Source organism: Rhizobium sp. BK098 (assembly GCF_014193155.1).
Taxonomy (GTDB): Bacteria; Pseudomonadota; Alphaproteobacteria; order Rhizobiales; family Rhizobiaceae; genus Rhizobium.
Window position 1 is genome coordinate 511206 of record NZ_JACHYY010000001.1, and the last position, 227648, is coordinate 738853.

The 227648-nt window shown below is 59.4% G+C and carries 217 protein-coding genes, 1 tRNA gene, 2 other RNA genes, 1 pseudogene and 1 riboswitch (2 of these 222 cut by a window edge); of the genes and pseudogenes, 130 read left to right on the plus strand and 91 right to left on the minus strand.

The features are described from left to right. Together FHT73_RS02495 and FHT73_RS02500 are read right to left on the minus strand one after the other, a co-directional pair. Positions 1 to 282: the beginning of a DMT family transporter gene (locus FHT73_RS02495; RefSeq protein WP_183709646.1), read on the minus strand. The gene continues 678 nt to the left of window position 1, outside the view; 282 of the gene's 960 nt are visible here — the first part of the coding sequence; its start codon is at positions 280 to 282; its stop codon lies beyond the left edge, outside the window. A 19-nt stretch (positions 283 to 301) separates the two neighbouring features. Next, positions 302 to 1234: an alpha/beta hydrolase gene (locus FHT73_RS02500; protein ID WP_183709648.1), complete on the minus strand. Its 933-nt coding sequence runs from the start codon at positions 1232 to 1234 to the stop codon at positions 302 to 304. A gap of 165 nt (positions 1235 to 1399) precedes the next feature. On the opposite strand from FHT73_RS02500, the gene FHT73_RS02505 reads away from it, so the two are divergent. From FHT73_RS02505 to metF, 4 genes are all read left to right on the plus strand, one after another. Continuing rightward, positions 1400 to 2146: a ribonuclease gene (locus FHT73_RS02505; RefSeq protein WP_112605173.1), complete on the plus strand. Its 747-nt coding sequence runs from the start codon at positions 1400 to 1402 to the stop codon at positions 2144 to 2146. A 125-nt stretch (positions 2147 to 2271) separates the two neighbouring features. Further along, positions 2272 to 3921, plus strand: coding sequence for an energy-dependent translational throttle protein EttA (gene ettA / locus FHT73_RS02510; RefSeq protein ID WP_112334452.1), 1650 nt, complete (start codon positions 2272 to 2274; stop codon positions 3919 to 3921). A gap of 191 nt (positions 3922 to 4112) precedes the next feature. Continuing rightward, a complete protein-coding gene (locus FHT73_RS02515; RefSeq protein WP_183709650.1) occupies positions 4113 to 5138 on the plus strand; it encodes a metalloregulator ArsR/SmtB family transcription factor in 1026 nt (341 codons plus the stop codon). A 1-nt stretch (position 5139) separates the two neighbouring features. Further along, positions 5140 to 6042 carry a methylenetetrahydrofolate reductase [NAD(P)H] gene (gene metF / locus FHT73_RS02520; protein WP_183709652.1) on the plus strand — a complete coding sequence of 301 codons (903 nt, stop codon included), beginning with the start codon at positions 5140 to 5142 and terminating at the stop codon, positions 6040 to 6042. Positions 6043 to 6457: 415 nt separating this feature from the next. Here metF and FHT73_RS02525 read toward each other — a convergent pair whose 3' ends face one another. The 5 genes from FHT73_RS02525 to FHT73_RS02545 all read right to left on the minus strand — a co-directional run bounded on the left by FHT73_RS02525 (position 6458) and on the right by FHT73_RS02545 (position 11788). Further along, entirely contained in the window at positions 6458 to 7384 is a 927-nt protein-coding gene (locus FHT73_RS02525) for a DMT family transporter (protein WP_183709654.1), read from the minus strand. A 155-nt stretch (positions 7385 to 7539) separates the two neighbouring features. Next, positions 7540 to 8784: a lytic murein transglycosylase gene (locus tag FHT73_RS02530; RefSeq protein ID WP_112605185.1), complete on the minus strand. Its 1245-nt coding sequence runs from the start codon at positions 8782 to 8784 to the stop codon at positions 7540 to 7542. A 79-nt stretch (positions 8785 to 8863) separates the two neighbouring features. Then, a complete protein-coding gene (locus FHT73_RS02535) occupies positions 8864 to 9655 on the minus strand; it encodes a GH25 family lysozyme (protein ID WP_112605188.1) in 792 nt (263 codons plus the stop codon). Positions 9656 to 9869: 214 nt separating this feature from the next. After that, positions 9870 to 10490: a class I SAM-dependent methyltransferase gene (locus FHT73_RS02540; protein WP_183710140.1), complete on the minus strand. Its 621-nt coding sequence runs from the start codon at positions 10488 to 10490 to the stop codon at positions 9870 to 9872. Between the two features lie 50 nt (positions 10491 to 10540). Beyond that, entirely contained in the window at positions 10541 to 11788 is a 1248-nt protein-coding gene (locus FHT73_RS02545; RefSeq protein WP_112605194.1) for a DUF3419 family protein, read from the minus strand. Positions 11789 to 11980: 192 nt separating this feature from the next. Here FHT73_RS02545 and FHT73_RS02550 point away from each other — a divergent pair, with 192 nt between their 5' ends. Continuing rightward, the gene (locus tag FHT73_RS02550; RefSeq protein WP_112605197.1) at positions 11981 to 13369 is read left to right on the plus strand and encodes a serine hydrolase; all 1389 of its coding nucleotides are present in this window, start codon (positions 11981 to 11983) and stop codon (positions 13367 to 13369) included. A 29-nt stretch (positions 13370 to 13398) separates the two neighbouring features. On the opposite strand, the gene FHT73_RS02555 is transcribed toward FHT73_RS02550, so the two are convergent. The 3 genes from FHT73_RS02555 to FHT73_RS02565 form a co-directional block, all read right to left on the minus strand. Beyond that, entirely contained in the window at positions 13399 to 14553 is a 1155-nt protein-coding gene (locus FHT73_RS02555; protein WP_112419952.1) for a lytic transglycosylase domain-containing protein, read from the minus strand. A 134-nt stretch (positions 14554 to 14687) separates the two neighbouring features. After that, entirely contained in the window at positions 14688 to 15323 is a 636-nt protein-coding gene (locus FHT73_RS02560; protein WP_112334468.1) for a LysE family translocator, read from the minus strand. Between the two features lie 118 nt (positions 15324 to 15441). After that, positions 15442 to 16653 carry a pyrophosphate--fructose-6-phosphate 1-phosphotransferase gene (locus tag FHT73_RS02565; RefSeq protein WP_112334470.1) on the minus strand — a complete coding sequence of 404 codons (1212 nt, stop codon included), beginning with the start codon at positions 16651 to 16653 and terminating at the stop codon, positions 15442 to 15444. A 273-nt stretch (positions 16654 to 16926) separates the two neighbouring features. Here FHT73_RS02565 and FHT73_RS02570 point away from each other — a divergent pair, with 273 nt between their 5' ends. The 17 genes from FHT73_RS02570 to murB all read left to right on the plus strand — a co-directional run bounded on the left by FHT73_RS02570 (position 16927) and on the right by murB (position 35527). Beyond that, positions 16927 to 17637, plus strand: coding sequence for a DnaJ family molecular chaperone (locus tag FHT73_RS02570; protein ID WP_112605207.1), 711 nt, complete (start codon positions 16927 to 16929; stop codon positions 17635 to 17637). Then, complete coding sequence (locus tag FHT73_RS02575; protein WP_112605210.1) at positions 17634 to 18395, plus strand: N-acetylmuramoyl-L-alanine amidase; 762 nt, start codon at positions 17634 to 17636, stop codon at positions 18393 to 18395. Before FHT73_RS02570 ends, FHT73_RS02575 begins: the two co-directional genes overlap by 4 nt. Before the next feature lie 267 nt (positions 18396 to 18662). Continuing rightward, complete coding sequence (locus FHT73_RS02580) at positions 18663 to 19220, plus strand: transglycosylase SLT domain-containing protein (RefSeq protein ID WP_112419954.1); 558 nt, start codon at positions 18663 to 18665, stop codon at positions 19218 to 19220. A gap of 77 nt (positions 19221 to 19297) precedes the next feature. Next, positions 19298 to 20491, plus strand: coding sequence for an FAD-binding oxidoreductase (locus FHT73_RS02585; protein ID WP_112605213.1), 1194 nt, complete (start codon positions 19298 to 19300; stop codon positions 20489 to 20491). Positions 20492 to 20558: 67 nt separating this feature from the next. After that, an RNA gene (gene rnpB, locus FHT73_RS02590) (RNase P RNA component class A) lies at positions 20559 to 20958 on the plus strand. A 429-nt stretch (positions 20959 to 21387) separates the two neighbouring features. Then, a complete protein-coding gene (gene mraZ, locus FHT73_RS02595; protein WP_112334477.1) occupies positions 21388 to 21828 on the plus strand; it encodes a division/cell wall cluster transcriptional repressor MraZ in 441 nt (146 codons plus the stop codon). Between the two features lie 14 nt (positions 21829 to 21842). Next, on the plus strand, positions 21843 to 22868 hold the full coding sequence (gene rsmH, locus FHT73_RS02600; RefSeq protein WP_183709656.1) for a 16S rRNA (cytosine(1402)-N(4))-methyltransferase RsmH: 1026 nt from the start codon (positions 21843 to 21845) through the stop codon (positions 22866 to 22868). 1 nt (position 22869) lies between these two features. Then, the gene (locus FHT73_RS02605; RefSeq protein WP_112605219.1) at positions 22870 to 23391 is read left to right on the plus strand and encodes a hypothetical protein; all 522 of its coding nucleotides are present in this window, start codon (positions 22870 to 22872) and stop codon (positions 23389 to 23391) included. Next, positions 23391 to 25145, plus strand: coding sequence for a penicillin-binding protein 2 (locus tag FHT73_RS02610; RefSeq protein WP_112605222.1), 1755 nt, complete (start codon positions 23391 to 23393; stop codon positions 25143 to 25145). Before FHT73_RS02605 ends, FHT73_RS02610 begins: the two co-directional genes overlap by 1 nt. Positions 25146 to 25211: 66 nt before the next feature. Then, positions 25212 to 26675 carry a UDP-N-acetylmuramoyl-L-alanyl-D-glutamate--2,6-diaminopimelate ligase gene (locus FHT73_RS02615; RefSeq protein ID WP_183709658.1) on the plus strand — a complete coding sequence of 488 codons (1464 nt, stop codon included), beginning with the start codon at positions 25212 to 25214 and terminating at the stop codon, positions 26673 to 26675. Further along, positions 26672 to 28132: a UDP-N-acetylmuramoylalanyl-D-glutamyl-2,6-diaminopimelate--D-alanyl-D-alanine ligase gene (locus FHT73_RS02620; protein ID WP_183709660.1), complete on the plus strand. Its 1461-nt coding sequence runs from the start codon at positions 26672 to 26674 to the stop codon at positions 28130 to 28132. The genes FHT73_RS02615 and FHT73_RS02620 overlap by 4 nt, the downstream gene beginning before the upstream one ends. A gap of 11 nt (positions 28133 to 28143) precedes the next feature. Further along, the gene (gene mraY / locus FHT73_RS02625) at positions 28144 to 29265 is read left to right on the plus strand and encodes a phospho-N-acetylmuramoyl-pentapeptide-transferase (protein WP_112334486.1); all 1122 of its coding nucleotides are present in this window, start codon (positions 28144 to 28146) and stop codon (positions 29263 to 29265) included. A gap of 7 nt (positions 29266 to 29272) precedes the next feature. Continuing rightward, positions 29273 to 30685, plus strand: coding sequence for a UDP-N-acetylmuramoyl-L-alanine--D-glutamate ligase (gene murD / locus FHT73_RS02630; protein ID WP_183709662.1), 1413 nt, complete (start codon positions 29273 to 29275; stop codon positions 30683 to 30685). Between the two features lies 1 nt (position 30686). Continuing rightward, positions 30687 to 31841 (plus strand): putative lipid II flippase FtsW, encoded by a 1155-nt coding sequence (gene ftsW, locus FHT73_RS02635; protein WP_015340353.1) that lies wholly within the window; start codon positions 30687 to 30689, stop codon positions 31839 to 31841. Between the two features lie 181 nt (positions 31842 to 32022). After that, on the plus strand, positions 32023 to 33144 hold the full coding sequence (murG, locus tag FHT73_RS02640; protein ID WP_112398975.1) for an undecaprenyldiphospho-muramoylpentapeptide beta-N-acetylglucosaminyltransferase: 1122 nt from the start codon (positions 32023 to 32025) through the stop codon (positions 33142 to 33144). Next, a complete protein-coding gene (murC, locus tag FHT73_RS02645; protein WP_112334491.1) occupies positions 33141 to 34556 on the plus strand; it encodes a UDP-N-acetylmuramate--L-alanine ligase in 1416 nt (471 codons plus the stop codon). The genes murG and murC overlap by 4 nt, the downstream gene beginning before the upstream one ends. Then, entirely contained in the window at positions 34553 to 35527 is a 975-nt protein-coding gene (gene murB, locus FHT73_RS02650) for a UDP-N-acetylmuramate dehydrogenase (protein WP_112605236.1), read from the plus strand. The genes murC and murB overlap by 4 nt, the downstream gene beginning before the upstream one ends. A 92-nt stretch (positions 35528 to 35619) precedes the next feature. Here the strand turns inward: murB and FHT73_RS02655 are convergent, their stop codons facing one another. Beyond that, the gene (locus FHT73_RS02655) at positions 35620 to 36951 is read right to left on the minus strand and encodes an MFS transporter (protein ID WP_112605239.1); all 1332 of its coding nucleotides are present in this window, start codon (positions 36949 to 36951) and stop codon (positions 35620 to 35622) included. A 255-nt stretch (positions 36952 to 37206) separates the two neighbouring features. Here FHT73_RS02655 and aqpZ point away from each other — a divergent pair, with 255 nt between their 5' ends. The 9 genes from aqpZ (at position 37207) to FHT73_RS02700 (ending at position 48102) form a co-directional block, all read left to right on the plus strand. Continuing rightward, a complete protein-coding gene (gene aqpZ, locus FHT73_RS02660) occupies positions 37207 to 37893 on the plus strand; it encodes an aquaporin Z (RefSeq protein ID WP_015340348.1) in 687 nt (228 codons plus the stop codon). Positions 37894 to 38192: 299 nt separating this feature from the next. Further along, complete coding sequence (locus FHT73_RS02665; protein WP_112411687.1) at positions 38193 to 39119, plus strand: D-alanine--D-alanine ligase; 927 nt, start codon at positions 38193 to 38195, stop codon at positions 39117 to 39119. An 11-nt stretch (positions 39120 to 39130) separates the two neighbouring features. Beyond that, entirely contained in the window at positions 39131 to 40039 is a 909-nt protein-coding gene (locus FHT73_RS02670; RefSeq protein ID WP_183709664.1) for a cell division protein FtsQ/DivIB, read from the plus strand. Next, positions 40036 to 41367 (plus strand): cell division protein FtsA, encoded by a 1332-nt coding sequence (gene ftsA / locus FHT73_RS02675; protein ID WP_069612528.1) that lies wholly within the window; start codon positions 40036 to 40038, stop codon positions 41365 to 41367. Before FHT73_RS02670 ends, ftsA begins: the two co-directional genes overlap by 4 nt. Before the next feature lie 103 nt (positions 41368 to 41470). Then, positions 41471 to 43207 (plus strand): cell division protein FtsZ, encoded by a 1737-nt coding sequence (ftsZ, locus tag FHT73_RS02680; protein WP_183709666.1) that lies wholly within the window; start codon positions 41471 to 41473, stop codon positions 43205 to 43207. A 331-nt stretch (positions 43208 to 43538) separates the two neighbouring features. Beyond that, a complete protein-coding gene (lpxC, locus tag FHT73_RS02685; RefSeq protein WP_112334501.1) occupies positions 43539 to 44495 on the plus strand; it encodes a UDP-3-O-acyl-N-acetylglucosamine deacetylase in 957 nt (318 codons plus the stop codon). A 288-nt stretch (positions 44496 to 44783) separates the two neighbouring features. Beyond that, a complete protein-coding gene (locus FHT73_RS02690; RefSeq protein WP_183709668.1) occupies positions 44784 to 45653 on the plus strand; it encodes an outer membrane protein assembly factor BamD in 870 nt (289 codons plus the stop codon). A gap of 12 nt (positions 45654 to 45665) precedes the next feature. After that, a complete protein-coding gene (gene recN / locus FHT73_RS02695) occupies positions 45666 to 47339 on the plus strand; it encodes a DNA repair protein RecN (protein WP_183709669.1) in 1674 nt (557 codons plus the stop codon). Positions 47340 to 47469: 130 nt separating this feature from the next. Then, positions 47470 to 48102 (plus strand): DapH/DapD/GlmU-related protein, encoded by a 633-nt coding sequence (locus FHT73_RS02700; RefSeq protein ID WP_183709671.1) that lies wholly within the window; start codon positions 47470 to 47472, stop codon positions 48100 to 48102. A 21-nt stretch (positions 48103 to 48123) separates the two neighbouring features. On the opposite strand, the gene FHT73_RS02705 is transcribed toward FHT73_RS02700, so the two are convergent. Next, positions 48124 to 48864 (minus strand): CDP-diacylglycerol diphosphatase, encoded by a 741-nt coding sequence (locus tag FHT73_RS02705; protein ID WP_183709673.1) that lies wholly within the window; start codon positions 48862 to 48864, stop codon positions 48124 to 48126. Between the two features lie 345 nt (positions 48865 to 49209). Between FHT73_RS02705 and ligA the strand changes: the two genes are divergently transcribed. Continuing rightward, positions 49210 to 51360, plus strand: a complete 2151-nt coding sequence (gene ligA, locus FHT73_RS02710; RefSeq protein WP_183709675.1) for an NAD-dependent DNA ligase LigA — start codon at positions 49210 to 49212, stop codon at positions 51358 to 51360. A gap of 42 nt (positions 51361 to 51402) precedes the next feature. Here the strand turns inward: ligA and FHT73_RS02715 are convergent, their stop codons facing one another. Then, positions 51403 to 51939: a GNAT family N-acetyltransferase gene (locus FHT73_RS02715; protein WP_112605254.1), complete on the minus strand. Its 537-nt coding sequence runs from the start codon at positions 51937 to 51939 to the stop codon at positions 51403 to 51405. Positions 51940 to 52268: 329 nt separating this feature from the next. Between FHT73_RS02715 and FHT73_RS02720 the strand changes: the two genes are divergently transcribed. The 3 genes from FHT73_RS02720 to FHT73_RS02730 all read left to right on the plus strand — a co-directional run bounded on the left by FHT73_RS02720 (position 52269) and on the right by FHT73_RS02730 (position 53755). Further along, positions 52269 to 52592, plus strand: coding sequence for a metalloregulator ArsR/SmtB family transcription factor (locus FHT73_RS02720; RefSeq protein ID WP_112334510.1), 324 nt, complete (start codon positions 52269 to 52271; stop codon positions 52590 to 52592). 36 nt (positions 52593 to 52628) lie between these two features. After that, positions 52629 to 53072: an SRPBCC family protein gene (locus FHT73_RS02725; RefSeq protein ID WP_112605257.1), complete on the plus strand. Its 444-nt coding sequence runs from the start codon at positions 52629 to 52631 to the stop codon at positions 53070 to 53072. A gap of 188 nt (positions 53073 to 53260) precedes the next feature. Then, positions 53261 to 53755: a CreA family protein gene (locus tag FHT73_RS02730; RefSeq protein ID WP_112605260.1), complete on the plus strand. Its 495-nt coding sequence runs from the start codon at positions 53261 to 53263 to the stop codon at positions 53753 to 53755. 266 nt (positions 53756 to 54021) lie between these two features. Here the strand turns inward: FHT73_RS02730 and FHT73_RS02735 are convergent, their stop codons facing one another. Next, the gene (locus FHT73_RS02735) at positions 54022 to 54486 is read right to left on the minus strand and encodes a chemotaxis protein CheW (RefSeq protein WP_015340333.1); all 465 of its coding nucleotides are present in this window, start codon (positions 54484 to 54486) and stop codon (positions 54022 to 54024) included. A 450-nt stretch (positions 54487 to 54936) separates the two neighbouring features. Here FHT73_RS02735 and FHT73_RS02740 point away from each other — a divergent pair, with 450 nt between their 5' ends. Genes FHT73_RS02740 through FHT73_RS02750 form a run of 3 tightly spaced genes read left to right on the plus strand, consistent with a single transcriptional unit; the run spans position 54937 to position 57594 of the window. Beyond that, positions 54937 to 55539 carry an SCO family protein gene (locus FHT73_RS02740; RefSeq protein WP_183709677.1) on the plus strand — a complete coding sequence of 201 codons (603 nt, stop codon included), beginning with the start codon at positions 54937 to 54939 and terminating at the stop codon, positions 55537 to 55539. Positions 55540 to 55546: 7 nt separating this feature from the next. Next, entirely contained in the window at positions 55547 to 56695 is a 1149-nt protein-coding gene (locus FHT73_RS02745; protein WP_183709679.1) for an NAD(P)/FAD-dependent oxidoreductase, read from the plus strand. A gap of 20 nt (positions 56696 to 56715) precedes the next feature. Beyond that, positions 56716 to 57594, plus strand: coding sequence for a 50S ribosomal protein L11 methyltransferase (locus tag FHT73_RS02750; protein WP_183709681.1), 879 nt, complete (start codon positions 56716 to 56718; stop codon positions 57592 to 57594). A gap of 201 nt (positions 57595 to 57795) precedes the next feature. Here FHT73_RS02750 and FHT73_RS02755 read toward each other — a convergent pair whose 3' ends face one another. Continuing rightward, on the minus strand, positions 57796 to 57936 hold the full coding sequence (locus tag FHT73_RS02755; RefSeq protein ID WP_162711788.1) for a hypothetical protein: 141 nt from the start codon (positions 57934 to 57936) through the stop codon (positions 57796 to 57798). A 344-nt stretch (positions 57937 to 58280) separates the two neighbouring features. Between FHT73_RS02755 and FHT73_RS02760 the strand changes: the two genes are divergently transcribed. Then, complete coding sequence (locus FHT73_RS02760) at positions 58281 to 60116, plus strand: aminopeptidase P family protein (RefSeq protein ID WP_183709683.1); 1836 nt, start codon at positions 58281 to 58283, stop codon at positions 60114 to 60116. A gap of 43 nt (positions 60117 to 60159) precedes the next feature. Here FHT73_RS02760 and FHT73_RS02765 read toward each other — a convergent pair whose 3' ends face one another. Then, positions 60160 to 60471, minus strand: coding sequence for an AzlD family protein (locus tag FHT73_RS02765; protein ID WP_183709685.1), 312 nt, complete (start codon positions 60469 to 60471; stop codon positions 60160 to 60162). Positions 60472 to 60473: 2 nt separating this feature from the next. Beyond that, positions 60474 to 61196 (minus strand): AzlC family ABC transporter permease, encoded by a 723-nt coding sequence (locus FHT73_RS02770; protein ID WP_183709687.1) that lies wholly within the window; start codon positions 61194 to 61196, stop codon positions 60474 to 60476. Positions 61197 to 61430: 234 nt separating this feature from the next. Here FHT73_RS02770 and FHT73_RS02775 point away from each other — a divergent pair, with 234 nt between their 5' ends. Further along, on the plus strand, positions 61431 to 61682 hold the full coding sequence (locus FHT73_RS02775; protein ID WP_112334812.1) for a DUF2164 domain-containing protein: 252 nt from the start codon (positions 61431 to 61433) through the stop codon (positions 61680 to 61682). 7 nt (positions 61683 to 61689) lie between these two features. Here the strand turns inward: FHT73_RS02775 and panB are convergent, their stop codons facing one another. The 3 genes from panB to FHT73_RS02790 all read right to left on the minus strand — a co-directional run bounded on the left by panB (position 61690) and on the right by FHT73_RS02790 (position 64341). Next, entirely contained in the window at positions 61690 to 62511 is an 822-nt protein-coding gene (gene panB / locus FHT73_RS02780; RefSeq protein ID WP_112605279.1) for a 3-methyl-2-oxobutanoate hydroxymethyltransferase, read from the minus strand. Between the two features lies 1 nt (position 62512). Continuing rightward, entirely contained in the window at positions 62513 to 63385 is an 873-nt protein-coding gene (panC, locus tag FHT73_RS02785) for a pantoate--beta-alanine ligase (protein WP_112605282.1), read from the minus strand. Between the two features lie 251 nt (positions 63386 to 63636). Continuing rightward, the gene (locus FHT73_RS02790; protein WP_112605652.1) at positions 63637 to 64341 is read right to left on the minus strand and encodes an SDR family oxidoreductase; all 705 of its coding nucleotides are present in this window, start codon (positions 64339 to 64341) and stop codon (positions 63637 to 63639) included. Positions 64342 to 64465: 124 nt separating this feature from the next. Here FHT73_RS02790 and gcvA point away from each other — a divergent pair, with 124 nt between their 5' ends. Continuing rightward, on the plus strand, positions 64466 to 65356 hold the full coding sequence (gcvA, locus tag FHT73_RS02795) for a transcriptional regulator GcvA (protein ID WP_112334520.1): 891 nt from the start codon (positions 64466 to 64468) through the stop codon (positions 65354 to 65356). 168 nt (positions 65357 to 65524) lie between these two features. Continuing rightward, entirely contained in the window at positions 65525 to 66910 is a 1386-nt protein-coding gene (locus FHT73_RS02800) for a hypothetical protein (protein WP_348648116.1), read from the plus strand. Between the two features lie 4 nt (positions 66911 to 66914). On the opposite strand, the gene FHT73_RS02805 is transcribed toward FHT73_RS02800, so the two are convergent. From FHT73_RS02805 to FHT73_RS02820, 4 genes are all read right to left on the minus strand, one after another. After that, positions 66915 to 68000 carry a glycosyltransferase family 1 protein gene (locus FHT73_RS02805; protein ID WP_183709691.1) on the minus strand — a complete coding sequence of 362 codons (1086 nt, stop codon included), beginning with the start codon at positions 67998 to 68000 and terminating at the stop codon, positions 66915 to 66917. A gap of 80 nt (positions 68001 to 68080) precedes the next feature. Then, the gene (gene pncA / locus FHT73_RS02810; protein ID WP_183709693.1) at positions 68081 to 68704 is read right to left on the minus strand and encodes a bifunctional nicotinamidase/pyrazinamidase; all 624 of its coding nucleotides are present in this window, start codon (positions 68702 to 68704) and stop codon (positions 68081 to 68083) included. 111 nt (positions 68705 to 68815) lie between these two features. Further along, the gene (locus tag FHT73_RS02815) at positions 68816 to 70099 is read right to left on the minus strand and encodes a sugar MFS transporter (RefSeq protein ID WP_112334815.1); all 1284 of its coding nucleotides are present in this window, start codon (positions 70097 to 70099) and stop codon (positions 68816 to 68818) included. 282 nt (positions 70100 to 70381) lie between these two features. After that, positions 70382 to 70996 (minus strand): TetR/AcrR family transcriptional regulator, encoded by a 615-nt coding sequence (locus tag FHT73_RS02820; RefSeq protein ID WP_183709695.1) that lies wholly within the window; start codon positions 70994 to 70996, stop codon positions 70382 to 70384. A 147-nt stretch (positions 70997 to 71143) separates the two neighbouring features. Here FHT73_RS02820 and FHT73_RS02825 point away from each other — a divergent pair, with 147 nt between their 5' ends. Beyond that, the gene (locus FHT73_RS02825) at positions 71144 to 71881 is read left to right on the plus strand and encodes an SDR family oxidoreductase (protein ID WP_183709697.1); all 738 of its coding nucleotides are present in this window, start codon (positions 71144 to 71146) and stop codon (positions 71879 to 71881) included. Positions 71882 to 72011: 130 nt separating this feature from the next. Here FHT73_RS02825 and gstA read toward each other — a convergent pair whose 3' ends face one another. Continuing rightward, complete coding sequence (gene gstA / locus FHT73_RS02830; protein WP_210290211.1) at positions 72012 to 72659, minus strand: glutathione transferase GstA; 648 nt, start codon at positions 72657 to 72659, stop codon at positions 72012 to 72014. Positions 72660 to 72794: 135 nt separating this feature from the next. On the opposite strand from gstA, the gene FHT73_RS02835 reads away from it, so the two are divergent. After that, positions 72795 to 73157, plus strand: coding sequence for a helix-turn-helix domain-containing protein (locus FHT73_RS02835; RefSeq protein ID WP_183709699.1), 363 nt, complete (start codon positions 72795 to 72797; stop codon positions 73155 to 73157). Here FHT73_RS02835 and FHT73_RS02840 read toward each other — a convergent pair. Beyond that, positions 73137 to 73421 (minus strand): annotated as a pseudogene (locus FHT73_RS02840) (GIY-YIG nuclease family protein). The gene FHT73_RS02835 and the pseudogene FHT73_RS02840 overlap by 21 nt on opposite strands. Positions 73422 to 73812: 391 nt before the next feature. After that, complete coding sequence (locus tag FHT73_RS02845; RefSeq protein WP_183709701.1) at positions 73813 to 76278, minus strand: UvrD-helicase domain-containing protein; 2466 nt, start codon at positions 76276 to 76278, stop codon at positions 73813 to 73815. A gap of 561 nt (positions 76279 to 76839) precedes the next feature. Between FHT73_RS02845 and FHT73_RS02850 the strand changes: the two genes are divergently transcribed. Continuing rightward, positions 76840 to 77814 (plus strand): flagellin, encoded by a 975-nt coding sequence (locus FHT73_RS02850; protein ID WP_183710143.1) that lies wholly within the window; start codon positions 76840 to 76842, stop codon positions 77812 to 77814. Between the two features lie 315 nt (positions 77815 to 78129). Next, a complete protein-coding gene (locus tag FHT73_RS02855; RefSeq protein WP_112411710.1) occupies positions 78130 to 78798 on the plus strand; it encodes an OmpA family protein in 669 nt (222 codons plus the stop codon). A 58-nt stretch (positions 78799 to 78856) separates the two neighbouring features. Here the strand turns inward: FHT73_RS02855 and FHT73_RS02860 are convergent, their stop codons facing one another. After that, positions 78857 to 79264 (minus strand): DUF2000 family protein, encoded by a 408-nt coding sequence (locus tag FHT73_RS02860; protein WP_112334527.1) that lies wholly within the window; start codon positions 79262 to 79264, stop codon positions 78857 to 78859. A gap of 35 nt (positions 79265 to 79299) precedes the next feature. Here FHT73_RS02860 and FHT73_RS02865 point away from each other — a divergent pair, with 35 nt between their 5' ends. Next, positions 79300 to 80166: an AraC family transcriptional regulator gene (locus FHT73_RS02865; RefSeq protein WP_112605301.1), complete on the plus strand. Its 867-nt coding sequence runs from the start codon at positions 79300 to 79302 to the stop codon at positions 80164 to 80166. A gap of 16 nt (positions 80167 to 80182) precedes the next feature. Here FHT73_RS02865 and FHT73_RS02870 read toward each other — a convergent pair whose 3' ends face one another. The 4 genes from FHT73_RS02870 to FHT73_RS02885 form a co-directional block, all read right to left on the minus strand. Continuing rightward, the gene (locus tag FHT73_RS02870) at positions 80183 to 80908 is read right to left on the minus strand and encodes an amino acid ABC transporter ATP-binding protein (RefSeq protein ID WP_112605304.1); all 726 of its coding nucleotides are present in this window, start codon (positions 80906 to 80908) and stop codon (positions 80183 to 80185) included. Then, positions 80886 to 81545 (minus strand): amino acid ABC transporter permease, encoded by a 660-nt coding sequence (locus FHT73_RS02875; protein ID WP_112605307.1) that lies wholly within the window; start codon positions 81543 to 81545, stop codon positions 80886 to 80888. The genes FHT73_RS02870 and FHT73_RS02875 overlap by 23 nt, the downstream gene beginning before the upstream one ends. Then, a complete protein-coding gene (locus FHT73_RS02880) occupies positions 81542 to 82213 on the minus strand; it encodes an amino acid ABC transporter permease (RefSeq protein WP_183709703.1) in 672 nt (223 codons plus the stop codon). Before FHT73_RS02880 ends, FHT73_RS02875 begins: the two co-directional genes overlap by 4 nt. A 63-nt stretch (positions 82214 to 82276) precedes the next feature. Then, on the minus strand, positions 82277 to 83056 hold the full coding sequence (locus FHT73_RS02885) for a transporter substrate-binding domain-containing protein (RefSeq protein ID WP_183710145.1): 780 nt from the start codon (positions 83054 to 83056) through the stop codon (positions 82277 to 82279). Between the two features lie 345 nt (positions 83057 to 83401). Between FHT73_RS02885 and FHT73_RS02890 the strand changes: the two genes are divergently transcribed. After that, a complete protein-coding gene (locus tag FHT73_RS02890; RefSeq protein ID WP_183709705.1) occupies positions 83402 to 84814 on the plus strand; it encodes an FAD-linked oxidase C-terminal domain-containing protein in 1413 nt (470 codons plus the stop codon). A gap of 245 nt (positions 84815 to 85059) precedes the next feature. After that, the gene (locus FHT73_RS02895) at positions 85060 to 88767 is read left to right on the plus strand and encodes an AsmA family protein (RefSeq protein ID WP_183709707.1); all 3708 of its coding nucleotides are present in this window, start codon (positions 85060 to 85062) and stop codon (positions 88765 to 88767) included. Positions 88768 to 88844: 77 nt separating this feature from the next. Here FHT73_RS02895 and FHT73_RS02900 read toward each other — a convergent pair whose 3' ends face one another. The 4 genes from FHT73_RS02900 to ssrA form a co-directional block, all read right to left on the minus strand. After that, positions 88845 to 89057: a ribbon-helix-helix domain-containing protein gene (locus tag FHT73_RS02900; RefSeq protein ID WP_041677915.1), complete on the minus strand. Its 213-nt coding sequence runs from the start codon at positions 89055 to 89057 to the stop codon at positions 88845 to 88847. Between the two features lie 104 nt (positions 89058 to 89161). Then, positions 89162 to 89356: a DUF4169 family protein gene (locus FHT73_RS02905; RefSeq protein ID WP_015340298.1), complete on the minus strand. Its 195-nt coding sequence runs from the start codon at positions 89354 to 89356 to the stop codon at positions 89162 to 89164. A gap of 55 nt (positions 89357 to 89411) precedes the next feature. After that, positions 89412 to 89924, minus strand: a complete 513-nt coding sequence (locus FHT73_RS02910) for an SspB family protein (protein ID WP_041677914.1) — start codon at positions 89922 to 89924, stop codon at positions 89412 to 89414. 118 nt (positions 89925 to 90042) lie between these two features. Next, positions 90043 to 90413: a transfer-messenger RNA gene (gene ssrA / locus FHT73_RS02915) on the minus strand. A 182-nt stretch (positions 90414 to 90595) separates the two neighbouring features. On the opposite strand from ssrA, the gene FHT73_RS02920 reads away from it, so the two are divergent. Then, on the plus strand, positions 90596 to 91516 hold the full coding sequence (locus FHT73_RS02920; protein ID WP_183709709.1) for a thymidylate synthase: 921 nt from the start codon (positions 90596 to 90598) through the stop codon (positions 91514 to 91516). Here the strand turns inward: FHT73_RS02920 and FHT73_RS02925 are convergent. Next, on the minus strand, positions 91513 to 92040 hold the full coding sequence (locus tag FHT73_RS02925) for a GNAT family N-acetyltransferase (protein WP_183709711.1): 528 nt from the start codon (positions 92038 to 92040) through the stop codon (positions 91513 to 91515). The genes FHT73_RS02920 and FHT73_RS02925 overlap by 4 nt on opposite strands. 200 nt (positions 92041 to 92240) lie before the next feature. On the opposite strand from FHT73_RS02925, the gene FHT73_RS02930 reads away from it, so the two are divergent. The 6 genes from FHT73_RS02930 (at position 92241) to FHT73_RS02955 (ending at position 98495) form a co-directional block, all read left to right on the plus strand. Beyond that, complete coding sequence (locus FHT73_RS02930) at positions 92241 to 92807, plus strand: XRE family transcriptional regulator (RefSeq protein WP_183709712.1); 567 nt, start codon at positions 92241 to 92243, stop codon at positions 92805 to 92807. Between the two features lie 102 nt (positions 92808 to 92909). Then, entirely contained in the window at positions 92910 to 93746 is an 837-nt protein-coding gene (locus FHT73_RS02935) for an NAD(P)-dependent oxidoreductase (protein WP_183709715.1), read from the plus strand. A 105-nt stretch (positions 93747 to 93851) separates the two neighbouring features. Beyond that, positions 93852 to 94370 carry a dihydrofolate reductase gene (locus FHT73_RS02940; RefSeq protein WP_132716954.1) on the plus strand — a complete coding sequence of 173 codons (519 nt, stop codon included), beginning with the start codon at positions 93852 to 93854 and terminating at the stop codon, positions 94368 to 94370. 163 nt (positions 94371 to 94533) lie between these two features. Beyond that, positions 94534 to 95658, plus strand: coding sequence for an FtsH protease activity modulator HflK (gene hflK, locus FHT73_RS02945; RefSeq protein WP_183709717.1), 1125 nt, complete (start codon positions 94534 to 94536; stop codon positions 95656 to 95658). Beyond that, positions 95658 to 96596, plus strand: a complete 939-nt coding sequence (locus FHT73_RS02950) for a protease modulator HflC (RefSeq protein WP_112334540.1) — start codon at positions 95658 to 95660, stop codon at positions 96594 to 96596. Before hflK ends, FHT73_RS02950 begins: the two co-directional genes overlap by 1 nt. Before the next feature lie 192 nt (positions 96597 to 96788). Continuing rightward, positions 96789 to 98495, plus strand: coding sequence for a Do family serine endopeptidase (locus tag FHT73_RS02955; protein ID WP_183709719.1), 1707 nt, complete (start codon positions 96789 to 96791; stop codon positions 98493 to 98495). A gap of 3 nt (positions 98496 to 98498) precedes the next feature. On the opposite strand, the gene FHT73_RS02960 is transcribed toward FHT73_RS02955, so the two are convergent. Both FHT73_RS02960 and serB read right to left on the minus strand, forming a co-directional pair. Next, a complete protein-coding gene (locus FHT73_RS02960) occupies positions 98499 to 99080 on the minus strand; it encodes a GNAT family N-acetyltransferase (RefSeq protein WP_183709721.1) in 582 nt (193 codons plus the stop codon). Between the two features lie 33 nt (positions 99081 to 99113). Continuing rightward, positions 99114 to 100004, minus strand: a complete 891-nt coding sequence (serB, locus tag FHT73_RS02965) for a phosphoserine phosphatase SerB (protein ID WP_183709723.1) — start codon at positions 100002 to 100004, stop codon at positions 99114 to 99116. Here serB and miaA point away from each other — a divergent pair. After that, positions 100003 to 100899 carry a tRNA (adenosine(37)-N6)-dimethylallyltransferase MiaA gene (gene miaA, locus FHT73_RS02970; protein WP_183709725.1) on the plus strand — a complete coding sequence of 299 codons (897 nt, stop codon included), beginning with the start codon at positions 100003 to 100005 and terminating at the stop codon, positions 100897 to 100899. The two genes, serB and miaA, sit on opposite strands and share 2 nt — an antisense overlap. Before the next feature lie 7 nt (positions 100900 to 100906). Here miaA and FHT73_RS02975 read toward each other — a convergent pair whose 3' ends face one another. Then, on the minus strand, positions 100907 to 102931 hold the full coding sequence (locus FHT73_RS02975; protein ID WP_112605346.1) for an ATP-binding protein: 2025 nt from the start codon (positions 102929 to 102931) through the stop codon (positions 100907 to 100909). A 327-nt stretch (positions 102932 to 103258) separates the two neighbouring features. On the opposite strand from FHT73_RS02975, the gene FHT73_RS02980 reads away from it, so the two are divergent. From FHT73_RS02980 to FHT73_RS02990, 3 genes are all read left to right on the plus strand, one after another. Continuing rightward, positions 103259 to 105052 carry an acetolactate synthase 3 large subunit gene (locus tag FHT73_RS02980; protein ID WP_132716947.1) on the plus strand — a complete coding sequence of 598 codons (1794 nt, stop codon included), beginning with the start codon at positions 103259 to 103261 and terminating at the stop codon, positions 105050 to 105052. A gap of 83 nt (positions 105053 to 105135) precedes the next feature. Continuing rightward, positions 105136 to 105708, plus strand: a complete 573-nt coding sequence (gene ilvN / locus FHT73_RS02985) for an acetolactate synthase small subunit (RefSeq protein ID WP_112334546.1) — start codon at positions 105136 to 105138, stop codon at positions 105706 to 105708. Positions 105709 to 105913: 205 nt separating this feature from the next. Beyond that, positions 105914 to 106921 carry a capsular biosynthesis protein gene (locus FHT73_RS02990; protein WP_183709726.1) on the plus strand — a complete coding sequence of 336 codons (1008 nt, stop codon included), beginning with the start codon at positions 105914 to 105916 and terminating at the stop codon, positions 106919 to 106921. A 2-nt stretch (positions 106922 to 106923) separates the two neighbouring features. On the opposite strand, the gene FHT73_RS02995 is transcribed toward FHT73_RS02990, so the two are convergent. After that, positions 106924 to 107772 carry an aldo/keto reductase gene (locus FHT73_RS02995; RefSeq protein ID WP_348648119.1) on the minus strand — a complete coding sequence of 283 codons (849 nt, stop codon included), beginning with the start codon at positions 107770 to 107772 and terminating at the stop codon, positions 106924 to 106926. Positions 107773 to 107975: 203 nt separating this feature from the next. Between FHT73_RS02995 and FHT73_RS03000 the strand changes: the two genes are divergently transcribed. Genes FHT73_RS03000 through FHT73_RS03015 form a run of 4 tightly spaced genes read left to right on the plus strand, consistent with a single transcriptional unit; the run spans position 107976 to position 110246 of the window. Continuing rightward, positions 107976 to 108569: a LysE family translocator gene (locus FHT73_RS03000; protein ID WP_112605352.1), complete on the plus strand. Its 594-nt coding sequence runs from the start codon at positions 107976 to 107978 to the stop codon at positions 108567 to 108569. A gap of 24 nt (positions 108570 to 108593) precedes the next feature. Continuing rightward, positions 108594 to 109232 carry a nitrile hydratase subunit alpha gene (nthA, locus tag FHT73_RS03005; RefSeq protein WP_183709728.1) on the plus strand — a complete coding sequence of 213 codons (639 nt, stop codon included), beginning with the start codon at positions 108594 to 108596 and terminating at the stop codon, positions 109230 to 109232. After that, positions 109229 to 109888: a nitrile hydratase subunit beta gene (gene nthB, locus FHT73_RS03010; RefSeq protein WP_183709730.1), complete on the plus strand. Its 660-nt coding sequence runs from the start codon at positions 109229 to 109231 to the stop codon at positions 109886 to 109888. Before nthA ends, nthB begins: the two co-directional genes overlap by 4 nt. Beyond that, positions 109875 to 110246, plus strand: a complete 372-nt coding sequence (locus tag FHT73_RS03015; protein ID WP_183709732.1) for a nitrile hydratase accessory protein — start codon at positions 109875 to 109877, stop codon at positions 110244 to 110246. The genes nthB and FHT73_RS03015 overlap by 14 nt, the downstream gene beginning before the upstream one ends. Positions 110247 to 110470: 224 nt before the next feature. On the opposite strand, the gene FHT73_RS03020 is transcribed toward FHT73_RS03015, so the two are convergent. Genes FHT73_RS03020 through FHT73_RS03030 form a run of 3 tightly spaced genes read right to left on the minus strand, consistent with a single transcriptional unit; the run spans position 110471 to position 112186 of the window. Then, positions 110471 to 111274, minus strand: a complete 804-nt coding sequence (locus FHT73_RS03020) for an anti-sigma factor (protein WP_112605364.1) — start codon at positions 111272 to 111274, stop codon at positions 110471 to 110473. Continuing rightward, on the minus strand, positions 111271 to 111825 hold the full coding sequence (locus tag FHT73_RS03025; protein ID WP_112605367.1) for an RNA polymerase sigma factor: 555 nt from the start codon (positions 111823 to 111825) through the stop codon (positions 111271 to 111273). Before FHT73_RS03025 ends, FHT73_RS03020 begins: the two co-directional genes overlap by 4 nt. Next, positions 111809 to 112186 carry a hypothetical protein gene (locus tag FHT73_RS03030; RefSeq protein WP_112605370.1) on the minus strand — a complete coding sequence of 126 codons (378 nt, stop codon included), beginning with the start codon at positions 112184 to 112186 and terminating at the stop codon, positions 111809 to 111811. The genes FHT73_RS03025 and FHT73_RS03030 overlap by 17 nt, the downstream gene beginning before the upstream one ends. 151 nt (positions 112187 to 112337) lie before the next feature. On the opposite strand from FHT73_RS03030, the gene FHT73_RS03035 reads away from it, so the two are divergent. Next, positions 112338 to 113465: an ATP-dependent RecD-like DNA helicase gene (locus FHT73_RS03035; protein ID WP_183709734.1), complete on the plus strand. Its 1128-nt coding sequence runs from the start codon at positions 112338 to 112340 to the stop codon at positions 113463 to 113465. Positions 113466 to 113652: 187 nt separating this feature from the next. Then, the gene (locus FHT73_RS03040; protein ID WP_112605376.1) at positions 113653 to 114405 is read left to right on the plus strand and encodes a pyridoxine 5'-phosphate synthase; all 753 of its coding nucleotides are present in this window, start codon (positions 113653 to 113655) and stop codon (positions 114403 to 114405) included. A gap of 249 nt (positions 114406 to 114654) precedes the next feature. On the opposite strand, the gene FHT73_RS03045 is transcribed toward FHT73_RS03040, so the two are convergent. Beyond that, on the minus strand, positions 114655 to 115542 hold the full coding sequence (locus FHT73_RS03045; protein ID WP_112605379.1) for an SDR family oxidoreductase: 888 nt from the start codon (positions 115540 to 115542) through the stop codon (positions 114655 to 114657). 138 nt (positions 115543 to 115680) lie between these two features. Between FHT73_RS03045 and FHT73_RS03050 the strand changes: the two genes are divergently transcribed. Further along, the gene (locus FHT73_RS03050) at positions 115681 to 116100 is read left to right on the plus strand and encodes a helix-turn-helix domain-containing protein (protein ID WP_112334569.1); all 420 of its coding nucleotides are present in this window, start codon (positions 115681 to 115683) and stop codon (positions 116098 to 116100) included. A 9-nt stretch (positions 116101 to 116109) separates the two neighbouring features. Further along, positions 116110 to 117357 carry an NAD(P)/FAD-dependent oxidoreductase gene (locus FHT73_RS03055; RefSeq protein ID WP_183709736.1) on the plus strand — a complete coding sequence of 416 codons (1248 nt, stop codon included), beginning with the start codon at positions 116110 to 116112 and terminating at the stop codon, positions 117355 to 117357. On the opposite strand, the gene FHT73_RS03060 is transcribed toward FHT73_RS03055, so the two are convergent. From FHT73_RS03060 to FHT73_RS03080, 5 genes are all read right to left on the minus strand, one after another. Continuing rightward, the gene (locus FHT73_RS03060; RefSeq protein ID WP_183709737.1) at positions 117358 to 118572 is read right to left on the minus strand and encodes an MFS transporter; all 1215 of its coding nucleotides are present in this window, start codon (positions 118570 to 118572) and stop codon (positions 117358 to 117360) included. It abuts the gene before it with no gap. 52 nt (positions 118573 to 118624) lie between these two features. Then, positions 118625 to 119242: a TetR/AcrR family transcriptional regulator gene (locus FHT73_RS03065; RefSeq protein WP_183709739.1), complete on the minus strand. Its 618-nt coding sequence runs from the start codon at positions 119240 to 119242 to the stop codon at positions 118625 to 118627. Between the two features lie 90 nt (positions 119243 to 119332). Continuing rightward, positions 119333 to 119839 carry a GNAT family protein gene (locus FHT73_RS03070; protein ID WP_183709741.1) on the minus strand — a complete coding sequence of 169 codons (507 nt, stop codon included), beginning with the start codon at positions 119837 to 119839 and terminating at the stop codon, positions 119333 to 119335. Between the two features lie 86 nt (positions 119840 to 119925). Then, complete coding sequence (locus FHT73_RS03075; protein ID WP_112605393.1) at positions 119926 to 120855, minus strand: bifunctional helix-turn-helix transcriptional regulator/GNAT family N-acetyltransferase; 930 nt, start codon at positions 120853 to 120855, stop codon at positions 119926 to 119928. A 70-nt stretch (positions 120856 to 120925) separates the two neighbouring features. After that, on the minus strand, positions 120926 to 121645 hold the full coding sequence (locus FHT73_RS03080) for an aspartate/glutamate racemase family protein (protein ID WP_112605396.1): 720 nt from the start codon (positions 121643 to 121645) through the stop codon (positions 120926 to 120928). Between the two features lie 162 nt (positions 121646 to 121807). On the opposite strand from FHT73_RS03080, the gene FHT73_RS03085 reads away from it, so the two are divergent. Both FHT73_RS03085 and FHT73_RS03090 read left to right on the plus strand, forming a co-directional pair. Further along, positions 121808 to 122272, plus strand: coding sequence for an Lrp/AsnC family transcriptional regulator (locus FHT73_RS03085; protein WP_015340263.1), 465 nt, complete (start codon positions 121808 to 121810; stop codon positions 122270 to 122272). Between the two features lie 109 nt (positions 122273 to 122381). Then, positions 122382 to 123644: an NAD(P)/FAD-dependent oxidoreductase gene (locus FHT73_RS03090; protein WP_183709743.1), complete on the plus strand. Its 1263-nt coding sequence runs from the start codon at positions 122382 to 122384 to the stop codon at positions 123642 to 123644. Between the two features lie 55 nt (positions 123645 to 123699). On the opposite strand, the gene FHT73_RS03095 is transcribed toward FHT73_RS03090, so the two are convergent. Next, positions 123700 to 124743: an NAD(P)-dependent alcohol dehydrogenase gene (locus tag FHT73_RS03095; protein ID WP_183709745.1), complete on the minus strand. Its 1044-nt coding sequence runs from the start codon at positions 124741 to 124743 to the stop codon at positions 123700 to 123702. A 201-nt stretch (positions 124744 to 124944) separates the two neighbouring features. On the opposite strand from FHT73_RS03095, the gene FHT73_RS03100 reads away from it, so the two are divergent. Further along, positions 124945 to 125853 carry an AraC family transcriptional regulator gene (locus FHT73_RS03100; protein ID WP_183709747.1) on the plus strand — a complete coding sequence of 303 codons (909 nt, stop codon included), beginning with the start codon at positions 124945 to 124947 and terminating at the stop codon, positions 125851 to 125853. Between the two features lie 18 nt (positions 125854 to 125871). Here the strand turns inward: FHT73_RS03100 and FHT73_RS03105 are convergent, their stop codons facing one another. Continuing rightward, positions 125872 to 126306, minus strand: coding sequence for a hypothetical protein (locus FHT73_RS03105; RefSeq protein ID WP_183709749.1), 435 nt, complete (start codon positions 126304 to 126306; stop codon positions 125872 to 125874). Positions 126307 to 126540: 234 nt separating this feature from the next. On the opposite strand from FHT73_RS03105, the gene FHT73_RS03110 reads away from it, so the two are divergent. Together FHT73_RS03110 and ilvC are read left to right on the plus strand one after the other, a co-directional pair. Further along, positions 126541 to 127191, plus strand: a complete 651-nt coding sequence (locus tag FHT73_RS03110) for a TetR/AcrR family transcriptional regulator C-terminal domain-containing protein (protein WP_112334581.1) — start codon at positions 126541 to 126543, stop codon at positions 127189 to 127191. A 44-nt stretch (positions 127192 to 127235) separates the two neighbouring features. Then, the gene (gene ilvC / locus FHT73_RS03115; RefSeq protein WP_183709751.1) at positions 127236 to 128255 is read left to right on the plus strand and encodes a ketol-acid reductoisomerase; all 1020 of its coding nucleotides are present in this window, start codon (positions 127236 to 127238) and stop codon (positions 128253 to 128255) included. A gap of 50 nt (positions 128256 to 128305) precedes the next feature. On the opposite strand, the gene FHT73_RS03120 is transcribed toward ilvC, so the two are convergent. Next, positions 128306 to 128893, minus strand: coding sequence for a class I SAM-dependent methyltransferase (locus FHT73_RS03120; RefSeq protein WP_183709753.1), 588 nt, complete (start codon positions 128891 to 128893; stop codon positions 128306 to 128308). Between the two features lie 158 nt (positions 128894 to 129051). Between FHT73_RS03120 and FHT73_RS03125 the strand changes: the two genes are divergently transcribed. Then, positions 129052 to 130281, plus strand: coding sequence for a PLP-dependent aminotransferase family protein (locus FHT73_RS03125; RefSeq protein WP_183709755.1), 1230 nt, complete (start codon positions 129052 to 129054; stop codon positions 130279 to 130281). Positions 130282 to 130423: 142 nt separating this feature from the next. On the opposite strand, the gene FHT73_RS03130 is transcribed toward FHT73_RS03125, so the two are convergent. After that, positions 130424 to 131482, minus strand: coding sequence for an aldo/keto reductase (locus FHT73_RS03130; RefSeq protein WP_183709757.1), 1059 nt, complete (start codon positions 131480 to 131482; stop codon positions 130424 to 130426). A gap of 172 nt (positions 131483 to 131654) precedes the next feature. Here FHT73_RS03130 and FHT73_RS03135 point away from each other — a divergent pair, with 172 nt between their 5' ends. The 8 genes from FHT73_RS03135 to FHT73_RS03170 all read left to right on the plus strand — a co-directional run bounded on the left by FHT73_RS03135 (position 131655) and on the right by FHT73_RS03170 (position 139525). Further along, positions 131655 to 132635 carry an ABC transporter substrate-binding protein gene (locus FHT73_RS03135; protein WP_112605415.1) on the plus strand — a complete coding sequence of 327 codons (981 nt, stop codon included), beginning with the start codon at positions 131655 to 131657 and terminating at the stop codon, positions 132633 to 132635. 17 nt (positions 132636 to 132652) lie between these two features. After that, a complete protein-coding gene (locus FHT73_RS03140; protein WP_183709759.1) occupies positions 132653 to 134347 on the plus strand; it encodes an iron ABC transporter permease in 1695 nt (564 codons plus the stop codon). Continuing rightward, the gene (locus tag FHT73_RS03145; RefSeq protein ID WP_183709761.1) at positions 134335 to 135366 is read left to right on the plus strand and encodes an ABC transporter ATP-binding protein; all 1032 of its coding nucleotides are present in this window, start codon (positions 134335 to 134337) and stop codon (positions 135364 to 135366) included. The genes FHT73_RS03140 and FHT73_RS03145 overlap by 13 nt, the downstream gene beginning before the upstream one ends. A gap of 76 nt (positions 135367 to 135442) precedes the next feature. Further along, on the plus strand, positions 135443 to 136438 hold the full coding sequence (locus tag FHT73_RS03150) for an isopenicillin N synthase family oxygenase (protein WP_183709762.1): 996 nt from the start codon (positions 135443 to 135445) through the stop codon (positions 136436 to 136438). 48 nt (positions 136439 to 136486) lie between these two features. Further along, on the plus strand, positions 136487 to 137602 hold the full coding sequence (locus tag FHT73_RS03155; protein WP_183709764.1) for an endonuclease/exonuclease/phosphatase family protein: 1116 nt from the start codon (positions 136487 to 136489) through the stop codon (positions 137600 to 137602). Further along, positions 137599 to 138339, plus strand: coding sequence for an NUDIX hydrolase (locus FHT73_RS03160; protein WP_183709766.1), 741 nt, complete (start codon positions 137599 to 137601; stop codon positions 138337 to 138339). The genes FHT73_RS03155 and FHT73_RS03160 overlap by 4 nt, the downstream gene beginning before the upstream one ends. 68 nt (positions 138340 to 138407) lie before the next feature. Then, positions 138408 to 139325, plus strand: coding sequence for a PhzF family phenazine biosynthesis protein (locus FHT73_RS03165; RefSeq protein ID WP_183710147.1), 918 nt, complete (start codon positions 138408 to 138410; stop codon positions 139323 to 139325). A gap of 124 nt (positions 139326 to 139449) precedes the next feature. Next, a tRNA-Lys gene (locus FHT73_RS03170) sits at positions 139450 to 139525 on the plus strand. Positions 139526 to 139800: 275 nt separating this feature from the next. Here the strand turns inward: FHT73_RS03170 and FHT73_RS03175 are convergent. Next, positions 139801 to 140097 carry a hypothetical protein gene (locus FHT73_RS03175; RefSeq protein WP_112413699.1) on the minus strand — a complete coding sequence of 99 codons (297 nt, stop codon included), beginning with the start codon at positions 140095 to 140097 and terminating at the stop codon, positions 139801 to 139803. Between the two features lie 1106 nt (positions 140098 to 141203). Between FHT73_RS03175 and FHT73_RS03180 the strand changes: the two genes are divergently transcribed. Continuing rightward, positions 141204 to 142667, plus strand: coding sequence for an FAD/NAD(P)-binding protein (locus FHT73_RS03180; RefSeq protein ID WP_183709768.1), 1464 nt, complete (start codon positions 141204 to 141206; stop codon positions 142665 to 142667). Between the two features lie 208 nt (positions 142668 to 142875). Continuing rightward, a complete protein-coding gene (locus FHT73_RS03185) occupies positions 142876 to 143343 on the plus strand; it encodes an Rrf2 family transcriptional regulator (RefSeq protein ID WP_015340239.1) in 468 nt (155 codons plus the stop codon). Between the two features lie 20 nt (positions 143344 to 143363). Here the strand turns inward: FHT73_RS03185 and FHT73_RS03190 are convergent, their stop codons facing one another. After that, positions 143364 to 144578 carry an SfnB family sulfur acquisition oxidoreductase gene (locus FHT73_RS03190; RefSeq protein WP_183709770.1) on the minus strand — a complete coding sequence of 405 codons (1215 nt, stop codon included), beginning with the start codon at positions 144576 to 144578 and terminating at the stop codon, positions 143364 to 143366. 642 nt (positions 144579 to 145220) lie between these two features. On the opposite strand from FHT73_RS03190, the gene FHT73_RS03195 reads away from it, so the two are divergent. From FHT73_RS03195 to FHT73_RS03210, 4 genes are all read left to right on the plus strand, one after another. Then, the gene (locus FHT73_RS03195) at positions 145221 to 146636 is read left to right on the plus strand and encodes an FAD/NAD(P)-binding protein (protein WP_183709772.1); all 1416 of its coding nucleotides are present in this window, start codon (positions 145221 to 145223) and stop codon (positions 146634 to 146636) included. A 417-nt stretch (positions 146637 to 147053) separates the two neighbouring features. Continuing rightward, a complete protein-coding gene (locus FHT73_RS03200; protein ID WP_183709774.1) occupies positions 147054 to 149651 on the plus strand; it encodes a mechanosensitive ion channel family protein in 2598 nt (865 codons plus the stop codon). 221 nt (positions 149652 to 149872) lie between these two features. Continuing rightward, a complete protein-coding gene (locus tag FHT73_RS03205) occupies positions 149873 to 150712 on the plus strand; it encodes a response regulator (RefSeq protein ID WP_183709776.1) in 840 nt (279 codons plus the stop codon). A 175-nt stretch (positions 150713 to 150887) separates the two neighbouring features. After that, a complete protein-coding gene (locus tag FHT73_RS03210; protein ID WP_183709778.1) occupies positions 150888 to 152219 on the plus strand; it encodes a diguanylate cyclase in 1332 nt (443 codons plus the stop codon). A 40-nt stretch (positions 152220 to 152259) separates the two neighbouring features. Here FHT73_RS03210 and FHT73_RS03215 read toward each other — a convergent pair whose 3' ends face one another. The 3 genes from FHT73_RS03215 to FHT73_RS03220 all read right to left on the minus strand — a co-directional run bounded on the left by FHT73_RS03215 (position 152260) and on the right by FHT73_RS03220 (position 154098). Then, positions 152260 to 153279: a GlxA family transcriptional regulator gene (locus FHT73_RS03215; protein WP_348627044.1), complete on the minus strand. Its 1020-nt coding sequence runs from the start codon at positions 153277 to 153279 to the stop codon at positions 152260 to 152262. A gap of 303 nt (positions 153280 to 153582) precedes the next feature. Beyond that, positions 153583 to 153786, minus strand: coding sequence for a DUF1127 domain-containing protein (locus FHT73_RS29400; RefSeq protein ID WP_112605449.1), 204 nt, complete (start codon positions 153784 to 153786; stop codon positions 153583 to 153585). A gap of 66 nt (positions 153787 to 153852) precedes the next feature. Continuing rightward, complete coding sequence (locus FHT73_RS03220) at positions 153853 to 154098, minus strand: hypothetical protein (RefSeq protein WP_015340230.1); 246 nt, start codon at positions 154096 to 154098, stop codon at positions 153853 to 153855. 119 nt (positions 154099 to 154217) lie between these two features. Here FHT73_RS03220 and FHT73_RS03225 point away from each other — a divergent pair, with 119 nt between their 5' ends. Continuing rightward, entirely contained in the window at positions 154218 to 155117 is a 900-nt protein-coding gene (locus FHT73_RS03225) for a LysR family transcriptional regulator (RefSeq protein ID WP_015340229.1), read from the plus strand. A gap of 18 nt (positions 155118 to 155135) precedes the next feature. Here FHT73_RS03225 and FHT73_RS03230 read toward each other — a convergent pair whose 3' ends face one another. The 7 genes from FHT73_RS03230 to FHT73_RS03260 form a co-directional block, all read right to left on the minus strand. After that, positions 155136 to 157136 (minus strand): ASKHA domain-containing protein, encoded by a 2001-nt coding sequence (locus FHT73_RS03230; RefSeq protein WP_183710149.1) that lies wholly within the window; start codon positions 157134 to 157136, stop codon positions 155136 to 155138. Positions 157137 to 157190: 54 nt separating this feature from the next. Continuing rightward, on the minus strand, positions 157191 to 157520 hold the full coding sequence (locus FHT73_RS03235; protein ID WP_112334602.1) for a hypothetical protein: 330 nt from the start codon (positions 157518 to 157520) through the stop codon (positions 157191 to 157193). A 1-nt stretch (position 157521) separates the two neighbouring features. After that, the gene (locus FHT73_RS03240) at positions 157522 to 158487 is read right to left on the minus strand and encodes a methyltetrahydrofolate cobalamin methyltransferase (RefSeq protein ID WP_112605452.1); all 966 of its coding nucleotides are present in this window, start codon (positions 158485 to 158487) and stop codon (positions 157522 to 157524) included. Positions 158488 to 158589: 102 nt separating this feature from the next. Beyond that, positions 158590 to 159696 (minus strand): methylenetetrahydrofolate reductase, encoded by a 1107-nt coding sequence (locus tag FHT73_RS03245; RefSeq protein ID WP_183709780.1) that lies wholly within the window; start codon positions 159694 to 159696, stop codon positions 158590 to 158592. A gap of 3 nt (positions 159697 to 159699) precedes the next feature. Further along, on the minus strand, positions 159700 to 160278 hold the full coding sequence (locus FHT73_RS03250) for a methylenetetrahydrofolate reductase C-terminal domain-containing protein (protein ID WP_183709782.1): 579 nt from the start codon (positions 160276 to 160278) through the stop codon (positions 159700 to 159702). Then, a complete protein-coding gene (locus FHT73_RS03255; protein WP_095435163.1) occupies positions 160271 to 160573 on the minus strand; it encodes a virulence factor in 303 nt (100 codons plus the stop codon). Before FHT73_RS03255 ends, FHT73_RS03250 begins: the two co-directional genes overlap by 8 nt. Positions 160574 to 160809: 236 nt before the next feature. After that, positions 160810 to 161448 (minus strand): DUF1638 domain-containing protein, encoded by a 639-nt coding sequence (locus FHT73_RS03260; RefSeq protein WP_183709784.1) that lies wholly within the window; start codon positions 161446 to 161448, stop codon positions 160810 to 160812. 19 nt (positions 161449 to 161467) lie between these two features. On the opposite strand from FHT73_RS03260, the gene FHT73_RS29405 reads away from it, so the two are divergent. Then, the gene (locus FHT73_RS29405) at positions 161468 to 161626 is read left to right on the plus strand and encodes an entericidin A/B family lipoprotein (protein WP_112334606.1); all 159 of its coding nucleotides are present in this window, start codon (positions 161468 to 161470) and stop codon (positions 161624 to 161626) included. A gap of 66 nt (positions 161627 to 161692) precedes the next feature. On the opposite strand, the gene FHT73_RS03265 is transcribed toward FHT73_RS29405, so the two are convergent. Beyond that, the gene (locus FHT73_RS03265; protein ID WP_112334822.1) at positions 161693 to 162394 is read right to left on the minus strand and encodes a B12-binding domain-containing protein; all 702 of its coding nucleotides are present in this window, start codon (positions 162392 to 162394) and stop codon (positions 161693 to 161695) included. 259 nt (positions 162395 to 162653) lie between these two features. Between FHT73_RS03265 and FHT73_RS03270 the strand changes: the two genes are divergently transcribed. The 6 genes from FHT73_RS03270 to glf all read left to right on the plus strand — a co-directional run bounded on the left by FHT73_RS03270 (position 162654) and on the right by glf (position 169175). Then, entirely contained in the window at positions 162654 to 164234 is a 1581-nt protein-coding gene (locus FHT73_RS03270) for a trimethylamine methyltransferase family protein (RefSeq protein ID WP_183709786.1), read from the plus strand. A 101-nt stretch (positions 164235 to 164335) separates the two neighbouring features. After that, positions 164336 to 165028: a 4Fe-4S dicluster domain-containing protein gene (locus FHT73_RS03275; RefSeq protein WP_183709788.1), complete on the plus strand. Its 693-nt coding sequence runs from the start codon at positions 164336 to 164338 to the stop codon at positions 165026 to 165028. 73 nt (positions 165029 to 165101) lie between these two features. Next, a complete protein-coding gene (locus FHT73_RS03280) occupies positions 165102 to 165842 on the plus strand; it encodes a phosphodiester glycosidase family protein (protein ID WP_183709790.1) in 741 nt (246 codons plus the stop codon). A gap of 132 nt (positions 165843 to 165974) precedes the next feature. Further along, the gene (locus FHT73_RS03285; protein ID WP_183709792.1) at positions 165975 to 166907 is read left to right on the plus strand and encodes a hypothetical protein; all 933 of its coding nucleotides are present in this window, start codon (positions 165975 to 165977) and stop codon (positions 166905 to 166907) included. A 255-nt stretch (positions 166908 to 167162) separates the two neighbouring features. Next, positions 167163 to 167963 (plus strand): hypothetical protein, encoded by an 801-nt coding sequence (locus FHT73_RS03290; RefSeq protein WP_112605464.1) that lies wholly within the window; start codon positions 167163 to 167165, stop codon positions 167961 to 167963. A gap of 36 nt (positions 167964 to 167999) precedes the next feature. Then, the gene (glf, locus tag FHT73_RS03295) at positions 168000 to 169175 is read left to right on the plus strand and encodes a UDP-galactopyranose mutase (protein WP_183709794.1); all 1176 of its coding nucleotides are present in this window, start codon (positions 168000 to 168002) and stop codon (positions 169173 to 169175) included. 120 nt (positions 169176 to 169295) lie between these two features. Here the strand turns inward: glf and bmt are convergent, their stop codons facing one another. The 5 genes from bmt to FHT73_RS03320 form a co-directional block, all read right to left on the minus strand. After that, a complete protein-coding gene (bmt, locus tag FHT73_RS03300) occupies positions 169296 to 170309 on the minus strand; it encodes a betaine--homocysteine S-methyltransferase (RefSeq protein ID WP_183709796.1) in 1014 nt (337 codons plus the stop codon). A 166-nt stretch (positions 170310 to 170475) separates the two neighbouring features. Further along, positions 170476 to 171528: a glycine betaine/L-proline ABC transporter ATP-binding protein gene (locus FHT73_RS03305; RefSeq protein WP_112605470.1), complete on the minus strand. Its 1053-nt coding sequence runs from the start codon at positions 171526 to 171528 to the stop codon at positions 170476 to 170478. Then, the gene (locus tag FHT73_RS03310) at positions 171521 to 172432 is read right to left on the minus strand and encodes a proline/glycine betaine ABC transporter permease (RefSeq protein ID WP_112334613.1); all 912 of its coding nucleotides are present in this window, start codon (positions 172430 to 172432) and stop codon (positions 171521 to 171523) included. The genes FHT73_RS03305 and FHT73_RS03310 overlap by 8 nt, the downstream gene beginning before the upstream one ends. A 247-nt stretch (positions 172433 to 172679) precedes the next feature. Continuing rightward, the gene (locus FHT73_RS03315; protein WP_112334614.1) at positions 172680 to 173678 is read right to left on the minus strand and encodes an ABC transporter substrate-binding protein; all 999 of its coding nucleotides are present in this window, start codon (positions 173676 to 173678) and stop codon (positions 172680 to 172682) included. A gap of 812 nt (positions 173679 to 174490) precedes the next feature. Then, complete coding sequence (locus FHT73_RS03320) at positions 174491 to 174634, minus strand: hypothetical protein (protein ID WP_015340209.1); 144 nt, start codon at positions 174632 to 174634, stop codon at positions 174491 to 174493. A gap of 235 nt (positions 174635 to 174869) precedes the next feature. Here FHT73_RS03320 and FHT73_RS03325 point away from each other — a divergent pair, with 235 nt between their 5' ends. Then, complete coding sequence (locus FHT73_RS03325; RefSeq protein WP_183709798.1) at positions 174870 to 176324, plus strand: cobyric acid synthase; 1455 nt, start codon at positions 174870 to 174872, stop codon at positions 176322 to 176324. Here FHT73_RS03325 and FHT73_RS03330 read toward each other — a convergent pair. Continuing rightward, a complete protein-coding gene (locus FHT73_RS03330; protein WP_183709800.1) occupies positions 176321 to 178117 on the minus strand; it encodes a chloride channel protein in 1797 nt (598 codons plus the stop codon). The two genes, FHT73_RS03325 and FHT73_RS03330, sit on opposite strands and share 4 nt — an antisense overlap. Before the next feature lie 180 nt (positions 178118 to 178297). Continuing rightward, positions 178298 to 178697, plus strand: a riboswitch (cobalamin riboswitch). 143 nt (positions 178698 to 178840) lie between these two features. On the opposite strand from FHT73_RS03330, the gene cobU reads away from it, so the two are divergent. The 5 genes from cobU to cobO are packed head-to-tail and all read left to right on the plus strand — an operon-like array spanning position 178841 to position 185662. Then, positions 178841 to 179365 (plus strand): bifunctional adenosylcobinamide kinase/adenosylcobinamide-phosphate guanylyltransferase, encoded by a 525-nt coding sequence (cobU, locus tag FHT73_RS03335; protein ID WP_183709802.1) that lies wholly within the window; start codon positions 178841 to 178843, stop codon positions 179363 to 179365. Positions 179366 to 179370: 5 nt separating this feature from the next. Continuing rightward, positions 179371 to 180420: a cobalamin biosynthesis protein CobW gene (gene cobW, locus FHT73_RS03340; protein ID WP_183709804.1), complete on the plus strand. Its 1050-nt coding sequence runs from the start codon at positions 179371 to 179373 to the stop codon at positions 180418 to 180420. Positions 180421 to 180429: 9 nt separating this feature from the next. Next, positions 180430 to 184425 (plus strand): cobaltochelatase subunit CobN, encoded by a 3996-nt coding sequence (gene cobN / locus FHT73_RS03345; RefSeq protein ID WP_183709806.1) that lies wholly within the window; start codon positions 180430 to 180432, stop codon positions 184423 to 184425. Further along, positions 184422 to 185021, plus strand: coding sequence for a dimethylsulfonioproprionate lyase family protein (locus tag FHT73_RS03350; protein WP_112605484.1), 600 nt, complete (start codon positions 184422 to 184424; stop codon positions 185019 to 185021). The genes cobN and FHT73_RS03350 overlap by 4 nt, the downstream gene beginning before the upstream one ends. Continuing rightward, the gene (gene cobO / locus FHT73_RS03355) at positions 185018 to 185662 is read left to right on the plus strand and encodes a cob(I)yrinic acid a,c-diamide adenosyltransferase (protein ID WP_112334620.1); all 645 of its coding nucleotides are present in this window, start codon (positions 185018 to 185020) and stop codon (positions 185660 to 185662) included. The genes FHT73_RS03350 and cobO overlap by 4 nt, the downstream gene beginning before the upstream one ends. A gap of 15 nt (positions 185663 to 185677) precedes the next feature. Here cobO and FHT73_RS03360 read toward each other — a convergent pair whose 3' ends face one another. The 3 genes from FHT73_RS03360 to FHT73_RS03370 form a co-directional block, all read right to left on the minus strand. Then, entirely contained in the window at positions 185678 to 186481 is an 804-nt protein-coding gene (locus tag FHT73_RS03360) for a helix-turn-helix transcriptional regulator (protein WP_183709808.1), read from the minus strand. After that, entirely contained in the window at positions 186478 to 186843 is a 366-nt protein-coding gene (locus tag FHT73_RS03365; protein WP_112605490.1) for a nuclear transport factor 2 family protein, read from the minus strand. Before FHT73_RS03365 ends, FHT73_RS03360 begins: the two co-directional genes overlap by 4 nt. 99 nt (positions 186844 to 186942) lie before the next feature. Further along, positions 186943 to 187728, minus strand: coding sequence for a TSUP family transporter (locus tag FHT73_RS03370; protein ID WP_112605493.1), 786 nt, complete (start codon positions 187726 to 187728; stop codon positions 186943 to 186945). A gap of 147 nt (positions 187729 to 187875) precedes the next feature. Here FHT73_RS03370 and FHT73_RS03375 point away from each other — a divergent pair, with 147 nt between their 5' ends. From FHT73_RS03375 to FHT73_RS03440, 14 genes are all read left to right on the plus strand, one after another. Next, positions 187876 to 188280: a cobalamin biosynthesis protein gene (locus FHT73_RS03375; protein WP_112605496.1), complete on the plus strand. Its 405-nt coding sequence runs from the start codon at positions 187876 to 187878 to the stop codon at positions 188278 to 188280. A gap of 161 nt (positions 188281 to 188441) precedes the next feature. Beyond that, entirely contained in the window at positions 188442 to 189401 is a 960-nt protein-coding gene (locus FHT73_RS03380) for a nucleoside hydrolase (RefSeq protein ID WP_183709810.1), read from the plus strand. A 285-nt stretch (positions 189402 to 189686) separates the two neighbouring features. After that, positions 189687 to 190535 (plus strand): uroporphyrinogen-III C-methyltransferase, encoded by an 849-nt coding sequence (gene cobA, locus FHT73_RS03385; RefSeq protein ID WP_183709812.1) that lies wholly within the window; start codon positions 189687 to 189689, stop codon positions 190533 to 190535. Next, positions 190532 to 191839, plus strand: a complete 1308-nt coding sequence (locus FHT73_RS03390) for a cobyrinate a,c-diamide synthase (protein ID WP_183709813.1) — start codon at positions 190532 to 190534, stop codon at positions 191837 to 191839. The genes cobA and FHT73_RS03390 overlap by 4 nt, the downstream gene beginning before the upstream one ends. After that, the gene (gene cobD / locus FHT73_RS03395) at positions 191836 to 192825 is read left to right on the plus strand and encodes a threonine-phosphate decarboxylase CobD (protein ID WP_183709815.1); all 990 of its coding nucleotides are present in this window, start codon (positions 191836 to 191838) and stop codon (positions 192823 to 192825) included. Before FHT73_RS03390 ends, cobD begins: the two co-directional genes overlap by 4 nt. A 5-nt stretch (positions 192826 to 192830) precedes the next feature. Then, positions 192831 to 193811 carry an adenosylcobinamide-phosphate synthase CbiB gene (cbiB, locus tag FHT73_RS03400; protein WP_015340193.1) on the plus strand — a complete coding sequence of 327 codons (981 nt, stop codon included), beginning with the start codon at positions 192831 to 192833 and terminating at the stop codon, positions 193809 to 193811. 118 nt (positions 193812 to 193929) lie between these two features. Further along, positions 193930 to 194358, plus strand: a complete 429-nt coding sequence (locus tag FHT73_RS03405; RefSeq protein WP_112334627.1) for a L,D-transpeptidase — start codon at positions 193930 to 193932, stop codon at positions 194356 to 194358. Between the two features lie 222 nt (positions 194359 to 194580). Beyond that, the gene (locus FHT73_RS03410; RefSeq protein WP_041677496.1) at positions 194581 to 194859 is read left to right on the plus strand and encodes an acyl carrier protein; all 279 of its coding nucleotides are present in this window, start codon (positions 194581 to 194583) and stop codon (positions 194857 to 194859) included. Between the two features lie 123 nt (positions 194860 to 194982). After that, entirely contained in the window at positions 194983 to 195456 is a 474-nt protein-coding gene (locus FHT73_RS03415; protein WP_183709817.1) for a 3-hydroxyacyl-ACP dehydratase FabZ family protein, read from the plus strand. A 43-nt stretch (positions 195457 to 195499) separates the two neighbouring features. Then, a complete protein-coding gene (locus tag FHT73_RS03420; protein ID WP_183709819.1) occupies positions 195500 to 196705 on the plus strand; it encodes a beta-ketoacyl-ACP synthase in 1206 nt (401 codons plus the stop codon). 10 nt (positions 196706 to 196715) lie between these two features. Next, a complete protein-coding gene (locus FHT73_RS03425) occupies positions 196716 to 197996 on the plus strand; it encodes a beta-ketoacyl-ACP synthase (RefSeq protein WP_183709821.1) in 1281 nt (426 codons plus the stop codon). A 54-nt stretch (positions 197997 to 198050) separates the two neighbouring features. Next, positions 198051 to 199079, plus strand: a complete 1029-nt coding sequence (locus tag FHT73_RS03430; RefSeq protein WP_112334630.1) for a zinc-binding dehydrogenase — start codon at positions 198051 to 198053, stop codon at positions 199077 to 199079. A gap of 5 nt (positions 199080 to 199084) precedes the next feature. After that, positions 199085 to 200017, plus strand: a complete 933-nt coding sequence (locus FHT73_RS03435; protein ID WP_183709823.1) for a lipid A biosynthesis lauroyl acyltransferase — start codon at positions 199085 to 199087, stop codon at positions 200015 to 200017. Positions 200018 to 200277: 260 nt separating this feature from the next. Then, entirely contained in the window at positions 200278 to 201000 is a 723-nt protein-coding gene (locus tag FHT73_RS03440) for a PAS domain-containing protein (protein ID WP_112411847.1), read from the plus strand. A gap of 9 nt (positions 201001 to 201009) precedes the next feature. On the opposite strand, the gene FHT73_RS03445 is transcribed toward FHT73_RS03440, so the two are convergent. The 3 genes from FHT73_RS03445 to znuA all read right to left on the minus strand — a co-directional run bounded on the left by FHT73_RS03445 (position 201010) and on the right by znuA (position 203451). Continuing rightward, positions 201010 to 201192, minus strand: a complete 183-nt coding sequence (locus tag FHT73_RS03445) for a hypothetical protein (RefSeq protein ID WP_183709825.1) — start codon at positions 201190 to 201192, stop codon at positions 201010 to 201012. Next, entirely contained in the window at positions 201189 to 202394 is a 1206-nt protein-coding gene (locus FHT73_RS03450) for a GTP-binding protein (protein ID WP_183709827.1), read from the minus strand. Before FHT73_RS03450 ends, FHT73_RS03445 begins: the two co-directional genes overlap by 4 nt. An 82-nt stretch (positions 202395 to 202476) precedes the next feature. Next, complete coding sequence (znuA, locus tag FHT73_RS03455; protein WP_183709829.1) at positions 202477 to 203451, minus strand: zinc ABC transporter substrate-binding protein ZnuA; 975 nt, start codon at positions 203449 to 203451, stop codon at positions 202477 to 202479. Between the two features lie 99 nt (positions 203452 to 203550). Between znuA and FHT73_RS03460 the strand changes: the two genes are divergently transcribed. The 3 genes from FHT73_RS03460 to FHT73_RS03470 are packed head-to-tail and all read left to right on the plus strand — an operon-like array spanning position 203551 to position 205650. Further along, positions 203551 to 204435, plus strand: a complete 885-nt coding sequence (locus FHT73_RS03460) for a metal ABC transporter ATP-binding protein (RefSeq protein WP_183709831.1) — start codon at positions 203551 to 203553, stop codon at positions 204433 to 204435. After that, positions 204428 to 205255, plus strand: a complete 828-nt coding sequence (gene znuB, locus FHT73_RS03465) for a zinc ABC transporter permease subunit ZnuB (protein WP_112605534.1) — start codon at positions 204428 to 204430, stop codon at positions 205253 to 205255. The genes FHT73_RS03460 and znuB overlap by 8 nt, the downstream gene beginning before the upstream one ends. Then, positions 205252 to 205650 carry a Fur family transcriptional regulator gene (locus FHT73_RS03470; protein WP_112334637.1) on the plus strand — a complete coding sequence of 133 codons (399 nt, stop codon included), beginning with the start codon at positions 205252 to 205254 and terminating at the stop codon, positions 205648 to 205650. Before znuB ends, FHT73_RS03470 begins: the two co-directional genes overlap by 4 nt. 50 nt (positions 205651 to 205700) lie before the next feature. Here the strand turns inward: FHT73_RS03470 and FHT73_RS03475 are convergent, their stop codons facing one another. Together FHT73_RS03475 and FHT73_RS03480 are read right to left on the minus strand one after the other, a co-directional pair. Next, the gene (locus FHT73_RS03475) at positions 205701 to 206231 is read right to left on the minus strand and encodes a gamma carbonic anhydrase family protein (protein WP_112411850.1); all 531 of its coding nucleotides are present in this window, start codon (positions 206229 to 206231) and stop codon (positions 205701 to 205703) included. 16 nt (positions 206232 to 206247) lie between these two features. Then, the gene (locus FHT73_RS03480) at positions 206248 to 206943 is read right to left on the minus strand and encodes a fumarylacetoacetate hydrolase family protein (protein WP_183709833.1); all 696 of its coding nucleotides are present in this window, start codon (positions 206941 to 206943) and stop codon (positions 206248 to 206250) included. Between the two features lie 142 nt (positions 206944 to 207085). Here FHT73_RS03480 and dusA point away from each other — a divergent pair, with 142 nt between their 5' ends. Continuing rightward, positions 207086 to 208099: a tRNA dihydrouridine(20/20a) synthase DusA gene (dusA, locus tag FHT73_RS03485; RefSeq protein ID WP_183709835.1), complete on the plus strand. Its 1014-nt coding sequence runs from the start codon at positions 207086 to 207088 to the stop codon at positions 208097 to 208099. 142 nt (positions 208100 to 208241) lie between these two features. On the opposite strand, the gene FHT73_RS03490 is transcribed toward dusA, so the two are convergent. Further along, positions 208242 to 208454, minus strand: a complete 213-nt coding sequence (locus tag FHT73_RS03490; RefSeq protein ID WP_004109325.1) for a cold-shock protein — start codon at positions 208452 to 208454, stop codon at positions 208242 to 208244. 471 nt (positions 208455 to 208925) lie between these two features. On the opposite strand from FHT73_RS03490, the gene FHT73_RS03495 reads away from it, so the two are divergent. Both FHT73_RS03495 and FHT73_RS03500 read left to right on the plus strand, forming a co-directional pair. After that, positions 208926 to 209990 (plus strand): AAA family ATPase, encoded by a 1065-nt coding sequence (locus tag FHT73_RS03495; protein ID WP_183709837.1) that lies wholly within the window; start codon positions 208926 to 208928, stop codon positions 209988 to 209990. 3 nt (positions 209991 to 209993) lie between these two features. Next, on the plus strand, positions 209994 to 210614 hold the full coding sequence (locus FHT73_RS03500) for a HEPN domain-containing protein (protein ID WP_183709839.1): 621 nt from the start codon (positions 209994 to 209996) through the stop codon (positions 210612 to 210614). A 29-nt stretch (positions 210615 to 210643) separates the two neighbouring features. Here FHT73_RS03500 and FHT73_RS03505 read toward each other — a convergent pair whose 3' ends face one another. From FHT73_RS03505 to uvrB, 3 genes are all read right to left on the minus strand, one after another. Further along, entirely contained in the window at positions 210644 to 211729 is a 1086-nt protein-coding gene (locus FHT73_RS03505) for an adenylate/guanylate cyclase domain-containing protein (RefSeq protein ID WP_183709841.1), read from the minus strand. Positions 211730 to 211887: 158 nt separating this feature from the next. Further along, the gene (locus FHT73_RS03510) at positions 211888 to 212343 is read right to left on the minus strand and encodes an SRPBCC family protein (protein WP_183709843.1); all 456 of its coding nucleotides are present in this window, start codon (positions 212341 to 212343) and stop codon (positions 211888 to 211890) included. Between the two features lie 200 nt (positions 212344 to 212543). Further along, positions 212544 to 215333, minus strand: coding sequence for an excinuclease ABC subunit UvrB (gene uvrB / locus FHT73_RS03515; protein ID WP_183709845.1), 2790 nt, complete (start codon positions 215331 to 215333; stop codon positions 212544 to 212546). A gap of 283 nt (positions 215334 to 215616) precedes the next feature. On the opposite strand from uvrB, the gene FHT73_RS03520 reads away from it, so the two are divergent. Continuing rightward, positions 215617 to 216867, plus strand: coding sequence for an MFS transporter (locus FHT73_RS03520; protein ID WP_112398370.1), 1251 nt, complete (start codon positions 215617 to 215619; stop codon positions 216865 to 216867). 52 nt (positions 216868 to 216919) lie between these two features. Here FHT73_RS03520 and FHT73_RS03525 read toward each other — a convergent pair whose 3' ends face one another. The 5 genes from FHT73_RS03525 to FHT73_RS03545 form a co-directional block, all read right to left on the minus strand. Then, positions 216920 to 217435 carry a hypothetical protein gene (locus tag FHT73_RS03525; RefSeq protein WP_183709847.1) on the minus strand — a complete coding sequence of 172 codons (516 nt, stop codon included), beginning with the start codon at positions 217433 to 217435 and terminating at the stop codon, positions 216920 to 216922. A gap of 197 nt (positions 217436 to 217632) precedes the next feature. Next, entirely contained in the window at positions 217633 to 218700 is a 1068-nt protein-coding gene (locus FHT73_RS03530; RefSeq protein ID WP_183709849.1) for a tetratricopeptide repeat protein, read from the minus strand. 55 nt (positions 218701 to 218755) lie between these two features. Next, the gene (locus FHT73_RS03535; RefSeq protein WP_183709851.1) at positions 218756 to 220348 is read right to left on the minus strand and encodes a tetratricopeptide repeat protein; all 1593 of its coding nucleotides are present in this window, start codon (positions 220346 to 220348) and stop codon (positions 218756 to 218758) included. Positions 220349 to 220470: 122 nt separating this feature from the next. After that, complete coding sequence (locus tag FHT73_RS03540; protein ID WP_112334648.1) at positions 220471 to 221061, minus strand: hypothetical protein; 591 nt, start codon at positions 221059 to 221061, stop codon at positions 220471 to 220473. A gap of 4 nt (positions 221062 to 221065) precedes the next feature. Then, the gene (locus FHT73_RS03545; RefSeq protein ID WP_112334649.1) at positions 221066 to 221455 is read right to left on the minus strand and encodes an acyl-CoA thioesterase; all 390 of its coding nucleotides are present in this window, start codon (positions 221453 to 221455) and stop codon (positions 221066 to 221068) included. 238 nt (positions 221456 to 221693) lie between these two features. On the opposite strand from FHT73_RS03545, the gene FHT73_RS03550 reads away from it, so the two are divergent. From FHT73_RS03550 to FHT73_RS29415, 7 genes are all read left to right on the plus strand, one after another. Next, positions 221694 to 222887, plus strand: a complete 1194-nt coding sequence (locus tag FHT73_RS03550) for an extensin family protein (RefSeq protein WP_183709852.1) — start codon at positions 221694 to 221696, stop codon at positions 222885 to 222887. Positions 222888 to 222993: 106 nt separating this feature from the next. Beyond that, a complete protein-coding gene (locus tag FHT73_RS03555; RefSeq protein WP_112334651.1) occupies positions 222994 to 223248 on the plus strand; it encodes a hypothetical protein in 255 nt (84 codons plus the stop codon). Positions 223249 to 223630: 382 nt separating this feature from the next. After that, positions 223631 to 224557 (plus strand): ABC transporter ATP-binding protein, encoded by a 927-nt coding sequence (locus FHT73_RS03560; RefSeq protein WP_112334652.1) that lies wholly within the window; start codon positions 223631 to 223633, stop codon positions 224555 to 224557. Beyond that, complete coding sequence (locus FHT73_RS03565; RefSeq protein WP_183709854.1) at positions 224554 to 225315, plus strand: ABC transporter permease; 762 nt, start codon at positions 224554 to 224556, stop codon at positions 225313 to 225315. Before FHT73_RS03560 ends, FHT73_RS03565 begins: the two co-directional genes overlap by 4 nt. A 77-nt stretch (positions 225316 to 225392) precedes the next feature. Further along, entirely contained in the window at positions 225393 to 226724 is a 1332-nt protein-coding gene (locus tag FHT73_RS03570) for a Mur ligase family protein (protein ID WP_183709856.1), read from the plus strand. Next, positions 226721 to 226921: a hypothetical protein gene (locus FHT73_RS29410; protein ID WP_246712029.1), complete on the plus strand. Its 201-nt coding sequence runs from the start codon at positions 226721 to 226723 to the stop codon at positions 226919 to 226921. The genes FHT73_RS03570 and FHT73_RS29410 overlap by 4 nt, the downstream gene beginning before the upstream one ends. Beyond that, on the plus strand, positions 226908 to 227249 hold the full coding sequence (locus tag FHT73_RS29415; RefSeq protein ID WP_348648117.1) for a GNAT family N-acetyltransferase: 342 nt from the start codon (positions 226908 to 226910) through the stop codon (positions 227247 to 227249). Before FHT73_RS29410 ends, FHT73_RS29415 begins: the two co-directional genes overlap by 14 nt. A 34-nt stretch (positions 227250 to 227283) precedes the next feature. Here the strand turns inward: FHT73_RS29415 and FHT73_RS03580 are convergent, their stop codons facing one another. Then, positions 227284 to 227648, minus strand: partial view of an EamA family transporter gene (locus tag FHT73_RS03580; protein WP_112334655.1) — the end only. 538 nt of this gene lie beyond the right edge of the window; 365 of the gene's 903 nt are visible here — the last part of the coding sequence; its start codon lies beyond the right edge, outside the window; its stop codon occupies positions 227284 to 227286.

Genomic DNA, 227648 nt, shown 5'->3' on the forward strand with positions numbered 1-227648 from the left:
CACCATGGACAGCGTGAGCACGGTGGCACGGATGGCATGGACGCCGCTGCGTCGCCAACCCCACACGCCCCATTTCCCGCGCATTGCCATCATGGGGAGCGCAAAAAGAGCCTGGAAGATGAAGCGGGCGGCGGTCACTTCGCCCGGCGGAATCGTGGTCGCCGCGAGCTTGGAGAAGATATCCATGACTGGCGAGAGGACGACGGAGAGAAACATCGTCACCAAACCGAAGGTCAGCTCCGACTGCTGCAATCGCGCCGAGGAGCCGCTGGAGGTGTTCATTGTGGAATTCCCATGAGAATCAGTTGTTTGCCGCTACCCTCTTGCACCAGTCGGCGAAGTTGGAAATGGCTTCCTCGGCACCGATTTCGTTGAGAGTCTCGTGCCGCATGTCGGGATAGATTTCGGTGGTGATACGAGAGAATCCGGCTTTTTCCAAATGCTTTGCCAACCAGGAAATCGCTTTCGCACCGTCGGTCGCGGGATCCTTGCCACCGCCGACGAGATGGATCGGCATGTCACGTCGGAGACGATCGAGATGTGCCTTCTGTGGCGCGCGGAAAGTGAGTTCGAACAGGTCCAGCCAGAGCGAGACGGATGCGTCGAAGCCGCAAAGCGGATCGGCTATATATTTGTCCACCTGCTCGGGAATGCGCGAGAGCCAGTCGAAATCGGTGCGGCGGTTGGCGATCGATTTACCCCAGGTGTCGAAGGTCAGTTTCGGCAGCGGTCCACTCGGAACGTCCGATCCCTTGAACATGCGCTCCGTTTTGAGGATGAGTTGGGCGGCGCGGCCGGCAAGGCCCGGATTGAAATTGGAATTCCAGACGGTGACGGCATCGAACTTGGCTGGATGCGTGACCACAGTATTCAGGCTAATCAACCCGCCCATGGAATGCCCGAACAGGATGATCGGCAGACCAGGATGGGAGCTTGCGGCAAGCTCGCGCATGGCGAGCACATCGGCGATCACCTGCTCGACACCATTTCTCCGGGCAAAGCGGCCGATGGGTGCATCGGGGGCCATCGTCTCGCCATGGCCGCGATGATCGTGAGCATAGACATGAAAGCCTCGGCCCGCCATCGCATCCGCGAAGGCCTCGTATCGGCGGGAATGCTCGGCGAGACCGTGCGATATCAGCAGGATGCCGCGAGCATCGGTTGCCGCCGGCAAATGATGATAGGCGAGGGTTGCGCCTGTCTGACTTTTCAGGCGCTGCGTCTCGGCGAACATATATTGGCTCCTCCCCAGTTAGACGAAAGGTTATCCTCCGCTCGATTGCAATGGATAGGTGGTAAAGCTCACAGAAATAAATCTTTCCGAGCGCCGTGATTCAGGATTGCGCCTGCTCGCTCAAACTGCTTATTTGTTCCCATAATGTTCTAGTTGGAGGCAGGAATGAAGCAGTGGCTTCGAGTATTTGCAGTTGTACTTCTTTCGGTCGGAACGGCGGCGAGCGCCATGGCTCAGGAACATAGCCGCGGACGGACGCGCTTTATCCTGGCGGCGAGCTGGGAGCCGGCATTTTGTCAGACGAACCAGAAAAAGGTGGAGTGCCGGAACCAGTCGTCGAACAATCATGATGCCACGAATTTTTCTCTGCATGGCCTCTGGCCGATGCGGCAGGAATATTGCGATGTTTCCGAGGATCTGAAGCAGGCGGATCGTGGTCGCGACTGGAAGGATCTGCCTGCCGTGCAGCTTTCCCAAGACGTGAAGGCGAAGCTGGACAAGGCAATGCCAGGCACTCAATCCGGCCTGGAGCGGCATGAATGGATCAAGCACGGCACCTGCACGAAGCTCAGCGCCGATCAATATTTCTCCATCGCCGCTGGCCTGATCGCCGAACTCAATACGTCTGCCGTGCGGGATCTTTTCGCGCAGAATATCGGCAAAGAGCTGGATGCCGAAAGCATCAAGGCGGCCTTTGATCAGAGCTTCGGCGAGGGCGCCAATGCGCGCATCAAGATGAGCTGCCGCCGCGTCGGTGATGTCCGAATGATTTCGGAGCTGACCATCGGTCTCTCCGAAGATGCGATCGATCCCCAGCAGGGCAGTGAGCCGCGGCTCGCCAAACTGATCCAGGGGGCCGGCAGCACCTCCTTCGGCTGTGATCGGGGTGTGGTGGACGCGGCCGGTTTCTGAGAAAATACGGCCTTTCTGACGCGGATAATGCCCTCGGACAAGGTTTCGCCGTTGCCCGAGGGCGGGGTTTCGCCTACATAGCGGCACAAATCGCAACGCTATTCGCCCGTGGAGCAACCCAAGCTATGGCACGTCAGTTCATTTATCATATGGCCGGTCTGAATAAGTCCTATGGCGCCAAGAAGATTCTCGAGAATATCCATCTATCATTCTACCCCGATGCCAAGATCGGTATTCTCGGCCCGAATGGTGCAGGTAAGTCGACCGTGCTGCGCATCATGGCCGGCCTCGACAAGGAATATACCGGCGAAGCCTGGCTGGCCGAAGGCGCCACCATCGGCTACCTGGCGCAGGAGCCTCAGCTCGATCCCAACAAGACGGTTTTCGAAAACGTCATGGAAGGCGTTGCCAAGAAAACCGAAATCCTCAATCGCTACAACGAATTGATGATGAACTATTCCGACGAGACGGCGGAAGAGGGCGCCAAGCTCCAGGATATCATCGACAGCCAGAACCTCTGGGATCTGGAAAGCCAGGTGGAGATGGCGATGGAAGCCTTGTGCTGCCCGCCGCGCGATGCCGAAGTCACCAGCCTTTCAGGCGGTGAGCGCCGCCGTATCGCGCTGTGTCGTCTGCTTCTCTCGCAGCCAGACCTGCTGCTGCTCGACGAACCGACCAACCATCTCGACGCTGAGACCATTGCCTGGCTGGAAAAGCACCTGCGCGACTATCCGGGCGCCGTGATGATGATCACCCACGACCGCTACTTCCTCGACAATGTTACCGGCTGGATTCTCGAACTCGACCGCGGTCGTGGCATTCCTTACGAAGGCAACTATTCCGCCTATCTGCGGGCTAAGGCCAAGCGCATGCAGCAGGAAGCCCGCGAAGAAGCTGGCCGCCAGAAGGCGATCAGCCGCGAACAGGAATGGATTGCCTCCAGCCCCAAGGCCCGCCAGGCCAAGTCCAAGGCGCGTATCAACGCTTACGAACAGCTGGTCGATGCTGCCGAAAATCAGCGTCCCGGTGATGCGCAGATCATCATTCCGGTCAGCGAGCGTCTCGGCCAGGTGGTGATCGAGATGGAGGGCATCACCAAGGGCTTCGAAGGCCGCACGCTGATCAACGATCTGTCGATCAAGCTGCCGCCCGGCGGCATCGTTGGCATCATTGGCCCGAACGGCGCCGGCAAGACGACCCTGTTCAAGATGATCACCGGGCAGGAAAAGCCGGATGCCGGCACGGTTCGCATCGGCGAGACGGTGCATCTCAGCTATGTCGACCAGAGCCGCGACGCGCTTGACGGCAATAAGACGGTATGGGAGGAAATCTCCGGCGGCGCCGAAGTCATCAAGCTCGGCAAGTTCGACATGAACTCGCGCGCCTATTGCGGCGCCTTTAACTTCAAGGGCGGCGACCAGCAGCAGAAGGTCGGCAATCTCTCTGGCGGTCAGCGCAACCGCGTTCATCTGGCCAAGATGTTGAAGGCTGGCGGCAACGTGCTTCTGCTCGACGAACCAACCAACGACCTGGATACGGAAACGCTGGGCGCGCTGGAAAGCGCGCTTGAAAACTTCGCCGGCTGCGCCATCATCATTAGCCACGATCGCATGTTCCTCGACCGCCTGGCCACGCACATCTTGGCCTTTGAAGGCGAAGGCCATGTCGAATGGTTCGAAGGCAATTTCGAAGATTACGAGCAGGACAAGATTCGCCGTCTCGGCCCCGATGCCCTTAATCCGGGCAGCCAGGCGCATAAGCGCCTGACACGCTGAGCTCCCGGTTTGGCTCCTTGAAAACCCCGGCTTGTCCGGGGTTTTCGTTTATGTAGCAATCGCCCTAGATATTCTGTTTTCGCCGGAAACTAATGGATTTCCGACGTCGAACTCCCTTGGCTAGCCGATTGGCTCTTGCCAAGAAAACCCAAATCACATAAAGATATCTTTATATCTTGATTGGGTGCGGAATGACAGATCTGGTTAAACTCGGCTTGGATGACGTAGTGGACGTGTTGAAGGCGGTCGGAGAGCCGACGAGGCTGCGTCTTCTCGCGCTTCTCGCTGCCGGCGATCTCACGGTGACCGATCTTACCGAAATCCTTGGCCAGTCGCAGCCGCGCATTTCCCGGCATTTGAAGCTGCTCGGCGAAGCCGGACTGATTGATCGTTATCAGGAAGGCGCCTGGGCTTACTTCCGGCTGAAGCAGGAGGGCAAGGCCGTGACGCTGGCCCGCAGCCTCCTGCGCCATACCGCCGAAAAGGATACGGTGCTGCTGCGTGACGGGGAACGTCTTGCTTCCGTGAAGCGTATCCGGGCCGAACGCGCCCAGGCCTATTTCAGCCGCAATGCCGCCGAGTGGGATGAACTGCGTCGTCTCCATGTCGCCGACGAGGATGTCGACAAGGCGCTGATCGACCTGATCGGCCCGCAACCAATCGACTCCTTCCTGGATCTCGGCACCGGCACGGGCCGGATGCTGCAGCTTCTGACCGGGCATTACCGCCGCGCCATCGGCATCGATGCCAGCCGTGACATGCTGGCGGTCGCTCGCGCCAATCTCGACCGGGCCAACATCACAAGCGCCTCCGTGCGGCATGGCGATATTTTCAACCTGCCGCTCGAGCAGCAGGATTTTGATCTCATCACCATCCACCAGGTGCTGCATTTCCTTGATCAGCCGGAGGTTGCGATCAATGAGGCCGCACGAATGCTGCGACCCGGCGGCCGGCTTGTCATCATCGACCTCGCGCCGCACGGGCTTGAATATCTGCGTGACGAGCATGCGCATCTGCGCCTCGGTTTCTCGCATCAGGCCATGTCGGATTGGCTGAAACTGGCGGGGCTAGATGTGGAGCGCGTGCAGGATCTTCATTCGGGGAGGGAAGGCGGACAGGCGCTGACCGTCACCATCTGGCTGGCGCGCGACCCGCGGTTGCTGATTGCGTCCGACCAGGGCCACCAGTCATCCCCCATTCTTGCCGGGAGAGTTTGACATGTCTTCGAGATCAGAAAGCCATAATGCGGGTATCCGCATCTCCTTCGAGTTTTTTCCGCCCAAGTCGGAAGAGGCCGAGCAGCAGCTGTGGAACACCGTCGAGGAACTCAGCGATTGGGACCCTGAATTCGTTTCTGTGACCTATGGAGCGGGCGGCTCGACCAAGGCGCCGACGCTTTCCGCCGTGCGAAAGATGATCCACGAGACGCCGTTCACGACCGCATCGCATCTGACCTGCGTCGGCGCTACGCGCGAAGATACGCATCGTGTGATCGACGAGTTCCTGGCTACGGGTGTTCGCCGTTTTGTCGCGTTGCGCGGCGATCCGCCGGGTGGTGTCGGTTCGGCCTATAAACCGCATCCGGGCGGTTATGCCAATGCCGCGGAACTGGTTGGCGCTTTGCGGGAGCGCGGCGATTTCGACATTTCCGTTTCCGCCTATCCCGAAAAGCATCCGGAAAGCCGCGATACGGCAGCCGATATCGACATGCTGAAGCGCAAGGCAGAGAACGGTGCTAACCGAGCCTTGACGCAGTTCTTCTTCGATAATGACGCCTTCGAGCGTTATCATGATCGCGTTCACGCCGCCGGCATCAAGATTCCCGTCGTGCCGGGGATCATGCCGATCCAGAACCTGACGCAACTCAAGCGCTTCGCCAGCGCCTGTGGCACGACTATTCCAACCTGGCTCGACGAGCGTTTCGATGGTTTGGATGAGGATGTCGAGGAGCGCGCCAAGGTCGCAGCGGATGTCGCCGCCGAACAGATACAGGATCTCGTGCGCCGTGGCATTCACGAGTTTCACATCTATACGATGAACCGTTCGCCGCTTGTTTCCGCCGTGCTTGAGCGGCTCGGTCTCCAGCGCAAGATGGCTTCTCAGGCTGGCGCTGCTGCCTAAACCGCTTTGCGAAGCGTGACGATAAAAAGCGCATGTCCGGGCGGGCATGCGCTTTTCTAATAGAGCAGGGGTTTTGTTAACTTATCGGAGTTTGGTCGTGTGCGAATTTCCCTGAAGCCGTCAGATGAAAAGCATCGTCACGACGAAAACGAAGGCCGCACCGACCACTAGGACGTTGATGGATCGTGTTAATCCCATGTCTTCCTCCTCAGTCAGCTGTTAAATGTTATGTCGAAAATGTGTTGCTTGGAAAGAACATTCGATGCTGCGACGCAGTATCGAGTTCGCGGTGTGATTCATGGGCTTTCGGCAACATTTTGATATTACGTTATAAATGTCGATTGCTGGTTTGATGACGGGCTGTGAATAAATATTAATATGTTGTGACTGCAGGCCATCCGAATGGAGCGGGAGATCATGTTTCCCGCGTCCTAACGCCGCGTTTCATCCATGCGAAAAGCCGCCCATCGAGGACGAGCAGACCTGCGGCGATGAGCAGCATGCCGGCGATTTCGGTAGGCCCCATCCGCTCGCCGAGAAAGAGGAAGCCGAGCAATAGCGCGCTCGGCGGCACGAGCAGAGTGACGAGGGAGGTGTTGGTGGCGCCTGCAAGCTCGATGATACGAAAATAGAGGATGTAGGCAAAAGCGGTCGACAGCAGCGCGAGGCCAAGAATGGCGGCAATTGCCGTTACCGGCGGGGTGGCAAGCGCCCAAGGCTGGTCGATCATCAGTGCGACCGGCAGCATGATGAGCGAGGAGCCTGTCAACTGGCCCGCTGCTACAACCGGCGGCGCGATGCCTTTGAAGCGTTTGGCATAAATCGCTGCAAATCCGTAGGAGATTGCCGCGAGAATCGGCAATAGGAGTGCCCAGAAGGGTATCGAGCCACCGCTGGTAACGCTCGGTCCGAGCAACACGATGGTTCCCAGGAGTCCAGTGAGGCAACCAGCCAGCTTGGCCGATGTCAGGCGCTCATCCGTTGTCAACTGATTGCCGATCAACACGGTCCACATCGGCGTCGTCGCGTTCAGGATGGATGCGAGCCCGGCACCCATCTGCGTCTGGCCGCAGAAGATCAGCGTATGCGGTATCGCATTGTTGATTAAGCCCAGGAGCAGAAATTGCGGCCAATGACGGCGCAGGGAATGATAAATGCTGAGGCGGCCGGCTAGATAGAGATGCAATGCCACAGCCGCCAGCGACAGACGCAGAAAGACGAGCGCGAAGGGCGGCACGTGGTGAACGGCGATACGGGCGAAGAAGAACGAACCGCCCCAGATCAATCCGAGCAACAGCAGCAGGCCCCAGGTCGAGGCGTTCATTCGATGTTCGCCATTCATTGGCATCTCTCCTCTTTCGAGGCATCTAAACCGGAAGAGGGTAGGCTCTCCACCCGTTTCTTGCTGTTTGGGAATTGTAGATGCTCACAAGTGCGAGGAGAGCAGATACAAAAAAGGCGGCCTGGAGCCGCCTTTTCGATCTGTATATGGAAAAATCAGAGCGCGTTGAGCAGCGCCGTCGTCGCCCAGCCGTCGGCCGGCATGCCCAGGCGGAACTGTTCCTTCTGGATCGCGACACGCGTGCCGGAGCCAAGAATGCCATCGATCTTGCCGACATCATAACCGCGGGCCACAAGCTTGGTCTGAAGCGCCTTCATGTCGACGTCGTTCAGGCCCGGCTCGGGGTTGCCCTTGTTATAGGGCGGAGCACCGGCAAAGCGGGTAGCGAAATAGGCGGCCGAGGTCGTGTAGATGAACGACTGGTTCCATCCGAGATAGGTATTGTAGTTCGGATAGGTCAGGAAGGCGGGTCCCTTGCGACCCTGCGGCAGGATGAGAGCGGCGGGCAGGGAGCCGAAGCTCGTGTTGCCGTCTCGCGGCGTGACACCGAGCTTGAACCAATCGCCTGCAGTCAGCGTGCCGCCGATACCGGATTTTTCCCAGGGAAGATTGTCCGGAACCGTCACCTCCTGCAGCCAGGGCTGGCCGCGCTGGAAGCCGAGATGCTGGAGGAATCGTGCTGTCGTCAGAATGACGTCAGGTGCGCTGGTCTTCAGATTGACATGACCGTCGCCATCGCCATCGGTGCCATAAGCGATGATATCGGGCGGCAGCATCTGCGTCTGGCCGATTTCGCCGGCCCATGCGCCCGTCGTCGTTGCCGGGTCGACATCGCCGCGTTGGACGAGCTCGATCAGCGCGATCAGGCGCGGACGGAAGAAGTCCGGCCGGCGGCAATCGTGCGAGAGAGTGACCAGCGCGTTGCGGGTGTTGAAATTGCCCTGAACGGCGCCGAAATCGGTTTCCATCGCCCAGAAGGCGGTGATGACGCCGGGAGGTACGCCATAGTCCTGTTCGGCCTTGGCGAAGACGTCGGCATATTGCTTCATCTTCTGGCGGCCGATGTCGAGACGGCCCTGGCTTACGGTGCGCTGGGAGAATTCGAGGAAAGTCTGGCGGAAGACACCCTGACTGCGGTCCATGGCAAGAACCTTCTGGTCAATCTGGGCGCCGGCGAGCGTCTTGTCGGCAGCGGCAGCATCTGCGCCATCGGCAATCGCCTCAGCCTTCACGCCTGCCAGAAATGCGGTGAGATCGCCGCCGCAGGCTACCTTCGGAGTGGCGTCACTGCTCGCGGGCGGCACTGCAGCCGGTGCTGCGCTTTGAGCCAACGCCGTACCGGTCATGGCTGAAGCGAGGAGCAACGCAAGCGCGCCGCGTCGAATGGTGTCACGATCCATGAGCGATCCTTTCCAGTGATAGAATAGGGTCGCTTTCACAGAAGATTGTGACATAAGCAAGAGAGAATTGGCTGCAGTCTCAAGAATTTCCTTGCTTCTCTACTGCTGCTACCCAGTTGTGCCAATTTTGTTCAGAACCGGCAAAAACATTGATATCCGTCGGGCCTTTGATGCCGGGGATGACGCCCGTCGAGGTATATTGCCAGAAGGCCCAGCTACGGTCTGCGTAGGTCTCTTTCGGATGCTTGGCGACGGATCGAACCCAGAAGTGATAGTCCTTGAAATAGCCGACTAGATTTTCGCGGTGAAAGTCGACCGAAGTATAGATGATCGGGCGTTTGCCGTAATAGGCCTGCAGGCGATCCATAAAGCGCTTGATCTCGCTGCGTACCGTTTCGGGAGCCGGTCTGGTCTTGCAAGTGGGGGAGCCCGGGTTCCATTCGACATCCACGACGGGCGGAAGCGCCATGGCATCCTTCGGCACGTTGCGGATGAACCAATCGGCCTGCTCGTCGGCCGTCGAGCAGAAATAGAAGAAATGATAGGGCGCATGCAGAAGTTCGGCAGCGCTCGCTTCATTCCAATATTCGGTGAAGCGTGGATCGATCCGATCCTTGCCCTCCGTCGCCTTGATGAAGACAAAGGCGACGCCGGAGCTCTTGACGGCTTTCCAATCGATATCGCCCTGCCATTTGGAAATATCGATGCCATGGATGGGATGGCGCTGCGGATGATCGCGGCCGAAGTCCTGCGGTTTCGTGTCGGCAAATCTGGTCTTGGGAAGGGCCGCCGTCGAGAGGGCGTCATAGCCCGTTGTGCAGCCAGTCAAGGCAAGAGCGAGCGGCAGTAGGCATGCCAGAAGCCGGCGCATAGATATCCTGTTATGGCCCGAGTGATCTTGCTGCCCCAAGATTTGGCTTCCGTAATGTGGTCCCCGAGAATCCGAAAGAGCGGCAGACCGTACTGCTTCCAGCCGATCTTGCCACTTTATTCACCATATCAACGTAAAAAATGCGTTATCTTCAAGCAAATTCTTATGCTTGGCGCCTTCCGAGGCCGGATTTTGCGCTGGAATCTGTCGCCGCTCAGGCGCCGAGCCGGGTCGCTACAGCCCGCCAGGCGTAACCACGGCCGATCTTTTCGGTTTTCACCGACATGCCCCGCACTGCAGCCTTCTCTTCGAGCACGGTCAAAAGATCGGCGCGGGGAGTGACGTGGAATTTCTTTAGCCAGCCTTTGAGCATGGCACGGAACCAGCCTGGCAACCCTTCCTGCTGGCCGAAATCGACGATGTGGAGCTCGCCGCCCGGTGCGACTGCGTCGAGCGATGCGTCGATGGCATTTTTCCAGTCGGGGATCATCGACAGCGCGTAGGAGACCATGACACGGTCGAAGTCCTCGGTGCCGAAATCGTCGGGCGAGAAGGCGGTGGCATCGGCGACGCGAAAATCCGGCATCTGTTTCAGGCCGCGGAAATTATTGCGGGCGGAGATCAGCATTTCCTGCGAGATATCGAGGCCATAAAGGCGGGCAGAAGGGAAGCGCCGATAGGCGAGCAGCATATTGCGGCCGGTACCGCAGCCCACTTCCAGAAGCGAGCCGCCGACGGGAACATTCAGCTGTTCGATCGTGCGATCGCGGCCGAATAGGTAATATTTGCGGGTAAGGTCATAGATGTGACGCTGATAACGGTACATGCCGTCCATCAGCTTGGCGTGGTTGTTCGCGCTGGTTTCTATGCCTGTATCCGCCTGGCTCACGCTTTTTTCCCGTAGATGTGGAAACCGCCATAGATAGCCGAGCGATCACGAACATTGAGTTCCTGCGAACGCTCTTCGAAATAGATCCACTGGTCGCGGATCGCTTGAGAAAGGCGGCCTTCGATGATGCTCTTTTCGGCGGCCGTGCGGAAGATGACGCGGGCGCCTTCGCGCGCTGTCCGGGTGATCTCCGCCCAGAGGCCATTGAGCTGCTCGTCGGTCATCCAGTCCTGCGCATCGAGGAGGATATAGCGATCGCGCGAAGCTGCCGGCTTCGAAGCGAGAAGCTCGGTGAAATTGGCGTGATGGACGCTTACACGATCGGCATTGGCGCGGATCGCCGCGTAGTGCTCCGGCTTGAGATAGGTGGGCAGAGGCCCTTGATGCTGGGCAGCGTAGCGCCGAGAGAATGCCTGCCAGGCAAAGTAATTGTCGCGCATCGGAAAATGACAGGCGAGCTTTTCGAGGCGGTGTTTCAGCACGGCAGAAATGGAATCGTCGCCCGCCAGGCTCGCAAGCTCGTCATATTGCTGCGGCGGAATGCCGAGGCCAAAGAGCGAGCTCTTGCGACCGAGCAGCCAGCGAACCGCCGGTTTGTCGAAGATCGGAGCGATTTCTTCCTCGAAGAACTGACGCTGCTCGCGCATGGTACGGGCTTCAGTCATCTTTTGGAGGCGAACGCCGTGCAGGCGCGCCAGTATATGGGCAGCGCCGATAAACCGGCCGAGAAGGCCGGTCTTGTAGATATTGCGGTTGAAGACCGTGATGCGGCGGCGGCCATAGAGATCGCGACCATCCCAGTAGCCAGCCGTTGCCGTGTCGAGGCGCGGCGCGATGAACTGGTCGTAAGCCTGGCTATTGCCCGAAAAATTGGCCGTTCCGAAGAAACGCACCAGGTCCGCGTGGCCGGGAAGCAGGCGGAAGGCAGCAAGCTTCAGCTTGTTCAGTGCGATGTGGTGGCGATTGAGATCGACGACATCGATGGATGCGGGATTTTGCGAGAGATAGGCGAGCATGTTGCAGCCGCCCGAACCGATGGTGACGATGCGATGATGCGCTTCCAGCTCCATCGCCTCCATATCGATATCCGGATCTTCCCAAATCTGCGGATAGACAAGGCCGGAAAACAACATGCCGAACAAGCGCTCGGAAAGGCCTGCCTTAGACAGTGCCTTGTGCTGCAGCAGAGCGTCCTTGAGTTTCCGGTTCTTTTGGAGACCGGCATCCGGGGCGAATTCCGTCATCTGAGTCTTGTCACCGATTTGTGAATTTCAGGGCGTGTAACCCGGCAATGCTACAGTCTGATGACGCGGGCTGTTGGCAGATCCAGCTGCAAAGCATCCTTGCACATATTTAAGGAGCCCTGATCATCATAGGTCTTTCATCTTGCTGCGTTTCCTGATTGTCTCCGCCTACCTTTCTGGAGAGTATGTGACATGCGTTTGATATCGAGAGTGATCGGGGCTCTTATTGTTCTGCTGCTGATCATTGTCGCCGGCGGAGCCATCTGGCTCTCTCTTTATCCGCCGGAATTACTGAAGGTCGGCGATGGCTACGCGGCAAAGATCGTCTGCTCCAACACATTCGTGGCCAAGCGGGATCCGGACAAGGTGATGGAGGAAGATGTCCAGGCTCCCGGCAATCCGGCATTGAAGCTCATTCGCGTCTATGTCGATCGGGACGAGGGTGTGGTGACGGCCCGTTTCCTGGGATTGTTCGCGCCGAACCGTGCGCTTTATCGCGGTGCGCTCGGCTGTGCGCTGGTGCCGGACGGTGATCTGCAAACGGCTCGCAGCGCCGTCTTCCTCAACAAGGTGAAGGCGCCGAAGAACGATGCGGTTTGGCCGGATGGAGATACGGTAAACCTCGATCAGGGTGACGTGGGTAGGAAGCTTGCCGATGTCGTATCGAATCCGGATCTCGCCGGGCCGGCCATGCGTGCGATCGTCGTGGCCAAGGATGGCCGTATTGTCGCCGAGACCTATGGCGATGGCTTCAGCAAGGCAACGCCGCTGATAGGCTGGTCGATGACGAAGACGGTGAATGCCGCGATTATCGGCCGACTCATGCTGGCCGGGCGCATGTCCTTCGACGATCAGAATCTTCTGCCGCAATGGAGCGCCGACTCGCGCAAGAACATTAAGCTCAGCGATCTTCTCGCCATGGAAAGCGGGCTTGCGTTCAATGAATCCTATGGCACCGTATCGGATGTAACGCGCATGCTCTATCTCGACGCGGATGTGACGAGCCTAGCAGCCAATGCGCGTCAGCTGGCAGCTCCGGGTGAGCGTTTCAGCTATTCCAGTGGCACGGCTGCGCTGCTTTCTCGCCTCTGGATGAACCGGCTGCCCAATCTGAGCGCTGCCATCTCCTATCCGCGCGAAGCGCTCTTCGGGCCGCTCGGCATGTACAGCGCAGTTTTCGAGGCCGACGAGCGTGGCACCTTCGTCGGCAGTTCCTATCTCTATGCTAATGCCCGGGATTGGGCGCGCTTCGGCATGTTTCTGCTACAAGACGGGGTCTGGAATGGGCATCGTCTGCTGCCGGAGGGATTCGTCGGCGCCATGCGCACGCCGACGAAGGCTTCCGAGGGCGTTTACTCGCAGGTTCAGGCCTGGCTTGCGGGGCCTGGCGGCTCTAACGCCCAATTCGGTCTGCCCGCGGATGCATTTTGGATGACCGGTCATGACGGCCAAACGGTCGCAATCGTCCCGTCCGCCAATCTCGTCGTCGTGCGGATGGGGCTGACGCCGACCTGGGCGGATTATCGGCCGCAAATCCTGCTGAAGCGAATCATGGATGTGATAAAGCCGGCCACGAACTAGGCCGGCTTCTCAGAATTATCTAGATAAAATCAGTAATTGCCGTTGGCGACGTCCGTCAGGCCCTTGCGCTTGGCGTCGTAGTAATAGCCGCGGGCATAAAGCTGCACGGCATTGGCTTCCTTGTTTTGAGCCTTGCTGTCGGCCGTCATCCATGCACCGCGTAGATATTTGGCGGCATATTTGATGTTGGTTTCTGCGTCCAGGAGGCCGGACGCCGGGCCTTCGTATCCCATGGACTTCGCCGTATTATACTTGATCTGCATCAGGCCGAAATATCCGGCGCGATTATAGGCTTTCGGATTGTAGCGGCTTTCGCGGTGAACGACGCGATGGATCAGGGATTCCGGAATTTCGTAAAGCTTGGCGTATTTCTGGATGAGCTTCGAAACGTAGCTCTTTTGCTCAGCCGGAACATCGGAATCGTAATTCGCAGTGTTGGGGGTGGTCATGACGGCCGGCACGACCGTCGGACCGCTGCTGTCGAAATTGAAGTCATAATGCATGCGATTGTCGGCATAGCGCGGAACGCCCATCTGCGCGGGCGTGGCGAAAGCGACTTCAGTCTGCGGTGTCGAACCTGGACGCGGCGTCGGCACGGCGACCTGAATGGCCGCAACATCCGATGTCATCGGAATGCCGGGCTGGCTCTGAGCCACGGAGGAGGAAACCGGCGTGAGCGCGGCATCACCAGGGCGCGCCGGATTGGGCATCGGGATAGCGACCACGGAAGGCACCAGCGGCACGTCGGACGCGGCATAGGCTGCTGCGGCTGAGTTGCTGCCAGCTGGAGCGCCTGTTGCGGCAGCGATTGCGGCGGTTCCCTGATTGGCAGCGCTCGCAACAGGCGTGCCGAAACGTCCCGCGTCCATCTGCTGCTGGCTTGCAGCTGCAACGTTTGTCGAACCCGGAACAACGCGACCGGACTTTGCCATTGCCGTCTGTTGCGGCTGCCGCGGACCGATGAAATTCGGCGATATCGTGGCCACTGCCACGCCGCCTGCTGCAGGCGCGGCCGTGCCGGTTGCGGTCAGGGTCGTATTCGGATGCGGCACGTTGGCGTGTGCCGACGGGAGTTCTGCCTGAGACGTCTGCTGCTGAGTGCTTGCACACCCGGCGAGAGCGCCGCACATCATTGCCGACAAGGCAACGCTGCGCTTCAGGCTGGGAAATCCGATCGTTACCATTCTGTCACTTTCGAAAAAACCAAACCTAATTTCGATGCAATTCGGCCACAGGACCGCCAAATTCGGTCACAGGATCGATAAAATTATGAATCCCCATTAACCTATCCGTGATCGCCTCGCAACCCTGCACCGCCTCAGGCGGCCATCCGGCGGTATCCGGCGGTCACTGCACCGGCTGCAATCAGCAGGGTTCCCCCCGTTCTGTTAACAGCGCGTTGCACGCTTGCCTTGCGGATGAAGCCGCGTGCCATATCGGCGACGAAGACGTAAATAAGCGAATTCAAGGCCGCTAAAGTGAGGAAAGTTGCCTCTAGAATAAGCGTTTGCTGAAGAAATGGCTTCGACATGTCGAGAAATTGCGGAACGAACGCAATAAAGAAGACGATGCTCTTCGGGTTGAGGGCGGTCACAACGTATGAGTGTAAGAGAATTTTTAACGGTTTTTCCTCTGGGAGATTGTCGTTGTCGCCCATCGGTCCCGTCACAATGGGGGCTCTCCAGAGCTTAATTCCGAGGAAAACGAGATAGGCTGCGCCGATCAGCTTCAGAATTGTGAATAGTGTCGCTGAAGTGGCAAGGAGGGCGCCGAGACCGGCGAGCGAAGCGGTCATTGCCGTGAAATCGCCAAGCGTGACGCCAGTCACCGTTGCCAGCGCCGTCTTGCGGCCGTGGCCTAGTGCATAGGATATGACGAGGAGAATGGTCGGGCCTGGTATGGCCAGCATAATGCAGGATGCGGCGGCGAAAGCGAGCCAGGTTTCGATGGACATGGAATCCTCCCTAATTCCTATTTCGCCGCCAGCAAAGACATCGGATTAGCGATCCGTCAACCGTTTGATTGACAATCGGGCCGCCTGATTATCAATCAGTCCGTTGATCACAGATCTATCAGGCCTGTGTGTATTTCTGGCCGATATGGTCCATGACCTCGGCGAACCAAGGAGTGGAGGTATCGAAGGCCTTGCCGCCCTTGATGCGCGGAAACTCGATGACGCGTAGCTTGCCGCCCTGACCTTCATCATGGCCGGTGACGCCTGATACTTTGTTGAGCGCACTTTCCACGGCGAGATCGACCATACCCTGGATCAGGCGAAGGTCCTCGGCGTTTGCCGGCGCGGAGCGTGCAAAATAGCCCGACTTCTGCACCATCGAGCGTTCGGCGCCGATGATGGCTGCGAATTGCTTCTGGAACCAGCCGCCGACATTGATGGTGTCGATCTTTACGTGACCGAATGCATCGCGCTTGACGGTTTCGCCGGCTGCTTCGCGCTCGGCGACGATCGCGTCGAGGCCCGCGCCTTCCGAAACGAACAACGTCACCTGGCCGGTCTTTTCCATGTTAGTGCGCAGGCGTTCGCCTTCAGCCTCGATGTCGAAGACCATTTCCGGCAGATAGAGGCCGTCGATGCGCTTCAAATCGGCATTCATCATGAAGCCTTCGACATATTCGTTGGCGCTGGTCTTCTGAATGTAGGCGCGCGCGGTTGCAGCGGTCAGCCAGCCACAGTGGCGGCCCATCACTTCATGGATGACGAGGGTCTTTGGGGCCGCGGTCTGTTCGTTGCTGACATTGTCGAAGAAGTCAGCACCGACTTCGGCAGCCGTCCAGGCGCCGAGAGACTGGCGGATCGGCACGACGTCGTTGTCTACCGTTTTCGGCAGGCCGACTACCGTCAGGTCGTAGCCATTGGCGCCAAGATAGGCGGCGAGATCGGCGGCCGTCGTATTGGTGTCGTCGCCGCCGATCGTGTGAAGAATGGTCACGCCGTCGGACGCCAGCCGCTCGGCTGCGACGCGCAGCGGGTTTTCGCCTTCCTTGACCAGGCCGCGCTTGACGCAATCGGCGATATTGGTGAGCTTGACGCGGCTGTTGCCGATCGGCGAGCCGCCGTATCGATGCAGCAGGTAGGCCTTTTCGCGCATGGCCGGCGTCACTTCGATGCTGTCTCCCAGCAGAACTCCCTGGTAGCCGGAACGATAAGCGATTATGCCGAGGTCAGGTGCCACATCGCTATAGCGCTGAATCAGCCCGCCAACGGCAGACGAAAGGCAGGGCGCCAGTCCGCCTGCAGTGAGCATTGCGACTTTCTGTTTGGCCATGGAGATCCTCCTTGCAGTCATGCTGCGTCATTTCAGTGGTTGCGGTGGGAATGGATGCGACAGGCGGACATGGGTGTAAAGTAAAGAATTTAAGAAATCCGCGGTTTGTTTCGCCCCCGAAGGCCGGACAGGGCGCTTGGCTGGTTGCTCGCAATGCCGCATCATTACCAAATTGTGAAAAGTGTTTTCGCCCTTGCGACGAATGGACTGCTTGCAATGGCAACTATTATTTGATCAAGGTGTTCTACTGTTTAAGTGGATATCGAGACCGGCATGTCGTTCTGGGAAAAATTGCTGAATGCTATCGGTAGCACTGCCGGCAATGCCCTGTCGGCGGTCGTCGAGGCCATTCGCACTGTCTTTGAAGGCGATCCGGAAACGCGCCGCAAGGTGGCGTTTTCCGTTGCTATAATCGCCCTGTCCGCCAAGATGGCGAAGGCAGACGGCGTGGTCACGGAAAACGAGGTCAACGCATTCCGCGAGATCTTCGAATTTCCGCCCGATCAAGCGAAAAATGTGGCTCGTCTCTATAATCTGGCGCGCCAGGATGTGGCCGGTTACGAAGCCTATGCGGAGCGGCTGTCCTCCCTTTGCGAAACCTGCACGGAGAATTGCCCGGTGCTGGAAGATGTGCTCGATGGTCTCTTCCATATCGCCAAGGCGGATGGCCTGATTCATGAGAAGGAAATGGCCTTCCTTCAGCATGTCGCCGAAATCTTCCATATGAGCGAGGGGCGGTTCGAGCAGATCATGGCGCGCCATGTCAATATTGGCGGCCGCGATCCCTACAAGGTGCTTGGCGTCTCCCGTCAGGACGATTTTCCGACGATTCGCCGCCGCTACCATGGCCTCGTCTATGAGAACCATCCGGATCGCCTCATGTCGCGTGGGGTGCCGGAAGAGTTCCATGCCATCGCGAACGAACGCATGGCAGCTCTGAATGCGGCTTATGCCGAGATCGAGAAAGAACGCCGCGCAGCATGAGTGCATTCAAGGCCGATTTCGCTCGCGCCCATGTGCAGCCTTCGCCGAATCATGGCGATAGGCGGGATGGGCGTCGGCCTGACATCATCCTTTTGCATTATACCGGCATGGGGACCGCCGAAGGAGCTTTGGACTGGCTCTGTCGTCCGGAGAGCCAGGTGTCGAGCCACTATTTCGTCTTCGAGGACGGGCGGATCATGCAGCTTGTCCCGGAAGAGCGCCGCGCCTGGCATGCGGGCAAGAGCTCGTGGCATGGCGAAACCGACATCAATTCGTCGTCAATCGGCATCGAAATCGCCAATGCCGGCCATCCCGGCGGACTGCCGGAATTTCCTGACGCGCAGATCGAGGCGGTGATCGAACTGTGTCGCGATTGCGGCCAACGCTGGGCAATCGCGCCTGAACGGGTGCTTGGACACTCCGATGTTGCCCCTGTGCGCAAGGTCGATCCGGGTGAGAAATTCCCCTGGGCGCGGCTGGCTGTGGCCGGTGTCGGGCACTGGGTTGAGCCGGCTTCGATCACCGGCGGACGGTTCTTCCAGAAGGGTGATGTGGGACAGCCGATCGAAGCCTTGCAATCAATGCTTTCGCTCTATGGCTACAGCACTGAAATAAATGGCGAATTCTCGGAAAAGCTGAAGGGCGACGTCGAAGCCTTCCAGCGCCATTTCCGGCAGGAGCGCGTGGACGGCATCGCCGACTTTTCGACGATCGATACGCTTCACCGCCTACTGGCCGCGTTGCCCGGCTATTCGTGAATTCGTTCCATCCTGTCATGGGTGTTTATAGCCGGCTATAGATGCAAAAACGCGTAACACCCTGCTACGCCATAGCTTTTCCCTATTATTTCCGCATTGCATTGGTCTAACGGCGCTCGCTGAACGGCGGTCGCGCCGTCTGGGTTTGTGTGTCGCGCGGCCGTAGACGACAAATGGGGACTGTGCATTCCGGCGGCTCTTTTTGCCTCCAGCCGGACGTGATGGCTTTGGCTATCCGCGGTCCCACCCCTGGAGACAAAAGACTACATGAAAAATTTGATTGTTGCGGCTGTGGCATGCATGGGCGTGCTGCTGGTGGGATACGATTGCGCCTCTGCGGGCGAGCGCCACGCAAAGCAGAAAACTGTTCCTCTCAAGATCGTCAGCCGCACTACCGGCTTTCCGGTTCCCAATGTTCCCGTCGAATTGCGCGATGCAGAGACCTCCTTCGCACGGCAAAATCGCTACTCCGTATTGATTGCCAAATATGCCAAGCAGAACGGCGTCGCAGTCGAACTCGCGACCGCCGTCATCCGGATCGAAAGCAATTTCAATCCGAAAACTCGTGGAAGCGCAGGCGAAATCGGCCTTATGCAGATCAAGCCGGCGACCGCCAAGCTGATGGGCTATACGGGTCGCGCCCAGGGGCTCTACGATCCTGAAACGAACATCAAGTTCGGCATGAAATATCTCGCCATGGCGCAGGATCTTGGCGGCGGACCGACCTGCAACACCATCCTCAAATACAATGCCGGCCATGGCGCCACGCGCATGAACCCGATCTCGAAGCGCTATTGCGGCAAGGTGCTTGCACTTCTGGACTGACATCCAAGCCAGGATTCGGGTAGGGCGGAATCGCTTTCCGTGCTATCGAAACCGCGACTATCGGTGAGGGTTACGGTATGGCAGCGGATTTCAGGTTCATCGTCGTCGGTCGAGGCATGATGGGGGCAGCGGCTGCCCGTCACCTGGCCAGGCAAACCGACGGCATCGCCGTCATCGGGCCGGATGAACCTGAAGATCGCGCCAATCACCAGGGTGTTTTCGGCAGTCATTATGACGAGGGCCGTATTACCCGCACGATCGATCCGGATACGGATTGGGCTCGTCTAGCAAACCGTTCGATCGGCCGTTATGCGGATATCGAACGAGATAGCGGCATTCAATTCTACGCCCCGGTCGGCTGCCTTGTTGTCGGGCCGAAGCGGGGTGATGAAATAGCTTATGTCGGTGATGTCGTAGAAGCGGCCAGGCGGCTCGGCGTGCAAACCGATATCCTCGATGATGCCGAACTCAAGGTGAAGTTTCCCTTTTTCTCCTTCGCATCGGGAAGCGAAGGGGTTTTCGAACCGCATGGGGCCGGCCACATCAGCCCGCGCCGGCTCGTCAAGGCACAATCCCTGCTGGCGGAAAAGGCCGGCGCGCGGGTCATCAAGCAGACGGCGCTATCGATCCGCGACGAGGGCGGCCTAGCTGTCGTGACGACCGCCGAGGGAGAGACATTCAGCGCCGAAAAGATATTGCTCGCCGCCGGCGGTTTCTCCATTGCCGAGAATCTCTTGCCGCGACCTGTTGAGATGAAAGTTTATGGCCGCACGGTCACCTTCTTCGAAGTGAGCGAGACGGAAGCCGAAGCCCTTTCCGGCATGCCGTCGCTGATATCCAAGGCAGCCGATGATGTGGACAGCATCTATATGCTGCCGCCGATCCGCTATCCGGACGGCAAATATTACATGAAGATCGGTGGCGATCCCGATGATCTGCAATTCACGACCGAGACGGAGCTGCGTGCCTGGTTCCGTACGGCCGGTCGCGACAAGGCGTGCGAGCATCTGGTGCGCATATTCCACGGGCTAGTCCCAGGCGTCAGACGGCCGCCGGCTTTCATCAATTCCTGTGCCGTTTCCTATTCGCCATCGGGTTACCCGATGATCGGCTACACCTCTTCGCCACGCGTGGCGGTTCTGACGGGCGGCTGTGGCATGGCCGCCAAGAGCTCCGATGAAATAGGCCGGCTCGGGGCGGAACTGCTGCTTGCAGGTCGAATCAAGGATGAAGGCTACGGCACGGATTTCTCAGCGTATTTCCGCAATTGACATCCGCTCTTCACAAGCCAGCATATTTCGGTGGCAATTGCCGGCGGTCTCGGTTAATGAGCCTGTGCCAGTTGGCTGGGCAGCCGCGCTTCATCAATGCCGAAAGGCGATGGGGTGAGGAAAGTCCGGGCTCCACGGAAACACGGTGCCGGATAACGTCCGGCGGGGGCAACCTCAGGGAAAGTGCCACAGAAAGCAAACCGCCCGATTTTCGGATCGGGTAAGGGTGAAAGGGTGGGGTAAGAGCCCACCGCGTCTCTGGCAACAGCGACGGCACGGAAAACCCCACCGGGAGCAAAACCGAATAGGGATGACACGGAGCGCGCGAGCGCTCCAGCCTGTTTCCGGGCAGGTCATCCGGGTGGGTTGCATGAGGCGTCGCGCAAGCGCCGTCCCAGATGAATGGCTGCCACGTTCCGGCCTTGGCCGGAGCCATACAGAACCCGGCTTACAGGCCAACTGGCAAATCATCGCGTCACTTCGAGCGGCGCGTCCAACGCTTCCGCCAACTAATTTTCGAAGCTGCTGAATACCTTGAATTTCAGGGCTTCCGGGCCCGACGGGCGAAGGTTTTAACCTGTGAAAACAATCCGTTTCGGGATGTATCCTGAAGCTGATCCTAACCTTTCGTTAAACTTAACGTCTTATGAATATTCAGGCTGTGGCCACGTCTGACGTGGCTTCATCCCATTGACGCCCATATGGTCCCATGGTATCCCAAAAGAACACTGCACAAGGGCAAATCAGAGCCCAATCATCGCAAAGCCATGATCGCTCCCGTTCTGGGGGTGTCGAAGGGGTGTCGGCTCTTTCGGCTTGCGAAGCCGTGTCCGATTTTGGCTGTGCCTGTAGGCGAGTAGCGGCTTGCGGGTCGTGGGGAACGGGTGTTTCGCGTCATGAACCGCTTCCTGTCGAATGCGACCAACCGGATCGATGCCAAGGGGCGGGTTTCCGTTCCTGCGGCGTTTCGTTCCGTGCTGGCCGAGCGCAATATCCAGGAGCTGTACTGCTTTCAGGATTTTGTGTTTCCGGCAATCAGTATCGGCGGTCTCGATCTGCTCGATCGCTTCGAGCGGCAGATTGCGGCGGACGATCCGTTTTCGCCGGCGGCGAACCAGATGTCGCTCCTCATTCACGGGGGCGGGGTCTTCATGAAGCTCGATGCGGAAGGGCGGTTGATGGTCACGGATTTCATTCGCGACTTCACCGGAATCGCAAGCGAAGTGACCTTTGTCGGTCGGGCGGATCATTTTCAACTGTGGCGACCGGAGGCCTTCCTGGCCTTGCAGTCGCAGGCACGAGAGGAGCGCAGGCTGGCGGGCAGGCGCTCGGAATAGAGCGGGGAAACGGAATGGCGGCGAATTCAGGCGGAGGTTCTTCTGATGCCGGTGGCGGACCGGTTCGCCACATTCCGGTTCTTCTTTCCGAGGTGTTGGAGGCGCTGGCTCCGGCGCCCGGCAAGATCATCCTCGATGGAACGTTCGGGGCTGGCGGCTATACCTCCGCCATTCTTAAGGCCGGCGCCGATGTAATCGCGCTTGATCGCGATCCGACGGCAATTGCGGCGGGGCAGGCGCTCGTTTCCGCCCATGCTGGTCATCTCAAACTCATTCAGTCGCAGTTTTCTCAGCTGGCCGTGCATGCTCCCGAAGGTGGCCTTGATGGCGTCGTGCTCGATATTGGCGTCTCCTCCATGCAGATCGACGAGGCGGAGCGTGGGTTCTCCTTCAACAAAAACGGTCCGCTTGACATGCGCATGTCGGCAAGCGGCGTATCAGCTGCCGATGTCGTCAACCGTGCAAAGCTTGCCGATCTCATTCGCATTTTTGTGTTTCTAGGCGAGGAAAAGCAGGCGCCGCGTATCGCGCATGCGATCGAGAAACGGCGTGCGGAAGCCCCTTTCGTGACCACCCGCGATCTGGCAGGTCTGATCGAGGTCGTCACGCCGCGAAAGGCGAAGGACAAGATCCATCCTGCGACGCGGGTTTTTCAAGCTCTGCGCATTTTCGTCAACGACGAGCTCGGCGAGCTGGCTCAGGCATTGTTTGCGGCCGAGCGCGCCCTCAAGCCGGGTGGGCGCCTTGTCGTCGTGACCTTCCATTCGCTGGAAGACCGGATCGTCAAGAAGTTCTTCGCCGATCGCTCGGGCCGTGCTGTTGGGTCGCGTCATATGCCTATCGTAACCGAGCGGCCCGCCACCTTCGAGCCGGTCGGCAAGTCGATGATTTCTGCGAGCGATGCCGAGGCGGAAGCCAATCCGCGTGCTCGTTCGGCCAAGTTGCGTGCGGGGGTTCGCACCTTGGCTCCGGCGGAGGCGGCAGATCTTTCGATCTTCGATCTGCCCAGTCTCGCCAGTCTTGGAAAGCTTGGGGGCTAAAATGCTGAAGACCTTTGACATTGTGCTGATCGGCGTCATGACGGCAATGGCCAGTGTGACCTATACGATCAAGCATCGTGCCGAGCTGAAGCTGGAAGAGGTTCATCGCCTCGAATCGGAAATCAAGCTTGAGAGGGATACGATCGATCTCCTCAAGGCAGACTGGGCGCTGGTTTCGCAGCCGAACCGGCTGGAACGCCTGGTCAATAATTACAATAGCGAACTTCAGCTGCAGCCGACGCTCTCGACGGCGATCGTTCAGCCGAGTGAATTGCCGATGTTACGCTCGCAGCTTCCGCCGCCAACGGTAACGGCCTCCAATGATCCAAAGAGCGGCAAGGCAGGCGGTGCCAAGAGCGGTGCGTCGGTGGCCCCGAGCAATGGCGATACGACGGATGCGCAGATCAGGAAGGCCATCGCCGATGTTGCTGCCGCTCCGGCGCCGCGACCGAAGCCGCCCGCTCTTGCCAAGCGCAAGAAGCCGGATGTCGACAATATGGCAACGGGATCAGTGAGGGATTAATGTCTTTTCTTTCGCGTATCATGGTCCTGAAGAGCAAGGCCCATTTCTCCACTGACGGCAACAATCGCCCCAACGATGGATTTTCCCGTTCGACATTCGAGGGTGCGCGCAAGCGCAAGTCCAACCAGGCAAAAAGCCGTGTCGTACTGCTGGTGGGGAGTTTCATCGCAATCTACTGCGTGATTGGTGGTCGCATTGCGCAATTTGCCATGACCAAACCAGATATTACGTCAAGCATTCTGCCGCCGGATCGGCTGATGGCCTCGCGTCCTGATATCGTCGACCGCAATGGCGCCCTGCTGGCAACCGACATCCGTACGGTCTCGCTGTTTGCCGAGCCGAACAAGATCATCGACGCGGACGAAGCTGTCGAGGAATTGCGCAAGGTTCTACCGGATCTCGATACCAAATCCACCTACAAGAAGCTTTCGGCGAAGTCCTCGCACTTTGCCTGGCTGCGTCGGCAGCTGACGCCGAAGCAGCAGAACCAGATTTTGGCACTGGGCATTCCCGGCATCGGCTTCCGTCCCGAGAAACGCCGCTTCTATCCGGGCGGGACGACCGCCCCCCACATTCTCGGCTACGTGAATATCGACAATCGCGGCGTTGCCGGAATGGAAAAATATATCGACGACCAGGGGCTCGCCGACCTCGCTGCCGCGGGCATGACCAACGATCAGCCGCTGCAGCCGGTGAAGCTTTCGATCGATCTGCGCGTGCAGGGCATCGTTCGTGATGCGGTGGTCAATGCTGTCAAGAATTTCCAGGCCAAGGGCGCGGGTGCCGCAGTTCTCGATGTCCACACTGGCGAGGTTCTCGCCATGGCCTCGGCTCCGGATTTCGATCCGAACTATCCGAATGAAGGCGCCACGGAAGGTTGGCTCAATCGCATGACGAACGGCACGTTCGAAATGGGATCGACTTTCAAGACCTTCACCATGGCGATGGCACTGGATGATGGCAAGGTGACGTTGCGTAACGCCTTCGATGCCACCAACCCCATCCGTATTGGTGGCTTTACCATCAAGGATTTCCACGGCCAGCGGCGCGTTTTGACCGTTCCCGAAATTTTCCAGTACTCTTCGAATATCGGCACGGCCAAGATTGCCGATCTAGTCGGTATCGAAGGCCATAAGGAATTTCTCACCCGTATCGGCCTGCTCACGAAGATGCAGACCGAATTGCCCGAGGTGAAAATGCCGTCGCAGCCACGCGTCTGGAAGAAGATCAATTCTATTACGATCTCCTTCGGTCACGGTGTCTCGACGACGCCGCTGCAGACAGCTGTCGCGGGAGCGGCACTCGTCAATGGCGGCAAGCTGATCGAGCCGACCTTCCTGCCGCGCACGCGCGACCAGGCCGACGCTATTGCCAAGATGGTCGTCAAGAAGAGCACCAGCGATGACGTGCGCTTCCTGCTTGAGTTCAACGGCACGAGGGGCTCGGGTCGCAATGCCCGCGTTCCTGGCTACAATGTCGGCAGCAAGACCGGCACGGCCGATAAGGTGGTCAACGGCCGGTATTCCAATACTCTGAACTTCAATACCTTCATGGCCGTGTTTCCGATCGACAATCCGCAATACATCGTCATGACCTTCATCGACGAGCCAAAGAGCGGCGAGCGCGGTGGCGGGACGATTTCGGCCTTCACGGCCTTGCCGATCGCCCGTGATATCGTCGCCCGTGCGGCGCCGATTCTCGGGGTGCAACCCAATTTTGGAAAAGATGACTCGGCCTTGCTGGCGTCTTATTAAGCGTGAAAGAATACACACGTCGATTCGCGAGGGGCGGACTGATCGAGAAGGCGAAAAGTACATTCGATGAACTTGCGGGATATTGCCGGAAATGAGTTTCCGGAACTCAACACACATATTGGCGGAGCGCTTGGCGATCTTGAGATAAGCGGGATCTCCGCCGATAGCCGTAAGGTGGCGCCAGGCATGGCTTTTGTTGCTGTTGCTGGCACGAAGGCGGATGGAGTAAGTTTCATTGCCGATGCAGTTTCGCGCGGTGCATCAGTTATAGTTGCTGGTCATGCGGCCGATGCCGGTAATGTGCCATTGCTGCAGGTTGGCGAGCCGCGCCGGTTTCTTGCTGTCGCTGCTTCCCGCTTCTACGGGCTTCAGCCCGAAACGATGGTGGCGGTGACGGGAACTGCGGGCAAGACCTCCGTTGCTTCTTTCACGCGCCAGATCTGGGCCTATGCCGGCCATCCGGCCGCCATGATAGGCACCACGGGCCTCGTTTCTCCGTTCCGCAATGAATATGGCGCGTTGACGACACCCGATCCGGTGTCGCTGCACAAGCTTCTTGCCGAATTGGCGGACGAGGGCGTTACCCATGCGGCCATGGAAGCATCCAGCCATGGCCTCGATCAGTTCCGGCTCGATGGCGTGAAGCTCGCGGCCGCCGCGTTCACCAATCTCGGCCGTGATCACATGGATTATCATCCGACGGTCGAGGACTACATGGCCGCCAAGATGCGGCTGTTCCGCGACTTGCTACCGAAGGGTTCGCCAGCCGTTATCTTTGCCGATGATGCCTGGTCTGCGTCGGCGATTGCCGCCGCACAGGCGGCCGGGCATGATGTCCGTACTGTCGGGCGCAAGGGCGATTTTTTGACGTTGAAGCGCGTCGAGCACTTCCGCCATAAGCAGATCGCCGAGGTGCATGTCGGCGACGACATCTTCGAGGTTCATATCCCGCTTGCCGGAGATTTCCAGATCGCCAATGCGCTGGTCGCCGCCGGTCTCGCGATCTCGACCGGTGTTGCCGCGCCGGTTGCCATGGCCGCGCTGGAGAAGCTGGTCGGTGCGTCGGGTCGTCTGGAACTCGTTGGTCACACGCATGACGGCGCACTTGCCTATGTCGACTATGCCCATAAGCCGGATGCGCTTGAAAACGTCCTGAATTCGGTGCGGCCGTTCACGACGGGACGCGTCATCGTCGTCTTCGGCTGCGGCGGCGACCGCGATCGCGGCAAGCGTCCGATCATGGGCGAGATCGCATGCCGTCTTGCCGATGTCGTCGTTGTCACCGACGACAATCCGCGCTCGGAAGATCCGGCAACGATCCGCGCGGAAATCATGGCGGCTGCCGCCTGTGCGACCGAGATCGGTGATCGCGCCGAAGCGATCCGCAAGGCTGTCGGCCTGCTGAAATCCGGCGACACGCTGATCGTCGCCGGTAAGGGGCATGAGGAGGGTCAGACGATCGGCAGCGTCACGCTGCCGTTCTCCGACCATGCCGAGTTGCGCAAAGCATTGGAGGATTTGAAGTCTTGAGCTGGTTATGGACAACTGAGGATCTGATCGCTGTAATCTCCGGCCGCTCTTTCGGAGCGTTGCCTGAGGGCATTACGGGCATTTCCATAGACAGTCGCTCCATCCAGCCTGGGGAAGCCTTTTTCGCCATCAAGGGCGATCGCGTCGATGGTCATGACTATGCCAATATCGCTATGGCGAACGGTGCAGCCTTCATCGTCATCAGCGAGGCGCGCCTGCCTGCTATGGGCAGTCTGACTGTACCGAAGGTTGTCGTGGACGATGTATTGGCGGCGCTTGCGCGGCTCGGTGTTGCCGCCCGCAAGCGCACGCAGGCGAAGATCATCGCCGTCACGGGCTCGGTCGGCAAGACGACAACCAAGGAGATGCTGCGGCGCGCGCTGACCCCGTCAGGCAAGGTGCATGCCTCCGTTGCTTCCTTCAACAATCATTGGGGCGTCCCGCTGACTCTGGCGCGTATGCCCGAGGACACCGATTTCGGCGTTTTCGAAATCGGCATGAACCATCCCGAAGAGATCAGGCCGCTCGTCAAGATGGTGCAGCCGCATGTGGCGATCATCACCACGATCGCGCCGGCTCATCTCGGCAACTTCAATAGTATCAGTGAGATCGCCGCCGCCAAGGCGGAAATTTTCGACGGTGTCGTGCCTGGCGGGCATGCCATTCTCAATCACGACAACGACCAGTTCGAAATGCTGGAGAAGGCTGCCATGGCAGCCGGTATCGAGCATATCCATAGCTTCGGCCAGCATGCGAAGGCGGATGTCCGTCTCGCCGAGTTCAATGCTTCTGAAGAGAATTCAACGCTTTGGTTGACGATCGGCGGCGAGACCATGGAGGTGGCGCTTGGCGCACCTGGGCGCCATATCGCGGAAAATGCACTCGCCGTACTTGGCGCGGTCATGCTCGTGGAGGCCGATCTCGACCAGGCGGTCGATGCGCTAGCGGACCTGCAGCCGGAAAAGGGCAGGGGACAACGCCACAAGCGCGCGATCGGCAACGGCTATTTCACGCTGATCGACGAAAGCTATAACGCCAATCCCGCTTCCATGCGCGCGGCCATCGCGCTGCTGGCGACGACCTCTCCGCATGCGGGAGCCGGCGGCCGGCCGGGTAGGCGGGTCGCCATGCTCGGCGACATGTTGGAAATGGGCGATTATGCCCAGCGCGTTCATGCCAACCTTGCGGGGCCGCTGCTTGCGGCCGGTATCGAGCATGTCTGGCTGGCAGGTCCGGAGATGGCGGCTTTGAGGGATGAGCTGCCGGAAAGTGTTCATGTCGAATATCACGAGACGACTGAGGAACTCTCGGAATTCGCGCTCAATTCTGTCGCCCCGGGCGATGTCTTGATGGTGAAATCGTCGCTGGGAATGGGATTCGGAAAGATCATCGCGGGCTTGCTTGACAAATTTCCCGCATTTTCCGACACGGGCCCCCACACCCATCAGGGGCTTTAGAAAGGGCTCTTATGCTGATCTGGCTTGCCGAACTGTCGGACCATATTCATTTTTTCAGTACCCACTTCAGATTCCTCAATCTGTTCAGATACATCACGTTTCGTACCGGCGGTGCCCTGTTCACGTCAGCGTTGATCGTTTTTCTCTTCGGGCCGCGAATCATTTCCTCCCTGCGCGTGCGTCAGGGTAAGGGGCAACCGATCCGCGCCGACGGTCCGCAGACGCATTTCAAGAAGGCCGGCACTCCGACGATGGGCGGGCTGATGATTCTGGCCGGCATCGTCGTCTCGTCGCTGCTTTGGGCTGATCTTGCCAACGTTTATGTCGTTGCCACCCTGCTCGTGACGCTCGGTTTCGGCGCGATCGGCTTTTATGACGACTATCTCAAGGTGACCAAGCAGAGCGACAAGGGCTTTTCCGGCCGCGCGCGCCTCGGTATCGAATTCGTAATTGCCGCGATCGCCGTCTATTTCATGATGACGACGGCACTGTCCTCCGGTCCGGCCGGCTCTACCTTCGGCTCGTCGGTCGCCTTCCCCTTCTTCAAGAGCCTGTTGCTCAATCTTGGCATGTTCTTCGTGTTTTTCGGTGCCTTCGTCATCGTTGCCGCCGGCAATGCCGTCAATCTGACCGATGGTCTCGACGGGCTTGCTATCGTGCCCGTCATGATCGCAGCCGCGTCCTTCGGCGTCATCTCCTATCTCGCCGGCAACTTCGTCTTTGCCGATTACCTGGCGATCAATTTCGTGCCCGGAACGGGTGAGTTGGCCGTAGTCCTTGGTGCCGTCATCGGCGCCGGCCTCGGTTTCCTCTGGTTCAATGCGCCGCCGGCGGCCATCTTCATGGGCGATACCGGCTCGCTGGCACTCGGCGGCATGATCGGCTCGGTCGCCGTCGCCACCAAGCACGAGATCGTCATGGCGATCATCGGTGGTCTCTTCGTGCTCGAGGCGCTTTCCGTCATCATCCAGGTCGGTTTCTTCAAGATGACGAAGCGCCGCGTTTTCTTGATGGCGCCCATCCACCACCACTTCGAAAAGAAGGGCTGGACGGAAAGCCAGGTCGTCGTGCGTTTCTGGATCGTCGCCGTCATCCTGGCGATGATCGGCCTCTCCACCCTGAAGCTGCGGTGAGGCGTCGATGATTCCTATCTCCACGCTGAACGGAAAGAAGGTCGCTCTCTTCGGCCTCGGCGGCTCCGGCTTTGCCACGGCGCGCGCTCTCGTTGCAGGCGGCGCCGATGTCACGGCCTGGGACGATAATCCGGACAGCGAGGCGAAGGCGGCTGCCGAAGGGATAGCGGTCGCGGATCTGAGAACGATCGACTGGAACGGCCTGTCGGTCTTCGTTTTGTCGCCCGGCGTGCCGCTGACGCATCCAAAGCCACACTGGACCGTCGATCTCGCTCATGCAGCCGGCGTCGAGATCATAGGCGACGTGGAGCTTTTCGTCAGGGAGCGGCGGGCGCACGCGCCGGATTGCCCTTTTATCGCCATCACCGGGACGAATGGCAAATCGACGACGACCGCGCTGATCGCTCATATCCTGCAATCAAGCGGTCGCGACACACAGCTCGGCGGCAATATCGGTACGGCGGTGCTGACGCTCGATCCGCCGAAGGCCGGACGTTTCTACGTTGTTGAATGCTCCTCCTACCAGATCGATCTGGCGCCGACGCTCGATCCTTCGGCGGGCATTCTCTTGAACCTGACACCCGATCATCTCGATCGGCATGGCACGATGCAGCATTATGCCGACATCAAAGAGCGGCTTGTCGCGGGCAGTGACGTCGCCGTCGTCGGTGTCGACGACAGCCATTCCTCCCTGATCGCCGACCGCATCGAGCGAGCCGGCGGCAAGGTCACACGAATTTCGCGCCGGCACGCATTGGCGGATGGCCTCTATGCTGAAGGTAGCCGCATCCTGCGGGCATCGAATGGTGCGGCAAGCGAGATCGCCGATCTCGACGGTATTCAAACGCTGCGCGGCGGCCATAATGCACAGAATGCGGCGGCTGCAATTGCCGCTTGCCTCTCTGTCGGCGTTTCCGCGGAGGAAATTCGCGCTGGTCTGAAATCCTTCCCAGGACTCAAGCATCGCATGCAACCCGTTGGAAAGCGCGGGCGTGTCGTCTTCGTCAACGATTCGAAGGCGACGAATGCCGATGCAGCAGCTCCCGCGCTTTCGAGCTACGAGAATATCTACTGGATCGCCGGCGGCCTGCCGAAGGAGGGTGGCATCACCAGTCTGGCGCCGCTCTTCCCGCGTATCGCCAAGGCCTATCTGATCGGTGAAGCGGCGCCCGCCTTTGCGGCGACGCTCGGCGATCAGGTGCCTTATGAAATTTCCGGCACACTGGAACGCGCTGTGGCACATGCTGCCGCGGACGCTGACAGGGATGAGCACGAGTCTGCGGCGGTGATGCTGTCACCGGCCTGCGCAAGCTTCGATCAGTATAAGAATTTCGAGGTCAGGGGCGACGCCTTCGTCAGCCATGTCGCTGCTATCGATGGCGTCACCATGCTGATCGGTTCAGCAACTGGAGGCAAATGATATGGTAAGCCGCGTTGAACGTGGGGCCTTGGCCGAATGGTTCTGGACCATCGACCGCGTGTTTCTCGCCCTTTTCATCCTCTTGATCGGCATCGGCTTCATGCTGTCCTTCGCGGCTTCGCCGGCGGTGGCGGAGCGCATCGGGCTTGAGCCGTTCCACTTCGTCAAGCGCCACGCCCTGTTCCTCGTCCCGGCGATCGCGGCGATGATCGGCATTTCCTTCATGACGCCCCGACAGGTGCGAAGGACCGCCGTCATCCTGCTGATCGTGTCGCTGGCCATGATGCTTTTCGCGCTTTTCTTCGGCATCGAGGTCAAAGGCTCGCGGCGCTGGGTCAATATCGCCGCCTTGTCGATCCAGCCTTCGGAATTCATGAAGCCGGCTTTCGTCGTCGTCTGCGCCTGGCTGTTTTCCGAACATGCGCGCCAGCCGGAGATTCCCGGCAATCTCTTCGCCATCATTCTTTTCGGCATCGTCGTCGCCTTGCTCGTCGCCCAGCCCGACCTTGGCCAGACCATCCTGACGACCGCCGTCTGGGGCGGCATGTTCTTCATGGCCGGCATGCCTTGGCTGTGGATCATCGTGCTCGGCGGTCTTGGCGCGGGCGGTTTCGTCACCGCTTATTATGTGTTCGATCACGTCGCCCAGCGCGTGAACAAGTTCCTGACCGGTGAGGGCGATACGTTTCAGGTTGACACCGCCAAGGAAGCGATCGTTCATGGCACCTGGTTCGGCGTCGGCCCGGGCGAGGGCACCGTCAAGCGCATCATTCCGGACGCCCATACCGACTTCATCTTTTCGGTCGCGGCTGAAGAGTTCGGCGCCATCTTCTGCATGGTGCTCGTGCTGATCTTCGCCTTCCTCGTGCTGCGCGGCCTGTCGCATGCCTACAAGGAGAAGAACGATTTCAACCGTTTTGCCGTCGCCGGTCTGGTACTGCAGATCGGCATCCAGTCGATCATCAACATCGGCGTGAACCTGCAGCTTCTGCCGGCCAAGGGCATGACGCTGCCGCTGATTTCTTACGGCGGTTCGTCGATGACCGCGATCTGCGTGACGGCGGGCTTCATTCTGGCGCTGACGCGTCATAGGCCGGAAAAGCGTGCGCAGGATCGGACAATGTTCCGCGTAACGCACGGTTTGCCGGCGGAGTGAGCGTCTTGGGACTACCGGCCATCTGCTCCTCATATCTCCTGCCTGCCGCTCATTCTCCGGTCGCTTTTCCCGAAGCACCGGTCTATGAGGGGGGCTTGGCCCGCGCCGATGACGCGGTCGGTGCGGCTTCCTATATTAGGGAGATGCCCCGAGTAGTGGGGTATTCGCGGGAGCGAAAATTATGAGTAAAGGCATTGTCCTTCTTGCCGCCGGCGGTACCGGCGGCCACGTATTTCCGGCCGAAGCGCTGGCCTATAAGCTGAAAGAGCGCGGCTATTCCGTGCACCTCGTCACCGACAGCCGTGCCGAACGCTATGCCGGCAAATTCCCGGCCGACGAGATCCACGTCGTGCCCTCGGCAACGATCGGTTCGAAGAACCCCGTTAAGGTCGCGCAAGCACTCTGGACGCTGTGGACCGGCATGCGCGCAGCGCGCAAGCTGATCCAGCGCATTAAGCCCGTCTGCGTCGTCGGCTTCGGTGGCTATCCGACGGTTCCGCCGCTTCTCGCGGCGACGCGTATGGGCGTACCATCCATGCTGCATGAACAGAATGCGGTCATGGGCCGCGCCAACAAGATGCTGGCGACGCGCGTGCGTGCGATTGCCGGCGGCTTCCTCACGGAAAACGGCGCGTTTGCCGAGAAGACGGTGACCACGGGCAATCCCGTGCGTCCGGCCGTCATCGAGGCGGCCAAGCGTCCGTATGTGCCATCTGGTCCGGAAGATCCGTTTAACCTCGTCGTGTTCGGCGGCAGCCAGGGCGCACAATATTTCTCGAAGGCCGTGCCGACAGCTATCAGCCTGCTTGAGGAGCCGCTGCGCAAGCGCCTGCGGATCACGCAGCAGGTGCGCCCTGAGGATATGGAGACGGTCAATAGCTGCACGAGAAAGCTTGAGATGGGCGCCGATGTCGCGCCGTTCTTCAACGACATGGCGGAGCGCATCGGTGCTGCGCATCTGGTTCTCTGCCGCTCCGGCGCCTCCACGGTTTCGGAGCTTGCCGTCATCGGGCGCCCGGCGATCCTGGTTCCCTATCCGCATGCGCTCGATCACGACCAGGCAGCCAATGCGGCTGCACTCGCGGCAACCGGCGGCGTCAAGGTCATCGCGCAGTCGGAACTGACGCCGGAGAAACTTTCCACCATCCTGCGCGGTGCCATGACCATGCCGGAAAAGCTTGCAAAGATGGCGGCATCAGCCAAGCAGGCGGGCAAACCGGATGCGGCAAACTTGCTTGCCGACATGGTTGAGGCTATTGCCGCGGGACGTTCAATTCAGCAATTCAAGGGGGCAGGCGCATGAAGCTGCCGAAGGCAATCGGCCTTGTGCATTTTATCGGTATTGGTGGCATCGGAATGAGCGGTATCGCCGAGGTTCTGCATAACCTCGGCCATCGCGTACAGGGTTCCGATCAATCGGAAAGCGCCAACGTGCAGCGTCTGCGCGATAAGGGCATTCCGGTCCATATCGGCCACAAGGCTGAGAACCTCGGCGATGCCGAAGTCGTCGTTGTCTCCACGGCCATCAAGAAGAGCAATCCGGAGCTCGTGGCTGCGCGTGAAAAGCTGCTGCCGGTCGTGCGCCGTGCCGAAATGCTCGCGGAGCTGATGCGCTTCCGCAACGCCATCGCCATCGGTGGCACGCATGGCAAGACCACGACGACGTCGCTGGTGGCGACGCTTTTGGAGGCCGGTGGTCTTGATCCTACAGTCATTAACGGCGGCATCATCAATGCCTACGGCACCAATGCGCGCATGGGCGAGGGTGAGTGGATGGTGGTCGAGGCCGATGAATCGGACGGCACCTTCCTGAAGCTGCCGGCCGATGTCGCTGTCGTCACCAATATCGATCCCGAACATCTTGACCATTACGGCAATTTCGATGCTGTCCGTGCCGCCTTCCGGCAGTTCGTCGAGAATGTGCCGTTCTACGGTTTCGGCGTCATGTGCATCGACCATCCGGAGGTGCAGTCGCTGGTTGGCCGCATCGAGGACCGCAAGGTCATCACCTATGGTGAGAACCCGCAGGCCGACGTGCGCTTCTCGAATGTACGGATCGATGGCACGCGTTCGCTGTTCGATATCGAAATCCGCAGACGCCGCACCGGCAAGGTGATCCAGATCAAGGATCTCGTCATGCCGATGCCGGGCCGCCACAATATTTCCAATGCGACGGCTGCCGTTGCTGTTGCTAACCGGCTGGGGATTTCCAGCGAAGCGATCGCCAAGGGGCTCGCATCCTTCGGTGGCGTCAAGCGCCGCTTCACGCTGACCGGCGAATGGAACGGGGTCAAGGTCTTCGACGATTACGGCCATCACCCCGTCGAAATCAAGGCGGTATTGAAGGCGGCGCGCGAAGCCTGCAAGGGCCGCATCATCGCCGTCCACCAGCCGCATCGCTATACGCGCCTTTCGAGCCTCTTCGAGGAATTTGCAGCCTGCTTCAACGATGCCGACAGCATCTTCCTGGCTCCTGTCTATGCCGCTGGCGAAGAGCCGATCGAGGGCGTGGATTCGCAAACGCTGGTTTCGCGTATCAAAGCCAGCGGTCATCGCGATGCACGCTTTCTGCAATCACAGGAAGATCTTGCCGCCATGGTTGCGGAGATTGCGCAGCCAGGGGATTTTGTGGTTCTGTTGGGGGCTGGTAGCATCACATATTGGGCAGCATCATTGCCAAAGGAATTGGAAGGCCTCTCGGGTAAGTCCGCATGAAACAAGTAGATGGGGAAAAGCTTCTGACGTCGCTTGGCGACGGTGTAAAGGACATCAGGGGACGGCTGACGCCGGACGCTCCGATGGATCGCGTGACGTGGTTCCGTGCCGGCGGGTTGGCTGAACTGATGTTCCAGCCGCATGATACGGACGATCTCGTTGCGTTCCTGAAGATCTTGCCGGAAGACGTGCCGCTGACGGTCGTTGGCGTCGGTTCGAACATATTGGTGCGTGACGGCGGCATTCCGGGTGTCGTCCTCAGGCTTTCGGCCAAGGGCTTCGGTTCAGTCGAGCTTGCCGGCGAGAACCGCATTCTGGCCGGTGCGATCTGCCCCGACAAGCATGTCGCAGCCATGGCGATGGATAACAGCATCGGCGGTTTCCATTTCTATTACGGTATTCCCGGGAGCATCGGTGGTGCTGCACGGATGAATGCAGGCGCCAATGGTGCCGAAACCCGTGAGCGCGTCATCGAAGTGCACGCGGTCGACCGCAAGGGCAACAAGCATGTCCTGACCAATGCCGAGATGGGTTATAGCTACCGCCATTCCGATGCGTCTGAGGATCTGATCTTTACCCATGTCCTCTTCGAGGGATATCCGGAGGATCGCGCCAAGATCCGCACCGAGATGGATGCCGTGCGGGCTCATCGCGAAACGGTGCAGCCGATCCGCGAGAAGACCGGCGGCTCAACCTTCAAGAATCCGGATGGTTTCTCCGCCTGGAAGCTGATCGACGAGGCGGGCTGCCGTGGCCTGGTCATCGGTGGTGCGCAGATGTCGTCGCTGCATTGCAACTTCATGATCAACATGGAGCAGGCGACGGGCTACGATCTGGAATATCTCGGCGAGCAGGTGCGCCGCGAGGTTTTTGAAAAATCCGGCATCAAGCTGGAGTGGGAAATCAAGCGCCTCGGAAACTTCATGCCGGGTCGGGAGGTCCGCCCGTTCCAGGGTGTGACTACCGAGTAGGTCCCGACTGCAATTGGTGCCGTCTTCATAAAATGATTCAGCAAAAAGGCCGGGTTTTCACCCGGCCTTTTCAATTGGTTATACCTGTTTTCTCAGACTTCATCATTGCCCGAGAGCAGGATGCCGATCAGGGAGAGCACTGCTGCGCCGGCGAGGTAGTAGCCGACATAGACAAGGCCGTAGTTGGTCGCGAGCGATGTGGCAATGTAGGGTGCCAGGGACGCACCGACGATCCCGCCGAGATTGAAGGTCATCGAAGCGCCTGTATAGCGCACCGTGGTCGGGAAGGGTGCCGCCAGAGCCGCGCCGATGGGGCCATAGGTAAAGCCCATCAGGGCAAGACCGATGATCGAGCAGGCGAAGGCACCGGCAAGGCCAGCCGTCAGCAGCGACGAGTAGAACAGGCCGAAGATGAGGATGCCGATCGTCGTCAGGATGAGGACGAGGCGGCGGGAATAGCGGTCGGACAGGAGGCCAGAGACCGGGATCATCAGGCCAAAGAAGACGACGCCGACGAGCTGAACGACCAGGAACTGGCCCTGCGAGTAGCCGAGGCCGGCCGGAAGCGGACCGTTGCCTGGTGGGCGGGTGCCCCAGCTCAGTGTGAATGCCGTCATCAGATAGAACAGCACGAAGGTCGCCACCGCGATGATGGTGCCGAGGATCAGGCTGCGGAAGTGCGAACGGAAGATGACCGCGATCGGAACGGAAACGCGCTCTTCCTTCTCGATGGCACGCTGGAACTCCGGTGTTTCGGTGATCTTCAGGCGGACGTAAAGGCCGACGGCCACCAGCAGGATGCTGATCAGGAAGGGGACGCGCCAGCCATAGTTGAGGAAATCCGTATCGGCCATGGTTTCGCGCAGAATCAGGAATAGACCTGCCGAAAGGATAAAGCCGATCGGTGCGCCGAGCTGCGGGAACATGGCATACCAGCTGCGCTTGCCCTCAGGTGCATTTTCCGTCGCGAGCAAGACGGCGCCGCCCCATTCGCCGCCAAGGCCAAGGCCCTGACCGAGGCGGCAAAGCGCCAGCAGAATCGGTGCGAGAACACCAATCGACTCATAAGTCGGCAGCATACCGATCACGACGGTTGAGAGGCCCATGGTCATCAGAGCCGCGACCAGTGTCGCCTTGCGGCCGATTCGATCGCCGAAATGGCCGAAGATCATCGCGCCGATCGGGCGCGCGAAGAAGGCGATGGAAAAGGTCGCGAAGGACTGCAGGGTGGCGGACGTCGGGTCGCTTGCCGGGAAAAACAGCTTCGGGAAGACGATAACCGCCGCCGTTGCATAAACATAGAAATCGAAAAATTCGATCGTTGTGCCGATGAGGCTCGCGATCAGAACACGTGCCGGGGAATTCGCAACAGCATTGTTCGATGACGAGGGGGTCGGCGATAAAGGAGATATCGCGTCAGTCATGTTCCCACCATTTCAGAGGATGCTAAGGCGCGCTTAGCGGATAAAAATTGTCCTTAGCGTAATTTTTGTTCAACGCAAACGTTAACTGCGCAAGAAATCAGCGGTTGCGTGCTACTATTTTGACGTAATTGTTGATTCGTGAGCAATCAGTCGGGCGTTTGTTATTGGAGAGGCGTGCTCCGGCGAGTCCTTACCGGAATCTTTTTCACCAATGGCCGATTCTCGCTTGGATTGCGGGCTGAGGAGAAGGGTTTCATGCAGAAAAAACTCATCGCTGAGTTTCTTGGGACGTTTTGGCTCGTTTTCGGCGGCTGCGGTAGTGCGATCTTCGCAGCAGCCTTTCCGAGCCTCGGTATTGGTTTTCTAGGCGTTGCCTTTGCTTTCGGTCTGACTGTGCTGACCATGGCTTTTGCCGTCGGCGGCATATCAGGAGGGCACTTCAATCCGGCCGTTTCGGTCGGCCTGACGGTGGCTGGCCGCTTTCCCGGCGGGCAGCTCGTTCCCTATATTATAGCGCAGGTCATCGGCGCCGTTGTCGCGGCGGCCGTGCTCTATCTGATCGCAAGCGGCAAGGCCGATTTCCAGCTCGGTGGCTTTGCGGCGAACGGCTATGGGGAACATTCTCCCGGCGGCTATTCCATGGTGTCGGCATTGGTTGCCGAGATCGTGCTGACGCTGTTCTTCCTGGTCGTGATTCTGGGTTCGACGAGCAGCAAGGTGCCGGCCGGCTTCGCGCCGATCGCCATCGGCTTGGCGCTGACGCTAATCCATCTGATCTCGATTCCGATCACCAATACGTCGGTCAATCCGGCCCGCTCGACGGGGCAGGCCATATTCGTCGGCGGTTGGGCTCTGCAGCAGCTTTGGCTGTTTTGGGTCGCGCCCATCGTCGGCGGAGCGTTGGGCGGACTCGTCTGGAAGCTGGTCGACGACAGCGAGTGATTTCAGCCTCATTTAAAAGCCTTGAGCCCCGCATCGATCCCTCGATGCGGGGCTCATGGTTTAAAAAAATCTAAATGTAGCGATTTCAAAAGTAGCAACTCCATGATTCCAATGGCAGAATTCTTTAAGTCGGTTTGATTCGAACCATTCGGCCATCGCCAGGACGGCGGAAAGTTAACGAAAGTAAACGCTTCATTAACCTTAATGTCGTTCTAATCGACCTATTGAAAGCGGGGCGAGAATCGCGGTTAGGCGAGGCCCTGCAAACGCAGTTAGAGACCGTGGAGTCGGGGGTATTGATGGGTGGCAAGCATGTGGCTGTCCTTTTGGGCGGATTTTCCTCGGAGAGGCCGGTCAGCCTTTCCTCAGGAAAGGCATGCGCCGATGCCCTTGAAGCGGAAGGCTTTCAGGTTACCCGTGTCGATGTCGATCATGACGTTGCCAGTCGGTTAACTGAGTTGAAGCCCGATGTGGTTTTCAATGCATTGCATGGCCCTTTCGGTGAAGACGGTACCATCCAGGGCATTCTGGAATATCTGCAGATTCCCTATACGCATTCCGGCGTGCTTGCCTCAGCGCTTGCGATGGATAAGTCGCGCGCGAAGACTGTCGCCGCTGCTGCGGGTGTCCCGGTCGCCAGTTCGATCGTCATGGATCGTTTCGCCATTGTTGGCGAACACCCGATGAAGCCACCCTATGTCGTCAAGCCTGTGCGCGAAGGTTCGAGCTTCGGTGTCGTTATCGTCAAGGAAGATCAGGCGCATCCGCCGCAGATTGTTACTTCTGCCGAATGGCGTTATGGCGATGAGGTTCTGGTCGAGCGTTATATTTACGGGCGCGAACTGACCTGCGGCGTCATGGACGGCAAGGTTCTCGGCGTGACTGAAATCGTGCCGCTCGGCCACAGCTTCTATGATTATGACGCCAAGTATGCCAAGGGTGGGTCAAAACATGTCTTGCCGGCGGAAATTTCACCGAATCTTTACCAAAAGATACAAACATTATCGTTAAGGGCGCATGAAGCTATCGGCTGCCGCGGCGTTAGTCGATCTGACTTCCGTTTTGACGATCGCTTTTCCGAAGAGGGCGAACTTGTCTGGTTGGAGATCAACACCCAGCCCGGCATGACTCCTACCTCCCTGGTGCCTGAAATGGCCGCTCATGCCGGCTACTCTTTTGGTGAATTTCTCCGGTGGATGGTGGAGGACGCGTCGTGTTTGCGCTGACGGTCAAAAATATGAGGCGGTCCCGTCATCGCGTCCCGCTCGCCATCGACGAGGTTGAGGATGCGTTCGTCCTTCCGCGTCCGCTGCGTCGCGCCGTTCGCTTCCTGGTCAGTCTCGGTTCGGGTCGCATTAACATCCCCGCTCACACGGGAACTGTCTCGACCCTCGTTCTCCTCGCGGCGACTGGCCTTTATGGCATGTCCGTTGGCGGTCACACTCAGGCTGTCGCCGAAGCGACGACCTCCGCTGCCGGTTTTGCTATCGAAGATGTGAAGGTCTCCGGCAACGACGAGACCTCCGAAATCGAGATCCTGCAGCTGCTCGGTCTTGATGGTACGACCTCGCTCGTCGCTCTCAATGCCGATGCGGCCCGCCTGAAGATTGCGAATCTGCCGTGGGTTCAGGACGTCGAGGTTCGTAAGGTCTATCCGAAGGCCGTCGAAGTGAAGCTCAAGGAGCGCAAGGCCTATGCCATCTGGCAGCACGGTTCGGAGCTTTCGCTGATCGAGAAGGATGGCAGCGTGATTGCGCCGCTGCGCGACAACAAGTTTGCAAAGCTGCCGCTCTTCGTCGGTCGTGATGCCGAAACCGCAGCCGCCTCCATCGACGACCAGTTTGCGAAGTGGCCCGAAATTCGCAGCCATGTGAAGGCTTTCGTGCGTGTCGCCGGTCGCCGCTGGGATCTCTATCTGGACAACGGCGTGATCATCAAATTGCCGGAAGACGATATCGATGGCGCGCTGGCGCGGCTGACCAAGCTCGACAAGGATCAAAATCTTTTGCAGCGCGATATCGCTGCCGTCGATCTCCGGATCGATGACCGTACCGCCATTGAATTAACTCCGGATGCCGCAGTTCGTCGCCAGGCCGCAGTCGATGCAAGAAACAAGGCTTTGAAGAAAGCAGGTCAGGATACATGAGCTTATTTGGTTCGTCCCATTTCGGCCTGCCTCGGTTGAAGCCGCTCTCTTCGAAGCGGTCGCATATCGTCTCGGTCCTCGACATCGGCTCGACGAAGGTCGTTTGCATGATCGGTCGCCTGACGCCGCGCGAGGAGAGCCAGGTTCTCCCGAACCGCACGCACAATATCGAGATCATCGGTATCGGCCATCAGCGCTCACGCGGCATCAAGACCGGTGTGATCGCCGATCTCGACGCCTTGGAAGGTGTCGTCCGGCTTGCCGTCGATGCCGCCGAGCGCATGGCCGGCCTCACGGTTGACAGCCTGATCGTCAATGTTTCGGCTGGCCGTCTCGGCAGCGATATCTACACCGCGACCATCGATCTCGGCGGTCAGGAAGTCGAAGCCAACGATCTCAAGAAGGTTCTGGCTGCAGCCTGCCAGCAGTCGATCCGCCAGGAGCGCGCCGTGCTGCATTCGTTGGCGACGGGCTATTCCCTTGACGGCGAGCGCGGCATTCGCGATCCGCTGGCCATGTTCGGCGACGCTCTTGGCGTCGACATGCATGTGGTGACAGCCGAGCGCGCGGCGCTTCGCAACCTCGAGCTCTGCATCAATCGCGCGCATCTCTCGGTCGAAGGCATGGTGGCAACACCTTACGCCAGCGGTCTTGCAGCCCTCGTCGACGATGAAGTCGAACTCGGCTGCGCTGCGATCGACATGGGCGGCGGCACGACGACGATTTCGGTTTTTGCCGAGGGCAAGCTGGTGCACACCGATGCCGTCAGCCTTGGCGGCCATCATGTCACCACCGATCTTGCTCGCGGCCTTTCCACCCGCATCGAGGATGCGGAGCGCTTGAAGGTCGTCCATGCTTCGGCGCTCGCGAATTCTTCGGAAGAGCGTGAACTGATTTCCATCCCGCCGATCGGCGAAGACGAGCGTGACCAGCCGACACAGGTGCCGAAGGCGCTGGTGTCGCGCATCGTCAAGGCTCGCATCGAGGAAACCCTCGAGCTCATTCGCGATCGCATCCAGCGTTCGGGCTTCAGCCCGATCGTCGGCAAGCGCGTCGTCCTGACGGGCGGCGCGAGCCAGCTGACCGGTTTGCCCGATGTGGCGCGCCGTGTTCTTGCCCGCAATGTCCGCATCGGTCGTCCGATGGGCGTGTCTGGTTTGCCGACGGCAGCCAAGGGTCCGGCTTTTTCGACCGCGGTCGGTCTGATGATCTATCCGCAGGTCGCAGACATGGAAACACATGCGCCGAGCAGCGGTCTGCTCTCGTCGTTTGGAGGCAATAACAGCCGGATCGGCCGCGTCGGCCAATGGCTGAAAGAGAGTTTTTGAGTGCCTGATCCCGGAAATCCATTCCGGGGCAAGCGTCAGGCAAGTGAAATCGAGTGAATTGGCCGGCGTGGCGATGCGGCCATAAAGAGAAGGAACGGGTACAATGACTATCAAGCTGCATAAGCCAGATATCACCGAGCTTAAGCCGCGAATCACCGTGTTCGGTGTTGGTGGCGGTGGCGGCAATGCCGTCAATAACATGATCACGGCAGGCTTGCAGGGCGTCGATTTCGTCGTCGCCAACACGGATGCTCAGGCACTGACCATGACGAAGGCGGAGCGGATCATCCAGCTCGGCGTCAATGTCACGGAAGGTCTCGGCGCAGGCTCGCAGCCGGAAGTCGGCCGTGCAGCTGCGGAAGAATGCATCGATGAAATCATCGATCACCTGAACGGCACGCATATGTGCTTCGTCACCGCCGGCATGGGCGGCGGTACGGGCACGGGTGCCGCTCCCGTTGTCGCACAGGCCGCTCGCAACAAGGGCATCCTGACCGTTGGCGTCGTCACCAAGCCGTTCCACTTCGAAGGCGGCCGCCGCATGCGTCTCGCCGAGCAGGGCATCCAGGAACTGCAGAAGTCGGTCGACACGCTGATCGTCATTCCGAACCAGAATCTGTTTCGCATCGCCAACGACAAGACGACTTTCGCCGACGCGTTCTCGATGGCCGACCAAGTTCTCTATTCGGGCGTCGCTTGCATCACCGACCTGATGGTGAAGGAAGGTCTCATCAACCTCGACTTCGCCGACGTCCGTTCGGTCATGCGCGAAATGGGTCGCGCCATGATGGGTACCGGCGAGGCTTCTGGCCAGGGCCGTGCAATGCAGGCTGCTGAAGCTGCGATTGCCAACCCGCTGCTCGACGAAACCTCGATGAAGGGCGCACAGGGCCTGCTGATCTCGATCACGGGCGGTCGCGATCTCACCTTGTTCGAAGTCGACGAAGCCGCAACCCGCATCCGCGAAGAAGTCGATCCCGACGCCAACATCATCCTCGGCGCCACCTTCGACGAATCGCTTGAAGGCATCATCCGCGTTTCTGTCGTCGCAACCGGTATCGATCGCGCGATGAACGAGGCTTCCGACAGGGGCATGGAATTCCGCCCGGCCGCAAAGCCTGCTATGCGTCCTTCCGCGGCCGCCGCTCCGGCAGCGGCCGCAGTTCAGCCTGCCCACGTCTCGCAGGCCCAAACCGCACAGGCCGCCGCTCCGGCTCCTCGTACCGTGGATCCGGTCGCTCAGACCATTCGTGCGGCAGAAGCCGATCTGGAGCGCGAACTGGAATTCCAGATGAGCCGGCAGGCTCAGGCGCCGCAGCAGCCGGTCATGCAGCAAGCCGCAGCGCCGGAAGATAACTTCCGTCCGCAGAGCCGCATCTTCGCAGCCGCTCCGGAGCCTCAGCCGGTCCGTCAGGCCCCGGTTCAGCCACAGCCGCAGGCGCCGGTCATGCATCAGCAGCCGGTCATCCGTCAGGCTCCCGAGCAGGTCCGCATGCCGAAGGTCGAGGATTTCCCGCCGGTCGTTAAGGCTGAAATGGAACATCGTACCCAGCCGGCCGCTGCCCAGGCGACCGAAGAGCGCGGCCCGATGGGGCTGCTGAAGCGAATCACCAATTCGCTCGGCCGCCGCGAAGAAGATCCCGCTTTCGACGACATGATGGCTTCTACGAACAATGCCGCTCCGCAGCAGCGTCGTGCTCCGTCGCAGGAAGCAAGCCTCTACGCTCCGCGTCGCGGCAATCTTGACGATCATGGCCGCCCAGTCCCGCAGGCGCGAATGGCAAGCCATGAGGACGATCAGCTCGAGATTCCGGCCTTCCTGCGCCGGCAGTCGAACTGACTCGCAACAGGCAGCCCTTTAATAGGTTGCTAACCATATTGAGGAAATCCGGGGCCGAAAGGCTCCGGATTTTCTTATTTTATAACCATTGTTCTTATTTAAAATTATCCAATGAATTCAATTGGCTGCTTTCGTAACAAAACGAAAGAAACAGTGATTTGGAATGCGGTGTCTCGACGCGTATGTAGATATCAAGCAAGCCCGCTGAATCACATTCGGAGACGAATGTATGTGATGTGCGTGGCATAGTTAACAGACTGAACCGGCAATAAAGGGTAAGCGTCCGAAGATGACCGCCCAGCCTGGATCAGACAGACGAAGGCAGAATTACATGGCAATTGGATTGCTTGGTTTTCAGACCACCATTGCAAACCCTGTGACACTTTCCGGTATTGGCGTTCATTCCGGTGCCAATGTGTCGATCACTTTCTATCCCGCCGAAGCCGGTACCGGTGTCGTTTTCCAGCGACTGCACGACAATGGCGATGTGACCGAACTTCGCGCCGTTTCCTCCCAAGTCGGCAATACGGATCTCTGCACGGTTCTCGGTTTTTCCCCGGCGCGCTCCGTCGCGACGGTCGAGCACGTCATGGCGGCGATCTATGCGATCGGCCTCGATAACGTCGTCGTCGAGGTGTCCGGCGCGGAAATGCCGATCATGGACGGCAGCTCCTATCCTTTCATCGAGGCGATCGAGCAGGCGGGTATCGTCTCGCTCGGTGTCAAGCGTCGCTACATCCGCGTCATCAAGCCGGTGCGGATTGAAGCTGGCGGTTCCTGGTGCGAGTTCCGTCCCTATGACGGCACGCGCTTCGAAGTTGAGATCGATTTCGAATGCCCGCTGATCGGCCGCCAGAAGTGGCAGGGCGATCTGACGGCCGAAACCTTCAAGACGGAACTATCGCGCGCCCGTACCTTCGGCTTCATGCGCGATGTCGAACGCCTCTGGGCATCGGGTCATGCGCTGGGTTCGTCGCTCGAAAACTCAGTCGTCATTTCCGATGACAATACTGTTATCAACGTCGAGGGCCTGCGCTATGCCAAGGACGAATTCGTTCGTCACAAGACGCTGGACGCCGTCGGCGATCTGGCGCTGGCTGGCGCACAATTCATCGGCTGCTACCGCTCTTACCGTGGCGGCCATCGCATGAACGCGAATGCCCTGAAGGCATTGCTCAGCGATGCCAGCGCCTATGAGGTCGTCGAAACTTCGGCTCCGCGCCAGCGCGCTCACAGCCGCGAATTCGTGCCGGTTAACGCGCCAGAGTTCGCTCCCTGGTCGGCATAACGCTGCGGAATTTGAATAAGAAAAGCTGCCGCTCCGATAAGGGGCGGCTCTTTTTTTGACAGGCGAATCAGGCGGTTTACCGTTGGCCTTCGCAAGACGGACAGCGTGCGCGGGCCGATATGAGAATTCCCTGTTAAAACAGGCATTAAAGGCTGCGGATATGCGGTCTTTGCCACAAAAATGCGTTAATGCACCATCAATGCGTTGCCCTGATGGTGTTTTTGCGGCTAGAAACGCCAGCGAGAGAGAACGCCGTCTCCGCAACGACGGTTATGGGACAGTCATCCGATGGGTTTTGCAAGGTCTGAACGCATGAATATCACAGCACGGGCTTTGCTCGTATCGTTCCTTCTGGCCGGTACCGGTGCGGTGGTGACAGGGTGTAACACGAAGAAGGATATCGACATCACCAAGCTTGGTGTCGAGACCGATCCGCCGGAGATGCTCTACAATCAGGGCCTTGCCAACATCAAAGCTGGCAACATGACGGAGGCCGGCAAGAAGTTCGATGCCATCAATCAGCAGCAGCCTTTCTCCGAATGGGCGCGCAAGGCATTGGTGATGAGCACCTTCGTGAAATACCGCACAGGCCGGTATGACGACGCGGTGCAGACCGGCAATACCTATCTCAAGCAATATCCCGGCTCGGAAGATGCCGACTACGTGCAATATCTGGTCGGCTCGTCCTATGCCAAGCAGATCGTGGACGTGACGCAGGACCAGCGTGCTGCACAGCAGACGATCGAGGCGATGACCAAGCTCGTCAACACCTATCCAAAGTCGCAATATGTCAGCGACGCTCAGGAAAAGATCCGCTTTGCCAAGGACCAGCTTGCCGGCAAGGAAATGCAGGTCGGCCGTTATTATCTGGAGCGCAAGGATTATCTGGCTGCTATTTCCCGCTTCCGTGTGGTGGTGGAGCAGTATCCGACGACGAACCAGATCGAAGAAGCGCTGGCGCGACTCGTCGAAGCCTATTATGCAATGGGTATTGTTCCGGAAGCCCAGACAGCCGCCGCGGTTCTCGGTCACAACTATCCGGACAGCCGCTGGTATAAGGATTCCTATCAGCTGCTGCAGAAGGGCGGCGTTGAGCCGAGCGAAAATTCGGGCTCGTGGATTTCCAGGGCGGGCAAGAAACTTCTTCTTGGGACGTGAGATTGAGCGCAGATGCTGATCCAGCTTTCGATCCGCGATATCGTTTTGATCGAGCGGCTGGATCTTGCCTTCGAGTCCGGGCTTTCGGTTTTGACCGGCGAGACGGGTGCGGGCAAATCCATCCTGCTTGACAGCCTGTCGCTGGCCCTGGGCGGGCGTGGCGATGGCGGGCTGGTGCGCCATGGCGAAGAGCGCGGCCAGGTCACCGCTGTATTCGATGTCGGCACGCAGCATCCGGCCCGCAAGCTCCTGCGCGAAAACGGCATCGATGATGACGGCGATTTGATTTTCCGCCGCGTTCAATCCGCCGATGGCCGCACCAAAGCCTTTGTCAACGATCAGGCCCTCAGCGTTCAGCTCATGCGCCAGATCGGGCAGCTTCTCGTCGAAATTCATGGTCAGCACGATGACCGTGCGCTCGTCGACACGGATGCGCACCGCATCTTGCTCGATGCTTTCGCTGGCCTCGCTGATGAGGCACAGGAAGTCGGCAGGCTTTACAAGATCTGGCGCGATACCGATCGCACGTTAAGGAAGCACAGAGAGCAGGTGGAGCGGGCTGCCCGCGAGGCCGACTATCTTCGCGCCTCTGTCGAGGAGCTGGGGAAGCTCTCGCCGCAAGATGGCGAGGAGGACGAGCTTGCCGAGACGCGCTCGCGGATGATGAAGGCCGAGCGCATCGCTGGAGATATCGCCGAGGCTTCGGAATTTCTCAACGGCAATGCATCGCCCGTGCCGCATATCGCCTCGCTGGTGCGCCGGCTGGAGCGCAAGAGCCATGAGGCGCCGGGCCTGCTGGAAGATACCGTCGCATTGCTGGACGCCGCTCTCGATCAGCTTTCCAACGCGCAGATGGAGGTCGAAGCCGCGCTGCGCAAGACGGAATACGATCCGCGCGAACTGGAGCGGGTCGAAGAGCGTCTCTTCGCGTTGCGAGGCGCCTCGCGTAAATACTCCGTGCCGGTAACGGAGTTGCCGGCCCTGGCCGCACGCATGATTTCGGATCTCGCCGATCTCGATGCCGGCGAAGAGCGGCTAGCGCGTCTTGCTGCCGAGCTTTCCGCTGCCAAGGCGGATTATGACGTTGCAGCGCGCAGCCTGTCGGAGAAGCGCCGGCAGGCAGGCGAGGCGCTTGCCGCGGCCGTCATGGCCGAATTGCCGGCCCTGAAGCTCGAGCGTGCGCGTTTCATGGTGGAGATATCAAGCGATCCCGAAGCCGGAACGGCCGATGGTATCGATGTCGTCGAATTCCACGTTCAGACCAACCCCGGTACGCGTCCAGGCCCGATCACCAAGGTTGCTTCCGGAGGCGAGCTGTCGCGCTTTCTCTTGGCATTGAAGGTTGCGCTCGCCGATCGCGGCTCGGCGCCGACCCTCGTATTCGATGAAATCGACACCGGCGTCGGCGGTGCGGTAGCGGATGCGATCGGCCAGCGGCTGAAGCGTCTGTCCGATCGCGTGCAGGTGCTGTCGGTCACTCATGCACCGCAGGTCGCCGCTCGCGCCGCAACGCATCTCCTGATCTCCAAGGGACCGGTTGCGGACGGCGCGGAAAAGATTTCCACGCGCGTCGCTACCATGGAGCCGAAGGATCGCACCGAGGAAATCGCCCGCATGCTCGCGGGCGCTTCTGTGACCGAAGAGGCGAGAGCGGCCGCCAAACGCTTGCTGGCCGGCAACGGCTGATCTCGCGACTGTCCATGGAGCAGATATCGGCGACGATCTGCCACGGACATCTCGCTGGGTCTTTCGGCAGTCCTGCGTCACATATCCTTCATCGTCTCCGGCTAGGCAGGCTAGAATCCGGAGACCGTCAATGCACTCGATCGCACAGCCAAATCGCCCCAAAATCGCGGAAACCGTTATCCACCCGACGGCGAATATAAGAGATTCGCGCGTCGGCATGTGCTGTGAGATTTTGGAAGACACGTCTCTGCACACGGTCGAACTTGGGGATTTCTCCTATCTCGGGCCGCGCTGCATCGTCGGTGATTCAACGATTGGAAAATTCTGCGCCATCGCGGCAGAAGTCAGAATCGGCGCTCCCAATCACCCGATGGACCGCCCGTCCATGCATCGCTTCACCTATTGTCCGGAATATTACTCGGCGGACGCCGTACGGGATCATGCGTTTTTCGATCGGCGCAAGCAGGATCGCGCTGTCATCGGCAATGACGTCTGGATCGGTCACGGCGTGATCGTTCTGCCGGGCGTAAAGGTTGGAGACGGTGCGGTGCTTGCAGCAGGCGCTGTCGTCACCAAAGACGTCGAACCCTATACGATTGTCGGCGGTATTCCCGCCAAATTTATTCGAGAGCGGTTTACGCGAACCATCGCAGAGAGGCTTGCGTCCATCGCTTGGTGGGATTGGCCTTTCGAAACCATCATGGCGCGGCTTGCCGATTTTCAGACAAGCGACATTGAGGCCTTTTGCGAGCGCTGGTCTTGATCCGCGTCTGCTCGACATGCATCAGAGCCGGCATTTGGGATCGATCATATCCTCCGCGGACCCGCGGGATTTGTGTGCTTTGTTTATTCTCGCCAGAATATAAAAACCACGCTGTCCGTCGGGCAATACGGCGCCAAAGACGCCGACCACCACGTTTTCCATATTTGAACGGGCGCCATCGATGCCATCCGCAACGAGCTGCAGCGGGTTCAAATCCGAGAGGTCATCCGCCGTATGGAAGGTTGCCCACCAGCCAGCTCGGGTCTTCAAGTCCGTAAACCGGCCGCTTTCAATCTCCGTCACGTGAGCCTTCAAGAGCGCCCTGAAGCGAGGTGTCTCGCACCCCATATGAATGTGAAGCCGATCTTGCGTGCGCCAGCTGGCGGCGTTTATCGCCAGTGCAAAATTCTGTCTCGAAGCCTTCGCTGCACGCGGATCGATTGCCGATAACTCTTTCCACGCTTCCTCAAAGTAGTTCGGCGCTCCTGCGGTCAGAAGGCGAGGGTCCTCGATACCGGGGACGTCGGCGAGGGGCGCAAGAATGGTTCGCTCCTTGTCAGCCGGTTCGCGAAGGACAACGTAGGACGACAGCGGATCCGGCGACTCCACTATCTTGAGGCACGGATATGGCGATCCTGTCAGGGTGGAGTTGATCTCACAAGCTCTAACGACCAGCCCCAAGGCAGAGCGGCTGACGAACGAGCTCATAATCAACACTGCACCGATGAGAGAAATGGAGAGAACGGCAAGACGATACTTCATGCGTGATTTCGAATTTCTGCTGACGATCCGATCATTTCCAGAGGTCTCGCTCTCATAATAACTTATCTTAAATCCCCTGTGATACTCGGGAAAGAGCTGCTGCTCGGGAATTGGAAAGAGAATTCCACCAAGGCTGGCTCGATGCTGATATTTCCCGCACCTGTAACATCAAGAACGGCCGATCATGGCGTAAAGTTGTCGTGAACGCTACCATGACGGTCATTGGCATTCGGTAACTGAAATGCAGATTTTTCCCTTTGTTTTTACGTGCTCCGTGGCGAAAACCGCTTCGCACTTTTTGCGGAAGTGCTCTAAAACATCTCCGAAATCGGGGAGTGTAGATTCATGAGCACCGAACAGAAGCCCGTGGAAGATTTGAGCGAAGAGGAAGCGGCCGCAGCGCTTGCCTATCTGGCTGCAGAGATCGCGCACCATGACGCGCTTTATCATGGCAAGGATGCGCCGGAGATTTCGGATGCTGAGTATGATGCGCTGAAGCGGCGCAATGATGCGATCGAGGCCCGGTTTCCCGCATTGATTCGCGCCGATAGCCCGTCACGCCGGGTCGGTGTCGCACCATCGGAGACCTTTGCACCCGTCGTCCACGCCAGGCCGATGCTCTCGCTCGACAACACCTTCTCGCAAGAAGATGTCGAGGATTTCGTCGCTGGCGTCTATCGTTTTCTCGGTCGCCTGCCTGATAATTCCATCGCCTTTACGGCGGAGCCGAAGATTGACGGTCTTTCCATGTCCATCCGCTACGAGAACGGCCGCATGGTGAGTGCCGCGACGCGCGGCGACGGCACGACAGGCGAGAATGTCACCGCCAATATCAGGACCATCAAGGAAATCCCGCAGACCTTGCCAGCGGGCGCTCCCTCGGTCGTCGAGGTGCGCGGTGAGGTCTATATGGCCAAGAGCGACTTCCTGGCGCTCAACGCGCACATGGAGGCCGAGGGCAAGCAGACCTATGTCAATCCTCGCAATACGGCCGCCGGATCGCTGCGCCAGCTCGACGCGAAAGTGACCGCCAGCCGCAAGCTGAAATTCTTCGCCTATGCCTGGGGCGAGATGTCCGACATGCCGGCGGATACGCAATACGGCATGGTGCAGATCTTCAAATCCTGGGGCTTTCCCGTCAACCCGTTGATGGAGCGCTTGAATTCGGTTGCCGATATTCTTGCGCATTACGATCAGATAGGGCTGCAGCGGCCGGATCTCGATTACGATATCGATGGCGTCGTCTATAAGGTCGACAGCCTGGAACTGCAGGCTCGCCTTGGTTTCCGCTCGCGTTCGCCGCGCTGGGCGACCGCGCATAAATTTCCGGCGGAACAGGCATTCACGCGTCTGGTCGGCATCGATATCCAGGTCGGCCGCACCGGCGCGCTGACACCGGTCGCGCGCCTCGAGCCGATCACCGTCGGCGGTGTCGTCGTGACCAATGCGACCCTTCACAATGCCGACTACATCAAGGGTATCGGCAACAAGGGCGAGCCGATCCGCGATGGCCGCGATATCCGCGTCGGTGACATGGTGATCGTCCAGCGCGCAGGCGATGTCATCCCGCAGATCGTCGATGTCGTGCTGGAAAAGCGGGAAGCCTCGAGCGCGCCCTATGAATTCCCCAAAGTCTGCCCGGTTTGCGGAAGCCACGCGGTGCGCGATATCAATGAGAAGACTGGTAAGGTCGATGCCGTCACACGTTGCACCGGCGGGTTCATCTGCCGGGCGCAGGCGACCGAGCATCTCAAGCATTTCGTTTCGCGCAATGCCTATGACATCGAGGGTCTGGGCTCGAAGCAGATCGATTTCTTCTTCGAGAGCGAGGATCCGGCGCTACAGATAAAGACCGCGCCTGACATCTTCACCCTGGAAAAGCGTCAGCAGACGTCACTGACGAAGCTGGAAAATATCGATGGTTTCGGCAAGGTCAGTGTTGGCAAGCTTTATGCCGCGATCAATGAGCGGCGCCAGATCGCCCTGCATCGCTTCATCTTCGCGCTCGGTATTCGCCATGTCGGCGAGACGACGGCGAAGCTTCTGGCGCGTTCTTACGGCACCTATGCGGCCTTCGAAGCAGGGATGAAGGAAGCAGCCCCCCTTAGCGGTGACGCATGGAACGACCTCAACAATATCGAGGGAATCGGCGAGGTAGTGGCGCGCGCCATCGTCGAATTCTACAAGGAGCCGCGCAATACCGAGGTCATCGCGAAGCTCCTGGAGGAGGTGCAGCCGCAGGAGGCCGAGCAACCGGTGACTTCGGGCAGTCCGGTGGCCGGCAAGACCGTCGTCTTTACCGGTTCTCTGGAAAAATTCACCCGCGACGAGGCCAAGGCGAAGGCTGAAAGCCTGGGCGCCAAGGTTTCCGGCTCGGTGTCGAAGAAAACCGATATCGTCGTGGCGGGGCCGGGCGCCGGCTCGAAGCTGGACAAGGCGCGCGAGTTCAATGTCCAGGTCATGACCGAGGACGAGTGGCTGGATTTGATTGGCTGACGATCGGAGCGGCGGAAATCCAGTCCGCCGCGCCTTGCTTGCTCAGAATCTCAGCCGTGCCATCGTGAATGCATCCACATATTCGCCATTGCGGAAACCGAAGGCACGCAGCCGGCCTTCGGTCTCGAAGCCGAATTTTTCGTAGAGCTTGATCGCCGGCGCGTTGTCGACGTAGACGGTCAGTTCCAGCCGCTTGATTGCCAGCCAGTTGTCCGCGGTATCGATGAGAGCGCCCAATAGCGCGGAGCCGATGCCGCAGCCCGTAAAGTCGTCATGCACGCCCATACCAATACTACCGCTGTGGATCCGGCGGCCCGCAAGGCGGTTCAGGCCGGCATTGCCGACAATCCGCCCGTCAAGCAAGGCGACAAGGCCGGTCGAGTTGGGCGATGACTTCTCCAGCCATTGCCGTGTTTCCTCGACGCTTTGAAAGGGCAGGCGAAGCGTGCCGGCGCGAAAGCCGGGTAGATTGACCATGGCCGCAATTCCTTCCGCGTCGGATGGGTGCGAGGCACGAATCTCGATAGCGCCGATCTTGCCTGATCGTCGTTTGGCGGGTTCTTGCTCCTCGAAAGACATAGGCTCTCCTTGATATTGATGAGGAGAGCAAGGGCTTCAACCCTGCTCGCCTCGGCAGGGTTGAGATGGATCGCGGTCAGCTCAGCGCAACACAGCTTCCACTCGCCCTGCAAGAGGAGAGATGGTGTGAAGGTGCATTACTGTGGTCCGGTTTGCGATCATGGGCGGATGATCCGATGTGGCGCGGAGGTTGTCAATCGTTCCTGGATAAATCCTTCGATTGCCGTGTCTTTGAGGCGCAATGCGATTGCCTCGTCTGCATGCTACTTGACAGGCAACCATTTGGTTGCTTATAAGATCGCAAAAGGCAACCAAATGGTTTCGTATCCGTGGATGATGATGCAGTCTTCAAGGCGTTGGCGGATGCCAGCCGGCGGCAATTGCTCGACAGGCTTCATGAGCGGAACGGGCAGACCCTGAACGCCCTCTGCGAGGATTTGGACATGAGCCGCCAGGCGGTAGCCAAGCATCTTGCCATTCTGGAGGAGGCCAATCTGATTTCCTCGGAGAAGCATGGGCGAGAGAAGCTGCATTTCATCAACGCGGTCCCGATCAACGGCATCGCCGAACGCTGGATCAACAAATTCGAACAGCGGCATCTGAATACGCTTTCGGCCTTGAAAAAGGCGCTGGAAGGCGAGGGCGGGCAGTGAGCTCAAGAACAGAGGAATAAGACGAGGAGAAATGGCATGACTGGAAGCAAATTCGTTTACGTCACCTTTATCCGCACCACCCAGGAAAAGCTCTGGTCGGCGCTGACCACGCCCGAATTCGTCAAGCAATATTGGTTCGATATGATCCACGAGACCGAGTGGAAGGTTGGATCGCCGTGGAAAATGCGCTTTCCGGATGGCCGCGTTGCCGACACGGGAGAGGTAGCGGAATTGGACCCGCCACGGCGGCTTGCCATCAAATGGCGCAACGAGTGGCGCCCTGACCTGAAGGCTGAAGGCTGGTCGCGCTGCGTGATGGAACTGGAGCCGGTGGACGGTGTCGTCAAGCTCACGGTGACGCATACAATCGAGGTCGAGAACTCGAAGCTGATCGAAGCCGTTTCCGGTGGATGGCCGAAGATCTTGTCCAACCTTAAATCGCTGCTGGAAACCGGCACGGTCGCCATCAGTCAGAAGTGAAATGATGCGTTATCCTGCGTGTTTCCGGACGCCGTTGCTTTGACGGCGTCCCTCCTGGCGACCTGCGGCCTGTTGTTGGCGAGGCGTGGCCGCTCGGAGATGGGGCTCTTCATCTTGCAACGATCGTGAGCCATCTTACCTTAGCCGTGCCGCTCTTGCTCTTGGCGGCTGTTGTTGGAGGATGATCGATGCGTTCACCCAAACTTTCTGCCGCCATTGCCGCGTCTTTTCTGGCTCTGGCGCCCGTTTCCGCTTCCGCCGAAATTGTCGGCAAGGTGGGCGTGGACTGGACGGGCAATGATATTCTGGTCGATGCCGTGCCGGACCCTGAAGTCTCGGGCATCACTTGCCACGTGACCTATTTCGACCGCAGCGTGATCGACCGGCTGCGCAAGGGCAACTGGTTCGAAGACCCCTCCAACAATTCCATCGCCTGCCGTCAGACCGGTCCGATCGAGATCGGCGATATCAACCTGTCCCAGAGCGGTGAGGAGGTATTTCGCGCCGGTCTGTCGCTCATTTGGAAGAAGCTGGTCGTCACCCGCATTTACGACAAGAAGAATGACACGCTCGTCTATCTTATCCATTCGCGGCAACTGACGGATGGCTCCGCCAAGATGGCGATTTCGACGATCCCCTTGTTCGGGCAGAACGTGAACTGGAAGAACGGCAAGCCGAAATGATGGTATTTCCGTACCGCTAAAATAACGCGCAGAAAGATAATACCAAAAAAAGTCATACTCTTGGGTTGTCGAATTCCTTCTGGTTGCTTTCGGTTTGCACCTTTTTGATGCAATTTCAAAAGCGAACGGGAAGGCGACTCTCGCCTCTGTTCACGGCCTGCAATACCGCGTCCTTGGCTACACCCCTGCCAAAACCGGTTATACAAAAAGCGACCGCCCTGGAGCTCGACTCCAGGGCGATCTGTTTTGTAAGCCGACTATTGAAATTAGGCTGCCTGCGCCAACTGATCCGCAATGACCGTATCGAGGTTGAGGAAGCAGACCATGGTCTTTTCCAGCGCCACGATGCCGCGGCAGAAGGCGCGCTGCCCTTCGGGGATGATTTCCGGAGCCGGCTGCAGATCTTCGCTCTTGATGGTCATCATGTCGGATACCTGCTCTACCAGGAGACCGACGAGCTTGCCCGCAATATCAGTAACGATGATTGCGGAGCGCTCCGAAGGTTCCGTCATCTTCATGCCGAGGCGGCAGGCCATATCGATGACCGGGATCACTGCACCGCGCAGGTTGATGAGGCCGAGCACGTAAGGCGGTGTATGCGGCATCGGCGTCACCGGCGCCCAGCCGCGGATTTCGCGGATGGCCATGATGTCGATGCAGAACTCCTGGTCGCCAAGGTGAAAGGAGACGATTTCCAGATAGGCGCCCGATTGCTTGATGGCGTTCGTCATGTTCGAGAACTTCCCGTTTGGCATCGCCGCAAGCGACGCTCGCGATTGAAAAGAGAGATCGGCTGGAGCGGCTTGGGCAGCGTCAGCATCCGGTGCTTTGGCGACAAAGACGCCTTGCTTCCGGCGGGCGTCATGCCCTTCTGGAATAAAGAGGTTCGCCGCGCTTTCGGGCGGTGGCCGAAAGCGAGTTCGACCGTTGAAGCAGATGTTGGCGCGGACTGGTTAGGATTGATTTAACATCCATCGGGATTTTATCTCTCAGGCCCCAGAGGAGTGGCGAAATGGAGTGAACAAGGCTCGGAAGACCACCGAACCGCATGCTGCGACGATTTCGGCCTCCTCTGAACATCTTCTTGAATTGCGTCCTCCACTTCGAGCCGTTACATCGGCTAGGGAGCGATTGCACTGCACTTTCGGTGCGATCGTCCGTATTGGTGAGGAATAGCATTCATGAGAAGCGTGCGGATTGCAGTTTGGGTGGCCGTGTTGATCGTGGCCGGACTATTGGGCTGGTTCAGCTTGGGTGGCGGCAAGTCGCCGGAGGTTGCGGCGTCCGGCCCTTATGGTGTCCCTTTCACGCTCGTTTCACAGAGCGGCCAGCCGATCAGCGAGCAGGCATTTCGCAGCAAGCCTTCTGCCGTCTTCTTCGGCTACACGCATTGCCCGGATGTCTGTCCGACGACACTGTTCGAGATGAACGCCTGGCTGCAGAAGGTCGATCCCGATGGCACCAAGCTCAATGCCTATTTCGTGACCGTTGATCCCGAACGTGATACGCCTGCCATCATGGACCAATATGTCTCCAACGTTTCGAAGCGCATCACCGGCATTTCCGGTGATCCAGCCAAGGTGATGGACATGGTCAAAGGATTCCGTGTCTATGCCAAGAAGGTGCCGGTCGACGACAAGCAGCCGAATGGCGACTATACGATGGATCACACCGCTTCCGTCTTCCTGCTGGATTCGCAGGGCCGCTTTGCCGGAACCATCGCCTATGAGGAGGACCCGGACGTGGCGGTGAAGAAACTGGAGAACCTAGTCAAGAAGGGATAGGACCTGCATGGGCGAGGGGATTGGCGGACAGGGAAAATCCCGATCCATTCTGATCGTTGGCGGCGGGCCTGTTGGTCTTGCCGCCGCTCTCGAACTTGCCCGCCGCGGCTTCTCGCCACGTATTGTCGATGACGGCACTGGGCCGACGCCTAAGGAAGAGAGCCGCGCGTTGGGTGTCAACGCCCGCACGCTGACGCTGCTGTCTCCCTCTGGCGTTGCGGAGCGCATTATCGCCGCTGCGCAACCGATCGAGCGCTTTCGCGTCCGCTCGAATAAGAAAATTCTGATCGAGTTGGATACGCGAGAAGTAAAAGGTCGCTTCAGTGCTATTTGCGCCCTGCCGCAGGGCAATACCGAGCGCCTGCTGATGGAGGCGCTTTCAGCCTATGGCATCTCGCCCGAATGGCAGACGGCCGTGGTTGCAGAAGCCATGGTAGACCTTCAAAAACCGGAGGTCACGTTGCGCCGAGCCGATGGTACGTCGGAAACAGCGCGGCCGGACATATTGATCGGTGCTGATGGCGCCCATTCTGCGGTGCGCAAGGCATTCGGCGCCGGCTTCCCGGGCGAGGCGCTGGAGGCTTATTTCTATCTTGCCGATTTTCGCTATGCGGAGCCGGTCGATACGCATTTCGGCGAGATATCGCTCTTCGATCCCGGCATGGTCGGCCGCCTACCTGTCTCGGACGGCATCATTCGCTACATCTCGACGCTGGAGGATTTCGAAAGCTGCATCGCGCATCCGGCTGCGGTTTCGGAAAAGACCTGGGCCTCGCAGTTTCGCATCCACTTCCGGCATGTCGAGCCGATGGCCAAGGGGAATGTCTTTCTTGCCGGCGATGCCGCGCATATTCATTCGCCGGCCGGCGCGCGCGGCATGAATCTCGGCATCGAAGATGCCTGCTGGCTTGCGTGGCTCATTGCGGAAGGCCGCGAACAGGAGTATTCGGCCTTGAGAATTCCCGCCGTCAAGCAGGTCTTGAAACAGACCTATGGCCTGACACGATTGGTGACGATGCAAAACCCGCTGGCAGTTGCGGCGCGAAATTTCCTTGCGCCGCTATTGCTGCGCTTTGGTCCGGTCCGCCGGCAATTGCTTCGGGGTGTGGCCGGCTACGACACGCCGAAACCACCCTGGATCGACTGGGCCGAATAAGAACGAGAAAGAGCGACGAGTTGAGCGAAATCCGACTTTATGTGACGACGAACGAGAAGAAGGCCGGGCAGGTTCTGGACCTAATGACGCCGGTGTTCGAAGATGAAGAATTGCCGATTGCAACAACGGAGATCGACGAGAAGAACGATGTCTGGGAAGCGTCGATCTATCTCTACGCTGCGGATGAAGATGAGGTCCGTGGTCGCTTCGAAGCGCTCTTGAAGCCGACTTTCGCCGATCTCGTCGTTCAAAAGGAAGTGCTTCCCGACATCGACTGGATCGCCAAGTCGCTGGAAGGGTTGAAGCCTGTGCGTGCCGGCCGCTTCCTCGTGCACGGCTCGCATGATCGCGACAAGGTCGGCTCCAGCGACATTGCCATCGAAATCGAAGCAGGACAAGCTTTTGGCACCGGTCACCATGGGACGACTGCTGGCTGCCTTGAGACGATCGAGAAGGTTGTTGCGAGCCGCCGCGTGCGCAACGCGCTCGATCTCGGGACGGGCAGCGGCGTGCTGGCGATCGCCGTTCGCAAGCTGCGCAATATTCCGGTTTTGGCAACAGACATCGATCCGATTGCCGTCCGCGTCGCGAAGGAAAATGTCCGCAGCAACGGCATCGCCTCGGGTGTCTCGCTGGAGACGGCACCGGGATTCCATTCCACGGCCTTTTCCCGTCATGGACCGTTCGACCTGATCATTGCCAATATTCTGGCGCGGCCGCTCATCAAGATGGCGCCGCAGCTTGTGGCGCATCTGGCACCGGGCGGTTCGGTCATTCTGTCGGGTATTCTTGCCGAGCAGCGCTGGAAGGTTCTCGCTGCCTATAACGGCGCGCACCTGCGGCATGTGCGCACGATCTGGCGCAACGGCTGGGTCACCATCCACCTCGACCGGCCTTGAGCCGGTCACTTCCCGCATCAACAATTGCAAAAAATAAAAAAGGCGGTGCCGAAGCACCGCCTTCAGATCGGTTTTCGCCGATCTTACCCGCGAGCGTGTGGAGGAGGAGTGCTCAAGCGGGCTCTAAGCGTTCTGATCATAATCCGAGGGAGGAGGAGAACCGGATTGCGATCGACTTGGAACGCGTAGATCGTAAACTTGTTAGCGGCGACCGCCGCGGCTGGCGCCGATTGCCTTTGCGGTTTCGACTTCGAGCTGACGAAGCGAGCCGACGGAATGGCGTACGGTGCGACGCTCGCCAGCCAGCGCCGGGCTAACATATGCGGAGCGAGAGATAGGCATTGTCTTAAGTCCTTGGTTTTGAGCTGGTTCTTCGTGAACCCCGTTTGATACCGCCGATATAGCGACTCGCCCGTCGGCGTGGCAGGGGGGCGGCTTCATGGGAGCTATGCGTAATATGCATGTTTCATGCCGTGAAGTTGTCATAATCGGACTGGCATGCTCACGAAATGGGCGGATTCGTTAACGGCCCGACATGAGATAAACTACTCTCATCCGGTGTGATATTGCAGTCATCGTACATAGCGTCTTAGAGATCGAAAATCACGTCGCACTTCCGATCGTGATGCTCTAACATACTGGCAATATTCAATTTCACGAACTCTCCATCACTACCGGATCAGCCCATGTTTCAGTCTTTCGACGTCACTTCCACCCCGCAATTCGGCCGCGAGCGTGTTACCGGTTTGCGTGCTGCCTTCGACGATCTCGGCATGGACGGCTTCCTCGTGCCGCGGGCTGACGAGTATCAAGGCGAGTATGTGCCCAAATGCTCGGAGCGTCTCGCATGGCTCACGGGCTTCACTGGATCGGCAGGTGTTGCGCTTATCACACACTCTCAGGCCGTGGTTTTCGTGGATGGCCGTTATGTGACTCAGCTTGCCGAACAGGTGGATCGAAGCGTCTTCACTGGAGGCGATCTGGTGAACGAGCCGCCGCATGTCTGGCTGCCGCGTCACGCGAAGAAGGGTTTCCGGCTCGGCATCGATCCGTGGCTGCATACGGGTGCCGAAGTACGCCGGTTGGAAAAGGCCTTGGCCGAGATCGACGGCAAGCTCGTCTTCCTGCCCCATAATCCGCTCGACAGGCTCTGGTTGGACCGGCCGCCCGAGCCTCTGGGCAACGTTATCATTCAGGATATCGCCCAGGCCGGTATCCTCGCCAAGGACAAGCTTGCGACGATTGCAAATGGCCTCAAGGAAAAAAACCTAAAGGCGGCACTGATTACCGATCCGTCCTCTGTCGCCTGGATCTTCAATATCCGCGGCAGTGACGTGCCGCACACGCCGCATCCCTTGGCCCGTGCCATCATCTATGCGGAAGGTGAAGCGGCGCTCTTTCTCGACAAGCGCAAGACCAAGGTCGAGGCCGAAGCCTATCTCACGCAGATCTGCAAGCAGCTGCCGCCGTCGGAACTTACCAAACGCCTGGCCGCTGCGGCCGCGAATGGCGGGCGCATCCTGGTTGATCCGGATCTTGCCTCCTACGCTCTGACCAACATCATCCGTCGTGAAGGTGGAGAGGTCGTGGAGGGCAATGATCCCGCCAAGCTGCCGCGTGCCTGCAAGAATGCTGCCGAAATCAACGGATCGGCCGCGGCGCACCTGCAGGATGGCGCCGCCATGGTCGAATTCCTTTACTGGCTGGAGACCAGCAAGCCTGGAACGGTGACGGAAATCGCTGCGGCAGAACGGTTGGAAGCCTGCCGCGCCCGCGTCGGCGAAAGCATGCAGAACCCGCTGAAGGATATCTCCTTCGATACGATCTCGGGTGCTGGCGAACACGCGGCCATCATGCATTACCGCGTGACCACGGCGAGCGACCGGTTGATCCAGGCCGGCGAACTGTTTCTGATCGATTCAGGTGCGCAATATATCAACGGTACCACCGACATCACCCGTACAGTTGGCATCGGTGCCGTCTCCGAAGAGCAGAAGCGCCTCTTCACGCTGGTATTGAAGGGAATGATCGCCATCAGCACGGCACGTTTCCCGAAGGGTACCCGTGGCTGCGATCTCGATCCGCTGGCACGCATAGCGCTGTGGAAGGCGGGCGTCGATTTCGCCCATGGCACCGGCCACGGCGTCGGCTCCTATCTCTCCGTGCATGAGGGGCCGCAGCGCATTGCGCGCCTTGCCGTGCAGGAACTGCTTCCCGGCATGATCCTGTCCAATGAACCCGGCTATTATCGCCCGGGCCACTTCGGCATCCGCATCGAAAACCTGATCTACATCCGCGATCCCGAGGAAATCGAGGGCGGTGACATGCCGATGCTGGGCTTTGAGACGCTGACCTTTTGCCCTATCGACCGCAGCCTTGTTCTCGTGGAATTGCTGACGCATGAAGAGCTGCATTGGCTGAACGAGTATCACGCCCGGACGCGCGAGGCGCTGATGCCACTGATCCATGATCACGACGTACGGGCGTGGCTGGAAAATGCCACGCTCGAGCTTAGCCATTGAGAAATATGGACCCCACCCCTTTGAAAAAGGGATGGGGTCCGTCTCAAGCGCCTATGGAATGGCGCCATGCCATGACGACGATCCATCCGGTAACGAGCATGTAAGTCGACGGGTAGCGCAGGCCGACGAGAAGAGCTGTGAGCATCGCCACCTTGATATCCCACCCGCCGATAAAGAAGGCGGGTGCGACGAGGGTCGTGAGTACAGCGGCGGGCACGGCATTGAGCGCCGCTTCGACGCGCGGCGGAATGCGGGTCATCTTGACGATCAGGATATAGCCGCCGATGCGCGTCAGAAAGGTCACCACGGCCGCAGCCGCAATCAGCAACACCATATGCGAATTGAAATCGAACATGGTCAGACCTCGTGGCTTTCGTGCGCGATATCAGGCTTGCGATTCGCTTTGATCGGCGGCAGCGTTGCGGCAAGCGCGACCCCCGCCAATGCGCCGATGCTGACATGCCAGGGTGAGCCCACATAACGATGGGCAATGGCCGATGCCACGGCGCTGACGGCGACGACGGGCAGGAAGTTGTCGCGCGTGCGGAAGCCCATGACGATGCCGAGGAAATAGACCGGCAGCAGAATATCGAGGCCGATGGCTTTGGGATCACCGATGAAACTGCCGAGAAGACCGCCGATCAGGCTCACCACCACCCAGGGAACATAGATCACCGCCGCAAAGCCGATGTACCAGGCGAAAGTCACTGGCTTGCCGCTTTCATGGCGCTTGATCGTCTCGGCGAATTGCGGATCGACCAGCAGGAAAAAGGTGAAGAACTTCTCTACAGCGGAAAAGTGTCTGATATAGCGAGCGATCGCTGCCGAATAGAGCACATGGCGGAAGTTCACGGCGAGGATCGACAGCACGATGAGCCAAGCCTGAACATTGTGGCCGAAGAGATCGATCCCGACCATCTGGCTGGCACCGGCATAGACGGTGCCGCTCATCAGGGTCAATTCGCCAAGGGACATGCCCTGATCGCGTGCCAACGCACCGAAAAGGGCGCCGAAAGGCGCTGCAGCGAGGCCGACGGGAATGCCACCCTTCAAGCCTTCAAGAAATTCCGCGCGACTCATGGTCCGCTTTGTCCTTTGTGGAAAATCCGGTGCTTTCGTCCGGATGTTGTGTCGAGGGCGCACATTCCGCATGGAAACAACGATGGTTGCATCCTTGCGCATTTGTTGCCGCGCTGTTCAATGGCGGGAGGTGTAAGCCGAGCTTTTGGAGCCAGCAATTGAATTTCCTTGATGGATCAATTGATTTCCTTGATCCAGCCCTTGGAGCCCGCTCGCAAAATGGGAGATGGAAAGATGAAGAAGATTACCTTTTCGAAGGAGGAGAAGGCAGCCACGATTGCACGCCTTCAGCGCTATTTCGCCGATGAGCTGGACCAGACGCTGGGCACCTTGCCTGCCGAATTCCTGCTCGATTTCTTCACCGCCGAGATCGGCCCTTACTATTACAATCAGGGTTTGCGGGATGCCCATGCGGCATTGATGAGCAAGATGGAGGATTTCGGCGAGGCGATCTATCTGCTTGAGAAAGAGCCGGCCAAGAGCTGACAGCGCCTCACTTCTTCGGCTGGAAGGTATGCTCCAGTGCCGGAAAGGTACGAGCCTTCACCTCTTCGGCATAGGCTTCCGCCGCTTTCGAGATCATGGGCGCCAGCTCCGCGAAGTGCTTGACGAAGCGCGGCTTGAAATCGTTGAACAGGCCGAGCATGTCATCGGAAACGAGGATCTGCCCATCGCAGGCGGCAGATGCGCCGATGCCGATCGTAGGAATGGCAACGGCGGCGGTGATCTCGCGGGCGAGCGGTTCGACCGTGCCTTCGATGACCATGGCGAAGGCGCCGGCCTCCGAGATCGCCTTGGCATCGCGCCGGATCTTGTCGGCTTCCTTCTCTGAGCGACCAAGCGAACGATAGCCGCCGGTCGTATTCACCTGCTGCGGCATGAGGCCGACATGGCCGAAGACCGGAATGCCGCGGGAGGTGAGGAAGGAAACGGTTTCTGCCATTTCCTCGCCGCCCTCGAGCTTCACGCCATCGCAGCCGGTTTCCTTCAGGATGCGCGCGGCATTGCGGAAGGCTTGTTCCTTCGATTCCTGATAGGAACCGAAAGGCATGTCGACGGTGACACAGGCATGCTTGGCGCCGCGCATGACGGCCTGGCCGTGGGCGATCATCATATCCAGCGTAACGCCGACGGTCGTTTCCATGCCGTAGAGCACCATGCCAAGGGAATCACCCACCAGAAGCAGGTCGCAATGCGGATCAAGCAGGCGGGCGATCGGCGTCGTATAGGCTGTCAGGCTGACGATGGGACGGGTCCCCTTCATCGCTTCGATGGCCGCCGGCGTTGTGCGCTTGGTGTGTCCGACGGTGCTCATTTCAGGCGACCCCTTCGTTGGCGGATTTGCTGCCGATAACCCTGTTGTCGAGCAGGCGGGTGGTGCCGACGCGGACGAACAAGGCGATGAGGATCGGCTGCCCCTGCAGTTTCGTCAGCGGTTCCAGCGTTTCGGGATGACGAACGGCGGCGACTTCCACGGTCGCGAGTGGCTCCCTTTCGATGAAGGCGCGGAGCGCCTCTTCGAGTGCTGCTGGATCGTCCGCGCCGAGATCGTAAAGCCTTGCGACCTCCGCCAATGCTTGGGGGATAATAGCTGCGGCGGCACGCTCTTCCTTCGACAGATAGACGTTGCGCGATGACAGGGCCAGGCCATCTGCATCGCGAACGGTCGGTACCGGTACGACCCGGACAGGCTGCGCCAGGTCCTCGACCATGCGGCGGATGATCGTGACCTGTTGATAGTCCTTCTCGCCGAAATAGGCGCTGTCGGGCTGGGCGATGTTAAAGAGCTTGGTGACGACGGTGGCAACACCGGCGAAGTGCCCCGGGCGAACCGCACCTTCCAGCTCCGCCCCGAGCTTCGGCACGTCGACCACCGTTTCCATCGGTCGCGGATACATGTCGATGACACCGGGTGCGAAGAGAAAATCGACGCCGGCGTCACGCAGCATGGCACTATCCCGCTCGAGATCGCGCGGATATTTCCCCAGATCCTCGTTTGCGCCGAACTGCAGCGGATTCACGAAAATGGAGGTGACGACGACGTCGTTTTCGGCCTTGGCGCGAGAGACCAGTTCCATGTGACCGGCGTGCAGATAACCCATGGTGGGCACCAGGCCGATTTTCCTGCCGGCTTTGCGGTGTTCGCCAAGCCGTTCGCGTAGAGCGGCAATCGTGTGAACGATCTCCATCGTGGCACTCCTCCCCAGGCAATGCCGTTTCCGTATCGCCGGTTTCCATCCCTCAAAATTGCCGGGACTTCTAACGTGTGCAGTGCAAAAAGGCAATTCGCCCGCGCCACCGGCGACGGTTTCGCTTTCAGGCTATAAGGTTCGCAGGCCAACCCAAGGCGATTTAATCTCGACTGTTGTGCTCCAAACAGTATCACTCTCCCAAGGGGTGCCTGAGAGAGCGAAAACGAGATGATGCTGTTTTGCAGAGGCTAGACCGAGCGGGTCAGGCCGCCATCGACTTTGAGGTTTTGGCCGGTGATATACCCAGCGCCATCGGAGGCCAGAAAGGCGACGGTGGCGGCGATCTCGGCGCTGGTGCCATAACGCTGCATCGGCACGCTGTCACGGCGCTCTTCGGTCGCCGGCAGGCTGTCGATCCAGCCGGGCAGGACATTGTTCATCCGCACATTGTCGGCGGCGTAGGTATCGGCAAAGATCTTCGTGTAGGAGGCAAGGCCCGCCCGGAATACCGCCGATGTCGGGAACATTGCCGATGGCTCGAATACCCATGCCGTGGAGATGTTGATGATCGAGCCGGATTTCTGCTTCTGCATGATAGGAGCGATGAGACGGACCGAGCGAATGACGTTCATCAGATAGACGTCGAGGCCGGTGTGCCATTGCTCGTCGGTGATCTCCAGGATAGGGGCGCGCGGACCATGGCCGGCGCTGTTGACGAGCACATCGATCCGCCCCCATTTTTCCATCGTCGCATCGACCAGGCGCTTGAGATCGTCATTCGACTGATTGGACCCGGTAACGCCGATGCCGCCAAGTTCCTGAGCCAGTGCCTCACCCTTTCCGGAGGAGGAGAGGATGGCGACATGGAAGCCATCGGCGGCAAGCCGTCTGGCGCTTTCGGCGCCCATGCCGCTGCCGCCCGCCGTGATCACTGCCACTTTTTCTATCGACATTTTCGGTTCCTCCTTCATCTTGTTCTGCTAGAACTGATTGCCTCGAAATTATCGATGAAATATCATCGTCTTCGCGCGAGAGCGAAGCAGATAAACTCCTGTTTGCCAGTAGAAAAACTATCGCATGAATGGTTCACCCAGTAAACTTCCCTCGCTGAACGGTCTGAAGGCATTCGAAGTGGCCGCGCGCCATCGCAGCTTCAGGCTCGCGGCCGAGGAGCTTAGGGTTACGCAGGGCGCCGTAGCGCAGCAGGTGCGCGGGCTGGAAGCCGAGCTTGGCGTAAAGCTGTTCGAGCGAATGCCGCGGACTTTGGCGCTAACGGGCGAGGGACGGGCCTATATAGCCGATATCAGGCGTGCCTTTGAAATTATCGCGCAGGCGACCGGCGATCTCAGGCCGCAGCCCGTCAGGCTCACCATCAGCACCACGCCGACATTCGCATCGAAATGGCTGATTCCGCGCCTGCCGGATTTTACTGCTCGTCATCCCGATCTCGATCTTCATATCCTTGCAACGGAACGCATGTCAGGCTTCCAGGCTGATGGAGTGGATCTTGCAGTCCGCTACGGGCGACCACCTTTCGGGCCGGGGCTGGCGACTGAACTGCTCTTCGAGCAAGAGATCATTGCCGTTTGCAGCCCGGCATTGCTGCAGGACCGAAAGCCGCCGAGGACCGCGGAAGAGCTTGTCGATTACGCGCTTCTTCATGATGCCCATAATTCCTGGCCCGAATTCATCGACAAGCATTTCGGGCGGGCGGCTCACGCCTCCTATAAAGGGATCAGCTTCAACCAGACATCGCATGCGATCGAGGCGGCGATCGCCGGGCAGGGAATCGTTCTTGCCAACCGCGATTTCGTGGCGCGAGATATGGCGGAAGGTCGCTTGACGCAGGTTATCCAGGGGTCGCTAAGTGGTCCATCCGACTTCTATCTCGTCTGGCCGCGCTATCGCAAATCCGCAGCCCTTGAGACGGTTATCGCCTGGATGAGAGGAGAAGCGAGCAGGAAATAGGGGATACCGCTCGCCTAATGTTGCGAGCAGGTTTTTCAGGAATGAAATGCCCCCGGTTTTCGAAGGCGGCCCATCAGGCGCGGTCGCGCTGTCGAATGCTGCAATTGTCCTTCCGGGGTTAGCGCTTTCCTCAATCTTTTCCTGTTATCTGCAGCCATGGCGAAGATCGTGGCATTGGCTGCATATTTCTATCAGGCTGCGGTGGCTTTCGGGCTGCTGATCGCTGTGGCGCATCTGCTGATGCCAGCGGATTATGCGGCCTATTCGCTGTTCATCTCGATCAGCCAGTTTGCGGCGATTCTCTGCTTCGAATGGGTTCGCTTTGCCTGCAGCCGCTTCTATCCGGGGCAGGGGCCTGGGAGCGAGGCGCTGGAGCGCAAGGCGCTGACGGTAGAATTCGCGGCATGCTCGGCAATCTGCCTGATCGCCGCTTCCGTCTCGATCTTCTTTTCTGTCTCTGCAGAGATTGCCGTGCTTGGCGGCCTGGTTGCGATCTTCCAGGGTGGCAGCGACCTGCATCTTACCATGCTGCGCTTTCGTCAGGAATTTCGCGTCTTTTCGCGGCTGCAGGGTTCGCGTGCGACGATTTTGGCGATCGGTACGCTTGCGGGCGCGGCGATTGCCCCGACCTTCACATGGACCGTCGCCGGTCTGATGGCCGGCTATCTTGCCTATGGGCTCCTTGCCGCATTTCTGACCCGCAATAGCCTGCACGAGGCGGCCTCGTTCGAGAAGGCGCGGGTTCGCAAGCATTTCGTCTATGGCAGCGTCGCTGCGAGCGCCTCCGTTATCGGCATGCTGACGCCGCTGGGATTGAAGTCCATCCTTACGGCCATGTTGGGAGCGGGTGGCGCTGCCGGTGCACTTCTGGCGCTTGATCTGCTGCAGCGACCCTTCATCCTGATCGTCTCTGCGCTGCAGGCCATACAATATCCCGATGTCGTCACGACCTATGATCGCGATGGATCGACGCCCGCCTTTACCAAGCAGCTTGGAGAATATTATTCGCTGCTGACCGGTCTGACGCTGATGACGGCCGCCGGCATTTTCGCGCTATTGCAGCCGGTCGGCCAATTGGTCATCGCGGCTGGTTTGCGCAAGGAGTTTCTTGCCGTCGCCCCCTTTGTCATCGGCCTTGCGACATGCCGTGCGCTGACGGCCAATATGCTGCCCACCCCTGCGCATCTACAGCACCGGTTGCTGACGATCTTTCTGCTCGCGGCACTGGATTGCGTATTGCTGAATGCGGGCACGATCATCGGCGGCTATCTCGGCTCTTATAATGATGCTGCGCTTATGGCCGGTGGCATGATCGGCGCGCTGTGCGCCATGGCGATCGGTGTGAAGGTGATGATGTCCCTTGCCTTCGATTTCGTCTGGCCGCCCGTTATCCTGTCCGCCATCGGGCTCGCCCTGCCGGTGCTGGCGACGATCGGCTTTGGGTACTCGCTATGGATATTCGTGGCCGGGGGCGTGGTTGGCGGCGCGCTTTTCTGTCTGCTCGGCCTCTATAGCTATTTCGTCATTATGTTCCAGCGGCAAGTGCGGCCATAAGCTCTCAAAGTGCTTCGAGCATGGAGAGTACGCGATCCGCGCTGCCGTCCCATGAAAAGCGCTTGATGTTCTCGTAGCCGCGCCGGCGCAGATCTTCGCGGAGCGTCTCATCCGTCACGATCCTGCGCATGGCATCGACGAGTTCGTCCTGTCGGAACGGATCGAAATAGAGTGCGGCATCGTCCGATGCTTCGCGCACAGCAGGGATATCGGCCGCAAGTACCGGGCAGCCCTGGGTCATTGCTTCCAATGGCGGAATGCCGAAACCTTCATAGAGGCTCGGGAAAACGAAAGCCGTGGCATGGCGCTCCAGCGCGGCGATTTCCGCGTCGGCGAGCCGGCCGGGGAAGAGCAGGCTGTCGTTTGATTGCTGGCTGTCCGATTTGAACACGGTTGGCGCGGAGCCGCCCACGACGACGAGCTTCTGATTGGTATCCTTGAGCGCCTCGAAAGCGCGGATCGCGAAATCGAGGTTCTTGTTGGGTTTCATCGTTCCCACAAGCAGGAAGAAGCCGTTCGTCTTCAGGCCAAGCCGCAGCATGACGGCCTCATCCGGCTCGATGGCGGCATAGTGATCAACGGCATTGTAGACGACGTCGATACTACTCGATGGCACCCGGAAGACGGAGGCGAGCTCCTGCCGCGAGAACTCCGAGACGGTGCCGATCTTGGCGGTGCGTGTCAGCACGGTTCCAAGGGCGCCATGCAGCAGGCGATAGCTGCGCTTGAAGGACTGCGGATGGCGGAAGATCGTCACGTCATGAATGACGACAGCCTGGCGGCGATGCAGGAGCGGGCCGCTGCCGCCGAAGCCGATCAGGCGGCTGCCGAGCGAGCGCGAAAGCAGCGACGTCTGCTCCCAGACATGACCGGGACCGGAGCCGAATTCGTCGATCTCGATGGCGGAGAGCTTGAGATCGATAGGCGTATTGCGCGGTACGGCCAACCGCCAGCGCACGCCTTTCAGAGAGGCTGGCAGGGAGCCTGCGGAAATCTTGCGATCAAGTGCCAAGGTGAGCTCCCGCGCAAAGCGCTGCACGCCCGAAAGGGGCTGGCCGAGGAAACGCCCGTTGATGACAATAGATTGCACGCGCAAAACCCGATATTTCATTGATCGGGAACAGCTTGCATCATTTTGTTTAGAGAAGGTTTAGCTGGACTTGCGCGATTTTACGCAAGCGCATCCTTGCTGCTGATCACGGCAACACCACGGGCTCGCATCTCGTCGATTGCCGATTTGACGCCGGCGGGATCGATGCCTCGGCTGGCATCTTCGATGAAGCGGACGGTAACGCCAGGCAGCATTTCAACGGCATCGAGTGCCGAGAATTTCACGCAGTAATCGGTCGCCAGGCCGCAAAGATCGAGTTCGGTGACGCCTTTGTTGCGCAGATAGGCGGCCAGCCCGGTGAGGGCTGCCTGATCGTTGTCACGGAAGGCGGAATAGCTGTCGACTGCAGGGTTCTGGCCTTTCTGCTGGATGAAATCGACGGAGGTCAGATGAAGGTCGGGATGGAGCGCGGCGTCTTCTGTATTCTGAACGCAGTGATCGGGCCACATCATCTGCGGCTTGCCCGAGAGCATGCCGATTTCAAAGGGTTTCTTGCCGGGATGGGCGGAGGCGAAGCTGCCATGATCAGCCGGGTGCCAATCCTGTGACGCGATGATGAGATCGTATTTGCCGCTATCGATGAGCTCATTGGCAATGGGCACGATCTCATCGCCCTCAGGCACTGGAAGATTGCCGCCAGGGCAGAAGCCGTTCTGGATATCGATGAGCAGCAGCGCTTTCATGAGGCCTGTCCTTCCGTTTTGTTGCGCCGCACGATGCCAAGCGGCGCGTTTCGGATCAAGCTCTTTGCGCCTCGCCGATGAAGACGGCGAGGCGCGATGGTTTGTAAAGGCTTATGCCGGCTTGTGGCCCTTGAGGCCATAGAAGGCAATGTAGACATAGCAGATGATCGGCATCAGGAAGGCGAGGTGGATGCCGATCGTATCGGCAAGACCGCCCTGGATAACAGGCAGGATCGCGCCGCCGACGATGGCAAGGCAAAGAATGCCCGAGCCTTGGCTCGTATATTTGCCGAGGCCATGCAGCGCCAGGCTAAAGATCGTCGGGAACATGATGGAGTTGAACAGACCGATCGCCAGCACGGACCACATGGCGACATGGCCTGTCGTCAGCACCGTCACCAGCAGAAGGATGATCGCGATAGCGGCGTTGAACGCAAGCGCCTTGCCATCATCGATGTGGCGCATGATTGCCGAGCCGACGAAGCGTCCGACCATCGCGCCGCCCCAGAAATAGGAGACATAGTGGGCGGCATCGGACTCGGAGAGATGGGCGATATCGGGCTGGCTCAGGAAGTTCACCAGGAAGCTGCCGACGCTGACTTCGGCGCCGACATAAACAAAGATGCCGACAGCGCCGAGCACGAGATGGCGGTACTGCCAGGCGGAGCCGCCGCCGCGCATCGGCTCGACAGTTTCTTCATCTTCGACCTCGGGCAGCTTCAATGCGGCAAAGACGGCAGCGAGCACCAGGAATGCGGCGGCAAGAAGCAGGTAGGGGAATTTGACCGCACCGGCCTCGGCAAGCCGCATCGCATCGAGCTGTTCCGGCGTCGCGTTGGTGGCCGCAACGGTCGCGGCGGACAGGATAAGCATGGCGCCGAAGTAAGGTGCAATCGTCGTGCCGAGGGAGTTGAATGCTTGCGTCAGGTTCAGACGGCTGGCGGCCGTATCCGGTGGTCCCAACACGGTGACATAGGGGTTGGCGGCGACCTGCAGGATCGTGATGCCGGTGGCGAGCACGAAAAGCGCGCCCAAGAAAAGGGCGTAGACTCGGTAGGTGGCGGCCGGAATGAACAGGGCGCAGCCGACAGCCGCGATCGCGAGGCCAACAACGATGCCCCATTTATAGGTGATGCGCTTCACGAGCGTGCCGGCAGGCAGCGATATGATGGAGTATGCGCCGAAAAAGCAAAGCTGGATGAGCATTGCCTGGGTGTAATTGAGCTGAAAGACGCTTTTCAGGTGCGGGACCAGAATATCGTTCAGGCAAGTGATGAAGCCCCACATGAAAAAGAGTGAGGTGAGTGCGATGAGCGCGAATTGGTAGTTGCCCTGGCCTTGGCGTGCGGATGCACGGGCGCTGGTGGGCGCAGAGCTTGTTGCTGAGCCAGCCACTTTTTTATCCTCGGTTCTTGTTGTTGCCAGGCTTCGAGATTCGAGCCGGACGAAAAGCCCGAACGGGCCGAAAGAAGAAACTGGCAGCGGCTTGCCGAGACCCCCGCAGGAAACGCAGAATCCCGAAGCCGCTTTAATCGATATAATCGATTGGATTATCATTGGTAGCTTGCTAGGCATGCGGATTCTGCAATGCTGCAATGCAATCACTTGCAAGGGTGGAATGTCTAGCCATGCCTTACGGCTTTTGAGCGGCCTATTCGATTGGGGCCGCTGCCGACGTCAGTCGAGGCTGTGCAAATAGCCAAGAACGGCGCGTTTCACGCGCAGAGCCAGCTGGTTTTTATCCGTGTCGCCATGGTCCCCTGCGGCATCGACCATTCCCTTGATGATGGCGACCACGTCGCGGCTTGCCACTTTTATATCGGCCTGCGGCGGCAAATCCGGTCGCAGCAGGGTTGCGCGCGTGAGTTCGAAGAATCGCCGTTTGACCGCTTCTGTGGCGGCATCGAGCGGCAGTCGCGCCTCCTCGAAATCGAGCAAGCGGGCCAGTGCCGGCCGGCGAAGCTGCTGCTCGACGCAAGGGAGGATGAGCGCCGATAGGGCCTCGCTGCCGGTGGTCTTGTCGGCGGCAATTTCCGCTTCTGCGACGAGGCGCGAAGTCTCACGCAGGATCAAGGCTCCGATCAGCGCATCCTTGCGTGGAAAATACTGATAGAGTGAGCCGACGCTGACGCCAGCCTTCTCCGCGACGGCATTGGTGGAGAAGGCTTCATGGCCGCGCTCTTCCAAAATGCGAGCCGCAGCCTCCACGATCGCTTCGACTGTTGCAAGCGAGCGGGCTTGTCTCGGCGCTTTTCTCGGCATGGCGCGGCTGTGGAGCGGGCTTTCGGACATGTTCCTGGAATGCGAGTAGCAAAAAGCGAATTATCGCTCATATTACAAATCGCGACCCAACGAAACAAGCATTTCAGCGAACATGCCGGGATTGAGTTCCCAGGCATGACGGAGAGCGCTTGTGCGAACGACAAGGAGATTTGACGCATGTCCAACGAAATTAGAACCGCGATCGTAACCGGCGCATCCAAAGGGATTGGCGCCGCCATTGCGAAGCAGCTTGCCGACGATGGCTTTCAGATCGTCGTCAATTACGCATCGAGTTCCGAAGAGGCCGGCGATGTTGTCGCCGGTATCGCCGCGGCGGGTGGTCGCGCGATTGCGGTCCGTGCCGATGTCGCCGACCCCGCGGCCGTGACCGCATTGTTCGATCGCGCCGAAGCGGAGTTCGGAAAGGTCGACGTACTCGTCAACAACGCCGGGATCAGCAAATTCTCGCCATTGGCTGAGGTTTCGGATGAAGATTTTCGGCAGCAGGTTGCCGTCAATCTGACTGGCACCTTCAACGGGATGCGAGAAGGGGCGAGGCGGGTGCGCGATGGCGGCCGCATCATCAATCTCTCCACGAGCATCATCGGTCACTACTCCCCCGGCAACGGCGTCTACGCGGCGACCAAGGCGGCGGTGGAGGCAATGACCCATATTCTTGCCAAAGAGCTCGGTCCGCGCGGGGTCACCGTCAATGCAGTCGCGCCGGGGCCGATCGCGACCGAATTGCTGTTCAAGGGGCGATCCGAGGCGCTGATCCAGCGGCTGATAAACGACATTCCGCTCGGACGCCTCGGGCTGCCTGAGGATATCGCCCAGATCGTATCATTTCTGGCCGGACCGCAGAGCGGTTGGGTCAACGGCCAGATCATCAGGGCGAATGGCGGGCGCAACTGAGATCGTGCAGCGAGGCGCAGAAGCCTTGGCGGCAGAAGGATCGTCTCTTGCCTAATAACGCGATACTGAATGATGCCATCGCGAGACCGGTCGTGTCTCGCGATAGCTTTCCCGTCGCTTCGTTGGGGGCTCAGTCGAACGCCAATCCTTCCTCGGCGATGGACTTCTGGACGGCCTCCCGTTGCCTCATGCGGCCATACCAAGCTTCCAGATTACGAAGTCCGTCGAAATGGATACCGGCTTTGTAATAGGATTTCAGCCATGGAGCCTGACCCCATCCTGTCAGTGCAAACAGATAGGCGTCGGCAACCGTGAATCTGTCGCCCATCAGGAAGGGACGGTCGGCGAGTTGCGCATTGATCCATTGATATCGTTTTTCAAGCTTCGGCCTTGCGGTCTCGACATAGTTTCCCGCGAGCCGCGCATAGAGAAGCGGAATGAACCCCTTGTGGATTTCCGTCGACAAGAAGCCGAGCATTTCCTGCAGCCTGTAGCGCTCCATCGTGCCGGGGGCGGCTGCTAATCCTGCCTCCGGCTTCAGATCCGCCAGATATTGGACGATCGCCGGCCCCTCGCGCAGAAGATTGCCGTCGCCGAGATCGAGCAGGGGGACATAGCCGTGCGGGTTGATGTCGTAGAAATCGAGTCCGGTTTCGGTCTTGTGGCTGGCGTGATCGATCTTGATCAGGTCCACGTCCAAGCCAAGTTCGTTGATGACGATATGGGGCGAGAGTGAGCAGCTTGCGGGCAGATAGTAGAGCTTCACGAGGGTCTCCATGGTGTTTCAGGGCCAGCTTTCGCTTGGAAAGACTGGCGCAGAACCATGTAATCCCTGCAGTATAGAATAGTAAGAACGGAAAAGTTTGACATCTAGGTACAAAAATTATACCGCCATGCACATGAGGTATGCGCGATGAAAAAGACCGTGACGGGTTGCTCCGTGGAAGAGGCGATGCACTTGCTGGGAGGCCGCTGGCGGCTGCTGATCGTGTCCTATCTGGTCGATGGACCCCAGCGTTTCAACGAACTGCGACGGCTGATGCCTGGCATTTCGCAGAGGATGCTGACGCTGGACCTGCGGGCGCTGGAGGAGGCGGGTCTTATCAAGCGGACGGTCTATCCGACGGTTCCCGTGAAGGTCGAATATTCGCTGACAGAGGATGGGAGACATCTGGAGAAGGTTGTCGCCGTAGTGAAAGAATTCGGGTTGTGGCTGAAGGATCGGGATGCGCAGGCTACCGGGAAGCATGAGGCTTCACCAGAGCTCGTAGTATAAGTCCCGCCAATCCGGATTTGTGTTTTTGACTAGATCGATCTTCTACTGTCGATACCAGCGTTTCGCCGATTTTTCTTTTTGTATGGCTGAAACGATGTCTACGTGGTCTTCATACCAGACCAACCGCGTGCACCCGTATTTCCAAGCGGAGCCAGGTGTCAGGCCCTCGCGATGCTCGTAGATGCGACGCTCGAGATCGGCGGTGACGCCGATGTACAGCGTGCCTCGCTTGTGATTGGTGATGATGCAGGTATATCCACCCATGCGTGTAGGATGCTGGTTGGGGTAGTGGTCGTCAAGGGCCGCTAGGGATGACGGATGATCTATTGATGCCGGATCCGTGCTCACATTTGCCACCGACGGCATACCCCACACTCCGTCATCCTCGGGCTTGCCCCGAGGATCCAAGCACAAGCCTCTTTGTTGCGTAATTGATTGCCGTGTCAGACGACTTTGTCGCCGCCAAGCACGCCGCGCTCTCGTTCGTACCTCAAATGGACAATACGAATTTGATGGGAAGCCTGTGCATGGATCCTCGGGTCAAGCCCGAGGATGACGGAGTGGAGGAAGATGAGGAGTTCCATCGCGACCCTCGTATATGCGCGGTCCGCATCAGCAGGTGATTCTATGGCCCCAAACCCGGAATCGCTCCCGATCAAACCCTCTCCACAAACCCATCCAGCACGCGTTTCTGCCCGGCGCGGTCGAATTCGATCGTCAGCTTGTTGCCCTCGATTTCCGAGACGTTGCCGTTGCCGAATTTGATGTGGAAGACGCGGTCGCCGATGGCGAATTTGGAGGGTTCGGAGGAGGTGGATTTGGCCACCAGTTCGCCGTCGATGGTGCGCACCTTCGGGCCGCTTTCGCCGTAGCTGATGCGTTCGACGGCGTGGCCGGAGCGGCTGCCCCAGTTGTCGCGGGTTGCATCGTTGCGGTTTGCCTGGGCGCGCTTCCAGCCGGGTGTCGAATAGGTGTTGGCGAAGGGATCTGCCTTGTCGAAGCGGGACTGGCCGTAGCCGCCGCGGCCATATCCGCCATAGGACTGCTCGACTTCGGCGACCTGAACATGGGTTTCCGGCAGTTCGTCGAGGAAGCGCGAGGGGATTGTGGATTGCCAGAGGCCGTGGATGCGGCGGTTGGAGACGAACCAGATGTGGCAGCGGCGCTTGGCGCGGGTGATGCCGACATAAGCGAGGCGGCGCTCTTCCTCGAGACCGGCGCGGCCGCTTTCGTCGAGCGAGCGCTGATGCGGAAACAGGCCTTCCTCCCAGCCGGGCAGGAACACCGTGTCGAACTCCAGACCCTTGGCGGAGTGCAGCGTCATGATGGAGACGGCGTCGAGATTCTCGTTCTGCTCGGCATCCATGACGAGGGCGACGTGTTCAAGGAAGCCGCGCATGGACTCGAAGCCGTCCATAGAGCGGATGAGTTCTTTCAGGTTTTCCAGGCGCCCCGGCGCTTCCGCCGATTTGTCGTTCTTCCACATGTCCGTATAGCCGGACTCTTCGAGGATCTGCTCGGCAAGATCGGTATGCGGCGTGTTTTCGAGCAGGCCCTGCCAGCGGCGGAAGGACTGCACGACGTCGAACAGCGCCTTGCGCGCCTTCGGCTTCATCTCATCCGTCTCGATGATGTCGGTCGCTGCCGCCAGCATCGGGATATCGCGCACGCGGGCGTAGTCATGCAGCGCACGCACGGTGGTGTCGCCAAGGCCGCGCTTCGGCGTGTTGATGATGCGCTCGAAGGCGAGATCGTCGGCCGGTTGGCAGACGAGGCGGAAATAGGCCATGGCATCGCGGATTTCGAGGCGCTCGTAGAAGCGAGGGCCGCCGACGACGCGATAGTTCAGGCCGAGCGTGACGAAACGGTCTTCGAACTCGCGCATCTGGAAGGAGGCGCGCACGAGGATGGCGATGTCGTTGAGATTGTGCTTGTTGCGCTGCAACTGCTCGATCTCTTCACCGATAGCGCGCGCTTCCTCCTCGGAATCCCAGGAGGCGTGCACCTGCACCTTTATATCGTCGGGGTCGGAGCGGTCGGTGAACAGCGTCTTGCCGAGCCGGCCTTCATTATGGGCGATCAGATGCGCGGCAGCGCCGAGAATATGTTCGGTGGAGCGATAGTTGCGCTCCAGCTTGATGACCTTGGCGCCGGGAAAATCCTTCTCGAAGCGCAGGATATTGTCTACTTCCGCACCGCGCCAGCCATAGATCGACTGGTCGTCATCGCCGACGCAGCAGACATTCTGAGGCTCGCCCTTCTGCCGCTGCGCCAGCAGGCGCAGCCACATGTACTGCGCCGTGTTGGTGTCCTGATACTCGTCGACTAAGATGTAGCGAAAGCGCTGGTGATAATCCTTGAGGATATCGGGATTCTGCCTGAATATATTGATCGGATGCAGCAGAAGATCGCCGAAGTCGCAGGCGTTCAGCGTCTTCAGGCGGTTCTGATAGGCGGCATAGAGTTCGCGGCCCTTGCCGTTGGCGAAGGCGCGCGCGTCGCCTTCCGGAATATCAGCGGGGCTGAGGCCCTTGTTCTTCCAGGTATCGATCATGCCGGCGAACTGTTTGGCCGGCCAGCGCTTATCGTCCAACCCTTCGGCCTGGATCAGCTGCTTGATCAGGCGGATGACGTCGTCGGTATCGAGAATGGTGAAGCTGGAGGTGAGGCCGACCAGCTCGGCATGACGGCGCAACAGCTTGACACCGATCGAGTGGAAGGTGCCGAGCCAGGGCATGCCTTCGACCGCGCCGCCGACGAGCAGCGCGATGCGTTCCTTCATCTCGCGGGCCGCCTTGTTGGTGAAGGTGACCGCGAGGATCTGGCTGGGGAAGGCGCGGTTGGTGGAGAGTATATGGGCGATGCGTGTCGTCAGCACGCGCGTCTTGCCGGTGCCTGCGCCCGCAAGCACCAGAACGGGGCCGTCGAGCGTTTCCACGGCTTCCGTCTGCTCGGCATTAAGGCCCGAGAGGTAATCTGGCCGGCGGCCGCTGTCGCGTGCCGCCATGGCGCGTGCCGCGATGCCGCCGCCAATGCTGCCGGCAGCCGGCGCAGAACGGCGCGGTACGGTATGCTCCGGCTCCTCATCAAAGAAGGGAATGTCGTCATGTCCAATGGTCATGCGGCCCAATGTAATGATTCTACCTCGAAAGGCAAAAGAAACGGGCCGAAATTAGAACAAAAAGTGCACATTCGCAGCTCTTGATACGCGTTCTGCATCACGGAGCGGATATGCCGGCGAGCCAATAAAACGTGTCGTTGTCTCACTGAAGATTACAACTTCGTTTGTATCTAAATTGTGGTTTAGCAGTCGATTCATGGGGGGCAGCGGCCGCGTGAAATGATGCGACTCGGCGCGGTACACAATGCTCGCCCATCGTCGCGCCGCGGCATAGCGACGAGCACGTCGGGGCTAAGCCAGTTATCGCCCCCGCGCCCAATTATGGTGAATTATGCGTTGTTCTTAGCGCATTTTTAAGCATGTTTGCTAATCATGGCGATATGTAACCGCCAGAGCGCAGGTGTTGTTTTTGCCTGGCTCCTGTTTGCCGATGCGATCGGCCCGCGCGCATGAGCGCCCGCGGCAAGGTTCCGATGTCTCCTTGTATATGTTGCGTATTGTTGCGTTCGGAGTTCATGTGCCGTGAGTATTTTTTCGACCTTCATCAGGGTCAGTCCCTCTATGAATACAGCGCTGGAAGTGCTGAGGGACACCCAGGCCAAACTGGGTAATGCCGAACGACAGATGTCGTCGGGCCTGCGGGTTCAAACGGCGAGAGACAATGCTACGTACTGGAAAATCTCGACTTTGACGCATACCGACGTCGGTGCGATTTCGTCGGTTCAGGATGCGCTCGGTCTCGCCGCCTCGACCGTCAGCACGGCTTCCACGGGTGTCGGCAGCGCGATCGACGTCGTGACAGAGATCAGGACAAAGCTTGTCAGCGCCTATGAGACCAGCGTCGACAAAACGAAGCTTAATGACGAGATTGCGCAGCTGAAACAGCAGCTGCGTAGCATCGGAGAGTCTGCGACCTTCAATGGCGTCAACTGGACGGTGCTGCGGGATGGCGCCGATCCTATCGATCCGCACGAAGTGCCGGGCTCGCTGATCCGCGGCAGCAACGGGACAGTTTCGATCGGCATGTTGAGCTATGCAGGCGTGAGTTCGACGAGCGGCCCGATCACATCGGTCGATGCGCGTTATCTGATCGATGACCAGTCGAGCGGCTCCGGCGGATATGGCGTGCTGACGTCGACGTCTTTCGCGACCGAGGCCGGGGCTGCAAGGAACTATGTGCTCGTCAGCACTCAGAACGGCAATACGAGCGGCCAGGTGGAGATCTCGCTCGATGCGAATACGACCCAAGGGGCCATCGCCGACATGGTCAACACAGTGACGGGAATGTTGAACCAGCTCAAGACGATCGGGTCCGCATTCGGCTCCCTCGAATCGCGCATCAATCTTCAGACCGAGTTCGCCAAGAATTTGAGCGATTCCCTGACCAGCGGTGTCGGGAAGCTTGTCGATGCCGATATGGAGCAGCAATCGAGCAAGGTTCTGGCGCTGCAGGCTCAGCAGCAACTCGGGCTGCAATCGCTCTCGATCGCCAATGCCAGCTACAATACGGCTTTGCAGCTTTTCCAGAATCTCTGAGAGCCAACCAAAATCATAAGAGGCAGAGTTATACGTATCCTCATTGCCTTGGTGGCTTTAGCCGTTTTTTCGCTTGGCTGGAGTGTTCGCGATGCTGTCAGAGGCAGCATCAATGCGATGGTGATATGGCTCGGCTTTGCAATGTTCTGGGGTCTAATGTGTATTATGTATTCGATGGTTCACGCGAGATATTGAGAGATTGTTGCGGAAATTGCTTCTATCCCAAAGATATAAGGGCCTCATAGATTTCTCTTCACGATATTGCCGCAATGCTTCATATCTGCTGCGGCCATCGAACCGGAGAGCGATGATTCCATGATGAAGAGAATTGCCATTCTTGCCCTAGCGGCAGCCTTTTTGAACGCATGCACGACCACCGACCCCTATACGGGTGAGCAGAAAGTTTCCAATACGGCAGGCGGTGCAGCGATCGGTGCCGGTGTCGGCGCTGTCGCAGGCCTTCTGATCGGCCATTCGCCGGCCTCGCGCCGCAATGCCGCGTTGATCGGCGCAGGCGTCGGTGCGCTTGCAGGTGCGGGCATCGGCAACTACATGGACCAACAGGAATCCGAACTGCGTGCGCAGCTGCAGGGCACCGGCGTCTCCGTTACGCGCGTCGGCGACCGCATCATCCTCAACATGCCGTCGGCAATCACCTTCGACATCGACCAGGATGCGATCAAGCCGGAATTCTTCCCGACGCTGAATTCTGTCGCGATCGTTTTACGCAAGTTCAACCGCACGCTGATCGACGTCAACGGCCATACGGATTCGACTGGCAGCCTGCAGCATAACCAGGATCTGTCCGAGCGCCGCGCCGGATCGGTTGCGTCCTACCTCGGCAGCCAGGGTATCGACCAGCGCCGCATGTCGGCCATCGGCTTCGGTCCATCGCAGCCGGTCGCAACGAATGCAACCGAGGCTGGCCGCGCCCAGAACCGCCGCGTCGAGATCCAGATCGCACCGATCACGCAGAACGGCTAAGCCTTTTCAACAGATGCGGCCGGGTCTCATGATCCGGCCGTTTTCTTTGCGCGTCGGATCACGCGTGCATGCTGGCGCCCTTGGTGATCTTGTCGACGATTTTCTTGTCGGCGCGCAAGGCGATGCCGACGACCTTGGCGTCCTCCGGTGCGAATTCGGAAAAGACAGCGCGGTTGGCCGCATCATGGCCAGTTGAAAACATTTCCTCGATGAAGATGGAAGACGTGACGCCACGCTCCAGCGAGCGGCGGTGGATGGCGGTAATGCTCTCCTTGTCGGCCGAGAGCACGATGATGGGCTGGATCGACAAAGCGTTGTAGACGTTGCCGGTGCGATCGCGATAGGCTTCGCCGATGATATCTGGATGCTGTCCGGCTATGCCTGTCGACAGGAAGGCCGTTACATTCAGTTTTTGCCAGGATTGAAGGTCGCTTCGCAGAACGATCGCGATTTTGGTATCGAACATCGATGGTCACTTTCATGCAGTCTGGAAATGGGACATTGCGCGAGGATGTAACCGGACAGATCTTCGAGGGTCTTGAACGTTTGTGCGTGACGCCGGAGAGCAATCGCATCCTGTCCGCGCCTGCCTATCCGGGCATCGAACGCATCCAGGCGCAGTTTCGCGGCGATGCCTTCGAACTGCACCGGCACGATACCTATGCGCTTGGCGTCACCATCCGCGGCGTGCAGACATTCCGCTATCGCGGCGAACAGCGCTATAGCCTGCCGGGACGGGTGATCATTCTTCATCCGGACGAACTGCATGACGGCGGGGCCGCGACCGATGACGGCCTCGTGTACCGGATGCTGTATCTGGAGCCATCGGTACTGTTTCAATGCCTTGAGGCGGCGCGTGTCGGCCTGCCTTTCGTCGATGACCCCGTGGTGGAAGACAATCGTCTCGCCGGCTTGTTGCTGGCGGCGCTTGGCGAGCTCGATCGCGAGCTGGATGAACTCTTCGTTGACGATTTCGTCTCGCGGCTCACCGACGGACTTGTCCAGCACGCCCGTTTGCCGCAACGGCCTTTGGGTAGCATTGCCTGGGGGCAGGTGAAGACTGCGCGCGACTATCTCGAGGCGCATGTCACGCGGGGTGTGCGCTCGCAGGAGCTTGAGCGCATCACCGGTCTCGATCGCTTTGCGCTTGCGCGGCATTTCCGTGCCGCCTTTGCAACAAGCCCGCATCGGTTCCTGCTGATGCGGCGGCTGCAGCAGGCAAAGGCGATGATCGGCGCGGGAGAGCCGATCGCGGAGGTGGCCGCGGCAACCGGCTTTGCCGATCAGAGCCATCTGACCCGACATTTCAAGAAGGCGTTCGGCATTGCTCCAGGTGCCTGGAACACCATGGTTCAAAGAACCGCTTAGCCGAGCTTGCCGACCTTCAATGCAGGCCGAGGAACTGCTTGAGTTCAGGCGTTTGCGGGTTTGCAAAGACTTCGCCCGGCGGTCCGATTTCGTGCACGCGCCCCTGGTGCATGAAGACCACGCGCGAGCAGACGTCCCGGGCGAATTTCATCTCATGCGTCACCATCAGCAGCGTCATGCCTTCGCCGGCCAGTTCGCGCACGACGGCAAGAACTTCCGCCACCAACTCCGGGTCCAGCGCGGAGGTGATTTCATCGCAGAGAAGCGCGATCGGCTGCATGGCGAGTGCTCTTGCAATGGCGACGCGCTGCTGCTGGCCGCCGGAGAGTTCGTCCGGATAGGCGTCGAACTTGTGCCCGAGGCCGACGCGGTCGAGCATGCGCCGCGCCATCGCCTCGGCTTCGGCTTTGGTGGTCTTCTTAACCACCATCTGCGAGAGCATGACGTTGCGTCCCGCGCTCAGATGCGGAAAGAGATTGAACTGCTGAAAGATCATGCCGACCTTCAGCCGGAGCGCTTTCAGATGCAGGTCGTCAGGCAAAAGCTGTGCACCGGCCACGGAAATCGAGCCGTCATTGATCGTCTCCAGCCCGTTGATGCAGCGCAGCAGTGTCGATTTTCCGGAGCCGCTCTTGCCAATGATAGCGATGACCTCGCCCGGCTCGACATCGAGGTTGATGCCCTTCAGGACTTCATTGGTGCCGAAGCTCTTGCGGACTTCAGTGATTTCGATGAGCGACATTGAGCTTCCTCTCCAGGATCTGGCTGCTCTTCGACAGCGGCCAGCACAAGGCGAAATAGATAAGCGCGACAAAGCCGTAGACGGTGAATGGCTGGAAGGTCGCGTTGGTGATGACGGTGCCGGCCTTCGATAGCTCTACGAAGCCGATAATGGAGGTCAGGGCCGTGCCCTTGACGACCTGGACGGAGAAGCCGACGGTCGGCGGCACGGCGATGCGCAGCGCCTGCGGCAGGATGACGTAGCGCATCTGCTGCAGATAACCCATGCCGAGACTTGCCGATGCTTCCCATTGGCCTTTGGCTACAGCCTCGACGCAGCCGCGCCAGATTTCCGTCAAAAAGGCAGCCGACCAGAGGGTGAGCGCGACGCCGGCAGCGAGCCAGGCCGGCACGTCGATGCCGAAAAGCCCGAGACCGAAGAAGGCCAGAAAGAGCTGCATCAGCAGCGGCGTGCCCTGGAACAGCTCGACGAAATATCTGACCGCGACGCGGCCGACCTTTGCCTTGCCGATGCGAAGGAACAGCAGGATTGCGCCAACGATGGCACCGCCGGCGAAAGAGACGAGCGACAGCAATATCGTCCAGCGCGCGGCTAGAAGCAGGCCGCGCAGAATATCCCATGTGGTGAATTGGATCATTGGCGGACCCTGCGTGGAAAGATCAGCTTGCCCACTCCCGCAAGTGCCTGCCGAAGCAGAACCGCCAGCGCGAGGTATATCGCCGTGGATACGAAATAGGCCTCGAATGCGCGGAACGAGCGCGATTGGATGAAGTTGGCGGCGAAGGTCAGGTCCTCGGCGGCGATCTGCGAGACGACGGAGGAGCCGAGCATGACGATGACGACTTGCGATGACAATGCCGGCCAGATGCGCTGCAGGGACGGAACGAGGACGACATGCCGGAAGGTCTCGAACTGGGTCATGGCAAGGCTGGCGCCGGCTTCGAACTGGCCGCGTGGCGTTGCCTGTATGCCGGCGCGGATGATCTCGCAGCTATAGGCTCCGAGATTGATGATCATGGCGAGATTGGCGGCGGTCATCTCGTTCATCTGAACGCCGATGCCGGGCAGGCCAAAGAAAATGAAGAAGAGCTGGATCAGAAATGGCGTGTTGCGGATGAGCTCGACATAGGCAGCCACGAAGGGTTTGAGCCAGCTCGGGCCAAGTGCGCGAGCCCAGGCGCAGGCAATTCCTAGGATAATGCCCAGCACAGCGCCGATAAGGGTCAGCTCCACCGTGACAAGAACACCCTTGATCAGCGTGGGATAATATTCGGCAAGCCAGCCGAAATCGAAGTGATAGCGCATGGGAGAAAGCCTCGCTGAGACCGATCACGCCGCCGAATGACGGCGCGATCGGTCCTGCGTTGATCAGAAGCCGGCCGGCAGGTCGGCGCCCAGCCACTTCTGCGACATCTTGTTCAGTGTCCCGTCCGCCTTGGCGGCGGCAATGATGTCATTGACCTTCTTCTGCAATGCCTGCTCGCTCTTGTTCAGGCCGATGAAGCAGGGGGAGTTGGTGATGAGAAATTTCATCTCGGGCTTCTTCGGCGGATTTCTGGCAAGAATGGCCGCCGCGACGACATTGCCGGTTGCAACCAGCTGAACCTGTCCGGACAGGAAGGCGGAGATGGTGCCGTTATTGTCCTCGTAGCGCTTGATCGTCGCATCTTGCGGCGCGACCTTGGTCAGCGCGAGATCCTCGATCGCGCCGCGGGTGACGCCGATCGTCTTGCCGGAAAGGTCTTCCGGCTTCGCGGCCGCGACATCGCCGGGACCGAAGACGCCGTTGAAGAAGGGCGCGTAGGCGTCGGAGAAATCGATGACCTTTTCGCGATCCGGATTCTTGCCGAGGCTTGAGATTACCAGATCGACCTTATTCGTCTGCAGATAGGGAATGCGGTTGGCGCTGGTAACCGGAACGAGCTCAGTTTTCACGCCGAGTTTTTCGCCGATCAGATTGGCCATGTCGATGTCATAGCCCATGGGTGCCATGTCCGTGCCGACACTGCCGAAGGGCGGAAAGTCCTGCGGAACGGCGACGCGCAGCGTGCCGCGCGAGGTTATGTCGCTCAGAGCATCCGCCCGAGCTGCGCCAGGGGCGGAAATTGACCCCATCGCCAGCATCGCGATACCGAGTGCCATGAGCATTTGTCTGCGCTTCATCGAATGTCCTTCCAATCGTGGCTGTATGAAAGCTGAAAGGCGAAAGGCAAGACATATGCCAGTCGACGGAAAACTGCCTCGCGGTGTCATGGTATGGATGAAAGTGAATGTTCGGTGATCGTTGAGGTGATGGATTGATTAAAATATAGGCAAAATTCTGCTGCGATGCTTTTTCCCGCCGACCGATCGTCGCACCTTTGATCAATCGCACAAAACTTGAACTTATGCGCGATAGCGGCTCACTTTCATCACTGGACAGCCCCGCCCCAAATGCCCCATAGAACCGAGAGGGGTTAACGCCCTGGACGACCGCGATGGGAGATTCGGACTATGGTTTTGGCTGATGCAAAGGCGGGAACGCGCAACGAGGCCGGCATATCCGCCGTTCTCGGCATTCTGAAGCAGGCCTTCGGTGAACGTTTGCAGACCGGCGAAAGTTTTCGTGCCCAGCACGCCCACACCACCACTTATATCCCATCGCAGCTGCCGGACGGCGTGGTCTTTGCTGAAACGAGCGAGGACGTGCGGGCTGTCGTGAAGGCGTGTGCCGAACACAAGGTCCCAGTTATTCCTTTTGGCACTGGCTCTTCGCTGGAGGGACAGGTGAATGCGCCGCAGGGCGGCATTTCCATCGATTTCAGCCGTATGAACCGCATTCTCGAAATCAATGCCGAGGATCTGGATTGCACGGTCGAGCCCGGCGTCACCCGCGAGCAGCTTAATACCTACCTGCGCGATACCGGCCTGTTCTTCCCGATCGATCCGGGCGCTAACGCTTCGATCGGCGGCATGGCATCGACGCGCGCATCGGGTACCAACGCTGTGCGCTATGGCACGATGAAGGACAATGTGCTGTCCGTGACCGTGGTGACTGCCAATGGCGAGGAAATCCGCACCGCCCGCCGCGCCAAGAAATCATCCGCCGGTTACGATCTGACACGGCTCTTTGTCGGAGCGGAAGGCACGCTCGGCGTACTGACGTCGATCACCCTGCGCCTGCAGGGCATTCCGCAGAAGATCGCCGGCGGGGCCTGCGCTTTTCCGGACATCAAGGCGGCTTGCGATGCCGTCATCATGACCATCCAGATGGGCGTTCCCGTCGCGCGCATCGAGCTGCTCGATGCCATGCAGATGCGGGCCTGCAACCGCTATTCCGGCCTGACCTATGACGAGAAGCCGACGCTTTTCCTTGAATTCCACGGCACTGACGAGACGGTAGCGCTGCAGTCGGAGCAATTTGCCGAGATCGCGGCGGAATGCGGGGGCGGCGAATTCCTTTGGACAAGCAATGCCGAAGAGCGCAACAAGCTTTGGAAAGCCCGCCACGACGCCTATTGGGCCTGCCGCGCGCTGGCGCCGGAGTTGGCTGCGCTATCGACAGATGTCTGCGTGCCGATCTCACGCCTTGCCGAATGCGTAGCGGAAACCCAGGCCGATATCGAGGCGCATGGCCTGCTGGCGCCGATCGTCGGCCATGCCGGCGACGGTAATTTCCATGTGCTCGTCCTGTTTGACGACAAGACCTCTGAAGGGATCGCTGTCGTCGAGGAATTCGTCGCTCGCCTTAACGCGCGTGCGCTCGCCATGGACGGCACATGCACCGGCGAGCACGGCATAGGGCAGGGGAAGATGGCATTTCTGGAGCAGGAGCTCGGCGATGCCGTCGATCTGATGCGTCAAATCAAGGAGTCGCTTGATCCGGATGCCATTTTCAATCCAGGGAAGATATTCCGCAGGCACTGAAAGATGGAATATTTTCATGATCTTGGCTTGCTACAAGCGCGAATGACGCTAGGCTGCATCCGCACTTTTCCGGTTTTTGCCATAAAAAGCCACCGACACGCGCTAGAGGAGGCATACCTCTTAAAAAGAGCTGCTGTGATAGGCGGAGATCGGGTAGAACCGTACATAGACTAAATTATGCCGTGTATGCGCTCTGACAAGCGACGCCTGCATACGTTGGGAATGAAGATTGGAGACGACACGCGTTGTTAGGTAGGGTCCTGGTTTTTCTGGGTGGATTGCTTGTGGTGGTGCTGTTCCTGGCGCTGCTCGCCCCGCTCTTCATAGACTGGACCGATTTTCGCAAGAACTTCGAGGATCAGGCAAGCCGCATCATCGGCAAGAAGGTGACTGTTCATGGCACCGTGGATGCCCGTCTTCTGCCGTTCCCGTCGGTGACGCTGCATGACGTCCGCGTCGGCCAGGAGGCTGATGGAACGCCGCTCGTACAGGTGGCCGAATTCTCCATGGATGCGGAACTTGCGCCTTTCCTTTCCGGCGAAGCACTGATCTTCGATATGCGGGTGTCCAAGCCCAAGGTGCGGCTGCGGCTGCTGAAGGACGGCACGCTCGACTGGATGCGCGGTAGCCAGCCGGAAATTCCCGCAAAGTCCGTCGTGCTCGAAAGCGTTCACGTAGAAGACGGCGATATTCTCTTCATTGACGAGCAAACGGGCAGGACCCGCCACGTCACGGGCCTGAATGCCCAGATGTCGGCGCGGTCGCTTGCCGGCCCTTGGCGTATCGAGGGCGATGCGGCCCTCGACAACGAGCATGGCAATTTCACGGTTTCCAGCAGCCAGCCTGACGACAACGGCGTCCTGCGCGTCCGCACCCGGCTGATGCCGGACCGCCATCCGCTTAATGTCGATCTCGATGGCGAGCTTAAACTCGTCGACAGCAAGCCCGATTACATGGGCTCCTTCACGGCCGGGGTCAGCGACAAGCAGACGCGCGATTCTGCCGATCAGAAGGCGCAGCCCCGCATCAAGGGCCGTTTCGAGTTGACGAATGACCGTATTCGCGTTCCGGAATATCGCCTTGAAGTCGGCGCCGATGACGATCCTTATGTCGTCACAGGCGAGGCGACGCTGGATACAGGTTCCAAGCCGGAATTCCTGCTGACGGCCGATGGACAGCAGATCGACGTCAACCGTCTCGGCAACAACAAGGGCACCAACGGCAAGACCAATCGCAACCCGGCAATCTCGGCACGTCAACGCCTCAACAATCTGATTGCGATTGCGGCTGAAATTCCGGTGCCACAGGTTCCCGGCAAGGCGACCTTCCGGCTGCCGGCGATCGTGGCGGGCGACACGACCATACGCGACGTGCAGCTCGATCTCGAACCGGCGGGAACGGGATGGAGGATCGATCATGCGATCGGCACGATGCCCGGCCGCACGCAGGTCGAAGCGCGCGGTAATCTCATGCTGCGGGACGAGCCCAACTTCATCGGTAATCTGGTCGTTGCGTCCAACCAGCCGTCGGGATTGGCCTCGTGGCTTGTGGGGGCCGTCGATCCGGCGATACGCCAGCTGCGTCAGGCCGGCTTCTCCGCCGATGTCAGCCTGAAGCATGACGAGCAGCGCTTCGAAAATCTGGAGATCGCAATCGGTTCGGCCACGCTGAAAGGCCGGATCGATCGCCAGAGCGGGACGGACAAGACGCCGCCAAAGCTTGCGGTCGATCTCACCGGCGATGCTCTCGACCTCGATGCGCTGAGGGCGCTGACCGGGCTCTTTACAGGCCAGGATACCGAGGAATCTCTCTTCGACCATCGGATCACGGCGCATCTGCAGGCCGGAAAATTCATGGCCTTCGGTGTGCCGGCCGATAATCTCGATACGTCCTTCTCCGTTGCCGATGGCGCTCTGACGATCGACAAGCTTTCGGTGCACAATGTCGCCGGCGCCGAAATCACCGCAACGGGCCGCGCCGACGGCACGCCATCCGACTACAAGGGATCGGGCGAGATCACCTTCAAGGCCGCCGATCCCGCGCCGTTTTTCGAAATGTTGCGCCAGCATTTACCGCACCATCCCGTCATGGACCGTTTGGTGCGCAATGCGGCCTGGTATGGAAACACGGCTCTTCGCGGGGCGGTGACGCTTGGCGGCGATCAGGACAACGCGCTGACGGTGACGCTTGCCGGTGTTTCCAACGGCAGCCGCGTCAATTTCGATTATCGCATGTCCGATCTTTCGGCGTTCAAGGGCAAGGGCACCACGACGCTCGAGGGAACGCTGGAAAATTCGGTGACGTCGATCCTGTTCGGCCAGGCGGGTCTCGATCCGTTGCCTGTTGAAGCCGATGCCAATGGTCGTCTGACGCTGAAAGTATCGGCAAGTGGCACCGATCCGGCGGATGCCGCGCTCACTTTTGCGACCGACAAGACATCGTTTACCGCAAACGGCAAGGTGGATGTCCGTCCAGCTACCTTCCTCAACGGCAACATAGCGCTATCGTTCGAAAGCGCTGACATCGATCCTTATTTCGTGATGAACGGCATCGGTATTCCGCAGATGGGCGCCGGTTTGCCGGTGAAGTTCCAGGCTAATGCCGCGCTGAGCCCGGACAAGATCGTATTTTCGGATATGAAAGGGCTGTTCGCCGACAACAACATGTCCGGCACGCTGACCGTCGATCGGAAGGCGCCGAATCTAAAGGCCTCGGGTGAATTGTCGCTCGACAAGATGGATCTCGACTGGCTGGCGGAAGCCATCTACGGGCCGATGAGCGATCCGAAAACAGGCGCGCTCAACAAGGATAAGCTCGGCCTTCCAGCCTTCAGCGGCATGGACATCGGCGTCAAACTCTCCGCAAAGCAGGTATGGCCTGGTCTGTTCGGTCCCATTTCGAATTTCACCGCCAATGCAGCTTACAGGGGCGAGGAGTTGCGGCTGAATGATCTGACGGGTGGCTGGAATGGCGGTACGCTGACCGGGAGCGCGATGTTCGCCAATTCGGATGGCACCGGCCTGCTGCAGACGAAGCTCAGCCTCGCCAATGGCGATCTTGCGGCTGTTGCCTGGCAGCGCGATGGAGCGCCGCTTGCGACCGGCCGCTTCGGCCTTGCGATGAATGCCGAAGCGAGCGGCAAGAGCATTGCCGACCTTGCCGCGAATGCAAGCGGTTCGGGTGAAATGAAGCTCGGCGAGACGCATGTGCGTGGCCTCAATCTCTCCGTCATGCCGCCGCTCCTCTCGGCGACGGATCAGATTCAGGGCGATATCACTGCCGCCAAGGTGCTGCCGATCGTGCAGACGCTGCTGAACAATGGCGAGGCTGTTCTCCCGGCGACCAGCATCCCTTTCAACATTTCCGCCGGTGTGGTGCGAGCGACCAATATTGTCGCCAGCAACGACCTGGCAAAGCTTTCGGGCAACGCCGAAATCAGCCTGCCGGATGAGCGCATGCGCGGCTCACTCGGTATCGCCTTCAAGGCCGGTGCCGAAGCGCAGAGCGGGGCGGAACCGGCCCTACGCCTCGATTTCGCAGGACCGCTCTCCGCACCTGGCCGAACGATGGATATCACGGACGTCACCAGCTTCCTGTCGGTCCGGGCATTCGAGCGCGAGCGCCGTCGGGTGGAGCGCTTGCAGGCCAATGTGCTTGAAAAGCAGCGGCTGCGGCGTGAGGTGGCGCTGTACAAGTATGTTGCGGGCGTGCGCGAGGCTCAGCGCCAGCGCGATGCCGCCATCTCGCAGCAGCGCCGCGCAGAAGAGGAACGGTTACGCAATCTGGCTCAGCAGGCGGCCGCTCAGAAGCAGGCGGAGGAAGAGGCGCGCGCCAAGCAGGCAGCGGAGGAGGCGGCCAAGGCCAAGGCGGCGGCCGACGCGCGAGCCAAGGCCGAAACTCAGCATCCGACGGCACCTTTGAATTTCAATGAACTGCCGGGAGTTGCCCAGTAAACCGGAAGGTTGTGGATTGATCCACATCTGGTAGGTAAAGCGCGCTCACGACATCGTCTTGAGCTCTCTGCAAGTATTCAGTTGCGATCCTTCAGCCATTTAAGGACATAGAGGCGGAGCGCAGAGGAGAGATTGCTGCCGGCTTCGCGGCCGTCGTCGATCTCTGAGATCAGCGCTGCGAGCGACGTGCCGCGCGCATTGGCAATCGCCTTCAGTTCTGTCCAGAAGGCATCCTCAAGGGAAAAGCTCGTGCGATGGCCATGCAGCGTCGCGGAATGTTTACGGATCATCGGCGGATCGATCAAAAATCGGAAATGGCGGGATATTTCTGAAAGTGATTCAAAATGCGGAAGTAAGCAACTGATTTCTGAAGTTTTTTGTCTCAGGACCTAAATTAGTCTTCGGTCTTCTTGGTTTCGATTCGGCCGGCCTCGTGCGCCTTTGCGGCCTTTTCGTTAAGCGTTGTCGTCAGCTTCTTCTCAGCCTTGGTCCTTCCGAAGGCGATGCGGTTCTGCTCAGCCTGCGTTTCCTTATCCGAGCGGGCCTGCTTCTTGCGAAACTGACGCAGATTGACGATTTCGGCGCTCATTAATCTCTTCCGTTACCGGCATGAAAAAGGGAAGCGGATGCTTCCCCTGCAATGGCTACTGCTTCTTGCGGAATGCGTCGAGAGAGACAACCGATCCCGGTTTCTTTTCCTCACCTTCCTTGGCTGCAGCCGCAGGCGCTTCCTCGCCTTCGACCGGCACCGGATAGGCCGTGATTTCGCCGGAGGAGGTCTCTTCCTCTTCGTCGGCCAGCGGCACGTCGAATTCCAGCTCGAAATTGACGGAGGGGTCGTAGAAGCCGCGGATTGCGTTGAAGGGGACGACCAGCTTTTCCGGAACGTCGGAGAAGGAGAGGCCGATCTCGAATTGGCTTTCCGTGATCTTCAGATCCCAGAACTGGTGCTGGATGACGATGGTCATCTGTTCGGGATATTTCGCCTTCAGGTGCTGTGAAATGCGCACGCCCGGGGCGCCGGTCAGAAAGGTGATGAAGAAATGGTGGTCACCGGGCAGGCGGCCTGTAGCGCCGACCTCGGTCAGCACCTTGCGGATTACTCCCCGCAGGGCGTCCTGTGCCAAAATGTCGTAGCGGATATGATCCTGCCCCATGCTTTCCTGTCTTTCGTTGGCCATGCTTTTTATAGGCTTATGCCACGCTGAGCGCCGCCGGAAAAGCCCTATGCGCGAGTCACCGCGTGACGATCCATAATATAGCACTGGAGAAGAAGGTGAAGGCTTCTGTTGCCAGGTGCCTTCGAACCCCGCCTAAGAGTGCGACCCCTTAGGACTTTATTTGAAGTGTCACACCGCGATTAAGCAGCGAGACGAGCTTCCGCATAGTTGTCGTTTGCAACTACAATTTTAGCCCGATAACGGCGGTACAATGCCGAGCGAAAAGTCGATCTTTACACCCTTGTCGATCCTGTTTCGCCCCCATCAAAAGCCGGTCTGTCGCAAGTTCTGCCGGCCGGTTTTTGGTGGAGGCGCCGGGTACCGCCCCCGGGTCCAATAGGTTTATTACACCGCTCATTTATCGCCATAGCCGGCCCGAAGACCGGCAACGGTGATATAGTGTTTTCCGCAGGCGAAGGGAAGGGCAATTGTCACAAATGCTTCGCTGAAACATCGGTTTGTCCGCAAGGCCACGAGGTTTGCCTAAATTACGCTTGGCCGCGGTTGGTTTCCCAGCGGCTTGTCATTAGAATTACGAAAAAGGAATCGGCAGGCTGTCGTTCAGGCAAGCCTTATGGCCGGAAATTCAAACGATTTCGGAGCAGAAGATGGCTCGTCACCCAGAGTACCAATATCTCGACCTGATGGCGCATCTGCTCGAGCACGGCGATCGTCGTATCGATCGCACCGGCGTCGGCACCTTGAGTGGTCTTGGCGCGATGATGCGCTTCGATCTCTCAACGGGACAGATTCCGATCTTCACGACGAAGCGGGTTTATTGGAAACTCGCCGTCAAGGAGATGCTCTGGTTCCTGACGGGCGACACCAACATCCGCAATCTTCTGAGGGAAAATGTGCGGATCTGGACCGACTGGCCGCTGGCGAAATATCGCAAGGCGACGGGCGAAGAGATCGATCAGGTCGCTTTTGAAAAGCGCATTCTGGAGGACGAGGCCTTTGCTCTGCAATGGGGCGATCTCGGCCCGGTTTATGGTAAGCAGTGGCGGCAATGGCGCGATGCCGAAGGCCGCGTGCATGACCAGCTCGCCGCTGTTATCAAGGATCTCAAGACCAATCCCAGCAGCCGCCGGATGATCTTCCACGCCTGGAATGTCGGCGAACTTGCCGATATGGCGCTGCATCCCTGCCACATGGTCTATCAGTTTCATGTATCGAACATCTCGGCCGAAGGCGGCAAGCGCCCGCGTGTCAGCCTGATGGTTTTCCAGCGCTCCTGCGACCTGTTCCTTGGCAATCCATTCAACATCTGCCAGCAGGCGGTTTTGCTGGCTATGGTCGCGCAGCAGGTCGATATGGATATGGGCGAGCTGGTCTGGTCGGGTGGTGACGTCCACCTCTATCTCAACCATCTGGAAGCAATCAGGGAACAGCTCAGCCGGGAGCCGAAGCCGTTCCCGACCTTGCGTCTGCTGCGTCGGCCCGACAGCATCGACGATTATCGTATCGAGGATTTCGAGGTTCTCGGATATGAGCCGCACGCGGCGATCGCGGCCGAAGTCGCGGTTTAGCTCGTCGGCTTGGCGTCGGGATCGGTGCGCTGATCGAGGAGTAGTTGCAGGAAGGCGAGATCGAGCCATCGTCCGAACTTCGTGCCGACCTGCGGAAGAAGCCCGACCTGCTGGAAGCCGAGCTTTTCATGCAGCCGGATCGAAGCCTCGTTGCCTGCCTCGATGCCCGCGACCATCGCATGCTTGCCGATCGCCCGGGCGCGCTCGATGAGCTCGATCATCAGCGCCTTGCCGATGCCGCCGCGATACTGATCGTTTCGCACATAGACGGAGTGCTCGACCGTGTGCCGATAGCCGTCGAAGGCGCGCCAGTCACCGAACGAGGCGTAGCCGACCACGTCACCGCGATCGTCGGTCGCGACGAGGACCGGATAGCCGAGCTTGTGCCGATCCTGCAGCCATTGCTTGCGATTGGCGATATCGACCTGCGCCTCGTTCCAGATCGCGGCGGTATTGGCGACGGCGTCGTTATAGATCGCGGTTATTCCCGCGAGATCCTCGTCTCTCGCATCGCGAATTTGCATCGGTCGCTCCGTAGACACCATCCATCAGATTGGATGATCGTATCGTTTGTTCTTCATGCTGTCATACACTGATTTCGACGCCTGTCTACTATGTTATTACATGGCTGCATCGGAGATCAAACTCGGCTACGCCATGGTTAAGCTTTTTCAGTAATTTGCCTCGATTGTCACTCCCGTGAAGGTCCACTATAGTAAAACGCATGTCTCAGCTTGATGATATCGACAAGCGCATCGGCGCGCGCATTCGCATCGAACGGGAAAGTCGCGGCTGGTCGCTGACGGAGTTGGCCGAACGCTCGGCCGTTTCCCGGGCCATGATCCACAAGATCGAGCGTGGCGAAAGCAGCCCGACGGCGACGCTGCTCGGTAAGCTTTCCGGCGCTTTCAGCCTGAGCATGTCGGCCTTGATGGCACGTGCGGAGATGCAGCGGGGCCGGTTTCTTCGGAAGGGGGAGCAGCCCGTCTGGGTCGATCCGCAGACGGGCTATGAGCGCCGGCACGTTTCTCCGAAGTCCGACCTGCCGCTCGATCTCGTCCGTATCGAATTGCCTGCCGGGGCGGAGGTTTCGATGCCCGCATCGGCTTATGCCTTCGTGCGGCAGCTCATCTGGGTGCTCGAGGGACAGCTGACCTTTCTCGAGGGAGATACGAAGCACCCGATGTCGCCGGGCGATTGCCTCGAACTCGGTCCGCCGACGGATTGCGTTTTCAAGAATGAAAGCGGAGAGCCCTGTGTCTATGCCGTCCTCGTGCTTCGCAACGCTTGACTGCCCCCGCTAAACTTAGCGTTACCGCAAGGCATTGCGCTCGTCCGGCCGAGCGATAGGCGATATGCTGCCGTCTTCCTCGATCGGAGAAGGAGATTGGCCGTGGAGATCGCAGTCATCGGAGCCGGTGCCATGGGAAGCGCCATTGGCCGGCGTTTGGTCGAAAATGGGGCGAGGGTGCTCACTTATCTCGACGGACGCTCGGCTTCGACCATCGAACGGGCGAAAGCAGCCGGCATGGAGCCGGCTGGATTGGACGCCATCGCCACGTCGCGTCTCATTCTTTCCATCGTTCCGCCGGCGGAGGCTGTTGCCGTCGCTGAGCAGATTGCAGCTGAACTGCGTCGGATGGGCGCGAAAACGACCTTCATGGACTGCAATGCGATTTCGCCGAGGACCATGACCGAGGTTGCGGCGATTTTCGGCGGCGATTGCGGCGTGGTTCTCGACGGCTCCATCATCGGCGGTCCGCCAAAGCCCGGCCAGAAGGGGCCGAAACTCTATGTGAGCGCCGATACCGCGAACGACAGCGACGTGTTGGTCGAATACGGACTGCAGGTTCGCCACATCGATGGGGCAATCGGCGCGGCCTCGGCATTGAAGATGTGCTATGCCGGCATTAACAAGGGCGTGACCGGCCTCGGCACCGCCATGCTGCTTGCGGCGATCCGTTCGGGCGCCGATGCCGCCCTGAGGCGCGAACTTCAGGAAAGCCTGCCGGATCTCGATACGAAATTCATCCACGGCATTCCGGACATGTATCCGAAAGCCTACCGTTGGGTCGCGGAGATGGAGGAGATTTCCGAATTCCTCGGCGAGGATGATCCGGCCGCCTTGATCTTCAAAGGCTTGGCCGGGCTCTATCGGAAGATGGCCAGGGATCGGGAAGAGGGAGGTCTATTGGCCCGCCAGCTCGATAAATTGAATAGCGGTGGCTGATATTAGGCCGGGATAGGTGCGTTCCATCTGCCGCCGCCGCCTTGATGATGTAAAGTCGCCTCGCCGACTCGTATTGGCGTCGGCGAGGCAGATTGAGGGAGACGTATGACCCAGCCGATCAAGACCATCGTCGTTGCCGTATCGCGCAACGGCATCATCGGACGCGAAGGCGACATGCCCTGGCGATTGTCATCCGACCTCAAGCGTTTCAAGGCGATGACGCTCGGCAAGCCGGTGATCATGGGACGTAAGACGTTCCAGTCGATCGGCAGGCCACTGCCGGGCCGGCCGAATGTCGTCATTACCCGCGACACCGATTTTACCGCCGAGGGGATAACGGTCGTGCACTCGCTCGATGAAGCGATTTCGGTTGCATCCCGTCTGGCCAAGGAGAGCAATGTCGACGAAATCTGCATCCTCGGCGGTGGCGAAATCTATCGGCAGGCGATTGATCTCTCCGACCGGCTACTGATCACCCATGTCGAGGCGGATGTGGAAGGCGACACGTCCTTTCCAAAGATCGATCCCGGCATCTGGCAAGCAGATAGCGAGCTTGCCGTGCCGGCTGGAGAAAAGGACACGTATCCGACGCGTTTCGTTCGCTATTTCAGGCGAAAGGCATAAGAGCTGGCCCTAAAAAGCAAATATTTTCCAATGAATCCGACGAACTTCCTGAAGTCGCGTTGAAAGCAGGTGCTTCGATACCTATAACGGGAAACAATCGCTGCCACCCACGGATTTCGTGGGCTTGGCGCGATATCGGGAGTCAACAAACAAAGAGGTTTTGATGCCTTGGAGCAATCAGAATGGCGGCGGCGGTGGCCCATGGGGCGGCGGTGGCGGCGGAAATAATCAGGGACCTTGGGGACAGGGACCGAACCGGCCGCGGGGCAGCGGCAATGGTGGGCCTCCGGACTTGGAGGATATCATTCGCCGCGGTCAGGACCGATTGAAAGGTTTCGTGCCCGGTGGCTTCAATGCAGGCGTCGTTCTCATCATCATTGCAGTGATTGCCGTTTTCTGGCTGATCCAGTGCATCTATACCGTGCAGCCGGACGAGCGCGGCGTTGAGCTGCGCTTCGGCAAGCCGCGTGAAGAAGTCTCGATGCCTGGCCTGCATTTCCATATCTGGCCGATGGACCGCATCGAATTCGTGAAGGTCACAGAGCAGCAGCGCAATATCGGCGGCCGTTCCTCGGCCGGTTCGAATGCTGGCCTGATGCTGACGGGCGATCAGAACATCGTCAACGTGCAGTTCTCTATCCTCTATACCGTGACCAACCCGCAATCCTATCTGTTCAATCTCGAGACCCCCGACGAGACTTTGCAGCAGGTTGCGGAAAGTGCCATGCGTGAGGTCGTTGGTCGCCGCCCGGCTCAGGACATCTATCGCGACAAGCGTCAGGAAATCGCAACCGAGGTCAGAAGTATCATCCAGGATACGATGGATCGCTACGGCTCCGGTATCTCCATCAATGCCGTCCCGATCGAGGATGTCTCGCCGCCGCGCGAAGTGGCCGACGCATTCGAAGAAGTACAGCGTGCGGAGCAGAACGAAGACCAGCAAGTGGAAGAGGCCAATCAATACGCCAACCAGAAGCTCGGTCAGGCCCGCGGCCGCGCGGCTCAGATCCGCGAAGAAGCGGCTGCCTACAAGGATCGTATCGTGAAGGAAGCTCAGGGTGAGGCGCAGCGCTTCATCTCGATCTACGACGAATACGTCAAGGCGCCCGAGGTCACGCGCAAGCGCCTGTTCCTGGAAACCATGGAGTCCGTCATCGGCAATTCCAACAGCATCATCATCGACGACAAGCAGGGCGTCGTGCCTTATCTGCCGCTGAATGAAGTCAGCAAGCAGTCCACGACCCAGGCGGGCAAGCCCGCTGCTGCAACTCAGCCGGAGGCCAAATAATGACATCCAGCCGTTTGCCAGCCATTCTTATCGCGCTCGCGGTAGTACTGCTGCTTATTTATTCGTCGGTTTTCGTGGTCAATGCCCGTGAACAGGCGATTGTCCTGCGCTTCGGCCAGATTCGTGCCGTGAAGACGGAGCCGGGCATCTACTTCAAGCTGCCTTTTGCCTTCATGGATGCCGATCGCGTCCAGTATGTGCAGCTGCAGGAACTTCGCTTCGATCTGGACAATATCCGCGTCCAGGTCTCGGGCGGCAAGTTCTACGAAGTCGATGCCTTCGTCGTCTACAAGATCATGGATGCGCGCAAGTTCCGCGAGACCGTCTCCGGCGATCGCGATGCGGCTGAATCGCGTCTCAGGACGCGCCTCGACGCTGCTCTGCGTCGCGTCTATGGTCTACGCGGCTTCGAGGCGGCGCTTTCCAACGAGCGTGCCGCGATGATGACGGATGTGCGCAACGATCTCCATCGCGATGCGGAAACACTCGGCCTCAACATTGAGGACGTCCGCATCCGCCGCACGGACCTGTCTCAGGAAGTGTCGCAGAACACTTACGACCGCATGAAGGCCGAGCGTCTGGCGGAAGCCGAGCTGATCCGCGCGCGCGGTAACGAAGAAGGTCAGCGCCGCCGGGCGGTCGCGGACCGTCAGGTCGTCGAGATCGTTGCCGATGCGCAGAAGGATTCGGAAGTGCTGCGTGGTGAAGGCGAAGCCGAACGCAACGGCATCTTCGCGGATGCCTCCAAGCGCGATCCGAACTTCTACGAGTTCTATCGCTCGATGGCTGCCTATAACAAGGCGCTTGGCTCGGGTGGCAAGACGCTTGTCTTGCCGCCGAACCAGTCGGACTTTTTCAAGTTCTTCGACAGTCCGGCAGGTGCCGCGCCCAATTCCGGGGCGCCGGCGCTTGCCAATCCGACGGCGCCCGCGAACTAAGCTGCCGGCGCAAGAAATGAAAGGGCTGCCTTTTGGCGGCCCTTTTCTTTAAGGCAGATTGCATCACCTTCGCCATCTCCACATCGGCGGGACGGAGGTCCGAGGATTTCGCAAAAAGGTGATTTCACGCTTCATCATTCCGCCTTATGTTGATGCTTATACAAGTTTTCCCTTTCTTTATGAGGATGCCTGATGGCTTCGACCAATCGCCTGCCTTTCAGCCGTTCGTTTGCCTTGCTCGCAAGCATTGCACTGATTGCCGGTCCCGTCGCGGGCGTTACCGAACAGGCTTATGCGCAGACGCAGAACAGCGGTGCGGCCGCGGGCGCCCAGCCGCCAGCAACGTCGAACAATCAGCCGCCGGCCGCATCTCCCACGATCACTACGAATCCAGTGATGAATGCAGGGCCGGCATCGGTTGCGGATCTCGCTTCCGGCCTACTCGACGCGGTCGTCAATATTTCCACATCGCAGAAGGTCAAGGATGAGGGGAATGGGCCGGCGACCCCGAAGGTGCCGGACAATTCGCCCTACCAGGATGAATTCAAGGATTTCTTCAACAACAAGAAAGACGACGACAGCAACCGCAAGGTGAGCTCGCTCGGCTCCGGATTCGTCATCGATCCAGCAGGCTATATCGTCACCAACAATCACGTCATTGAAGGAGCCGACGATATCGAGGCGATCTTCCCGAACGGCACGAAGCTGAAGGCCAAGCTGATCGGAACGGATACGAAGACCGATCTTTCGGTTCTCAAGGTCGAGCCCAAGCATCCGCTGACGTCCGTCAAATTCGGCGATTCCTCGAAGATGCGAATCGGCGACTGGGTGATGGCGATCGGCAACCCATTCGGCCTCGGCGGCTCGGTGACCATCGGCATCGTCTCGGCGCGCGGCCGTAACATCAATGCCGGCCCCTACGACAATTTCATCCAGACCGATGCGGCGATCAACAAGGGCAATTCCGGCGGTCCGCTCTTCAACATGAAGGGTGAGGTGATCGGCATCAACACGGCCATCATCTCCCCGAGCGGTGGGTCGATCGGTATCGGCTTTGCAGTGCCGTCCGAACTCGCGGAAGGCGTCGTCAATCAGCTCCGTGACTTCGGCGAGACGCGTCGCGGCTGGCTCGGTGTGCGCATTCAGCCGGTCACGGACGATGTCGCTAATAGCCTCGGCCTATCCGAAGCCAAGGGCGCGCTCGTGGCCGGTGTCATCAAGGGCGGCCCCGTCGATAACGGCTCGATCAAGGCGGGCGATGTCATCCTCAAATTTGACGGCAAGGATGTGGAAGAGATGCGCGACTTGCCGCGCGTCGTTGCCGAAAGCACCGTCGGCAAGGAAGTCGACGTTGTCATCTACCGCGATGGCAAGCAGCAGACCGTCAAGGTGACGCTCGGCCGGCTGGAGGACAGCGATCAGGCGGCAGCCGCAAGCGCCGACAAGAACAAGAAGCCGCAGCTCGCGCCCGACGATAAGGGCAATGGCGATGGTGTCATCAATCCCGACCAAGGAGACGAGGGTGACGACGGCATGGATGGGCAGGATCAGGGAGGCGATCCGCAGCAATCGCCGCAGGCCCAGCCGCCGGTCCAGGCAACTTCGAGCATTCTCGGAATGAAGCTCTCGACGCTAACAGCCGAAAACCGCAAGAGCTTCGGCATTGCGGACAGTGTCGATGGCGTTGTCATCACCGAAGTGGCACCAGGCTCGGCGGCGGCGGAAAAGGGGCTGAAGCCGGGCGATGTCGTCGTTGAGGTTGCGCAGGAATTCGTCCAGACTCCGAGTGCTGCCTCTGAGAAAGTGGCTTCGCTGAAGCGGGAAGGCCGCCGCAATGCGCAGATGATGATCGCATCTCCGAACGGTGACTTGCGTTTCATCGCCGTCGCGCTTGAGTAGAAGTCAGCTCCCGGCTTGCTCCATCTGTTGCACCTGCCATTCGGCGACGCTCAGACGATAGAGGACGTGGCGCTTTAGGTGCGGATGAGTGTCGGGAACATTGGGGTGATCGAAGTCGCCGCCCTCGACGCGATGCATGCCGATCCGCTCCATTACGGCGGTCGATCTGACATTGTTGTGCACGGCGAAGGAAACAATTTGACTGAGGCCGAGCTTTCCGAAGCCATAGGCTAGCAATGCCCGCGCCGCCTCGCTGACCAGCCCCTTGCGCCAGTGCCGCGCCACCAGCCGCCAGCCGATCTCGATCGTTCCGACTGGGACGAATGGCTCAAGGTGATCCGTCCGCATCAGCCCGCAATAGCCGATTGCCTCACCGCTTTCCTTAAGTTCCAGCACATAGAGGCCGAGCCCGGTTTCCGCGATCATGGACTGGACGCGAGCGAAGAAGGCGTCCGCTTCCGCGCGATTGCGGCGAAACGGAAAGAACTCCATGACGGCCTCGTCGGAATTGATCTCGTAGGCCAGATCGCGATCCGTCTCGCGCCAATTGCGGATGATGAGGCGTTCGGTTTCGGTGATGATCATCTGCGGCCCCTGACTTCAGCGATTTGGACTGCTCTATGGTTTGACGAAGTCCGTCTTGCGGTAGCCTTGGATATAGAGCAGGGCAGTCAGGTCACCGTGGTCGATGCGCATTCTGGCCTGTGCCGAAACGGTGGGCTTGGCATGGAGCGCGACGCCGGAACCGGCAAGCTGCAACATGCCAAGGTCGTTGGCGCCGTCGCCGACGGCCAGCGCGTCATCAACAGAAATGCCGAGCCTCTCGGCGATTTCATTCAGCGCATCCACCTTGGCCTGCTTGCCGAGGATGGGTTCCTCGACAAGGCCGGTCAGGATGCCGTTTTCTTCCAGCAAGACATTTGCCCGGTTCTCGTTGAAGCCGAGGGTGGCGCCGATCCGTATGGTGAAGACAGTGAAGCCGCCGGAAACGAGGGCGGTGTAGTAGCCCTTCGCTTTCATGGTGGCGATGAGCTCAGGGCCACCTGGCGTCAGCGTGATGCGCTTGGCGATGACATCGTCGACAACGGAGAGCGGCAATCCTTTCAGCAGAGCGACGCGTTCGCGCAGGGCCGGCTCGAAGGCAATCTCCCCATTCATGGCGCGGGCGGTGATATCAGCAACCTTCTCCTTGAGGCCGACTTCGGCGGCGAGCTCGTCGATGCATTCCTGGCCGATCATCGTGGAATCCATGTCGGCGATCAGCAATTTCTTGCGACGGGTTTCGGCTTCCTGGATCACCAGATCGATCGGCGCGCTGCCGATCACCGCCAGGATATTGGCTTCCGCTGCCTCGATATCGGTGTCGTCGCGCAGCGCGATATCACAGGCAATGCCGTCGGCAAGCCAATAGAGCCCGGACGCTTTGACAGCATCAGCCGCCTGTTCTGCGATGGCCGGAACGAGAACGGGGTTTGACGGATTGGCAATAAGCGTGGCAACGAAGGCCATGAGTAGAAACCCTATGAGCAATATCGACGCGATCCTGATAACCGGGCCGACCGCCAGCGGCAAGTCCGCACTGGCGGTGGAATTGGCCCGTTCGCATGATGGCGTCGTCATCAATGCCGACAGCATGCAGGTCTATGACACCCTGCGCGTGCTGACCGCGCGGCCGGATGAAGCAGATATGGAAGGCATTCCGCACTATCTTTATGGCCACGTCCCGGCGAGCCAGGCCTATTCGACCGGCGCCTGGCTGCGCGAGACAGGCGCCTTGGTCGAGCGCTTGCGCGGCGCGGGCAGAATGCCTGTCTTTGTCGGGGGGACGGGTCTTTATTTCAAGGCGCTGACGGGCGGACTGTCCGATATGCCGGAGATTCCGTCCGATATCCGCGATCGGCTCCGTGGCCGGCTGCTGGCGGAAGGGGCGGAAACTCTGCATCGTGAGCTTGCGGAGCGCGACGCCGCCGTCGCAAAAACGCTGAGCCCGCAGGACGGACAGCGTATCGTTCGCGCCCTGGAAGTGATTGAAGCGACGGGCCGGTCCATCGCCGCTTTTCAGGGTAAGAACGGACCAATGATCATTAATCCCGACCGTGCGCGAAAGATCGTGGTTCTGCCTGAGCGCGCTATCCTGCATGAGCGCATCAACAGTCGTTTCGAGACGATGCTGGCGATGGGAGCGGAAGACGAGGTGCGGGCTCTGCTGGCACTGGATCTTCCCTCGGAAATGCCCGTCATGAAGGCGATCGGGGTCGCGCAGATCGCTGCGATGCTGAAGGGGGAGATGACGCGTGCCGAGGTCATCGAAACCGGATCCGCGGCGACACGGCAATATGCCAAACGGCAGATGACCTGGTTCCGTAATCAGATGGACGGGAGTTGGGAGCGCTTGAGCCCGTAGTCCGGTATCAGTCCTTGTCGTAAAGACTGCTGAGCGGCTTTCTCAGAATGCTGTCCCGCAAGGACAAGCCGGGTTCGCGCCGCAGGGATGGAGCGGGCTCTCTCGGCGGTACCGAGCGCGTGTCTCCTTCGTCGCTGCGGAATTCGCGGCGCAATTCCGCAAGCTTGCTGTCAATCGACGTTTGTGAAGCCGCTGCCGGCTGCGGTGCGGCGGTACGAGGCAGCATGTCTGGACGATAGGGTTCGATCGGCGGCGGGTTCGGTTCCACGTGGGGCCGGATTGGCTGCTCGACTGGCACTTCGTCGAAATCATCCTTGATATCCGTCACGGGCATAGCATTGTAGCTTTGCTGCAGAGGACTGATATCGGGGCCTGAAATCGAGCGCATGCGGCCGACAATCGTACGCAAATCGACAGTGTCCGGCGAGTCCTCGCTGGTTTTCGCGACGCTGCCGCTCGCTTTCGGCAGCAAATGTCGATCGACCTGGGAAAAGCGCATGCGCATCGGCACTGCGATAGCCTCGCCGAAGGCGATAGCTTCGCCGTTGCCGATCGATGACAGGAAGCTGGTTGTCGATATCGAGGAGTTCGGGATGGCTGAGCGGATGATTTCCTGGTCGCGATCATTGGCAAGGCGCATGGCAAACAGCGTCGAGCACTGCGACAGGATCGTCTGATCCAGTTCGCCCGGCCGCTGCGTGATGATGCCGAGCGATACGCCGTATTTGCGTCCCTCCTTGGCAATGCGGGCGATCGCCTGGCGCGTCGGGAAGAAGCCAAGGCTCGGATCGGCAGGAATATAGCGGTGAGCTTCCTCGCAGACGACGAGCATATGGATTGCGCCATCGCTCCAGAGAGCCAGTTCGAAGGCCATGCGGCAAAGGACGGAGGCAACGGAATTGATGACTTCCGAAGGGATGCCGGCGAGCTGGAAGGTGCAGATCGGCTTGCCGTCGCCTGGAATGCGGAAGATCTTGGCAATGGTCTCCATGATCGTGTCGGTGATCGTATTGTTGGAGAACATGAAATGATAGCGGGGATCGTTGATCGCCGAGATGATGCGCATCTTCAGGGAGCGCAGGTGCGGCTTTTCCTGACGGCCTTCAAGGCGACCGATGCGTTCGTCTATCAATGCCAGCAGATCGGCCATGCGATAGGGGACTGGGGTGTCCGCCGTTACCGAAGACTTTTCCGTCTGGCGGCGCATCAGAGCTGAATCGCTGCCTCGGAAGGCACGGCGCGCTTCGGGAATGAGATCGCGCAGAGCATCGAGTTCCTCAGGCACCGCCGGCCGGCCACGGAAGATGACTTCGCTAAATTCGTCGAGACGCATCAGCCAGAAGGGCAGATCAAGCGTGTCAGTGTCGATGACGACAGCGTGCCTTGGAAAGGCGGCAGCGAATTCATTATGCGGATCGAGGATCAGCACGCGCAATTTCGGATCGGCTGTGATTGCCTTGTGCAACAGCAGCGATACGGCGGTGGATTTGCCGACACCGGTCGATCCCACGACCGCGAAATGTTTCGCCAGCATCGTGGGAATGTGGATGGCGGCGTCTATGCTTTCGTCTTGCGTCAGCTTGCCGATGACGCAGCTACTGCCCTTGCCGGCATCGAAGATGCGCATGAGATCGGCGGCACGGATGCGATGCGCGATGGCCCCGAGATAGGGATAGGCGGTAATGCCGCTCGAAAACTCCTCGCGCCCATCCGGTCCGACGCGGACTTCGCCAAGCAATTCCACCTCGATGCGAAAGAGATTGTCCTGCCCTTCGCCCCAACCGACGCTCTGCGTATTCATCGAATAGACGAGGGCTGCGACGCGGTTCTTCCCGACGCTGATGGAAATCAGTCGGCCGACCGACCAGAGTTCGGTCAGGTCCGTGCCGCCGGCCTCGGCCACAGCGGCGATCGTCGCTCTGGAACCGTTGCACGCGACGACGCGACCGAGAAAGCGATTTCCCGGTTTCAACTTGTCGCGGCGATCAAGATCTCCCGCGCTGCCTGATGTCTGCAGATCGTTATTCAGCAAACAATTACCCCAATTTTAGATGTCGGAGCATAGAGACGTGGGCTTAATAAAACCCTGTCTGCCATCCGCTCTTTTTATGGGGTTATGATGCCGCCGCGATTTTTTATTGCTTCACGCGTTGACGCTTCGAAATTTTCTGTCTATCACTTCGGCCCATGAAAAACTCGATCGTTCTTATCGTGGTGGGAAGGCGCATGGGCAGGATGGTGTAACCATCCGGCGATAGCCACCCATGCGCTAGATGACAGGCTCCCGAAGGGGCCTTTTTTTATGCCCGAAATCGAGATTTCATCTTTCCAAAACTCCAGCAGACAGCGGAACAAACGTATGACCGGCACAGATAATCAGGCGAGCGGCAATCGAATGACAGGCGCGGAGATCGTGTTGCAGGCGCTCAAGGACAACGGCGTCGAACACATCTTCGGTTATCCGGGCGGCGCTGTGCTTCCGATCTATGACGAGATCTTCCAGCAGGACGACATCAAGCACATTCTCGTCCGCCATGAGCAGGGCGCCGGCCATGCGGCCGAAGGCTATGCCCGCTCCACCGGCAAGGTCGGCGTCATGCTGGTCACCTCCGGTCCCGGTGCGACCAATGCGGTCACGCCGCTGCAGGACGCCTTGATGGATTCGATTCCGCTCGTCTGCCTCAGTGGTCAGGTTCCCACCACGCTGATCGGCTCAGATGCGTTCCAGGAATGCGATACGGTCGGGATCACGCGTCCCTGCACCAAGCACAACTGGCTGGTCAAGGATGTCAACGAACTGGCTGCCGTCATCCACGAAGCCTTTCGCATTGCGCAGTCAGGCCGTCCCGGTCCCGTTGTTGTCGACATTCCGAAGGACATCCAGTTTGCGACCGGCACCTATACGCCGCCGGAAGCCCATGATGTCCAGAAAAGTTATCAGCCGAAAATCCAGGGCGATCTCAACAAGATTCACCAGGCGATCGAGCTGATGAAGAATGCCCGTCGTCCGGTCATCTATTCCGGCGGCGGCGTCGTCAACTCCGGTCCAGAAGCTTCCAAGCTGCTGCGCGAGCTGGTCGAGCTGACAAATTTCCCGATCACATCGACGCTGATGGGCCTCGGCGCCTACCCGGCATCGGGCAAGAGCTGGCTCGGTATGCTCGGCATGCACGGTTCCTACGAAGCCAATATGGCGATGCATGATTGCGACGTCATGGTCTGCATCGGTGCGCGCTTCGACGACCGCATTACCGGCCGCCTGAATGCTTTCTCGCCGAATTCGAAGAAGATCCATATCGATATCGATCCGTCGTCGATCAACAAGAACGTACACGTCGATATCGGCATTCTCGGTGATGTCGGCAATGTTCTGGAAGATATGGTTCGTCTGTGGCGTGCCCTGCCGCAGAAGCCTGCCGCCGACCGCCTCGGCGACTGGTGGGCCGATGTTGCGCGCTGGCGCGCGCGCAACTCGTTCGCCTACAAGCCGAGTGACGACGTCATCATGCCGCAATATGCGATCCAGCGCCTTTATGAGCTGACCAAGCATCGCGATACCTACATCACGACTGAAGTCGGTCAACACCAGATGTGGGCGGCGCAGTTCTACGGCTTCGAACAGCCGAACCGCTGGATGACCTCGGGCGGTCTCGGAACCATGGGCTACGGCCTGCCGGCTGCGCTCGGCGTTCAGATCGCTCATCCGGAGAGCCTGGTTATCGACATTGCCGGCGATGCCTCGATCCAGATGTGCATTCAGGAAATGTCGGCTGCGATCCAGCACAATGCGCCGATCAAGATCTTCATCCTGAACAACCAGTACATGGGCATGGTTCGCCAGTGGCAGCAGCTGCTGCACGGCAATCGCCTGTCGAACTCCTACACGGAAGCGATGCCCGATTTTGTCAAGCTTGCGGAAGCCTATGGCGCCGTCGGCCTGCGCTGCGAGAAGCCGGGTGACCTCGATGCGGCCATCCAGGAAATGATCGACGTCAACAAGCCGGTCATCTTCGATTGCCGTGTCGCCAATCTCGCCAACTGCTTCCCGATGATCCCCTCGGGCAAGGCACATAATGAGATGCTGCTCCCGGACGAGGCGACCGATGAGGCTGTCGCCAACGCGATCGATGCCAAGGGTCGCCAGCTGGTTTGATCGATAGTCGGGTGCGGCACAAGCTGCGCCCGGCCGATCTCGCTGGCATACCGAACAAGAACCGAGGAAACGGAACAAGGATCATGAACGCACACCTTCAACCCACGGGCTCCGCCTACTTCATTTCGCCCGAAACCGCGGCGGCCGAGAGCCACACGCTTTCGGTGCTTGTCGACAACGAGCCCGGCGTTCTTGCCCGCGTCATCGGCCTCTTCTCCGGCCGCGGTTACAACATCGAAAGCCTCACGGTTTCGGAGACGGAGCATCAGGCGCATCTGTCGCGCATCACCGTCGTCACGCGCGGCACGCCGCAGGTGCTGGAGCAGATCAAGGCGCAGCTCGAGCGCATCGTTCCCGTTCACCGCGTCGTCGATCTGACGGTACGCGCCCGCGAACTCGGCCAGGAACGGCCGATCGAGCGCGAAGTGGCGCTGCTGAAGGTGACCGGAAGCGGCGAAATGCGCGCCGAAACGCTGCGGCTCGCCGACGCATTCCACGCCAAGGTGGTGGATGCGACCATCGAGCACTTCATTCTCGAGATCACCGGCAAGTCCTCGAAGATCGATCAGTTCATCGCCATCATCAAGCCGCTCGGTCTCATCGAAGTCTGCCGCACCGGCATTGCTGCAATGAATCGCGGTTCGCAAGGGATGTAAGGGCCTGCGGCGTTGAGGGGGGCATCGCATATGAGGCAAATCGGGGCTGCAAATTCCTTCTCCCCTTGGGGAGAAGGTGGCCCGAAGGGCTGGATGAGGGGCGCTTTCCGATTTGAATTCACGAATTTTCGTGCTCCTGGCAGACACCCCCTCATCCGCCTGACGGCACCTTCTCCCCAAGGGGAGAAGGGGAAACGCGGTAACAATGGCTGATATCGGCGAAAAGCCATGGCATCCGCCCGCTGGTATGCGCCTCGGCGCCGCGCCTTTCGTACGAAGTGACTTTCCCTGGCTCGGACATTATTTCGGCTCGCAGAAGCTGGCTTCGATCGCTTCTCCTGGAATAGGCGGTGTCGTATCCTGGGGTGGCCGTGCGCCGGCCAAGGTGGCCGCCAGGATTGCGCGGTTTCGCGGATTGCGTCACTGGCATCTGGAGGACGGCTTTCTGCGGTCGATGGGGCTCGGCAAGTCCGGCGCTATTCCGCTATCCATCGTTATCGACGATCTTGGTCTGCCCGTCGACGCAAACAGCCCGTCGCGGCTTGAGCGGCTGATAGAAGGTGCCGGGGAGGTGGGAGAGCTCGGCCGCGCAATTCGCGAGCAGATCGTTCTTAACAAGCTCTCGAAATATAATCATCTTCCTCATCGATCGCCTCACATCGAGCAGACGGCCAAGCGGCGCATTCTGCTGGTTGATCAGGTCGTTGGCGACGTTTCTGTCGGTCGTGCGCTCGGCTCAAAAGTCTCCTTTGAGAAGATGCTCGCCGATGCGCTGGCAACCGATGCGCAATGCCTGATCCGCACCCATCCGGATGTCATGGCCGGCCTTCGCAAGGGGTATCTCACGCGTGACGCCTCGAAAGGTGATGCAATCCTAGTCGATGACGAGGTATCCGTGGCGTCGATCCTTGACGTCGTGGACGAGGTCTGGACGGTTTCCAGCCAGTTTGGCTTCGATGCGCTTCTGCGCGGCATTCCGGTTCGCTGCTATGCCGCGCCCTTCTATGCCGGCTGGGGCGTGACCGAGGATCATTTCGGCGTTTACACCAAGGCAGCGCTCGCCGGACGCCGGACGAAGCGGCGGACGGTCGATCAGATCGCCGCCGCCGCCTTTTCGCTCTATCCGACCTATCGCGATCCGGCTGACTGGCGCGAAATCGACGTCTTCCGGGCGATCGAGCTGATCGTCGCGCAGCAGAAGGCGGCCGCCTGAACCTACAGCATGTCCAGGGACTTCTTTCGCGACGGCGGCGGGAAGGCGGCATCGAGCACGGCCCAATCCTCATCTGTAATATCGATATCGACAGAGTCTCGATTTTCCTCGATGCGCTGTGCGTTCGAGGATTTCGGGATCGATATGACGCCGTCGCGCTCCAGCAGAAAGGCAAGCGCGATCTGGGCCGGGGTCGCCTGATAGGTCTTGGCGACGCGAATCAGCTCGGGATGATGGAGCAGGCGGCCTTGCTCGATCGGTGAATAAGCCATGATCGGAATGCTGCGCTCCTGGCACCAGGGCAAGAGGTCGTATTCGATGCCGCGTCGGGAGAGATTGTAGAGCACCTGATTGGCGGCGACATTGCCGCCGTTCGGCACGGAAAGCAGCTCGTCCATATCGTCGACATCGAAATTCGAAACGCCCCAGGCCTCGATCTTGCCGGCGGCTTTCAGGCCTTCGAAAGCTTCCACCGTCTCTTCAAGCGGGTAGTTGCCGCGCCAATGCAGCAGATAGAGATCAAGGCGATCGGTATTCAGGCGCTTCAGGCTGCGTTCGCAGGCTTCGACCGCGCCTTTGCGGCTGGCATTGGCGGGATAGACCTTGCTGACAAGAAAAACCTCGTCGCGACGGCCTTCGATCGCCTTGCCGACGATCTCTTCCGAGCCGCCGTCTGCGTACATCTCAGCCGTATCGATCAGCGTCATGCCCAGATCGAGGCCGGTCTTGAGGCTGGCGATCTCATCCCTGGCGCTTGCGCTATTCTCGCCCATATTCCAGGTGCCCTGGCCAAGTGCCGGAACCTGGATGCCCGAGGGAAGGGTGACGGTTGGGATGGGCTCGCGCATGATCATTCCTCACTGCAGAAAATCGAAGGATAGAAGCATTCGGCCGGATTTCAATCGACATGCGTCGTGTCACGGTGACAATCATCCTATGGCTTTCGTATGGCCGGCGAACTAATGTCGCACGATCATGCGCCCTCGTATTTTTGCGCGCGTGAAGAAGAATTTTGGATGCCGCCTTGTCACGATACGGTATCCTAGGAGGCATCATGGCGCTGGATACATTTCTGGCTCTTCTACTTTTTGCATTCACGACCTCAATCACGCCCGGACCGAACAACATGATGTTGTTTACCTCCGGTGTGAACTTCGGTTTCCGGCGCACCATTCCACACATGCTCGGCATCGGCGTCGGCTTTTTTGTGCTGCTGATTGCCGTGGGGTTGGGATTGGGTGCGCTTCTGCACACGGTGCCGGTGCTCTATACCGCGCTTAAATTCGCCGGCGGGGCCTACCTCGTCTGGATTGCCTGGAAGATCGGCACCTCGCGCAGCCTGAGCGAGGCAGAAAGCGATGCAAAGCCGATGAGTTTCATCAGCGCTGCTGCTTTCCAATGGGTCAATCCCAAGGCGTGGGTGATGGCTGTCACCGCCATGGCCACTTACACAAATGAGCAGCTCTATCTCTTCACTGTCCTTCTCGTCGGGCTCGCGTTTGCCGCTGTGAACGTCCCGAGCGTATCGACCTGGGCCGGCTTCGGCTCCGTCCTGCGCGATTGGCTCTCCGATCCCGTCCGGCTGAAATGGTTCAACATAACCATGGCCGTTCTGCTGGTGCTCAGTCTCTGGCCGATGTTAAAGTAGGCGCAAAGAGACAGGGAGACGGCTATGTCCCACGACCACTCGCATGATGACGATGGTCATCATCACCACGACAACCACTATTCGGATATGCAGGCGCGGGTGAAGGCGCTGGAAACGCTGCTGACGGAAAAGGGGTTGATCGATCCGGTTGCGATCGACCGCATCGTGGAGACATATGAGACAAAGGTCGGGCCGCGCAATGGCGCGCAGGTGGTGGCGAAAGCCTGGAGCGATCCCGATTTCGCCGACTGGCTGCGGCGTGACGCGACAGCGGCGATCGCAAGCCTCGGCTTTATCGGCCGCCAGGGCGAGCATATGCGCGCTGTCTTCAATACCCCGGAAACGCATAATCTGATCGTCTGTACGCTGTGCTCCTGCTATCCCTGGGCGGTGCTCGGGCTTCCGCCGGTCTGGTATAAGGCGCCGGCCTATCGTTCGCGTGCGGTGATCGACCCGCGCGGCGTGCTTGCCGAATTCGGCTTGACGCTACCACAGGAAACGAAGATCCGCGTCTGGGATTCGACGGCGGAACTTCGCTATCTGGTAATCCCCGAGCGGCCGGCCGGTTCCGAAGGCATGGGTGAGGCGGCGCTGGCGGATCTCGTCAGCCGCGACGCGATGATCGGCACGGCGGTCGTCGGAATGCCGGAGGCAGGGCTATGAACGGGCCGCACGATCTTGGCGGCCAAATGGGTTTCGGCCCGGTCGCGCCGGAGCCGAACGAGCCTTATTTCCACGCCGAATGGGAAAAGCGCGCGCTCGGCATCACGCTCTCCTGCGGTGCGTTTGGGGCCTGGCCGATCGACGAGAGCCGGCATGCGCGCGAAAACATTCCGCCGGCCGACTATCTGGGTGCCAGCTATTACGAGATCTGGACCCGCGCAGTCGATATGCTGCTGGAGCGGCATGGTTTTGCCACGGCGGAGGAGTTGCGCACCGGTCGTTCGCTCGAACAGGGCAGAGTGCCGAAGCGGATTTTGAAGGCGGATATGGTCGACGGTGTGCTGGCCAAGGGCGGTCCTTGCGACCGGCCGGTCGATACTGTACCGCTCTTTGCCGTCGGCGATCACGTCCGCACCAAGAATTTCAATCCGACTGGCCACACCAGATTGCCGCGCTACGCCCGCGCCAAAATCGGTGTCGTTGAGGCCGTGCAGGGTTCTTTCGTCTTTCCCGACGACAATGCCCATGGCCGGGGCGAAAATCCGCAATGGGTGTATACGGTGGTCTTCGACGGTGCGGAGATCTGGGGTGAGGGCGCTGATCCCTCGTTGACCGTCTCGATCGATGCCTGGGAGAGCTATCTTGAGCGTGTGTGAGGTTCCATCGCCTCTGGCGCAATCGCCTGGATTGCCAAAGTCTGCCGATGGTGAGCCGGTCTTTCCGGAACCCTGGGCGGCAGAGGCTTTCGCCATGACCGTGCATCTGCACGAGACAGGCCTGTTTTCCTGGAGCGAATGGGCGGAGCGCCTGTCTGGCGAGCTGCACAAGCCGGGCCGCGCGGTCGACGGCAGCGACTATTTCGATTGCTGGGTGGTGGCGCTGTCTGGCTTGCTCGCGTCGAAGGGTATCGCGGATGCCGATGCGATCCTGGCTTTGCAGCAAAGCTGGCAACGTGCGGCGGAGGCCACGCCGCATGGAAAGCCGATCGCGCTGGAGAATGATCCTCGACGTTAGAAGGCGGGCTTGCCTGGGACCATCCCTGCCGTTCGAGGCTTCGATCTGCGACCTCCGCACCTTAGGATAAGGATGGAGCGAGTGTCGAATTCCATGAAAGCTCACCTGATCGGCCTGCGCAAAAGACTAGCCCTTATGGTGAGGAGGGCCAAGGGGCCGTCTCGAACCACGAGGGCGCGTGGCCGGCCCGTATCTAAATGTCCTATGCGAGTGTCCCGCCGGCGTCAGGAAGAGAACTGCTTGTAGCACTCGTCCGCCACCTGCCGCAGCATGTCGCGCGAGATTTCGCCTGTCACGGCATAGCCGAGATCGCCGTCGATCCAGTAGAAGGTCTCGACGGCTTTGTCGCTGGCGATGCGGAAGCTGGTCGTCGTGTTGCCGCTATTGCGCCCCACCAGCACGGTCAGACGCTGGCCGCTGGCATTTTCGTACATGAATAGCGCTCCGGGCGTACCGTTGATCGGCAGCAGCCGGCCACCGACGAGCTGGAAGCCCAGTTTCTGCAGGCTCGGCACCTTGAGGCTAGCGACATTCATGCGCTTCCCGAGCCAAGTGGCAAGATGTGTCTCCTGATCCGCTCCGACTTCGACGGGATGGCGGACATCGCTGGCATAGACGACGAAGGCCGAGTGTGCTTGCTGCGGCAGAGCTTCGATTGATGTCAGCTGCAATTCGGGTCTGGCAAAAAGATCAGGGCCGAAGTGGCCGGCTGCAGCACCGGCGATGAAGAGCGCTAATGAGGCGGCAAGCATCCTCAGCTTGGGGCTTCGTTGCGGGGCAAACGCCTGTGCGGCCGATGAGGTTCTGCTTTTCAAAATGAGGTCTGTGTCGCCATCTCTCGATACCGCATAAGGGGAGAACATGGCCCGGATGTCATGGTTCTGGGCCTGCCATGCAGCCACGGAAGCAGCCTCTTCAGGATTTTCGGCCAGCCATGCATCCAGTTCCGCCTGTTTTTCCGGCGGCAGAAGGCCATCGGCAAAGGCGTGAAGATCCGCTTCGGTCACGGTCGGTTTGTGTTCGTTCATTTTGGTCTCCGAAGCGTGACAACATTTTCTGCATTCAGCAGGCTGGTCATCTTCTGGCGGGCGCGTGACAGGCGCGACATGACTGTGCCGATCGGGATATCGAGCATGTCGGCGACATCCTGATAGCTGTAGCCCTCGACGACGACGAGCATCAGCACCGCGCGATAGTCTTCGCCGAGGCTGTACAACGCCGTTTCGAGGCGCGATCGCTGTAGCGGATCGTTGTCCGTTTCGTCAGCCGGCAGGTGGCTGTTGTCATCGATATCGACGAAGCTGCGGCCGCCCTGCTGGCGCCGCTCGTTGCGGTAAAGATTGGTCATGATGGTGAAGATCCAGCTGCGCAGGTTCAGTCCGCGCCATTGGCCGCGGCGGGTCAGAACCTTCTCGACACAATCCTGAAGCAGGTCCTCGCCATCGGCATCCGACTGGGCGAGGCTGCGCGAATAGCGTCGCAGCGAGGGGAGGAGCGCCAGCACCTCCGCCTCGAAACTATCGAGCGCGGCGGAGGGGCCCGCCGCGCCGTTTCTGGTCCGGTCAGGGCCGTGCGACATCCCAGACGCCCTTGAAGCCGTCACCGGCGACATCACCGGACTTTGCGTCCTTGACGAAGAAATAGAGCGGCATGCCGTCCTTTGCCCACTGTTTCATCCCGTCCTTGCGGGTAATGATCGAATATGCACCCTCTGCTTTGGCTTTGCCATCGGCCATGAGCGGCGGCCAGGCCTTTGCGCAATCGCCGTTGCAATTGGATTCGCCCGACTTGTCGTTCTTGAACGTATAGAGCGTCATACCGTTTTCGCCGGCCAGCACCTTGCCCTTGGCGCTGTCGACCGTCTTGACAGGCGCGGCGAAGGCGGCGGTGGCAAAGGCCGATGCCGCAGCAAGCGCGGCCAGGAAACTCAGGGTCTTCATGATGTCTCTCCTCGGGTGGGTGAACGATGGTCGTCCAGGCCTCGCATTTGGCGTTGCCGGACATGAGACACGCCTGCTCGGGATTTTATTCCCAGCTCGCCGGGTATTTTTACCGCTTGCTTCCATTAGCCGAATCCTGCCAAGTCGAACCATGCAATTCGCGCCGCAACAAGATGAAGCGCTCAAGGCCGTCGCAAACTGGCTGAAAGAGGGGCGCTCGCCGTTGTTTCGTCTGTTCGGCTATGCCGGCACGGGCAAGACGACGCTTGCGCGGCATTTCGCCGAGCATGTGGATGGCGACGTGCTGTTTGCTGCCTTTACCGGCAAGGCGGCGCAGGTGCTACGCTCGCGCGGCGCCTCCAATGCCAAGACCATCCATTCCTTGATCTACCGGCCGCGCGGTGAAGAGGCCGTAGAGGACGAGGAGACGGGCAAGACATCGATCGCCCCGATGTTCACCATCAACCGCCAGAGCCCGGTCGCCAAGGCTGCGCTGATCATTGTCGACGAATGCTCGATGGTGGACGAAGCGCTCGGCAAGGATCTGATGAGTTTCGGCACGCCCATTCTCGTGCTTGGCGATCCCGGACAGCTGCCGCCCGTTTCCGGCGGCGGGTTCTTCACGAACGAAGAACCGGATTATCTGCTGACGGATATTCATCGTCAGGCGCGCGACAATCCGATCATCCAGCTCGCCATGCAGGTGCGTGAGGGCAAGGAAATCATGCACGGCGACTATGGCACCGCGCAGGTGATCTCGAAGAACGAGGTCACGCAGCCGCTGGTGATGGAGGCCGATCAGGTCCTCGTCGGCACCAACCGGACGCGGCGGCGCTATAATCAACGTCTGCGCGAGCTAAAAGGGTTTACCGCGGAGTATCCGCAATCCGGCGACAAGCTGGTCTGTCTGCGAAACGATCCCGCCAAGGGGCTGCTCAACGGTTCACTCTGGCAGGTCATGACCTCTTCCAGGGAAACGACGAAGCCGGGCATCAACCTGCTGGTGCGGCCGGAAGACGACGACATGGATCGCGGCGCGGCGAAGATCAAGCTGCTGAAACAGGCCTTCGAGGATGTCGAGGGCGAGATTCCGTGGTCGACCCGCAAGCGCTACGACGAATTCGATTACGGCTATGCGCTGACGGTGCATAAGGCCCAGGGTTCACAGTGGAACAATGTGGTGCTGTTCGACGAGAGCTGGGCGTTCCGCGATACGCGCGAGCGCTGGCTCTATACGGCCATCACCCGTGCCGCCGAGACGCTGACCATCGTCCGATAGGACGGCATTTGCGGTCATAAAAATCTGCAGAAGGACATTGCTGCCGATGCGTCACCGCGTGGTGATGCTGCTTTGCCGTGCCCATCAAAGTTTTGCATGGAACGATGTCGGAATCTCGTTGGTTTTGTTGACCATAATGGCATAAAACGGCTGCTATCATCCGCTTTGAAAATCAGGGATTTCGATCATGCCCGCCAAGCTTTCCGTGAACCTCAACGCCATCGCGATGCTGCGCAACCGGCGTGATCTTCCCTGGCCGAGCGTTACGGGTTTGGGCCGTATCGCGCTGGCGGCCGGTGCGAGCGGATTGACGGTTCATCCACGTCCCGATCAGCGGCATGTTCGCTTTTCCGATCTGCCAGACATCCGCGCGCTGATCGATGACGAGTTTCCGGAGGCGGAGTTCAATATCGAGGGTTATCCGAGCGACGAATTCTTCGATCTCTGTGCTTCGGCCGAGCCCGAGCAGGTGACGCTGGTGCCTGACGATCCCTCGCAGGCGACATCGGATCACGGCTGGGATTTCCGCAAGAATCGCGATCTGCTGGTCGATGTCGTCGCCAAGTACAAGACGATCGGCTGCCGCGTCTCTCTGTTTGCCGATGGTGATGGCGATGCTGAGGCGGTGAAGATTGCCAAGGAGGTCGGTGCTGACCGCATCGAACTTTACACCGGCCCCTATGGCGGCTGCTACGATGATCCGCAAAAGGCTGCCGTCATTCTCGAAGCGCTCGGCAAGACCGCCGACGCCGCCTTCGCCAATGGTCTCGACGTCAATGCCGGTCATGACCTGACGGTCGCCAACCTGCCGGCGCTGCTCAAGCGTATTCCGAAGCTCGCGGAGACCTCGATCGGTCATGGGCTGACGGCGGATGCGCTGGAGTACGGCATGGCCGAAACGGTGCGTCGCTTCCGCCGGGCTTGCGGTCAGGTGGTTTGATAGGAATAGGCTTGGGCTGGTCGGGCGAGGGCGTCTTTAATGCGCCATAGTGCCTGACCCCTCATCTTAGCCTTCTCCCCGCGTGCGGGGAGAAGGGATGACAGCGCGCAAACGGTACTTATCTCATTCGATTGGAGTTCGTGCGTGAGGCATGAAAGCTCCCTCTCCCAGCAAGCGGGGAGAGGGTTGGGGTGAGGGGCCTTGTACAAGGGTGCGGCAAACGAAGCCTCACCTGACCCCTTCCAAAACTCAGCCAGCCAATGCGGTCTTGTGTTCCTCGAAGAAGCTGCGCAGCGTCTGCGGCTCCTTGCCGGTCAGCTTGTTGAAGTCGTTCGTCAGGATGTCGAATTTGCCGGCGCGGGTGTTGGCGTCGGCGGAGACGAGCATGTCGACCACGAAGGGCGGCAGGCCGGCGCCGGTAAGGCCGGCGGCAAGCTGTTCGTCATTGACCTGAACGACTTCGAGAGGACGACCGGTGATCTTGCTGACGACGCTTGCGACGTCGTCGATGGTGACGGCGGTCGAGCCCGTCAGCGTGTAGGTGGCGCTGCCCGTTGCGTCAGAAGCCAGGGCAGCGGCGATGGCGAGCGCGCAATCTTCGCGGCTGATATTGCTTACGCGGCCGCCACCGGTTGCCGTGTACCATTTGCCGACTTCGAGGCTGTGCGGCAGGCCCATCAGATAGTTATCGAAGTACCAGGCGTCGCGCAGGATCGTATAGCCGATGCCGCTTGCCTTGATGGCGTTTTCCGTGCCGAGGTGGTCGGGCGCGAAGCTGACGAGCGAACCTTCCGGGGCAGGCATAGAGGTATAGAGAACATGCTTGACGCCAGCCTTCTTCGCGGCTTCGACGGCAGCCGCGTGCTGCTTCAGGCGCAGGCCGGGCACGGCGAGCGCATCGGTGCTGATCATCAGCAGCCGGTCGACGCCGGCGAAAGCGGCCGGCAGGGCGTCGGAGTGGTCGAAATCGGCCTTGCGGGTGACGACGCCCTTGGCGGTCAGGTCGGCAAGCTTCTCCGGGCTGCGCGTGGCCGCAATGATGCGGCCGGGTGCGACCTTGTATGTCTCGAGAAGGTGATGGATGACGCGCTGGCCAAGCTTGCCGGCGGCGCCGGTGACGAGAAGAGTGCTGCTCATGTGTTTTCCCTTGTTCGACCGCCGCACATTCGCAGAGGCCTTGTTGCTCTCAAAAAGAGACTAGCACTAGAATAGGAATTGACTTCGCAGTGTAAAGGAGGCAGTTTTTCGGCTCCAAGTTACCAAAAGGGAACCGGCATGGCAGCTAGCGCCGTCGTCAATCTGCGTGACAGCATAAATCCGCCGTTACGCGACGTCGATCTCAGCAATCTCGATTTCAGCAACTGTCCGGTGCGGGATCTGATCTCGCAGATCGGCGGAAAATGGTCAGTGCTGTTGCTGGAAACACTGGCCAAACGGCCATACCGTTTCGGCGAGTTGCGCCGTCTTGTGCCCGATATCTCCCAACGCATGCTAACACAAACGCTGCGCGACCTCCAGCGCGACGGCTATGTCGATCGCGAGGTCTTTCCCACCAAGCCGCCAAGCGTCGAATATCGCATGACGGCTCTCGGCCATTCGCTTTACGAGCCACTGGCGCTGCTTCTGAATTGGGCGGAGGCCAATCATGAGGCCGTCAAGGCCGCAAGAGCCCGTTTCGATCAATCGCCGGACTGAGCCGTCACAGTGAAGCCCTTGAAGATCGCTATCGTCGGCGCCGGGCCTGCCGGTCTTGCCGCCTCTCTCTTTCTCACTCGCGCCGGCCATACGACCGATATCATCGAACGGTTCGATAGCCCGGCTCCCGTCGGCTCGGCGCTAATGCTGCAGCCGACTGGATTGACCGTGCTGGAATCGCTCGGGCTTGGTCCCGCCATCCACGCCGCCGGCAACCGCATCGATCGATTGTTCGGCACGGAAACCACCCGCGGCCGCATCGTCCTCGATGTGCGCTACAATGCGTTGGCGGGCGGGCGCTATGGGCTTGGCGTTCATCGTGCGGCCCTGTTCGATACGCTTTACGACGAAGTCTCGGCGCGGCAACATCCGATCCATACCGGCCAGCGTGCTATCGGTGTGGCGGAGGAGGGCGGTGAAAGCTATCTCTCTGTCGAAGGTGGCGAGCGCCTCGGACCTTATGATCTCGTCATCGACGCCAGCGGCGCGCGCTCGGAACTGGTGACGGCATCGCCCGTTGCGCCGCGTGTACGCAACCTCGTCTACGGCGCCTTTTGGGCGACGCTCGATTGTCCGGATGGGCTGGTGGATCAGGCAGCGCTGACGCAACGCTATGACAAGGCGAGCGTGATGATCGGTGTATTGCCGATCGGCAGCAGAAGGCCGGATTTGCCGAAGCAGGCCGCTTTGTTTTGGAGCTTGAAGGTGGCGGACGCCGACGAGGTGCGCAGGCGTGGGCTTGAGCGCTGGAAGCAGACAATCCGCGGCTACTGGCCTGAATGCGAGCCTTTGCTGGAGCAGATTACAGACTGGGACCAGTTGACGCTGGCGCGTTATGCCCATCGCACGGTGATGACGCCCTATAGCGGGCGGACTGTTTTCGTCGGCGATGCGGCCCATTCCACCAGTCCGCAGCTCGGGCAGGGCGCCAACATGGCGTTGCTCGATGTGGCCGCGTTCGCGCACGCTTTGGCGGGACATGAAACGATCGATGCCGCTCTTGCTGCCTATGCCAAGGCACGGCGAATGCATGTGCGGTTGTTTCAGCTGCTCTCAGCGGCCTTCACGCCCTTCTACCAATCGGACTCTGCGGCACTGGCCTGGATCCGCGACCGACTGGTCGCAACCATCGCCAAAGTACCGCCGGCACCGCAGATCCTGGCCGGCATTGTCTCCGGCACCCTGGTCGATCCGTTTCATGGCGCAGGCTTGCGGGAATGTGACTGGCTGCGGCTGGCGGTGCCGCAGCCGTCTTGATCAGTTCTTGCGCTCGGTCAGATAGGCAAGCAGCGCGATAACCGGGAAGGCGACGCCGATCCAGGAGGCCATGTTCCAGCCGCCGGTGGCATAGGCCCAGCCGCCAAGCGCCGAGCCGAGGGCGCCGCCAGCGAAGAAGGTCGCCATATAGAGGCCGTTGAGACGGCTGCGATGCTCGGCGCTGAGCGCAAAGATGGCGCGTTGACCGAGTACCAGATTCGTCTGGACGCCAAAGTCGAGCATGATGCCTGACAGCGTGAGCGTGATCAGCGCCAGCAATGAACCGCTGCCGGAAAAATGGCCGATCAGGAAGGCGATAATGGCGAGCACCAGGGCGAAGGCTGTCGCAAGCTTCGTCCAGCCGCGATCAGCGACGCGTCCGGCAATCGGCGAGGCGACGGCGCCTGCGGCTCCGGCAAGTGCGAAGAGGGCGATGCCATTCTGCGTCAGGCCGAAGGCAGGGCTTGCCAACAGCAGCGGCGTCGTCGTCCAGAAGAGGCTGAAGGCGCCGAACATGCAGGCCTGATAGAGCGCACGCCGCTGCAGGACCGGCGTGCGGAGCGCGAGGTGGCCCATGGAGGACAGCAGCTGCCCATAATGCAGTTTCGTATGGGGCACGCGAGTCGGTAGAACGAGGCGCAGGATGACGATCAGCCCGATCATGACGCCGGCTGAGATGATGTAGACCGCGTGCCAGGAGAGAAGCTCGGACAGGAAGCTCGCAGCCGGGCGGGCGAGCATGATGCCGACGAGCAGGCCGCTCATGACATTGCCGACGACAGCGCCGCGGCTGGCGTCAGGCGCCATATGAGCGGCAAAGGGAACAAGGACCTGCACAGCAACGGATGCAAGGCCTATGCAGAGCGAGGCGAGCAGGAACAGCGACGGCGACCATGCGAAGGCCGCGCCGACAAGCGCGACGGCGGCAAGCGCCACCAGCGTCAGGACTAGTTTCCGGTTCTCGAGAAGATCGCCGAGCGGGACGATCAGCAGGAGGCCGAGGCCGTAGCCGATCTGGGTCAGCGTGACGATGAGGCCGGTCGCCGCCGGGCTGAAGCCGAGTGACTGGCTGATGGGGCCGGCAAGCGGCTGGCCATAGTAGAGATTGGCGGCCACCAGCCCGCAGGCGGCGGCGAACATGAATGTCAGCAGCGGCGAAATGGTTTTTTCCGGGAGCGGCGTGCTCTCCCGTCTGGCAGCGGCAGTTGCGGGCATGTCTCGTCCTCAATAGGAGCGGGGGTTACGTTCCCCGAAATTTCAGTGAAAATCAGTTCAGCAGTTTCATGGCTGTCTCGGCGACGGCGAGCATCTGTTCGGTCTTGCGGCCGGTCTTGCCGATCACGCGCATGCCCTTCGTCAGGGCCAGCAGCGTGCAGGCGGTGCTTTCCGGATCGACATGCTTCGATATGGAGCCATCCTCCTGTCCGAGACGGATCAAATTGAGGATACGCCTTTCGTCGAAATCGAAGGCGACGCCGACGCGACCGGCGACTTCTTCGTCGAAAAGCGCAAGTTCGGTTGCGCTTCCGACGACAAGGCAGCCGCGGCGGCCGATCTCTCCGCATGAGGCCTCCGCGAAGAACATCACCAAGGCACGAAGTTTTTCATGAGCATTCGGAGCTTCCGCAAGCGTCTCGTCGATGAGTTGCTGGCGGACCTGACGATACCGGCTGAACGCGGCGAGGAAGATCCCGCGCTTGTCGCCGAAAGCCTTGTAGACGCTTCCTGCGGTCAGACCCATGGCCTCGGTCAATTCGCTGATCGAGGCGGCATAATAGCCGCGCTCGGAAAAAACGCGCAGCGCTTCGTCCAGCGCGGAATCCATGTCGAATTCACGCGGACGTCCACGAAGCTTCGGTGCGATGTCGAGCGTGTCTGTCGTCATGCCACTCTTTTAGGAAATGATCGTTTCCAAATCAAGCGAATTTTTGCGTCGCAGCAAGAATCGAAAGAATACTGATTGCGACCGGTCCTGCTACTCGTGGAAAAACGCCATGTGGATCGCGTTCTTATAGCGGCCGTCGATGCGTACGGAATTGCGAGCGAGGCCCTCGCGGACGAAGCCGACTTTTTCGTAGAGCGCGATGGCTCTGTCATTGTCGGCATGCACGCTGAGTTCGACGCGTTCTATTCCTGCATCCCGCGCGGCATGCAGCGTCGCCTCTAACAATCGACGTCCCAATCCTCGGCCGCGATAGGCGGAGACGATGCCCATGCCGAGCTTGCCGGCGTGGGCATGGGAAGGAAAGCCATGACGGCTGATGTCGCACCAGCCGATAACTTTCCCATCGTCTAGGGCGACGAACTGCGGATTGCCTTTTTCGATCATGCCAAGCACGAAAATGCGTGTTTCTTCCAGCGGAAAGGCTTCGAGCAGCGACAGATATTCCCGCTCACGCGCGACCGTATCGAGCGCCTTGTGAAAACCTTCGATATGCTCGGCTGATATGGGTTCTATCCGGATTTCGCCACTTTCGGCCATCGTTGGTATCTCATTGCAAATCAGGGAAGCATTGAGGATATGGGCAAAACCAGAGGGTGTCCATTCACGCAGTCAGCCGCCTGCGTTCAGAGATCGAGTTCCCATGTCTGACCGTTCAGTTCCGGGCCGAACATGCGGTGCTTCTCCTCTGCGGCGAGCTTGAAGCCCGCCTTGATGTAGATGGCGCGTGCAGTATCGAGAATGTCATTGGTCCAGAGCGAGAGTGTTCTATAGCCGGCATCGCGCGAGAAACGGATGCATTCATCGACCAGCATCTTACCGAGGCCGAGGCCGCGCGCTGTCTTGTCGACATAGAGCAGCCGAAGCTTTGCGATGTCGTCGCCGCCATCGGTGATCATGGCGGACCCGACATTGAGGCCGCCTCGCTCGGCAATCCAGCACCGATCTTTTTGCGGGTTGAAATTAGACAGGAATTTGCCGGCGACTTCGGCTACCAAGCCTTCGAAGCGATCGTCCCAGCCGAATTCTTCGGTGTAGAAGCGCGCCTGGCTTTGTACGATCCAGCCGATATCACCGGGTCGGTGATTACGAATGAGCGCGGGCGGCGCTGCGGTTCGATCGGGGCCGAGTGTTTCCTGTATCGTCTGCATCGCTGCAACGACACGCTCGGGTTCGCCAGGCGCGAGTTTTTCGAAATAGCCGGCGATCTGCGCGCGTGAGCGGCGGACGAACTCCTCGAACTGCGCCTGTCCCTTGTCGGTGACTTTTATGACCTGGCTGCGCGCATCGTTCGCATCCGGTGTCGTTTCGACCAGCCCGTCCTCGCGAAAGCGCTTGACGATACGGCTGAGATAGGCGGGGTCGAGATGCAGCTCGCGTGTCAGCGCGGAAGCTGCGACGCCACCGCGGAAGCCGACTTCGAACAGCACGCGCACATCCGTGAGCGTATAGGGGCTGTCGAGATAGGCCTTGTTCAGGACGCCGAGGAAATTCGTATAGAAGCGATTGAAGTTACGGACGGCATCGATGGTCGTGAAATCGGCAGCGGCGGGCATGACATCGTCTCCTCAGGTATGGAGACGATGTTGGTTATTTATTGGACTCAGTCAAGTAAATTGATCGAGGTCAGGCAGCGCAGCTTTTGCTGCTCTTTTCATTCGCAAGCGCGAAGTCGACGGCCGCCTCGGCATGGATCGTCGTCGTGTCGAAGCCTGGCAGGATCAGTGCCTTCGGATCGAGGATGAGGCAGATCTCGGTGCAGCCGAGAATGACGCTGTCGGCACCTTCCGCCTTGGCGCGCTCGATGATGCCGTTCAGCTTCCGGCGCGACTCGTCCTTGATGATGCCAGCGCAGAGTTCGTTGAAGATGATATCATGCGTGACGGTGCGATCCTCGGGACCGGGCACCATGATGGAGACGCCGTTTTCAGCCATACGCTCGGCATAGAAGCCGTGTTCCATCGTGTAGCGTGTGGCGAGCAGCAGCGGCTTGACCCTGCCGGCGGCCTTCAAGGCCGCGGCGGTCTCATCGATGATATGGATGAGCGGAGCTGAAACGCGTGCGGCAACCTGAGGTGCGATCAGGTGCATGGTGTTAGTGCAGATGAGCACGCATTCGGCCCCGGCCTTTTGCAGGCCTTCCGCCGCATCGCCGAGGCGCTCGGCGGCATCGTTCCAGCGCCCGGCCTTCTGTAGCGCGACGATTTCCTCGAAGTTGACGGAGTACATGACCAGCTCCGCAGAGGAGAGGCCGCCGAGGCGCTCGCGGACCATTTCGTTGATCAGGCGATAGTAGACTGCCGAACTCTCGAAACTCATGCCGCCGATCAGGCCAATAGTGCGCATAATGCTGTTCTCCGCTCGTGGATTTTGAATGGAGGAATAGTGCGGCGATTCACCCGCCGCATGTTTGCGTTTTTTGAAGCTTATCAGGATCTCTCTGCAAATGTTTGCGCATTTTTCGATTTATGTGCAAAATATTGGCGTATATATGAGGAGTTGCCGTACATGCTTGATGAACGTGACCGAAAGATTCTCGAATTTCTGCAGGCGGATGCCGGCATCTCCGTCACCGAACTTGCCGATCGCGTTGCCCTGTCGGTGTCGGCCTGCTCGCGCCGCATACAGCGGCTTGAGGAAAGCGGGCATATCGCCCGGCGTATCGTCGTGCTCGATCGCGAGAAGATGGGAGTGCCAACCACGGTCTATGCGATGATCAAGACGGCGCATCACGCCGACGAGTGGATAGAATCCTTCCGCAAAGTCATCGGTGATATCCCCGAGATCGTCGAGGCGCATCGGCTTACCGGGAATTATGATTATATCCTCAAGATCGTCTTGCCGCGCGTCGAGCATTACGATGTCATCTATAAGCAGCTCGTGCGCAAGATCGAGCTCTTCGACGTCTCGGCGTCGATCTCGATGGAGGAACTTAAAAGCGGCGCCTCCGTTCCTGTCGGGTATGCACAATAGGCGCCTTGACCATATCGTAGCCGTGCAGAGGTGCCATGCATAAAAGATGGTTGCTGCATATCCTTCTCAACCCTACGTTTTTGAGCAGAGTTAATCGCGAGGTGTTGCCATGCAGGATCATCATGTCGTCGTGGTCGGAGGCGGCTTTGGCGGGGTACAGCTCGCCAATGATCTGAAGGGTGCTCCCGTCCGCATCACGATGATCGATCGGCGCAATCATCACCTCTTTCAGCCACTCCTCTATCAGGTCGCAACCACTCTGCTTGCGACCTCCGAGATCGCCTGGCCGATCCGCAATTTCTTCCGCGATCGACCTGACGTGACGACCTTGCTCTGCGAGGTTGTCGGCGTCGATAGCGCGGCGCATGAGGTGCTTCTGAAGAACGGTCAGAAGATCCATTACGACACGCTGGTGCTGGCAACCGGCGCTACCCATGCCTATTTCGGCCATGACGAGTGGGAGCCGGTGGCGCCTGGATTGAAGACGTTGGAGGATGCAACCACCATCCGCCGGCGCCTCTTGCTGGCCTTTGAGCAGGCGGAAATGGAAACCGACCCTGCCGTCCGCGAGGCACTGTTGACCTTCGTGATTGTCGGCGCCGGTCCTACCGGGGTTGAACTCGCCGGGATCATCTCGGAACTGGCGAGGACGACATTGCCGAAGGAATTCCGCAATATCGATACCCGCAAGGCGAAGATCCTGCTCGTGGAGGCCGGTCCGCGGGTGCTGCCGGCTTTTGCGCAGGAACTCTCCGACTATGCGCACAAGGAACTCGAGCTGCTGGGCGTCGAGGTCCGTTTCGGCAAACCCGTCACCTCATGCTCGGCAGAAGGCGTGACGATCGGCGACACCTTCGTGCCGTGCCGCACCATCGTCTGGGCGGCTGGCGTCGAGGCGTCGCCGGCGGCGAAATGGCTTGGCATTCCAGCCGATCGTGCCGGCCGCGCCATTGTCGACAAGGATCTGAGGGCGCCGGGCAAGGAGGATATCTTCATCATCGGCGATACCGCAGCCGTCATGCGTGACGATGGCAGCCCCGTGCCGGGGATCGCTCCGGCTGCCAAGCAGCAGGGCGCTTATGTCGCCAAAGTCATCAAGGCAAAGCTTGCGGGCAGACCGTCGCCCGGACCGTTCCACTATCGCCATCAGGGCAGCCTTGCGACGATCGGCAAAAGTGCTGCGATCATCGATTTCGGCTGGATCAAGCTGAAGGGATGGCTCGCATGGTGGGTCTGGGGGCTTGCCCACATCTATTTCCTGATCGGCGTGCGTTGGCGCATCGCCGTCGCCTGGAGCTGGCTTTGGATCTATATCAGCCGGCAGCACAGCGCCCGGCTGATCACGCAGAAGGAAACCATGCGCGAGGAATGAAAAAGGGCAGCCGTAGCGGCTGCCCTTTTTCGTATGAGTTGCTGCGCAACAGTGCTTATGCCAGCGAAGCGATGTCGATGACGAAGCGGTAGCGCACGTCGCTCTTCAGAACGCGCTCATAGGCTTCGTTGATTTCCTGGATGTTGATCTTTTCGATCTCGGCTACGATGTTGTGCTCGCCGCAGAAGTCGAGCATTTCCTGGGTTTCCTTGATCGAGCCGATCATGGAACCGGAAAGGCTGCGACGGCCGGGGATCAGCGAGAAGGCATGCACCGGAACCGCATGTTCGGGAACGCCGACCAGCACCATGCTGCCATCATACTTCAGCAGGTTGAGATAGGCGTTCCAGTCGATCGCCGTGCCGACCGTATTGATGATCAGATCGAAGGTGCCGGCAAGCTTCGTGAAGGTCTCGGCATCGCTGGTGGCGTAGTAGTCCTTCGCGCCCAGCTTGAACCCGTCTTCCTTCTTCGACAGCGTCTGGCTCAGAACCGTGACATCGGCGCCCATGGCATGGGCCAGCTTCACGCCCATGTGGCCGAGGCCGCCCATGCCCACGATCGCGACCTTCTTGCCCGGCCCGGCTTTCCAGTGGCGCAGCGGCGAAAAGAGCGTAATGCCGGCGCAGAGCAGCGGTGCGCCCGAATAGAGCGGGATATTGTCGGGAAAGGAGAGGACATAGCCTTCCTTGACGACGATCGAGTCGGAATAACCGCCGAAGGTCGGCGTCTTGCCGTCGGCTTCGACGTCGTTGTAGGTCTGGACGAGACCGGGCATGTAATGTTCGTAATCCAGGTCACGTGTGGCGCAGGTCGTGCAGGAATCGACGAAGCAGCCGACGCCGACGCGGTCGCCGACCTTGAACTTCGTGACCTCGGAACCGACGGCGGTCACGATGCCGGCGACTTCATGGCCGGGCACCATCGGATACTTCGAGCCGCCCCATTCGTTGCGGGCCTGGTGAATGTCGGAATGGCAGACGCCGCAATATTTGACGGAGATGAGGACGTCGTCCGCGTTCGGGTCGCGACGGTCGAAAGTGAATGGTGTGAGCGGCTTGGACGCGTCGGTTGCTGCATAACCCTTTGCGATAGGCATGGGAGATTTCCTTATCTTTTCGGATGGATTGGGAGTAGAATTTCGATGCCCCACCATGCATCAGGTCCGGGCCACAGCGTTAGAGCGATCCTGCAAGCTTTATGTACGATCCTGCGAATCTAAATAAGCAGCGGGTCTTTCGCGATCGAACGGTGCTACCTAGATAGGCATCGATATCTGCTCGAAAACAGTTGGTTGCGCATGACACTGCCTTTCAATCCCAATCAGGAACTCGCGTCGATCGTTGCACGTTTCGCCACGGAAGACGGCGAACATCGCACGCCGATAGACAATCTCAATCTCTATCGGCAGTCGGCCGCGACCGTGTGGCAGCATGGGGCTTATCGGCCCTGTTTTGCAATCGTGGTTCAGGGCCGCAAGAACCTGACAATCGGCGCCGAGACCTACAATTACGGTGTCGGCGAGTATATTTTGACCGCGCTCGACCTTCCGGTATCGACGCAGGTCACCAATGTCGGCAGCGATACGCCTTATCTTTGTTTCGGTATGGCGCTCGACAGCGAACGGTTGAAAGAGCTCCTGTCGCGCGTCAGCATTCCGCGTCAGGCGTTGACCGAGCCTGTGCGCGGCATTGCGGTCAATGCCGCTTCGCCGGAACTGCTTGATGCCTCGCTGCGGCTGCTCCGATTGCTTGATCGGCCCGAAGATATTCCAGCCATGGCGCCTTTGATCGAGCAGGAAATCCTCTATCGCCTGCTGACCGGTCCGAATGGCCCTCGGCTGCTGCAGATCGCGATGGCGGAGAGCCAGAGCAACCGGGTGGCGCGGGCCGTCGCCTGGCTCCGCGGCAACTATACGCAGCCGCTGCGCATCGAAGAACTCGCCGAACGCGTCGGCATGAGCGTTTCCTCGCTGCATCACCATTTCAAGACTGTTACGGCACTATCGCCGATGCAATATCAGAAGCAGCTTCGGCTTCATGAGGCGCGCCGGCTGATGATCGTCGAGCAGCTTGACGTGGGATCGGCCGGCCATCGCGTCGGATATCAAAGTCCTTCGCAATTCAGCCGGGAATACAGCCGCCTTTATGGCCTGCCGCCGCTGAAGGATGTCGAGGCGATGCGCAATAGCGTGGTTGCCGCTGAGTAGGTCTCGGGCCGACGGCAGTTAGCTGATCGGCGCGTTGCAGCTGCCGCCATTCCATGTGTAGCTCGGCGTGACGTCCTGCGGCCCCCACAGACCTTCGAAACGATGATAGCCGGCATCGAAGCGGATCGTCAGCGAGCCCATTCCATATTTGTCGAACCATCGCAGTGTTCGCGCTCTGCCGGGTGTCGTTCCGATTTCCGAGAGTGTGCCGACCGTCGCGTTGCCATCGTCGTCGAAATGATAGGTTCCCGATATGTGACCCTTCGCATCGACCTGCAGCGACGTTTCGACCTCGACCAACCGATCGCTGGAGAGAAGCTTGCCGCAATAGTGCCCGGCGGGACGCGCCAGGGATTTTGACGCTGCGTACGCCGGTACGGGTAGATGAAATAGTCCGCTCGCAAAGCAGATTCCAGCAATCCAGGTGATTGCCCAGCGTTTACCGCTTTCCATGCATCCGACGCGCCAGGCTGGCGCCGCTTTATAAGATTGATTGACCACGGGTTTCACCGAACGATCTCGCAGCAATAGAGACCGATATGATCTATCTATTGTGCGCATGCCATGACAAGTGTCCTCCGTCTTTTTAACGCGGTGCAGCAACGAATTCCGCTTGACGGCTGCGTCGGTGTCCTGCATAAAGCGCCACGAACCGTACCGTACGGTACGCATTTGGGAGTAACCATCGTGCTGAGCGAAGCAGGACAGTCGAGCGAGTTTTCGCCGCGCCAGAACGCCGTTCTGGAACAGGCGTTGCGTCTGCTCGTCGATGGCGGCGAGAAGGCGCTGACGACCTCGGGCGTTGCACGCGCCGCCAATTGTTCCAAGGAAAGTCTTTACAAATGGTTCGGCGACCGCGATGGCCTGCTGTCGGCGATGATCACCTATCAGGCCAGCAAGGTTCGCACCTTCGAGCGCAATGGCGAGCGGCTGAATACGATAAGTCTGCACGATCATCTCGTGATTTTCGCGCGTGATCTGCTGGAGGTTTTGGCCGGCGACGTTTCACTTGCGTTGAACCGTCTGGCAATCGGTCAGTCGAACCGTGACGGCTCCAAGCTCGGCAAGCTCCTGCTGGAGCGCGGCCGCCGGCAGATCGACCGCCGCGCCATCGGTCTCATTGATGCCGGCAAGAGGGCGGGGCTGCTGCGCTTTACCGATGCCGACGAGGCATATCACACGCTTTATGGGCTCATCGTCTCCGACCTGCATGTGCGCATGCTGCTCGGCGAGCCCGGTTTGAAGGATACGAGCCGTCAGGCTGAGAAGGCGGTCAGCGCCTTCCTCAAGCTTTACGGCACGGAAAAGGTATTGGCGGAAGCAGCAGCGACCGTCTGACAATTTAAAATCTGCACCCAGACAAGCAAACGGAAGGACAAACAATGCGCGTCTATTACGATCGTGATGCCGATCTCAACCTCATCAAGTCGAAGAAAGTCGCCGTCATCGGCTACGGTTCGCAGGGCCGCGCTCACGCGCTGAACCTGAAGGACAGCGGCGCACAGAACCTTGTGATCGCACTGAAGGCCGGTTCCCCCACGGTCAAGAAGGCCGAAGCCGACGGCTTCAAGGTCATGACCGTTGCCGAAGCTGCTGCCTGGGCCGACCTGATGATGATGGCGACCCCGGACGAACTGCAGGCCGACATCTACAAGGCCGACATCGCTCCGAATATCCGTGACGGTGCTGCGGTCGCTTTCGCCCACGGTCTCAACGTTCACTTCGGCCTCATCGAGCCGAAGGCATCGGTCGACGTCGTCATGATTGCTCCGAAGGGCCCGGGCCACACGGTTCGCGGCGAATACCAGAAGGGCGGCGGCGTTCCCTGCCTCGTTGCCGTTCACCAGAACGCTTCCGGCAACGCGCTTGAACTCGCTCTCTCCTATGCTTGCGGCGTCGGCGGCGGCCGTTCGGGCATCATCGAAACCAACTTCCGCGAAGAGTGCGAAACCGACCTCTTCGGCGAACAGGTCGTTCTCTGCGGCGGTCTCGTCGAGCTCATCCGCGCCGGCTTCGAAACGCTTGTCGAGGCCGGTTACGCTCCGGAAATGGCCTATTTCGAGTGCCTGCACGAAGTGAAGCTGATCGTCGACCTGATCTATGAAGGCGGTATCGCCAACATGAACTACTCGATCTCGAACACGGCAGAATGGGGCGAATACGTCACCGGTCCGCGCATCATCACCGAAGAAACCAAGGCTGAGATGAAGCGCGTCCTCAAGGACATCCAGACCGGCAAGTTCACCTCCGAGTGGATGCAGGAATACCGTTCGGGTGCTGCCCGCTTCAAGGGCATCCGCCGCAACAACGACAGCCACCAGATCGAAGAAGTCGGCGCCAAGCTGCGCGGCATGATGCCCTGGATCGGCAAGAACAAGCTGGTCGACAAGGCCGTCAACTAAGCTTTCGGCGAGAGCCGGATTGGAGGGCCGGGGCGAAAGCTCCGGCCTTTCTATTTTTGAGCTTTGACGTAGAGCCATCTCGTCGGTTCGCCATCAAAGCCGCCACCATCGGCTTCGGTCATGGTGATGTTCTTCCATCCTCTGGCGCTCAGCATAGCCTCAAGCCATACGGCGGAAGGATAGTTGTAATAGCGTCCGAACTTGTCGTGTCCCTCTGCTTCACCCGCCTTGAAGCTGGCGTGGAAGATGCCGCCCGATTTCAGGGCGCGCAAAATGCGGTCGAAGATATTTGGCAGAGCGGATCGCGGAACATGCAGCAGGCTGGCCTCCGCCCATATGCCGTCGAAGATTTCGGTAGCGTCCAAGGCTTCGAAACGCATCACTTGAACGGGCCTGCCAAGACGCTTTTCCGCTTCCCTCGCAAGCTCGGCTGAACCGTCCGTCGGCGTGACGTCGAAGCCGCGCGACATCATGTAGGCGGCATCGTGTCCACCGCCGCAACCCAATTCGAGGATGGTTGCGCGGGCGGGCAGGGCGGCCAGAAAGGCATCCAGCCTCTGGCGCGGTAGCCGGCGTTCACGCGCTGCGTAGATGGCGGCGTTGTCGGTATAGAAGGACGCTGTCGGGTCGGTGCTCATGCTGGCTGGCGTTCATTCCTTTGTAAGGCCATCGTCGATGCTAGCAGGAAAGGCAGACAATATCTGTCACCATGACAAACAAAATAGGTCAGTATTGTTGACTTATCTTTTGTTGCGTGATTTTGTGTTGGAAAGACCAAAAATTACGAGGAAGCCCCATGTTGAATTGGGAAAATATCTTTGCGACGCGCTCGAGCCGTATGCGCGCCTCCGAAATTCGTGAGCTGCTGAAGCTGCTGGAGCGGCCGGATATCATCTCTTTCGCCGGCGGCATTCCCGATCCCGCATTGTTTCCGGATGCGGAATTCAAGCAGGCCTATGCCGACATCTTTTCCGGTCCGACTGTCAATGCAGCGCTGCAATATTCGGTCAGCGAAGGCTACAAGCCGCTGCGCGAATGGCTCGTTGGCCAGATGGGCGCGCTCGGCATTCCCTGTGAGCTCGAAAATGTCTTCATCGTTTCCGGTTCGCAGCAGGGGCTCGATTATCTTGGCAAGCTTTTCCTGTCGCCGAAGGACACGGCGCTGGTGACGGCGCCCACCTATCTCGGCGCGCTGCAGGCCTTCAACGCTTATGAGCCGACCTACGATCAGTTGACGCCGAACGGCAACCGCACGCCGGATTCCTACCGCGCCGCGGCTTCGCAGGCGGGGGGCAGGGTGAAGTTCGCTTATCTCTCGGCCGACTTCGCCAACCCGACGGGCGAGACTGTCGATCTGGCCGGCCGCAAGAAACTGCTCGACCTTGCCGAAGAGCTGGATATCGCTGTCATCGAAGACGCAGCCTATCAGTCGCTGCGTTATGACGGCGAGCCGGTCGCGCCGATCCTGGCGCTGGAAATCGCGCGCAAGGGCAGCATCAACGACACGCGCACGATCTATTGCGGCAGCTTCTCCAAGACGCTGGCGCCCGGCCTTCGCGTCGGCTTCGTCGTCGCCAATGCGCCCGTCATCCGCAAGCTGGTGCTGATGAAGCAGGCGGCCGACCTGCATTCCTCGACCATCAACCAGATCGCGATCCATCAGGTCGCCGAGCGCGGTTTCGATGCGCAGGTTGCCAAGGTCCGCAAGACCTATAGCCACCGCCGCGACTGCATGCTGGCGGCGCTTGCGAAATACATGCCTGACGGTACGAGCTGGACGAAGCCGCAAGGCGGCATGTTTGTCTGGATCACCCTGCCGAAGGGAATGGATGGCGCTAAGTTGCTGGCACGGTCGCTGGAAACGGCGAAGGTCGCCTTCGTGCCGGGTCAGGCATTCTTTGCCGATGGCAGCGGTGCGAACACTTTCCGCGTCAGCTTCTCCTGTGCCAATGACGAGATGATCGAAGAGGGCATCTCGCGGCTCGGCAAGTTGATTGCTGATGAGATCGGGGCGATGGCGGCCTAGTTTTTACCTTCTCCCCTCGGGGAGAAGGTGGCCCGAAGGGTCGGATGAGGGGGCCAATTGCTGTGTCCCATTCGTCTTTGTGCTCTCGGTATCCCCCTCATCCGCCTGTCGGCACCTTCTCCCCGAGGGGAGAAGGGGTTTATCACTTCGCCAGATGCGGACCGATCAACGCAAGATCGGCCTCGCTCAAGCGGTCGCTGGCCGTATTGCGCTGGTGCCAGTAGGGATACATCAGCGGCTGCAGGCTGATGTCGTCTAGCCGCTTGCGCTCCTCGTCGGTCAGCTTCAACTCGGCGCTGGCGAGATTGTCCTTGAACTGTGCCTTCGTGCGGCCGCCGATAATGACTGAGGTCACGCCCTTGCGGCCGATAAGCCAGGCAAGCGCTACCTGGGCTGCCGAGACGCCGCGGCTGTCGGCAATCTCCACCAGCGTATCGACGATATTCCACAGGCGGCTTTCATCGCGGATCGGCGGTTCCGTCCAGCCGGCGAACTGCCGCGTGCCCTCCGGTGTTGCCTGATTGCGGCGATGCTTGCCTGAGAGCAGGCCACCGGCAATCGGGCTCCAGACGAGGATGCCGAGGCCCTGGTCGATGCTGATCGGCACCAGTTCGTTCTCAGCGTCGCGCGCTTCCAGCGTGTAATGGATCTGTTGGCTGACGAAGCGTTCGCGCTTGTCGCGCTCGCTGACGCCAAGTGCCTTCATGATGTGCCAGCCGGAAAAATTCGAGCAGCCGATATAGCGGACCTTGCCCTGGCGAACCAGCGTGTCGAGCGCTTCCATCGTTTCTTCCAGCGGCGTCTGCCCGTCCCATTCATGCAGCTGGTAGAGATCGATGACGTCGGTCTTCATGCGCTTCAGGCTTGCCTCGCAGGCCTGGATAAGATGCTGGCGGGATGAGCCGACATCGTTGACGCCCGGCCCCATCGGGAAGCGTGCCTTGGTGGCGATGAGCACGCCGTTCTTGCGCGGGCCGCCGATGATCTCGCCGAGAATCTCCTCCGAGGCGCCTTGCGAGTAGACATCGGCGGTATCGAGCAGGTTGACGCCGGCATCGATGCACATGTCGACGAGCTTCTTGGCCTCCTTGACGCCGAGATCACCAACGGTTTTTGCCCAGCCGACTCCGCCGAAGGTCATGGTACCCATGGTGATGGTGGAAACTTTGAGGCCGGAGCGGCCAAGCAGGCGATATTCCATAGATCTATCCTCCTCGATCCCGTCTGAATAACGTGCCTCAGAAAATAGTGCCTGATGGCTGGGGTCAAGATTCAATCATCATATGAACGGCAGTCTATTCAAATTCAACTGTCACAATCATGTTAAGCCCTGCGTCTAGACAACCTCCTACAATCTAGCCGAGGACGTTTTCATGAAGACCTTTGTTTCCGCCTTTGCCGGCCTGTTGGCCATTGCTCTTTTCTCCAGCAGCGCCAATGCTGCCGATCTCGTCCTCTACACCAGCCAGCCGAACGCCGATGCGCAGGCAACCGTCGATGGTTTCATGGCCGCCAATCCCGGCATCAAGGTCGATTGGGTTCGTGACGGTACGCCGCAGATCATTGCCAAGCTGCAGGCTGAAATGCAGGCTGGCGCTCCGGTTGCCGATGTCCTGTTGATCGCCGATACGGTAACGCTCGAGCGCCTGAAGGAAGCTGGCAAGCTGCTCGCCTACAAGTCGCCGGAAGCCGCGAATTACGATGCGTCGCTCTATGACGCCGGCGGCTATTACTATTCCACAAAGCTGATCACGACCGGCATCGTCTACAACACTGCTGCCGCCATGAAGCCGGCAAGCTGGCAGGACCTGGTGAAGCCGGAAGCCAAGGGTCTCGTCGCCATGCCGAGCCCGCTTGCTTCGGGTGCTGCTCTCATCCACGCACAGACGCTCGCCGGCGTCGGCAGCCTCGGCTGGGACTACTACAAGCACCTCGCCGACAACGGCGCGATCGCTTCCGGCGGCAATGGCGCCGTGCTGAAGTCGGTTGCTTCCGGCGAGAAGGCCTATGGCATGATTGTCGATTACATGCCGATCCGTGAAAAGGCCAAGGGCGCTCCGCTGGAATTCGTCTTCCCGAAGGAAGGCGTTTCGGCCGTCACCGAGCCGGTCGGCATCCTTGCCGGCACGCAGCACGCCGATGCCGCCAGGAAGTTCGTCGATTACGTCCTTTCCGAAAAGGGGCAGGAAGGCTTCCTGAAGCTCGGCTATATTCCGGCCCGCAATGGCACGCCGCTGCCGGAAGGCTTCCCGGCACGTGACAGTATCAAGGTTTTGCCGTTGAATGCCGCCGATGCTCTCAAAAACACGGATCAGGACCTGAAGACCTTCTCCACCTACTTCAAGTCGAAATAATCCAACCCGGATTTGGAATGTACTCATATGTGCGTCGAGGAAACAGCCAGCCGACCTGGCTGTTTCCTTTTGTTGTTACCGTTGTGCTTTTGCTCAGTGTCCTGCCGCTGGCACGGCTGGCGTTTGCCGGCATCGAGGCGCTGCTTAGGGGCGGCACCTATGAACTCATCACCGATCCCTCGCTCTGGCGCTCGGCCTGGTACACGATCGAAACGGCCGTGCTCGGCACTATCGTTTCGGTGGTCCTTGGTTGCCTCTTCGCATTCCTGCTGACATTGACCGATCTGCCGAGCAGGGGGCTGCTCGGCTTCCTCTTCGTATTGCCGATGATGATTCCGCCGCAGGTAACGGCGCTTGCCTGGGTGCAGATGTCCGGTCCATCGAGCCCCTTGCTGAAAGCGTTGCACATCGCGCCGCCGCTCGGTTCGCCGCAGCCGCTCTATTCTGTTGGCGGCATTGCGCTGCTCTACGGCGTTCAGCATGCGCCGCTCGTCTATCTCGCTCTGCGCGCCGGCCTGATGGCGCTGCCGCGCGATGGCGTCGAGGCCGCAAGGCTTTCGGGCGCGTCCGGCATGCGTGTCTTCCGCGATATCATTCTGCCCTTGTCTCTGCCCGGTGTCATTGCTGGAGCCGCCATCGCCTTCGTCTCCTCCATCGGCAATTTCGGCATTCCGGCGATCCTTGGCATTCCCGCCTCGATCTATACGCTCTCGACCTTGATCTTCACGAAGTTCTCCAATTTCGGGCCGCGCACCTTCGGCGATATCGCCGTCCTCTCGACGATGATCGCCATCATTGCGATTGCCGGGCTTGCCGTGCAGGGCAGGGCCTTGAAGGGGCGTGACTATCGCGTCATCGGTATTTCCGGCGCGACGGCTGCCTTTTCGCTCGGCCGTTGGCGCTATCTGGCGCTGCCGGTGCTCTATGCCATCCTCTTCGTCATCCTCGTTGCTCCCTTTCTGGCGCTGGTCGCAGGTGCGCTTGTGCCGGCCTATGGCGTGCCTCTCACCGTCAAGACGGCATCGCTGAACGCCTTCACTGAAATCCTGTTTCGGCAGAGCATAACACGCACGGCCTTTTCCAATTCGCTATTCCTCGCCGGCGTGACGTCACTCGGTCTCCTGTTGGTGACAGTGCTCGCGGCCTATGCGCTGACGCGGCGCAAAGACATGCTGAGCCGCATCGTCGGCGGCATGATCGAGATTCCCTATGCGCTTCCGGGCATCATCATCGCTGTCTGTTTCATCCTGGTGTTTGCGGCACCCTTGCCGATCCTCAACGTCACGCTTTACGGGACGATCTGGATCATTCTGCTTGCCTATTTCTCCGCCTATTTCGCGGTCAGCCTGAAGCCGGTCATGAGCGCCTTCCTGCAGCTCGATCCGGCACTGGAAGAGGCGGCCCGACTTTCCGGGGCCGGCTTTTTCCGCCGTCTTGCCGACATCATCGTGCCGCTGATCGCGCCGGCGGCGGGCGCATCCGTGATCCTCGTCTTCCTCATCGCCTGCAACGAGCTGACCGTTTCGGCGCTGCTCTGGTCGGCCGGCACGCAGACGCTGGGCGTCGTCATCTACAATCTCGACGATGGCGGGAGCGCCGATCTAGCCTCGGCCATGTCGGTCATCGTCATCGCCATGGTCGTCATCATGATGGCGCCTCTGGAAATCATGGCCAAGCGCCTGCCGAAGGGAGTGGTGCCTTGGCGAAGCTGATCCTCAATCATGTCAGCAAGGATTTCGGCACGAGCGGACGCGCTGCCGTCAATGCCTTGTCGCTCGATGTTCGGGAAGGCGGCTTCCTGGCGCTGCTTGGCCCTTCCGGCTGCGGCAAGACGACTGTGCTTCGAATGATCGCCGGTTTCGAACAGCCGACGGACGGTTCCATCCATCTCGGCGAACGGCTGCTGGCGGATGCGGCGAGCATGCTGCCGCCGGAGCGGCGCAATATGGCGATGGTGTTTCAATCCTACGCGCTCTGGCCGCACATGAACGTCGCTGACAATGTCGGCTATCCGCTCAAGGTGCGTGGCATCTCTGGCGAGCGTTATCGCGAGAAGGTGCGCGAGGCACTGGCGACCGTGCGCCTCGGCGATTATGCGGAACGCCGGCCCGCCGATCTCTCCGGTGGCCAGCGCCAGCGCGTGGCGCTCGCCCGCTGCCTGGTGACATCGCCCGATGTCGTGCTGCTGGACGAGCCGCTCGCCAACCTTGACCGTCATCTGAAGAAGGAGATGGAGGAGACCTTTCGCGAATTCCACCAGCGCTCCGGTGCCACCATGATTTATGTCACCCATGACCAGAGCGAAGCGATGGCGCTCGCGACCGACGTTGCCGTCATGTCCGAAGGGCGGCTCCTGCAGGTGGCGCCGCCGGCGGAGATCTATGCGCGCCCCGAAGGGAAAATGGTCGGCGGCCTTGTCGGGCAGGGTGCCATCCTGTCGATGGCTTTTCCCGATGGCGGTCCACGCCGTATCGATTGGCCGTTCTTCCGAGGCTTGTGGGAGAATCGGGCAGGCGGCACGGCCAGAGCGGATATTCTCGTGCGGCCGGAGGACGTGGTTGTCGACGGGGAGGGCATTTCATGCCTTGTCGATTCCATCCTTTATGAAGGTGAGCGCTATGCGCTGAGGCTGTCGATGCCGGATGGACAGGTGCTGCGCGCCTATAGCCGTGAGGCTGTTGCCGTGGGCGATGATTATCGGGTAGCGATCCGCTCCGCCTGGCGGCTTTGATCGGTAGGGGACAAGATGGTTGTTCCATGTCGCCTCCTATGCTTGATTTGCTCGACGTCACGAAGGGGAGTCGCGCATGTCCGATCATAGCTTTCCGATTTTCGATCTCGGCGCTTTCGAAGCAGCCGATTATGACGAGAAGAAGCGGCTCGGCGCGGAGGTGGATCGGATATGCCGCTCGACCGGCTTTCTGGCGATTGCCAACCACGGTGTCGCGGATGCCGTGATCGCCGAGGCGTGGAAGAAGACGCAGACTTTTTTCGATCTGCCGTCTGAGGTGAAGCAGAAGGCGAAAACGCTCTATCCCGGCTACCCCTACGGCTATCTAGGGCCGGGCACTGAGGCACTTGCAAAATCGCGCAACGTGGACACGCCGCCGGATCTGAAGGAAAGCTTCAATGGTGGCCCGCTTTCCGTACCCTCAGGCATGACAGATCCTGAAGCACTCGGCTTCTGCTATGCCGCGACCATCTGGCCGGAGGGGCCTGAAGGATTCGTGGAGGCATGGAAAGCCTATTATGGAGCGATGGAAGATCTCGCGGCGCGTATCATGCGTGTCTTCGCAACGGCGCTCGGCCTCGATGAACATTTCTTCGATTCCTATGTCGATGCTCCGATCAGTGCGCTGAGGGCATTGAATTATCCCGAACAGCATGTGCCACCGCAGCCGGGCCAGCTTCGCGCCGGCGCGCATACCGATTACGGCAGCCTGACGATCCTCCTGCCGCAACCCGGCTCGAAAGGGCTGGAGATCATCGCCCCCGATGGCAACTGGACGCCGGTGCCGCCGGTGGAGGGTGCTTTCGTCATCAACATCGGCGACCTGATGGCGCTCTGGACCAACGATCGCTGGGTGTCCACGGTGCATCGTGTCGTCAACCCGCCGCCGGAAGAGGGCGGCATGCAGCGCCGCCAGTCTCTGGCCTTCTTCCACCAGCCGAACTGGTTTGCCGAAATCGCCTGCCTGCCGTCGTGCCTGAAGGAAGGCGAGGAGCCGAAATATGCTCCCGTTCTTTCCGGCCCGTATCTGATGGGCAAGTTCAAATCGACGGTAACAGCCAAGGCCGGATGATGCGAGTATAATAAGCCGGCTCACATTTTTCTTAAACTGGAATGCTTCATGTCCCTGCGCCTTGCGACTTTCAATGTCGAAAATCTTCTGACCCGTTTTGATTACACTGGTTTTCGTAATCAGTTGCGCCAGGATCGCGTTCTGCAGCTCTTCGATGTCCGTAATGAAGAGATCTATCAGCAGCTGGAAGCAGCGCGTGTGATTGCGGCAACCGACGACACCAGGCAGATGACGGCGCTTGCGATTGCGGATGCCGATGCCGACATCATCTGCCTGCAGGAGGTCGACAACATGGCGGCGCTGCAGGCTTTCGAATATGGCTATCTCTACCGCATGGTCGGCAATGGCTATCGGCAGAAATTCCTGATCGAAGGCAATGACAGCCGCGGCATCGATGTTGCCGTGATGATGCGCGAGGAAACGCGCGACGGCCAGCCGATCGTGCTTAGCGACATCAAGAGTCACGCCATGGTGACCTACGGCAATTTCGGCCTTTTCAACGACGAGCTCGCCGAGCTCGGCCTTCATTCGGAGGACAAGATCTTCAAGCGCGATTGCCTGGAGCTGCACCTCCATATTGGTGGGGTTCCGTTTTCGCTCTATGTCATCCATCTGAAATCGATGGGACCTGCACGCGAAGGCGTGGATGGACGTCATGCGACCATGCCGATCCGCCGAGCCGAGACTATGGCGGTTCGCCGCATCATCGAAGATTGCTTCGGGGCTGGCCACACGGCGACGAAGAATTTCGCCATCTGCGGCGACATGAACGACTATCAGGAATGGATCGATGTTATCGGCACACGCCGCAGCGGCTATCGGTTCGAACCACGCGGCGAGGAGAAGGGCAGCGCACTTGATGTTTTCAGCCATGATGGTTTTGCGGAGAATGTCGTGCGGCGGCGGAACGAGCTTGACCGCTGGACGCTTTACCACGCCCGAGGGCCGCAGGAGCAGAGGCTTTGCCAGCTTGATTACATCTGGCTCTCTCCGGCGCTGGCACGCGCCAATGCCACGCGCATGCCCGATATCATCCGCTCGGGCCAGCCTTTCCGCACTATTTTCCCAGCGGGGCAGGAGGTGGAGCGCTATCCGCGCGTCGGCTGGGACAGGCCGAAAGCCTCAGACCATTGCCCCGTCGTCATGACATTGGATTTGATATGAGCATCTCAGAACAGAACGACATGGCCGGCTGGCCGCCGGAAGGCACCGTATTTCCCGTTTCCGGGATCGATCTTGCCGTGCTGCCAGGCGAGCATCCTTTCCACGTTCAGGAGTCTGCGGCGGCGCAGGAGAACTGGGCAAGGGAAATCGCCGCCAATCCAGCCCTCTTTGATGGGCGCATGATCTTCCAGCGTCGTCTTTCGCTTGCCGACGGCCTCGTCAGGGGTGAAGCCTATGTGACGCCTTTCTCGACCTTCCTTTGGTGGCGCAAGCAAAGCGAGCGGCACGGTGGCTTTCACCTTTTCGCATTTCCGGTGGCGGTATCGTCCGATGGTGCGATCATCGCGATCCGCATGGCGCCGCACACTGCCAATCCCGGCCAAATTTATTGCGCGGCTGGATCGATGGACGAAAATGATATTGTCAACGACCACGCCGACGTCGCTGGCAATATGCGACGCGAGGTGCTGGAGGAAACCGGTCTGGATTTGAACAACGCGATCGCCGACCCTGGATACTACGCAACCCATATGAATCGTTCCGTCACGCTCTTTCGGGTTTTCCGCTTTCCGTGGACGGCCGAGGATATGCTTCGGCGCATCGAGGCGCATATACTGGTTTCCGAAGAGGACGAGGTCGATGGCGTGGTCGCCATTCGCTCGGCAGATCCCGCCGCGCATCACTACAGCGTGGCGATGCTGCCGATCCTTGCTTGGTTCTTCGGTGGCGGTAGATAGCTTGGGCTTGCGCTGGGGTCGCTTGCCGGTATGAATAATCAAGTCTGGAAGTATGGATGGAGGCCAGATTGGCGCGCAGCTACAGTGTCTATGATGTGTTCACCGACAACAAGTTGGCGGGCAATCCGCTCGCAATCATTTTCGATGCGGGGGACCTGAGCGATGAGGCAATGCAGGCGATCGCCAGGGAGATGAACCTTTCCGAGACGGTCTTTGTGCTGCCGCCGCAAAATCCCGCCCACACGGCGAGCCTGCGCATATTCACGCCCGGTCGCGAACTGCCTTTTGCAGGGCATCCGACAGTCGGCACGGCGATCGCCTTGGCAGAGAAGCTCCATGCCAATCATGGCGGTGACCTCGATCTCGTTTCCGTTCTCGACGAGCGCGTCGGACCGGTGCGCTGCGCCATCAAGCTACGCCAGAACAAGGCGAGTTTTGCCGAGTTCGATCTACCGAAGAAGTCGCAGGAGATCCCGCTGCCGCTCGACAGGGCCGATATCGCCAATGCACTCAGCCTGAAGATCACCGAGGTTGGCTTCGAGAACCATGTACCCTCCATATGGAGTGCCGGAGTGCCGTTTCTTCTGGTGCCGGTGCACGATGTCGGCGCCGCTGAAAGGCTGGAGTTCGATCTGCAGCTTTGGGAAAAGACGGTGCCCTTCGTCGACGGCGCGCTTGCTTCGGCTTTCATTTATTGCCGCGGCGGCGTCAATCACGTTGCCAAATTCCACGCGCGCATGTTCCCCGTGGGAATGGGTATCGTCGAGGACCCGGCGACGGGTGCTGCAGTGGCGGCGCTGTCCGGTGCGATCAATCAGTTCGATGCTTTGCCGGATGGGCATCATCCTGTCGTCATAGAGCAGGGCATCGAGATGGGGCGGCCATCGCTGATTCATCTTCACCTCGATATCAATGGCGGCATGATCGCCAATGCCCGCATCGGCGGCCAGGCGGTGCGTGTTGCATCAGGAATTATTGAGCTTTGATTTCATTGAGTTTTCTGTCGCGCCTGAAATTTTTTTGACAAAAAAACAAAGAAAATTCGTCTGGCCGCTGGACAATCAAACCGATCCTATTTATATGCCCGGTCACGCCGCCAGCAAGCGGTACGGGTGATTAGCTCAGTTGGTAGAGCAGCTGACTCTTAATCAGCGGGTCGTAGGTTCGAGCCCTACATCACCCACCAAAAACTCCTTGAAATCGTTAGTTAATTCGAAACGTCTCGAGGGTTTTCGGCTGCGCGGCTTCCAGCAGATTGGAAACGGTTTCCAATACAAGTTCCGTGCTATTCCGGAATGCAGCGGGCTTGATCTCGTTCCAGCGGCTTTCCATGAGCTTCATCGCATCCGCGCTAAACTCCGTGGCGCGACGTCCTTCCCGTACTTCAGCATAAGACAGGTGTTCGTCCGCGGTTCTTCTCCCGATCGGACAGCAATCGACGTTGTCGGTAGGGTTGTCGCTCTAGTCGGAAAGCCTGCCCAGTAGAAGGCCGGTAAATAAGCCGAGGAGCGCCGTCACGATCAGGACGGAGCTTGTGGCTGTCGGATTTTCCTTTGCGGCCTGCACTACGTTCCGGCCCTCGGAGCGGGCATGATCCGCGATGTTTGCCACTTTTCCCTTTGCTGAAGAAAGGGCCTCGTCGGCGCGGTCCGAGGCGCTATCGATCCGCTTTGCCAAATCGGTGGAGAGCCTATCGATCTGGCTGCGGAGTTCATCGATCTGCGCATTGATGTCCTTGTCCAGCGAGATGTCGGCCATGATGCCCTCCTCCTTGATTGCGGGTAAGTTCCTCCAGGAACGAATGGAGGCTTGCTTTGGTTCCCATCAGGTTGAACGACGTCTTTCGCAGTTGGAGAAGTTTTGAAACGGTCACGAAGCGACCGATATGCCAATGGCTTCAGCGCAGATGCAGGAGAAACGCGGTCGGCGCTGATATCGACATCGTGAAAAGAAATAGAGAAAGCCCATATTTCAGTCTTCGCATTCGGCGCGTCTTTAAGCCGTCCCAGTCGTATCCCATAAGTATATCCTGTTTGCTTTGCGTTTATTGATGCTGGAAATATCCCATGAATTGTTTGCGCGAAGCTTGTGAATTGTTTTTATCAAGGCGATGAATAAATACATCGGATTATACAATCCTGTGCTGCAATTTTTTCTTTTGTTTTTGCAAGTATAACCGAGAAGGCTCATCATTAAACTAGAAGTAGTGAGTTTGGACCCTATCGTAGACTTTGCGCGAGCTGCAATCTCTGATTTGACTGAACATCCAGCCGGGCACTGATCGCGCATCAACCAATCTACATCACCAGATTATGCTGTTGCTGTAAGCGACGCCCGCGCCTGCGCTCGGATAGGCCGGGCCGGCCAACGGAGCTTTCCGGTGATCACTCCACGTTCAAATAACGTCAGACATGTCCGGCCGAGGGCAATGGCCATCGCTTTCGGCCATGTGCGTTCAAGGCTTCCTATATCCACCTTCCATGACGCTAAATACAAAGATAGCGGCCAGAATCACGATCAGCGTATAATCGAAGGCGGAGAGCAGTCGAAGCAGTTCCATGATGTTTCTCCTCCCACAGAGAACACGAACCAGAACAACCGCTAGTATGTTCCTCCCGCGGGCGCATGCCAAGTTTTTTGCATCCTGCGGTGCAAAAACAATGTTGTGCGAGGCACAATAACCAGTTGTTTCCAAAGAGATATCAGCACTCTATTAACTGCTACTGGTTGCGGCGAGGGCGAGCGCGCGCTGCAATCGTATTGTCAACAAATTTTATAGAGTATAGCATCGGCACAGTGATAAGTCCGATTGCCCAACGCTTGCAGAAATCACGTGGTGCGATCGATTTGGAGGGAGTTGGCTATTGACCCTTGGCTCTGACCATCAGCCGCGTGACCTGCCTGTTGTCGTTATCGTTGGCGGTGGCGTTTCCGGAACCGGGGTTGCCTTTCATCTGCTGCAGCGACAGTTGCTGCGGGCTGGGCAGGTTTTCATATTCGAGCCGCGGGAGCGTTTGGGGGCAGGGCTCGCCTACGACACGCAGGATGTCGCCCATCGCATCAACGTGCCTGCGGCGAGGATGAGCCTGCTGTCCGATGACATCGAACATTTTCAGCGCTGGTTGCTGGAAAATAATGTGCTTGCCGATGATGATGCGGCGATTGCCGTCGATGGCAGTCTTTTTCCGCGACGCTCCGTTTTCGGGAGCTATATCAACAGCATGATCCGTCCCTTCGTCGAGAACGGGCGGCTGCGCCACGTCAGGCAAAGCGTCGAGCGGATCCAGAGGACGGGCGGCCGCTGGGCGGTGACCGGTGCTGGCGGAGAGCGCGTTGATGCCGATATTCTCGTCATCGCGACAAGCCACCCGTCGCCTTTGCCGCCGCAGGTGTTGCGGGATGCGCTTGCCGATCACCCACGCTTTGTTGCCGACCCAACGCGTCCTGATGCGCTTTCGGTCGTCGGCGCCGGAGATCGCGTCCTTGTGGTCGGCAACGGCCTGACCTCGGCCGACGTCATCGCCTCGCTCGAACTTAGGGGACATAAGGGGCCGGTCACCGCGATATCCCGACGCGGTCTGCGCTCGCGCGGCCATGCCGCGGTCAAGCAGGAGCTATTCGGCGATTTTGCTGATCAGCCCTCGAAAACCGCGGTTGATCTGCTGAAACGCGTGCGAGCGGCTATCCGCAGGGCGGAAGGTGATGGACGCAGCTGGCATGCGGTCATCGATCAGGTAAGGACGCAGGGGCGGCAAATCTGGGAGGCGCTTCCGATCGAGGAGCGACGCCGGCTGGTTCGGCATTTGCGGCCGTTTTGGGATGTCCATCGTTTCCGTGTTGCGCCGCAGGTGGAAGCTGTCAGCGAACGGGCGCTTGCAAGCGGCAGGCTTGAGGTGCTGGCGGCTTCGGTTGCGGAGGTTGGCGTTACCGATGATGTCATCGATTGCCGGTTGCGATTGAGCCGTTCCGACCGTTTCGTGAGAAGGCAATTCGATGCGGTCGTCGTCACCACGGGTCCCGGACACCGAGGCATTCTGCAATCCCAAGCCTGGATTGATGAGTTGTCGAAAGCCGGATATCTCGCATTGGATCCCGCCCGCTTGGGATTTTCCTGCGATACGCAATCACGCGCCTTGGCAGCCGACGGTGCAGTGAGCCCATCTCTGTTTATCTCCGGACCGCTTGCACGCGGAACCTTCGGCGAATTGATGGGATTGCCCGAGGTGGTCGAGCACGCCGTTCTCGTGGCCGACCAGGTGGCCGGCGCGATCGCCGATTACACGACGCGTGGGCAAGGGAAGGCATATTTGGACAGTAGTGCCGCCTAAAATCCAAGAAAAGCCGCAAATTCGTTGCTCAGACGATACATTTGCCTAAATTTACTCATATAAACTATACAATTTGTGAGTTACTATCTTGTTCCCACGAGATTGCGGGGTTACTTCCGCAGTCCCATGCTGACAGGATCGGCCCGTTGAGTCTCTTTCGAGCCATGCCGGGTTTTCAACAACTGACTTTGCAGTAAAGCGGACGGCGATGCTTACGAAAAAAGGAAAGTACGGATTGAAGGCGCTGGTGGATCTCGCACGCCTCGGCCCGGGTGAAACCGCGTTCATCAACGATATCGCGTTACGCAACAATATTCCGAAGAAGTTTCTCGATACCATCTTGCTCGAATTGCGAAACGCCGGCGTGTTGCGTTCGAAGAAGGGGCCAGGCGGCGGTTATTCGCTGTCGCGTCCCGCCTCGGAAATCCGCATCGGCCACGTCATCCGTACCCTGGACGGTCCGCTGGCTCCTATCCGCTGCGCCAGCCGCACGGCCTATGAAGCCTGCGACGACTGTTCCGATCCGGAGCGTTGTCAGGTACGGCGCTCGATGACGGAGGTGCGTGACGCGATTGCCGAAATTCTCGACAACATGTCGCTGGAACAATTCGTCGCCGGCGGTGCGGATTTCGACGTCCCGGAACGGGAAGATCGACGCGCTTCTCATACCGCCTGATTTTCGACGTAACTGGGCTTTCAAGGCAACCAACTCTTCAATGGCTTCACGCCGTTGAGATGGTAGTTGCCGACGATGTGGTATTTCTGGCAGGCCGGTTCATGCAGCGTATGGATGCGGGCGTTGCGCCAATGGCGGTCGAGGTTCAGGCCGATGCCCGCCGACGCCGTGCCGGCAAGCTCGAACAGTGTGTCGGCTGCCTCCATCGCAATATCAGCCGTCATCGTCTGGGCTGCCGCAACGGAGAGCGCCGCATCGATGACGTGGTCTTCCGTGAGATTGATCTGCGCCGCGTCGATCTTGCCGCCGGCTCGTTCCATCGTTGCCGTTGCCGCTTCGATTCGGACGGCAATTTCTCCGATTCTCGTTACGATCAGCGGATCGTTGACGGCTTGCTCATCGCCATCGCTTTCCCCCGGGTGAGAACGCGCCCGCACGAACTCCATAGTCGCTGCCAGTGCGGATCTGGCGATACCGAGATTGATTCCAGCGCGCGTGAGCTGGTTCACGCAATCGATCACCGTCGGCTCCGCCAACTTTTCTCGGTCTACGAGCAGGGTGTCGGTATCGAGATAGACATTATGCAATATGACCGTGCCGTTTCCGGAGGTGCGTTGACCAAAGCCGTCCCAATCGTCAATGATTTGGATGCCTTCCGCATTTCTGGGCACGACAGCGGCTATCGATCCCTGGCGTTTGTCCGCCGCGAACAGCGCGATCCAATCTGAAAAGAGAATGCTGGCGGACGGCCTGCTACGTCCGTTGAGGCGGAAGCCAGGCCCGTCTGATGTCAGATGCCAGGAATGGTCGGCGCCGCTTGCACCGGCCTCGGAAAAGATGCTCGCGAAACGATCGCCGGTAATGGCGCGATCGAAAAGGAGTGCCCTTTGGTCCTCACCGCCGCCAATTCTGACCGCTTCCAGCACGTGAAAATGCGTCTGCAATATCTGCGCGATGGAAGGATCGGCCTCCGCAAGGATGGCGATGACTTCGGCGAGAACGCTGTTCGAAATGTCGATGCCGCCATTTTCGGAAGGAACGGAAATTCCAAGCAGCCCCGATTGGGATAGAGCCTCGGCCTCGTTATAGGGTAGGATGCGGTTGATATCGCGGTCGCTCGCCTGCTGTGCAAAGGCCGCCGCAAACGAGCGCGCAATATCGAGCGCCTCTTCTTCGCTTTGAACGCGATGGGCGGGCGGCCTGACGCGTTCATACAATTGGGAAACAGTCCCCATTTGTCACTCCTCGACCAGCGCCGGCTCGGCTCCTCAGAGCGTGGCAAATCAGCGAGATGCTGGTTTCGCACCCTTCTGTATAATAGGCGCCGACTGAAAAATTGTAAGCGCTCGACCCGATGTCAGTAGGTCGAATAGCGAACTCGATGCCTTCCAATGCCATTCCCTCCACAGCGAAAGCGGTTTCGAAATCTGATCTTAGCGCCCGGAATTGCTTTCCTTTTCCCAGTTCAATCGAAGGCGCGGCACGAAGAAAGCAACCGACCGCTGGATGTTTTTCAAGCCGCATTATCGCCGATCCGATTCCGCCCGCAGAAGAAAGCGCTTGCTAGAGGCGCATTTTCGCGCTTTCATATACGACTAAATAAGTAGACAATGACAATAATCATGCCGCCTCATCGCTTCAAGAAGCAATGGCGGACGATTGCAGGCATCGGATATTGCACCGAGTTGGACCTGCCTGTCGCACCTTTCTTTCGTTGGAGAAGAATGGTGGAATTTTGAGACCCGAAGCGGCTCTTATGCGTTTTGTCAGCCGCCGTTCTTCGGTTGTCGAGCGTCAGATCAGAGTTTGAATTTCGGGCAGTTAAGTGACAAGCCCAAGAAAGGCATGATCGACCACCTCTCGCCCCAGGAGTTGATATGACGGTTCAGGGATTCTTTTCCGCCAGGACAAATGCGGCGGCGTCGGCTTATGTGATGCCGCGGATTGCCGTGATCGGACGTGGTTTTTCCGGTATGATGATGGCAATCGCCCTGCTGAAGACAGTGCGCTTTCCCTTCCATCTGCAGCTCTTCGATCCCAATTCCAGCGTCAGCGGTGGTCAGGCGCTCGCCTCGGGACACAGCAGCGAAATCCTCAACAGTCGCGTACGCGATCTTTCGGTCTCTGCCGGCGATCCCGACGATTTCAATCAATGGCTCTCCAGCAATGCGCCTTTCCGTAGCGCCGTCCCCGCCGCCATACCGGGTTTCCTGCAGATCTTCGTGCCGAAGAGCATTTTCAGCGACTACGTCTACCAGCGCTTTTCGGAAGCCTTCTCATCACGGCGCGATGTGGCAGTGCAGGTCCGCAGCGAGACGGTCTTCGGTCTCAGGCGTGTTCGCGGCGGCCGTTTCGTGGTGGAGAGCGACGGGGCCGGCAATGCGCCATTTGATATGGTGGTGCTGGCAACGGGCTACGGCATTGCCGATTGGGAGGCGCAGGCCAGCGATCTCGTGACGGTCCCGACCACCGTTCGTGCGCGACGCCTTGTGTCGCGACCGCACACGATCCTGCTGGGAAGCGGCCTGCGCGTGGTCGATCGGCTGCTGCAGATGCGCGAAAACGGCTATACGGGGCAGATCACCATCGTTTCGCGGCGGGGCTTCCTGCCGCAGAGCCATACGCGCAACAATGCCGACCCGGTTTTCCCTGCAGATGAGATGCCAGACAAACTCAGCGAAATTGTTCGCTTCATTCGCCGCGCTTGCGAGGAGGCGGAGGCGAACGGGCAGAGCTGGCAGTCAGTCATGAATGGTTTGCGCAAGCACGCCCGATCGCTATGGCGATCCCTGCCGGCCGGTCGGAAGCAGCAGTTCAACCGTCATCTGCGGGCGCTCTATGACAGCCATCGCAATCGGTTGCCCGAAGCCCTGCATGTTCGCCTCAATCAGGAGATGGCTGAGGGCAACACGGTGTTGCGGCGCGGTCACTTCATCCGGCGGACGCCGACAGGGCTGGTTTTGAGGCCCGCGGGACGACAGGAGACCGAGCAGCTCTATGCCGATGACGTGATCGATTGTCGATGCCAGGCGCCCGATCTGAATGCGCCGTTGCTGCGCAGCCTTATCGACGCCGGCCTTGCGGTGCCGGACGAGCTCGGCCTTGGTCTCGCGGTCGATGCAGCGGGTGCACTCGAGGTCAATGGGCGTTCGACGGAGGGACTCTTTGCGATCGGCCCCCTGGGGCTTGGAAGTCTCCCGGACATCGATCTCGTGCCTGAGATCGTGACGCAGGCCTATGCGGCCGCCGAAAGCGTGGCGGAACGTTTTCATCCGCAATGCAAGGCGGGCTGACCACTCAGCAGCGTCTCCATTTGCAAGCAAGGTGGCGATCGTTTGGTTCGTTAAGCGTACCGCGTCGCGGCAGAATAGCGGCTTGCTGCGGGCGCCGATCATGGCGCCACCTTCATCCTGATTGCCCAGCGCGTATAATCTATCATTGCCAAGGTGGTTCTCTGGCCTATTTCTGGATGGGCGCTGGTCCGTGCGATAGGTTATGTCCAGTATGAGGCGGCGTTGCCAAGTTTTGAGCGAGGTTCTGGACAGGATAAGGGCGTGAAATGCCTTCGTGTCGCCTTTCTTTGTCTTACAAGGCGTACGCGTAAAGACTATGGAATTCGCAATCATATTATAGGACGAGTCGGATCTCTGTTTTTGCGGAGATTTCGGTCATCCATTGGCTGCGACTTCATGTGCAACGAGGAGCTCTGCTTGCGCCCGCTGAAATCTCGTGTTTTTCTATTGCCTTTTTTGCTGCTGGGATTGGCTATGTTTGCCATCGTCGGTCCGCTGCTGGTGGGCGAGAATGCCTTTGCGCAGGATCAGCAGCCGGCCCAGACATCGCAGCAAACGGATCAACCGCCCGGACAGCTCGCCAATGGGCTGCTGGACACGGCCGTCACCGAACTCGGCAAGGCAAAGAAGACCTACGCATCGCTTCAGGAGGCGGCGAAGCAGGCAACAGCTGATGATGAGACGCTCGTAGCGCTCTCCGGCCAGGTTGACGAACTCAATCGCACCACTGCTGCTATTTCCGCGCGCCTAAAACCCCGTACCGCCGAGATCGATGCACGCCTGACGCAACTCGGTGCTGCCCCGAAGGAAGGCCAGCCGCCTGAGGCTCCGATCGTGACACAGGAGCGCGACCGGCTCAATGCCGAACGCTCGCAGATCAGTGCCGTGATCCTGGATGCAGACAATCTGACCGCAGAAAGCAATCGGCTTTCGATGCAATTCATGGAGATGCGCCGAAAGTTGTTTGCCGAGACGCTATTCAAGCGGACGGAGGTTTCCACCACGACATTCGACGATGCAGGCGCGGCTTTGGTCGAGGAGGGCGTCAAGTTTAGTGCCGCGGTGACGAGCTGGATCGCCTTCGTGCTCAAGGCAAAGCTTGCCTCGCTTCTGGCTGCCGTCTGCCTGTCAATCGGCGCTGCGCTGATATTTCTTTTTGGGGGTTATCGGTTGTTCCGCCGCTACTACGTGCAGGACGAGGCTATCGAGAATCCGCCCTATATCAGCCGACTCTCCGTCGCCTTCTGGTCGACGCTGATCCGCACGTTGTCGCTGGCAGCCTTTCTTGTCACATCCTTCTTCTTCCTCTCGAATTTCAACGTGCTGCGGCCCGACATCGCGCCGATACTGGCGGCGGTCTTTGGCTTTATCGGCCTCGTCTATTTTGTCGGTCGCCTCAGCAACGCCGTCTTCGCGCCATTCCGGCCGCATTGGCGCTTGGTCAAGCTGTCAAATAAGGGAGCGCATTCGCTCACCTGGTGCCTTCAGGCGATGGCCGTTGTCAACGGGCTGGATTATGTCTTCGACCGCATCAGCGAGTCCATGGGATCACCGGTCGTCGTTACCGTGGCGAAAAGCTTCCTGGCCGCACTGTTGATCGGCCTCATCCTGATTGCGGCATCCTTCGGCTCGCCGATGCTGGCCAAGAATGGCGATCCGGATGCGCCTGGCCGCCACTGGCCGCATGGCATGGCCATCATTCTTCGCGCTCTCGGCATATTGGTGATCTTCACCTCGTTCATCGGCTATGTGGGGCTTGCCCGCTTCATGGCAACGCAGATGATCGTGACGAGTGCTGTCATTGCAACCATGTATCTCGGTTTTCAGCTCGGCAAGGCCGTGTCCAAGCAGGGCGTTTTTGCCGAAACCATTATCGGCCGCTTTCTGGAAAACCGCCTGAAGCTGCGTGAGGTGGCGCTTGATCAGGCAGGTCTCGCAGCCGGACTTGCGACCTACGCAGTCGCGCTGCTGACGGGCATTCCCCTGATTCTGCTCTCCTGGGGTTTCCACATTCAGGATCTGGAAGCCTTCGCCTACAGGCTCTTTACCGAGATCAAGATCGGTAACATGTCGATCTCGCTGCTCGGCATCTTTGTCGGTATCCTGCTGTTTGCGGGCGGCTATCTGGTGACGCGCTGGTTCCAGCGGTGGCTCGACAGCAATGTCATGGCGCGCGGGCAGGTGGATCTGGGTGTCCGCAATTCGGTGAGAACCGGCATCGGCTATCTGGGCATAGCATTGGCGGCGATCTTTGCCATTTCCGCTGCCGGCATCGATTTGTCCAGCCTGGCGCTCGTCGCCAGTGCCCTCTCGGTCGGTATCGGTTTCGGTCTGCAGAATATCGTGTCGAACTTCGTGTCGGGCCTGATCCTGCTGGTCGAGCGGCCGTTCAAGGTTGGCGACTGGATCGTTTCGGGTACATCGGAAGGCATCGTCAAGCGCATCTCGGTGCGTGCGACCGAGATCGAGACCTTCCGCAAGCAGTCTATCATCGTGCCAAACTCCGAGCTCATCAACGCGTCCCTCGGCAACTGGACGCATCGCAACAGGCTCGGCCGCTCCGAAATCCCCGTATCCGTCAGCTATGATGCCGATCCGCGCAAGGTGATGGATATCCTGTTGGAGCTGGTACGCTCGATCCCGAAGGTGCTCAGGAATCCGGAGCCGCATGTGGAGTTCCTGCGTTTCGGGCCGTCATCGCTCGATTTCGAGATGCGCTTCTATCTGTCCGATCTCTCCGACGGCATGGAGATCCGCAACAATCTGCGCATCGAAATCCTGAAGCGCTTCAACGAGGAGGGGATTTCAATTCCCTATCCACATCAGGAACTGCATATCGTTCGCGACGGTAGGAGAGGCAGGCAGCTGGATGCTACAGCCGAAGCACTGACGGATGCTGCCGACGGGCCCGAGGCCGGAGATGCCATTCAGGAGGGCTCTGCTTCGTTCCGCGAAGATAAAGTGCCGGGGGCAAAGGGGGCGAGCCGGCGTCGTGGCCGGACCGCAGCGGAGTAAGTTGCACGCAGGTAAACCGCCGCCTGTGTGCTCCGTCTGAAGCTTTAAGCCCGACTTCTCGACATGGACAATGCGCTGCAAGAAAGGCCCGCGCCTCGAACGGCGTCGGCCGACCGGCATAATTTTCTTCACTTCCGGGAAACCAATCGACTTAACAAATACGCAAAAGCTTTGTCTTAAAACAATACAGAGGGGATCATTTTCAAAAACAGGTTTTCATTATGCCATTTCTGGGTGTTTCGGGGATGCAATATTCCGGCGCGTCTCTTGCCGGCTCGCGCATTCTTCTTGTCGAGGATTCCAATCTCTTTACATCGATGGTCAGGGCGAAGCTGAAGGAGCTTCTGGACATCGACGTCGAGATTTGCCGCAATTTCGAAGAACTGCAGCTTGCCTACGACAAGTCGTCGGAGCCGATCAAGCTGGCGATCTCGAATATGAACCTGCCGGGTGCCGAGAAGGGAGAGGCCTTGGCTTATCTTCTCGATCTCAGCATTCCAACGATCGCCTTCACGGGCACTTTTCTCGAAGGCACGCGCGACGAGCTGATCGCCAAGGATGTGGTGGATTACATTCTCAAGGACAATATCTTTGCGGTGGATATGCTGGCGGAATCGATCTGCCGCTTTCTGACCAACCACCGTCACCACGTTCTCATCGTCGACGACAGCGCAACGGCCCGCGCTTTGCTGTCCAGCCGCCTGAAACGCTACAATTTCCGCGTCAGCGTTGCGGAGAATGGTGCAAAAGCGCTCGATATCCTGAGGGCCAGCTCGGATATCGGCCTTATGGTAACGGACTACAATATGCCCGACATGGACGGATTCGAGCTGACGCGGCGCATCCGCGCGACCACCGGCTCCCATGAGCTGCGCATTATCGGTGTCTCGTCATCCAGCAACCGGCTGCTTTCTGCCCGTTTCCTCAAAGCGGGCGGCAATGATTTCATCTTGCGGCCATTCATCGACGAGGAATTCTACTGCCGCGTGAATCAGAATCTCGACACGCTGTTGCAGATTCAGTCGGCTCAGCCGCCCGCTAGGGAGGTACAGGCCCGATAAAATCGGCTTGAGCAATCCAGAAAAAGTGAGGAAAAATCACTTTTATGTAAATCTCCGCAATCGGCGGTTCCAATTTTTTCACGAATCCTGTTCAGGATACGGGCAAGACGGTTTAGCAGACCTGCAATTGACTGAATATTCATACACCTGATGGTGTGGGAGGAATTGAAGGGAAATGGTACTGCATGCGGGAAACCTCAGCGGTGGCATCGGTCACCGCGACGGCAGCCAGAAAATACTTCTGGTTGAGGATTCGCGCATGTTTTCGGCGGTGCTATCGCATCGGTTCGAAACCGAACTCGGTCTTGCGGTAACCCATTGCTCTTCATTGAAAGTGCTGAACGAGGTGCTGGCAGGGGCGGATCGCAGCTTCACGATGGCGGTGATCGACCTTAACCTCCCCGACGCTGCCCATGGAGAAGCCCTGGATGTTGCCGTCGCCCATGACATTCCCACCATCGTTTTTACGGCATCTTTCGACTTAGCGACGCGCAATCGCATCATGGAGCGCAATGTCGTCGACTATGTGCTCAAGGATGGCGAGTTCGCCCTCGACAATCTCGTTTCCTCCGTCCGGCGCGCCATTGCCAATCGGTCCGTTCGCGTGATGGTCGTCGATGATGTGCCTTCGGCGCGGAAAATGCTGACGGACTTGCTGCACGCCCAGCAATTCAGGGTCGCTGAAGCCGGCACGGGTGTCGAGGCCCTGGCAATGCTCGAAACATTCGACGACATCGAAATCGTCGTTACCGACTATAATATGCCTGACATGAACGGGCATGAACTGACCCGCCGCATCCGCCACCGCTATGGCTCGGATCGGATGCGGATCATCGGCATTTCGTCTTCGAACGATCGTTTGCTGTCTGCGACATTTCTGAAGGCGGGTGCCAGCGATTTCATCTATCGGCCCTTCGTTCAGGAAGAGCTGCAATGCCGCATCGCATTGAATGTGGAGACGCTGTCGCAGCTGAAGCAATTGCGGGCGGCAGCGGCGAGCGACTACCTGACCGGTCTCTATAATAGGCGCTATTTCTATGATCATGGCCCGCGTCTGGTCAATGAATGCCTGCGTCGTCAGCGTCCGAGCTCCGTTGCCATTCTCGATATCGATCATTTCAAGCATCTGAACGATACTTATGGGCACGAGATCGGAGACCAAGTGCTGAAGGCCGTTGCCGGCAGGCTTCACACGCTTCTGGAAGGCACGGATAATCTGCTCTCCCGCCTTGGGGGCGAAGAGTTTGCCATTCTTTTTGCGGAAATGAATTCGCGTGCGGCAACCGAGCTGTGCGATGAGGTCCGCCTCAGCCTTGCGAGCCTGAAGGTTCATGCCGACGACGAAGAGCTTTCGGTGACTGTTTCCATCGGGGTTGCGGAAATTGCCGGCTACGAGTCCTTCGACAACTATCTCAATGCTGCCGACCAGTTTCTCTACATGGCGAAGCACAATGGCCGAAACCAGGTCTATTCCGATTTCAAGATGGCCCAACAGGCGGCCCAGTAAGCCGCCTGCAATAATCCGATTGCCTTGATTTCCGTCGGTCTCAGACGACGATGCCGGTGCGGTTGGTCGACATGGTCAGCTTGCGCTCTGCGCGCTCCTGCTGCGGCGAGCGATTATAGAGTTCGCGATAACACTTGGAGAAGTGCGAGGCCGATACGAAGCCGCATGCGACCGCCACTTCAACGACCGGCATGGAGGATTGCACCAGTAGATGCCGGGCGCGATCCAGACGAATTTCAAGATAGTAGCGTGCTGGCGAGCGGCCCATTTCCTGCCGGAACAGGCGCTCGATCTGCCGACGCGACAGGCCGGCATCGTCAGCGATTTCCAGCAGCGACAGCGGCTCGGCGAGGTTGCTTTCCATCAGCTCGATAATCGATAGCACCTTGGAGTTCTGCACGCCGAGACGCGCGCGCAGCGGCAGGCGCTGGCGGTCATGCGGGCTGCGGACACGATCGGTCAGCTGCTGTTCGCAGACGCGGTTGACGAGGTTTTCGCCAAAGTCCTGACCGATGAGATTGAGCATCATGTCGAGCGAGGCGGTGCCGCCGGCGCATGTATAGAGGTTGCTGTCGACCTCGTAGAGATCGGCATAGACTTCCGCCTGCGGGAAGGTTTCCGAAAAGCCCGGCAGGTTCTCCCAGTGGATCGCACAGCGCTTGCCGTTCAGCAATCCTGCTTGGGCAAGCACATGCGCGCCCGTACAGAGGCTGCCGACGGCGACGCCGCGATTGTATGTCTCACGCAGCCAGGCATTGACCGACTTGTTGTGGAATTCTTCGACATAGATGCCGGAACAGACCAGCACCATGTTCGGGCGGTTCTCGCCGCCCAGATAGCGGCGCTCGTCGGTAAGGGAAGAATTGACCTCCAGCCCGATGCCGCTGGAGGAATAGACTTTCTGACCGTCCGTCGAGGCGAGCCGCCACGTGTAGGCGGGGTAGCCCAGCATGCGATTGGCAATCCGCAGCGTCTCGATCGCGGCGGAAAACGGCAGCATGGTGAAATGCGGAACAAGGAAGAAAACCAGGGAGCGCGTCTTGATCGGGGTCTTGCTCATGTCGTGAAAATCCATGTTCCAGGGCCGTTACGTATTCCTTGCGTCAAATACGCCGGCCCGATGGTCTATAAGCGACATTGGCATGGATAATCGCGGCCGCAAAGGGATATTTGCGTCTACTTTGAAAAATTGGGCTATGAAGGAGAGAAGCAAAGGGGAAGCGAGCAATATGCTCAAGCGACGAAATATATTTGTGGGTAATTCTCAGGATTAAAATGCGATTCGCATCTTGATGCGTAAATGTTCAAAAGGCGACGCTCGCTTGGGTTGAGCGCCGCCTTCAGCCGTTGTTCTTGCTGATTATCATCGGGTAGCCTTCGGCTTCTTGATTTCGTTTGCGGCCGGCCAGCCCAAGTCCTTGCGCATGTCATCGGACAGAGATTCAAGCTCGCGAAGGGAGCGCCACTGCTGCCAGCGCTTAGCGAGGCGAGAAAAGAAGGGCATGTAACTTCCGCCTGACGGAAACGGGTTCCGCGTGCCGGTCTGTCTATAGCTGATGGTCGTCATTTTCAGGGTCCTTTCAGTGTCAACCGCTCAAAATGTCACGGGTTTAATATGGGCCTGCCAGATCTATCAATCAAACGAATAGATCTTATAGCTGCCATTAGTATTATTGAACGAACGCAATTTGCCGGGTTTCCGCTCCAGCGCCGACAATGTGCGATCCGGCGGGAGGCCGCGTGCATTGACGTCATCGATCAGATGAGCGGGAAAGCGGGTGGCAATCTCGTCGAGCGTATGCTGCGCCATCCGCTGAATTTTGCGGAGGCGTAAAAGAGAGAAAAGCCGTGAGGCTTCGTCCGATACCATGCCAGCCATGATTTTACTCCTTTGAGGCTGCGATGAATTTCCATTACGTCTAATATGGTGCTTCGTTGACATTCAGACAAATGAAATGATATGGTGCTTAGGATCAGAAAAATTGAAAGGTAGTCGATATGACCGTACCGTTCCGCCGGCCCATACCGTTGCTTGACAATGAAGTTCTGCGTACCTTTGTGGCGATTGCCGAAACGGGGAATTTCTCAACCGCGGCCGATGCGGTCTTTCGTACGCCGTCAGCTGTTTCCATGCAGATCAAAAAGCTGGAAGAGCAGCTCGGCGTGACGCTGTTTCTGCGCGATGCGCGCTCGGTGAGCCTGACGCAGCACGGGGAGATGCTGCTTTCCTATGCGCGCAATATTCTGGCGCTCTCCAATGAGGCGGTGTCGCGCTTCATCATGCCTGAACTCAGCGGCGTCGTGCGGCTTGGGGCGCCTGACGATATCGGCGAACGCCTGCTGCCGACCATCCTCAAGAGCTTTTCTGAGACATATCCCGGCATCATGGTCGATGTCGTCGTCGATATGAGCATCCAGCTCAAGAAGCGCATCGAGGAACAGCGGCTGGACCTCGCGCTGATCAATTGCGCGACGCGTCCTTTCCCGACCGAGGGTGAGGTCATCTACACTGAGCGTCTCGTCTGGGCCGGCGCCAAGTGCGGTACCGCCTATCGCCGCGATCCGCTGCCGATCTCGATCTGGGAAGAGGGCTGCATCTGGCGGTCTGAAGCCATGGCGCAGCTGGAGCGGCAGAAGCGCGCCTATCGCGTTTCCTATCTCAGCGCCCATACGATGGCGCAGCGCGCCGCGATCGTTTCCGATCTTGCCGTCGCGCCATTCCCGCGCTCCTACATCACCGATGACATGGAAATTCTCGGACCGAACGAGGGGCTGCCGGAACTGACGTCCTTCGACATTCGTCTGCTGACGGCATCGCAGATGACCGGACCGATGAAAGCGGTGGCAGACAGCATTCGCCAGGCCTTCGTCGAGATCGGGCGCAAAATGGCCGCGTGAATCGCGGCCAGTCGATCTTTATTCGCGGCTGCGGCGACGCCTGCGGCCGCTGCCTTCTCCGCCATCGTCGGAGATCTGCTTGCGCTCGGGCAAAGTCACTACCTTCGAGAGCTCCGGGAAGGCGTCCACTTTGTTCGGCAGCGCCATGGCGTAGACGAAATGCTCCTGAAACTTTGATTCAAGAGCCGTTTCTATCTTCTCGATTTTCCTGACGGTTTCCTCGATCTCGCGACGATGCCCGCGGTTGAGCAGCGCCATGCGCGCACCGGTGCCGGCGGCATTGCCGACGGCCTTAACCTTGTCGAGTTCGCAGTCGGGAATGAGCCCCAGCACCATCGCATATTTGGGATCGATGAAGGTGCCGAAGGCGCCGGCGAGGCCGATGCGGTCGACGTGATCGATGCCCTGCTTGTCCATCAACAGCTTGACGCCGGCATAAAGCGCTGCCTTCGCAAGCTGGATGGCGCGGATATCGTTCTGGGTGACTGTGATGCGCGGTTCGCCATCTCGCAGAAGATAGGAGAAGGTGCGGCCATTCTGCAGGATGCGCGGCGAGCGTGCAGCCATGGAGCCATCGACGACGCCATCTTCCGAGATGATGCCGGTCAGGAACATTTCCGCGACGACTTCGATGATGGCCGAGCCGCAGATGCCTGTCACACCGACCTTGGCGGCAGCCTCTTCGAAGCCCGGCTCATCCGACCACTGTTCGATGCCGATGACTCGGTAGCGCGGCTCGAGGGTGGCGGGATCGATGCGCACGCGTTCGATCGCGCCGGGAGCGGCGCGCTGACCGCTGGAAATCTCCGCGCCTTCGAAGGCAGGCCCGGTCGGCGAGGAAGCGGCGACGACGCGATGGCGGTTGCCGAGCACGATTTCCGCATTGGTGCCGATATCGACCAGCAGCATCATTTCATCCTGACGATGCGGCCCTTCGGCAAGTGTCGCGGCAGCCGCATCTGCGCCGACATGGCCGGCGATGCAGGGCAGCATGTAGACGCGTGTGCCTGTGTTCATCGGCAGGCCGATCTCGGCCGATTTCAGATGCACTGCCCCGGATACGGCAAGCGCGAAGGGCGCACCGCCGAGTTCCGTCGGGTCGATGCCGAGGAAAAGATGGTGCATGATCGGATTGCCGACGAAGACGGCATTCAAAATATCCTCGCGCGATACACCACCATCAGCGCAGACCTTGTCGATCAAGCCATTCAAGGCTTCGCGGACGGCGTTGGTCATCGCCTCGCGGCCGTCCGGATTCATCATCACATAGGAGACGCGGCTCATCAGATCCTCGCCGAAGCGGATCTGCGGATTGGAGGCGCCAGCCGAGGCGACGGTTCGGCCCGAGAGCAGCGACGACAGATGCATGGCGATCGTTGTCGAACCGATATCGCAGGCAATGCCATAGGCCTCGTTCTTCAAGCCCGGATAGAGCGCGATGAGGCGAGGGCGTTCGCTCTCCTGATCGCGATGGATGGCGGCCGTCACCTTCCATTCGCCCTTGCGCAGGATCGACTGCACCTGCGGGATGAGGTGGAAATCCACCTCGAGATTGTCGTATTTCCAGTCGGCCGCGATTGCCGCCTTCAGGCGATCGAGATCGCCAAGCGGCTTGTGCATATCGGGCTCCTCGACCTCGACGTAGCACATGTGCACGGCCGGATCGCGGGCTATGACGCGCTCGTCGGCCGCCTTTCGCACCACCTGTGCGTTGATGACGGTATCCTGCGGTACGTCGATGACGAGATCGCCTTGGATGAGGGCGGAGCAGGAGAGCCGGCGGCCTTCGGGCAGGTCGCGCACCTCGGCATAGCGTTTTTCCTTCGGCCCGATCGGCGAAAGATGGTCATTGGCCGAGACGATCTTGTGCTTGGCGAAATTGCCTTCCTGCACGGATACCTGGCAACGCCCGCAGGTGGCACGGCCGCCACAGACACTCTCGACATAGACGCCGAGCTGGCGGGCTGCCTCCAGCACAGGTGTTCCCACGGGGAAGTGGCCGCGCTTGCCGGACGGCATGAAAAGGACGAGAGGTTTGGCGCTGTCGCTGGCTTCGGCCACGGATCAGCCTTTCTATTTGCTAAGACGGCGTGCGTTCGAGCGAACGCGCTTGCTATAGGGTTTTATCGCAGCGTGGGTGACCGCATCGACGATGCTGCGCTGGCTTGTCGTGCCCGCGGACGTCAGAGCCGCGAAACCCTGTTGCATCATTGCTGCATTTACGGCAACGGCGCTTTCCGCCGCGGCCATCATCTTTTCGGAAACCATCCGGTTCATTTCGGCGGCATTCACATTGCCGGTCAGCGCGTCCATCCACATCTGCTGCAGCCTGATCGCGATCACGACAGGTGTCTGTAGCCAGAGCGTGGCAAGATCATTGGAAAGGCCGCGACCGGATGACATCTTATTCCCTCGCTGCTCCTGCACCGGCGCGCGCTGCACGACCGCCGCGGCGTCCGCCGCCGGCGGCAGGTGCCGCCGTTGCTGCGGCGGCTGCGACGCCTTCTGCCGGCTTGTAGTCACGATAGGTCATGATCCAGTTGGTGCAATTGGCGTCCGTGCCGTTCAGCACGTTGGCGGCGCGCACGGCTTCCATTTCCTGCGGCCGGCAGGGGTTCATGATCGCCGAGGTCATGCCGGCGCCGATGACCATCGGGATGAAACCGGCATTGATGCCATGGCGGTGCGGCAGGCCGAAGGAGATATTGGAGAGGCCGCAGGTGGTGTTCACCTTGAGTTCGTTGCGCAGGCGGTGCAGCAGCGCGAAGACCTGGCGACCGGCATCGCCCAGCGCCCCGATCGGCATGACGAGCGGATCGACGACGATGTCATGCGGCTTGATGCCGTGATCCATGGCGCGCTCGACGATCTTCTTGGCGACCGCGAAACGCACGTCCGGATCCATGGAAATCCCGGTCTCGTCGTTAGAGATGGCGACGACGGGCACGTCGTATTTCTTGACCAGCGGCAGGATGGCTTCGAGCTTTTCCTCTTCGCCCGTCACCGAATTGACCAGCGGCCGGCCCTTGGCAACCTTGAGTGCGGCTTCGATGGCCGCCGTGACCGAGCTGTCGATCGAGAGCGGTACGTCGACCAGACCCTGCACGATCTCCAGCGTCTGCACCAGCAGACCCGGTTCGGTCTCGTTCGGATTGACCGACGTGACGCCCGCATTGACGTCGAGCATGGTCGCACCGGCGGCCACCTGCTCCAGAGCGTCCTTGATGACGGTGTCGAAATTGCCTTCGATCATCTCGGCAGCGAGCTTCTTGCGCCCCGTCGGGTTGATGCGCTCGCCGATCACGCAGAAAGGCTGGTCGAAGCCTATGATGATCTCGCGGGTGGCGGAGGCAACGATGGTACGCGTCATGTCTGATCCTCTGGTCAGTTGGCCCGATAGCTGGTCTATCGTGCGGTGATCTGGGTTACAAGCCGGACGATTCCTCTCCTGGCCCGCCTCTATCTATCGAACTCAATGCGTCTGCGGCGGCGTATGGTGGGCTGCAATTTCCGCCATCGCCTGCTGGTTTTCTTCCCGGCCTTCGCTGATCTGATGCAGGCGCTCGGCAACCAGGGCATCGGTGCGGCCGGCTTCACGCTTCCAAGGCTGGCGGCCCTTGAGCACGCCGGAATCATGCACCATTTCGGCGACATATTCCTCCTGGCGGTAGGCCATGACGTGAATGCCGGAAACGCCCTCGATCTCCTTCACCTCGTTGATGATGTCGATGCAGAGCTGCTTGCCTTCCTTCTTCTGATCCTGCGCACCTTCGATACGCTTGATGATTTCATCGGGAATGTGGACACCCGGTACGTTCGAGCGCATCCAGCGGGCAGTTCTTGCCGATGCAAGCGGGCCGACGCCGACGAGAATGAAGCATTTTTCGGTGAGGCCGAGGTCGCGCACCTTCTTCATGTATTCGCGGAACATCGGCACGTCGTAGCAATACTGGCTCTGGACGAACTGCGCCCCGGCCTCGATCTTCTTCGCCAGCCGGTAGGGTCGGAAATCGTAAGGCGGTGCGAAGGGATTGATGGCGGCTCCCAGAAAGACCTTCGGCGGCGAGGTCAGCTTGCGGCCGGAGAGGAATTTCGCGTTGTCGCGCATGATGCGCACGGTTTCCAGCAACGACATGCAATCGAGATCGAAGACCGGCTTGGCGCCCGGCTGATCGCCGGCTTGTACGCCATCACCGGTCAGGCACATGATGTTGCAAACGCCCATGGCGGCTGCGCCCAGCACGTCGCCCTGGATGGCGATGCGGTTCTTGTCGCGGCAGGCGATCTGCATGATGGGCGCATAGCCCATGCGTGTCAGAAGCGCGCAGATGCCAACTGAAGACATATGGCAGTTCGCACCCGAGGCATCGACGGCATTGATACCATCGACCCAGCCTTCGAAGATGGCTGCGCGTTCATAAACGTCTTCGGCATTGGCGCTGTCGGGCGGGTTCAATTCGGCTGTCACGGCGAACTCGCCGCGGCGAAGCACGCGTTCCAGCCGGCCGAGCGAAGAGTGGCCGGGCAGGGGATCGAGCGGCAGATGGACGCCAAGCGGGTTTTCATCGATATGCGACATCGCTCAGGCTTCCTTTTTCGCCGTTTCGCGGGTTGCCGCGGCCTCCGCCGTGACGCGGAGCCAGGAGGATGTTTCGCGCAGCGACTGGTTCACGGGCTTCTGCACGTTGAGGATCGCGTCCCCGTGGGTCATGTTCCGCGAGCCATTCCAGGCCTGCACCCAGACGCAGGGCATATCGGGCTCCACCTCGCAATTGCCGTTGGCGCGCACGCCGCCGCAGGGGCCATTGCGCAGCTGCTTCGGACAGTTCATCGGACAAGACATGCCCGTCGATGATAGCGCGCACTGGCCGCACATGCGGCAATCGAACAGGAAGCCCTTCACATTGCGTTCGATGAAGGTGATCGGGCGCTCTACGCGGTCATAGCCGAACGCCTTCCACAGCGGATGAAGCAGGAGGAAGGCGTCGGCGAAGCGACGATAGAACCATTCCAAGAAACGTGAGTGACGCACGGCCCAGAGACGGACCGTGTATTTGCGCCGGGCGCGGCGATTGGGCGAAACTCCCGCAGGCGTATAGGCACCGCTGGCCGCTTTTGCGCCCGCGGCGGCATTGCCGGGCTTCTGAACGGCATCAGCCATTATCGCGGCCTCCGGATTTCACCAGAGCCACCAGCCGCTCGCGATCATAAGCTGCCTCGAGCTCGCTCGCCGCCTTGTCTGCTTCGGCTTCGAGATCGTCCGATACCGGCACCGGGTCCGCCTTGCGCCATTCGGCGAGATAATCGTCAGTTTCAGCGGCACCGGTGCGCATGGCGCACATGTCTATTGCTTCGGTAAAGCGCAACGAAAGCTCGCGTTTTGCCGTCTGCCTGCCCTTCTTGATGATCACCTGGGCCGGAATGTCCCGCCAGTAGACGACAATGCGATCCGCCATGCACAAATCTCCTCTTCACGCCAGAATGCACGCCGGCCGACCTTGGGACTGCACTCGCCACGACGCGCCACATGCCGAAAAGCGACGCGAGATGAAAACCTTGTCTGGAAGTATCGCCAAGGCGCTTTATCCTTTGAAACGGCCGGGTGCGAACTGTGATTGAATGTTCTTCCGTCGTCCAGCATGTCGGCCCAAGCAAAGAGGAGGAAGACAGAAAAGCGACGTAGGTGTCGTAATCAGACGGTCAGCAACTCGCGGGCAAGATCGCCGTACCCGGTGTAGCGATATTCGTAGTCCAGTCCGAGATAGGCGGCGGCTTCCTTCGCCTTTGCCTGCAGCGCCGGATCTTCCTCTTGCGAGAGATAGACCACCTTGCGGTAGTTGCCGAAATACATATCGCGCAATTCGGGATGACGGTCCAAACCCAGCGGGACGATGACGAAGGCTTCGAACTGGCGGGCCAGGAAGTCGGTGAGGAAGAACGAGGTGATATCATTGTCACGCGCCGCGAAGGCCTCGTTGCCGGTAAAGAAGGAATAACAATGCGGTCCGGAAAGCCGCTCTATTCCCTCGCGCTCGCAAATCCTGTCGATATCGCCACCGGTGCCGCAATCGGCATAGCCAATGAAGATCTTTTCGAAGCCGCGAGAGCGGGCATCGGCAATCGCTTCTTCCAGTGCTGGTGCGATCTTCTGCGGATAGGAGTGATAGATTGCGGGAAGACAGTGGAGATCGATGTGATCGAGCCCGTTTATTCGGGTAAGCGCCAGTATTTCGCGTGCGATTGCGCCGCACGCGATCACATGAACCTTTTGCTTTGTTATACGTTTATCGCCCGGAGGGTTCTTCTCCGCATTTTTTTGATCGATATCCACTCAGAGGGGGTTCCCAATCATGACTGCATCGACACTCACGAAAATTGCAGCGGCCTGCGCCGTTCTCATGGTACTTGCTTCCTGCGCCAATACCATACGCGGCGTGGGCAGAGATACTGCAAACGCGGTCCACGCGACGGAGGACGCTGGTCATACCGTCAAGAAGGCGGCTCAATAATCAATTTGGGATGCCGATGCGCCGGCGGCAACCCATTGGTTATCGCCGGCCATCAGTTTCTTGCAATCAGGCGCCGGCAGCCAGGCTGTTGTGCTTGCGCTTCATGAATTCCTTGGCGGTTTCGACCGCCACGGCGGCGTCGCGGCAATAGGCATCGGCGCCTACGGCCTTGCCGAATTCCTCATTCAGCGGCGCACCGCCAACCAGTACGACGTAGTCATCGCGCAGGCCCTTTTCCTTCAGAGTATCGATGACAACCTTCATGTAGGGCATCGTCGTGGTCAGCAGGGCCGACATGCCGAGAATGTCGGGCTGTTCCCGCTCGATGGCGTCGAGATAGTTTTCGACCGGGTTGTTGATGCCGAGGTCGATGACGTCGAAGCCTGCGCCTTCCATCATCATGCCGACAAGGTTCTTGCCGATGTCATGAATGTCGCCCTTGACGGTGCCGATCACCATTTTGCCGAGCTTCGGCGCGCCGGTCTGCGCCAGAAGCGGACGCAGAATAAACATGCCGGCCTTCATCGCATTGGCGGACAGCAGAACTTCCGGAACGAAGAGAATGCCGTCGCGGAAGTCGATGCCAACGATGCGCATGCCTTCGACCAGCGCTTGGGTCAGAATATCATAGGGCGCCCAGCCACGCTCCAGGAGGATATTGGTGGCTTCCTCGATTTCTTCCTTCAAGCCGTCATACAGGTCGTCATGCATCTGCTGCACGAGCTCTTCGTCAGAAAGTTCCGAGAGAATGATTTCGTCGTCAGACATGCGCTCCATCCCGTTTTCGTGCAATGCATCAGAGACTTGTATAAAACACTGCCGCCATTACGGATAGACCGGAAGGCCGCCAAAACTCTTTTTGAATGCGACGTCGCACGGAACAATCGCGACGGACGAAGAACAGTTGATATTAGCAGTCCATGTCTGTCCTATGCTAATTGCTGGCGCATTAAGGAACGTCCGCTTGGCGGAATCGGGTAGCATGGCGCTTGATAGACGCATCCATGCGCAGGAGTGAGGAAACATCATGGACGATATGATTGAGCAACCGGCTGCAGGCAATGATGGCGGTGGACGGCGTTCGCGCAGCGAGGGCAGGGGTGCGGCAGCGCGGCGTGCTTCGCGCAGCGGCGGTGGGCCGGGTCCTTCGCTCCCCTATATCACCCGCAAGATCGGCGTCTACGAAGTGCTTGACGAAGAGGGCCTGCAGCTCATCGAACGTAACGCCGATACGGTTCTGGAAGAAATCGGCATCGAGTTTCGCGATGACGCGGAAGCGCTGGCGCTCTGGAAGGAGACCGGTGCCGACGTGCGAGGGCAGCGCGTGCACTTTCCGAAGGGCCTTTGCCGCGAGCTTCTGAAGACGGCTCCGAAGGAATTCACCTGGCATGCCCGCAACAGCGCACGCAACGCCCATGTCGGCGGCAAGGCAACGATTTTCGCGCCGGTCTACGGCCCGCCCTTTGTGCGCGATCTCGAGGGCAACCGCCGCTATGCGACGATCGAGGATTTTCGCAATTTCGTGAAGCTCGCCTATATGGCGCCGTCGATGCATTCGTCCGGCGGCACGGTGTGCGAGCCTGTCGATATCCCGGTCAACAAGCGCCATCTCGATATGGTCTACAGCCATATCAAATATTCCGACAAGCCGTTCATGGGCTCGGTGACTGCGCCGGAACGCGCCGAAGACACGATCGCGATGGCGAAGATCGTCTTTGGCGACGATTTTGTTGAAAACAACTGCGTGACGCTGAACCTCATCAATGCCAACTCGCCTATGGTCTTCGACGAGACAATGGTCGGCGCCTTGAAGGTCTATGCGCGTCACAATCAGGCCTCGGTCATTTCGCCCTTCATTCTCTCGGGCGCAATGAGCCCGGTGACGGTCGCAGGCACGCTGACGCAGATTCTGGCCGAAGTGCTGGCGGGTGCTTCCTTTACGCAGCTGATCCGCAAGGGCTCGCCGGTGCTGTTCGGTACCTTCGCAGCATCAATCTCGATGCAGTCGGGTGCGCCGACCTTTGGTACGCCGGAGCCCTCGCTCGTGTCCTACGGCGCGGCACAGCTCGCCCGCCGCCTCGGTCTGCCGTTCCGTACCGGCGGTTCGCTCTGCGGATCGAAGGTGCCAGATGCACAGGCGGCGCATGAATCCGCCAATACGCTGAACATGACGCTGCTGGCTGGCACGAATTTCGTGCTGCACGCTGCGGGATGGCTCGAAGGGGGGCTCGTTTCCTCCTACGAAAAGTTCATGATCGACCAGGATCAGCTCGGCATGATGCAGAAGATGGCCGAAGGGGTGGATCTCTCGGAGAACGGTCAGGCGCTCGATGCCATCCGCGAAGTCGGCCCGGGTAGCCATTATCTCGGCTGCGGCCACACGCAGGCCAACTTCCAATCCGCCTTCTATCGCTCGGCGCTTGCGGACAACAATTCCTTCGAGCAGTGGGAGATCGAAGGCCAGAAGCGCATCGAACAGCGCGCCAATGCGCTTTGCCGTTCCTGGCTCGATCACTACGAAGCGCCGCCGCTCGATCCGGCGATCGACGAGGCTCTTCTGGCCTATATCCAGACGCGCAAGGACTCCATGCCGGACGCTTTCACCTGAAGAGAGCCCGAGGCCGCCAGGGAGCAAGGCGGTGCGACGCGCGTTGCCGACCTCATCCAGAAGGAAGTCTGGCGGCCGCACTATGAATATAAGGGGCCACGGTGAGCCGCGGCCCTCTCATACTCGAACGGCTTCGTGCGGCGCTCGGCGTCGACGGAGTTTTCGTTCGAGGTATAGTGTCCTTCGGCGACGGCGAGGGGCCGCTATTGGCCGATGGCACGGCGGCGCAAAGCGTGGTCCTGCTTGGCAATATCGGCGGCTCGATCTGGATTCCGTTTTCGCGCTGGTGGCAATTGCCCGAGAATGCCGGCCGGCCCGACCCGCTCGACGACTGGTCGAAGATAGTCATCCGGCCAGTTGCAAGTGACTTGGGTGCCACGGCCTATTTTCCTTCGGATCCGCCTTGGCAGCCGTTCCAGCGATGGGCCATGCAGGCCGAAGGCTTGAAGGCATCGCCGCTCGGTATACTGATCCATCCTGTTTATGGCGTGTGGCACGGCTATCGTGGCGCGTTGGGATTTGCAGATGCCATTGAAAATAACCTCGCACCGGCATTTCCTCAGCATCCATGCGATGTATGCGTTGACAAGCCCTGTGTCACTGCCTGCCCGGTAGCGGCCGTAACGACAGCGGGCTTTCATGTTCCAAGCTGTCGCTCGCATTTGCGTACGCGGGAAGGGCAGGCCGACTGCATGGTCGGCGGTTGTCTCGCACGCAATGCCTGCCCGATCGGGGCCGGCTATCGTTATCCCGCCGAACAGCTTGCATTCCATATGGCGGCACTCCAGCTTTAGTTCCCGCGTACTCCTTGTTTCGCCGCATTGCGATGCGTTCTAGCGCTTGTGCTATTGATGCGGAGCTATGCGCTTGATTCGATTGATACTCAGCCTTGCCGTTCTTGCCTTTGCCGCGACCGCCTCGGCCGGTGAGGCCTGCCGCAAGGTTCAGCATCTCGGTGACGGCTACACGGTTTGCACCTTCGATCCCGCCCATTACGACGTCCAGATTTTCCAGAATGACCGCAACGGTAAGCCTTATGGTTCGTTCCGGGCGCTGGAAATGGATCTGCGCCAGGAGCGCGTCTATGTGCGTTTTGCGATGAACGGCGGCATGTATCTCGACGATCAATCTCCCGTCGGTCTCTTCATCGAAAACGGACGCGAGGTGAAGGCGATCAATACCAACAAGGGCTGGGGCAATTTCCATCTCTTGCCGAACGGGGTTTTCTATGTCGATAGAGGCAGGGTCGGGATCGTGGAGAGCAAGGCCTTCGCTGCTTCCGGCATCAAACCTTTTTACGCGACGCAGTCCGGCCCGATGCTGGTCATCGGCGGCAAGCTCCATCCGTCATTTTTGGCCGACAGCCCGAGCTTGAAGACGCGAAACGGCGTTGGCGTTAACTCTGACGGCAAGGTCATCTTCGCCATTTCCGATGGCGCGGTGCGCTTCCACGATTTTGCGACGCTGTTTCGCGACGATCTGAACTGTCCGAATGCCCTGTTTCTCGACGGCAGCATTTCCAGCGTCGACATACCGGAATGGCAAAGGCGCGACAGCCTGTTTCCGCTCGGTCCGATCATCGCGGTGACGCAAATGCTGCCGGGCTAGGGTAGCTCCAATATATAGACAAGAACGCCTTCACGAAGCTCTCCACCGGCTCTCGGTCTCGCAAGGTTTGAGCAAGGCCCATCGCGCAGTTTTCAAGCGAGGGGTTCCAGCGAGTCTTCGAGAAGGATCAACATGCACGCGCAAGCGGAGAAACAGACTGTCGCATCGCATGGCGCGGAACACGCCCTGCCAGCCTTTCCTTTCGGTTGGGAACATCACAAGGATCGGCACTGTATTTGGATCGTCAGCCCAGAGGGCTACGTTCACAGCCGCGCTTTCGAGGATGTTGCCCTCGGCCTTCACTACGCCTTTGCCGAACTCGGTGGCAGTGCACCTCTGGTTACCAATCCGCGAGATTGGAACGGACGCGTACCGATCGTTTACGGCGCAAATTTGCTGCCCTCTGTCGCGGCGCAATGGCTGCCACCTGAGAGCATCATCGTGAATATGGAGCAGGTCTCGGCTGAAAGCAGTTGGATCAATCATCGATATCTCGGACTGCTCAAGAAATTCGCCGTGCTCGATTACAGCGAGCGCAATCGCCAGGGGCTGGCCAGGTTCGGCGTTCCCGCCGAAATTCTCGATGTGGGATACAACAGGCACCTGACGCGTGTGCCCCAAGCGCCGGTGAAGGATATCGACGTTCTCTTTTACGGCTCGGTCAACGAACGCCGCAAGCATGTGCTGGTGGCGCTGCAAGCAAGCGGGCTGAACCTCGTTCACCTGTTCGGTGTCTACGGCACCGAGCGCGACGCTTTCATCGGGCGCTCCAAAATCGTCCTCAACGTGCATCATTTCGACGCCGCGATCTTCGAGATTTGCCGCGTTTCCTTCCTGCTTGCCAATGGCGCCTGCGTCGTCAGCGAGGGCAATATCCACGACCCGGAAGTGGCTGCTTTTGCCAAGGGAATGGCGTTTTGCAATTATGATCGGCTTGTCGAAACCTGCATCGAGCTCGTTCGCGACGACGAGAGACGGTCGGCAATTGCGAGCCGCGGCTTCGGCCTCATGTGCGAGCGCCAGCAGGCGACTATTCTTTCCGCTTTGATGGCGAGGGGCGGCTAGGTTTTTTAGAGCAATTTGGCGGCGAACCGGGCGCCTGTGGCGGGCGGATCGGCAAACGACATGTGAAGGTGGACTGCGACTATGACTGGAAATGAAACGATCTACATCCTCTGCCCACCGAATCATATGACGGGCGGCCCGGAGGCCCTTCACCAACTTTGCGCAAGGCTGACCAAAATCGGGCGCAGCGCCAGGATGGTCTATACCAACGGTTCCGATCACTCCCTGATGCCGTCCCCTGATGGGGAAACCACAATGGTATTTCGGGAATACGAGAATGCCGTTCATCCGCAATATCGGGCCTACGCGACCGAAAGCTCGGACTATATCATCGACAACGAAAACGCGATCGTGGTGTTTCCGGAGATATGGCCGCATCTGATTCCGCTCTTCAAGAAGGCGACTAAAGCCTATTGGTGGTTGAGTTTCGATTACGGCATGCGGCATCTGATGCCGCTGGGCGGCGTACCGTTCCTTCTGGAGAACGACTGCAAGATGCTGTCGCAATCCTCCTATGCCACGGCACAGCTCAGTATTTTGGGCTTCAGCGATGTCTTGCGGATCTCGGATTTTACGACACTGGCAAACAACGTGGCGCCACAGCCGATTCAGCAGCGGCGCGATCTGGTTCTGTTCAACAACAAGGCCGAGGCTTTCGGGCGCCAACTGGCGACCATGTCTCCGCAATATGAATTCAAGATCCTCAGCAACATGTCGCCGACGGAAGTCCATCAAAACATGGCGCAAGCCAAGCTTTACGTCGACTTTGGTCCACATGCCGGCAAGGATCGCATGCCGCGCGAAGCGGCGCTGCTCGGATGCTGCGTGATCACCGGTCGGAACGGCTCGGCCAGCAATTTCGAGGATTTGCCCATTCCGGCCAAATACAAGTTTGGCAATCATCCCCAACGAACGCACGAGATTTCAAGAGCGATCGATGACGTGATCCAGAATTTTCCGGAGAGATTCGAGGATTTCGGTGTCTATCGGCGCTCTATTGCCGTCGAAGAGACAAAGTTCGAATTGGAGGTCTTCAGTGTATTCGGGCAGGTCTGATCGAAAGTTGGCGGCAAGGGGGTTGGTCTCGCGATCATGATCAATTTCGCCGATGTTGACTTGCTTGTTGTTGGCGCCGGTTTCTATGGCGCGACGCTCGCGGAGCGGGTGGCCAACGAGCTGCAGAAGAACGTGCTTCTGATCGACCGCCGGAAACATGTCGGCGGCAATGCCTATAGCGAGTTCGATAGCGAGACCGGTATCGAGGTTCACCGCTACGGCGCGCATCTCTTTCATACGCCGAACGAACTGGTCTGGACCTATCTCAACAGGTTCACCGCATTCACCGACTATAAGCATCGTGTCTATTCGACCTATCGCGATCAAGTCTATTCGATGCCGATCAACCTCGGCACGATCTCGCAATTCTTCAATCGACGCCTTTCGCCCGACCAGGCGAGGGCACTGATTGCGGACCAGGCGGCGGAAATGGCCGGCCGCTATCCGGCCAATCTGGAAGAGAAGGCGATTTCTCTGATCGGCCGGCCCTTGTATGAGGCGTTTATCCGCGGCTATACGGCCAAGCAGTGGCAAACGGATCCGCGTGACCTGCCCGAACACATCATTACGCGCCTGCCGGTCCGCTACACCTTCGACAATCGCTATTTCAACGACAAGTATGAGGGCCTGCCGGTCGACGGGTATACGGCGATTTTCGAGAGGATGCTGAAGCATCCGAAGATCCGAATTGCCCTGGGCGTCGATTTCTTCTCGCTAAAATCAACGCTGCCGGCTGGGCTTCCGATCGTCTATACCGGCCCGATCGACCGCTATTTCGATTATTCCGAAGGCGAGTTGGGCTGGCGCACCATCGACTTTGAGAAAGAGACGCTGAACACCGGCGACTTCCAGGGGATGGCGGTCATGAATTATGCCGATGAAACAATCCCCTACACGCGTATCCTCGAGTTTCGGCATTTCAATCCCGAGCGAAGCTACCAGACCGAAAAGACGGTCGTTGTGCGGGAATATTCACGATCGGCGAAGCGCGTCGATGAACCCTATTATCCAATCGACACGCGTCAGGACAAGGAGATATTCCTGCGCTATCGCGAGCGGGCCGAGGCGGAGGCGAATGTCCATTTCGGCGGGCGGCTCGGCACCTACCGATATCTCGACATGCACCAGGCCATCGGCGCTGCCTTGAAGGCCTTCGACAGCCGGATTGTTCCGCATTTCACCGAGGGCCGCGCTATCGGCGGTGAAAGATAGGCGATTGCCCGTTACGCGCCGATATTCGGCGCGTAACTGTCGGCAGTGCCGAACAAGGCTCAAGGCAAAAATACCCGATTCGCAGGGGGAAGCTCGGTTGTCGGGCTTTCCTTAAATTGCTTAGGAGCGCCGGCGACGCTCACGCGCCGGAGCGGCGCCGCCTTCGTTGGCCGTCTTGTTGCGCATGGGGCCAATCCGCTCGATAATCGTCTCCAGCGTCGGGCGAGCGCCGGGCACGTAGCTGTCCAGCGCCTCCCGCATGGCGGCCAGATGGCCGCAGGAGGTGCCGCAGCATCCGCCGATGATCTTGGCTCCGGCATCGCGCGCGAGACGGGCATAGTCGGCCATCAGCGGCGGTGTGCCGGAATAATGGATCTCTGCGCCACGATATTCGGGAATGCCGCAATTACCCTTGACGATAACGATGGCGGCCGGGTCTGCCTCCGTCATGTCGAGGAGGCTGGACAGGATATCCGATGCGCCGACGCCGCAATTGGCGCCGACCGCGAGCGGCCCTGCACCGATATCGGTGGCGACGGCATGAATATCCTTCGGGTGTAGGCCCATCATCGTCTTGCCGGCCGTGTCGAACGAGCCGGTATATGTATAGGGCAAGCCGACCTTGGCAGCGGCTTCGGCAGCAGCGCGGATCTCGTCCGGCGAAGACATGGTTTCGATCCAGGCAACATCGGCACCGCCGGCCTGAAGGCCTTCCATCTGCTCGACGAAGGCTGCGACGGCGTCTTCATAGGTCAAGGCGCCGAGCGGCATCAGCAACTCGCCCGTCGGCCCTACCGAGCCGCCGACGATGACCTTGCGGCCGGCCTTGTCGGCAACGGCACGGGCGATCTCGGCCGCCGTCTTATTGAGACTGTGCACGCGATCCTGAGCATGATGAAGCTTGAGGCGATGGCGCGTGCCGCCGAAGGTATTGGTGAGGATGATGTCGGCGCCGGCATCGACGAAATCCTGATGCAGTTTCGTGATCCGGTCGGGATGCTGTTCGTTCCAGAGCTCGGGCGCTTCGCCGGCCTCCAGGCCCATGGCAAAGAGGTTCGTGCCGGTTGCGCCGTCGGCAAGCAGTACGCCTTTTTCGGCAAGCAGATCGCTCAAGGGATTGGTGGCGACGGTCATAGTGTGTCCTCGGATGCGGCGGCTCTAAAGAGTGTCAAATGCAGATATAAACATTTCTTTATGTGAACACAACGACAAGATGGCTGCCCCATATGTCGACGCGGCAACAAGACAGAAAAAGCGCCCCCGTAAGGGCGCTTTGTCACTTGAGATGAAAATCGCGCCGTCAGGCTGCTGCCATTTCTGCCGTGTCGTGTGTCGTGGGCGTGACCATGGCGGCGATGATGCTTTGCAGATCGATCGTGCCGATAGGCTTGCCGCTCGCATCCGTGACGACGGCTCCTGTCTGGCCCGCCTCGGTGATCTGCTTGGCGGCGACTTCCAGCGTCATGTCGCCAGGCACGCGCGTGCCGCTGGGTTCGCCCGAAAGCGGCTTCATGATTGTCTGAGCTTGGATGACGCGACCGCGGTTCACCTCCTTAACAAAGGCCGTGATATAGTCGTCGGCAGGCTGCAGCACGATCTCCTGACCGGTGCCCTGCTGCACGACCTTGCCGTCGCGCAGGATTGCGATCTTATCGCCAAGGCGCAGGGCCTCGTCGAGATCGTGGGTGATGAAGACGACAGTCTTCTTCAACTCCTTCTGCAGATCGAGCAGCACCGTCTGCATATCCACGCGGATCAGCGGATCGAGCGCCGAATAGGCTTCGTCCATTAGCAGGATGTCGGCATCGTTCGTCAGCGCCCGGGCAAGGCCGACGCGTTGCTGCATGCCGCCGGAAAGCTGGTTCGGATAGTGCCTTTCGAACCCTCTCAGTCCGACGCGTTCGATCCAATACTGACCCTTCTTTTCGCTTTCGGAGCGCGGCACGCCCTGGATATCCAGGCCGTAGATCGTATTCTCGATCACCGTGCGGTGCGGCAGCAGTGCAAATTTCTGGAATACCATCGCCGTTCTGTGGCGGCGGAATTCGCGCAGGTCGTTTTCGTTCATCTTGCAAACGTCGACGCCGTCATAGAGCACTTCGCCGGCGGTCGGCTCGATCAGGCGGTTGATGTGACGGATCAGCGTCGATTTGCCCGAGCCGGAAAGGCCCATGACGACGGTGATGGCGCCGGCCGGCATGTCGATGTTGATATCCTGCAGGCCGAGCACATGACCATGCGTCTCGTTGAGTTCGGCTTTACCCAAGCCGTTCTTGACCTGGTCGACATAGTCGCGTCCGCGAGGGCCGAAAATCTTGTAGAGGTTTTTTATCTGGATCGCGTGACTAGCCATGGATGACCTCCGAGTGCTTCTGGAGCCGTCTGCCATAGGCCTGGCTCGTTCGGTCGAAAATGATGGCGATGGCGACCAATGCGAAACCGTTGAGGAAACCGACGGTGAAGAACTGATTGTTGATCGCCTGCAGCGTATTTCGGCCGAGCCCGCCGACGCCGACCATGGAGGCGACGACGACCATAGCGAGCGACATCATGATGGTCTGGTTGATGCCGGCCATGATGGTGGGCAGTGCGAGCGGGATCTGCACGTTGAACAGCTTCTGGCGATGCGACGACCCGAAAGCGTCGGCGGCTTCCAGCACTTCCTTGTCCACGAGGCGGATGCCGAGATTGGTCAGGCGGATCATCGGTGGGACGGCATAGATGACGACGGCGATAAGACCCGGCACCTTGCCGATGCCGAAGATGACGACGACCGGGATCAGATAAACGAAGCTCGGCATGGTCTGCATGACATCGAGGATCGGATTGACGATCGATTGCAGCCGGTCTGAGCGCGCCATCAATATGCCGATCGGCAGGCCAATGACGATGGCGATCAGCGTACAGACCGTTACCATCGCGAGCGTGATCATCGTGTCGGTCCAAAGGCCGCAGACGCCGATGAGGATCATGGAGATCGCGGTGCCGGCAACAATTTTCAGGTTGCGGCTTGCTGCATAGACGACGAGCATCATCACGATGAGCACGATGAACCAGGGCGTATTGGTAAATGCCCATTCGAGATAGTTCAGAAACCATTGCAGCGGCTGCACGATGGCATCGATGAGAGTGCCGTAGGCGCGTACGGACGCCCTGAAGCCGTCGTCGATATTCTTGCGCGCGAGGCGTATGAGCGATTCATCTATTGCCGGAAAGTTGCAGAGCACATTCGGCAGGATCGTACACTGAATAGCCATGTATTTCCCCTTCTTGGTCCGGTTTTGTCCCGCTCCGCCCGTGTGGCCTTCACGTGCGGATGGCTTGCAGCGCTGCGACCGGTTCTTCAGGCTGCCCTTGCATTCTTACTATATTCGCCACCATCAATCTGCACTCGTTGCGACCTTGTGCCGAGCCGCACTGTCGGTATGAGCGTCGTTTGAGGTGTTCTGCGCGAATATGAAATCGGCGGCAGGCACGAGGCCACCGCCGATTCAGCAACATGGATCAGAGCGATGCCTTGATCTTGGTGGCGACGTCCGGAGCGACCCACTTGGTCCACATATCGGGGTAGGTCTTGAGGAAGTACTTGGCGCCGTCCTCGTTCGTACCCTGATTGTCGGTCATCCAGGCGAGAACCTTGCCGACCGTGGCGTTATCCCACTTGCGGGTCTTCATGTAGTCCATGGCGATGCCGGCCTTTGCGGCAAAGTCCTTGGTCACGACGGTATAGACGTCCGAAACCGGATAGGAGTTCACCTTCGGATTGGCGCAATCCTGCTGCGACGTGCAGGCATCCCAATCCTTCTTGTCATGCGGCACGTTGAAGCTCAGGCGAACCATCTCGTACTTGCCGAGGATGGCTGTCGGAGCCCAATAGTAACCGAGCCAGCCGGTCTTCTTTTCGAAGGCATTGGCGATCGAACCGTCGAGACCTGCGGCGGAGCCGGTATCGACAAGCGTGAAGCCGAGCTTGTCGGCGCCAAGAGCCTTGTAGAGGTTGGTCGTGGAGATCTGGCAGTTCCAACCTGCCGGGCAGTCATAGACGGCACCCTTGGACGGATCTTCGGGCGCAGGGAAGAGTTCGGGATGCTTGAGGGCGTCCTGAACGGTCTTGATGTCCGGATGGGCGTCGGCGAGGAACTTCGGAATCCACCAGCCTTCGACGCCGCCGTCGCTCAGAAGCGGTGCGGCCACAATCAAGCGGCCCTCGGATACGGCCTTGTCGAGCGCGGTGCGCACAGCGTTTACCCAAAGCTCTGGTGCGACGTCAGGCTGACCTTTTTCGTTCATGGAGGCAAAGGTCGGCTGTGTATCGCCGGTTACCAGAGTGACATTGCAGCCGTAACCGTTCTGCAGGATGATCTTGTCGACCTGCGCGGCGACGCCTGCGGATGCCCAGTTCATTTCAGCAATGGATACACTGCCGCAATCCGCAGCGTGCGCCGAGCCAGCCAAAGCATAGGCGCCGAATGCGAAGATGGCTGAAGCGAGAAGCTTCTTCATTGATATCGTCTCCCAATTTTTCGTTACGTTGCGGAAATCGACCCTAATGCGTTCGATTTCTGTCGATCCCCTGTCAGCGCGGTCCAATTGCAACCGTTCATACGCCGCTGACGACGCCCGTACGGTCCCCTTTGCTGCCGTCGTGCATCTGGTCTTTTTGCGACCGCTGAACTTTATCGCGGCCGGGCATTCTTTGCATCGACATCAGGCAGCGTAAGGATTTGGATGAAGAAATCAACAGCCGGTCGTCCGATGGACGTTATCGTGTCTCTTGGAGAAGCTTAATTAAGCGCCTGAATTAGCCTATTTTCTGCCATTCATGGCTGTAAAACGTCCATCACATGGCTTGCTCAAAGCTTTGCCACCCAGGCGGATTTGAATGGTGCTCAAATATCGTGTCCCTGGAAGACGTTTTATATCTCATTTGCGTCGTTTGCGATTTCTCAACGCAAAGCGGAAAATTTTCAAAAAATTTTCAGATTCACTCTAATTTAAGCACTTAATAACCCTCCAGTAACGATGTCGGTTTATCAATCGATGCGTGGCGGGGGACAACCGCTGCTTCCCTGGATCAGGTATAGCGTACCGGGGAATGCGAACCTTGCGGTGTATGTGCAGGGAAGCCGGCGTTTTTGGCAAACCGTGTCGATCTCTGGATCGCGCGGTTTTCGCGCTTTAAAGAGCGCCGTTACAAGACAGTTTTCTGTGTGAGAGCGGCAATCCGCTCCGATCCCGACATTGAGCAAAAATATAGCCGCCGATGCTATCGCATGGCGGCTTCTCGTGTGTTGGACTAGCGGCTTGACGCGCTATCAGCCAACATTATACGTGCGGATGAAGCCCACCGTGCCGAAGCGCGTATCGAGCTGCTGCAGCCGGCTCTCGGGGCGGTGAGCCGGAAGCTTGCCGTTCCAGGCGATCTGGATGGAATTCTGTCTGTTGAAGATGAAAAGCATTGGGGTATCCTCCGACCCGGACCGGCCGGTTTCGTTGTTTGTTTTCGCGATGGAGATAATCCTCTTCCGCGTAACTCACAATGGATGAAATCGTCATCCAATGTCGCAAACAGAGCATATCGGACGATGATGCATTTTTGTATCGTGTCGGTGGGCTCCGAGGGGCGGAGATCGCGGCAAAATCAAGGCAGAATCCAGCGTTTTCAGTGGCTGTAGCATATCAAGGTGGTGAGGAATGACGAGAGCGATCATGCTGCAGGGAACCGGCTCCGATGTCGGAAAAACGGTATTGGTCGCGGGCTTGTGCCGGCTGTTCGCAAACCGGGGCGTGAGAGTGCGCCCGTTCAAGCCACAGAACATGTCGAACAATGCCGCCGTTGCCGAAGATGGCGGCGAAATCGGACGCGCCCAGTGGCTGCAGTCGCTGGCGTCACGCGTTCCCTCATCGGTTCATATGAATCCGGTGTTGTTGAAGCCGCAATCGGAAACCGGCAGCCAGATCATCGTGCAGGGCAAGGTCTGGGGCCAAGCCAATGGCCGGGACTATCAGGCGCTCAAACCGCAATTGCTCGGCGCGGTGCTTGAGAGCTTCGCCACGATGCGGGCGGGGACCGATCTCGTCATCGTCGAGGGGGCAGGCTCGCCCGCCGAGATCAATTTGCGGCGCGGCGACATCGCCAATATGGGCTTTGCGACACGCGCTAATGTCCCCGTCGTGCTGGTCGGCGACATAGACCGCGGCGGCGTGATCGCGTCGCTGGTCGGCACGTACCATATCTTGCCGGAGGAAGATCGGCGGATGATCCGCGGCTATCTGATCAATAAGTTCCGTGGCGATGTCTCCCTCTTCGCTGAGGGTATCGAGGCAATTGGTAGCTTCACGGGGTGGCACTGCCATGGTGTCGTCCCCTGGCTGAAGGCGGCGGCGCGCCTGCCGGCGGAGGATTCGGTCGTATTGGAGCGACTTGCTCGGGGTTCCTCTGGCGCGCTCAAGGTCGCCGTACCCGTGCTGTCGCGCATCGCCAATTTCGACGACCTCGATCCGCTGCGGGCCGAACCGGATGTCGATTTGGTGTTCGTCCGCGCTGGAGAGCGCTTGCCTGCCGATGCAGCGCTCGTGGTGCTGCCGGGTTCGAAGTCTACGATCGGTGATCTCCTTAATCTGCGCGAGCAGGGATGGGACCGTGATATAGCCGCGCATGTTCGCCGCGGCGGCCGCGTCATCGGCATTTGCGGCGGCTACCAGATGCTCGGCCACATGGTCCATGATCCACTTGGCATCGAAGGATCGGTGACCGAGACGCCGGGATTGGGCCTGTTGGATATCGAGACGGAGATGGCGCCGGAAAAGACCCTGCGCAACAGCACTGCCGTCTCCAAAGAGTATGATGTGCCGTTATCGGGCTATGAAATCCATCTCGGCGTGACGCGGGGCCGGGACTGCGAGCGGCCATCGGCCATGATCGACGGGCGGCCTGATGGAGCCGTATCGCCGGATGGTCGCATCATGGGCACATATCTGCATGGCCTTTTCAGCAGTGACAGCTATCGGGCAAAGCTGCTGGCAAGCTTCGGCCTCTCCGGCGAGCGCATGAACTATCGCGCCAGCGTCGACGCGGCTTTGGACGAAGTTGCAGCAGAGCTGGAAGCTGTGCTCGATCCCGCCTGGCTCGACGGTCTGGTCGCCTAGAGTTCGCCGGAGACTTCCCGGCGGCGGCGGTCGAGTTCTTCGCTGTAGCGACGCAGCGTATAGCTCTCCGTCAGCAGGCCGATGACCTTGCGTTCGATGAGGTCGTTGACGACGACGAGCGCTTCGCTCTTCGTCTGCTCGAACATGGCTGCTGCCTGCTTGGCGTTCATTTGCGGCTGCAAAAATTCATTGCGCAGCTGGATGAAATCGGAAAGACCGTGTTCCTCGTCATCCTTTTCGACGGGGCTCGCATAGACGTCGGGTACGAGAACCAATCCGGAATATTTTTCGTTCTTGTCAACCAGGATGACCCGCTGCGCCGAGCCGATCGGGAAATTCCTGCGGAATTCCTCGATGCTCATGTCGATGCTGGCCGTATGCACATCGGGGCGCATCATGCGGGCGACGGTCAGGTTGCGGATCCAGCCGACATCGTGAGCGCTGCGGATGCTCTCGCCGCGCAAATGGAAGCGCCACGTGGCGAAGGAGTAGCCGAAGGTCGTGCGCACCACCAGCGAGGAGGTGATGACCGCCGCCAGAACCAGGGCGGTGATCGGAAAATCTCCGGTGATTTCGAGCGCCAGGAAGGTCATGGTAAGCGGCCCGCCAATGATCGCGACGGCAAGCGAGCTCATGCCGACGACTGCGTAGACGGCCGGCGTCAGCGTGGCGTGATCGAAATAAGGTGCGCAATAGGCGAAGATCTTACCGAGCAGCGCACCCATGAACAACGACGCAAAGAAGAGACCGCCTCTGAAGCCGGAGCCGATCGAGACCGCTGATGCCAGGGACTTCAGGACGAAGACGCCGACAAGTGCACTCAGCGTCACATCGGCCGATAGGTTAAGATGCAGGGCGCCGTGGCCGGCAGACAGAACCTGTGGCGAGATCAACGCCAGTGTTCCCACCACCAAGCCGCCAAGTGCAGGGCGGAAAGGCGGCGCGATCGAGCTTTTGCGCGCCAGTTCCTCGACCCATGCGACGCCCTGCATGATCAGGATGCCGATACCGGCGCAGAAGGCGCCGAGCAGGATGGCCGGAAGATAATCCGCCGGCACGATCGCCCCGAAGTGATCGATATCGATGGCAAAGTCGTCGCCGGCAAGCAGTCTTGCGATCATTGTGGATATCAGCGCCGAAACGACGACGGGTGTCAGGGTCACGATCGAATAGCTGCCGATGATCAGCTCGAAGGCGTAGAAGGCGCCGGTGAGCGGCGCGTTGAAAGCGGCGGCGATGGCGCCGGCCGCGCCGCAGCCGACGAGCATGCGCAGATCCGCGCGGCGCATCTGCATCTTGTAGCCGAATTTGGAGGCGATGCCGGCGGCAATCTGCGTGTAGCCGGCCTCAAGTCCGACAGAGGCGCCGAATCCATTCGAGATCAGGTTCTGCACGGCAACGATGATACTGTCGGTGAGCGACATGCGACCGCCGTGCAGCGCATTGGCTTCGATCGGGTCGACCATCGGCTTTTTGCGTGTGCGGGACAATATGTAGAGCAGGATGCCGAGAATGATGCCACCTGCGATCGGTGCGATGAACACTACCGATTTGTCCCGAATTGCCATTGCCGCCGAACTCAAGCGTTCGTAGTCGGTTATGCCATAGATGACGCTGTGAAGTTTGCGCGAGATATAGCTCATCGCCGTGACCGCACAGCCGGATACTATGCCTACCAGCGCTCCGGCGAAGACAAGTCCCAATTCGCCACGGCGCAGCAATGCCCTGAAGCGACCGAGATCGAATAGGGCCGAGAAGACGCCGAGGCGTCGCGGTTGGAATTTCTGCAGCATGGGAAACGGACGATACGTTTTACTCGAATGTGAGAGCTTACCCTCTATAAACTCCTAACATCAAAGAAATACGGCAAAAAAGCCGCTGGTTTCATGAGAATTTTCCGCCGATTTCGCAATCGGGACGGCGCAGGTCGCATCCATGCCCTTGATTGACTTGACGTAAGTGAAAGCCTAATCATTGCCGGCATAACGAATGGTTCCCGAGCGGCGATCTGCCGCATGGGATGAAAAGGGAATGTGGAGGGACGGACCCAATCCGGGCGTTCTCATCACAGCCGACCCCGCGACTGTAGAGCGGTCAGGGTCTTTCATTCGGTTCGAAGCCTATTCTGTCGATGGTTCGCATGGGGCGAACGGGGCGGGACAGGCTCAAGTCGAAAAAGCCACTGGCGTGGCATCATGATTAACCGGGGCTGGACGCCTCTTATTCTACGAATCGTCCGCCTTTTCATGATGGACTGCCGGGAAGGCGAGAAAGATCCGCTTGTGCACGATTGGGGGCGACCGGTTTCGGTCCGCCCCCGTCGCGGCGCCTTATCCGCGAGCCAGGAGACCTGCCATGCGTGCCAGGCACAAAGCCTATTATGGAACGTCAGTTCCGCTGCCAGCACGGAGGTTGTCATGGCGCAAGACGAGTTTTTTTCGGCGTTTGGACGCCTGTTTCCCGGTATCGACTTAGTGCTGGTGGCGCTCGCTTTTGCGTGTGAGCGGGCATAACACATGTCGCCTCCGGCTTCCCAAGCAGTCTTCGTCCTTGGCGGCGCGCGTTCCGGCAAATCCAGGTTTGCCGAATCCCTGGTTTCGGACACGGGTCTTGAACGTCACTATGTGGCGACAGGGCAGGCATGGGACGACGAGATGCGCGAGCGCATCGCGAAGCATCGTGCCGACCGCGGCGACCTTTGGCAGACGCATGAGGAGCCAATCGATCTCGTCGGGCAGCTTGCCGCCATCGATGCCGAGGGGCGGGCAGTGCTTGTCGACTGCCTGACGCTATGGGTCACCAATCTGATGATGGCCGAGCGTGACATGGCGGCGGAATTTGCCGCCCTGACCGCCTTTCTGCCGACCGCACGATCGAGGCTCGTTCTCGTCTCCAACGAAGTTGGCTTGGGAATCGTGCCGGAAAATCGCATGGCGCGCGAATTTCGCGATCATGCCGGCCGTCTGCACCAAATGGTCGCAGCGGCAAGTGCCGAAGTCTATTTTATCGCAGCGGGCTTGCCGCTGAAAATGAAGGGTTGATGCATATGAACCAGGAAAAGATTCCCGCCACCGTCATCACCGGCTTCCTCGGAGCCGGCAAGACGACGATGATCCGCAACCTCCTGCAGAATGCCGGCGGCAAGAAGATCGCGCTGATCATCAACGAGTTCGGCGATCTCGGCGTCGATGGCGACGTGCTGAAGGGGTGCGGCGCGGAGAACTGCACCGAAGACGATATCATCGAGCTGACCAACGGCTGCATCTGCTGCACCGTGGCCGACGACTTTATTCCAACCATGACGAAGCTTCTGGAGCGAGATGCGCGCCCCGACCACATCGTCATCGAAACGTCAGGCCTTGCTCTGCCGCAGCCGCTGGTCGCTGCCTTCAACTGGCCCGACATCCGCACCCACGTCACCGTCGACGGCGTCATCACCGTCGTCGATAGCGCCGCCGTCGCCGCCGGCCGTTTCGCCGACGACCACGACGCCGTCGAGGCTGCCCGCGTCGAGGATGATTCGCTCGACCACGAAAGCCCCATCGAGGAGCTTTTTGAGGACCAACTGACCTGCGCAGATCTGATCGTGCTCAACAAGACCGACCTGATCGATATCGACGGTCTCGGCCGTGTCCGCGCCGAGGTTGCCTCGCGCACGGTCCGCAAGCCGACGATCATCGAAGCGAAGAACGGCGATGTGCCGGCCGCCATCCTGCTCGGCCTCGGAATCGGCACGGAAGACGATATTGTCAACCGCAAATCCCATCACGAGCTGGAGCATGAGGACGGCACGCCGCACGATCACGACGAGTTCGACAGCTTCGTCGTCGAGCTTGGCCCGATCGCCGATCCGGTGGCTTTCGTCGATGCGCTGAAGGGCGTGATTGCGGAGCATGACGTGCTGCGCCTCAAGGGCTTTGTCGATGTCCCCGGCAAGCCCATGCGCCTGCAGGTGCAGGCCGTCGGCAGCCGCATCGACACCTATTTCGATCGCCCCTGGACACCGGGCGAAGCTCGCGCGACCCGGCTCGTGGTGATCGGTCTGCACGAGATGGACGAGACGATCGTGCGCAAGGCGATCGAGGCGCTGGCCTAAGGGAAATCCATGCATCTCCTCCTGGCACAGAAGGGAACGATCAGCGACGGCGAGGAGGCGATCGACCTTGGGCAGTCGCCCGGCGATATCCTCTTTCTGTCGGCTGCCGATACCGAGCTTGCGGCGATTGCCGCGGCGCATGGTGAGGGCGACCGTTCCCTTCGGCTTGCAAGCCTGATGAGCCTCAAGCATCCGATGTCCGTCGATACCTATGTCGACAGGACAGCGCGGCATGCGAAGCTCATCATCGTGCGGGCGCTGGGAGGGGCGAGTTACTTCCATTATGCTCTGGAAGCGCTGCATGCCTGCGCGGCGCGCCAGGGCGCCTTGATTGCGGTGCTGCCGGGGGATTCGAAGCCGGATCCTGGGCTGACGCCATTCTCCAACGTTGCGCTCGATGATCTCAACGCGCTCTGGTCCTATCTGATCGAGGGCGGGGAAGCGAATTCCCGGGCGTTTCTTGTCTATGCAGAGGCGATGCTCACGGGCGCTGAGAAGCCTATGCCTGCTGCACCCCTGATGAAGGCCGGGATATGGTGGCCGGGCAGGGGCGTGATCGGCGTCGAGGAGTGGAGGGGGCTCGAAATCGAATGGAGAGCTTGCCCCTCACCCCAGCCCTCTCCCCGTATTGACGGGGAGAGGGGGCATATCGAGGCCACGGCTCCCCCTTCGCCCCGCTTGCGGGGAGAAGGTGCCCGGAGGGCGGATGAGGGGCAAGACTCTCCTTTGAAGCAGTCGTCGGACGCCGACATCGCTTTCGAACAGGTGGTGACCCCTGCAGGATTCGACCCCCCGACGGTTGCCGTTTCTTTCTACCGCGCGCTGGTTCAGAGCGGTGAAACCAGACCCGTCGAGGCCATGATAGAGGCCCTCATTGCCGAGGGCATGCGGCCGTTGCCGGTCTTTGCCTATAGCCTGAAGGACGCCGTGTCCGTCGGCATTCTCGAAAGCGTCTTTACCGAGCTGAAACCGGGCGTGGTCATCAACGCCACCGGCTTTGCCGTTTCGGCGCCGGGCGCGGATCGTCAGGCGACGGTACTGGAAACGGGCGACGCCGTGGTTCTGCAGGCCATCTTCTCGGCTTCATCGAAGGAGGCGTGGGAGGCATCCTCGCAGGGGCTTTCGGCGCGCGATCTCGGCATGAATGTCGCATTGCCCGAAGTGGATGGGCGCGTTCTCGCCCGAGCCGTGTCCTTCAAGGCGGCCGCCCGCTATGACGAGAGGGTCGAGGCCAATATCGTCGCCAGCGAACCGCTCGAGGATCGCATGCGCTATACGACGCGGCTCGCGGCCAATTGGGCGCGGCTGCGCAACACGCCGCCCGGTGATCGCCGTGTTGCGCTTGTTATGGCGAACTATCCCAATCGCGATGGACGGCTCGGCAATGGAGTCGGGCTCGACACACCCGCCGGCACGATCGAGGTGCTGAAGGCGATGCAGGCGGCGGGCTATAGGGTTGCCGATCTACCTGCCGATGGCGATGCGCTGATGCGGCACTTGGGGGAAGGTCCGACAAATTCGGGGCATGACGGCCGCGTCGTTCGCGAGACGCTTTCCTTCAGCGACTACAAGGATTTCTTCCTGTCGCTTCCCAAACAGATTCAGGATGAGATCACGGCGCGTTGGGGTGAGCCGGAGCTAGATCCTTACGCGATCGATCACGGCTTTGCCTTGCCGTTCGCCCGCTTCGGCGACGTGCTTGTCGGCATCCAGCCGGCGCGCGGCTACAACATCGATCCCAAGGAAAGCTATCATTCTCCCGATCTCGTTCCACCGCACGGCTACCTCGCCTTCTATGCCTTCCTGCGCCGCTCCTTCGATGCCCATGCCGTCATCCACATGGGCAAGCACGGCAATCTCGAGTGGCTCCCGGGCAAGGCGCTGGCACTGTCGGAAAGTTGCTATCCGGAAGCGATCCTCGGACCGCTGCCGAATCTCTATCCTTTCATCGTCAACGATCCCGGCGAGGGCACGCAGGCCAAGCGCCGCACGAGCGCCGTCATCATCGATCACCTGACGCCGCCGCTGACGCGCGCCGAAAGCTATGGCCCGCTGAAGGATCTGGAGGCGCTCGTCGACGAATATTACGAGGCTTCGGGCGGCGATCCGCGCCGCATCCGTCTGCTCCGCAAGCAGATACTCGATCTCGTCGCCGATATCGGACTGGATCAGGATGCCGGCATCGCCAAGGGCGAGGGTGAAGACGAGGCCTTGCGCAAGCTTGATGCTTATCTCTGCGACCTCAAGGAAATGCAGATCCGCGACGGCCTGCACATCTTCGGCGTTTCGCCTTCCGGGCGGCTGTTGACGGATCTGACGGTGGCGCTGGCAAGGGTGCCGCGCGGACTGGGCGAGGGGGGCGATCAGAGCTTGCAGCGGGCGATTGCAAGAGATGCTTTTGAGGGTTCGGAGCGTGCCATACCCCCCTCTGTCGCTTTCGCGACAGAGGGGGGTAACTCTCCCAGCAAACCATTCGACCCGCTTGACTGCGACATGGCCGCTGACTGGACCGGCCCGCGCCCATCAATCCTCCAAGATATGTCCGATACCCCCTGGCGCACCCAGGGCGACACCGTCGAGCGTATCGAACTGCTGGCCGCAAAACTCGTGAATGGCGACATAGCCTGCCCCGAGACTTGGCCAAACACCAGCATGGTTCTCGGCGAGATCGCCGCAAAGCTGCAGCCCTCCATTCTCGCCTGCGGTGATGCCGAGATCGCAGCCTTGCTTAAGGGCCTCGACGGTCGTTTCGTGCCACCCGGTCCATCAGGCGCGCCAACGCGAGGTCGGCCGGATGTTCTGCCGACGGGACGAAATTTCTATTCGGTAGACAGTCGCGCCGTGCCGACGCCGGCAGCCTATGAACTTGGCAGCAAATCGGCTGAACTGCTCATCCGCCGTTACGTTCAGGACCATGGCGAGTGGCCCGTTTCCTTCGGACTGACGGCCTGGGGAACCTCGAACATGCGCACGGGCGGCGACGATATCGCGCAGGCGCTGGCGCTGATCGGCGTCAAGCCCGTCTGGGACATGACCTCGCGCCGCGTCACCGGCTACGAAATCATTCCGCCGGCCATGCTCCGGCGGCCACGTGTCGACGTGACGCTGCGCATTTCCGGCTTCTTCCGTGATGCGTTTCCCGAACAGATCGCCTTGTTCGACAAGGCCATCCGTGCTGTCGGTATGCTCGATGAAGATGCGGCTGACAATCCCATTGCGGCGCGCACGCGCGGTGAGATCGCGCGGCTCGAAGCTGCCGGCCTCGACGCTGCCTCTGCCAGCCGCAGGGCTGGTTATCGCGTCTTCGGTTCCAAACCTGGGGCTTATGGTGCCGGTCTGCAGGCACTCATCGATGAGAAGGGATGGGAACGGCGCGCGGATCTGGCCGAAGCCTATCTCGTCTGGGGCAGCTATGCCTATGGCGCCGGCGAGGAAGGAAGAGCCGAGCGCGGCGTCTTCGAGGAGCGGTTGCGCTCGATCCAGGCGGTCGTGCAGAACCAGGACAATCGCGAGCATGACCTGCTCGACAGTGACGATTATTATCAGTTCGAGGGCGGCATGGCGGCGGCGGCCGAGCAGCTTGGCGGCGCGCGTCCCTCGATCTATCACAACGACCATTCGAGGCCGGAAAAGCCTGTGATACGCTCGCTGGAAGAGGAGATCGGCCGTGTGGTGCGCGGTCGCGTCGTCAATCCCAAGTGGATCGAGGGCATCATGCGCCACGGCTATAAGGGCGCCTTCGAGATCGCAGCAACGGTCGATTATCTCTTTGCCTTTGCCGCGACGACGGGTGCTGTGCGCAATCATCATTTCGAGGCCGTCTATCAGGCCTTCGTCGTGGATCAAGGCGTGCGTGATTTCATGGCGGAGAAGAACCCGGCAGCACTTCGGGAGATGCGGGAACGTCTGCTTGAGGCGATCGATCGCCAGCTCTGGACGCCGAGAAGCAATTCAGCGCGGTTCGATCTCGAAAGCCTTGATAAGGGCAGGGACGCGGCGGAATGAGTGTGATCGACGAGCTTCTGGTTGGTTTTCGGGATTACCTACTGTCGCGCAGCGATCGGATGCTGCAGCATTTCACGGAAGGTTTTGACTGGCCGGCGCAACAGCGCTCGCTTGCGATGCACGACTTGCCCGTCGTCCAATATCTTCGAAAGCATGCTCAGTTGGGCGAGGGTGCAGAAGGCGTGCTGTTCGACAGGCTCTTTCAAGCCGCGAACGAACTGCATTGGGCCCAGACCTACAGCATCACCGACTTCGGCGGCGATTTCCTCGAAAGATACGGCTGGGTCGAGCTGTTCGGCACGCGCGGCCATTTTGCGAGCGAGGAGATGGCCGGCGGCTTCCTGCTGCTTGGTCCCGGCGTGCACTATCCGGATCATCACCACGAGGCTGAGGAGATCTATATCCCGCTGACCGACGGCTCGCTGTGGAGCAAGGATGCCCAGCCATTCCTGCCGCGCTGGTCGGGCGAGATCATCCATCACCCCTCGAATATCCGCCACGCCATGCGCACGGAAGACCAGCCACTCGTCGCGCTCTATCTTTGGCGCGGTGGCCCACTGGCACAGAAATCGATCATATCAGGGAGAATGCAATGAGCGACGAATTGGCCGAAACCGGCGCGGACGCCCCGAAGAGCGACGACGCCCGTCACGCCGACAAGATGGCCAAGAAGAAGGCCGCGCGCGACAAGATCATGGCGACCAAAAACGATGAGAAGGGTCTGATCATTGTCCATACCGGCAAGGGCAAGGGAAAGTCTTCCTCCGCTTTTGGCATGATCTTCCGCCACATCGCTCATGGGAAGCCCAGTGCGGTAGTGCAGTTCATCAAGGGCGCCATGTGGACCGGCGAGCGCGATCTGATCGAGAAGCATTTCTCCGATCTATGCCAGTTCCATACGATGGGTGAGGGCTTCACATGGGAGACTCAGGACCGAGCCCGAGACGTGGCAGCGGCCTCTGCTGCATGGGAAAAGGCCAAGGAGCTGATCCGCGACGAGCGTAATTCTATGGTGCTGCTTGATGAAATCAACATTGCGCTTCGTTACGACTATCTCGACATCAACGACGTGATCGAATTCCTCAGGAATGAGAAGCCCTACATGACGCATGTGGTCTTGACGGGCCGTAACGCCAAGGAAGAGCTGATCGAGATTGCCGACCTCGTCACCGAGATGGAATTGATCAAGCATCCGTTCCGCTCGGGCATCAAGGGACAGCCGGGCGTCGAGTTCTGATCGCCTGGCGAACGTTTAGCTGCCCGGCAGCATCGCCTTCAGCGCTTCCGCCGTCTGCGGGTTCGCGGGAAAGAAGGATTCGATGGCGAGTTCCGACAGCGTGACATCGACGGGCGTTCCGAAGACGGTCGTAGTGGACAGAAACGACAGATGTCCCACTTCGGTGACGAGCTCCAGAGGTACGGCGATGCCGGCGAAATCCCGTTCCGGAGCCGCCGACTTCGATGTCGCTGGCGCAGGATAGGCGGACAGTTCCGCAAGCAGTTTTATGAGGATTGAATCGCCTGTCGCCGATATCTGCTGGCGTAGGCGTTCCAGCAGATGCGCCCGCCATTCATGGAGATTGGCGATCCGAGGCGCCAAGCCGTGGGGGTGCAGGCTGAGCCGCAGGACGTTAATTGGTCTTTCGGTCAGCGAGGCATCGGTCACCCCCGCGAGCAGCGGAGCGACGGCGGCATTGGCGGCGATGAGCGTCCAATGTCGGTCGACGGCCAGAGCTGGGAAGGGTTCGTGTCCTTTCAGCAGCATATCGATCGCGCGCCGTGCCGGAGCAAGCGCCGGATCATCCAGTTTGCGCTCTGGAAAGACCGGGGCAAAGCCGGCCGCCAGAAGCATCGGATTGCGTTCGCGTAAGGGGACGTCGAGCCGTTCAGCGAGATGCATCAGCATCTCACGGCTTGGAAGTGCCCGCCCGCTCTCGATGAAGCTCAAATGCCGTTGCGATATATCGGCTTCAAGGGCGAATTCGAGCTGGCTCAGGCGGCGGCGTTGCCGCCATTCGCGCAGATGGTCGCCGAGAGAGCGGGCCGGGTTCATCATGCGGCAGCCGGCAGCTGATCGATGAAGCCGTGAACGGACTTCAGGCGTTCACCTTCGAGGATGGCGAAATCCGTGCCCTTGACGAGAGGCTCGGCGCCGGCCGGACCGAAGCCCCAGGAGAAGCGGAGATTGTCGCCGTGGCGCTCGCCCTCGGTGATGAGCGTGAAACGGAAGCCGGGGAAGCGCTCATGGGCGGCCGTGACCAGCGCGTGGATCTGCTCGCGATTATCCGCGCGCATCATGGGATCGACGTAGCTGCAGTCTTCCGTCCAGGCTTCGGCAATGAGCGCACGGCGACGTTCGGTGTCGGCCTCGTTCCAGATGGCGATATAGCGGTCAGCAATGGTGTTTGCGTCGGTCATCGGTCAACTCCTTTGGATCGCCTGAACCGTTCAGGCAGGGCGATCATCGGCGCGGACGGAAGTACTATCAATTACGTCGGAGGTAATCAAAGGCCCGTTCTAGAGGCCGAGCCAGATCCTGACGGGATGGGTGGGGTCTGCCAGCAGCTTGATCGCGAAGGCGATGCAGACGATGACGAGCAGCGGTTTGATCAGCTTGGCGCCGATGCGCATGGCAAGCCGCGAACCGAGCTGCGCGCCCAGGAATTGGCCGAACCCCATCGTCAGCCCAACTTTCCAAAGAATGGCGCCGGAGAAGATGAAGACGATCAGGCCGCCGAGATTTGATCCGAAATTGAGCAGCTTCGTATGCGCCGTCGCCTTCAAGAGGCCGAAGCCGGCGAGCGTCACGAAGGCGAGCATCAGGAACGAGCCGGTTCCGGGGCCGAACGCGCCGTCATAGAAACCGATCAGCGGCACGAACGTCACGCCGAAAAGTCCGGCACTCATGCGCCGATGCTTTTCGACATCGCCGAGATTGGGTTTCAGGGCGAAATAGAGCGCGATTGCGATCAGCAGGAAGGGCAGGATGATGCGCAGCACCTGGCTTGGCATGATGGTCGCCAGCATCGCACCGAGCATGCCGCCGATCACAGCCATCGCCGCCATCGGAAGCTGCTCGCGAAGCTTGACATGTCCTTGTCGGGCATAGGCGATGGTTGCCGAAGCCGCGCCGCAGATCGACTGCACCTTGTTCGTGCCGAGGGTCTGCAGCGGAGGAATACCGGCCAACAACATGGCAGGCACGGTAATCAGCCCACCGCCGCCTGCGATCGAATCGACGAAACCGGCGAAGAACGCAGCGGCAAAGAGCAAAAGCAGGAGTTGAAATGTAATATCTGGCAAGGTGGGAACTCGGAGGCGGGAAATCAGCGGCCTTCTGGCACTTCGCCCGCCGCAAGGCAATTGCTATCGGGACACACCAGGCAAAATTGACGTGTCGAAAGCTGCCCGCTACAGCTGCTATATCGGTCGATGTTGCTGGGAGCGAATATGACGACATATGCCAATTCCACCCGCCGCTATCTTCTGGGTCTTGGCTGCGAGCGCGGCACGGACTGGAATGAAGTGCGGATGCTTGCGGAAAGAGCATTCCAGGAAGCTGGAATCGGGAGTGATCAGGTTCTGGCTGTTGTATCGATCGACACGCGCATGGATGAACCGGCTATCCTCGAGACCGCCACGCATTTTCGTCTCCCGGCACGCTTCTTCAAGGCGACTGCACTGGAGCGGGAGACACCCAGACTGAAGAATCCCTCAGAGATTGTTTTCGCGCATGTCGGTTGTCACGGCGTCGCAGAAGCGGCGGCGCTGGCGGCCGCCGGTCCGGACTCCGAGCTCGTGCTTCCCAAGATCAAGTCCGGCTTTGCTACGGCGGCGATCGCCAGGATTGCCTGAGCAGCGAATTCGCAATGCAAGTCTCGCAAATGATCTGCAGGAGATCCCGACGGCATTTCACCGCCGTCTGTTCTCGTGTATGCCGGTAGGCCAAGCGCTGGTCCCAAGCGAAGTAAATTTCGAAAGATCAAGCTTATTCAGTATGTTGGTAAGGAAAAATCATGCATAAGGTCATTTATGATACCGATCCTGGCGTCGATGACGCCATGGCGCTTCTCTTTTTGCATCGTCATCCGGGTATCGACCTTCTCGGCGTGACGACGGTTTTCGGCAATGCCTCCGTAGATACCACGACCCGCAATGCGCTGTTCCTCAAACGCGAGTGGGATATTCCGTGCCCGGTCGCGCGCGGCGCCAGCGTTACCTTCGATCCTTCGCGGCACGAGCGCCCGTGGCCGACGATGGTTCACGGCCATAACGGTCTCGGCGACATCGACGTGCCCGAGACGATCGACCTGCCGACCGATCCGCGACCGGCCTATCAGTTCATCATCGACACGGTTCGCGCCCATCCCGGCGAGGTGACCCTGGTCGCTGTCGGCCGCATGACCAATTTGGCGTTAGCACTGAAGCACGATCCGGAAATCGCCAAGCTCGTAAAGGATGTCGTCATCATGGGCGGCAATTTCTACCTACCGGGCAATGTTTCTCCGGTCGCGGAAGCCAATATTCACGGCGATCCCGAAGCCGCCGATTTCGTCATGACGGCAGCCTGGAAGGTGGTCGTAGTCGGTCTCGACGTGACGTCGGTGACGACCATGAGCCGCGGCTATCTCGCTGATATGGCGAAAGCGGGCGGACCTTCCGTGCGGCTCCTGGCCGATCTGTCGCAGTCCTATATCGATTTCTACAAGCATGCGGTCGAAGACGGCATGATGGTTCACGACAGCTGCGCCTGCGTCTATGTCGTGGCGCCCGAGTTGTTCGACACGATCGAGGGATCGATCCGCGTCGTCTGCGGCGGCATTGCCGATGGTCAGACGGTTATCAAGCCGGCCGGCCGCCACTTTCCGCCGAGCGACTGGGACAATCTGCCGAGCCAGATCGCTTGCATCGGCATTCGCTCGCAGGAGGTTCTCGATCTGATCCGCGATGCGATTTTGGGCAAGGTGAAGCACTAAGTTCGGTGAAGGGGGCGACAGTGCCCCCTTCAAAATTCGCTGAAGACCATTTTCCAGCTCTATCAAGAGCCTATTGGTGTGCGGAAATATCCAGTCCGGGGCGTCACGCGATCGGCAAACCCGTTTTTCGTTTCCTGTCGTGGTTGGAAAAGCCCATAGCGTGCTGCCGCTCATGCCGATCGGGTATGTGACGTAATGTTTGCAGTGGGAGCGATGTCGAATCGAGATCGCCTTATCCCGTTCTCAACATTGCAATTTCGCCCGTCCGGGCATAGGACACATGGGATGAACGATACCGCTTTTTCCACTCTGCCGGCCCTGGAGCCGGGGTCGGTCTGGCTCGTCGGCGCCGGGCCGGGCGATCCGGGGCTTTTGACCCTGCTGGCCGCCAAAGGGCTGGCCGAGGCAGATGTCATCGTGCATGATGCTCTTGTCAATGAAGATTGCCTGAAGCTTGCCCGCCCGAGCGCTACGCTGGAATATGCCGGCAAGCGCGGCGGCAAGCCATCGGCCAAGCAACGGGACATTTCCCTGCGGCTGGTGGAACTGGCGCGGACTGGCAAGCGCGTTCTGCGCCTCAAGGGCGGTGACCCTTTCGTCTTCGGGCGTGGTGGTGAGGAGGCGCTGATGCTCGTTCAGCACGGCATTCCCTTCCGCATCGTGCCCGGCATTACGGCCGGGATCGGCGGCTTGGCCTATGCCGGCATTCCGGTTACCCATCGCGACGTCAATCACGCCGTCACCTTCCTGACCGGCCATGATTCGTCCGGCGTCGTACCGGACGCCATCGATTGGGAGGCGATCGGCAAGGGATCGCCCGTCATCGTCATGTATATGGCGATGAAGCACATCGCGCAGATCAGTGCAAATCTCATTGCCGCCGGTCGTTCGGCGGACGAACCTGTTGCCTTCGTCTGCAATGCGGCGACGCTCTCCCAGCAAGTACTGGAGACAACGCTTGGGCGTGCGCCCGCAGATATCGAAACATCCGGTCTCGAGCCGCCGGCCATTGTCGTCGTCGGCGAGGTGGTGAAACTGCGGCCGTCGCTCGACTGGCTGGGCGCGCTTTCCGGCCGCACGCTGGTATCGCCGAGCGAAAGGCAGGGCGAGAGCGGACGCAAGGTGCCGGCATGAGCGGACTTCTGATCGCAGCACCCTCCTCAGGCTCCGGCAAGACCACCTTCACGCTTGGTTTGCTGCGGGCATTGAGAAACAGGGGTGTTGCGGTTGCACCCGGCAAGGCCGGCCCCGATTATATCGATCCTGCATTTCACGCAGCAGCGGTCGGATCGCCCTGCCTCAATTTCGATCCCTGGGCCATGCGCGCTGAGCTGATTTCAGCGAATGCCGCGCTTCACCGGGCCGGAGGACGGATGCTCGTGATCGAGGGGATGATGGGCCTGTTCGACGGGGCGGCCGATGGCAGGGGCACGCCGGCCGATCTAGCCGCCTTGCTCGGTCTATCCGTCGTGCTCGTCATCGATTGCTCTCGCATGTCGCAGTCGGTTGCGGCCGTCGTCAGCGGTTTTGCCAATTTTCGCGCCGATATCCGCATTGCCGGTGTCGTGCTCAATCGCGTTGCCAGTGATAGGCACGAGAAAATGCTGCGCCAGGCACTGAATGCGGTGCGTATGCCTGTCGTCGCCGTTATTCGCGGTGATACAAGCCTGGAATTGCCGGAGCGGCATCTCGGTCTGGTGCAGGCTGGAGAGCATGCGGCGCTCGAGCAGTTTATCGAGGCGGCTGCAGAGGTCGTCGCGAAGGCCTGCGATTTCGATCTGCTCTTGCGGGCGGCGCAGCAGCATCTCATTCGCACCTCCGCGGCCAATATCGCGCGGCTCATGCCGTTCGGCCAGCGCGTTGCGGTGGCAAGGGATATCGCATTCGCCTTCTGCTATGAGCATATGCTGCTCGGCTGGAGGCGGCGCGGTGCGGAAATATCCTTCTTTTCACCGCTCGCGGATGAAGCTCCTTCGGCCGATGCGGATGCGATCTATCTGCCGGGCGGCTATCCGGAATTGCACGCTGGAAAGCTCGCCGCCGCCCAGCATTTCCGGCATGGCGTGAAGGCGGCGGCCTCGCGTGGGGTGCGCATCTATGGCGAATGCGGCGGGTACATGGTGCTCGGCGAGGGTCTTGTGGATGCGGCGGGCGTGCACCACGAAATGCTGGGCCTCTTGCCCGTCGTTACCAGTTACGAGAAACGACAGCGGCATCTCGGCTATCGACGCGTGGTGCCGCTTGCCAACTCCTTCTTCGAAAAGCCGATGACGGCGCATGAGTTTCATTATTCGACCATCGTATCGGAGGGCGAGGCGGACCGTCTGTTTGCCGTCAGGGATGCGCTCGATATCGATCTCGGTACAGCCGGTCTGCAACGCGGCAACATCGCCGGCTCCTACATGCATCTGATCGATCTAGCCGGTGAAGCCGCATGACCACCAGGATCGTCCATGGCGGCGGGATTACCGCGGCGGCGCGCCAATATGGCGGGCGTCCGGAAGAATGGCTGGATCTGTCGACCGGCATCAATCCGAATCCGATGACACTGCCGGAAATCCCCGTTGCGGCTTGGCACAGGTTGCCTGACCAGCATTTGCAGGAGCGGGCGCGGGAAGCGGCGAGGAGCTATTACCGCAGCGGCGATATTCTGCCGCTGCCGGTTCCAGGCACGCAGTCCGTCATTCAATTGCTTCCAAAGCTCGTGACGGGCGGCAGGGTTGCGATCTTCTCGCCGACCTATGGCGAATATGCGCGCGCTTTTACGCTCGCCGGCTTGCAGGTTCGCCAGGTTTCGACGATTGCCGAACTCACGGTCGACGACAGGCTGGTCGTTGCCGTCAATCCCAACAATCCTGATGGGCGGGTGCTGCCCATCGAGCAGTTGCGGGAACTGCATGCCAGGCAGCGCGAGCAAGGCGGCATTCTTCTGGTGGACGAGGCTTTCGGCGACGTCGAACCGGCGGCAAGCACGGCGCCTTTTGTCGCCTCGATGCCAAATCTCATCATCTTCCGTTCGTTCGGAAAGTTTTTCGGCCTAGCCGGACTTCGGCTCGGCTTCGTGATTGCCGAAGCTTCGATTATGACAAGATTCGAGGATTGGCTCGGACCATGGGCGGTTTCGGGGCCGGCCCTTTCGATTGCCGCCTCCCTGATGGAAAGCGATACAAGCGCCATCCGAAACCGCATTCTCCAGCGGCGTTCGGCGCTGGAAGCGGTTCTGCGACGTTCGAAGCTACATGTAGCGGGAGGCACTCCTCTTTTTGCATTGGTTGCAGACGACCGCGCCGAAGGCATATATACGCATCTCTGCCGTCATCATATTCTCGTCCGCAAGTTCGATTACGCCCGCAATTGGCTGCGCTTCGGACTCGCTCCTGATGAGGCGGCAGATGAAAGACTCGCCGGGGTATTAGAGGATTAGTCGACATGACCGCCGACGAACATTTGCTCATTCTGGTCCTTGCCTTGCTGCTTGACCGCTTCGTCGGCGATCCCGACTGGCTTTGGCAGCGCTTTCCGCATCCTGTCGTACTGTTCGGCAAGGCGATTTCGGCTTTCGATCAACGGTTCAATGCAAAGCATCTGCCGGGCGTTCTTCGCCGTCGTAATGGGCTGATGTCGATCGTCGCGTTGCTGATGGGCGCTGCCATCGCTGGCTGGGCTATTCATGGATTTCTCGCCTTTTTCGGCTGGCTCGGCATATTGGTAGAGGCGGGGTTGGTGGCGGTTTTCATGGCGCAGAAGAGCCTTGCCGATCACGTCGGTGAGGTGTCGCGGGCATTGCGCTCCGATGGTTTGGAAGGCGGCCGTCTTGCCGTGTCGCGCATCGTCGGCCGCGACCCCGAGACACTGGACGAGCCTGGGATTTGCCGTGCGGCCATCGAAAGCCTCGCCGAGAACTTTTCCGACGGCGTCGTTGCGCCGGCCCTGTGGTACGGCGTTTTCGGTCTGCCGGGCCTGTTTTTCTACAAGATGCTCAACACCGCCGATTCGATGATCGGCCACAAGTCCGAGACCTATGTCGATTTCGGCCGCGCCGCTGCGCGGCTGGACGATATCGCTAACTGGCCGGCTGCACGGCTCTCCATTCTGCTGATTGCCGCCGGAGCCTTGGCCAAGCGGGGAATCTCCGCGCTTGGAAATGCGATCCGCATCGCCGTCCGCGACGGCGGGCTGCATCGCTCGCCCAACTCAGGCAGGCCAGAGGCGGCAATGGCCGGTGCCCTCGACATCCAGCTTGCTGGCCCGCGAATCTATGGCGGCGAGCTCGTGCGCGAGCCAATGATCAACGGTGCCGGCCGGGATACGGCGACCGTGAGTGACGTCGAAGCGGGTATTTCCATCTTTTATTCCGCGTGCTCGATGCTGACGCTTCTCGCTTTCCTTGGCTTCCTGCTGCTCTTGTGAGCGTCTCTAAATTAAGCAATCGCTCACTATATGTATTAATTCGGTATAATTGGCATAGCGATAGACTCTCCCATCGTCTGAATTGCTTCGAGAGGAAGCAAACGGTCGGAGGGGCAAGATGAAGCGTATCGCGTTAGCAGTAACGGCATGTCTATGTATGCAATTCAGCAGCGTTTCGGCTCGTGCCGGAACTGTTGTCGCGGTGGTCGATCTTCGATCGCAAACAATGACCGTTTCCGAGGATGGAGCTCTGAAGTATCGCTGGCGAGTGTCGACGGCCCGCAAAGGTTATGTGACGCCGATCGGTTCCTACACGGCCAAATGGCTGTCCAGGGATCATCGCTCGAAGAAATATGACGATGCCCCGATGCCCTACGCAGTATTTTTTAACGGCGGCTATGCCATTCACGGCACCTATGAGGTGCGGCGGCTCGGCCGGCCGGCATCGCATGGCTGCGTTCGGCTCGATACCCGCAATGCTGCCACCTTCTTTGCCATGGCGGCTGACGCGGGGCTTCACAATACACGCATCGTGATCAGCGAATGATCTCTGGCGAATAGACTCGCTTTGCCGTTGCGGTTCGGCCGCAATGCTGCCATATCCCGCGTCCACGTCGCACGCGATTTCACAGGTATGACGCGACGGTCATTTTGCTGTTTGCGCAACAGTGGCTTGCCAAATTGCCGGGGTTTCTGGTGGAAACCATTGGCTTTTGGAATGGATTTCCCTATGAGGGGGATTGAATTATTATTTCAAGAGGTATGGGCAGTGACTGCTACATTTGACAAAGTTGCCGACATTATCGCTGAAACCAGCGAAATCGACCGTGACACCATCACCCCGGATAGCCACACGATCGACGACCTCGGCATCGACAGCCTGGACTTCCTGGATATCGTTTTTGCGATCGACAAGGAATTCGGCATCAAGATCCCGCTCGAGAAGTGGACGCAGGAAGTCAACGAAGGCAAGGTCTCGACCGAAGAGTACTTCGTGCTGAAGAATCTCTGCGCCAAGATCGATGAGCTGCGCGCCGCCAAGGGCTGAGCGACATCCTTGCATTTTTTTGACGCCCAGCCGCCCATGAATATGGCGGCCGGGCGGTTTTATTCTTAAATAGCGTATCCCACCCGGCACGTTCCTTGTTGCCGAGTTGGATCGGAGGCGTTGATGCTGCTGGAATATTTCCAGATGATCGACAGGGTCGAATCTGTCGATCTGTCCAAGGGCCGGTTGATGGCTCATTCCGTCGTTCCGGCGAAAAGCCCTATTTTCGAAGGTCATTTCCCGGGCATGCCGCTGGTTCCCGGCGTTCTCCTTATCGAAACGATGGCGCAGGCTTCGGGCATGCTCGTGCTTGCGGCGACAAAATTTGCCTATATGCCATTCCTGATGTCGGTCGATGGCGCCAAGATGCGGACCTTCGTGGAGCCCGAAGCCGAACTCGATATCGAAGCCGATCTGGAGCACGAGGGCTCGGGCTTTGCTGTCACCAAGGCGCGCATCACCATCGGTGGAAAGAAGGTCTGCGATGCGCAGTTGAAGCTGCGGACCATGCCGTTTAATGAGGTGCCGCTCGGCGATATCGTGCGCAAGCGGGCAGGCGAGGTCGGACTTCTCGACGCCATCGCCGCCAACGGTTGATGCTGCCGGCTTGTTCGGCGCCGCATTCGAAGAGGATTGATGAATGAGCAAGGCTCAGAATGATGTGGTCATAACGGGTATCGGCATCGTTACCTGCCAGGGCGTTGGCAAGGACGCGCATGTCGCCCTGCTGAAGGCGGACAAAGCGCCGGCGACCATCGTCGAAACCGAGAAGTTCAAGCCCTATCCCGTGCATCCCCTGCCTGAGATCGATTGGTCGCAGCAGATTCCAAAGCGTGGCGATCAGCGGCAGATGGAAAACTGGCAGCGCATCGGCGTCTTCACCGCCGGTCTGGCGCTCGACGATGCCGGTTTCAAGGACGATCTGGAAGCCTGCAGCACCATGGACATGATCGTCGCGGCCGGGGGTGGCGAGCGCGATACCAATGTCGATACGCTGATCGTCAACGAAGGCTTGAAGCGCAACGACCGTGAATTGTTGCTGAATGAGAAGCTGACAACCGAATTGCGGCCGACGCTATTCCTTGCGCAGCTTTCGAACCTGCTCGCCGGCAATATCTCAATCGTGCACAAGGTCACGGGGTCGTCGCGCACCTTCATGGGTGAAGAAGCCTCCGGTATTTCGGCCGTCGAGACCGCGTTCCACCGCATCAAGTCCGGTGAATCGAGCCATGCTCTCGTTGGCGGCGCATTTTCCGCCGAGCGCCTCGACATGATCCTGCTGATCGAGTCCATCAATGCGCATGCTATCGGTAATTGGCATCCTGTCTGGTCGCGCAAGCCGGAAGATGGCGGTGGCATGATCATGGGCTCGCTGAGCGCCTTCCTCGTTCTTGAATCGCGTGCGCACGCCGAAGCTCGCGGCGCGCATATCTATGCGACGATCGATGCGGTCGAGGGCGATCGCGGCCGGCGTGACGAAGGCAAGCTCGAAGCACGGCTGGAGCGCATGCTCGCACCCGCAAAGCAGGCGCCTGGCGATGCGACGGTCGTCTTCTCCGGTACGACAGCAATTCCCGATCTCGCCAAGCGCGAAAAAGCCGTGATCGAAGCACAGCTTCCGAAGGCGGCCATTCGTGGCTATTCCGGCGTTTCCGGGCATGGGCTGGAAGGCCAGTTTCCGCTCGGGCTCGCCTTTGCGGCACTGGCCGTCGCCAATAAAGCCAAGGTGCCGCCCTTCGATGCCGCGAATGAAAAGCCGATGGCGACGGGCGCACGCAATGCCGTGGTAACAACCGTCGGCCATGCGCGCGGCGAAGGTATCGCCGTACTGTCAGCCGAAGCGTGAGGAACAGGACATGACCGCTTACAAGGATCATCTCGGACGTCCGATCGTCGCCGTCACCGGCATGGGGATCATCACGTCGCTGGGGCAGGGGCTACAGGATAACTGGAACGCTCTATCTTCGGGCACGTCCGGCATTCACGGCATTACGCGCTTTCCGACAGATGGGCTTTCGACGCGGATCGCCGGGACGGTGGATTTCATCGATATCCCCGTTCCGAACGCTGTCGAGCGCTCCTATGCTTTTGCCCGTGAAACGACTATCGAAGCTTTGGCCCAGGCGGGGATTTCCGGCGATTTCGACGCGCCGCTCTTCCTGGCTGCGCCGCCGATCGAACCCGAATGGAGCGCCCGCTTCGAGCTGGCCGACCGTTCTCCTCCGGCAGATCACGAGGGCGATGCATATGAGCGCTTCCTTGCCGCCATGCGCCAGCGCCCCGATACCGCCTTCCATGAAGCCGCTCTTTTCGGCGCCATTTCCGAGCGCCTTGCCGACCGTTTTGGCACGCGTGGCCTGCCGGTAACCTTGTCGACGGCGTGCGCGTCGGGCGTAACGGCCATTCAGCTGGGCATTGAGTCGATCCGTCAGGGTCGCACCACGCGGGCACTGACGGTTGCGACCGACGGATCCCTGAGCGCGGAGGCGTTGATCCGCTTCTCGCTGCTCTCGGCGCTGTCGACGCAGAACGATCCGCCGACCAAGGCATCCAAGCCGTTCAGCAAGGATCGTGACGGCTTCGTCATTGCCGAAGGAGCGGCGACGCTGGTGCTGGAATCGCTGGAGGCGGCTGTTGCACGCGGCGCCAAGATCCTCGGCATCATGAAGGGCGCCGGCGACAAGGCGGACTCCTTCCATCGCACCCGCTCTTCGCCTGACGGCGGTCCGGCGATCGCGACGATCCGCGCAGCACTTGCCGATGCGGGCATGGCCGAGACCGATATCGGCTACATCAATGCTCACGGCACCTCGACGCCCGAAAACGACAAGATGGAATATGGATCTATGTCCGCCGTCTTCGGCGAACGGCTTCCGACCATTCCCGTTTCGTCGAACAAATCCATGATCGGCCATACTCTGACGGCCGCCGGCGCTGTGGAGGCCGTGTTCTCGCTGCAGACGATGCTGACCGGCACGTTGCCGCCGACCATCAACTACAACAATCCGGACCCGTCGATCATCCTCGACGTGGTGCCGAACAAGAAGCGTGAAAAGCAGGTGAATGCTGTCCTTTCGAACTCTTTCGGGTTCGGCGGGCAGAACGCCAGCCTTGTCATGGCGCTTGAACCGGCTTAAGCGGACATCTGAAAAACAGGATACAACTGCGCCCGAGGGGCGAGGGACTTTGCCATGCGTGCTTTGCAACTGATCGACGACCGCAAACTTGAGATCACCGATCTGCCGGAGCCGGAGGCGCCGGGCGCCGGTGAGGTGACGTTGCGCGTCAAGGCCGTCGCCCTCAATCACATTGATGTGTGGGGCTGGCGCGGCATGGCCTTTGCCAAGCGCAAGATGCCGTTGGTCATCGGTGCAGAGGCTGCCGGCGTGGTCGAGGCGATCGGACCTGGCGTCGCCAATGTGCTGCCTGGTCAGCTCGTGTCGATCTACGGCGCGCGCACCTGCGGCCTTTGCCGCCACTGCCGCGAAGGCCGCGACAATCTGTGCGAACATGTCGGCGGCGTGCATGGTTTCCATCTCGATGGTTTCGCGCAGGAGAAGGTCAATCTCCCGGCTCGCCTGCTTGTTCCGGCGCCTCCCGGCGTCGATGCTATCGGTGCTGCTCTTGCGCCCGTCACCTTTGGCACGGTCGAGCACATGCTGTTTGACAATGCCAAACTGGAGCCCGGTGAAACCATCCTGGTGCATGCCGGCGGCTCGGGCATCGGCACGGCTGCCATCCAGCTTGCCAAGAAGATCGGCTGCACGGTCATTACCACGGTCGGCTCCGACGACAAGATCGAGAAGGCGAAGGCGCTTGGCGCTGATCACGTCATCAACTATCGCACCGACCGCTTCGAGGGCGTCGTGCGCAAGCTGACGAAGAAGAAGGGCGTCGACGTGGTTTTCGAGCATGTCGGCAAGGATACCTGGGCTGGCTCCATGCTCTGCATGAAGCGCGGCGGTCGTCTCGTCACCTGCGGTTCGACATCGGGCGTTTCGACCGAAATGAACCTGATGATGCTGTTCCAGCAGCAGCTGAAGCTTCTCGGATCTTTCGGCTGCCGCATGGAGAACATGGCCAACGCGATGCAGAAGATGGCGCGGGGCCTCGTTCACCCAGTGATCGATACCGAAGTCAGCTTCAATGACATCGACCGAGCGCTGGAGCGGATGGAATCGCGCCAGATCTTCGGCAAGATCATCCTGAAGATGGACTGAGCCGCGTGAAGCTTTTCCTCACCCGGATTGTCCTTGCGCTCAGAAATTTCCAGCAGTGGCTGGTGGCGCAGGTCATCTTCGGCTTCCTGAATTTCCTGAAACTGTTTCCGGCGGATGCGGGTATCAACTTTGCCGATCGCCTGACCCGCAAGATCGGTCCGCGTATGCGCCGGCATCAGCTGATGCTGACCAATCTGCGCAATGCCTTTCCGGAAAAGACCGAGACGGAGATTGAAGAGATCGCACGTGCGAGCTGGGGCAATATGGGGCGCCTGGCAGCGGAATACGTCTTTCTCGACCGGCTTTTCGACTTCGATCCTTTTAGCGACAAGCCTGGCCGCATCGAAGTTTCCGGCATTCCGATCTTTCTCGATCTCCGGGACAATCCGCGCCCGTTCATCGTCTTTACCGGGCATACCGGCAATTTCGAGCTGTTGCCGGTCGCCGGCGCCGCCTTTGGTCTGAAGGTGACTGTGCTCTTTCGCCCGCCGAACAATCCCTATGTCGCTCAGAAGGTTTTCGACTTTCGTGCCAAGCGTATGGGCAATCTCGTGCCATCACACGCTGGCTCGTCGTTCGCGCTTGCCAGAGAGCTCGAGGCCGGTCGTGGCGTCGGTGTGCTGGTCGACCAGAAATTCCGTAAAGGTTTGAAGACGTTGTTCTTCGGTCGCGACGTGAAGACCAACCCGCTGCTCCCGAAGCTCGTGCGCCAGTTCAATTGCGAAGTCTATCCGGCCCGTTGCATCCGCCTGCCTAACAATCGCTACCGGCTGGAGATCGAGCCGAAGCTTGAGATGCCTCGCAATGAAGCCGGCGCACTCGATTTGACCGCAACGGCACAGCTGCTGAACGACAAGGTAGAGAGCTGGGTGAGGGAAAATCCCGAGCAATGGCTGTGGTATCATGATCGCTGGAATATCAAGAAGAGCGTCTTCTAGGTTCGTTTCCCCCTGGGTTGGCCGCAGCTCCATGTGCGTGCCCGCATCCAGTCATTGTGCTTATAAGCCTTGTTTTTCATAAAGTTCTCCTTTGGCGAGAACTTCTGCTCATCCCGATTGAAAGTGGGGATAAGTCATGTTAATTCACAGTATAGAAAGTTTGGTGAGAATGCGGACACCAAGCTGAATATCCTTGGGCATGGCAGCGCCGGGAATCGAGGCCCCTGCGTCCTGTTGTGGTCAGGGACAGGAGGGCAATTTTGCTGGCACTCTTTCATGCCTTCTCCATGAAATGTAGTCAGATTCAGCGTGCGATAAAACTTGGCGACGACGAGCTTGTGGCATCGCTCGATCGTGAATTAGAGCCCCTTATCGCAGCTATCCTGGCCTATAAGGCCGTGAGTCTGCTTGAAATTTACATGCAGCTCCAGTTCATGAACAATCTCATCCGCGAAGAAGCGGATGATCGCTCGCGGGTCCTGCGCAATTCTGCGTCGCTTTCGGCACTGATCGATCGTTATTTCGGCGGTGCGAGCGAAGCAGCGGGCGAAGTTTTCCGAGTCTTTTCGAGCGAGAAAATCGACCGGGACGATACGCTCGGCTTTGAGGAAGGCAGCGTTCTGAATGATGTCATTCTGGACAGCCTGCCCAATCGTGTCGCGGTCGTCACACGAGATTATCGCTATCTTTACAGCAACGCCGCCAATTCGGAATTTCTGAAATCGAAGTCGATGGAGCTTGTGGGGCGTCACATCTCGGAATTCATCGGCTCGGAAGATTTCGAAATCAGTTTGAAGGCGAAGCTCGATGCCTGCTTTGCCGGGGAAAAGGTGGAGTGTCTTTATCCCTCCTATCGGCAGATCGAACCCGGCAAGGTGTTTCGCTGCACCATTACCCCGTTGCGTGCCAAAGAAGAAGTGATCGGCGCATTGCTGGTCATGCATGAGATCATCGCCGTTCCTGCGGGCATGTTGGTGGCCTGAACCTGCCGTTCAGGCACCAAACAGCAATTTTCCAATCACGTCCGTGATCAGGCGATGCTCCTCTTCGCCTGGTTTTATGCCGGCCTGATCCGTTTCGTTCGTACCGGAGCTCGATCTATCATCGGTCTGCTCGTCATCGGTGCTGCATTCGAAACAATGGCATTGGAATCTTATTGGTTTCGTCTTCTTCATGCTGCGGTCATGTTCCAACTGGCAAAGGGATCGGGCAGGTTCCGCCAGCGTTCGGGCGTGAAGCCGTCCGCCTCAATCAGGCAGGCGTTCAGTTCGGCCGTGAGATGCTTTTCGTTCATCGGATCGGCACCGATGAACACCAGCTCTTGGCGGCGATCCCCCCATATCGGATCGAGATAGGGCGCCAGCGCACGCTTGAAGCTCGGATCATGCGGCCACTGGTCTTGCGGCACGGCTGCCCACCAGAGGCCCATCTTGCTCGTCCGGACGAACGCGCCGGCCTGGCTCAGCTCGCCGACATAATAGGGCCTGGTCGCGAGCCAGAAGAAGCCCTTGGCGCGAATAACACCCGGCCATGACCGATTGAGAAAGGCCTGGAATTTAAGAGGATCGAACGGTTTCTTCGCGCGATAGACGAAGGAACGGATGCCATATTCCTCTGTTTCCGGAACGTGATCTTTGAAGCCGTGCAGCTCCTTGTACCACAGCGGATGGGTTTCGGCGCGATCGATGTCGAAGCGTCCGGTGCCCAGAACCTTCGATGGTTCCACCACACCGAAATCGGCTTCGATCAGACGTGCATCGGGGTTGAGGCCGACGATGATCTTGCGGGCGGCGTCGCGTTGCTCTGCCGTCGCCGCGCCGACCTTGTTGAGAACGACAACATCGGCAAATTCGATCTGCTCGACCAGAAGGTCGACGATGGTCCGGTTATCGCCGTCGCCAGCGGTCTCGCCACGATCGGCAAGAAAATCCGTTGATCCATAGTTGGCGAGAAGATTGGCAGCGTCGACGACGGTCACCATCGTATCGAGCCTGGCAACGTCGGAAAGACTGCTGCCATCCTCGTCGCGGAACTCGAAGGTGGTGGCAACGGGCAGGGGCTCGGCGATGCCTGTGGATTCGATCAGCAGATAATCGAAGCGATCCTGCTCTGCGAGCTGGCGGACTTCCTTCAGCAGATCGTCGCGCAGCGTGCAACAGATGCAGCCATTGGTCATTTCGACGAGTTGCTCTTCCGTCCGGGATAGATTTGCGCCGCCATCGCGCACCAGTGCCGCATCGATATTGACCTCGCTCATGTCGTTGACGATCACGGCGACGCGCAGGCCCTCGCGATTGTTGAGGATATGGTTGAGCAGCGTCGTCTTGCCGGCGCCGAGAAAACCGGAGAGTACGGTGACTGGGAGCTTCTTGTTCATGACAACTTCCTTTGTAATGTAATATCATTACATATGTTGTGGTGAAAAAAGCGAGCAGCATGCCCGCTTCCTTCGGCGATGTTCAGCCTTGCGCTGAAAGACAGGCTTTGAGGGAGCTCGCGATGCCGCGCATCAGGTCGAAATAGAGATCCGGCCCCTGCGGCAGCGTTGCAGCTTCCGGATCGAGGGTTCCCGATTTTGCGGAGGTGCCTTCGAGCACCACGTTGACCAGCTTCGGTTCGAATTGCGGCTCGGCGAAGACGCAGGTCGCGCCGAGGTCGGCGACCTTGCTGTGGATCTCGGCGACGCGCTGCGCCCCCGGAATGGTTTCCGGGCTGACCGTGATGGAACCTGACACGCGCACGCCATAACGGTGCTCGAAATACTGGTAGGCATCGTGAAAGACGATGAAGGGCTTGTCCTTCACCGGGGCGAGGGTCGAGGCGATTTCCGTATCGAGAGCGTCGAGCTTGTCGTTCAGAGCTTTCTGGTTCGCTTGATAGGTCAGGGCGTTGACGGGGTCCGCCGCGACCAGGGAAGTGGTGATCTCGGAGACCATCGCCTTGGCATTATGCGGATCGAGCCAGAGGTGAGTATCGAACTCGCCATGATCATGGTCGTGTCCATGGGCGTGATCGTCGCTGGCTTCGTGTTCATCGCCGTCGTCATGCGGTTCGAAGGCGCCGCCTTCGCGGAACTTGAGTTTGGTAATGCCGGGCGCATCGTCAAGCTCGACGATGGTGGCATTGGAACCGAGTGCGGCAAGCGGTTTCTGCAGGAAGGCTTCCATGCCCGGCCCAACCCAGAAGACCACTTTCGCCTCCTGAAGGCTGCGCGCATTCGAGGGCTTCAGCGCGTAGGTATGCGGCGAAGCAGCACCATCGACGATCAGATTCGGGGTGCCCACGCCTTGCATGACGGCGGCGACTAACGAGTGGATCGGCTTGATGGAAACGACGACTTTCGGCGCACCGGCTGCGGTTGCGGTCGTACCGACGAGCAGGCCGGAAAGGAAAAGTGAGGCCGCCACGGGAAGAAGAGTTTTTGCTGCGTTCATGCCAGGTTGCCCTTGAATGGGTCTGTTATGTTATTACATCAATTGCGTTATGCTATAACGTGTGCGATAGCATGGCGCAATAGTGCAATTGGAAATTTCATGCTTTCCTCCATAGACAGCAAGAGCCGTCCGCTCGTGTCGCTCCATGATGTCGGCGTCCGACGCGGCGGTCGCTGGCTGGTGCGTGGGGTCGATTTCTCCGTGAGCCGGGGCGAGATCGTTACGCTGATCGGCCCCAACGGTTCCGGCAAGTCGACCAGCGCCAAGACGGCAATCGGCGTCTTGAAGCCGGACGAAGGGCGCGTGGAGCGTATTGCCAATCTGAAGGTCGGCTATGTCCCGCAGAAGCTTGCGATCGATTGGACCTTGCCGCTCAGCGTGCAGCGGTTGATGACGCTGACGGGACCTTTGCCGGAGCGTGAGCTGATCGCGGCGCTGGAAGCCGTCGGCATCGCGCATCTTGCCAAGGCCGAGGTGCAGCATCTTTCCGGCGGCGAATTCCAGCGGGCGCTATTGGCGCGCGCCATCGCCCGCAAGCCCGATCTACTTGTGCTGGACGAGCCCGTGCAGGGCGTGGATTTCAACGGCGAGATCGCGCTTTACGATCTCATCAAGTCCATCCGCAATTCACAGGGCTGCGGCATCCTGCTGATTTCACATGATTTGCATGTCGTCATGGCGGCCACGGATACCGTGGTTTGCCTGAACGGCCATGTCTGCTGCCGCGGCACGCCGCAGACCGTCAGCCAGAGCCCGGAATATGTAAAACTGTTCGGTATGCGGGCGGCACAATCCCTGGCGATCTACAGCCATCATCACGACCACACGCATCTGCCTGATGGCCGCGTACAACATGCTAACGGCTCGATAACAGATCATTGCCATGCCGACGACGGCCACCACCATCATGAACATGACGATCATGGTCACCATCATGGCCATGATCACAATCATGACCACAGCAAGGGAGAACGCCATGTTTGACGATTTCTTCCTGCGCGCCGTCGTGGCCGGCGTCGGGCTGGCGCTGACGACCGGGCCGCTCGGCTGTTTCATCATCTGGCGACGCATGGCCTATTTCGGCGATACGATCTCACATTCGGCGCTGCTCGGCGTGGCGCTCTCGCTGCTGTTCCAACTCAATCTGACACTGTCAGTTTTTGCCGTTGCTGCACTCGTCTCGATCCTGCTCCTGTTCCTGCAGCGGCGGCAGGCGCTGTCGGCTGACGCGCTGCTCGGCATTCTCTCGCATGCGACGCTGGCGATCGGCCTGGTCATCGTCGCCTTCATGAGCTGGGTGCGGATCGATCTCATTGCTTTCCTCTTCGGCGACATTCTGGCTGTCACCCAGTCGGACATTGCGGTGATATGGGGCGGCGGCATCTTCGTCCTGGCGGCAATCGCCTGGCTCTGGCGGCCGCTGCTGGCCTCGACCGTCAATCCCGAACTTGCCGAGGCGGAAGGGTTGCGGCCGGAGCGCGCAAGGCTGTTCTTCATGCTGCTGATGGCCGTGGTGATCGCGATTGCCATGAAAATCGTCGGTATCCTGCTTATCACCGCGCTTCTAATTATCCCCGCGGCCACCGCACGCCGCTTTGCCGCCACGCCGGAAACGATGGCGATCTTTGCTTCGCTGCTCGGCGCTATCGCCGTTGTCGGCGGGCTATTCGGGTCGCTGCGCTACGACACACCGTCCGGCCCGTCGATCGTGGTTGCGGCGCTCGTTCTATTTATCATCAGTCTGCTGCCCCTTGTTCGCAGGAGCGGCACGCCAGCGGCGCAACAGAGAGGACAGTCATCATGACCACTCCGATGCTCACCAAGAACCAGTCTCTCGTTTTCGATATCCTGACCAAGGCGGAAGCGCCGCTCAGCGCCTATACCATTCTCGACAAGCTGCGCGATCAGGGCTTTCGCGCGCCGCTGCAGGTCTATCGCGCGCTGGACAAGCTGCTGGAATACGGCGTGGTGCATCGGCTCGAAAGCATCAATTCCTTCGTCGCCTGCGCCCATCCGCATGAGGATTGCCATAGCCATGGCCTCGTCGCCTTCGCCATCTGCGAAAGCTGCGGCCAAGTGATCGAGTTTCACGATCACGAGGTGGATCATCGGCTGATGGACTGGCTGAAATCGCAGAAGTTCAAGGCGGAAAAGTCGACCATCGAAATTCGCGGTCATTGCGCCAATTGCGCGGCTTGATCTGCGAATCGTCGTTTATTTCATACTCGCCATGGAGTTATTAGAAATTTCTAATCCAATCTTTTAAGATCGCGTGCGAAGCGCTGCCAGTTGGCCACATAGTTGCGGGCGGAGCGGCGCAGGCCTTCGATCGCGGCTTCATCCAGCGTGCGGATCGCTCTTGCCGGTGCGCCGACGATCAGCGAGCCATCCGGGAACTCCTTGCCTTCCGTGACAAGCGCATTGGCGCCCACGAGGCAATTGTTGCCGATCTTCGCGCCGTTCAGGATCGTTGCGCCCATGCCGATCAAGGAGTTGTTGCCGATGGTGCAGCCATGGATGATGGCATGATGGCCGATCGTGCAGCCTTCGCCGATGGTGGTCGGGTAGGCCGGATCGGTATGAACCATCGTGCCTTCCTGGATATTCGTATCCTTGCCAACGACGATCGGCTCGTTGTCGCCACGCAGCACCGCGCCGAACCAGATGCCGACATCTTCGCCGATTTCGACCTTGCCGATCACGCTGGCATCCGGCGCGATCCAGTAACGGCCCGGCTCGGGTGTTTTCGGCGTCGAGCCGGCAAGGGCGTAGAGCGGCATGGTCGATCCTCCTCGGTCAGACGACGTTCAGCACAAGATTGGCGACGCCATCGACGGCGCAGCTGATCCGATCACCGCGGGCAACGGGGCCGACGCCGGCGGGCGTGCCGGTCATGATGATATCGCCGGGGGCCAGCGTGAAGAGCTTGGAAAGCTCGGCGATGATCTCGGGCACCTTCCAGATCATCTGGGAGAGATCGCCCCTCTGCGCAGCCTCGCCATTGCGCATCAGCCAGATGCCGCCTTTGTCTGGATGGCCGACGTGGGTGGCGGGTATGAGCGCGGAGATGGGTGCCGAATGATCGAAGGCCTTGCCGATTTCCCAGGGGCGACCGAGCTTCTTGGCCTCGCTCTGCAGGTCACGACGGGTAAAATCAATGCCGACGCCATAGCCATAGACGCAGTCGAGTGCCTGCTCTACCGGGATGTTCGCGCCACCGCCGCGTAACGCCACGACAAGCTCCACTTCGTGGTGCACGTCCGACGACAGGGCGGGATAGGGGAAATCGCTCGAGACCAGCAGATTGTCGGGGTTCTTCTGGAAAAAGAATGGCGGTTCGCGGGTAGGGTCATGACCCATCTCGATGGCGTGGTCGGCATAGTTGCGGCCGACGCAATAGACACGGCGTACAGGGAAAAACTCGGTCTCACCTTCGATCGGCAGAAGGACAGGGGCGGGCGGCGGAATGACTGTCGTCAATGGGGCGTTCATATGGGCTTTCGAAACTCTTGTTCTTTCTCGAGAAGGCCTGTTGCCCTCCGACTCCGTCCGGCAAACTAGCATCATTGTGACTGCCACGAAAACTGGCCTTTTTGAGGGATTTGGTGTAGAGCGCGGATCAGAAAGGTTTCCCATGTATAGCGATGCGCTGAAAACTGGCCGCAAGATCTTTGCGGTAGCCCCGATGATCGACTGGACGGATCGCCATTGCAGATACTTGCATCGGCAGATGAGCCGGCATGCATTGCTCTATACCGAGATGGTGGTGGCCGATGCGATCATTCACGGGCCGCGCGACCGGTTGCTGGGGCATGATGCTGCCGAACATCCTGTCGCGCTGCAGCTCGGCGGTTCCGATCCGGCCAAGCTTGCCGAGGCTTTGCGGATTGCTGAGGCGTATCATTATGACGAGATCAATCTCAATGTCGGCTGCCCGTCCGATCGCGTGCAGTCAGGCACCTTCGGCGCCTGCCTGATGCTGACGCCGGAGACGGTCGCATCCTGCATTGCGGCGATGAAGGCGGTTTCGAAGGCGCCTGTCACCGTGAAATGTCGGATCGGCGTCGATGAGCAGGAGCCGGAAGAGGCCTTGCCGGAGCTGATGACGCGCGTGCTCGATGCCGGCGCCGATGCAATCTGGATCCATGCCCGCAAGGCTTGGCTGAAGGGCCTGTCGCCGAAAGAGAATCGCGAAATACCGCCGCTTGATTATCACATCGTCTATCGCATGAAGCAGCGCTGGCCCGATGTGTTCATCGGCATCAATGGCGGCATTCAGACGCTGGATCAAGCCGAGGCGCATTCGGCTCACGTTGACGGCGTCATGCTCGGTCGCGCCGCCTATCAGAATGCTGCGATCCTTGCCGATGTCGACCATCGCTTCTTTGGCGAACCGGCTGCCGAGGCCGACTGGAACGGACTGCGCGACCGGATGATTGAGTATGTGGAGCGCCACATCGCCAACGGTGGCCGCCTGCAGCATGTCGCGCGGCACATGGTCGGCCTCTTTACCGGCTTGCCGGGCTCGCGCCGCTATCGCCAGATCCTGTCCACCGACGCCAATAAGCCGGGGGCTGGGCCGGAGGTGATTGCGGCCGCCTTCGCGGCAGTGGATTTTGCCGGCGAGGGCGAACGGGTTAGCGCTTGAGGGGGCCCATCTCGCCCACCAAGGGCGAGATAGGATTCGAACCCGTTGCAAACCTCATCCAGCAAACGAAAAAAGATCAAACGAAAAACGGCGCGGTTTGCACCGCGCCGCTCGAAACCTTATTCAGGCAGTCACCCGAGGCTTAGTTAGCCTGGATGTTGACAGCCTTCGGGCCCTTGCCCATGCGATCCGGCTCGGTGTCGAAGGTGACCTGCTGGCCTTCGCGCAGCGACTGGATGCCGGAAGCCTGAAGAGCGGAGATGTGGACGAAAACGTCCTTTGCGCCGCCGTCAGGAGTGATGAAACCAAAACCCTTGTCCTGGTTGAAGAATTTTACGGTGCCCTTGGTGGCCATGGGGGATAGTCCTTTACCCATCAGTCTTAGTTTATCCGGATGAACCCGGACGGCTTTGCTTCCGCAACATGCGAAAGCCAGTCGAGTAGTTCACGTACGGGGAAAGAACGTCTGCGCGGGTCAGAAGACCCAACCGCTGCCTGCCGCAAGCGGATCACCAAATCAGTCCAGTCACCGGCATGCAAATGCCCGAGCATGCATATGGGTGACAGGGTTTGTGGAAAAAGGCAAGGGGCAATATCGGGGCAGGGTGGGAAACGGGTGGGATTGGGTGGGGAATTTCAAGGGGTTGGGAAAACACTACTGTCTTTATCTACGCCAATCGGTATTACTTTCCGTGAAAGCTAATTTCTAAATATATCCGGAGAACGGCTGCAGTCAGTTTGGAGCAATTACTTTCCTTGCTCTCAACCTATCATTGCATGCTCGTGCGATTTCCGGTAGTGAGATACATCATACTCGGAGAAGCACATGAAGCAGATAGCTATTTTCAATCACAAAGGTGGAGTTTCGAAAACCACTACAACTTTCCATTTATCTTGGATGCTTGCCGAGCTGGGTGTGCGAGTGATGGTCGTTGACTGCGATCCGCAGTGCAACTTGACCGGCGTCTTCTTAGGCGGATTTGAGGGCGAAGATTATCCTTTTGAAAGCACTGATCCGCAGAAACCTCGAAATATACGAGATGCGGTAAGACCAGCATTTGAATCCCGACCCTACCAAATCTCAGGCGTTGAGGCTTATCAGGCGCCGACTCAAGAAAACCTCTTTCTTCTTCCGGGTCATGTTGGTCTTTCGGAGTATGAAAGTCAGCTTGCGGTTGCGCATGAGTTAAGCAATACGCTTTCTGCTCTACAAAATATCCCTGGGGCGTTGCGTTTTGCAATCCAGAAGACCGCAAAGGCCTACCAAATTGACTTGGTATTGATCGATATGAGCCCGAGTCTCGGTGCCATTAATCAAAACCTTTTTATGACGAGCGATGCTTTCATAATCCCAATGGCGCCTGACCTCTTTTCATCGATGGCTCTAAAATCCTTGGCTCGCGTTCTGCCGAAATGGGCTGAATGGGGAAAAAAAGCTGCAAGTAATTCTATACTGCGTGCGGCTGATTATCCATTTCCAATGGTTCACCCGATGTATTTGGGTTCGACAGTTCAAAATTTTAGAAAGCGCGCTCGCGGCGATGAAGAAGCCAAGCCGACACAAGCGTTTCAGTTGTGGTTTGATAAATTGAAGGCGACAAAGGAAAGTGAACTAATTGGCGCCTTGGACCAATCTCAGATGTTGCTGGACCCGAAAATTTATAAATCTGCGGGAGCCAATCCTCATGAGTTTCTTATGGAGATAGCGAACTTCGATAGTCTAATTGCGATAGCCCAGGAAATTGCCAAGCCAGTGTTTGCCATCGATCTGCATAAAGATACACCTTATCGAGGAAACGTCGCCGAAACTTATCAAGAGAAAATTGAAGACATTCGAACTCGCTTTAAAGATGGCGCCGAAAAAGTTATCAAGCTTACAAGTAGTTTTTAGAACATGTCTAGATTTGAAGGCTGCAACGATGCATTCGCCCACGCGATCGCTCGTGCAAGAGATATGATTCAGCTTTTTAATGGACTCTCTCACATTCGCAGAGATCCTGCAAACGATGACGCTTTGAGAGCGGCGTACTTTCAAGCCGTTAGTTCTTTTGATTTTTATGTTCACGAAATTGTTGCCATTGAAGCATCGTATCGATTTAGGAATGCAATTCCGACCAGAAATATTGTTCTTCCAATGGAGATCACGATGATCTCTGGAGCTGAAGAGAGATACACTGCCGTCGATGCGGATATTCGTGAGCGGAACTCTTACAAAGCGTTTGTTGATCCGCAGAAATTATCAGAGGTTCTCTCTTGTTTTTGTAATAAGCCTTGGGAATTAATAGTAGAAAATCATAACGAATTGCATAATGAGAACGTCGACAAAAGCTCATTAATGGCTCAATTGAAGAGCATTTGGAAGCGGCGAAATAAAATCGCTCACGAAGCTGATGTTAATCCGACTTTATCCGGAATTTCTCTTTGGCCTATTGATCAAGCAGATACAGAGATCACCGTTAGGTTTGTTGAAAAGCTTGGTCAATGCCTTCCCAATGTTGTTTCGAATCTTTTATAAATTTGTGGAAGCCGAGCTTGTACAGAAACTTACGGATGTAAAGCCGGTGATTCACTAAGAGCCTCCGCTAGCGTAAACACCGAACAAGGCTCGGCAATCCCGCGTAGCTCATAGTCCCCTAAAGACACCAGCGTCGTCGTCGTTTCCGCCGCAAGCGCACCCGAGATCAGCACGTTGTGTCCCAGCGGCTTGCAGAGGCCCTCCAGCCTGCTGACGAGGTTGACGGCGGGGCCGATGGCGGTGAAGTCCAGGCGGTCGGCAGCGCCGATGTTGCCCCAGAGCATGTCGCCGAAATGCAGCGCGACGCCAAAGGGGAGCAGCGGCAGGCCCTGGCTTGTCCGCGTCGCGTCGAGATGCGCCATGCCGGCGCGGATGGCGGTGGCGGCGCGCAAGGCCGCCTCGCAGGCTTCCTTCGGTGTCCCGCTCATGGGGAAGATTGCCAGCACGCCATCGCCCATGAATTTCAGCACTTCGCCGCCGAAGGCATGCACGGCGCCGGCGACGCGGTCGAACCAGGCATCGAGTGCCGCGATCACGACGCTTGGTTCAGTCGCTTCGGAAAGAGCAGTGAAATCCCGCAGATCAGCGCAGAGCAGGGCTGCGCGGATGGTTTCGCCGCTGTTGCGGCTGAGCGCGCCCGCCTGCACGCGCGCCGCACTTCTGCGGCCGAGATAGGCTTCGAGCAGGGTGGATAGGGTGGCGCGTGCGGCCAATCCCGCCAAAGGGGCTGCGGCAAATCGGGCGATCTCGCGCAGGTTTTCCGCTTCGGAGGTGCTGAACGGCCGGATGCTTGCCCAGGCAAGCACGGAATTGCCGGGCGCGATCCCGATCGTTTCCTCGCATATCGGGCCGAGATCACCGAGCCAATCGCGGCCGGCCTGTCCGAGCGCCGTGCCGGCGAAGCCGAGAGCTTCGGTCACCGCTCCGGTCTCGGCGCGCCATAGCCACGTATGTTGCGTGATGATCGGATGCGGCGCGGCAAGCGTCAGCGCGCTGCCGGCAAGCGGGAGGCCGGCGGCCAATAGATGTCCGCCCAGATCGGCCAGGAAGCGTTCGGGACTGGGCGAGGTGCCGGCTTCGTCGACCAGCCAGGCGAGGGGAGCGGGCAAATCCATGCGGCGATCATGCCATGACGCTTGCCGGCTGTCATCCGTGCCGACGTGACCATGCCGACGGCATTTGAAAGCAAAATGCCATAAGCAATGGCTGTCGCCGGGCGGTGCTATTGCGGCCATCGAGCATCTGGCCCGATGACGCCGCCCTTAAAACGTCATCAGTTCCTGCCGTCGTGTCCGCGCATGGGGTCGGGGCCAGGATCGCGTCCGGCGGCCACCGTTGCCATGCGGTCGAGATAATGCGCCCAACCTTTTGCGTGCGCTTCACATTGTTCGACCGTCGGCAGGCCGGTATGGGTGAGGCGCACCAGCGTCCCGTCGGGTTGCTCGATCAGGTCGATCTCCACAAGGCTCGATCCGGGAGGCACTTCCTCGCTGCCTTCCCAGCCAAAGCTATAGGCGAGGCGATGAACCGGCACGACTTCGCGGAAAGAGCCGCGCGCAAAACGGCTCCCAGTGACGTTGACGAGATAGATGCCGCCAGGCTCCGGCTCCGTCCGGGCTTCCGTGCCCATCCAGCGCAGGATCTTTTCTGGATCAGTCAGCAGTGCGAATATTGCGGCAGGCGGCGCCGAGACATGGGTCTCGCGACGGACGATCAAAGGCTCGGACATCGGTCTTTCTCCCCAGCTTGCTATCGCTTCCCACCGGCCCGGTACGCGCTCAAGCGCCTTCCGACTCCCCGTGGGCCTCCTCATATGATGCCATGTAGCGGTTACAGCCTCGTCAGCAAGGCATTGCTCCACGCTCGCAGGCCTCAGCCTTCATAAAATCGGCAGCACCGGGCGGCAGATATCCGACAATCGCGGTCGCCTTATCGCCCGGGTCGTCCCGTTTTGCCCTTTGTCCGCCCCTTGCGCTGCTTCTCGTCCACCGGGTCCTCATAGGAGCCGACGCCCGGCTTTGCCCGGGTGATCGGCTTGTCCGGCACCTTGCCTGTGACCGGCTTTTCGGTGCGGCCGACGGTCATCTCGTCCAGCGTATTCTTGCGGAAGAGCGGCGTGCCGGCATCGCTGCCCGGTCCCATTTCGTCGAGGCTCGGCTTGGCGAAGTAGGAGCGGGAGGTATCCAGCGCTGGCGGTGCACGCTTGCTCGATGACGAGCTGCGGCTTTCGAGGCTCTTCGCTTCCTCGCGGGCGAGCGGATCGTCCATGGCGGCGAGTTCGACGGCCTTGAGACGCTTGATTTCGTCGCGCAGCCGTGCCGCCTTTTCGAAGTCCAGGTCGGCAGCGGCATCACGCATGGATTTCTCCAGCGCGTTGAGGTGGGCCTGCAGATTGTTACCGACGAGGTGGCCGCCATCGGCAAAGCCCTTGCCGGAGGCGCCACCGATATCGGCGCGGACATGGTCCTTCTCGTAGACGCTGTCGAGGATATCGGAAATCTTAGCCTTGACCGATTCCGGCGTGATGCCATGTTCCTTGTTGTAGGCCATCTGCTTTTCGCGGCGGCGGCTGGTCTCGTCCATCGCCCGCTGCATCGAGCCGGTAATGGTATCGGCATAAAGGATGACCTTGCCGTCGACGTTACGCGCGGCACGGCCGATCGTCTGGATAAGCGACGTTTCCGAGCGCAGGAAGCCTTCCTTGTCGGCATCGAGGATGGCGACGAAGCCACATTCCGGAATGTCGAGACCCTCGCGCAGCAGGTTGATGCCGACGAGTACGTCGAAAGCGCCCAAGCGAAGATCGCGAATGATCTCGATGCGTTCCAGCGTGTCGATGTCCGAGTGCATGTAGCGCACGCGCACGCCCTGTTCATGCAGATATTCCGTCAGGTCCTCGGCCATGCGCTTGGTGAGCACGGTGCAGAGCGTGCGATAGCCCTTGGCGGCGGTTTCGCGGATTTCGCCGAGCACGTCGTCGACCTGGGTGCGGGCAGAGCGCACTTCGACCGGCGGGTCGATGAGGCCGGTCGGGCGAATGACCTGTTCCGCAAAGACACCGCCGGATTGCTCCATTTCCCAACTGCCCGGCGTTGCCGAAACCGCGATCGTGTCCGGGCGCATGGCGTCCCATTCCTCGAAGCGCAGCGGCCGGTTGTCCATGCAGGAGGGCAGACGGAAACCGTATTCGGCGAGCGTCGCCTTGCGCCGGAAGTCGCCTCGGTACATGCCGCCGATCTGGCTGACCGAGACGTGGCTTTCGTCGATAAACAGCAGGGCATTGTCAGGGATATATTCGAACAAAGTCGGCGGCGGCTCGCCGGGATTGCGGCCAGTCAGATAGCGCGAATAGTTCTCGATGCCGGCGCAGGAGCCGGTGGCTTCGAGCATCTCGATATCGTAGCGCGTGCGCTGTTCCAGGCGCTGCGCCTCGAGCAGGCGTCCGGCCTTTTCCAGTTCGGCCAGCCGGATTTTCAGCTCTTCCTTGATCGCCTTGATGGCGCCGTTCAGCGTCGGGCGCGGCGTAACATAGTGCGAGTTGGCGTAGATCTTCACCGATTTCAGGTCGCCGGTCTTCTGGCCGGTCAGCGGATCGAATTCGGTGATGGCGTCGATCTCATCGCCGAACATGGAGATGCGCCATGCGGCATCCTCCAAGTGGGCCGGGAAGATTTCGATCGTATCGCCGCGAACGCGGAAGGAGCCGCGGATGAAATCCATGTCGCGGCGCTTGTATTGCTGCGCCACGAGGTCTGCGAGAAGCTGACGCTGGTCCAACCGGTCGCCGACATTCATCTGGAACGTCATCGCCGTATAGGTTTCGACCGAGCCGATACCGTAGATGCACGAAACCGATGCGACGATGATGCAGTCGTCGCGTTCCAGCAGCGAGCGCGTCGCCGAGTGGCGCATACGGTCGATCTGCTCGTTGATCGAACTTTCCTTCTCGATGAAGGTGTCCGAACGCGGCACATAGGCTTCCGGCTGATAATAGTCATAGTAGGAGACGAAGTACTCGACCGCGTTGTCCGGGAAGAAATTCTTGAACTCGGAATAGAGCTGTGCCGCCAGCGTCTTGTTCGGCGCGAGGATGACGGCGGGGCGTTGTGTCGCCTCGATGACCTTGGCCATGGTGAAGGTCTTGCCGGAGCCGGTGACGCCGAGCAGAACCTGACTGCGCTCGCCATTCTCCAATCCCTCGACAAGATCGCGGATCGCCGTCGGCTGGTCGCCTGCGGGCTGATACTCCGAATCCATGCGGATCCGGATGCCGCCTTCGGATTTCGCCGGCCGGGCAGGGCGGTGCGGCGTCCAGAGCTTGCCGTCCTTGAAGAGAGGATTACCGCTTTCGATTAGCTTCGATAGCGCCTCGACGGTGGCCGTAACACCTTCGCGCGAAATCTTATCGGCGTCTTCAAGCGCGATGTCGAGACCGGCCACCGGGTTGAGACCGGCAGCGGCACGTGTCTTCGGATCGGTCGATCCACCCATCGATGTGCCGCGCCCTGATTTGGATGCAGCTATCTCCACCTTCTTGCGGTGCTTGCCGGCCTTCGAAGCGATCTCGCGCTGGGTTTCGACACCGGATGCTTCCGCATCGGCTTCGAGCTGCTTCACCCAATCGGCAACGCTACCGCTGAGCGGCGCACCTTCAAACGGTGCCTGCGGCGCCTCTTCGAAACCGGTCGGGGCGGGGGATTTTTTCGATGATTTGGCCATGAGGCGAATATGGCGACAGATCGCGCAGATGTGAAGGGGTAAAGGGTACAAAAGGGAAACAAAGTGGCGGATTTTTCCATTCGCCGGAGATGTCAAATATGTTACAACCCACGGGCGGCTAATGCGTTATCGCTGATCCAAAGTCCGCATAGCGCGCTCCTCGCAGGCGCCAAGGGAGGAACCAGCCGCAACGTCGACATGCCCGGCCAATGCCGGGTTTCCCCAGCTTCGACGGCATCCGGTATTGCCCGCCTCGCCGCCGCCATCCGGTCGGAGGATCATGATGACCGCATTGGATAGCTTACGTTCCCTGTCCCCCCAGCAGCGAAACACCGTGATCGCAGCCTATCTGGGCTGGACATTGGACGCTTTCGATTTCTTCATTTTGGTTTTCGTTCTCAAGCATATAGCCGAAGAATTTCACACAGACGTTCCGGCGGTTGCCGTGGCGATCTTTCTTACCCTCGCCATGCGGCCGCTCGGCGCGCTGATCTTCGGGCTCGCGGCGGATCGGTTCGGGCGGCGCACGACCCTGATGGTCGACGTGCTGCTTTATTCCGTCTTCGAATTCCTGACCGGCTTTTCGACCGGCTTGACGATGTTTCTCGTCCTGCGTGCGCTTTTCGGCGTCGCCATGGGCGGGGAATGGGGCGTGGGCGCGTCGCTCGTCATGGAGACGATACCTGAGGATTCCCGCGGTCTGGTATCGGGTATCCTACAGGCCGGTTACCCCTCGGGCTATCTGATCGCCTCGATCGTCTTCTTCCTGCTGTTTCCGATCATCGGCTGGCGCGGCATGTTCTTCGTCGGTGCGGTCCCCGCGCTGCTGGTGCTCTATATCAGGCGTAACGTGGAGGAATCTCCAGCCTTCCTGCAGCGGCAGGCCAAGCCGCAACGGCCGTTTCTCACCGTGCTGCGTGAGAATATCCCGCTCTTCCTGTGGGCCGTGCTTCTCATGACCGCGTTCAATTTCTTCAGCCATGGCACCCAGGATCTTTATCCGACCTTCCTCGAAACCCAGCGGCAATATGATTCCTATACGGTCGGCGCCATCGCCATCGTCTACAATATCGGCGCGATTGTCGGCGGCCTGACCTTCGGCTCTTTGTCACAGCGCTGGGGCAGGCGGCGGACGATCGTCATCGCGGCGCTGCTGGCCATACCCGTCGCCCCGCTTTGGGTCTGGGGCCACGGACCTGTGATGCTCGCGATCGGCGCCTTCCTGATGCAGCTGTTCGTGCAGGGCGCCTGGGGCATCGTCCCCGTGCATCTCAACGAATTGTCGCCGGACGAGGTGCGCGGCACCTTCCCCGGATTTGCCTATCAGCTCGGCAATCTGCTGGCTTCGGGCAATGCCTCGATCCAGGCCGGGCTTGCCAAGCAATGGGGCGGCGACTATGCGCTGGCGCTGTTGATCGTCGCCTGCATCGTGGCCGTCGTCGTGGCGTTGTTTGCCGGCTTTGGCTTCGAGAAGAAGGGTGTTCGGTTCGGCGGCAAAGACGCAGGGCAAGCCGATAGTGTCATGCAAACCTGAACCGGTTGTCGTCCTTCCATCTCAAGGGCCGGCGATCCTTACCGGCCCTTCTTCACTTTCCGCAAATTTCCGAGATCTTGGCCTGGGCAAAGCCGCGGGCAAGTTCCTGCAGGCCTCCGACCGAGGATATCAGCTCGCCGATCGGGCCATTGATGCCGAGATGCAGGTCGGTGATGTGGCATGCGCCGACATCGACGGTCATCGAGGCATCGAGTTCCCCCTTGATCGTCGTCTTCAATACGCCATGCGATTTGCAGGCCATCTCTGCATGGGCATTGATCTGGACGCCACCATTCGAACCGTCGCAGACATCGAGCGATTTCACCTCGAACTTGTCTTTGTGATCGACACCCGGGAGCTTCTTGCACGGATCGGCCTCATTCACCGATTTTTCGATCTCGGGGCCGAACTTGCTCTGCAGCAGCGACCAGCACGAACCGGGCGCGGCCTCCGCCGGCATAGCCGCCATCGGAAGCGGAGAGAGCGGCAGCACGATCGCCACCGTCAGCGAAGCCATGCGAAGCGGCGGTAGGAGCGAGACGGGGAGCATGGGATATTTCAGGTTCACGACGATCTATCCTCTCAAGGGAAGAAGCAGCAAATCAGGCGCGGCGCCGCGACAGTCTTCCATCTCTTCCTTTGCCAAGGCAATCCCCGACTTGATGATGACCGTCCGATAGGTATCCGCATGCTTTGCCGCGCTCCACCGGGAGCAGGGCAATGATCGACAGGCCATGAAGGTTTACCGGTCGGCCCGTAAAGCGCTCAAATCGGAATAGTCTGTCCACCGGAGGGAGCGTCCGGCGGCTCCGCGTCTCCGTCGTAACCCAAATGCTTCGCCTTGCGGAACCATTCTGCCGCCTTGGCCGCATTAGCAGCAACGCCATCGCCGTCGCGGTACATCATGGCGAGATTATAGGCCGCGCCGGCATAGCGATGTTCGGCTGCTCGCTCGAACCAGTAGATCGCCTTTGGACCGTTCTTGGTAACGCCTTCGCCATCGCGGAACATGACGCCGAGATTGTATTCGGCCTCGACATCGTTCTGCGCTGCAGCTTTCAGGAACCATGCGATCGCTTCGGCCTGATCCTGCCTGATCCCATCGCCATCGGCATACATGGCCCCGATATTGAACTGCGCACTGGCATCGCCTTGGTCGGCCGCCTTCTTGAACCAGGAGAAGGCGGCAGCGCTGTCCTTGGCGACGCCTTCGCCGTCGCGATACATAATGCCGAGATTGTATTGCGCCTCGACTTTTCCCTGTTCGGCCGCCTTGCGATACCAGATGACGGCCTTGGTCTTGTCCTTGCCCGTGCCATCGCCCTGGTCGTACATGGTGCCGACATTGAATTGCGCATCGGCGTCGCCCTGTTCGGCGGCCTTGCTGTACCAGGCAAACGCCTGCGGCTTGTCCTGGGCTACGCCTTGGCCCGTGTCGTAGACGACGCCGAGATTGTATTGCGCGTTGAGGTATCCTTGTGCCGCAGCCTTCTTGTACCAGGCTATGGCCTGGCTCTTGTCGGCGGTAACGCCTTCGCCCTGATCGTACATGGTGCCGACGTTGAATTGCGCTTCGGCATTGCCCTGATCGGCGGCCTTCTTGTACCAGCTGAGGGCGAGCGTCAGGTTCTTTTCGACGCCATTGCCCTCCTCATACATTCGTCCGAGTTTCAGCTGTGCAGCGGGATTGCCCTTGTTCGCCAGGGGTCGCCAGTAATCCAGGCCGGATTTGATGTCGCCGCGATCGTAGCTGTTTCGTCCGACATCGGCTTGTGCGACTCCCGCGGACGCCAGCGCGAAGAGCAAACCTGCTGCCGCTTTCTTCCAGTTCACAATCTACCCCTCAGTCGAAATCCGTTGAATTAGCATGTCGAGTGCTTCGCAACCGCTAAGGCACGAGCACCATCAGCAAATGGAACAAGAGCCAGCCCGTGCTGACGCCCGAGCCCTTTTTATCGGCGGCCCCTTGTCCCAGCGGTCCGAGATCCTTGATCGGGCCGTCGCCATTGGCTTCCATGTAGCTGAGCCCGTGTTGCGCTTCCGGCAATCCCTTGGCCGCCGCCTTGTTGAACCAGTCGGCAGCGATCTTGGAGTCCTTTGGCACGCCATAGCCGTTATAATACAGATATCCAAGACCGTATTCCGCCCGAGCATCGCCCTTATCGGCGGCTTTGCGAAACAGAGCGGCCGTTTGGCCATAGTCCTTGGGAACACCGGCGCCCTGATAATAAAGGTAGGCGAGCGCATATTCGCCCTGTGAATTGTTCTGGTCGGCCGCCTTGCGGTACCAACTAGCGGCGGTCGATTTGTCAGCCGTTGTCCCCTGACCGTTTTCATACATATAACCGAGCGCGTATTGGGCGTCAGCGTGACCCTGGCTTGCCGCCTTCTGGTACCAGTCAAAGGCTTTGCCATAGTCCCTGCTAACGCCGCGGCCGCCGGCATACATGTAGGCGAGGGCATATTGACCCTGTGCGTCGCCTTGTTCGGCGGCCTTGCGATACCATCTCACCGCGCTGTCATCGTCAGTCTTCACGCCCTGGCCGTTGGCGTAGAGGTAGCCGATGGCATATTGCGCATCCGGGCGGCCCTGATCGGCAGCTTTGCGATACCATTGCAGCGCCTGCCTGTAGTCTCGGGCGACGCCTATCCCGTTCGCAAGACTGTAACCAACGGCGTATTGGGCGTCGGCGCGGCCCTTTATCGCCGCCTTCATATACCAGGAATAGGCTTCGACATCGTTCCGTGTGACACCCTTGCCGTTGGCATAGGCGTAGCCGACTGCATACAGACTCTGCGCAACTCCTTGACTGCCGGCCTTTTTGTACCAGGCGACAGCCTGTTCATGGTCTTCTTCGGCGCCTTGACCGTTGTCGTACATGTAGCCGATCGCATACTGGGCGTCGGGCCGACCTTGGTCAGCTGCCTTGCGATACCAGACGAGTGCGATCGCCTCGTCCTGATGCACCCCGAGACCATTGGCATACATGTAGCCGAGCGCATATTGCGCCTGCGCCTGTCCCTGGGCGGCGGATTTCTGGTACCAGGTGACGGCGTTTTCATTATCGACAGCCATGCCGCGGCCATTGGCATAGGAATAGCCGATGGCATATTGGGCATCGGCATTGCCAGCCTGCGCCGCCCTTAAATACCAGTCGTTTGCCTGCTTCAGATCGGTATCGACGCCGCGGCCGCTGGCATACATGTAGGCGAGTGCATATTGGGCCTGCGCATTGCCTTGCTCAGCCGATTTCCGATACCAATCGACGGCCTGAGCGTCATCCTGTTCCACGCCCTGACCGTTGGCGTAGCGATAGCCGAGACCATATTGAGCGGCCGGATTTCCCTGTTTTGCGAATTCCACCCAGTATTTCAGGTCGATCGTCGTATTGGCGGGTCCTGGGGCTGGGTCCTCGGCATGAGCAAGCCAGGGCAGCGAAAGAGCGAGCGCCAATCCCAATGCATAGCTCTTTGTCCTCAAGGCTTCAGTCTCCCACCTGCGTCCCAGACCGTAATCGATCTGAACAATATGGCGATGTCTTGGTCAAGGATCGCAGGAACCCAAATGGCGGTGGCTATAATGCCCGCTGGCGGATGCGATCGCTATACCGGAAGCACGTCGTAGAGGCGGAAGATCCATGTGATCTGATAGATCAGCCCGACAATCACGAATGCCGCCTGGAAGCGCCGGTTCGCGGTGATCGAGGCGATGATGCAAAGGATGATATAGACGACATTGCGTATTGGATATTCCCAGCCGAGCGACCGGAAATAGGCTTCCCCCTTCAGCAATGTGTCGATGAGGTCTACCGCGTAGGTCACCGCGAGCAGGCCGAAGAACCAATGGCGGCGGGAGATGAAATATTCCTCGAAGCCGCCATAATCCTCGACCGATGGCGGATTGAGCAATACGCATAGGAAATAGAAGAGGCAGCAGAAGCAGATGAGAAAGAGGTAGACGCCGAAATTGATCTGCGCAACCGATTGCAGCCGGTACTCCCACCACCAGAAATGGATGATGAACAGGAACATGGACAATACCCAGCCGATATGGACGGGGTAGATCTTGTTCTTGCCCGGCGCCTGCACGAAACCGGCAAGCCGGGTCAGAAGCTGAGCCAGCGAAAGGCCGATCACCATGCTCATGACCGTTCTGATATAGACGTAGACTTCCGGTGTGTGCGCGGAATCCATCGCGTCAGCTCTCCTCCGGTACGGCCTTCGGCAAGCCGTTTTCATCGAGCGCGACCATGATGAAGGTCGCAGCCGTCACTTTCTCCAGGCTGTTATAACGGGCCCGGTGCGCCCATGCTTCTACGCTCAGGGTGATCGAGGTGCGGCCGACGCGTTCGACATCGGTGAAGACGCTCAGCGTATCGCCGATCTTGACCGGCAGTTCGAAGGCCATCTCCTTGACCGCTGCCGTGACGACGCGGCCGCGCGCCCGCTCGGCAGCGCGGATACCGCTTGCCAAGTCCATCTGCGCCATGACCCAGCCGCCGAAAATATCGCCGGCAGGATTGGCGTCGGCGGGCATGGCAAGCGTGCGCAATGTCAGCTCGCCTCTCGGTTTGACGCTGTCATTCATTCATCTGCTCCTGTTGACGGTCGATTCCGACAATCAGCCTATGCAATCCTGCCTCGATGGAAAAGCCATACCCGCATTTCCATGGAGGACTCCTGTGGGTGTTTTGCTTCAAGCCACTATGCGGTGACGTGGTGCCTGTGTGAAACACCGAGATCACCCTGCGGTAAGCTTTCGTTCACCCTTCCCATTTAGGATTTGTAATCATTGCCGACCGTGGCTGGGGCAGCGGATCAGGATTATGACCATTTTACCCATTCTACGGCGGGTCGCGCTGCCATTGCTATTGTCGTCGGCGCTGGTCGCCTGTACGGCCGACAGCCTCGTGCCGCCGTCCGGCATAGACAGTTCCTCGCGTGTCGGATCCATCAAGCCGCATCGCAGTGTGCCGCAACGCCAATTTGCCTACCAAGGGGTACAAGATCCCGTCGTTTCCGCATCGAGCAGTTACAAGAGTGGCGGTCCCGTTCGTTCCAACGGCACTGGCGAGGCCGTGACCACCACGGATGTCGAAGCCGGCTTAGCACAGCAGTCGGATATCCCCTCTCAGGGCGTCAACATGGATGCCGAACTTGGCGTCGGGCCGAGCGAAGAGGCGCAATCAGCCTCGGTGGTGGGATTGGCGCAGGAAGAGCAGCAGAACATTGCGGAAGGTCAATCCGACCAGCCCGTGGTCGACGGCATCGGCACCGATGCGCCGGTACAGACCAACCGGTCGATTATTCAGCGGCCGGCGGCACAGGCCGAACTCAACCAGTCGCGGATACCGAGGCAGCTGCCGGGAACGCAGGTTGCGATGCTGCCGCGTGTCGAAAATCCGATACCGCGCCTCGATCAGCAGTTTGAAGCGCCGCAATCGACGCCGGGCATGATGCCGCCTTCTGAAATCGCCTGCCGTCGGGAATTGCAGCGCATGGGCGTGGTTTATACCGACAAGCCGGCGATCTCGAACGGCCCGGCATGTCAGGTTCCCTATCCGGTTTCGCTCAGCGGCCTCTCAGGCAATATAGCGGTGCGGCCCGCCGTCACGTTGAATTGCCAAGTGACGCTCGCCTTCGCAAAATGGGTGAAGAACGAACTGGCGCCGGCGGCGCGCACCCGCTATTGGACGGGCATCGGCACGATCGTGCCGCTCGGTGGTTATTCCTGCCGGCGGATGAACAATAGCCGGCAACGCTATAATCCAATGTCGGAACATGCCCATGGCAACGCGATCGATGTTGGTACCTTTGTCCTGAAGAATGGCCACGTGATTGACGTGCGGAAGAAGGGCTTGTTCTCTTTCAGGGAAGGACGGTTGCTCAAGGCGGTGCGCAGCGACAGCTGCCGCTATTTCGATACGGTGCTCGGCCCAGGCAGCAATCCGGAGCACTGGAACCACTTCCATTTCGACCTCAGGGACCGTCAAGGCGGCCGGCGCTATTGCAGCCTTTGATTGGCCTTTTGCCGGGACAGCATCCACCCTTGCCAAACGGGAAAGCTGATTTACCTTTCGGCGGAATCGCGCTCAACTGCGCGGGCTAAATGGCAGGGAGGGGTTCATGGAAGACATACCGAGACGAAAGAGAAGCCTGGGAAGGGCGCTCGTTGCCGCACTGATTGCCATCATTATCGTCATTGGCGGCCGCTGGTATGCTTATGTCGCCTATGCCGATGATCCCTTCGATGAAGTCGGCATCGGTCTCAACTCCATAATGCCTGGACCCATTCGCGACAAGGGTTGCGCGATGCTGAAGGCTCGCTTCGAGCACAAGACGCTGCCGCCGGCGGGCTGCGGCGTAAACGGCAATTGGTAGGCTCTTCCCGATCGTAAGCTGGCAAAAAAGAAAAAAGCCGGCGGAGCCGGCTTGAGCGGAGCATGGCAACGACGGGGGATCCTTGCCAGTTCCAGAAAAGAACTTCATGTTGCAATGATGCTGTACGCAATATGAATGCAAAGCAATAAATCGGCCAATACAGCAGGCGCTGACGGTGTCGCCAAGAGGCGTTGGGCGGAGTTGCGACAAACGTTGCTCACCTAAGGAGCTATATGCCCGACGAAGGTCACGATTTGATGACAGCTTATTTACCCTGGGCGAACGCTGTGTTCCGCTACCGTGGGGTGGTCAAAGGTTAGAACCGGTTATATAGCGGGCAAACGCCGCGAAATTCATCACAAAAGCCGGACTTTGCCTCGCTATGGCTCCGATCATTTCTATAAGTAATCTGACCAAAACCTACTCCAACGGGTTTCAGGCGCTGAAAGGTGTCAGTCTCGATATTGAGCGAGGGGAAATCCTGGCGCTGCTGGGGCCGAACGGTGCCGGCAAAACAACACTGATTTCCATCGTCTGCGGGATTGCCAACCCGAGCGGTGGGTCTGTGACCGTCGGCGGCTATGACGTCGTGCGCGATTTTCGCGCTACGCGCAGCCTGATCGGCCTTGTGCCGCAGGAATTGACGACCGATCAGTTCGAAACCGTCTGGAATACAGTCAGCTTTTCGCGCGGGCTTCACGGAAAGAGGCCGAATCCCGAATATATCGAGAAGATATTGCGCGATCTTTCGCTCTGGGAGAAGAAAGACAACATGCTTCGCCAGCTTTCCGGCGGCATGAAGCGACGCGTGCTGATCGCCAAGGCGCTCTCGCACGAACCGGAGATCCTCTTCCTCGACGAGCCGACGGCCGGTGTCGACGTGACGTTACGCAAGGACATGTGGCATGTGGTCGAGCGCCTGCGCGCTTCCGGCGTCACTATCATTCTGACGACCCACTATATCGAAGAGGCCGAGGAGGCCGCCGATCGCGTCGGCGTCATCAATGGCGGCGAGCTGCTGCTGGTGGAGGAGAAGAGGGCGCTCATGGCCAAGCTCGGCCGCAAGCAGCTGATCCTCGATTTGAACGAGCCGATCGATGCCATACCGGAGCCTCTCAACGGGAACGGGCTTTCGCTAGGCCCAAACGGACTGACGCTGATCTATGATTTCGACGCCCAGCACGAGCAGTCTAGCATTGCGGCTCTGCTGTCGAAACTCGGTGCCGAGGGAATTCATTTCAAGGATCTTTCGACGCGCCAGAGTTCGCTCGAGGATATTTTCGTCTCGCTGGTGGAGGCAGGCAAATGAACTTCGAAGCGATCAAGTCTATCTATTCGTTCGAAATGGCCCGCACGCGCCGCACTCTGCTGCAGAGCGTCGTTTCGCCTGTCATTTCCACGTCGCTCTATTTCATCGTCTTCGGTGCGGCGATCGGTTCGCGCATCAACCTGGTTGAGGGCGTTTCCTATGGAGCGTTCATTACGCCCGGCCTGATCATGCTGACCTTGCTTGGCCAATGCATCAGCAACGGTTCCTTCGGTATCTATTTCCCGAAGTTCACCGGTACTATCTACGAGGTGCTGTCGGCGCCTGTCGCCATGACGGAAATCGTGCTCGGCTATGTCGGTGCGGCTGCCACCAAGGGGATGCTGATCGGCCTGATCATCCTCGCGACCGCGAGTTTCTTCGTCGATATCAGGATCGAGCATCCTTTTATGATGATCTTGTTCTTCGTGCTGACGGCGGTCACTTTCAGCCTGTTCGGTTTCATGATCGGCATCTGGGCCGGGAATTTCGAGCAGCTGAACCTCATCCCGATGCTGGTCGTGCCGCCACTCACCTTCCTTGGCGGCAGCTTCTATTCTATCAACATGCTGCCACCGTTCTGGCAGGCGGTCAGCCATCTCAATCCGGTCCTCTATCTGGTCAGCGGCTTCCGCTGGAGCTTCTACGGCATCGCTGACGTCAATCCGGTGCTGAGCCTTGCCATGATCACGCTTTTCCTAGTCATCTGTCTGATCATCCTGAGATGGATTTTCCGGACGGGATATCGCTTGAGAAATTGATGGCGATGCCGGGCTGGCGGGACTAAGAAGGCCTGCGGCTTTCTCAGCCGCAACAAAATGGTCCAGGAAAGCATTCAATGTCGCAGGCTCATCTCAACCCTTCGCTATCCCAGGCACTCTCCCGGCTCGATCAACTAACCAATTGGGAGCGCAAGCCGCGTGGAGAGATGCGGGTCGGTCTCGAGCCGATGCTCGATCTCATGCAGCGCTTGGGCAACCCGCATCGGAGCTTTCGCGCCATCCACGTCGCCGGCACCAAGGGTAAGGGATCGGTCTCGGCGCTCCTTGAGGCTGGATTGCTGCGGGCTGGCTGGCGGATCGGACGTTATGGATCGCCACATGTCGATCGGGTGAATGAGCGTGTCAGCATTCTCGGCCAGGAGGTCGAGGACGATGCACTGGCAACTGCGATCATGCGGGTTCTGGACAGCTATGAGGACGCGAAGCAGGCGGCAACCGCCGGCGAGGACGCCACCTGGTTCGACGTGATAACGGCGGCCGCTTTCGTCGTCTTCAGGGACGCCGGTTTGAACTGGATCGTGGTCGAGGTCGGGCTGGGCGGCAGGCTGGATTCGACGAATGTGGTCTTCGGCGAAGTCGCGATCGTCACGAATATCGGCCTTGAGCACACGGAGATTCTGGGAAGCACGCGCGCGGCGATCGCGCGGGAGAAAGTCGGCATATTGAAGCCCGGCGCGACGCTTGTGACGACGCTTGCCGCCGACGATGCCGCAGGACAGGTGTTGCAGCAGCGCGCCGATGAGCTGGGCTGCAAGGTGCTTCGGACCAATCTTCCAGACGATGAGACGATTGCCGCAACGAATATCGCCCTGGTCGGACTCGTGTTCGATCATCTGGGGCGACAGGGTGAGAGTGTGCGAGAGGGAGGCGAAAAGGGTCAGCCGATCGGTGCATGGCTGCTCGAAAAAGCGGTCATCGACAAGGCGCGTCTGCCGGGGCGGATGGAGCGTTTCGACGTCTCTCTGTCGCCCGCATTGGCAAAGGGGCGGCAAAGCCTGCCCATCATCATGGATGGTGCACATGTGCCGTTCAATATCGAGGCTGTGTTGCGCGATATCACGCGCTCCTCCTCAGTCAGCGGCGAATGCGTTGCCATCGTCGCACTGGCATCCGACAAGGATGCACCCGGCTTTCTGGACGTGTTATCGCGATACGCGGCTTATGCTGTCTTTACGGAAGCGTCCGGATCGGGGCGTGCCCATCCAGCGATCGAGCTGGAAGCGTTGGGGAAGTCCATGGGTATGAATTGCGAAGCCGAGCCGGACCCGCACAGGGCGCTGGATCGGGTGATGGTGAAAGCCGCCGAGCGCGGCGGCTGGATGCTTGTTACCGGTTCGCTCTATCTCGTCGGCGCGCTGCGTAGCACCGTCCTCAGAAATGCCCAATGACGACGGACATAGCGATCAGGCCCGCGCTCGCCGGTGATGTTGCTGACATCGCCAGGTTGCATCGCGCGATCTGGTGCGATACCTATCGCGATCTCGCGCCTGCCGAAGTCTATCGGGTCCTTGATGAAGATTACCGTCGCGCGATGGGCCGATATTTTGGCCACTCCGCGTCGGGATCAGCGCGTGTTCCTGGCTGAACAAGGTGCGCGACTTGTCGGCATCGGCGCGATTGCAGCTGCGTCCGAGCCAGCATTCGAGGGGCGCGGTGAGATAAAATCGCTCTATATCGATCCCTCCATCAAGCGTCAGGGACTTGGCCGCCGGCTCATGCGGATAATGATGGAAGAGTTTGCTGCCATGGGATATTCGGGCGCCGCGCTCGGCGTTGTCGTCGGCAACGAGCCTGCGATCGCCTTCTATCGCGCCCTTGGGGGGCGATTGATCGGTCGTTACACCGATCCGGGACCTATCTGGCGCTCCGACAATCTCATTTTCGCATGGGACGATCTGTCTCTGCTAAGCTAAACATCCCATGCAAGCGCTGAACGTGATTGCCTTTTCACGCCAGGGCCTTCCTGCGTGGTGCGATGGTCATGGCCATGACACCTGCCACGACACAGACAAGACCGATGGCTGCCGTCGGGGATAGAGGCTCGCCGAGGAAGGTAACGCCGATGCCGACGCCGATCGGGACGCGAAGATAGGCCTGCGCTGTCGTGCCGACCGAGCCCAGGGTCTGGATAAGTCGGAAATAGATGCTGAAGGCAAGCGCGGTGGAGACGACCGACAGGCCGAGCAGTGCCAGGATCGAGGCTGTCGATGGCGCAATCTGCCAGGGATGTTCGACAATCAGGCTCGCCGGGACCAGGAGGGCGGCACCGCAAAGCAACGAGCCGGCTGCCGGCATCATCGGGTCCAGTCCCT

Excerpts from the sequence above, each read along its gene's own strand:
- FHT73_RS02955 (WP_183709719.1), top strand. The coding sequence starts at position 96,789 with ATGGCTTCGACCAATCGCCTGCCTTTCAGCCGTTCGTTTGCCTTGCTC.
- panC (WP_112605282.1), bottom strand. The coding sequence starts at position 63,385 with ATGGAGATCGTTCACACGATTGCCGCTCTACGCGAACGGCTTGGCGAA.
- dusA (WP_183709835.1), top strand. The coding sequence starts at position 207,086 with ATGTATAGCGATGCGCTGAAAACTGGCCGCAAGATCTTTGCGGTAGCC.
- FHT73_RS02500 (WP_183709648.1), bottom strand. The coding sequence starts at position 1,234 with ATGTTCGCCGAGACGCAGCGCCTGAAAAGTCAGACAGGCGCAACCCTC.
- FHT73_RS02585 (WP_112605213.1), top strand. The coding sequence starts at position 19,298 with ATGGCAGCGGATTTCAGGTTCATCGTCGTCGGTCGAGGCATGATGGGG.
- FHT73_RS02790 (WP_112605652.1), bottom strand. The coding sequence starts at position 64,341 with ATGTCGATAGAAAAAGTGGCAGTGATCACGGCGGGCGGCAGCGGCATG.
- uvrB (WP_183709845.1), bottom strand. The coding sequence starts at position 215,333 with ATGGCCAAATCATCGAAAAAATCCCCCGCCCCGACCGGTTTCGAAGAG.
- FHT73_RS03230 (WP_183710149.1), bottom strand. The coding sequence starts at position 157,136 with ATGCCGTCCGGCAAGCGCGGCCACTTCCCCGTGGGAACACCTGTGCTG.
- FHT73_RS03075 (WP_112605393.1), bottom strand. The coding sequence starts at position 120,855 with ATGCCCGCCGCTGCCGATTTCACGACCATCGATGCCGTCCGTAACTTC.
- recN (WP_183709669.1), top strand. The coding sequence starts at position 45,666 with ATGCTGATCCAGCTTTCGATCCGCGATATCGTTTTGATCGAGCGGCTG.
- FHT73_RS03095 (WP_183709745.1), bottom strand. The coding sequence starts at position 124,743 with ATGCCTATCGCAAAGGGTTATGCAGCAACCGACGCGTCCAAGCCGCTC.
- FHT73_RS03420 (WP_183709819.1), top strand. The coding sequence starts at position 195,500 with ATGAGCAAGGCTCAGAATGATGTGGTCATAACGGGTATCGGCATCGTT.
- FHT73_RS03380 (WP_183709810.1), top strand. The coding sequence starts at position 188,442 with ATGCATAAGGTCATTTATGATACCGATCCTGGCGTCGATGACGCCATG.
- FHT73_RS02615 (WP_183709658.1), top strand. The coding sequence starts at position 25,212 with ATGAACTTGCGGGATATTGCCGGAAATGAGTTTCCGGAACTCAACACA.
- FHT73_RS02910 (WP_041677914.1), bottom strand. The coding sequence starts at position 89,924 with ATGGGGCAGGATCATATCCGCTACGACATTTTGGCACAGGACGCCCTG.
- FHT73_RS02745 (WP_183709679.1), top strand. The coding sequence starts at position 55,547 with ATGGGCGAGGGGATTGGCGGACAGGGAAAATCCCGATCCATTCTGATC.
- znuA (WP_183709829.1), bottom strand. The coding sequence starts at position 203,451 with ATGAACGCAGCAAAAACTCTTCTTCCCGTGGCGGCCTCACTTTTCCTT.
- FHT73_RS02980 (WP_132716947.1), top strand. The coding sequence starts at position 103,259 with ATGACCGGCACAGATAATCAGGCGAGCGGCAATCGAATGACAGGCGCG.
- murC (WP_112334491.1), top strand. The coding sequence starts at position 33,141 with ATGAAGCTGCCGAAGGCAATCGGCCTTGTGCATTTTATCGGTATTGGT.
- FHT73_RS03565 (WP_183709854.1), top strand. The coding sequence starts at position 224,554 with ATGAACTTCGAAGCGATCAAGTCTATCTATTCGTTCGAAATGGCCCGC.
- FHT73_RS03405 (WP_112334627.1), top strand. The coding sequence starts at position 193,930 with ATGAAGCGTATCGCGTTAGCAGTAACGGCATGTCTATGTATGCAATTC.
- FHT73_RS03235 (WP_112334602.1), bottom strand. The coding sequence starts at position 157,520 with ATGTCATCCGGTCGCGGCCTTTCCAATGATCTTGCCACGCTCTGGCTA.
- FHT73_RS02525 (WP_183709654.1), bottom strand. The coding sequence starts at position 7,384 with ATGAATGGCGAACATCGAATGAACGCCTCGACCTGGGGCCTGCTGCTG.
- FHT73_RS03375 (WP_112605496.1), top strand. The coding sequence starts at position 187,876 with ATGACGACATATGCCAATTCCACCCGCCGCTATCTTCTGGGTCTTGGC.
- FHT73_RS02705 (WP_183709673.1), bottom strand. The coding sequence starts at position 48,864 with ATGAAGTATCGTCTTGCCGTTCTCTCCATTTCTCTCATCGGTGCAGTG.
- murB (WP_112605236.1), top strand. The coding sequence starts at position 34,553 with ATGAAACAAGTAGATGGGGAAAAGCTTCTGACGTCGCTTGGCGACGGT.
- FHT73_RS03190 (WP_183709770.1), bottom strand. The coding sequence starts at position 144,578 with ATGGGGACTGTTTCCCAATTGTATGAACGCGTCAGGCCGCCCGCCCAT.
- murD (WP_183709662.1), top strand. The coding sequence starts at position 29,273 with ATGATTCCTATCTCCACGCTGAACGGAAAGAAGGTCGCTCTCTTCGGC.
- FHT73_RS02920 (WP_183709709.1), top strand. The coding sequence starts at position 90,596 with ATGGCTCGTCACCCAGAGTACCAATATCTCGACCTGATGGCGCATCTG.
- FHT73_RS02890 (WP_183709705.1), top strand. The coding sequence starts at position 83,402 with ATGGTTTTGGCTGATGCAAAGGCGGGAACGCGCAACGAGGCCGGCATA.
- cobD (WP_183709815.1), top strand. The coding sequence starts at position 191,836 with ATGACCACCAGGATCGTCCATGGCGGCGGGATTACCGCGGCGGCGCGC.
- FHT73_RS03150 (WP_183709762.1), top strand. The coding sequence starts at position 135,443 with ATGTCCGATCATAGCTTTCCGATTTTCGATCTCGGCGCTTTCGAAGCA.
- FHT73_RS02570 (WP_112605207.1), top strand. The coding sequence starts at position 16,927 with ATGTCGTTCTGGGAAAAATTGCTGAATGCTATCGGTAGCACTGCCGGC.
- FHT73_RS29400 (WP_112605449.1), bottom strand. The coding sequence starts at position 153,786 with ATGACGACCATCAGCTATAGACAGACCGGCACGCGGAACCCGTTTCCG.
- FHT73_RS03025 (WP_112605367.1), bottom strand. The coding sequence starts at position 111,825 with ATGTCGCACGGCCCTGACCGGACCAGAAACGGCGCGGCGGGCCCCTCC.
- FHT73_RS03415 (WP_183709817.1), top strand. The coding sequence starts at position 194,983 with ATGCTGCTGGAATATTTCCAGATGATCGACAGGGTCGAATCTGTCGAT.
- FHT73_RS02575 (WP_112605210.1), top strand. The coding sequence starts at position 17,634 with ATGAGTGCATTCAAGGCCGATTTCGCTCGCGCCCATGTGCAGCCTTCG.
- FHT73_RS29405 (WP_112334606.1), top strand. The coding sequence starts at position 161,468 with ATGACTGCATCGACACTCACGAAAATTGCAGCGGCCTGCGCCGTTCTC.
- glf (WP_183709794.1), top strand. The coding sequence starts at position 168,000 with ATGATCAATTTCGCCGATGTTGACTTGCTTGTTGTTGGCGCCGGTTTC.
- FHT73_RS03445 (WP_183709825.1), bottom strand. The coding sequence starts at position 201,192 with ATGAAGAAGACGAAACCAATAAGATTCCAATGCCATTGTTTCGAATGC.
- FHT73_RS03155 (WP_183709764.1), top strand. The coding sequence starts at position 136,487 with ATGTCCCTGCGCCTTGCGACTTTCAATGTCGAAAATCTTCTGACCCGT.
- FHT73_RS03390 (WP_183709813.1), top strand. The coding sequence starts at position 190,532 with ATGAGCGGACTTCTGATCGCAGCACCCTCCTCAGGCTCCGGCAAGACC.
- mraY (WP_112334486.1), top strand. The coding sequence starts at position 28,144 with ATGCTGATCTGGCTTGCCGAACTGTCGGACCATATTCATTTTTTCAGT.
- FHT73_RS03020 (WP_112605364.1), bottom strand. The coding sequence starts at position 111,274 with ATGAACGAACACAAACCGACCGTGACCGAAGCGGATCTTCACGCCTTT.
- FHT73_RS02740 (WP_183709677.1), top strand. The coding sequence starts at position 54,937 with ATGAGAAGCGTGCGGATTGCAGTTTGGGTGGCCGTGTTGATCGTGGCC.
- FHT73_RS02835 (WP_183709699.1), top strand. The coding sequence starts at position 72,795 with ATGAAAAAGACCGTGACGGGTTGCTCCGTGGAAGAGGCGATGCACTTG.
- bmt (WP_183709796.1), bottom strand. The coding sequence starts at position 170,309 with ATGACCGTCGCCACCAATCCCTTGAGCGATCTGCTTGCCGAAAAAGGC.
- FHT73_RS02580 (WP_112419954.1), top strand. The coding sequence starts at position 18,663 with ATGAAAAATTTGATTGTTGCGGCTGTGGCATGCATGGGCGTGCTGCTG.
- FHT73_RS03125 (WP_183709755.1), top strand. The coding sequence starts at position 129,052 with ATGTTGAATTGGGAAAATATCTTTGCGACGCGCTCGAGCCGTATGCGC.
- FHT73_RS02725 (WP_112605257.1), top strand. The coding sequence starts at position 52,629 with ATGACTGGAAGCAAATTCGTTTACGTCACCTTTATCCGCACCACCCAG.
- FHT73_RS02755 (WP_162711788.1), bottom strand. The coding sequence starts at position 57,936 with ATGCCTATCTCTCGCTCCGCATATGTTAGCCCGGCGCTGGCTGGCGAG.
- cobN (WP_183709806.1), top strand. The coding sequence starts at position 180,430 with ATGCATCTCCTCCTGGCACAGAAGGGAACGATCAGCGACGGCGAGGAG.
- ligA (WP_183709675.1), top strand. The coding sequence starts at position 49,210 with ATGAGCACCGAACAGAAGCCCGTGGAAGATTTGAGCGAAGAGGAAGCG.
- FHT73_RS03425 (WP_183709821.1), top strand. The coding sequence starts at position 196,716 with ATGACCGCTTACAAGGATCATCTCGGACGTCCGATCGTCGCCGTCACC.
- FHT73_RS03365 (WP_112605490.1), bottom strand. The coding sequence starts at position 186,843 with ATGACCGACGCAAACACCATTGCTGACCGCTATATCGCCATCTGGAAC.
- cobA (WP_183709812.1), top strand. The coding sequence starts at position 189,687 with ATGAACGATACCGCTTTTTCCACTCTGCCGGCCCTGGAGCCGGGGTCG.
- FHT73_RS03545 (WP_112334649.1), bottom strand. The coding sequence starts at position 221,455 with ATGAATGACAGCGTCAAACCGAGAGGCGAGCTGACATTGCGCACGCTT.
- FHT73_RS03510 (WP_183709843.1), bottom strand. The coding sequence starts at position 212,343 with ATGTCCGAGCCTTTGATCGTCCGTCGCGAGACCCATGTCTCGGCGCCG.
- FHT73_RS02960 (WP_183709721.1), bottom strand. The coding sequence starts at position 99,080 with ATGATCATCACCGAAACCGAACGCCTCATCATCCGCAATTGGCGCGAG.
- FHT73_RS02990 (WP_183709726.1), top strand. The coding sequence starts at position 105,914 with ATGGCTGATATCGGCGAAAAGCCATGGCATCCGCCCGCTGGTATGCGC.
- FHT73_RS03505 (WP_183709841.1), bottom strand. The coding sequence starts at position 211,729 with ATGGATTTGCCCGCTCCCCTCGCCTGGCTGGTCGACGAAGCCGGCACC.
- FHT73_RS03140 (WP_183709759.1), top strand. The coding sequence starts at position 132,653 with ATGTACTCATATGTGCGTCGAGGAAACAGCCAGCCGACCTGGCTGTTT.
- FHT73_RS03090 (WP_183709743.1), top strand. The coding sequence starts at position 122,382 with ATGCAGGATCATCATGTCGTCGTGGTCGGAGGCGGCTTTGGCGGGGTA.
- FHT73_RS02820 (WP_183709695.1), bottom strand. The coding sequence starts at position 70,996 with ATGTCCGAAAGCCCGCTCCACAGCCGCGCCATGCCGAGAAAAGCGCCG.
- FHT73_RS02545 (WP_112605194.1), bottom strand. The coding sequence starts at position 11,788 with ATGACGGAATTCGCCCCGGATGCCGGTCTCCAAAAGAACCGGAAACTC.
- FHT73_RS02855 (WP_112411710.1), top strand. The coding sequence starts at position 78,130 with ATGATGAAGAGAATTGCCATTCTTGCCCTAGCGGCAGCCTTTTTGAAC.
- FHT73_RS03130 (WP_183709757.1), bottom strand. The coding sequence starts at position 131,482 with ATGGAATATCGCCTGCTTGGCCGCTCCGGCCTCAAAGTTTCCACCATC.
- FHT73_RS03250 (WP_183709782.1), bottom strand. The coding sequence starts at position 160,278 with ATGGCTGATGCCGTTCAGAAGCCCGGCAATGCCGCCGCGGGCGCAAAA.
- FHT73_RS03460 (WP_183709831.1), top strand. The coding sequence starts at position 203,551 with ATGCTTTCCTCCATAGACAGCAAGAGCCGTCCGCTCGTGTCGCTCCAT.
- cobO (WP_112334620.1), top strand. The coding sequence starts at position 185,018 with ATGAGCGACGAATTGGCCGAAACCGGCGCGGACGCCCCGAAGAGCGAC.
- FHT73_RS02940 (WP_132716954.1), top strand. The coding sequence starts at position 93,852 with ATGACCCAGCCGATCAAGACCATCGTCGTTGCCGTATCGCGCAACGGC.
- FHT73_RS03135 (WP_112605415.1), top strand. The coding sequence starts at position 131,655 with ATGAAGACCTTTGTTTCCGCCTTTGCCGGCCTGTTGGCCATTGCTCTT.
- FHT73_RS03210 (WP_183709778.1), top strand. The coding sequence starts at position 150,888 with ATGGTACTGCATGCGGGAAACCTCAGCGGTGGCATCGGTCACCGCGAC.
- FHT73_RS03185 (WP_015340239.1), top strand. The coding sequence starts at position 142,876 with ATGCTTACGAAAAAAGGAAAGTACGGATTGAAGGCGCTGGTGGATCTC.
- FHT73_RS02825 (WP_183709697.1), top strand. The coding sequence starts at position 71,144 with ATGTCCAACGAAATTAGAACCGCGATCGTAACCGGCGCATCCAAAGGG.
- FHT73_RS03495 (WP_183709837.1), top strand. The coding sequence starts at position 208,926 with ATGAAGCAGATAGCTATTTTCAATCACAAAGGTGGAGTTTCGAAAACC.
- FHT73_RS03500 (WP_183709839.1), top strand. The coding sequence starts at position 209,994 with ATGTCTAGATTTGAAGGCTGCAACGATGCATTCGCCCACGCGATCGCT.
- FHT73_RS02700 (WP_183709671.1), top strand. The coding sequence starts at position 47,470 with ATGCACTCGATCGCACAGCCAAATCGCCCCAAAATCGCGGAAACCGTT.
- lpxC (WP_112334501.1), top strand. The coding sequence starts at position 43,539 with ATGGCAATTGGATTGCTTGGTTTTCAGACCACCATTGCAAACCCTGTG.
- cobU (WP_183709802.1), top strand. The coding sequence starts at position 178,841 with ATGTCGCCTCCGGCTTCCCAAGCAGTCTTCGTCCTTGGCGGCGCGCGT.
- FHT73_RS03050 (WP_112334569.1), top strand. The coding sequence starts at position 115,681 with ATGGCAGCTAGCGCCGTCGTCAATCTGCGTGACAGCATAAATCCGCCG.
- FHT73_RS03245 (WP_183709780.1), bottom strand. The coding sequence starts at position 159,696 with ATGTCGCATATCGATGAAAACCCGCTTGGCGTCCATCTGCCGCTCGAT.
- FHT73_RS03270 (WP_183709786.1), top strand. The coding sequence starts at position 162,654 with ATGGACGATATGATTGAGCAACCGGCTGCAGGCAATGATGGCGGTGGA.
- FHT73_RS03255 (WP_095435163.1), bottom strand. The coding sequence starts at position 160,573 with ATGGCGGATCGCATTGTCGTCTACTGGCGGGACATTCCGGCCCAGGTG.
- FHT73_RS03070 (WP_183709741.1), bottom strand. The coding sequence starts at position 119,839 with ATGGCCGAAAGTGGCGAAATCCGGATAGAACCCATATCAGCCGAGCAT.
- FHT73_RS02860 (WP_112334527.1), bottom strand. The coding sequence starts at position 79,264 with ATGTTCGATACCAAAATCGCGATCGTTCTGCGAAGCGACCTTCAATCC.
- FHT73_RS02555 (WP_112419952.1), bottom strand. The coding sequence starts at position 14,553 with ATGGTAACGATCGGATTTCCCAGCCTGAAGCGCAGCGTTGCCTTGTCG.
- FHT73_RS03430 (WP_112334630.1), top strand. The coding sequence starts at position 198,051 with ATGCGTGCTTTGCAACTGATCGACGACCGCAAACTTGAGATCACCGAT.
- FHT73_RS03310 (WP_112334613.1), bottom strand. The coding sequence starts at position 172,432 with ATGGCTATTCAGTGTACGATCCTGCCGAATGTGCTCTGCAACTTTCCG.
- FHT73_RS03100 (WP_183709747.1), top strand. The coding sequence starts at position 124,945 with ATGACACTGCCTTTCAATCCCAATCAGGAACTCGCGTCGATCGTTGCA.
- FHT73_RS02880 (WP_183709703.1), bottom strand. The coding sequence starts at position 82,213 with ATGCGCTATCACTTCGATTTCGGCTGGCTTGCCGAATATTATCCCACG.
- FHT73_RS02930 (WP_183709712.1), top strand. The coding sequence starts at position 92,241 with ATGTCTCAGCTTGATGATATCGACAAGCGCATCGGCGCGCGCATTCGC.
- FHT73_RS02540 (WP_183710140.1), bottom strand. The coding sequence starts at position 10,490 with ATGGACGGCATGTACCGTTATCAGCGTCACATCTATGACCTTACCCGC.
- mraZ (WP_112334477.1), top strand. The coding sequence starts at position 21,388 with ATGAACCGCTTCCTGTCGAATGCGACCAACCGGATCGATGCCAAGGGG.
- FHT73_RS02885 (WP_183710145.1), bottom strand. The coding sequence starts at position 83,056 with ATGCTCATGGCACTCGGTATCGCGATGCTGGCGATGGGGTCAATTTCC.
- rsmH (WP_183709656.1), top strand. The coding sequence starts at position 21,843 with ATGGCGGCGAATTCAGGCGGAGGTTCTTCTGATGCCGGTGGCGGACCG.
- FHT73_RS03000 (WP_112605352.1), top strand. The coding sequence starts at position 107,976 with ATGGCGCTGGATACATTTCTGGCTCTTCTACTTTTTGCATTCACGACC.
- FHT73_RS02925 (WP_183709711.1), bottom strand. The coding sequence starts at position 92,040 with ATGCAAATTCGCGATGCGAGAGACGAGGATCTCGCGGGAATAACCGCG.
- FHT73_RS03175 (WP_112413699.1), bottom strand. The coding sequence starts at position 140,097 with ATGGCCGACATCTCGCTGGACAAGGACATCAATGCGCAGATCGATGAA.
- FHT73_RS02565 (WP_112334470.1), bottom strand. The coding sequence starts at position 16,653 with ATGGCCAAACAGAAAGTCGCAATGCTCACTGCAGGCGGACTGGCGCCC.
- FHT73_RS03540 (WP_112334648.1), bottom strand. The coding sequence starts at position 221,061 with ATGGATTCCGCGCACACACCGGAAGTCTACGTCTATATCAGAACGGTC.
- ftsA (WP_069612528.1), top strand. The coding sequence starts at position 40,036 with ATGAGCTTATTTGGTTCGTCCCATTTCGGCCTGCCTCGGTTGAAGCCG.
- ftsW (WP_015340353.1), top strand. The coding sequence starts at position 30,687 with ATGGTAAGCCGCGTTGAACGTGGGGCCTTGGCCGAATGGTTCTGGACC.
- ftsZ (WP_183709666.1), top strand. The coding sequence starts at position 41,471 with ATGACTATCAAGCTGCATAAGCCAGATATCACCGAGCTTAAGCCGCGA.
- FHT73_RS03040 (WP_112605376.1), top strand. The coding sequence starts at position 113,653 with ATGCCCGCCAAGCTTTCCGTGAACCTCAACGCCATCGCGATGCTGCGC.
- FHT73_RS02670 (WP_183709664.1), top strand. The coding sequence starts at position 39,131 with ATGAGGCGGTCCCGTCATCGCGTCCCGCTCGCCATCGACGAGGTTGAG.
- FHT73_RS02760 (WP_183709683.1), top strand. The coding sequence starts at position 58,281 with ATGTTTCAGTCTTTCGACGTCACTTCCACCCCGCAATTCGGCCGCGAG.
- FHT73_RS02950 (WP_112334540.1), top strand. The coding sequence starts at position 95,658 with ATGACATCCAGCCGTTTGCCAGCCATTCTTATCGCGCTCGCGGTAGTA.
- znuB (WP_112605534.1), top strand. The coding sequence starts at position 204,428 with ATGTTTGACGATTTCTTCCTGCGCGCCGTCGTGGCCGGCGTCGGGCTG.
- FHT73_RS03550 (WP_183709852.1), top strand. The coding sequence starts at position 221,694 with ATGACCATTTTACCCATTCTACGGCGGGTCGCGCTGCCATTGCTATTG.
- FHT73_RS02845 (WP_183709701.1), bottom strand. The coding sequence starts at position 76,278 with ATGACCATTGGACATGACGACATTCCCTTCTTTGATGAGGAGCCGGAG.
- FHT73_RS03320 (WP_015340209.1), bottom strand. The coding sequence starts at position 174,634 with ATGCTTTTCATCTTCAACAGACAGAATTCCATCCAGATCGCCTGGAAC.
- FHT73_RS02505 (WP_112605173.1), top strand. The coding sequence starts at position 1,400 with ATGAAGCAGTGGCTTCGAGTATTTGCAGTTGTACTTCTTTCGGTCGGA.
- FHT73_RS02665 (WP_112411687.1), top strand. The coding sequence starts at position 38,193 with ATGGGTGGCAAGCATGTGGCTGTCCTTTTGGGCGGATTTTCCTCGGAG.
- FHT73_RS03195 (WP_183709772.1), top strand. The coding sequence starts at position 145,221 with ATGACGGTTCAGGGATTCTTTTCCGCCAGGACAAATGCGGCGGCGTCG.
- murG (WP_112398975.1), top strand. The coding sequence starts at position 32,023 with ATGAGTAAAGGCATTGTCCTTCTTGCCGCCGGCGGTACCGGCGGCCAC.
- FHT73_RS02550 (WP_112605197.1), top strand. The coding sequence starts at position 11,981 with ATGCGTTTGATATCGAGAGTGATCGGGGCTCTTATTGTTCTGCTGCTG.
- nthB (WP_183709730.1), top strand. The coding sequence starts at position 109,229 with ATGAACGGGCCGCACGATCTTGGCGGCCAAATGGGTTTCGGCCCGGTC.
- FHT73_RS03160 (WP_183709766.1), top strand. The coding sequence starts at position 137,599 with ATGAGCATCTCAGAACAGAACGACATGGCCGGCTGGCCGCCGGAAGGC.
- FHT73_RS03080 (WP_112605396.1), bottom strand. The coding sequence starts at position 121,645 with ATGCGCACTATTGGCCTGATCGGCGGCATGAGTTTCGAGAGTTCGGCA.
- FHT73_RS03060 (WP_183709737.1), bottom strand. The coding sequence starts at position 118,572 with ATGCCCGCAACTGCCGCTGCCAGACGGGAGAGCACGCCGCTCCCGGAA.
- FHT73_RS03305 (WP_112605470.1), bottom strand. The coding sequence starts at position 171,528 with ATGGCTAGTCACGCGATCCAGATAAAAAACCTCTACAAGATTTTCGGC.
- miaA (WP_183709725.1), top strand. The coding sequence starts at position 100,003 with ATGAGTAGAAACCCTATGAGCAATATCGACGCGATCCTGATAACCGGG.
- gstA (WP_210290211.1), bottom strand. The coding sequence starts at position 72,659 with ATGGAGACCCTCGTGAAGCTCTACTATCTGCCCGCAAGCTGCTCACTC.
- FHT73_RS03350 (WP_112605484.1), top strand. The coding sequence starts at position 184,422 with ATGAGTGTGATCGACGAGCTTCTGGTTGGTTTTCGGGATTACCTACTG.
- FHT73_RS02715 (WP_112605254.1), bottom strand. The coding sequence starts at position 51,939 with ATGTCTTTCGAGGAGCAAGAACCCGCCAAACGACGATCAGGCAAGATC.
- FHT73_RS03240 (WP_112605452.1), bottom strand. The coding sequence starts at position 158,487 with ATGACGCGTACCATCGTTGCCTCCGCCACCCGCGAGATCATCATAGGC.
- panB (WP_112605279.1), bottom strand. The coding sequence starts at position 62,511 with ATGAGCACCGTCGGACACACCAAGCGCACAACGCCGGCGGCCATCGAA.
- FHT73_RS03105 (WP_183709749.1), bottom strand. The coding sequence starts at position 126,306 with ATGGAAAGCGGTAAACGCTGGGCAATCACCTGGATTGCTGGAATCTGC.
- FHT73_RS03520 (WP_112398370.1), top strand. The coding sequence starts at position 215,617 with ATGACCGCATTGGATAGCTTACGTTCCCTGTCCCCCCAGCAGCGAAAC.
- FHT73_RS03470 (WP_112334637.1), top strand. The coding sequence starts at position 205,252 with ATGACCACTCCGATGCTCACCAAGAACCAGTCTCTCGTTTTCGATATC.
- FHT73_RS02730 (WP_112605260.1), top strand. The coding sequence starts at position 53,261 with ATGCGTTCACCCAAACTTTCTGCCGCCATTGCCGCGTCTTTTCTGGCT.
- FHT73_RS02535 (WP_112605188.1), bottom strand. The coding sequence starts at position 9,655 with ATGCGCCGGCTTCTGGCATGCCTACTGCCGCTCGCTCTTGCCTTGACT.
- FHT73_RS03570 (WP_183709856.1), top strand. The coding sequence starts at position 225,393 with ATGTCGCAGGCTCATCTCAACCCTTCGCTATCCCAGGCACTCTCCCGG.
- FHT73_RS02905 (WP_015340298.1), bottom strand. The coding sequence starts at position 89,356 with ATGAGCGCCGAAATCGTCAATCTGCGTCAGTTTCGCAAGAAGCAGGCC.
- FHT73_RS02735 (WP_015340333.1), bottom strand. The coding sequence starts at position 54,486 with ATGACGAACGCCATCAAGCAATCGGGCGCCTATCTGGAAATCGTCTCC.
- FHT73_RS29410 (WP_246712029.1), top strand. The coding sequence starts at position 226,721 with ATGACGACGGACATAGCGATCAGGCCCGCGCTCGCCGGTGATGTTGCT.
- FHT73_RS02605 (WP_112605219.1), top strand. The coding sequence starts at position 22,870 with ATGCTGAAGACCTTTGACATTGTGCTGATCGGCGTCATGACGGCAATG.
- serB (WP_183709723.1), bottom strand. The coding sequence starts at position 100,004 with ATGGCCTTCGTTGCCACGCTTATTGCCAATCCGTCAAACCCCGTTCTC.
- FHT73_RS02850 (WP_183710143.1), top strand. The coding sequence starts at position 76,840 with ATGAATACAGCGCTGGAAGTGCTGAGGGACACCCAGGCCAAACTGGGT.
- FHT73_RS02765 (WP_183709685.1), bottom strand. The coding sequence starts at position 60,471 with ATGTTCGATTTCAATTCGCATATGGTGTTGCTGATTGCGGCTGCGGCC.
- FHT73_RS03325 (WP_183709798.1), top strand. The coding sequence starts at position 174,870 with ATGACGAGAGCGATCATGCTGCAGGGAACCGGCTCCGATGTCGGAAAA.
- FHT73_RS03290 (WP_112605464.1), top strand. The coding sequence starts at position 167,163 with ATGGTATTTCGGGAATACGAGAATGCCGTTCATCCGCAATATCGGGCC.
- FHT73_RS02530 (WP_112605185.1), bottom strand. The coding sequence starts at position 8,784 with ATGGATCGTGACACCATTCGACGCGGCGCGCTTGCGTTGCTCCTCGCT.
- FHT73_RS03285 (WP_183709792.1), top strand. The coding sequence starts at position 165,975 with ATGCACGCGCAAGCGGAGAAACAGACTGTCGCATCGCATGGCGCGGAA.
- FHT73_RS03215 (WP_348627044.1), bottom strand. The coding sequence starts at position 153,279 with ATGAGCAAGACCCCGATCAAGACGCGCTCCCTGGTTTTCTTCCTTGTT.
- nthA (WP_183709728.1), top strand. The coding sequence starts at position 108,594 with ATGTCCCACGACCACTCGCATGATGACGATGGTCATCATCACCACGAC.
- FHT73_RS02610 (WP_112605222.1), top strand. The coding sequence starts at position 23,391 with ATGTCTTTTCTTTCGCGTATCATGGTCCTGAAGAGCAAGGCCCATTTC.
- FHT73_RS03555 (WP_112334651.1), top strand. The coding sequence starts at position 222,994 with ATGGAAGACATACCGAGACGAAAGAGAAGCCTGGGAAGGGCGCTCGTT.
- FHT73_RS03085 (WP_015340263.1), top strand. The coding sequence starts at position 121,808 with ATGCTTGATGAACGTGACCGAAAGATTCTCGAATTTCTGCAGGCGGAT.
- FHT73_RS02870 (WP_112605304.1), bottom strand. The coding sequence starts at position 80,908 with ATGTCGCTCATCGAAATCACTGAAGTCCGCAAGAGCTTCGGCACCAAT.
- aqpZ (WP_015340348.1), top strand. The coding sequence starts at position 37,207 with ATGCAGAAAAAACTCATCGCTGAGTTTCTTGGGACGTTTTGGCTCGTT.
- FHT73_RS03475 (WP_112411850.1), bottom strand. The coding sequence starts at position 206,231 with ATGCCGCTCTACGCCCTTGCCGGCTCGACGCCGAAAACACCCGAGCCG.
- FHT73_RS02515 (WP_183709650.1), top strand. The coding sequence starts at position 4,113 with ATGACAGATCTGGTTAAACTCGGCTTGGATGACGTAGTGGACGTGTTG.
- FHT73_RS03330 (WP_183709800.1), bottom strand. The coding sequence starts at position 178,117 with ATGCTGCAGAAATTCCAACCGCGACGCCTCGGCGTCTTCTCGGCCCTA.
- metF (WP_183709652.1), top strand. The coding sequence starts at position 5,140 with ATGTCTTCGAGATCAGAAAGCCATAATGCGGGTATCCGCATCTCCTTC.
- FHT73_RS02560 (WP_112334468.1), bottom strand. The coding sequence starts at position 15,323 with ATGTCCATCGAAACCTGGCTCGCTTTCGCCGCCGCATCCTGCATTATG.
- FHT73_RS03450 (WP_183709827.1), bottom strand. The coding sequence starts at position 202,394 with ATGAACAAGAAGCTCCCAGTCACCGTACTCTCCGGTTTTCTCGGCGCC.
- FHT73_RS02775 (WP_112334812.1), top strand. The coding sequence starts at position 61,431 with ATGAAGAAGATTACCTTTTCGAAGGAGGAGAAGGCAGCCACGATTGCA.
- FHT73_RS03360 (WP_183709808.1), bottom strand. The coding sequence starts at position 186,481 with ATGATGAACCCGGCCCGCTCTCTCGGCGACCATCTGCGCGAATGGCGG.
- FHT73_RS02770 (WP_183709687.1), bottom strand. The coding sequence starts at position 61,196 with ATGAGTCGCGCGGAATTTCTTGAAGGCTTGAAGGGTGGCATTCCCGTC.
- FHT73_RS03480 (WP_183709833.1), bottom strand. The coding sequence starts at position 206,943 with ATGAACGCCCCATTGACGACAGTCATTCCGCCGCCCGCCCCTGTCCTT.
- FHT73_RS03120 (WP_183709753.1), bottom strand. The coding sequence starts at position 128,893 with ATGAGCACCGACCCGACAGCGTCCTTCTATACCGACAACGCCGCCATC.
- FHT73_RS03225 (WP_015340229.1), top strand. The coding sequence starts at position 154,218 with ATGACCGTACCGTTCCGCCGGCCCATACCGTTGCTTGACAATGAAGTT.
- FHT73_RS03035 (WP_183709734.1), top strand. The coding sequence starts at position 112,338 with ATGCAATTCGCGCCGCAACAAGATGAAGCGCTCAAGGCCGTCGCAAAC.
- FHT73_RS02900 (WP_041677915.1), bottom strand. The coding sequence starts at position 89,057 with ATGATCCGTAAACATTCCGCGACGCTGCATGGCCATCGCACGAGCTTT.
- FHT73_RS03065 (WP_183709739.1), bottom strand. The coding sequence starts at position 119,242 with ATGACGACAGACACGCTCGACATCGCACCGAAGCTTCGTGGACGTCCG.
- pncA (WP_183709693.1), bottom strand. The coding sequence starts at position 68,704 with ATGAAAGCGCTGCTGCTCATCGATATCCAGAACGGCTTCTGCCCTGGC.
- FHT73_RS03560 (WP_112334652.1), top strand. The coding sequence starts at position 223,631 with ATGGCTCCGATCATTTCTATAAGTAATCTGACCAAAACCTACTCCAAC.
- cobW (WP_183709804.1), top strand. The coding sequence starts at position 179,371 with ATGAACCAGGAAAAGATTCCCGCCACCGTCATCACCGGCTTCCTCGGA.
- FHT73_RS03030 (WP_112605370.1), bottom strand. The coding sequence starts at position 112,186 with ATGAAGACCCTGAGTTTCCTGGCCGCGCTTGCTGCGGCATCGGCCTTT.
- ettA (WP_112334452.1), top strand. The coding sequence starts at position 2,272 with ATGGCACGTCAGTTCATTTATCATATGGCCGGTCTGAATAAGTCCTAT.
- gcvA (WP_112334520.1), top strand. The coding sequence starts at position 64,466 with ATGAATGGTTCACCCAGTAAACTTCCCTCGCTGAACGGTCTGAAGGCA.
- cbiB (WP_015340193.1), top strand. The coding sequence starts at position 192,831 with ATGACCGCCGACGAACATTTGCTCATTCTGGTCCTTGCCTTGCTGCTT.
- FHT73_RS03045 (WP_112605379.1), bottom strand. The coding sequence starts at position 115,542 with ATGAGCAGCACTCTTCTCGTCACCGGCGCCGCCGGCAAGCTTGGCCAG.
- ilvC (WP_183709751.1), top strand. The coding sequence starts at position 127,236 with ATGCGCGTCTATTACGATCGTGATGCCGATCTCAACCTCATCAAGTCG.
- FHT73_RS02655 (WP_112605239.1), bottom strand. The coding sequence starts at position 36,951 with ATGACTGACGCGATATCTCCTTTATCGCCGACCCCCTCGTCATCGAAC.
- FHT73_RS03220 (WP_015340230.1), bottom strand. The coding sequence starts at position 154,098 with ATGGCTGGCATGGTATCGGACGAAGCCTCACGGCTTTTCTCTCTTTTA.
- FHT73_RS03205 (WP_183709776.1), top strand. The coding sequence starts at position 149,873 with ATGCCATTTCTGGGTGTTTCGGGGATGCAATATTCCGGCGCGTCTCTT.
- FHT73_RS02875 (WP_112605307.1), bottom strand. The coding sequence starts at position 81,545 with ATGATCCAATTCACCACATGGGATATTCTGCGCGGCCTGCTTCTAGCC.
- ilvN (WP_112334546.1), top strand. The coding sequence starts at position 105,136 with ATGAACGCACACCTTCAACCCACGGGCTCCGCCTACTTCATTTCGCCC.
- FHT73_RS03490 (WP_004109325.1), bottom strand. The coding sequence starts at position 208,454 with ATGGCCACCAAGGGCACCGTAAAATTCTTCAACCAGGACAAGGGTTTT.
- hflK (WP_183709717.1), top strand. The coding sequence starts at position 94,534 with ATGCCTTGGAGCAATCAGAATGGCGGCGGCGGTGGCCCATGGGGCGGC.
- FHT73_RS03315 (WP_112334614.1), bottom strand. The coding sequence starts at position 173,678 with ATGAAGAAGCTTCTCGCTTCAGCCATCTTCGCATTCGGCGCCTATGCT.
- FHT73_RS03265 (WP_112334822.1), bottom strand. The coding sequence starts at position 162,394 with ATGTCTGACGACGAAATCATTCTCTCGGAACTTTCTGACGAAGAGCTC.
- FHT73_RS02690 (WP_183709668.1), top strand. The coding sequence starts at position 44,784 with ATGGGTTTTGCAAGGTCTGAACGCATGAATATCACAGCACGGGCTTTG.